Annotated in this window: 215 protein-coding genes and 5 tRNA genes (1 of these 220 cut by a window edge); 106 read left to right on the top strand and 114 right to left on the bottom strand. The window is 61.9% G+C overall.

The genetic code is table 11. The features are described from left to right. Positions 1 to 102: 102 nt before the first annotated feature. On the top strand, positions 103 to 1059 hold the full coding sequence (locus Q1B16_RS13970; protein WP_299789753.1) for a DUF808 domain-containing protein: 957 nt from the start codon (positions 103 to 105) through the stop codon (positions 1057 to 1059). Between the two features lie 44 nt (positions 1060 to 1103). Next, complete coding sequence (locus Q1B16_RS13965; protein ID WP_299789750.1) at positions 1104 to 1400, top strand: aspartate aminotransferase; 297 nt, start codon at positions 1104 to 1106, stop codon at positions 1398 to 1400. Positions 1401 to 1575: 175 nt separating this feature from the next. Here Q1B16_RS13965 and tkt read toward each other — a convergent pair whose 3' ends face one another. Beyond that, complete coding sequence (tkt, locus tag Q1B16_RS13960) at positions 1576 to 3621, bottom strand: transketolase (RefSeq protein ID WP_299789747.1); 2046 nt, start codon at positions 3619 to 3621, stop codon at positions 1576 to 1578. 236 nt (positions 3622 to 3857) lie between these two features. Here tkt and Q1B16_RS13955 point away from each other — a divergent pair, with 236 nt between their 5' ends. Together Q1B16_RS13955 and Q1B16_RS13950 are read left to right on the top strand one after the other, a co-directional pair. Then, a complete protein-coding gene (locus Q1B16_RS13955) occupies positions 3858 to 4391 on the top strand; it encodes a hypothetical protein (RefSeq protein WP_299789744.1) in 534 nt (177 codons plus the stop codon). Beyond that, positions 4391 to 4783 carry a cell division protein ZapA gene (locus tag Q1B16_RS13950; RefSeq protein WP_299789741.1) on the top strand — a complete coding sequence of 131 codons (393 nt, stop codon included), beginning with the start codon at positions 4391 to 4393 and terminating at the stop codon, positions 4781 to 4783. The genes Q1B16_RS13955 and Q1B16_RS13950 overlap by 1 nt, the downstream gene beginning before the upstream one ends. A 75-nt stretch (positions 4784 to 4858) precedes the next feature. On the opposite strand, the gene grxD is transcribed toward Q1B16_RS13950, so the two are convergent. The 4 genes from grxD to xth form a co-directional block, all read right to left on the bottom strand. Further along, positions 4859 to 5221 carry a Grx4 family monothiol glutaredoxin gene (gene grxD / locus Q1B16_RS13945; RefSeq protein WP_299789738.1) on the bottom strand — a complete coding sequence of 121 codons (363 nt, stop codon included), beginning with the start codon at positions 5219 to 5221 and terminating at the stop codon, positions 4859 to 4861. Continuing rightward, positions 5214 to 5351, bottom strand: coding sequence for a hypothetical protein (locus Q1B16_RS13940; RefSeq protein WP_299789735.1), 138 nt, complete (start codon positions 5349 to 5351; stop codon positions 5214 to 5216). Before Q1B16_RS13940 ends, grxD begins: the two co-directional genes overlap by 8 nt. A 115-nt stretch (positions 5352 to 5466) precedes the next feature. Then, a complete protein-coding gene (locus Q1B16_RS13935; protein ID WP_299789733.1) occupies positions 5467 to 5709 on the bottom strand; it encodes a BolA family transcriptional regulator in 243 nt (80 codons plus the stop codon). A gap of 75 nt (positions 5710 to 5784) precedes the next feature. After that, positions 5785 to 6567: an exodeoxyribonuclease III gene (gene xth, locus Q1B16_RS13930; protein ID WP_299789731.1), complete on the bottom strand. Its 783-nt coding sequence runs from the start codon at positions 6565 to 6567 to the stop codon at positions 5785 to 5787. 332 nt (positions 6568 to 6899) lie between these two features. On the opposite strand from xth, the gene Q1B16_RS13925 reads away from it, so the two are divergent. Both Q1B16_RS13925 and Q1B16_RS13920 read left to right on the top strand, forming a co-directional pair. After that, positions 6900 to 7562 (top strand): DUF6749 domain-containing protein, encoded by a 663-nt coding sequence (locus Q1B16_RS13925; RefSeq protein WP_299789730.1) that lies wholly within the window; start codon positions 6900 to 6902, stop codon positions 7560 to 7562. Between the two features lie 59 nt (positions 7563 to 7621). Next, complete coding sequence (locus Q1B16_RS13920; RefSeq protein ID WP_299789728.1) at positions 7622 to 8698, top strand: hypothetical protein; 1077 nt, start codon at positions 7622 to 7624, stop codon at positions 8696 to 8698. 37 nt (positions 8699 to 8735) lie between these two features. Here Q1B16_RS13920 and Q1B16_RS13915 read toward each other — a convergent pair whose 3' ends face one another. Further along, on the bottom strand, positions 8736 to 9059 hold the full coding sequence (locus Q1B16_RS13915) for an iron-sulfur cluster assembly accessory protein (RefSeq protein WP_299789726.1): 324 nt from the start codon (positions 9057 to 9059) through the stop codon (positions 8736 to 8738). An 84-nt stretch (positions 9060 to 9143) separates the two neighbouring features. Between Q1B16_RS13915 and Q1B16_RS13910 the strand changes: the two genes are divergently transcribed. From Q1B16_RS13910 to Q1B16_RS13875, 8 genes are all read left to right on the top strand, one after another. Then, positions 9144 to 10304, top strand: coding sequence for a deoxyguanosinetriphosphate triphosphohydrolase (locus Q1B16_RS13910; RefSeq protein WP_299789724.1), 1161 nt, complete (start codon positions 9144 to 9146; stop codon positions 10302 to 10304). A gap of 36 nt (positions 10305 to 10340) precedes the next feature. Beyond that, positions 10341 to 12146: a sodium:proton antiporter gene (locus tag Q1B16_RS13905; RefSeq protein WP_299789915.1), complete on the top strand. Its 1806-nt coding sequence runs from the start codon at positions 10341 to 10343 to the stop codon at positions 12144 to 12146. A gap of 56 nt (positions 12147 to 12202) precedes the next feature. Beyond that, positions 12203 to 13948 (top strand): arginine--tRNA ligase, encoded by a 1746-nt coding sequence (gene argS / locus Q1B16_RS13900; protein WP_299789722.1) that lies wholly within the window; start codon positions 12203 to 12205, stop codon positions 13946 to 13948. 74 nt (positions 13949 to 14022) lie between these two features. Then, positions 14023 to 15006: an SPOR domain-containing protein gene (locus Q1B16_RS13895; protein WP_299789720.1), complete on the top strand. Its 984-nt coding sequence runs from the start codon at positions 14023 to 14025 to the stop codon at positions 15004 to 15006. Further along, positions 15003 to 16016, top strand: coding sequence for a glycoside hydrolase family 3 N-terminal domain-containing protein (locus Q1B16_RS13890; protein ID WP_299789717.1), 1014 nt, complete (start codon positions 15003 to 15005; stop codon positions 16014 to 16016). Before Q1B16_RS13895 ends, Q1B16_RS13890 begins: the two co-directional genes overlap by 4 nt. Further along, positions 16013 to 16801 carry a ScpA family protein gene (locus Q1B16_RS13885; RefSeq protein ID WP_299789715.1) on the top strand — a complete coding sequence of 263 codons (789 nt, stop codon included), beginning with the start codon at positions 16013 to 16015 and terminating at the stop codon, positions 16799 to 16801. Before Q1B16_RS13890 ends, Q1B16_RS13885 begins: the two co-directional genes overlap by 4 nt. A gap of 56 nt (positions 16802 to 16857) precedes the next feature. Next, positions 16858 to 17469, top strand: coding sequence for an SMC-Scp complex subunit ScpB (gene scpB, locus Q1B16_RS13880; protein WP_299789913.1), 612 nt, complete (start codon positions 16858 to 16860; stop codon positions 17467 to 17469). A gap of 101 nt (positions 17470 to 17570) precedes the next feature. Then, entirely contained in the window at positions 17571 to 17711 is a 141-nt protein-coding gene (locus Q1B16_RS13875) for a hypothetical protein (RefSeq protein ID WP_299789713.1), read from the top strand. On the opposite strand, the gene Q1B16_RS13870 is transcribed toward Q1B16_RS13875, so the two are convergent. From Q1B16_RS13870 to Q1B16_RS13835, 8 genes are all read right to left on the bottom strand, one after another. Then, positions 17708 to 18787 carry a 2'-deoxycytidine 5'-triphosphate deaminase gene (locus tag Q1B16_RS13870; protein WP_299789711.1) on the bottom strand — a complete coding sequence of 360 codons (1080 nt, stop codon included), beginning with the start codon at positions 18785 to 18787 and terminating at the stop codon, positions 17708 to 17710. The genes Q1B16_RS13875 and Q1B16_RS13870 overlap by 4 nt on opposite strands. Before the next feature lie 112 nt (positions 18788 to 18899). Further along, positions 18900 to 18976, bottom strand: a tRNA-Pro gene (locus Q1B16_RS13865). A gap of 71 nt (positions 18977 to 19047) precedes the next feature. Then, entirely contained in the window at positions 19048 to 19944 is an 897-nt protein-coding gene (locus Q1B16_RS13860; RefSeq protein WP_299789709.1) for a MerR family transcriptional regulator, read from the bottom strand. A 3-nt stretch (positions 19945 to 19947) separates the two neighbouring features. Further along, a complete protein-coding gene (ihfA, locus tag Q1B16_RS13855) occupies positions 19948 to 20250 on the bottom strand; it encodes an integration host factor subunit alpha (protein WP_299789708.1) in 303 nt (100 codons plus the stop codon). 93 nt (positions 20251 to 20343) lie between these two features. Next, on the bottom strand, positions 20344 to 21315 hold the full coding sequence (locus Q1B16_RS13850; protein WP_299789706.1) for a beta-ketoacyl-ACP synthase III: 972 nt from the start codon (positions 21313 to 21315) through the stop codon (positions 20344 to 20346). Further along, on the bottom strand, positions 21312 to 22421 hold the full coding sequence (gene plsX, locus Q1B16_RS13845) for a phosphate acyltransferase PlsX (protein WP_299789704.1): 1110 nt from the start codon (positions 22419 to 22421) through the stop codon (positions 21312 to 21314). Before plsX ends, Q1B16_RS13850 begins: the two co-directional genes overlap by 4 nt. Before the next feature lie 25 nt (positions 22422 to 22446). Continuing rightward, positions 22447 to 22653 carry a 50S ribosomal protein L32 gene (rpmF, locus tag Q1B16_RS13840; RefSeq protein ID WP_085630687.1) on the bottom strand — a complete coding sequence of 69 codons (207 nt, stop codon included), beginning with the start codon at positions 22651 to 22653 and terminating at the stop codon, positions 22447 to 22449. Between the two features lie 166 nt (positions 22654 to 22819). Further along, the gene (locus Q1B16_RS13835) at positions 22820 to 23341 is read right to left on the bottom strand and encodes a DUF177 domain-containing protein (protein WP_366140155.1); all 522 of its coding nucleotides are present in this window, start codon (positions 23339 to 23341) and stop codon (positions 22820 to 22822) included. 123 nt (positions 23342 to 23464) lie between these two features. Between Q1B16_RS13835 and bamE the strand changes: the two genes are divergently transcribed. From bamE to Q1B16_RS13815, 4 genes are read left to right on the top strand one after another with little or no spacing between them, the layout of a single operon-like run. Then, complete coding sequence (gene bamE / locus Q1B16_RS13830) at positions 23465 to 23920, top strand: outer membrane protein assembly factor BamE (protein ID WP_299789699.1); 456 nt, start codon at positions 23465 to 23467, stop codon at positions 23918 to 23920. Beyond that, positions 23920 to 24681, top strand: a complete 762-nt coding sequence (locus Q1B16_RS13825; RefSeq protein WP_299789695.1) for a GNAT family N-acyltransferase — start codon at positions 23920 to 23922, stop codon at positions 24679 to 24681. Before bamE ends, Q1B16_RS13825 begins: the two co-directional genes overlap by 1 nt. Before the next feature lie 48 nt (positions 24682 to 24729). Then, a complete protein-coding gene (locus Q1B16_RS13820; protein ID WP_299789692.1) occupies positions 24730 to 26550 on the top strand; it encodes an ATP-binding cassette domain-containing protein in 1821 nt (606 codons plus the stop codon). 45 nt (positions 26551 to 26595) lie between these two features. Then, on the top strand, positions 26596 to 27636 hold the full coding sequence (locus tag Q1B16_RS13815; protein ID WP_299789689.1) for an acetoin utilization protein AcuC: 1041 nt from the start codon (positions 26596 to 26598) through the stop codon (positions 27634 to 27636). On the opposite strand, the gene Q1B16_RS13810 is transcribed toward Q1B16_RS13815, so the two are convergent. Beyond that, a complete protein-coding gene (locus Q1B16_RS13810) occupies positions 27616 to 28257 on the bottom strand; it encodes a histidine phosphotransferase family protein (RefSeq protein ID WP_299789686.1) in 642 nt (213 codons plus the stop codon). The genes Q1B16_RS13815 and Q1B16_RS13810 overlap by 21 nt on opposite strands. Before the next feature lie 18 nt (positions 28258 to 28275). Here Q1B16_RS13810 and Q1B16_RS13805 point away from each other — a divergent pair, with 18 nt between their 5' ends. From Q1B16_RS13805 to Q1B16_RS13795, 3 genes are all read left to right on the top strand, one after another. After that, complete coding sequence (locus Q1B16_RS13805; protein ID WP_299789683.1) at positions 28276 to 28458, top strand: DUF3553 domain-containing protein; 183 nt, start codon at positions 28276 to 28278, stop codon at positions 28456 to 28458. Between the two features lie 127 nt (positions 28459 to 28585). Then, entirely contained in the window at positions 28586 to 29356 is a 771-nt protein-coding gene (locus Q1B16_RS13800; protein WP_299789680.1) for a GNAT family N-acyltransferase, read from the top strand. Continuing rightward, the gene (locus Q1B16_RS13795) at positions 29353 to 30180 is read left to right on the top strand and encodes a lysophospholipid acyltransferase family protein (protein ID WP_299789677.1); all 828 of its coding nucleotides are present in this window, start codon (positions 29353 to 29355) and stop codon (positions 30178 to 30180) included. Before Q1B16_RS13800 ends, Q1B16_RS13795 begins: the two co-directional genes overlap by 4 nt. A gap of 763 nt (positions 30181 to 30943) precedes the next feature. Here Q1B16_RS13795 and gyrA read toward each other — a convergent pair. After that, positions 30944 to 33640 carry a DNA gyrase subunit A gene (gene gyrA / locus Q1B16_RS13790; protein ID WP_299789911.1) on the bottom strand — a complete coding sequence of 899 codons (2697 nt, stop codon included), beginning with the start codon at positions 33638 to 33640 and terminating at the stop codon, positions 30944 to 30946. Positions 33641 to 33883: 243 nt separating this feature from the next. Here gyrA and Q1B16_RS13785 point away from each other — a divergent pair, with 243 nt between their 5' ends. Then, positions 33884 to 34156 (top strand): usg protein, encoded by a 273-nt coding sequence (locus tag Q1B16_RS13785; RefSeq protein WP_299789674.1) that lies wholly within the window; start codon positions 33884 to 33886, stop codon positions 34154 to 34156. 261 nt (positions 34157 to 34417) lie between these two features. Here Q1B16_RS13785 and Q1B16_RS13780 read toward each other — a convergent pair whose 3' ends face one another. The 4 genes from Q1B16_RS13780 to Q1B16_RS13765 all read right to left on the bottom strand — a co-directional run bounded on the left by Q1B16_RS13780 (position 34418) and on the right by Q1B16_RS13765 (position 38711). Further along, entirely contained in the window at positions 34418 to 34993 is a 576-nt protein-coding gene (locus tag Q1B16_RS13780) for a VPLPA-CTERM sorting domain-containing protein (RefSeq protein WP_299789671.1), read from the bottom strand. A 293-nt stretch (positions 34994 to 35286) separates the two neighbouring features. Then, complete coding sequence (locus Q1B16_RS13775; protein WP_299789668.1) at positions 35287 to 36759, bottom strand: carboxypeptidase M32; 1473 nt, start codon at positions 36757 to 36759, stop codon at positions 35287 to 35289. Further along, positions 36756 to 37904 carry a heme A synthase gene (ctaA, locus tag Q1B16_RS13770; RefSeq protein WP_299789665.1) on the bottom strand — a complete coding sequence of 383 codons (1149 nt, stop codon included), beginning with the start codon at positions 37902 to 37904 and terminating at the stop codon, positions 36756 to 36758. The genes Q1B16_RS13775 and ctaA overlap by 4 nt, the downstream gene beginning before the upstream one ends. Before the next feature lie 63 nt (positions 37905 to 37967). Further along, complete coding sequence (locus Q1B16_RS13765; protein WP_299789662.1) at positions 37968 to 38711, bottom strand: RNA methyltransferase; 744 nt, start codon at positions 38709 to 38711, stop codon at positions 37968 to 37970. A 133-nt stretch (positions 38712 to 38844) separates the two neighbouring features. On the opposite strand from Q1B16_RS13765, the gene Q1B16_RS13760 reads away from it, so the two are divergent. After that, positions 38845 to 39468, top strand: coding sequence for a thiamine phosphate synthase (locus Q1B16_RS13760; RefSeq protein WP_299789659.1), 624 nt, complete (start codon positions 38845 to 38847; stop codon positions 39466 to 39468). A 167-nt stretch (positions 39469 to 39635) separates the two neighbouring features. On the opposite strand, the gene Q1B16_RS13755 is transcribed toward Q1B16_RS13760, so the two are convergent. Continuing rightward, positions 39636 to 40193, bottom strand: a complete 558-nt coding sequence (locus tag Q1B16_RS13755; RefSeq protein WP_299789656.1) for a YSC84-related protein — start codon at positions 40191 to 40193, stop codon at positions 39636 to 39638. 131 nt (positions 40194 to 40324) lie between these two features. Continuing rightward, a complete protein-coding gene (gene hemB / locus Q1B16_RS13750) occupies positions 40325 to 41326 on the bottom strand; it encodes a porphobilinogen synthase (RefSeq protein WP_299789653.1) in 1002 nt (333 codons plus the stop codon). A gap of 102 nt (positions 41327 to 41428) precedes the next feature. On the opposite strand from hemB, the gene Q1B16_RS13745 reads away from it, so the two are divergent. From Q1B16_RS13745 to Q1B16_RS13735, 3 genes are all read left to right on the top strand, one after another. After that, on the top strand, positions 41429 to 41956 hold the full coding sequence (locus Q1B16_RS13745) for a component of SufBCD complex (RefSeq protein ID WP_299789650.1): 528 nt from the start codon (positions 41429 to 41431) through the stop codon (positions 41954 to 41956). Positions 41957 to 41989: 33 nt separating this feature from the next. After that, a complete protein-coding gene (gene mfd, locus Q1B16_RS13740) occupies positions 41990 to 45466 on the top strand; it encodes a transcription-repair coupling factor (RefSeq protein ID WP_299789647.1) in 3477 nt (1158 codons plus the stop codon). A 100-nt stretch (positions 45467 to 45566) separates the two neighbouring features. Then, positions 45567 to 47213: a BCCT family transporter gene (locus tag Q1B16_RS13735; protein ID WP_299789644.1), complete on the top strand. Its 1647-nt coding sequence runs from the start codon at positions 45567 to 45569 to the stop codon at positions 47211 to 47213. A gap of 11 nt (positions 47214 to 47224) precedes the next feature. On the opposite strand, the gene Q1B16_RS13730 is transcribed toward Q1B16_RS13735, so the two are convergent. After that, positions 47225 to 47298, bottom strand: a tRNA-Gly gene (locus tag Q1B16_RS13730). Between the two features lie 182 nt (positions 47299 to 47480). Between Q1B16_RS13730 and Q1B16_RS13725 the strand changes: the two genes are divergently transcribed. Then, positions 47481 to 48857: an NAD-dependent succinate-semialdehyde dehydrogenase gene (locus Q1B16_RS13725; RefSeq protein ID WP_299789640.1), complete on the top strand. Its 1377-nt coding sequence runs from the start codon at positions 47481 to 47483 to the stop codon at positions 48855 to 48857. A 67-nt stretch (positions 48858 to 48924) separates the two neighbouring features. After that, positions 48925 to 49521, top strand: a complete 597-nt coding sequence (locus Q1B16_RS13720) for an SDR family oxidoreductase (protein WP_299789637.1) — start codon at positions 48925 to 48927, stop codon at positions 49519 to 49521. A gap of 309 nt (positions 49522 to 49830) precedes the next feature. Here the strand turns inward: Q1B16_RS13720 and Q1B16_RS13715 are convergent, their stop codons facing one another. Together Q1B16_RS13715 and Q1B16_RS13710 are read right to left on the bottom strand one after the other, a co-directional pair. Next, the gene (locus Q1B16_RS13715) at positions 49831 to 51117 is read right to left on the bottom strand and encodes a hypothetical protein (protein ID WP_299789634.1); all 1287 of its coding nucleotides are present in this window, start codon (positions 51115 to 51117) and stop codon (positions 49831 to 49833) included. Between the two features lie 118 nt (positions 51118 to 51235). Next, complete coding sequence (locus Q1B16_RS13710) at positions 51236 to 53284, bottom strand: ASKHA domain-containing protein (protein ID WP_299789631.1); 2049 nt, start codon at positions 53282 to 53284, stop codon at positions 51236 to 51238. Positions 53285 to 53758: 474 nt separating this feature from the next. Here Q1B16_RS13710 and Q1B16_RS13705 point away from each other — a divergent pair, with 474 nt between their 5' ends. Further along, positions 53759 to 54385, top strand: a complete 627-nt coding sequence (locus Q1B16_RS13705) for a hypothetical protein (protein ID WP_299789628.1) — start codon at positions 53759 to 53761, stop codon at positions 54383 to 54385. 3 nt (positions 54386 to 54388) lie between these two features. On the opposite strand, the gene Q1B16_RS13700 is transcribed toward Q1B16_RS13705, so the two are convergent. Next, a complete protein-coding gene (locus Q1B16_RS13700; RefSeq protein ID WP_299789625.1) occupies positions 54389 to 55540 on the bottom strand; it encodes a CoA transferase in 1152 nt (383 codons plus the stop codon). Positions 55541 to 55640: 100 nt separating this feature from the next. After that, positions 55641 to 56591, bottom strand: a complete 951-nt coding sequence (locus Q1B16_RS13695) for an agmatinase (RefSeq protein WP_299789622.1) — start codon at positions 56589 to 56591, stop codon at positions 55641 to 55643. Positions 56592 to 56728: 137 nt separating this feature from the next. Between Q1B16_RS13695 and guaB the strand changes: the two genes are divergently transcribed. From guaB to Q1B16_RS13680, 3 genes are all read left to right on the top strand, one after another. Then, positions 56729 to 58177 carry an IMP dehydrogenase gene (gene guaB, locus Q1B16_RS13690; RefSeq protein ID WP_299789619.1) on the top strand — a complete coding sequence of 483 codons (1449 nt, stop codon included), beginning with the start codon at positions 56729 to 56731 and terminating at the stop codon, positions 58175 to 58177. Positions 58178 to 58195: 18 nt separating this feature from the next. Then, on the top strand, positions 58196 to 59353 hold the full coding sequence (locus tag Q1B16_RS13685) for an RsmB/NOP family class I SAM-dependent RNA methyltransferase (protein WP_299789616.1): 1158 nt from the start codon (positions 58196 to 58198) through the stop codon (positions 59351 to 59353). A gap of 87 nt (positions 59354 to 59440) precedes the next feature. Continuing rightward, complete coding sequence (locus Q1B16_RS13680; RefSeq protein WP_299789613.1) at positions 59441 to 61771, top strand: ATP-binding protein; 2331 nt, start codon at positions 59441 to 59443, stop codon at positions 61769 to 61771. 6 nt (positions 61772 to 61777) lie between these two features. On the opposite strand, the gene Q1B16_RS13675 is transcribed toward Q1B16_RS13680, so the two are convergent. Further along, positions 61778 to 62383, bottom strand: coding sequence for a gamma-glutamyl kinase (locus tag Q1B16_RS13675; protein WP_299789610.1), 606 nt, complete (start codon positions 62381 to 62383; stop codon positions 61778 to 61780). A gap of 181 nt (positions 62384 to 62564) precedes the next feature. On the opposite strand from Q1B16_RS13675, the gene recA reads away from it, so the two are divergent. The 3 genes from recA to Q1B16_RS13660 all read left to right on the top strand — a co-directional run bounded on the left by recA (position 62565) and on the right by Q1B16_RS13660 (position 66805). After that, positions 62565 to 63644 carry a recombinase RecA gene (gene recA, locus Q1B16_RS13670; RefSeq protein WP_299789607.1) on the top strand — a complete coding sequence of 360 codons (1080 nt, stop codon included), beginning with the start codon at positions 62565 to 62567 and terminating at the stop codon, positions 63642 to 63644. Positions 63645 to 63838: 194 nt separating this feature from the next. Beyond that, entirely contained in the window at positions 63839 to 66514 is a 2676-nt protein-coding gene (gene alaS, locus Q1B16_RS13665) for an alanine--tRNA ligase (protein ID WP_299789604.1), read from the top strand. A gap of 3 nt (positions 66515 to 66517) precedes the next feature. Continuing rightward, positions 66518 to 66805: a DUF1330 domain-containing protein gene (locus tag Q1B16_RS13660; RefSeq protein ID WP_299789601.1), complete on the top strand. Its 288-nt coding sequence runs from the start codon at positions 66518 to 66520 to the stop codon at positions 66803 to 66805. Between the two features lie 51 nt (positions 66806 to 66856). On the opposite strand, the gene typA is transcribed toward Q1B16_RS13660, so the two are convergent. Further along, entirely contained in the window at positions 66857 to 68677 is a 1821-nt protein-coding gene (typA, locus tag Q1B16_RS13655) for a translational GTPase TypA (RefSeq protein ID WP_299789598.1), read from the bottom strand. Positions 68678 to 68997: 320 nt separating this feature from the next. On the opposite strand from typA, the gene Q1B16_RS13650 reads away from it, so the two are divergent. Then, positions 68998 to 69579 (top strand): outer membrane beta-barrel protein, encoded by a 582-nt coding sequence (locus Q1B16_RS13650; RefSeq protein WP_299789595.1) that lies wholly within the window; start codon positions 68998 to 69000, stop codon positions 69577 to 69579. Positions 69580 to 69637: 58 nt separating this feature from the next. On the opposite strand, the gene Q1B16_RS13645 is transcribed toward Q1B16_RS13650, so the two are convergent. The 8 genes from Q1B16_RS13645 to Q1B16_RS13610 form a co-directional block, all read right to left on the bottom strand. After that, the gene (locus tag Q1B16_RS13645) at positions 69638 to 69967 is read right to left on the bottom strand and encodes an SMR family transporter (RefSeq protein WP_299789592.1); all 330 of its coding nucleotides are present in this window, start codon (positions 69965 to 69967) and stop codon (positions 69638 to 69640) included. Between the two features lie 89 nt (positions 69968 to 70056). Then, complete coding sequence (locus tag Q1B16_RS13640) at positions 70057 to 71592, bottom strand: trimethylamine methyltransferase family protein (RefSeq protein WP_299789589.1); 1536 nt, start codon at positions 71590 to 71592, stop codon at positions 70057 to 70059. Between the two features lie 239 nt (positions 71593 to 71831). Next, positions 71832 to 72452, bottom strand: a complete 621-nt coding sequence (locus Q1B16_RS13635; protein ID WP_299789586.1) for a YitT family protein — start codon at positions 72450 to 72452, stop codon at positions 71832 to 71834. A 47-nt stretch (positions 72453 to 72499) separates the two neighbouring features. Next, positions 72500 to 73714 carry an NADP-dependent isocitrate dehydrogenase gene (locus Q1B16_RS13630; protein ID WP_299789583.1) on the bottom strand — a complete coding sequence of 405 codons (1215 nt, stop codon included), beginning with the start codon at positions 73712 to 73714 and terminating at the stop codon, positions 72500 to 72502. A gap of 25 nt (positions 73715 to 73739) precedes the next feature. Further along, complete coding sequence (locus Q1B16_RS13625) at positions 73740 to 74972, bottom strand: multidrug effflux MFS transporter (RefSeq protein ID WP_299789580.1); 1233 nt, start codon at positions 74970 to 74972, stop codon at positions 73740 to 73742. A gap of 68 nt (positions 74973 to 75040) precedes the next feature. Continuing rightward, on the bottom strand, positions 75041 to 75418 hold the full coding sequence (locus tag Q1B16_RS13620; protein WP_299789577.1) for a potassium channel family protein: 378 nt from the start codon (positions 75416 to 75418) through the stop codon (positions 75041 to 75043). Next, entirely contained in the window at positions 75415 to 76059 is a 645-nt protein-coding gene (locus Q1B16_RS13615) for a DsbA family oxidoreductase (protein WP_299789574.1), read from the bottom strand. Before Q1B16_RS13615 ends, Q1B16_RS13620 begins: the two co-directional genes overlap by 4 nt. 67 nt (positions 76060 to 76126) lie before the next feature. Further along, positions 76127 to 77635: a class I adenylate-forming enzyme family protein gene (locus Q1B16_RS13610; RefSeq protein ID WP_299789571.1), complete on the bottom strand. Its 1509-nt coding sequence runs from the start codon at positions 77633 to 77635 to the stop codon at positions 76127 to 76129. Positions 77636 to 77713: 78 nt separating this feature from the next. Here Q1B16_RS13610 and Q1B16_RS13605 point away from each other — a divergent pair, with 78 nt between their 5' ends. Then, on the top strand, positions 77714 to 78334 hold the full coding sequence (locus tag Q1B16_RS13605) for an XRE family transcriptional regulator (RefSeq protein WP_299789568.1): 621 nt from the start codon (positions 77714 to 77716) through the stop codon (positions 78332 to 78334). A 185-nt stretch (positions 78335 to 78519) separates the two neighbouring features. On the opposite strand, the gene Q1B16_RS13600 is transcribed toward Q1B16_RS13605, so the two are convergent. Beyond that, positions 78520 to 80337, bottom strand: coding sequence for an extracellular solute-binding protein (locus Q1B16_RS13600; RefSeq protein WP_299789565.1), 1818 nt, complete (start codon positions 80335 to 80337; stop codon positions 78520 to 78522). A gap of 421 nt (positions 80338 to 80758) precedes the next feature. On the opposite strand from Q1B16_RS13600, the gene Q1B16_RS13595 reads away from it, so the two are divergent. Then, entirely contained in the window at positions 80759 to 81532 is a 774-nt protein-coding gene (locus Q1B16_RS13595) for a 3-hydroxybutyrate dehydrogenase (RefSeq protein WP_299789562.1), read from the top strand. A gap of 91 nt (positions 81533 to 81623) precedes the next feature. Then, on the top strand, positions 81624 to 82655 hold the full coding sequence (locus Q1B16_RS13590) for a patatin-like phospholipase family protein (RefSeq protein ID WP_299789559.1): 1032 nt from the start codon (positions 81624 to 81626) through the stop codon (positions 82653 to 82655). Here the strand turns inward: Q1B16_RS13590 and Q1B16_RS13585 are convergent. The 4 genes from Q1B16_RS13585 to Q1B16_RS13570 all read right to left on the bottom strand — a co-directional run bounded on the left by Q1B16_RS13585 (position 82639) and on the right by Q1B16_RS13570 (position 86225). Then, the gene (locus tag Q1B16_RS13585; protein ID WP_299789556.1) at positions 82639 to 83556 is read right to left on the bottom strand and encodes a calcium/sodium antiporter; all 918 of its coding nucleotides are present in this window, start codon (positions 83554 to 83556) and stop codon (positions 82639 to 82641) included. The two genes, Q1B16_RS13590 and Q1B16_RS13585, sit on opposite strands and share 17 nt — an antisense overlap. A gap of 96 nt (positions 83557 to 83652) precedes the next feature. Continuing rightward, on the bottom strand, positions 83653 to 84333 hold the full coding sequence (locus tag Q1B16_RS13580) for a DUF502 domain-containing protein (protein ID WP_299789553.1): 681 nt from the start codon (positions 84331 to 84333) through the stop codon (positions 83653 to 83655). A gap of 82 nt (positions 84334 to 84415) precedes the next feature. Further along, positions 84416 to 85336 carry a pseudouridine-5'-phosphate glycosidase gene (locus Q1B16_RS13575; RefSeq protein ID WP_299789550.1) on the bottom strand — a complete coding sequence of 307 codons (921 nt, stop codon included), beginning with the start codon at positions 85334 to 85336 and terminating at the stop codon, positions 84416 to 84418. 1 nt (position 85337) lies between these two features. Continuing rightward, positions 85338 to 86225, bottom strand: a complete 888-nt coding sequence (locus Q1B16_RS13570; RefSeq protein WP_299789547.1) for a PfkB family carbohydrate kinase — start codon at positions 86223 to 86225, stop codon at positions 85338 to 85340. A 134-nt stretch (positions 86226 to 86359) separates the two neighbouring features. Here Q1B16_RS13570 and Q1B16_RS13565 point away from each other — a divergent pair, with 134 nt between their 5' ends. After that, on the top strand, positions 86360 to 87541 hold the full coding sequence (locus Q1B16_RS13565) for an aminotransferase class I/II-fold pyridoxal phosphate-dependent enzyme (protein ID WP_299789909.1): 1182 nt from the start codon (positions 86360 to 86362) through the stop codon (positions 87539 to 87541). Next, on the top strand, positions 87538 to 88587 hold the full coding sequence (locus Q1B16_RS13560) for an ATP-binding protein (RefSeq protein ID WP_299789544.1): 1050 nt from the start codon (positions 87538 to 87540) through the stop codon (positions 88585 to 88587). Before Q1B16_RS13565 ends, Q1B16_RS13560 begins: the two co-directional genes overlap by 4 nt. 69 nt (positions 88588 to 88656) lie before the next feature. Here Q1B16_RS13560 and phoB read toward each other — a convergent pair whose 3' ends face one another. From phoB to Q1B16_RS13530, 6 genes are all read right to left on the bottom strand, one after another. Beyond that, positions 88657 to 89346: a phosphate regulon transcriptional regulator PhoB gene (phoB, locus tag Q1B16_RS13555; RefSeq protein WP_299789540.1), complete on the bottom strand. Its 690-nt coding sequence runs from the start codon at positions 89344 to 89346 to the stop codon at positions 88657 to 88659. Between the two features lie 6 nt (positions 89347 to 89352). Next, a complete protein-coding gene (gene phoU / locus Q1B16_RS13550) occupies positions 89353 to 90069 on the bottom strand; it encodes a phosphate signaling complex protein PhoU (protein ID WP_299789537.1) in 717 nt (238 codons plus the stop codon). Positions 90070 to 90073: 4 nt separating this feature from the next. Further along, positions 90074 to 90874 (bottom strand): phosphate ABC transporter ATP-binding protein PstB, encoded by an 801-nt coding sequence (gene pstB / locus Q1B16_RS13545; RefSeq protein WP_299789534.1) that lies wholly within the window; start codon positions 90872 to 90874, stop codon positions 90074 to 90076. Between the two features lie 15 nt (positions 90875 to 90889). Continuing rightward, a complete protein-coding gene (gene pstA, locus Q1B16_RS13540; RefSeq protein WP_299789531.1) occupies positions 90890 to 92212 on the bottom strand; it encodes a phosphate ABC transporter permease PstA in 1323 nt (440 codons plus the stop codon). After that, positions 92209 to 93681: a phosphate ABC transporter permease subunit PstC gene (gene pstC / locus Q1B16_RS13535; RefSeq protein WP_299789528.1), complete on the bottom strand. Its 1473-nt coding sequence runs from the start codon at positions 93679 to 93681 to the stop codon at positions 92209 to 92211. The genes pstA and pstC overlap by 4 nt, the downstream gene beginning before the upstream one ends. Before the next feature lie 88 nt (positions 93682 to 93769). Beyond that, complete coding sequence (locus Q1B16_RS13530) at positions 93770 to 94810, bottom strand: substrate-binding domain-containing protein (RefSeq protein ID WP_299789907.1); 1041 nt, start codon at positions 94808 to 94810, stop codon at positions 93770 to 93772. A gap of 331 nt (positions 94811 to 95141) precedes the next feature. Here Q1B16_RS13530 and Q1B16_RS13525 point away from each other — a divergent pair, with 331 nt between their 5' ends. Further along, a complete protein-coding gene (locus Q1B16_RS13525; RefSeq protein WP_299789525.1) occupies positions 95142 to 96422 on the top strand; it encodes an ArgE/DapE family deacylase in 1281 nt (426 codons plus the stop codon). Between the two features lie 388 nt (positions 96423 to 96810). On the opposite strand, the gene tsf is transcribed toward Q1B16_RS13525, so the two are convergent. The 7 genes from tsf to Q1B16_RS13490 form a co-directional block, all read right to left on the bottom strand. Then, positions 96811 to 97686 (bottom strand): translation elongation factor Ts, encoded by an 876-nt coding sequence (gene tsf, locus Q1B16_RS13520; RefSeq protein WP_299789522.1) that lies wholly within the window; start codon positions 97684 to 97686, stop codon positions 96811 to 96813. A gap of 88 nt (positions 97687 to 97774) precedes the next feature. Next, on the bottom strand, positions 97775 to 98560 hold the full coding sequence (gene rpsB / locus Q1B16_RS13515; RefSeq protein WP_299789519.1) for a 30S ribosomal protein S2: 786 nt from the start codon (positions 98558 to 98560) through the stop codon (positions 97775 to 97777). A gap of 214 nt (positions 98561 to 98774) precedes the next feature. Further along, a complete protein-coding gene (locus Q1B16_RS13510; protein WP_299789516.1) occupies positions 98775 to 100415 on the bottom strand; it encodes an ABC transporter substrate-binding protein in 1641 nt (546 codons plus the stop codon). A gap of 229 nt (positions 100416 to 100644) precedes the next feature. Beyond that, the gene (locus tag Q1B16_RS13505; RefSeq protein WP_299789513.1) at positions 100645 to 101946 is read right to left on the bottom strand and encodes a HupE/UreJ family protein; all 1302 of its coding nucleotides are present in this window, start codon (positions 101944 to 101946) and stop codon (positions 100645 to 100647) included. 89 nt (positions 101947 to 102035) lie between these two features. Continuing rightward, on the bottom strand, positions 102036 to 102563 hold the full coding sequence (locus Q1B16_RS13500) for a gamma carbonic anhydrase family protein (RefSeq protein WP_299789509.1): 528 nt from the start codon (positions 102561 to 102563) through the stop codon (positions 102036 to 102038). Then, positions 102560 to 103201, bottom strand: a complete 642-nt coding sequence (gene gmk / locus Q1B16_RS13495) for a guanylate kinase (RefSeq protein WP_299789506.1) — start codon at positions 103199 to 103201, stop codon at positions 102560 to 102562. The genes Q1B16_RS13500 and gmk overlap by 4 nt, the downstream gene beginning before the upstream one ends. A 3-nt stretch (positions 103202 to 103204) precedes the next feature. After that, positions 103205 to 104095: a YicC/YloC family endoribonuclease gene (locus Q1B16_RS13490; RefSeq protein WP_299789503.1), complete on the bottom strand. Its 891-nt coding sequence runs from the start codon at positions 104093 to 104095 to the stop codon at positions 103205 to 103207. Positions 104096 to 104264: 169 nt separating this feature from the next. On the opposite strand from Q1B16_RS13490, the gene Q1B16_RS13485 reads away from it, so the two are divergent. Beyond that, a complete protein-coding gene (locus Q1B16_RS13485) occupies positions 104265 to 104852 on the top strand; it encodes a PAS domain-containing protein (protein WP_299789500.1) in 588 nt (195 codons plus the stop codon). 48 nt (positions 104853 to 104900) lie between these two features. Here the strand turns inward: Q1B16_RS13485 and Q1B16_RS13480 are convergent, their stop codons facing one another. Continuing rightward, a complete protein-coding gene (locus Q1B16_RS13480; RefSeq protein WP_299789497.1) occupies positions 104901 to 106271 on the bottom strand; it encodes a class II 3-deoxy-7-phosphoheptulonate synthase in 1371 nt (456 codons plus the stop codon). Between the two features lie 170 nt (positions 106272 to 106441). Between Q1B16_RS13480 and Q1B16_RS13475 the strand changes: the two genes are divergently transcribed. After that, positions 106442 to 107446 carry a GlxA family transcriptional regulator gene (locus Q1B16_RS13475; protein ID WP_299789494.1) on the top strand — a complete coding sequence of 335 codons (1005 nt, stop codon included), beginning with the start codon at positions 106442 to 106444 and terminating at the stop codon, positions 107444 to 107446. 142 nt (positions 107447 to 107588) lie between these two features. Further along, a complete protein-coding gene (locus tag Q1B16_RS13470; RefSeq protein WP_299789491.1) occupies positions 107589 to 108479 on the top strand; it encodes a cation diffusion facilitator family transporter in 891 nt (296 codons plus the stop codon). Between the two features lie 38 nt (positions 108480 to 108517). On the opposite strand, the gene Q1B16_RS13465 is transcribed toward Q1B16_RS13470, so the two are convergent. Then, positions 108518 to 109651, bottom strand: coding sequence for a PQQ-dependent sugar dehydrogenase (locus Q1B16_RS13465; RefSeq protein ID WP_299789488.1), 1134 nt, complete (start codon positions 109649 to 109651; stop codon positions 108518 to 108520). Positions 109652 to 109907: 256 nt separating this feature from the next. Between Q1B16_RS13465 and Q1B16_RS13460 the strand changes: the two genes are divergently transcribed. From Q1B16_RS13460 to Q1B16_RS13425, 8 genes are all read left to right on the top strand, one after another. Next, positions 109908 to 111104 (top strand): ABC transporter substrate-binding protein, encoded by a 1197-nt coding sequence (locus tag Q1B16_RS13460; RefSeq protein WP_299789484.1) that lies wholly within the window; start codon positions 109908 to 109910, stop codon positions 111102 to 111104. 97 nt (positions 111105 to 111201) lie between these two features. Beyond that, on the top strand, positions 111202 to 111981 hold the full coding sequence (locus Q1B16_RS13455) for an ABC transporter ATP-binding protein (protein WP_299789481.1): 780 nt from the start codon (positions 111202 to 111204) through the stop codon (positions 111979 to 111981). Continuing rightward, the gene (locus Q1B16_RS13450; RefSeq protein WP_299789478.1) at positions 111978 to 112808 is read left to right on the top strand and encodes an ABC transporter ATP-binding protein; all 831 of its coding nucleotides are present in this window, start codon (positions 111978 to 111980) and stop codon (positions 112806 to 112808) included. Before Q1B16_RS13455 ends, Q1B16_RS13450 begins: the two co-directional genes overlap by 4 nt. 46 nt (positions 112809 to 112854) lie before the next feature. Continuing rightward, entirely contained in the window at positions 112855 to 113865 is a 1011-nt protein-coding gene (locus Q1B16_RS13445) for a branched-chain amino acid ABC transporter permease (RefSeq protein ID WP_299789475.1), read from the top strand. Continuing rightward, the gene (locus Q1B16_RS13440) at positions 113862 to 115151 is read left to right on the top strand and encodes a branched-chain amino acid ABC transporter permease (RefSeq protein WP_299789472.1); all 1290 of its coding nucleotides are present in this window, start codon (positions 113862 to 113864) and stop codon (positions 115149 to 115151) included. Before Q1B16_RS13445 ends, Q1B16_RS13440 begins: the two co-directional genes overlap by 4 nt. A gap of 122 nt (positions 115152 to 115273) precedes the next feature. Beyond that, positions 115274 to 115957: a response regulator transcription factor gene (locus Q1B16_RS13435; RefSeq protein WP_299789469.1), complete on the top strand. Its 684-nt coding sequence runs from the start codon at positions 115274 to 115276 to the stop codon at positions 115955 to 115957. 42 nt (positions 115958 to 115999) lie between these two features. Beyond that, positions 116000 to 117196 (top strand): FIST N-terminal domain-containing protein, encoded by a 1197-nt coding sequence (locus tag Q1B16_RS13430; protein ID WP_299789466.1) that lies wholly within the window; start codon positions 116000 to 116002, stop codon positions 117194 to 117196. Beyond that, a complete protein-coding gene (locus Q1B16_RS13425; RefSeq protein WP_299789463.1) occupies positions 117183 to 119393 on the top strand; it encodes a PAS-domain containing protein in 2211 nt (736 codons plus the stop codon). Before Q1B16_RS13430 ends, Q1B16_RS13425 begins: the two co-directional genes overlap by 14 nt. A 2-nt stretch (positions 119394 to 119395) precedes the next feature. On the opposite strand, the gene Q1B16_RS13420 is transcribed toward Q1B16_RS13425, so the two are convergent. Together Q1B16_RS13420 and Q1B16_RS13415 are read right to left on the bottom strand one after the other, a co-directional pair. Beyond that, positions 119396 to 119842 carry an acyl-CoA thioesterase gene (locus tag Q1B16_RS13420; protein WP_299789460.1) on the bottom strand — a complete coding sequence of 149 codons (447 nt, stop codon included), beginning with the start codon at positions 119840 to 119842 and terminating at the stop codon, positions 119396 to 119398. A 154-nt stretch (positions 119843 to 119996) separates the two neighbouring features. Continuing rightward, entirely contained in the window at positions 119997 to 121295 is a 1299-nt protein-coding gene (locus tag Q1B16_RS13415) for an ATP-binding protein (protein ID WP_299789457.1), read from the bottom strand. Between the two features lie 93 nt (positions 121296 to 121388). Here Q1B16_RS13415 and Q1B16_RS13410 point away from each other — a divergent pair, with 93 nt between their 5' ends. The 3 genes from Q1B16_RS13410 (at position 121389) to Q1B16_RS13400 (ending at position 124019) form a co-directional block, all read left to right on the top strand. After that, positions 121389 to 122300 (top strand): MBL fold metallo-hydrolase, encoded by a 912-nt coding sequence (locus Q1B16_RS13410; protein ID WP_299789904.1) that lies wholly within the window; start codon positions 121389 to 121391, stop codon positions 122298 to 122300. A gap of 70 nt (positions 122301 to 122370) precedes the next feature. After that, a tRNA-Asn gene (locus Q1B16_RS13405) sits at positions 122371 to 122445 on the top strand. A gap of 95 nt (positions 122446 to 122540) precedes the next feature. Further along, complete coding sequence (locus tag Q1B16_RS13400; protein WP_299789454.1) at positions 122541 to 124019, top strand: tyrosine-type recombinase/integrase; 1479 nt, start codon at positions 122541 to 122543, stop codon at positions 124017 to 124019. A gap of 56 nt (positions 124020 to 124075) precedes the next feature. On the opposite strand, the gene Q1B16_RS13395 is transcribed toward Q1B16_RS13400, so the two are convergent. From Q1B16_RS13395 to Q1B16_RS13380, 4 genes are all read right to left on the bottom strand, one after another. Next, a complete protein-coding gene (locus Q1B16_RS13395; protein ID WP_299789451.1) occupies positions 124076 to 125080 on the bottom strand; it encodes a hypothetical protein in 1005 nt (334 codons plus the stop codon). Positions 125081 to 125114: 34 nt separating this feature from the next. Further along, positions 125115 to 125462: a hypothetical protein gene (locus Q1B16_RS13390; protein WP_299789448.1), complete on the bottom strand. Its 348-nt coding sequence runs from the start codon at positions 125460 to 125462 to the stop codon at positions 125115 to 125117. A 46-nt stretch (positions 125463 to 125508) separates the two neighbouring features. After that, positions 125509 to 126012, bottom strand: coding sequence for a hypothetical protein (locus Q1B16_RS13385; protein WP_299789445.1), 504 nt, complete (start codon positions 126010 to 126012; stop codon positions 125509 to 125511). Positions 126013 to 126826: 814 nt separating this feature from the next. Then, positions 126827 to 127384 (bottom strand): recombinase family protein, encoded by a 558-nt coding sequence (locus tag Q1B16_RS13380; protein WP_299789442.1) that lies wholly within the window; start codon positions 127382 to 127384, stop codon positions 126827 to 126829. Positions 127385 to 127746: 362 nt separating this feature from the next. Between Q1B16_RS13380 and Q1B16_RS13375 the strand changes: the two genes are divergently transcribed. The 5 genes from Q1B16_RS13375 to Q1B16_RS22355 are packed head-to-tail and all read left to right on the top strand — an operon-like array spanning position 127747 to position 136042. Beyond that, entirely contained in the window at positions 127747 to 129771 is a 2025-nt protein-coding gene (locus Q1B16_RS13375) for a class I SAM-dependent DNA methyltransferase (RefSeq protein WP_299789439.1), read from the top strand. Beyond that, a complete protein-coding gene (locus Q1B16_RS13370; RefSeq protein WP_299789436.1) occupies positions 129768 to 131111 on the top strand; it encodes a restriction endonuclease subunit S in 1344 nt (447 codons plus the stop codon). The genes Q1B16_RS13375 and Q1B16_RS13370 overlap by 4 nt, the downstream gene beginning before the upstream one ends. Further along, entirely contained in the window at positions 131108 to 132373 is a 1266-nt protein-coding gene (locus Q1B16_RS13365) for an HNH endonuclease signature motif containing protein (RefSeq protein ID WP_299789433.1), read from the top strand. Before Q1B16_RS13370 ends, Q1B16_RS13365 begins: the two co-directional genes overlap by 4 nt. Beyond that, positions 132366 to 135332 carry a DEAD/DEAH box helicase family protein gene (locus Q1B16_RS13360; protein WP_299789430.1) on the top strand — a complete coding sequence of 989 codons (2967 nt, stop codon included), beginning with the start codon at positions 132366 to 132368 and terminating at the stop codon, positions 135330 to 135332. Before Q1B16_RS13365 ends, Q1B16_RS13360 begins: the two co-directional genes overlap by 8 nt. A gap of 14 nt (positions 135333 to 135346) precedes the next feature. Next, on the top strand, positions 135347 to 136042 hold the full coding sequence (locus Q1B16_RS22355) for a DUF4145 domain-containing protein (RefSeq protein WP_366140154.1): 696 nt from the start codon (positions 135347 to 135349) through the stop codon (positions 136040 to 136042). 362 nt (positions 136043 to 136404) lie between these two features. Here Q1B16_RS22355 and Q1B16_RS13355 read toward each other — a convergent pair whose 3' ends face one another. The 3 genes from Q1B16_RS13355 to hydA form a co-directional block, all read right to left on the bottom strand. Continuing rightward, positions 136405 to 136995, bottom strand: coding sequence for a hypothetical protein (locus tag Q1B16_RS13355; protein WP_299789427.1), 591 nt, complete (start codon positions 136993 to 136995; stop codon positions 136405 to 136407). A gap of 526 nt (positions 136996 to 137521) precedes the next feature. Next, on the bottom strand, positions 137522 to 138172 hold the full coding sequence (locus Q1B16_RS13350; RefSeq protein ID WP_299789424.1) for an aspartate/glutamate racemase family protein: 651 nt from the start codon (positions 138170 to 138172) through the stop codon (positions 137522 to 137524). Then, positions 138169 to 139617 carry a dihydropyrimidinase gene (gene hydA, locus Q1B16_RS13345; protein ID WP_299789421.1) on the bottom strand — a complete coding sequence of 483 codons (1449 nt, stop codon included), beginning with the start codon at positions 139615 to 139617 and terminating at the stop codon, positions 138169 to 138171. Before hydA ends, Q1B16_RS13350 begins: the two co-directional genes overlap by 4 nt. A 233-nt stretch (positions 139618 to 139850) precedes the next feature. Between hydA and aroQ the strand changes: the two genes are divergently transcribed. After that, positions 139851 to 140288 (top strand): type II 3-dehydroquinate dehydratase, encoded by a 438-nt coding sequence (gene aroQ / locus Q1B16_RS13340; protein WP_299789418.1) that lies wholly within the window; start codon positions 139851 to 139853, stop codon positions 140286 to 140288. Between the two features lie 3 nt (positions 140289 to 140291). Here aroQ and Q1B16_RS13335 read toward each other — a convergent pair whose 3' ends face one another. Further along, positions 140292 to 141404 (bottom strand): Ppx/GppA phosphatase family protein, encoded by a 1113-nt coding sequence (locus Q1B16_RS13335; protein ID WP_299789415.1) that lies wholly within the window; start codon positions 141402 to 141404, stop codon positions 140292 to 140294. 265 nt (positions 141405 to 141669) lie between these two features. On the opposite strand from Q1B16_RS13335, the gene Q1B16_RS13330 reads away from it, so the two are divergent. Genes Q1B16_RS13330 through Q1B16_RS13315 form a run of 4 tightly spaced genes read left to right on the top strand, consistent with a single transcriptional unit; the run spans position 141670 to position 144665 of the window. Further along, positions 141670 to 141966, top strand: coding sequence for a virulence factor (locus Q1B16_RS13330; RefSeq protein ID WP_299789412.1), 297 nt, complete (start codon positions 141670 to 141672; stop codon positions 141964 to 141966). A 27-nt stretch (positions 141967 to 141993) separates the two neighbouring features. After that, positions 141994 to 142920 carry a methylenetetrahydrofolate reductase gene (locus Q1B16_RS13325; RefSeq protein ID WP_299789409.1) on the top strand — a complete coding sequence of 309 codons (927 nt, stop codon included), beginning with the start codon at positions 141994 to 141996 and terminating at the stop codon, positions 142918 to 142920. 6 nt (positions 142921 to 142926) lie between these two features. Further along, complete coding sequence (locus Q1B16_RS13320) at positions 142927 to 143586, top strand: HAD family phosphatase (protein WP_299789406.1); 660 nt, start codon at positions 142927 to 142929, stop codon at positions 143584 to 143586. Further along, a complete protein-coding gene (locus tag Q1B16_RS13315) occupies positions 143583 to 144665 on the top strand; it encodes a methyltetrahydrofolate cobalamin methyltransferase (RefSeq protein ID WP_299789403.1) in 1083 nt (360 codons plus the stop codon). The genes Q1B16_RS13320 and Q1B16_RS13315 overlap by 4 nt, the downstream gene beginning before the upstream one ends. Positions 144666 to 144697: 32 nt before the next feature. Here the strand turns inward: Q1B16_RS13315 and Q1B16_RS13310 are convergent, their stop codons facing one another. The 5 genes from Q1B16_RS13310 to tatA form a co-directional block, all read right to left on the bottom strand. Beyond that, on the bottom strand, positions 144698 to 145300 hold the full coding sequence (locus Q1B16_RS13310) for a 2-hydroxychromene-2-carboxylate isomerase (RefSeq protein WP_299789400.1): 603 nt from the start codon (positions 145298 to 145300) through the stop codon (positions 144698 to 144700). Between the two features lie 65 nt (positions 145301 to 145365). Continuing rightward, positions 145366 to 146205 (bottom strand): ATP-binding protein, encoded by an 840-nt coding sequence (locus Q1B16_RS13305; protein ID WP_299789397.1) that lies wholly within the window; start codon positions 146203 to 146205, stop codon positions 145366 to 145368. Further along, the gene (gene tatC, locus Q1B16_RS13300) at positions 146202 to 147098 is read right to left on the bottom strand and encodes a twin-arginine translocase subunit TatC (protein ID WP_299789394.1); all 897 of its coding nucleotides are present in this window, start codon (positions 147096 to 147098) and stop codon (positions 146202 to 146204) included. Before tatC ends, Q1B16_RS13305 begins: the two co-directional genes overlap by 4 nt. Further along, complete coding sequence (gene tatB, locus Q1B16_RS13295) at positions 147095 to 147556, bottom strand: Sec-independent protein translocase protein TatB (RefSeq protein WP_299789392.1); 462 nt, start codon at positions 147554 to 147556, stop codon at positions 147095 to 147097. The genes tatC and tatB overlap by 4 nt, the downstream gene beginning before the upstream one ends. 6 nt (positions 147557 to 147562) lie before the next feature. Next, a complete protein-coding gene (tatA, locus tag Q1B16_RS13290) occupies positions 147563 to 147793 on the bottom strand; it encodes a twin-arginine translocase TatA/TatE family subunit (RefSeq protein ID WP_299789389.1) in 231 nt (76 codons plus the stop codon). Positions 147794 to 147979: 186 nt separating this feature from the next. Between tatA and Q1B16_RS13285 the strand changes: the two genes are divergently transcribed. Both Q1B16_RS13285 and Q1B16_RS13280 read left to right on the top strand, forming a co-directional pair. After that, on the top strand, positions 147980 to 148645 hold the full coding sequence (locus Q1B16_RS13285) for an HTH domain-containing protein (RefSeq protein ID WP_299789386.1): 666 nt from the start codon (positions 147980 to 147982) through the stop codon (positions 148643 to 148645). 44 nt (positions 148646 to 148689) lie between these two features. Continuing rightward, positions 148690 to 151890 carry a reductive dehalogenase domain-containing protein gene (locus tag Q1B16_RS13280; RefSeq protein WP_299789383.1) on the top strand — a complete coding sequence of 1067 codons (3201 nt, stop codon included), beginning with the start codon at positions 148690 to 148692 and terminating at the stop codon, positions 151888 to 151890. Positions 151891 to 151977: 87 nt separating this feature from the next. Here Q1B16_RS13280 and Q1B16_RS13275 read toward each other — a convergent pair whose 3' ends face one another. Next, on the bottom strand, positions 151978 to 152229 hold the full coding sequence (locus Q1B16_RS13275; RefSeq protein WP_299789380.1) for a hypothetical protein: 252 nt from the start codon (positions 152227 to 152229) through the stop codon (positions 151978 to 151980). A gap of 42 nt (positions 152230 to 152271) precedes the next feature. On the opposite strand from Q1B16_RS13275, the gene Q1B16_RS13270 reads away from it, so the two are divergent. After that, a complete protein-coding gene (locus Q1B16_RS13270; RefSeq protein WP_299789377.1) occupies positions 152272 to 152913 on the top strand; it encodes an RNA polymerase sigma factor in 642 nt (213 codons plus the stop codon). Between the two features lie 194 nt (positions 152914 to 153107). Here Q1B16_RS13270 and Q1B16_RS13265 read toward each other — a convergent pair whose 3' ends face one another. The 5 genes from Q1B16_RS13265 to pdxH all read right to left on the bottom strand — a co-directional run bounded on the left by Q1B16_RS13265 (position 153108) and on the right by pdxH (position 159141). Next, on the bottom strand, positions 153108 to 156776 hold the full coding sequence (locus tag Q1B16_RS13265; RefSeq protein WP_299789374.1) for a vitamin B12-dependent ribonucleotide reductase: 3669 nt from the start codon (positions 156774 to 156776) through the stop codon (positions 153108 to 153110). Positions 156777 to 157301: 525 nt separating this feature from the next. Beyond that, positions 157302 to 157378 (bottom strand) — tRNA-Pro (locus Q1B16_RS13260). 58 nt (positions 157379 to 157436) lie between these two features. Then, positions 157437 to 157913 carry a DUF192 domain-containing protein gene (locus Q1B16_RS13255; protein ID WP_299789371.1) on the bottom strand — a complete coding sequence of 159 codons (477 nt, stop codon included), beginning with the start codon at positions 157911 to 157913 and terminating at the stop codon, positions 157437 to 157439. Then, complete coding sequence (locus Q1B16_RS13250; RefSeq protein ID WP_299789368.1) at positions 157892 to 158416, bottom strand: cold shock domain-containing protein; 525 nt, start codon at positions 158414 to 158416, stop codon at positions 157892 to 157894. The genes Q1B16_RS13255 and Q1B16_RS13250 overlap by 22 nt, the downstream gene beginning before the upstream one ends. A gap of 119 nt (positions 158417 to 158535) precedes the next feature. Next, the gene (gene pdxH, locus Q1B16_RS13245; RefSeq protein WP_299789365.1) at positions 158536 to 159141 is read right to left on the bottom strand and encodes a pyridoxamine 5'-phosphate oxidase; all 606 of its coding nucleotides are present in this window, start codon (positions 159139 to 159141) and stop codon (positions 158536 to 158538) included. A 168-nt stretch (positions 159142 to 159309) separates the two neighbouring features. Here pdxH and fabI point away from each other — a divergent pair, with 168 nt between their 5' ends. The 6 genes from fabI (at position 159310) to trpE (ending at position 165962) form a co-directional block, all read left to right on the top strand. Further along, positions 159310 to 160116, top strand: a complete 807-nt coding sequence (gene fabI / locus Q1B16_RS13240; protein ID WP_299789362.1) for an enoyl-ACP reductase FabI — start codon at positions 159310 to 159312, stop codon at positions 160114 to 160116. Positions 160117 to 160119: 3 nt separating this feature from the next. Then, complete coding sequence (locus Q1B16_RS13235) at positions 160120 to 160722, top strand: LysE family transporter (RefSeq protein ID WP_299789359.1); 603 nt, start codon at positions 160120 to 160122, stop codon at positions 160720 to 160722. Between the two features lie 19 nt (positions 160723 to 160741). Further along, the gene (gene gpt / locus Q1B16_RS13230; protein ID WP_299789356.1) at positions 160742 to 161245 is read left to right on the top strand and encodes a xanthine phosphoribosyltransferase; all 504 of its coding nucleotides are present in this window, start codon (positions 160742 to 160744) and stop codon (positions 161243 to 161245) included. 114 nt (positions 161246 to 161359) lie between these two features. Next, positions 161360 to 162556, top strand: a complete 1197-nt coding sequence (locus tag Q1B16_RS13225) for an aminotransferase (RefSeq protein WP_299789353.1) — start codon at positions 161360 to 161362, stop codon at positions 162554 to 162556. A gap of 42 nt (positions 162557 to 162598) precedes the next feature. After that, on the top strand, positions 162599 to 164443 hold the full coding sequence (locus Q1B16_RS13220) for a peptidyl-prolyl cis-trans isomerase (protein ID WP_299789350.1): 1845 nt from the start codon (positions 162599 to 162601) through the stop codon (positions 164441 to 164443). 4 nt (positions 164444 to 164447) lie between these two features. Continuing rightward, positions 164448 to 165962, top strand: coding sequence for an anthranilate synthase component I (trpE, locus tag Q1B16_RS13215; protein ID WP_299789347.1), 1515 nt, complete (start codon positions 164448 to 164450; stop codon positions 165960 to 165962). A 139-nt stretch (positions 165963 to 166101) separates the two neighbouring features. On the opposite strand, the gene Q1B16_RS13210 is transcribed toward trpE, so the two are convergent. Next, positions 166102 to 166515 (bottom strand): SufE family protein, encoded by a 414-nt coding sequence (locus Q1B16_RS13210; protein WP_299789344.1) that lies wholly within the window; start codon positions 166513 to 166515, stop codon positions 166102 to 166104. A 133-nt stretch (positions 166516 to 166648) separates the two neighbouring features. On the opposite strand from Q1B16_RS13210, the gene Q1B16_RS13205 reads away from it, so the two are divergent. Continuing rightward, on the top strand, positions 166649 to 167155 hold the full coding sequence (locus Q1B16_RS13205; RefSeq protein ID WP_299789340.1) for a hypothetical protein: 507 nt from the start codon (positions 166649 to 166651) through the stop codon (positions 167153 to 167155). Here the strand turns inward: Q1B16_RS13205 and rnd are convergent. The 3 genes from rnd to purM all read right to left on the bottom strand — a co-directional run bounded on the left by rnd (position 167152) and on the right by purM (position 170039). Then, complete coding sequence (rnd, locus tag Q1B16_RS13200) at positions 167152 to 168309, bottom strand: ribonuclease D (RefSeq protein ID WP_299789337.1); 1158 nt, start codon at positions 168307 to 168309, stop codon at positions 167152 to 167154. The genes Q1B16_RS13205 and rnd overlap by 4 nt on opposite strands. Before the next feature lie 93 nt (positions 168310 to 168402). Beyond that, positions 168403 to 168996 (bottom strand): phosphoribosylglycinamide formyltransferase, encoded by a 594-nt coding sequence (gene purN, locus Q1B16_RS13195; RefSeq protein WP_299789334.1) that lies wholly within the window; start codon positions 168994 to 168996, stop codon positions 168403 to 168405. Beyond that, the gene (purM, locus tag Q1B16_RS13190; protein ID WP_299789331.1) at positions 168993 to 170039 is read right to left on the bottom strand and encodes a phosphoribosylformylglycinamidine cyclo-ligase; all 1047 of its coding nucleotides are present in this window, start codon (positions 170037 to 170039) and stop codon (positions 168993 to 168995) included. The genes purN and purM overlap by 4 nt, the downstream gene beginning before the upstream one ends. Positions 170040 to 170153: 114 nt before the next feature. On the opposite strand from purM, the gene Q1B16_RS13185 reads away from it, so the two are divergent. Beyond that, positions 170154 to 170230: transfer RNA gene (locus Q1B16_RS13185), tRNA-Ile, on the top strand. A gap of 30 nt (positions 170231 to 170260) precedes the next feature. Here Q1B16_RS13185 and Q1B16_RS13180 read toward each other — a convergent pair. After that, positions 170261 to 170980, bottom strand: a complete 720-nt coding sequence (locus tag Q1B16_RS13180; protein WP_299789328.1) for a CbiX/SirB N-terminal domain-containing protein — start codon at positions 170978 to 170980, stop codon at positions 170261 to 170263. A 9-nt stretch (positions 170981 to 170989) separates the two neighbouring features. Beyond that, the gene (locus tag Q1B16_RS13175) at positions 170990 to 171757 is read right to left on the bottom strand and encodes an SDR family NAD(P)-dependent oxidoreductase (protein ID WP_299789325.1); all 768 of its coding nucleotides are present in this window, start codon (positions 171755 to 171757) and stop codon (positions 170990 to 170992) included. 155 nt (positions 171758 to 171912) lie between these two features. Here Q1B16_RS13175 and Q1B16_RS13170 point away from each other — a divergent pair, with 155 nt between their 5' ends. After that, the gene (locus Q1B16_RS13170) at positions 171913 to 172839 is read left to right on the top strand and encodes a lysophospholipid acyltransferase family protein (RefSeq protein ID WP_299789322.1); all 927 of its coding nucleotides are present in this window, start codon (positions 171913 to 171915) and stop codon (positions 172837 to 172839) included. Here the strand turns inward: Q1B16_RS13170 and Q1B16_RS13165 are convergent. After that, a complete protein-coding gene (locus Q1B16_RS13165; RefSeq protein ID WP_299789319.1) occupies positions 172803 to 173501 on the bottom strand; it encodes a DUF1223 domain-containing protein in 699 nt (232 codons plus the stop codon). The genes Q1B16_RS13170 and Q1B16_RS13165 overlap by 37 nt on opposite strands. A gap of 216 nt (positions 173502 to 173717) precedes the next feature. Here Q1B16_RS13165 and acnA point away from each other — a divergent pair, with 216 nt between their 5' ends. Beyond that, positions 173718 to 176507, top strand: coding sequence for an aconitate hydratase AcnA (gene acnA, locus Q1B16_RS13160; RefSeq protein WP_299789316.1), 2790 nt, complete (start codon positions 173718 to 173720; stop codon positions 176505 to 176507). 384 nt (positions 176508 to 176891) lie between these two features. Here acnA and Q1B16_RS13155 read toward each other — a convergent pair whose 3' ends face one another. The 10 genes from Q1B16_RS13155 to yajC form a co-directional block, all read right to left on the bottom strand. Next, complete coding sequence (locus tag Q1B16_RS13155; protein ID WP_299789313.1) at positions 176892 to 177431, bottom strand: DsbE family thiol:disulfide interchange protein; 540 nt, start codon at positions 177429 to 177431, stop codon at positions 176892 to 176894. Then, positions 177431 to 177583 carry a heme exporter protein CcmD gene (gene ccmD / locus Q1B16_RS13150; protein ID WP_299789310.1) on the bottom strand — a complete coding sequence of 51 codons (153 nt, stop codon included), beginning with the start codon at positions 177581 to 177583 and terminating at the stop codon, positions 177431 to 177433. The genes Q1B16_RS13155 and ccmD overlap by 1 nt, the downstream gene beginning before the upstream one ends. After that, the gene (locus Q1B16_RS13145) at positions 177580 to 178308 is read right to left on the bottom strand and encodes a heme ABC transporter permease (RefSeq protein WP_299789306.1); all 729 of its coding nucleotides are present in this window, start codon (positions 178306 to 178308) and stop codon (positions 177580 to 177582) included. The genes ccmD and Q1B16_RS13145 overlap by 4 nt, the downstream gene beginning before the upstream one ends. 58 nt (positions 178309 to 178366) lie before the next feature. Beyond that, complete coding sequence (ccmB, locus tag Q1B16_RS13140; protein WP_299789303.1) at positions 178367 to 179023, bottom strand: heme exporter protein CcmB; 657 nt, start codon at positions 179021 to 179023, stop codon at positions 178367 to 178369. Then, positions 179020 to 179634, bottom strand: a complete 615-nt coding sequence (ccmA, locus tag Q1B16_RS13135) for a heme ABC exporter ATP-binding protein CcmA (RefSeq protein ID WP_299789300.1) — start codon at positions 179632 to 179634, stop codon at positions 179020 to 179022. The genes ccmB and ccmA overlap by 4 nt, the downstream gene beginning before the upstream one ends. Positions 179635 to 179767: 133 nt before the next feature. Continuing rightward, positions 179768 to 180124, bottom strand: coding sequence for an Mth938-like domain-containing protein (locus Q1B16_RS13130; protein WP_299789297.1), 357 nt, complete (start codon positions 180122 to 180124; stop codon positions 179768 to 179770). A 15-nt stretch (positions 180125 to 180139) separates the two neighbouring features. Continuing rightward, the gene (locus Q1B16_RS13125; protein WP_299789294.1) at positions 180140 to 180898 is read right to left on the bottom strand and encodes a sulfite exporter TauE/SafE family protein; all 759 of its coding nucleotides are present in this window, start codon (positions 180896 to 180898) and stop codon (positions 180140 to 180142) included. Further along, complete coding sequence (gene secF, locus Q1B16_RS13120) at positions 180891 to 181859, bottom strand: protein translocase subunit SecF (protein WP_299789291.1); 969 nt, start codon at positions 181857 to 181859, stop codon at positions 180891 to 180893. Before secF ends, Q1B16_RS13125 begins: the two co-directional genes overlap by 8 nt. A 1-nt stretch (position 181860) precedes the next feature. After that, a complete protein-coding gene (secD, locus tag Q1B16_RS13115; RefSeq protein WP_299789288.1) occupies positions 181861 to 183522 on the bottom strand; it encodes a protein translocase subunit SecD in 1662 nt (553 codons plus the stop codon). A gap of 31 nt (positions 183523 to 183553) precedes the next feature. Beyond that, positions 183554 to 183841, bottom strand: a complete 288-nt coding sequence (gene yajC, locus Q1B16_RS13110; protein ID WP_299789285.1) for a preprotein translocase subunit YajC — start codon at positions 183839 to 183841, stop codon at positions 183554 to 183556. A 219-nt stretch (positions 183842 to 184060) separates the two neighbouring features. On the opposite strand from yajC, the gene Q1B16_RS13105 reads away from it, so the two are divergent. The 3 genes from Q1B16_RS13105 to Q1B16_RS13095 all read left to right on the top strand — a co-directional run bounded on the left by Q1B16_RS13105 (position 184061) and on the right by Q1B16_RS13095 (position 186837). Further along, the gene (locus Q1B16_RS13105; RefSeq protein WP_299789282.1) at positions 184061 to 184717 is read left to right on the top strand and encodes a trypsin-like serine protease; all 657 of its coding nucleotides are present in this window, start codon (positions 184061 to 184063) and stop codon (positions 184715 to 184717) included. A gap of 72 nt (positions 184718 to 184789) precedes the next feature. Further along, on the top strand, positions 184790 to 186130 hold the full coding sequence (serS, locus tag Q1B16_RS13100) for a serine--tRNA ligase (RefSeq protein WP_299789279.1): 1341 nt from the start codon (positions 184790 to 184792) through the stop codon (positions 186128 to 186130). Positions 186131 to 186135: 5 nt separating this feature from the next. Then, positions 186136 to 186837 (top strand): hypothetical protein, encoded by a 702-nt coding sequence (locus Q1B16_RS13095; protein WP_299789901.1) that lies wholly within the window; start codon positions 186136 to 186138, stop codon positions 186835 to 186837. 53 nt (positions 186838 to 186890) lie between these two features. On the opposite strand, the gene Q1B16_RS13090 is transcribed toward Q1B16_RS13095, so the two are convergent. Further along, positions 186891 to 187130 carry an EF-hand domain-containing protein gene (locus Q1B16_RS13090; RefSeq protein WP_299789276.1) on the bottom strand — a complete coding sequence of 80 codons (240 nt, stop codon included), beginning with the start codon at positions 187128 to 187130 and terminating at the stop codon, positions 186891 to 186893. A 194-nt stretch (positions 187131 to 187324) separates the two neighbouring features. Continuing rightward, positions 187325 to 188197: an NAD(P)-dependent oxidoreductase gene (locus Q1B16_RS13085; RefSeq protein WP_299789273.1), complete on the bottom strand. Its 873-nt coding sequence runs from the start codon at positions 188195 to 188197 to the stop codon at positions 187325 to 187327. A 147-nt stretch (positions 188198 to 188344) separates the two neighbouring features. On the opposite strand from Q1B16_RS13085, the gene Q1B16_RS13080 reads away from it, so the two are divergent. After that, complete coding sequence (locus Q1B16_RS13080; protein ID WP_299789898.1) at positions 188345 to 190810, top strand: penicillin acylase family protein; 2466 nt, start codon at positions 188345 to 188347, stop codon at positions 190808 to 190810. Between the two features lie 120 nt (positions 190811 to 190930). On the opposite strand, the gene hflX is transcribed toward Q1B16_RS13080, so the two are convergent. From hflX to trkA, 4 genes are all read right to left on the bottom strand, one after another. After that, the gene (gene hflX, locus Q1B16_RS13075) at positions 190931 to 192184 is read right to left on the bottom strand and encodes a GTPase HflX (protein WP_299789270.1); all 1254 of its coding nucleotides are present in this window, start codon (positions 192182 to 192184) and stop codon (positions 190931 to 190933) included. A 17-nt stretch (positions 192185 to 192201) separates the two neighbouring features. After that, entirely contained in the window at positions 192202 to 192441 is a 240-nt protein-coding gene (hfq, locus tag Q1B16_RS13070) for an RNA chaperone Hfq (RefSeq protein WP_299789267.1), read from the bottom strand. Between the two features lie 122 nt (positions 192442 to 192563). Next, on the bottom strand, positions 192564 to 194081 hold the full coding sequence (locus Q1B16_RS13065; protein WP_299789263.1) for a potassium transporter TrkG: 1518 nt from the start codon (positions 194079 to 194081) through the stop codon (positions 192564 to 192566). Between the two features lie 3 nt (positions 194082 to 194084). Beyond that, on the bottom strand, positions 194085 to 195461 hold the full coding sequence (gene trkA / locus Q1B16_RS13060; protein ID WP_299789260.1) for a Trk system potassium transporter TrkA: 1377 nt from the start codon (positions 195459 to 195461) through the stop codon (positions 194085 to 194087). 296 nt (positions 195462 to 195757) lie between these two features. Here trkA and Q1B16_RS13055 point away from each other — a divergent pair, with 296 nt between their 5' ends. Then, on the top strand, positions 195758 to 196219 hold the full coding sequence (locus Q1B16_RS13055) for a DUF1203 domain-containing protein (protein ID WP_299789257.1): 462 nt from the start codon (positions 195758 to 195760) through the stop codon (positions 196217 to 196219). A gap of 246 nt (positions 196220 to 196465) precedes the next feature. On the opposite strand, the gene Q1B16_RS13050 is transcribed toward Q1B16_RS13055, so the two are convergent. The 7 genes from Q1B16_RS13050 to dusB all read right to left on the bottom strand — a co-directional run bounded on the left by Q1B16_RS13050 (position 196466) and on the right by dusB (position 205161). Beyond that, complete coding sequence (locus Q1B16_RS13050; protein WP_299789254.1) at positions 196466 to 197119, bottom strand: DUF1629 domain-containing protein; 654 nt, start codon at positions 197117 to 197119, stop codon at positions 196466 to 196468. A gap of 157 nt (positions 197120 to 197276) precedes the next feature. Next, complete coding sequence (locus tag Q1B16_RS13045; RefSeq protein WP_299789251.1) at positions 197277 to 197897, bottom strand: hypothetical protein; 621 nt, start codon at positions 197895 to 197897, stop codon at positions 197277 to 197279. Next, the gene (locus tag Q1B16_RS13040; RefSeq protein ID WP_299789248.1) at positions 197894 to 199309 is read right to left on the bottom strand and encodes a sigma-54 dependent transcriptional regulator; all 1416 of its coding nucleotides are present in this window, start codon (positions 199307 to 199309) and stop codon (positions 197894 to 197896) included. Before Q1B16_RS13040 ends, Q1B16_RS13045 begins: the two co-directional genes overlap by 4 nt. A 10-nt stretch (positions 199310 to 199319) precedes the next feature. Next, a complete protein-coding gene (locus Q1B16_RS13035) occupies positions 199320 to 201527 on the bottom strand; it encodes a PAS domain-containing sensor histidine kinase (protein ID WP_299789245.1) in 2208 nt (735 codons plus the stop codon). Positions 201528 to 201701: 174 nt separating this feature from the next. Then, the gene (locus Q1B16_RS13030; protein WP_299789242.1) at positions 201702 to 203072 is read right to left on the bottom strand and encodes a response regulator; all 1371 of its coding nucleotides are present in this window, start codon (positions 203070 to 203072) and stop codon (positions 201702 to 201704) included. Then, the gene (locus Q1B16_RS13025) at positions 203072 to 204181 is read right to left on the bottom strand and encodes an ATP-binding protein (protein ID WP_299789239.1); all 1110 of its coding nucleotides are present in this window, start codon (positions 204179 to 204181) and stop codon (positions 203072 to 203074) included. Before Q1B16_RS13025 ends, Q1B16_RS13030 begins: the two co-directional genes overlap by 1 nt. Continuing rightward, the gene (gene dusB / locus Q1B16_RS13020) at positions 204178 to 205161 is read right to left on the bottom strand and encodes a tRNA dihydrouridine synthase DusB (protein ID WP_299789236.1); all 984 of its coding nucleotides are present in this window, start codon (positions 205159 to 205161) and stop codon (positions 204178 to 204180) included. The genes Q1B16_RS13025 and dusB overlap by 4 nt, the downstream gene beginning before the upstream one ends. 180 nt (positions 205162 to 205341) lie before the next feature. Between dusB and ispF the strand changes: the two genes are divergently transcribed. The 3 genes from ispF to Q1B16_RS13005 are packed head-to-tail and all read left to right on the top strand — an operon-like array spanning position 205342 to position 206788. After that, positions 205342 to 205821, top strand: coding sequence for a 2-C-methyl-D-erythritol 2,4-cyclodiphosphate synthase (gene ispF / locus Q1B16_RS13015; protein ID WP_299789233.1), 480 nt, complete (start codon positions 205342 to 205344; stop codon positions 205819 to 205821). After that, positions 205821 to 206306, top strand: coding sequence for a phosphatidylglycerophosphatase A (locus tag Q1B16_RS13010; protein ID WP_299789895.1), 486 nt, complete (start codon positions 205821 to 205823; stop codon positions 206304 to 206306). Before ispF ends, Q1B16_RS13010 begins: the two co-directional genes overlap by 1 nt. Then, positions 206303 to 206788 carry a CinA family protein gene (locus Q1B16_RS13005; protein WP_299789230.1) on the top strand — a complete coding sequence of 162 codons (486 nt, stop codon included), beginning with the start codon at positions 206303 to 206305 and terminating at the stop codon, positions 206786 to 206788. Before Q1B16_RS13010 ends, Q1B16_RS13005 begins: the two co-directional genes overlap by 4 nt. Here Q1B16_RS13005 and Q1B16_RS13000 read toward each other — a convergent pair. Further along, complete coding sequence (locus tag Q1B16_RS13000) at positions 206779 to 207222, bottom strand: type II toxin-antitoxin system RatA family toxin (protein WP_299789227.1); 444 nt, start codon at positions 207220 to 207222, stop codon at positions 206779 to 206781. The genes Q1B16_RS13005 and Q1B16_RS13000 overlap by 10 nt on opposite strands. A 72-nt stretch (positions 207223 to 207294) precedes the next feature. Here Q1B16_RS13000 and hpt point away from each other — a divergent pair, with 72 nt between their 5' ends. Continuing rightward, positions 207295 to 207837: a hypoxanthine phosphoribosyltransferase gene (hpt, locus tag Q1B16_RS12995; RefSeq protein WP_299789224.1), complete on the top strand. Its 543-nt coding sequence runs from the start codon at positions 207295 to 207297 to the stop codon at positions 207835 to 207837. Between the two features lie 27 nt (positions 207838 to 207864). On the opposite strand, the gene Q1B16_RS12990 is transcribed toward hpt, so the two are convergent. Then, positions 207865 to 208761, bottom strand: coding sequence for a LysR family transcriptional regulator (locus Q1B16_RS12990; RefSeq protein ID WP_299789221.1), 897 nt, complete (start codon positions 208759 to 208761; stop codon positions 207865 to 207867). A 97-nt stretch (positions 208762 to 208858) separates the two neighbouring features. Here Q1B16_RS12990 and Q1B16_RS12985 point away from each other — a divergent pair, with 97 nt between their 5' ends. Together Q1B16_RS12985 and Q1B16_RS12980 are read left to right on the top strand one after the other, a co-directional pair. Continuing rightward, complete coding sequence (locus Q1B16_RS12985) at positions 208859 to 209323, top strand: cytochrome c (protein ID WP_299789218.1); 465 nt, start codon at positions 208859 to 208861, stop codon at positions 209321 to 209323. 9 nt (positions 209324 to 209332) lie between these two features. Further along, positions 209333 to 210214, top strand: coding sequence for a cytochrome c (locus tag Q1B16_RS12980; RefSeq protein WP_299789215.1), 882 nt, complete (start codon positions 209333 to 209335; stop codon positions 210212 to 210214). Between the two features lie 116 nt (positions 210215 to 210330). Here the strand turns inward: Q1B16_RS12980 and lipA are convergent, their stop codons facing one another. Both lipA and Q1B16_RS12970 read right to left on the bottom strand, forming a co-directional pair. Further along, positions 210331 to 211281 carry a lipoyl synthase gene (lipA, locus tag Q1B16_RS12975; RefSeq protein WP_299789212.1) on the bottom strand — a complete coding sequence of 317 codons (951 nt, stop codon included), beginning with the start codon at positions 211279 to 211281 and terminating at the stop codon, positions 210331 to 210333. 192 nt (positions 211282 to 211473) lie between these two features. Continuing rightward, entirely contained in the window at positions 211474 to 212514 is a 1041-nt protein-coding gene (locus Q1B16_RS12970; protein ID WP_299789209.1) for a DUF6456 domain-containing protein, read from the bottom strand. 242 nt (positions 212515 to 212756) lie between these two features. On the opposite strand from Q1B16_RS12970, the gene Q1B16_RS12965 reads away from it, so the two are divergent. Then, on the top strand, positions 212757 to 213068 hold the full coding sequence (locus tag Q1B16_RS12965) for a DUF6477 family protein (RefSeq protein ID WP_299789206.1): 312 nt from the start codon (positions 212757 to 212759) through the stop codon (positions 213066 to 213068). Here Q1B16_RS12965 and Q1B16_RS12960 read toward each other — a convergent pair. Further along, positions 213061 to 214605, bottom strand: coding sequence for a trimethylamine methyltransferase family protein (locus Q1B16_RS12960; protein WP_299789203.1), 1545 nt, complete (start codon positions 214603 to 214605; stop codon positions 213061 to 213063). The two genes, Q1B16_RS12965 and Q1B16_RS12960, sit on opposite strands and share 8 nt — an antisense overlap. Positions 214606 to 214792: 187 nt before the next feature. On the opposite strand from Q1B16_RS12960, the gene Q1B16_RS12955 reads away from it, so the two are divergent. The 14 genes from Q1B16_RS12955 (at position 214793) to gluQRS (ending at position 227399) form a co-directional block, all read left to right on the top strand. Then, positions 214793 to 215002, top strand: a complete 210-nt coding sequence (locus Q1B16_RS12955; protein ID WP_299789200.1) for a hypothetical protein — start codon at positions 214793 to 214795, stop codon at positions 215000 to 215002. A 54-nt stretch (positions 215003 to 215056) separates the two neighbouring features. Then, entirely contained in the window at positions 215057 to 216628 is a 1572-nt protein-coding gene (guaA, locus tag Q1B16_RS12950) for a glutamine-hydrolyzing GMP synthase (protein ID WP_299789197.1), read from the top strand. After that, positions 216625 to 217242 carry an SH3 domain-containing protein gene (locus tag Q1B16_RS12945; RefSeq protein ID WP_299789194.1) on the top strand — a complete coding sequence of 206 codons (618 nt, stop codon included), beginning with the start codon at positions 216625 to 216627 and terminating at the stop codon, positions 217240 to 217242. The genes guaA and Q1B16_RS12945 overlap by 4 nt, the downstream gene beginning before the upstream one ends. A gap of 33 nt (positions 217243 to 217275) precedes the next feature. Then, positions 217276 to 218133 carry a DMT family transporter gene (locus Q1B16_RS12940; RefSeq protein WP_299789892.1) on the top strand — a complete coding sequence of 286 codons (858 nt, stop codon included), beginning with the start codon at positions 217276 to 217278 and terminating at the stop codon, positions 218131 to 218133. 121 nt (positions 218134 to 218254) lie between these two features. Beyond that, a complete protein-coding gene (locus tag Q1B16_RS12935) occupies positions 218255 to 219541 on the top strand; it encodes an outer membrane protein transport protein (RefSeq protein ID WP_299789190.1) in 1287 nt (428 codons plus the stop codon). Between the two features lie 114 nt (positions 219542 to 219655). Continuing rightward, on the top strand, positions 219656 to 220567 hold the full coding sequence (locus tag Q1B16_RS12930) for a DMT family transporter (RefSeq protein ID WP_299789187.1): 912 nt from the start codon (positions 219656 to 219658) through the stop codon (positions 220565 to 220567). A gap of 58 nt (positions 220568 to 220625) precedes the next feature. Beyond that, positions 220626 to 221492 (top strand): ATPase, encoded by an 867-nt coding sequence (locus Q1B16_RS12925; RefSeq protein ID WP_299789184.1) that lies wholly within the window; start codon positions 220626 to 220628, stop codon positions 221490 to 221492. A gap of 3 nt (positions 221493 to 221495) precedes the next feature. After that, the gene (metA, locus tag Q1B16_RS12920) at positions 221496 to 222440 is read left to right on the top strand and encodes a homoserine O-succinyltransferase (protein ID WP_299789181.1); all 945 of its coding nucleotides are present in this window, start codon (positions 221496 to 221498) and stop codon (positions 222438 to 222440) included. 9 nt (positions 222441 to 222449) lie between these two features. Then, a complete protein-coding gene (locus tag Q1B16_RS12915) occupies positions 222450 to 223403 on the top strand; it encodes an alpha/beta hydrolase (RefSeq protein ID WP_299789178.1) in 954 nt (317 codons plus the stop codon). 52 nt (positions 223404 to 223455) lie between these two features. Continuing rightward, positions 223456 to 224325 carry a polyphosphate kinase 2 gene (gene ppk2, locus Q1B16_RS12910; RefSeq protein ID WP_299789175.1) on the top strand — a complete coding sequence of 290 codons (870 nt, stop codon included), beginning with the start codon at positions 223456 to 223458 and terminating at the stop codon, positions 224323 to 224325. After that, on the top strand, positions 224318 to 224935 hold the full coding sequence (locus tag Q1B16_RS12905; protein WP_299789172.1) for a TetR/AcrR family transcriptional regulator: 618 nt from the start codon (positions 224318 to 224320) through the stop codon (positions 224933 to 224935). The genes ppk2 and Q1B16_RS12905 overlap by 8 nt, the downstream gene beginning before the upstream one ends. A 36-nt stretch (positions 224936 to 224971) precedes the next feature. Beyond that, positions 224972 to 226324: a methylenetetrahydrofolate--tRNA-(uracil(54)-C(5))-methyltransferase (FADH(2)-oxidizing) TrmFO gene (gene trmFO, locus Q1B16_RS12900; protein ID WP_299789170.1), complete on the top strand. Its 1353-nt coding sequence runs from the start codon at positions 224972 to 224974 to the stop codon at positions 226322 to 226324. Next, a complete protein-coding gene (locus Q1B16_RS12895; RefSeq protein WP_299789167.1) occupies positions 226321 to 226536 on the top strand; it encodes a hypothetical protein in 216 nt (71 codons plus the stop codon). Before trmFO ends, Q1B16_RS12895 begins: the two co-directional genes overlap by 4 nt. Before the next feature lie 8 nt (positions 226537 to 226544). After that, a complete protein-coding gene (gene gluQRS, locus Q1B16_RS12890) occupies positions 226545 to 227399 on the top strand; it encodes a tRNA glutamyl-Q(34) synthetase GluQRS (protein WP_299789164.1) in 855 nt (284 codons plus the stop codon). 51 nt (positions 227400 to 227450) lie between these two features. On the opposite strand, the gene hisI is transcribed toward gluQRS, so the two are convergent. Next, complete coding sequence (gene hisI, locus Q1B16_RS12885) at positions 227451 to 227813, bottom strand: phosphoribosyl-AMP cyclohydrolase (RefSeq protein ID WP_299789162.1); 363 nt, start codon at positions 227811 to 227813, stop codon at positions 227451 to 227453. Between the two features lie 68 nt (positions 227814 to 227881). On the opposite strand from hisI, the gene Q1B16_RS12880 reads away from it, so the two are divergent. Continuing rightward, on the top strand, positions 227882 to 228096 hold the 5' portion of the coding sequence (locus Q1B16_RS12880) for an iron-sulfur cluster assembly scaffold protein (RefSeq protein WP_299789160.1). Its footprint extends 238 nt past the window's final position; 215 of the gene's 453 nt are visible here — the first part of the coding sequence; its start codon is at positions 227882 to 227884; the stop codon falls past the right edge of the window.

Raw genomic sequence — 228096 nt, 5'->3', positions numbered from 1 at the left:
ATCGTCCTTCCTCCGCGCGCCGAGACTCCCGAGTTGTCTTCTGCTGGCGGCCCACGTTTCCGGAGGCTATGTCTTGGGCAGAGCAAAGATCGGAGCGCAGGTATGAGCGGATTGTTGGCCCTTCTCGACGATGTGGCAGGTATCGCCAAGGTGGCGGCGGCCTCGGTGGACGATATCGGCGCGGCCGCAGCCAAGGCCGGCTCCAAGACGGCGGGCGTTCTCATCGATGACGCGGCGGTGACGCCGAAATATCTGCACGGGTTCGAGCCGGCACGCGAACTGCCGATCATCTGGCGGATCGCGCGCGGGTCGTTGATTAATAAGCTGGTCTTTCTGTTGCCAGCCGCGCTTCTTATGTCGAGTTTCGCGCCCTGGCTGATCCCGCCCTTGCTGATCCTCGGCGGCAGCTATCTGTGTTTCGAAGGCGCTGAAAAAATCGCCCATATGCTGATGCCGCATGACGACCATTCAGGTGGTCCTGACGGCAGCCATGACATCGAAGACCCGCTCCATCTCGAGGAGGAAAAGGTCAAGGGCGCCATCAAGACCGACTTCATCCTGTCGGCCGAGATCATGACCATCGCGCTGTCGGTGATCGAAGCGGGCAATATCTGGATGCAAGGGGCGACGCTGGCCCTGGTCGGGGTCATGGTGACGGTGGCGGTCTACGGCGCCGTTGCAGTGATCGTGAAGATGGATGACGTGGGTCTGTGGCTCAGCCAGGTGGGGAAACTGGGCGTCACGCGGGCATTGGGGCGCGGGATCGTCAAGTTCATGCCTTGGTTGCTCAAGACGCTGACGATTGTCGGCACGGCCGCGATGCTCTGGGTCGGGGGGTCGATCATCGTGCATTCCGTGGCGCAGATGGGATGGCATTGGCCCGAGGACGCCATCCATGATGTCGCGGTGGCCTACGGGGCCGGGCAAGGCTTTCTGGAATGGGCGATCACGGCTGCGATCGACTTCGTTCTGGGTTTCATCTGGGGTCTCATCCTGATCCCCATCGGCGTGAAAGTCGTGGGGCCGGTCTGGACAGCGGTAATGCCCAAGGGGGTGTAAACGCGTTAAGCGGGCTTTAACCCTCTTCGCGCTATGCCGGGGGCATGACGATGCCCTCATATCTCGAATCCGAAAACTGGATCCGCAACGTGTTCTCCGCCAAGGCAGTGGGTCGGGGTGGTGTGATCCATCGCGCGGCCCGCGATGTCGAACGCTACGCCGGACGCGACGCCTTTCTGCACGAGGTGCAAAGGCGTGGCTTCACCCTGGTCGAAAACGGCGATCAGTTGGTGGTGTTCTGCAACCGCGATCCCGTGCGGCTTGTGGTGCAGCGCGATCCGCCGAAGTTGTCACAGCGTGCATGGCCGGGGGGCGTATCGGACGCGCGACCTCGTATATGAGTCAATCGGATCGTGCTATCGAAACGCGTTAACGCGTTTCATCGCTGCGTTATCGCAGCGAGGCGTCGGGAACTGTCTGTAGGTGTCGCGCAGCTGAACGCGTCAACGCGTTCATGCGATGCATCAATGCATCGCTAACCGACGGCCCGGCGTTGGCACCGGGCCGCCGAAACCCTCAGGTCCGCGGATCGGCCTGCCAGCGGCCTTCGACCAGATCGCGCACTTTCTGGGCCACGGCGTCGGCAGTGATGCCGAACTGCTCGTAAAGCGTTTCCGCAGGAGCAGAGGCCCCGAAACCGTGCATCCCGACAAAACCCGACTTCTCGCGCTTGCCGCGTTCACCAAAGAGCCACCGATCCCACCCGAAGCGGATACCGGCTTCGACCGCGACACGCACCGGGCCACCCGGTAAAACGCGCCTGCGGTACTTCTCGTCCTGCTCTTCGAATAGCTCCCAGCACGGCATGGACACGACGCGCGTGCCGATCCCGTCCTTGTGCAGCATCTCACGCGCGGCCATTGCGATCTCGACTTCCGAGCCGGTCGCCATCAGGATCGCCTGACGTTTGCCTTCGGCATCGGCCAGAACATAGGCCCCTTGCGCAACCATGTTCTTGTTCTTGTGCTCGGTCCGCACCGTCGACAGGTTCTGACGTGTCAGAGACAGCACCGACGGCGTCTTGGTCTGGGTGAACGCGATCTCCCAGGCTTCGGCGGTTTCCACCGTGTCGGCAGGGCGGAACACCAGCGTGTTCGGCGTGGCACGGCTGATCGCGAGATGCTCGACCGGTTGGTGCGTCGGGCCGTCTTCGCCCAGACCGATGGAGTCGTGCGTCATGACGTAGACCGTCGGCACTTTCATCAGGGCCGACAGGCGCATCGCGGGGCGGGCATAGTCGGTGAAGCACATGAACGTGCCGCCATAGGGCCGGATGCCGCCATGCAGCGCCATGCCATTCATCGCCGACGCCATGCCGTGTTCGCGGATGCCCCAGTAGACGTAACGGCCCTTGCGGTTGTCCACGTCGAACACGCCGAGATCGCCGGTCTTGGTGTTGTTCGATCCGGTCAGGTCCGCCGATCCGCCGATGGTTTCCGGCAGGATCGGGTTGACCACTTCGAGCACCATTTCCGAGCTTTTCCGCGTCGCAACCTTGGGCGCGGTTTCGCTGATTTGCTTTTTCAGGGCCTTGATGGTCGAGGACAGCTTCTTCGGCGCGTCGCCGGCCATTGTGCGGGCGAATTCGATCTGGCGGGACGCCGACATTTCAGACAGGCGGGCCTCCCACGCTTCACGCTCAGACGCGCCGCGACGGCCGATCTCTTCCCAGGCGGATTTGATCTCGGACGGCACTTCGAACGGGCCGGTGGTCCAGCCCCAGACGGCCTTTGCCTCGGCATTCTGATCGGCATTTGTCAGCGCGCCGTGGCCTTTCGAGGTGTCCTGCGCCGCGTGGCCCAGAGCGATATGCGTCTTGCACGCGATCATCGACGGGCGCTTGTCCTTCTTGGCGGCGGTGATGGCGGCGTCGATCTCTTCGGGATTGTGCCCGTCGATTTCCTGCACATGCCAGCCCGCAGCGGTGAAGCGACCGATCTGGTCAGTACGGTCCGACAACTCAACGGCGCCGTCGATGGTGATGTTGTTGTTGTCCCAGAAGACGATCAGCCGCGACAGTTCCTGACGCCCGGCGATGCCGATGGCCTCGTGGCTGACGCCTTCCATCAGACAGCCGTCCCCGGCGATGACGTAGGTGTGATGATCGACCAGCTTCTTGCCGAACCGAGCCCGCAGCGCTTCTTCCGCCATGGCGAAACCGACCGAATTGGCGATGCCCTGGCCCAGCGGACCGGTGGTGGTTTCAATCGCCTGAGCCAGGAAGTTCTCGGGGTGGCCCGCCGTCTTTGCGCCCCACTGGCGGAAGTTCTTGATCTCTTCCAGCGTGATTTCGGGATCGCCGACAAGGTAGAGCAGCGAATAAAGGAGCATCGACCCGTGACCGGCTGACAGGATGAACCGGTCGCGGTCGTGCCAATCTGGATGCGCGGCGTCGAATTTGAGATGTTTTTCGTAAAGCACGGTGGCCACATCCGCCATGCCGATGGGCATGCCTGAATGGCCGGAATTCGCAGCCGCCACGGCATCCAGCGTCAACGCGCGGATCGCCGCCGCCTTGTTCCAATGGTCGGGGTTCTGGGCTTTGAGGGTCTCGATATCCACGGGCCGTCTCGTCCTTGTCATGGGGGCAAAGGGGTCTTTGAGGGCGCTCATACCAGTGTCACGGCAGAGTTCAAGCGGCACGCCTCTGCCGGATGTAGATAAGGGGGCGCATTTTCAGACGCGGATTGTTAAACTTTCACATTAAGAGGACGGAGCGATTCGTTTCGGGAGCACGGAAAAATGCCTTTGGTGATCTGTGTTCGAGGTCGGGCGTACAACAAACGGGGATCAGGCAAATGACCCAAATTGACGAGTTACAACATCGCATCACGGCGGCATTGGACCGGGTGGCCCAGGGCGTCGCCCGGATCGAGGAGCGCGCCGCGTCGGCGGCCCCGGCTCCGGCATCCCAGCCAGAGGTCGACCCGGAAGAACTCGCCCGGGTCAAAGAGGCGCTTGAGGAGGAAAAGCTTGCCAATGCGCAATTGGAAGAGCGGGTCCGCAAGCTGCATGAGACCCACCGACAGGAACTGGAGGCCGCGCAGGCGGCGGCATCGGCCCCGGCAGCGCCGACCGTCGATGTGGCCGCGCTCGATCTCGAAATGCAACGCTTGCGGAAATCCAACGAGATGCTTCGCGCCACCAACGCAGAACTGCGTGCGGCCTTGCAGGAGAATGTCGGAGAGCCGCACCTGATCAACAAGGCGATGCTTGCGGAACTCGAAGGCCTGCGCGCCGCACGCGCCGTCGAGGCTGCCGAGACCCAGGCGATCATCGCGTCGCTGGCCCCGCTGCTGGAAACGGCTGCGCAACCCGAGGAGGCGAACTGATGCCCGAAGTCGAAATCACAATCGGCGGTCGCACCTTTGATGTCGCGTGCCAGGAAGGCGAAGAACAATACCTCCACTCCGCGGCGCGGATGCTGGACACCGAAGCACAGGTTCTGGCCCAACAAGTGGGCCGCATTCCCGAGGCGCGGATGCTTTTGATGGCGGGGTTGATGCTGGCCGACAAGACAGCCGGGCTTGAAGACAAACTGCGCGAAACCGAAGACCGCGCCGCCGGATACCTGTCCGAGTTGCGCGCGCTCAAGGAGGCCCCGCCGCCGCAACCCGAACGGATCGAGGTGCCTGTCGTGCCCACGGATGTGACGGAGTCGCTTCAGGAGATCGCGGCCCGTGCCGAGGCGCTTGCCCGCGACGTCGAGGAAAAGGCGGGGTAGGGCACCCGAACCCGAATCCGAACGCAAAACGGCGCCCCAAGAGGCGCCGTTTTTATTTAGGTCGAGAAGGCGATGTTACGCGTTGGCCTCGCGGATCTTCTCCGCCGCGTCCTTGTCGTAGCTCACGCCGTTTTCGTCGAACAGCTGGTCCAACTCTCCCGACAGGGTCATCTCGGTGATGATGTCGCACCCGCCGACGAATTCACCCTTCACGTAAAGCTGCGGAATGGTCGGCCAGTCGGAGTATTCCTTGATCCCCTGGCGGATCGTCTCATCGGCCAGCACGTTCACGTCCGCGTAGTCCACGCCCATATAGTTCAATACGCCAGCGACCTTGCTCGAGAACCCGCATTGCGGCATGGACTTTGTGCCCTTCATATAGAGCACCACGTCATTGGCTTTCACCGTTTCGTCGATTTTCTGTTTTGCGTCAGTCATTGTCTTGCTCCATCTCTTCGCGGCGTTTCCGATCCTTGCGGATATACGGCATCGTTGCGCCGACAGTTATCAGTGTGACAAGGCCGATGGCGGCAAACATCGGCCAGGTGTTTGAAAGAAAAGCGATCATGTCCGGCCCTGGTACGAGCCATTGCCAGCCTGGTCCGGCTGTGGCGTCCGCCACACGAAATAGGCCAGCGGCCCGATCAACAGGATCATCGCGATATTCCAGAGCCGCGTAGGCATCACTCGGGCGCTTTCGTTGTCAGCGCCAGCGCGTGCAGCTCGCCTTGTGAGCCGTCCATCTTGCCCTTGAGCGCGGCATAGACGGCGCGCTGCTGCTGGACGCGGTTCTTGCCCTTGAAGCTTTCGTCGATCACCTCGGCTGCATAATGGTTCCCGTCTCCCGCAAGATCGGTGATGGTGATCTTGGCATTCGGAAACTCCGCGCGGATCAACTCTTCGATTTCCTGCGCTTGCATGGCCATGGTGCTGCACTCCGGTTGTGGACGTTGGAAAAGATGTATGCCGGGGGTCGGCATTCCGCAAGGCGGTGCTGGTGCTTACGCGGTCAGGGACACCCAGACCGGAACATGATCCGACGGTTTGTCCCGCCCGCGCAGTTCGCTTTCGATCCAGCATTCCGTCAACAGATCGGCGCAGGCGGGCGTGAGGAGGAAGTGATCGATGCGGATCCCGTTGTTCCTCTCCCAGGCGCCGGCCTGGTAATCCCAGAAGGAATAATGCCCGCCGCCTTGGGTGCAGGCCCGGAATGCCTCGGTGAACCCGAGATTGAGGACCCGGCGAAAGGCCGCGCGCGACTCGGGACGGAAAAGAGCGTCGTCGGTCCATTGTTCCGGCTTGGCGGCATCTTCGGTCTGCGGAATGATATTGTAATCGCCCGCCATCAGCGCGGGCATCTCGGCCGCCAGCAAATCGCGTGCGCGCGCCTCAAGACGTTTCATCCAGTCAAGCTTGTAGTCATATTTCGGCCCCGGCGCCGGGTTGCCATTGGGCAGGTACAGACCGCAGATACGGACCGCCTCGGTGTCACCGATCACCGAAGCCTCGATCCAGCGCGCCTGTTCGTCCTCGTCATCGCCGGGCAACCCACGCGTGACATCTTCTAGCGGCAACTTGGACAGGATCGCCACACCGTTGAAGCCTTTTTGCCCGTGGGTCTCGACCGTGTAGCCAAGGTCTTCCAGCGCCTCGCGAGGAAAAGTCTCATCGACCGATTTGATTTCCTGCAACACCGCCACGTCAGGCGCGCTTTCGGTCAGCCAATCTGTCAGGGCGGGCAGGCGGGCCTTGATTCCGTTGATGTTGAACGTGGCGATTTTCATGTGCGTCCTCCGGGTGTGGCACCTCTATCCCAAGAAGGGCGCGACCGTACAAGCCGGTTTGCGACGAATCGAAAAGCCGGATTCCGGGCGATAAACCTGACGCAAGGGCAGGTGGGGCAGCCAACGGCAAAGCCAGAAGCGAGGCCGCCAAGAGTTATCCCCAGAAAAATGCTTTCTGTTAATAACTCGAGGAGTTGCGCAGCCGTATCAACCTATGGGTGTGTCTTCATGTGGATAACGCGGCAGATAACACGTTAAACGATAATTCTTCTTCTCAAATTCAATTTAAGCGTGCCAGCGTTGAGGCATCAACCAAGCCACAGGAGGCCAACATGACCGCAGTTCGTAAATTCCAGATTACCGAAAACCTCACAGAAAATCAGCAGCATATGGACCAGCACGCCGATATTCACGGCGGTGATGCAACGGCGCTCTTCACGTCCGGTCTGGCGGCAGACTGCTCGACCGACGCGTTGCTCGGCGATGCGACGGGTCTTTTCACGTCCGGCCTGTCAGCCCGGTCCACAAGCGCCTCTGCCGGCGACGCCACAGGTCTGTTCACCTCGGGTCTGTCCGCACAGCGGTCCCAGGCCAGCGCAGGGGACGCAACAGGTCTCTTCACGTCCGGCCTTGCAGCGCAGACGACACAAGCCAGCACTGGCGATGCCGTCGAGATGTTCACATCCGGCCTGAGCGCCCAAGGCACCGACACCACAGCGGGCGACGCGACCGGTCTCTACACATCCGGCCTGTCCGCACAGGGCACTCACGCCAGCACCGGCGACAACGTGGAGCTTTTCACATCCGGCCTGAGCGCACGGGGAACGGACACTACTGCGGGTGACGCAACGGGTCTCTACACCTCGGGCCTCTCCGCCGAGGGCACCAAGACCTCCGACGGTGACGCGACCGCGCTCTTCACCTCGGGTCTTGTCGCGACCAGCACCGACTCCCGCGACGGCGACGCAGTCCAGGCGTTCACCTCCGGTCTCTGATCGGACCAATGACCCGGGACGGGGCGACCCGTCCTCCGACCTTCAAGGAGGCATGTACCGTGACAAACGTCATTCAACTTACCCCCCCGTCCCGGATCAACCCTCAGGAAGCGCGTCTTGGCGCGCTTCTGAGCTGCTTTTCCGAACACCGCCGCTTTGGCGACGACGTTTTCTGGCTCAAGGAAAATGCCGAGATTCTCAACGTCCTGGAGTGCACCGGCACCCGCCCCGGCGATGCGGCGCTGGAGACCTATTCCGCGTTCTACGCCACCGTTGAAAAACGGATGCGTTTTTTCCCGCAATACTACCGCTTCTTCCTGTCCATCGTTCTGGATCTCGAAGACCTCGGTATGCCGGGCGACCAAGGCGAAAAGCTGGTCCGTTGGGCGAACGATCAAGACCTTCCGCAAGCAGAGCTTTCCGATTTGCAACGCATGGAGGCCACGCGGCTCTTTGCGCGACGGGGTGTCCCGGTGTCAGGCGATCTTGCCGCACTCGACGCCCGTGCGCGCAGCTTCATGGCCCGGTCAGACACCTTTGCGCTGCCGAACAAGAAGGCCGCGTATGAACTGACCCACCTTGTTTTCTACCTCAGTGAATACGGCCGCCGCGATCCGGAACTGGACGACGCGGCAAAGCGGAGCCTGCATTTCGCTGGTTTGCTGGCCTATATCGAACAGAACGCCGACCTTCTGTCGGAAATCTGCATCGCCATGCACTATGCCGGTGACACGCCGCCCGCACTCTGGTCCGATTGGCTCAAGCGGGAAACCGCCTTGTTCAGCGTCACGGATGGGCCGGCCGTCAACGTGCAGGACGACTACCACGAATTTCTGGTCTGCAATTGGCATCAGGCCATCACCGGCGATGCGGCTTTCGTCAAAGGCTTCGTCTATGACCGGATGCGCTTTGACCACAGCAGCGACCGGGCAACGCCGATGCGCGAGATGTCGGAAGCGATGTTCAATCTCGACGAGGCCCGCAGCGGTGACTGGATCAGCATGCGCCTTCACATGGAAGACGCCCTGTCCCCAGAAGCGATGTCTGTTCTGACGCAGGCCGAAACGTCGTCACAGCATTTCGAGGAGTTCTTCCACGGCTTCGCACGCGCCGACGCACCGGGGGTTCTGCACTGAAATCGTTGCCCGGTATGCCCGGGCATAACGTCTCGGATTACATCGAAAAACTGGTGCCGCATCCGCAGGAGGATGTGGCATTCGGGTTCTCGATCACGAACCGCGCGCCGATCAGTTCTTCGGAGAAGTCGATCACCGCATTCGCCAGAAACGGCAGCGACACCGCGTCGACCACAACCCGTTCGCCCTGACCTTCGAGCACAAGATCATCGTCGGACGGCTCGTCGAGTTTGATCTCGTACTGGAACCCCGAACACCCGCCGCCTTCGACAGCGACACGCAGGGCCTTGCCCTCGGCGCTGGCGCCAATCTCCGACAACCGCTCGAACGCGCGTTCCGTCACTTTCGGTGGAAGCTGCATGTCATCCTCGGGTTTGCTTTAACTTGTTCGCTGGTCTGAATATAAGGGTGGACGGGACAGGGAACAAGAACAGGCGGTGCTGCGATGACGGCGCGATATGCGTGCGACCCCGAAAAATCGCGAGGCAGGCTTTACCCGGAAGAGGAAAGCGCCTTTCGGTCGTGTTTTCAACGCGATCGTGATCGGATCATCCACGCCTCCGCCTTTCGGCGGCTGAAACACAAGACCCAGGTCTTCATCGAACATGAAGGCGATTACTTCCGCACGCGGCTCACCCATTCGATCGAAGTGGGGCAGGTTGCGCGTACCATCGCCAAGGTGCTTGGCCTTGATCTGGAACTCACCGAAGCCGTGGCATTGGCGCATGATCTGGGCCACACGCCGTTCGGTCATACCGGTGAGGACGCCCTGAACGCGCTGATGCAGCCCTATGGCGGCTTCGATCACAACGCGCAGGCCATCCGCATCGTCACGTCACTGGAGCGCCATTACGCGGATTTCGACGGGTTGAACCTCACCTGGGAAACTCTTGAAGGCATTGCAAAACACAACGGACCAGTCGGCGCGCCGATCCCGCACGCGCTCGCCGCCTACAATGCGCGTCATGATCTCGAACTTCACACCCACGCAAGTGCAGAGGCGCAGGTCGCGGCGCTCTCGGACGATGTGGCCTATAACCATCACGACCTGCATGATGGGCTCCGTGCCGAGCTGTTTTCGACCGACGAACTGGCTGAGCTTCCCATCGTAAGCGATTGTTTTTCGGAGGTGGATCGGATTTATCCAGACCTGAACTACTACCGCCGCCGTCACGAGGCGCTGCGCCGCTTTTTCGGCATCTTGGTCAGTGACGTCATCACCGTCACCCGCGCCAATCTCAAGGAGATCGACCCCCAGACGCCCGCCGATATTCGCGCGGCTGGTCGCATGGTGGTTCAGTTTTCCCCCGGTCTCTGGTCTGATCTGAAGGTGATCCGGACCTTCCTCTTCCATCGCATGTACCGCGCACCGGACGTGGTCGAGATGCGGGCGCAAGTGACCAAAGTCATCAACGAACTGTTCCCGCTGTTCATGTCGGATCCGTCGCTTCTGCCCAAGCAATGGCGCAAGGATGTTGCAGAAATTCGCTCCGAGACGGAACTTGCACGCATCGTTTCGGATTACATTGCCGGGATGACCGACCGGTTCGCCCTTCAGGAGCATGCGCGCCTGACAGGTTCCGAAGTCATCTCAGCTCGATCATAAAAGGAATTCAAAGTGGCAACACCCGCAGACGCCGGCATGAACCCGGTCACAGCTTTCGCCCTCGTCGGTGCTTTGGGGGTAGGGGCTCAATGGCTCGCTTGGCGTCTCAACTTGCCAGCTATCGTCCTGATGCTCGTCGCCGGCCTTCTGGTCGGACCGGTCTTCGGGATTCTCGACCCATCGGTCGCGATGGGGGATCTCTTACAGCCGATCATTGCCATCGCCGTCGCGATCATCCTGTTCGAAGGGGGTCTGACGCTCGACTTCAAATCCCTTTCGGATGCGGCGGTGGGCGTCAAACGCCTGGTCATTATCGGTGGCCCGGTTGGCTGGCTTCTGTCGGCATCCGTGCTGCATTATGTCGGCGGGCTGAGCTGGGCGACAGCTTCGGTTTTCGGCGGCATCATGATCGTCACTGGTCCGACGGTGATCGCACCCTTGTTGCGTCAGGCCCGTCTGAAGCGACGCCCGGCGGCGCTCTTGCAATGGGAAGCCATCGTCAACGACCCGGCCGGCGCGCTTGCGGCGGTACTGGCGTTCGAAGTCGTGCTGGTGTTCCAGACAGCCGTCACCGTCGAAAAAGCGATCTGGACGCTCGCCATTGGCATCGTCGTGGCCACCATTGTCGGCATCGCTGCCGGTTGGGGGATCGCGCGGTCCTTCTCGAGCGGCGGGGTGCCCGAATATATGAAGGTGCCGGTGCTCTTCGTCAGCGTGCTCGCAGCCTTCGCGGCCTCCGACGCCCTGCTGCACGAAAGCGGCCTGCTGGCGGTCACGATCATGGGCGTGTGGATCGCAAATTCCCACCTGCCCAGCCACGCCGAGATGCACCGATTCAAGGAACATGCGACCATCCTTCTGGTGTCGGGCGTGTTCATTCTGCTGGCGGCCAACATGACGCGGGAAACCCTGCTGAGTATGAACTGGCAAACCCTGGCCACAGTCGCCGCCGTGATCCTGATCGCGCGTCCGGTGACGGTGTTGGTCTCGCTCGCCTTCTCAAACGTGCCCTGGGCCGAACGTCTGCTTGTCGCCTTCACCGGGCCGCGCGGCGTGGTGCTTGTTGCCGTGGCGGGTCTTTTCGGCGACCGGCTTGTCCAAGCCGGGATTGAGGATGCGGCGCAGATCTCTACGCTGGCCTTCGCGCTGGTGGCGGGCACGGTGCTGCTGCATGGATTCACCCTCAAACCGATGGCGCGGCTTTTGGGGCTGATCGCCTCCACCACGCCGGGTGTGCTCTTGGTCGGCGGCAATCGCTGGACCGTCGAATTCGGCAAGGTGCTGAAAAAGCTCGACATGCCGGTGATGATTTCCGACCCGAACCGCAGCCACCTGCGCGACGCCCGCGACGCCGGGTTACAGATCTATACAGGCGACATCCTGTCCGAAGGCGCGGAGCACCGGCTCGACCTCATGGCCTACGAAACCGTGATCGCGGCGACGGACAACGATGCCTACAACACGCTGGTCGCCACCGATCTCGCGCCGGAATTTGGCCGGGAAAATGTTTACCAGCTCAAGCGGGAGACCTCTGACAGCGCCCGATACGCGCTGCCGCCGAAACTGGGGGGCCGGTCACTCGGGGCAGGGGAGACCTATTGGGAGGTTCAGCGCCGGATGTGGGACGGGTGGGAGTTCCGTTCGACCACGTTGTCCGAGGAATTCACGCTCCAGGATTGGTACGACACACATCCCGAAGGCATCCCGATCGCCGATATCGGTCCGCGCGGCACGTTGCGCATTCTCGGGCCCGAAGACACGCCGAAAGAAACCCGCGGAACCCGGCTGATCGCAATGCTGCCGATGAAAGAACATCGCGCCAAGGCAGAAGGACAAGCCTAACATTTGACGCCGCGCGCCAAGGTGGTAGAGGACGTCCCGAACAAAGGACGTGTGACATGAACCTCTTTTCCGATATCCGGGCGCTTGTGATCGACAGCCTGACCGCGATGGTGGCCGATGGGGCGCTGCCGGACGGTCTTGATTTCGCCAACGTAACGGTCGAGCCGCCGCGTGATCCGCTGCACGGCGACATGGCCACCAATGCCGCGATGGTGCTGGCCAAACCAGCCGGGCAAAAGCCGCGCGACATCGCCGATGCTCTGGCCGGGAAACTGGCCGGTGATCCGCGTGTCTCCAGCGCCGAGGTGGCCGGGCCGGGCTTTCTGAACCTGCGGCTTGCCGCGTCGGTCTGGCAGGCGTTGCCCAAGGCGATCCTCTCTGACGGAACGGCCTACGGCAAATCGACCATGGGGCAGGGCAAAAAGGTCAATGTCGAATATGTCTCGGCCAACCCCACCGGCCCGCTGCATGTCGGACACACCCGTGGCGCGGTCTTCGGCGATGCGTTGGCCTCGCTGCTGGCTTATGCGGGCTATGACGTCACACGGGAATACTACATCAACGATGGCGGTGCGCAGGTCGATGTGCTCGCCCGGTCGGTCTATCTTCGGTATCAGGAAGCGCATGACCTGAGCGTCGACTGGCCCGAGGGCAGCTATCCTGGCGACTATCTGATCGAGGTCGGTGAGGCGCTCAAGGACAAGGTCGGCGACAAATATCTCGACGCGCCGGAAGAGGTTTGGCTGGAAGAGGTCCGCAACTTCGCCACCGACGCGATGATGATGCTGATCCGCGCCGATCTTGGCCTGCTCGGCGTCGAAATGGACCGGTTTTTCAGCGAAAAATCGCTTTACAGCACCGGCCTGATCGAAGCCGCGATCAAGGATCTGGAAGACAAGGGCCTGATCTATCGCGGCACGCTGGAGCCGCCCAAAGGCAAGACGCCCGAGGATTGGGAGCCGCGCGAACAAACCCTGTTCAAATCCACCGCCTACGGCGACGACGTGGACCGTCCGATCAAGAAATCGGACGGGTCGTGGACGTATTTCGCGCCCGACATCGCCTATCACTACGACAAGGTGCAGCGGGGGTATGACCTTTTGATCGACGTGTTCGGCGCCGATCACGGCGGTTATGTCAAACGGATGAAAGCCGCCGTCAGCGCGCTGTCGGACGGAAAGACGCCGCTGGACATCAAACTCACGCAGCTGGTCAAACTGTTCAAGAACGGTGAGCCGTTCAAGATGTCCAAGCGGGCAGGGACCTTTGTCACCCTGCGCGACGTGGTCGATCAGGTCGGCCCGGACGTGACCCGCTTTGTCATGCTCACCCGCAAGAACGACGCGCCGCTGGATTTCGATTTCGACAAGGTTTTGGAGCAGTCCAAGGACAACCCGGTCTTCTACGTGCAATATGCCAATGCCCGCGTGCATTCCGTCTTGCGCAAGGCGCGTGAGGCCGGGATCGACGTAGAGGATGCCACCTTGGCGCATTTGGACCTGTCGGGCATGACCCACGAAAGCGAATTGGCCGTGGCGCGCAAACTCGCCGAATGGCCGCGTCTCGTGGAAATCGCCGCGCGCACAAATGAACCGCACCGGGTGGCGTTCTACCTTTACGAGCTCGCATCGGATCTGCACGCGCTTTACAACAAGGGCAACGATGTGCCGGAACTGCGCTTTTTGCAGGAAGGCAACACCGACGCGTCACAGGCGAAAATCGCCCTCGCACGATCCGTCTCTGTTGTTATTTCCGCAGGCCTTGGTATCTTGGGCGTCACACCGGTTGAGGAAATGCGCTGACAAAAGCGCCATGACCGGTTGAGGCAAAGGCAAGAAACCACCGGTGGCACGGACCGCCGGGCAAAGAGGCGGACATGGCAGACATGCATATGACGGGCCCCGCACGCGGGGAAGGAACGTCTGGCAATTTGGCCACGGCAGCCAATTGGCTGGGTGCGGCAATGTCACTGGCGTTGATCGTGGGCGTATCGGTGTGGGGCTATCGGCTCATCATGCGGGACGTTTCGGGCGTTCCGGTGGTGCAGGCGATCGAAGGACCGATGCGCGTGGCCCCCGACAATCCCGGTGGTCAGATCGCCCGCCACGAAGGGCTGGCCGTCAACAGCGTTGCAGGCACCGGCACCTCGGCCCCGCCGCCCGATCAGATCGTTCTGGCACCGCGTCCGCTCGACATCACCGACGAAGACATGGTGGTCGCGGAAACGCCGGCCATGCCAGACCTGAACCCGCGCGAGGAACTGGCCCTGGCGTCCCTGCGTCAGGACGCCGAGACACCCGCGCCAAATCTCGCGCTGACCGATATCGCCAATGCCGACGACCCGATCAAGGCGCTCGCCGATCAAATCGCGGCCAATGCCAAACCCTTCAGCGAAATTGAACCGGCGCCAGACACCGGCGTTTTCGATGAGCAGCAGGCCGAGGAAGAGCTTGCTTCTGCCACCAGTGCCATCCCGGCCTCGATACCCGGCGTCGCCCGGTCCCTGCGTCCGGCAGAGCGACCCGACGGGTTGCAACTGGCTTCGCTCTCGGCGCCTGCCGCACCGATGTCCGCGGGCACCGAGGAACGCGATCCATCCGATATCCCGGCAGGCACGCGACTGGTCCAATTCGGCGCCTATGACAGCCCCGAAATCGCCCGCGAGCAATGGGGCCAGTTGACCGCGCGCTTCGGGGAGTATCTCGACCACAAGGACCGGGTGATCGAAGAGGCAACCTCTGGCGGCCGCGTGTTCTACCGCCTGCGCGCCTATGGGTTCGAGGACCTGAGCGACTCGCGCCGGTTCTGCGCCGCCATCGTGGCCGAGGGCGCAGACTGCATCCCCGTGGTCAGCCGGTGAGCCAAAAACCCTTCGGAGCGGCCATATTCGGCTGTGACGGCGCGCGCCTGTCTGCGGACGAGCGCGCGTTCTTTGTTGAGGCTAACCCCTTCGGCTTCATCCTCTTCGACCGCAATCTCGAAACGCCCGACCAGATCCGCGCCCTGACCTTGGACCTGCGCGATACGGTGGGCTGGAACGCGCCGGTCTTCATCGACCAAGAGGGCGGGCGCGTGCAACGCCTGCGCGCGCCCTTGGCGACCGACTGGCTGCCGCCGCTCGATCATGTGCAACTGCTGGGCCCCAACGCGGAAGAGGGCATGCGCCTGCGTTACCGGATCATCGCGCATGAGCTGATGGCGCTTGGGATCGACGCCAATTGCGCGCCGATGCTGGATGTGGCCCGTCCCGAAACCCATGCCTTCCTGCGCAATCGCTGCTACGGCACGGATTTTGACCAAGTGGTAAAAATTGGCCGCGCCGTGGTCGAAGGCCACATGCAAGGTGGCGTGTTTCCGGTGATCAAGCACATTCCCGGCCACGGGCTTGCGCAGATGGACAGCCATCTCGATCTGCCGCGCATCGACGCCACCGAGGACACCCTGACCAATATCGACTTCGCCGCCTTCCGCCCTTTCGCCGATGTGGCAATGGGGATGACCGCGCATCTGGTCTACAGCGCCTTGGGTGAAACCGGTCCCGCCACCACGTCGCCCGGCATGATCCAGCGCATCCGCGACGAGATCGGCTTCACCGGCGTTTTGATGACGGACGACATCGGGATGCAGGCCCTGTCGGGCACGGTGCCTGAACGCGGTGCCGCGTCGATGCAGGCGGGGTGCGACGTGATCCTGCATTGCAACGGTGATCTGGCCGAGCGCATCGCGCTGATGGAAAGGATCGGAACCATGCCTGCACGCAGTCAGGCCCGCGCCGAAGCCGCGCTGGCGACCCGTACCACACCGCAGGATGTTGACATTGCGGCCCTCACCGCCAAGCTGGCGGAATTGGAGCAAGGGCGCGGTGCATGAGCGAGGCCACGAACGACGGATTTGACACGACGGTCGCCGACCGGCTGGCCGCCGAGGCGCTGATCGTCGATGTCGACGGCTTCGAAGGGCCGTTGGATCTTCTCCTGTCGCTCAGCCGGACTCAAAAGGTCGATCTGCGCAAGGTGTCGGTGCTGCAACTGGCCAAGCAATACCTTGCCTTTGTCGAGCAAGCCAAGGCGCTGCGCATCGAACTGGCCGCGGATTATCTTGTCATGGCCGCCTGGCTGGCCTTTCTCAAATCCCGCCTGTTGCTGCCCCCGGATCCGACCGAAGAAGGCCCCTCGGGTGAAGACCTTGCCGCGCATCTCGCCTTCCAGCTGGAACGCCTGCAAGCCATGCGCGATGTTGCCGCCCGCCTGATGGCCCGCGACCAGTTGGGCCGCGACTTCTTTGCCCGCGGCGTGACGCAGCAGGTCGAACGGGTCCGCAAGGTCGAATACACCGCGACGCTGCTGGACCTGATGCAGGGCTACGCCCGCATCCGCACCCGCGACGAATTCCGCCCCTTCGTGATGGACCGCGACGCGGTATTCACGATGGAACAGGCGCTGGAACGGATGCGCGGACTGATCGGGTTTGCTGGAACATGGACGGACATCTCATCCTACATGCCGGATGGCTGGGACACCGATCCGGTCAAATGGCGCTCGGCCACCGCATCGACGTTTGCGGCGTCGCTGGAGCTTGCCAAGGAAGGCAAGGTCGAGCTGCGCCAGTCCGACACCTTTGCCCCGATTGAACTGCGCCGGAGGGATGGGCGGTGAGTGAAGTGACCCAGACCGACACGGAAGTCGAACAAAGCCTCTTCGAAGCCCCGCCGATGGGCGAACAGGAGCGGATGGTCGAGGCGATCCTCTTTGCCACCGCCGAACCGGTCACGGTGCGCGAACTCAATGACCGCATGCTACATGGCGCGGATGCTGCCGAAGCACTGGTGCATCTGCGCAAACGCTACGAGGGCAGGGGCGTGAACGTCGTCAAGGTGGGCGATGCCTGGGCCATTCGTACCGCGCCGGATCTTGGCTTCCTCATGCAAAAGGAAACCGTCGAGACCCGCAAACTCAGCCGGGCCGCCATCGAAACGCTCGCGATCATTGCCTACCACCAGCCCGTCACCCGCGCCGAGATCGAAGAAATCCGGGGCGTCTCGGTCAGCCGGGGCACCGTCGATCAACTACTGGAAATGGAGTGGATCCGCTTCGGCCGCCGCCGCATGACGCCGGGCCGTCCCGTCACCTTTGTGGTGACACAGGATTTTCTCGACCATTTCGGCCTCGAATCCGCGCGTGACCTTCCCGGCCTCAAGGAATTGCGCGCTGCCGGTCTTTTGGAAAACCGCCCGCCGCCGGGAACCTTGCCGCAAATGGGCGAGGGCGATGTCGACGCCGAGGAAGAGACAGAAGAGGGCCAGTCCGAGCTGTTCGAAGACTGACCGAGGTCACGCAAAGTTCAGGACACATGCCAAACTATCGACGCATTTCCTGACTAAATATTGTGTCGAGGCAAACTAGAACGCAGTGAATGGAGGACAAAATGAACCTCAACTCGATTATCAATATGGTCATGCGCACCGTGATGCGCCGTGTCGTGAACTCCGGCATCAATGCCGGGATGAACGCGGCATCGAACCTCAAGAAACCCAAGGCGAAAGCCCCGGACGACAAGAAGCGTTAGTCAGCCTTGAAGTGTTTGGACAGTTTCAAACCCTGTCCCTGATAATTTGATGCAATCCCCGCGCCATAAAGCTGGCTCGGGGATTGGTCCATTTGTTCATAGACCAATCGTCCGACGATCTGCCCATGCTCCAGAACAAAGGGCGCTTCGTGACAGCGCACCTCAAGCACACCGCGTGATCCGGTACCTCCGGCGGCGTCATGGCCGAAACCGGGATCGAAGAAACCCGCGTAATGCACGCGGAATTCCCCGACCATCGCAAGGAACGGCGCCATTTCAGCCGCGTAATCGGGCGGGATATGTACCGCCTCGCGGCTCACGAGGATGTAGAACGCATCAGGATCAAGGATGATCTGGCCGTTGCTCGTATGCAGTTCTTCCCAGAACTCGGACGGCGCGTAATGCCCCAGCTTGTCGAGGTCGATCACCCCCGTGTGCGGCTTGGCACGATAACCCACGAGGTCGCCGCTCTCGGGCTTCAGATCGACCGAGAATCCCAGACCATCACTAATGACGGCGGGACCACCGGTGACAAGCGTCTGTTCTTCGTGCAACGCGCGCAAGGTGTCGTCAGACAGGACAGATTGCCCGTTGCGGAACCGGATCTGGTTCAGCCGCATCCCCGGACGCACCAGGACGGAAAAAGAGCGGGGACATATTTCGGCGTAGAGCGGCCCGGTATAGCCCGCCGCGATGCGGTCGAACTCGGTGCCTTCATCGGTGATCGTGCGGGTCAGCAAATCCAACCGCCCGGTAGAGCTTTTGGCGTTGGCGACCGCGCTGATGCCTGCGGGCAGGTCGAGCCGTTCCATCAGCGGAACGAGGTAGACGCAGCCCTTTTCCAGAACCGCCCCCCCGTCGAGCGAGATCCGGTGCATTTCGAAATCCGCCAGACGGTCTTCGACCCGTCGCCCTTTGCCCGAAAGAAAGGACGCACGGACGCGGTAGGCCACAGTGCCAAGACGCAGATCGAGGCTCGCCGGTTGCACCTGTCCTTCGACGAAGGGCGTGTCCGATGCGATGACGCCCCGATCCATCAGGTCCGAAATCTGCTGATTGGCCAAAACGCCCGTCATACCAAGCCCCCAAAATCTGCGGTCCGCCTTGCATAGCAAGCACTTGCGCCACAGGCGAGGCGTTTTTGCCCGCCGTTTCCGGCGGGGGCGGTTTTGATAGCTATGAGATGATTGGTCGGGCTAGCAGGACTCGAACCTGCGACCTTCCGTCCCCCAGACGGACGCGCTACCAGGCTGCGCCATAGCCCGACTGCCGCCTGTCATAACGGTTTTGGATCAGGCCGCAAGCCCGAATTTCGGAATGGAAAACCCGGTGCCGATCAGCGCGCCACTTCCCGCAGACGGTCAAGAACCGGGGCGATCTGCTGCGCCAGTTCGGGCGACAGCCTGGTGATCCGCGACAGGTGGGTGAGCGTTCCCGGAACCGGCTCTTCCGGTTCTGGCTCTTGGGCAGGCGAGTCGGTTGGTGCCTCAGAATCGGCATCGGCATGGCTCTCGGCGCTGCGCTCGGCCATGGAGTGCTGGAGGAAGCCGGGAAGGGTCTCGGCTTCTTCGGGTGTGGTCTGGGATTCCGCCATTTCGGGTTCTTCGGTTGTGGTGTCACCCGCGACCAGCGCAGGCGCGTCGTCGCCATCAGACGAAACGTCTTCGATCGGCGCTGGTTCGATCGGTGCTGGTGCCGCCTCGGCGATATCCGGCTCAGCAGGGTCAAGGGGCTCCGGCGCGCCTTGCGAGGCGGTCTCGACCGGCTTCTCAACTTCGACCACCGGTTCGGCTTCTGCGGCGGGTGCCTCGGTCAAGAGATCGGGCTCAGTTTCCTCCGCGACCGCGGCGGGTTCCGGCTCTTCCTCGGGCTTGGAGAAGGGCACGACGGTATCAACCGGCTCGGACGCCACATCAGTCTGCATGTCGACGAAGGCCACATCCTCCTCTTCGTCACCCAGACTTAAGGTGCAAAGTGAGGAAACGTGTTTAGTCCCCTGTTCGCGCAACACTTTCTGCGCACCCTTGATGGTCATGCCATCTTCATGGAGCAGCTTCTTGATGCCGCCCAGAAGCCGCATATCGGCAGGGCGGTAATAGCGCCGACCACCGGCCCGTTTGACCGGTTTCACCTGTGTGAATTTGCTTTCCCAGAACCGCAACACATGGGCCGGGGTGTCCAGCCATTCAGCCACTTCGCTGATGGTGCGGAAGGCGTCGGCGGACTTGCTCATCGATCAGTCCTTGTTGCCGGCGGCGACGCGGTCTTTCATCAAATGCGATGGCCGGAAGGTCAGAACGCGGCGCGGGTTGATCGGGACCTCCTCGCCGGTTTTCGGATTGCGCCCGACACGGGCCGCCTTGTCACGAATGGAGAATGTCCCGAACGACGATATCTTGACCTGCTCACCTTCGACGAGCGCGTCCGACATATGGTTCAGAACGGCCTCGACCAGATCGGCACTTTCGTTCCGAGACAGCCCGACCTCGCGAAACACGGCTTCGCTCAGGTCCATACGCGTCAAAGTCTTTTGTCCCATTACACAAACCTCCCAGGTTCGCGTCAGCATGGGGCTTGCGATTTTCCGAGTCAATATCAATGGCTTGCGCAGGGGATTTTAGAAAGAAATCGCCTACCAGCGCAGCACAACCGCGCCCCAGGCCAATCCGCCGCCAATCGCCTCGGTGACAACGACATCCCCGCGCTTGATCTGACCGCGCTCTGCGCCGACCGAAAGCGCCAGGGGAATCGATGCTGCCGAGGTGTTGCCGTGATCCTGAACAGTGACGACGACATTGTCCATCGACAGCCCGAGTTTCTTGGCCGTGCCCTGGATAATTCGGATGTTCGCTTGATGCGGCACGATCCAGTCAACCTCGTCACTGGCGATTCCGGCCTGCGCCATCGCATCCGTCGCGGTCTGGGCCAGCTTTTCGACGGCGTGGCGGAACACTTCCTTGCCCTGCATCCGCAGAAAGCCGGTGGTCTGCGTGCTGACGCCGCCATCGACATAAAGAATATCGCGGTGCTGACCGTCCGAATTGAGATCGATGGAGAGGATACCCCGGTCGGTCTTGTCTCCAACACCGTCCTGCGCTTCGAGGATCACCGCCCCTGCGCCATCACCGAACAGCACACAGGTCGACCGATCGGTCCAGTCCATGATGCGGCTGAAGGTTTCGGCCCCGATCACCATGATCCGCTTTGCCTGACCGGCCACCATCATCGCGTTGGCCGTCGACAGCGCGTAGATGAACCCCGCGCAGACGGCTTGCACGTCGAATGCAAAGCCACGCGTCATTCCCAATGCCGATTGCACCATCGTCGCGGCCGACGGAAAGGTCAGGTCGGCGGTCGATGTGGCAAGAACAATCGCGTCAAGATCGTCCGGTTTCAGTCCCGCATTGGCAAGGGCCGCTTTCGCCGCCTCCGTGGCCAAATCCGAGGTGGTTTGCCCTTCGGCCGCGAAATGACGTCGCTCGATCCCGGACCGTGCGCGGATCCATTCGTCGGACGTATCGAGAGAGGCTTCGAATTCCGAATTCGGAACGACGCGTTCGGGCAGGTAGTGGCCCAAACCGACGACAACCGCACGTGTGGTCATTTCGGGCTCTCCTCGGAATTGCTTTCAGGGAATGTGGTGTCCGACTGGATGTCGGTGATGGACGCCAGGCGTGCCGCAAGGCGTTCGGAAAAGCCGGACTGCGCCAATTGGACCGCGAGCTGAATTGCCGCCGCGACACCGGTTTCGTCGGCAGAGCCGTGCGATTTCACAACCGTGCCGTTCAAGCCGAGAAACACACCGCCATTGACGCGGCGCGGGTCGATTTTCCGTTGCAGACGCCGCAACGATGTCACCGCCAGCAAAGAGGCGACACGGGACAGGATGGAGTAGGCGAATGCCTCCTTCAGCCGATCCCCGATCAGTGACGCGGTGCCTTCGCCCGTCTTCAACGCGACATTGCCGGTAAACCCGTCGGTCACGATCACGTCGCAGGCCTTGCCGGGAATATCGCCGCCTTCAACAAAGCCAACGAAATCGAACTGCGCCCGGTCCGCCATCTGTCCGATCAACTCATGCGCCTCTTTCAGCTCGGACCGGCCCTTGTGTTCCTCGGTGCCAACGTTGAGCAACCCGACGCGCGGGCGGTCGAGCTCAAGCCCGTTGCGGGCGTAGGACACTCCCATCAAGGCGTATTGCACAAGGTCCCGCGCGTCAGCGCGCACATCCGCGCCAACATCCAGCATGACATTGAAGCCTTGGGGATTGCGCGAGGGCCAGAGAATCGCGATGGCCGGGCGGTTTACCCCCGGCAGCTTGCGCAAACGGATCATCGACAGCGCCATGAGCGCGCCGGTGTTGCCGCAAGACACGGCGACCGTCGCCTGCTTGTCGCGCACGGCTTCGATGGCCGACCACATGGACGTGCCCTGACCATGTCGCATGATCTGGCTTGGTTTGTCCTGCATCGACACGACGCCCGAAGCATCCCGGATCTCGCAGCGCCCGGCGAGCGGTTTTTTCCGCTCGATCAGCTTTGCCAGTTTCGCTTCCGGCCCGTGGACCAGAAACCGGATGTCAGGATTCGCCTTGGCAGAACGAGACATGCCGGAGACAACTGCCTCCGGCCCCAGATCGCCGCCCATGGCGTCGATTGATAGCACAATTGGCGCAACTCCCACCTTTTTATGATCCTGCGATGAGGTCATGCGGAGGGTTTCGCCCAATCGTTACTTATGCCGCGTCTTCGTCGAGATCGATTTCGTCGGCCTGTGCGATCACTTCACGATCGGCATAGTGGCCGCAGGACGGGCACACGTGGTGCGGACGCTTGAGTTCGCCGCAGTTCGAACATTCGTTCGGGTTCGCAGCGACCAGAGCGTCATGCGCGCGACGATTGTTGCGACGCGACTTGGATACTTTGTTCTGTTGGACAGCCATGTCTCAACCTCAATTATCTATAACCTGTGGCATGCTCGCCATGCCGCGTTTCGGGTGTGTCCGGCCTCATACGGGGAAACCGGGCCGGGTGACAACCCCCACCTCGGATGAAGGCGCGAACATAGGGGCAATCGTGAAATCCGCAAGCGTTTTCTGGCGTCGCGCGTCAGGACTTTTTATCAAGCTGATCGCGCAGTCCCGCGAGCCCCGCAAAGGGCTTGGTGTCCTCATCCTTAAGCGGCGCCACACCATCCTCCGTGAACACCGCTTCCCCCAGTTCGGCATCCGAGACGCGCGGATATTGCGGCAAAGCGAGCAGCAGCGATTCGACCATCACGTCGAAGGTGGAGATGACCGTCCCGAGCGGTTCGGTGCTGGTATCCTCGGGCATTTCGATTTCGGACCCGGGTTCCGGCGCTTCGAAATAGGAGGCGGGCAGGTATTCCCGCTCCACCGCTTCGTCGATCCGCGTGGTCACCGGATCAAGCGTGACCACACAAGGCTGGACGACCGTCGCGCCCAACGCCCCGGTGAGGGTCCATCCTCGCGCGCCCGATGGCGTGATCTGACCTTCGAAGCGCAGCTTTCTGAGCGCCGAAAGCCCCAATTGGTCGGCGATAGCGGAGCGTGCATCCGCGTCGGGCTGCAAATCGAACACAGTCGGACCCCGAGTCGACAGGTCGCTCACACGAAATTCTCCGGGTTTCAGAACCTTTTGTGGCATATCTTGTGTGCACCCTTTGCTTGAACGCAGGCCCAAGGCCGTGTAATCGGGATAAAAGGCAGCGAACGCCAACGCAAGAGAGGCGCCATGCAGGGCATCAGATCGACAGTCAGGATCGGGCTTGTGACGCTCTTGTGCATTTCGCTTGCCGGATGCACGGCGCGCTACCGCACGCACGGCTATGTTCCATCCGAAGACGAATTGCAGCAGATCGTCCCCGGTGTCGACACCCGCGGCACGGTGGAGGACCTGATCGGAGTGCCCTCCACATCCGGCACGCTGAACGATTCCGGCTTCTACTATATTGAAAGCGACGTGCGCCATTACGCGTGGCAGCGCCCCGAGGTGGTGGATCGCGAGGTTCTCGCCATAACCTTCGACAGTGCGGGCGTGGTCGAGAATGTCGAACGCTACGGCTTGCAGGACGGGCAGGTCGTGCCACTCGCGCGCCGGATCACCCGCTCGGGCGATGGCGATATCAGCTTTATCCGCAAACTGTTCGGCAATATCGGCGGCATCAATGCTGCTGACTTCTTCAACTGATGATCGGAGCAGCAGCGGCGCCCCGTGTCGCTGCGACGCAGGCGCCCGTGGCCTTGAGGCTTGGCGCGTACCGCGCGACCATCAGCGCGTCTTCCGAGATCCGGCACGCGGCGCTTAGTCTGCGTGCACACGCCTTTCGCAAGGGCGCGGACGACACCGACCGCTTCGATGCGAACAGCCTGCATGGTTTGGTCGAGGACGCGCTTGGCCAGCCCCGTGTGGCGTTTCGCGTCCGGCTTATCCCGAAAGCTGCGGATCTGGACCGAAGCTACACCGGACAATTCTACGATCTGGACACGCTTTCTGCACAATCCGGACCGTTCCTCGAGCTTGGCCGGGTGTGCCAATCCGACGGTCAAACTGACGTGATGGCACTGCGTCTGGCGTGGGCAGCACTAAGTGTGATGGTGGATCAAAACGGCGTGCGGATGATGTTCGGATGCAGCTCTTTAGCTGGTGCGGACCCGGAAAAGCATGGCGCCGCATTGGCCTATCTGCGCGCACATCACATTGGTCCCCGCGATCTGCGGCCCCGTCGCCTGTCTCGGGATGCGGTCGATCTGCCGGATGGCCAAGACAACCCATGCCAGCTTCCGCACCTCCTGCGCAGCTATCTCGGTCTTGGCGGCTGGATCAGCGACCATGCCATTCGTGATCCGCAACTCGACACGCTCCACGTCTTTACCGCCCTCGACATCGACGCCATTCCGGCACCCCGCAAAACCCGTCTGCGCGCGCTGGCCCGGGCCGCGGGCGCATAGGGCACAGCCCCTCTTGACGTCCCGCGCGCCGCACCGTAGCGCGAGGCCATGGCCGTGATCCCGCTTCTTCAACTCAATGACATCTCGCTGACCTTCGGCGGCGATCCGGTGTTTCACGACCTCAGCCTCGTGGTCCAACCCGGTGATCGCGTCGCGCTTGTGGGGCGCAACGGGTCGGGGAAATCCACCCTGATGAAGGTGATGGCAGGCCTTGTCGAACCGGACACCGGCGATCGCGTCGTGCCGCCCGGCGTCAGCGTCGGCTATATGGAGCAGGACCCCGATCTCGGTCAGTTCACCACGCTGGGCGATTACGCGATGCACGGGCTCGACCCGTCCGAGCTTTACAAGGTCGAACGGGCTGGCGAGGGGCTGAAGTTCGACCCCGCGCGCCCCGTGGAAACCGCCTCCGGTGGCGAACGTCGCCGGGCCGCCCTGGCGCGACTGATGGCACAGGACCCGGAGCTGATGCTTCTCGACGAGCCGACCAACCATCTCGATATCGAAGCCATCGGCTGGCTCGAGGACGAGTTGAAGCGCACTCGCAAGGCCTTCGTGCTGATCAGCCACGACCGCCGCTTTTTGTCCGAACTCACCCGCGCGACGCTCTGGATCGACCGGGGTCAGGTGCGACGCCAGGAAAAGGGGTTCGACGCGTTCGAAGCCTGGCGCGACAAGACCTGGGAAGAGGAAGACCTCCAGCGGCACAAATTGGACCGCAAGATCAAGGCCGAAGCGCGATGGGCCGTCGAGGGCATCAGCGCCCGGCGCAAGCGCAACATGGGCCGGGTGCGCGCGCTTCAGGACCTGCGCGGCGAGCGCAGCAACATGATCAAGCGGCAGGATACCGCGGCGATGGAGCTTGCCTCGGGTCCGAAATCCGGGCGCAAGGTGATCGAGGCGACGAAGCTGAGCAAATCCTTCGGCGACACGACCATCGTGCGGGATTTCTCGTTGACCGTGCAGCGCGGCGACCGGGTGGCTTTTGTGGGGCCGAACGGGGTGGGCAAGACGACCCTCATCCGCATGCTGATGGGCGACATTGAACCCGACAGCGGCACGGTGAAACTGGGCACCAACCTTGTGCCTGCGGTGTTTGATCAGACCCGCGCGCAGTTGAACGGCGATCTGAGCCTTTGGGAAAACCTCACCGGCGATCCCGAAATGCGCGTGTCCGGCAAGGCCGATCAGATCATGGTGCGCGGCGCGCCGAAACACGTGGTGGGCTATCTCAAGGAATTCCTGTTCGACGAAGCACAGGCCCGCGCGCCGGTGCGCTCGCTTTCGGGCGGGGAAAAGGCGCGTTTGCTGCTGGCGCGGATCATGGCGCGCGAATCGAACCTTTTGGTGCTGGACGAGCCGACAAACGATCTTGATGTCGAAACGCTGGACCTCTTGCAGGATCTGTTGGGCGAATACGACGGGACAGTCCTCCTGATCAGCCACGACCGCGATTTCCTCGACCGGGTTGCGACCACGACCGTCGCGATGGAGGGCAGGGGCCGCGCCACGGTCTATGCCGGCGGTTGGAGCGATTATCGTGCCCAAAATGGCGATGCCGACCCCAAGTCGGACCCGGCCAAACCCGCGCCGAAACAAACGCAAACGACGCAGGCGACCCCTGCGTCGAAACAAAAATCGGGCCTGAGCTTTACCGAGAAGCACAAGCTCGAGGAACTGCCCGGCGAGATCGACCGGCTGACCGCCGAGATTGCCAAACTGGAGCAGTTGATGGCGGATCCGGATCTCTTCGCCCGCGAACCGGTGAAATTCAAGAAGGCCTCCGAAGCGCTCGTGGCCCGGCAAGCGGCGCTGGCCGAGGCCGAAGACCTGTGGCTGGAGCTGTCGGAAAAGGCCGAGGCCGGGTGATACGTACATCTGGCGCGAGACCGGCCACGCTCTAGATCGGATGCAATGACCGACCCCATTTTCATCGGCGCCCGCATCTATCGCGGATCGAGCTACGGCCCGCATCACCCGCTGTCGATCCCGCGTGTGCCGACGGTGACGGATCTGTGCCGCAGCCTGGGATGGTTGCCCGACACCCGGTATCGCACCAGCCCTTGCGCCAAACCTGCGGCGCTCACCGGGTTCCACACCACCGCCTATATCGACGCGCTCCAACGGGCCGAGGCGACGCAGGCCGCCGATCCCGCCTTCGAGCTGGGCACGCTCTCGAACCCCGTCTTTCCCGAGGTCTACCGGCGTCCAGCCACGGCGGCGGGGGGCGGGCTTCTGGCGGCCGAGCATGTGAGGAACGGTGGCGTCGCCTTTAATCCGGGGGGTGGCACCCATCACGGCCTGCCGGACCGCGCCAATGGGTTCTGTTACATTAACGAACCGGTATTAACGATCCGCAGGCTGCTCTCGATGGGACTGACGCGCATCGCCTATGTCGATATCGACGCGCATCATTGCGATGGGGTCGCGGTTGCCTTTCATGGCTCGGACGCGGTGCAGATGATTTCGGTCCACGAGGACCGTCGATGGCCGTTCACCGGTGCCCTGGACGATGATGCCGGGGGGGCGGCCATCAACATCCCGGTGCCGCGCCAGGCTCCGGACGCGATTTACCTGCAATGCGGCGCGGATGCAGTGACCGAGGATCCGCTCTCACGTCTCACATTGTCGAACCGCTGTCATGTCGCAGCAGTGCGCGCCTTGCGGCCGCTGTCCCCACGCCTGATCGTCTCGGGCGGCGGTGGGTATAACCCTTGGAGCGTCGGGCGCGCGTGGTCCTGCATCTGGGCGACTCTGGCGGGTCAGGAGATCCCCGACCGCCTGCCAGACACCGCATCGGGGATCCTGCGCGATCTGACATGGGCGCGAAAGGCACAACCGACCGAGGCGCTCATGACGACGCTGCTCGACCCGCCGCGCCCCGGTCCGATCTCGGACCAGGTGCGCGCTGCGGTGAACACGCTTAAGGCGCGATCATCCGTCATTGGCGGGTAGGGTAAGCCGCAGCCGCACAAGACCCTCGTCGACGATCTGTTGCGGCCGGATGTCATGGTCCTGACACAGCCGGGCCAAAAGCGCGAACTGGACATCAGCGGGTCGGAGATCGGGAATTGGCACGATGCCGGACACAAGCATGTCCCAAAGCGGCTGATCTGCGCGCACCGTGTCGGACCGCCCTTCAACCACGAGCGCACCATCCTGCATGTCGACCATCAGAACCCCGCCCTGTGGCAAGGCCATTTCAAGGCAAAGCACCGCCAGATAGGCAAGCTGCACCACGTTACGACCGACATCCGTTTCGATCGACCACTCGGTGCGATAGCGGGTTCCCTCGAAATGATCGGCCAGGGTTTTCTGCGCTTCGCGAACCGGGATCGGGCGGGCATCGTCGGCACTGCCGAAGGCAATCCGGAAAAACCGGATGCGCGCCGTGGCATTGTCACAGCTTTGCTGGATCAACGACATTTCCGGCCCGTCCGGGGAGGCACCCCCCATACCAACCAGTTCCAATCCATTGGAAATTGCACCAATAGGGTTGATGAGATCGTGGCAGATGCGCGATCCGATCAATGCTGCCAGTGAAGCCCCGTCCCGATGCACTATATCCTCCATCATACAACCAGGAGCCCGCTCATGTCCGACCTCAACGGCCTATTGGAACCCGGATCGCTGGTGCGCCATCCGGATGAACCGGATTGGGGCATCGGCCAGGTCCAATCGAATATCGGCGACCGGATCACCGTGAATTTCCGCGAAGTCGGCAAGGTGGTGATCGATGGGTCTCGCATCGGACTTATCCCTGTCTTTGACGAGTAAACATCGCAACCAACGGTTGATAAAGTCTTAATTCTGAACGGTATCCCCGTTTTTTCGATCACCCCGACGCCGTTGCGCGTCACCGGGACGCGCAGTAAGGTAACGCCGAACCAGCGTGGTGGCCCCAATGCTTCAAAGCGCGACCCCCTTTCAGGTGTCCCTGGCCCGGTCGGAGGCCGAGATCCGCGCGGCGCAGCGGTTGCGCTACGATGTGTTCGTCACGGAATTTGGCAGCGACGGTGACGGGGTCGACCACGAAAACCGGCTCGAAACGGATGCCTTCGATGCGCATGCCGACCATCTGCTGCTCCGCGACACGCGTCTGACCTCCGGCGCGACGGATCAGATAGTCGGGGTCTACCGGCTTATGACGCAGACCCAAGCGGATCGGGCGGGCGAATTTTATTCGGCGTCGGAATTCGACCTGACGCCGCTTGAAACCAGCGGCCTGCGCCTTCTGGAATTGGGCCGCAGTTGTCTGCACCCGGATTATCGTGGCGGTGCGGCTCTCATGGCGTTGTGGCGCGGGGTGGCGGAGTACGTGTCGGATCGCGGTATCGAGCTTCTCTTTGGCACGGCCAGCTTTCGCGGGACCGACGCCGCAGCCTTGCAACATCCGATTTCCGACCTGCATCGCCGGTTCCTCGCGCCGCCAGACCTGCGCGTCACATCCCGAATGAAGCGGGATATCGCGCTTCTGCCCGCCGACCGGATCGACCGCAAGCGCGCCATGCGTGACACGCCGGCGCTGATCAAATCCTACCTCAAGCTGGGCGGATTCATCGGGCAGGGCGTCTATGTCGATCACGCCTTCAACAGTGTCGATGTCTGCGTGATCCTCAAAGCATCAGACCTCGATCCTTCCCTCTTGCAGTTCCCCGACCGGCGGGCCGCATGAGCCCTACCTGGGACAGCGACGAGCCTTCGGTTTCGGCACCTGTCTCACCGATGGGATGGGTCCGGGTCGCGGCACGGGGCACCGTGTTGGGGATCGTCGTGTTCGGGGGGCTTGGCGTACTGCTGCTCCTACGACTATTTGAACGGCCGATCTTCGGCACCGATCGTCCGGTCACGCCGTACATCACCCAATCGGTCTGTCGCGCGGCGCTGGTCATCATGGGGATTGCCGTTCTCGTGCGCGGGCCCCGCATGAAAGTGCCGGGCGCAGTGGTGGCCAATCACGGGTCCTGGATCGACATCTTCGCGCTGAACGCCCGCAAGAACGTCTATTTCGTTTCAAAATCCGAGGTCGCGTCCTGGCCCGGGATCGGCTGGCTGGCGCGCGCGACGGGCACGGTGTTCATCCAGCGCGATCCGCGCGACGTCAGAAACCAGATCGCGACGTTCGAGGAACGGCTCCAGCACGGGCACCGCCTGTTGTTCTTTCCCGAAGGCACGTCGACCGACACAATGCGGGTGCTTCCGTTCAAGCCGACACTCTTTGCGCCGTTCTTTTCGGACAAGCTGATGCACGACATGCATATCCAGCCCGTGACCGTGATTTATCATCCGCCCGAAGGCGTAGATCCGCGCTTTTACGGCTGGTGGGGCGACATGGGGTTTGCCGACCACCTCATCAAGGTGCTGGCACAGCGGCGGCAGGGTAAGGTGGAACTGGTGTATCACCCGCCGGTACGCGTCGATGACTTTCCCAACCGGAAGTCTCTGGCGAGTCACCTCGAACATCAAGTGCGCTCGGAGCATAGTCGGCTGGCGGAGTGACGGAGATGACCCGCGCCTTGCTCGCGGACTGGCGGAGCAACCCCCAAAGGCCGAAACCGATAAACCCGATCTGGATCAGAAAGGCCCCCAAGTTGAACGCTCCGACGAGGCTGACAAGCACCAGGATGGCCGCGACGATCTTGCTGGCCGAGTAGGCCGATCCGTTGCCACAGGTGCGGCCCGACTGAACCAGAGCGAAGCCGCCGACATAGATGACGGACCCAAGCACACCGCTCGCTTGCAGAAGATCGGGATAGGCGCGCATGAGGTCGAGGAAATCGGACATAAAAACTCCGGAAATCGGCCCGACCACCTTCGCGCCGGGGATCGGGCCACTGTTCTGAAAAGCTGCACCGAGGCTGAATGGGGAACAGCCCCGGCGCGATGTTAAAAGGACTACCTAAAACGTTACCAACATTAGAAATTTACCGGCAGCATGCGTCAGAGGGAGGCTCCGACGGGTCCGACCTGGAAGAATACAAGGCCGAGCCAAACATGCTGCCTTTTACTTGTTTCTACTCGTCACTTAATGCGCTCGACGCTCGGTGAGCGCGCCCTTGGGATATCCGAACCACGTCCGTTTTTCCCGTGAATTAGGTGTGAAACCGCGGCTACTGGAAATTCCCGCCCCGTGTCAGGGCGGGTTCGCGGGGCATGAAATGCGATACCCAGCCCTCACGAGAAACGGCGCCGAGGATGCCCGGCGCCGTTCAAATATTTCATCCGATCAGTGACCTAACGAAGTCACCTCACGCAAAGTGGTCTATTCCTCGGCCCCGGCGTCTTCGTCGCCCTGATCCGCGATCCAGGCGACCGAGACCACCTCTTCGTCCGCGCCGGTGTTGAACACCTTGACTCCGCCCGCGCTGCGCGACCGGAACGAGATCCCGTCCACCGGAACCCGAATGGACTGCCCCTTCGATGTCGCAAGCATGATCTGGTCATCCATCTCGACAGGGAAGGACGCCACGATAGCGCCGCCGCGCATGGCCTTGTCGATGGCCTGCACGCCTTGGCCACCACGTCCGCGCACCGGGTAGTCGTGACTGGACGACAGCTTGCCCGCACCCTTGGCGGTGATCGTCAGGATCAGGTTCTCTGCCGCCGACATTTCGGCATAGCGTTCCTGCGTGATCGAACCGGGTGCGGTCGCGTCCTCGTCATCCTCGATCTCGGCATCATCGGCCAGACCCGCCACCGCGCGGCGCATCTTGAGATAGGCGGCCCGTTCCGCTGGATCGGCCTCGAAATGGCGGATCACGGCCATGCTGACCACGCGATCTCCGTTATTTAGGCGAATGCCCCTGACACCGGTGGACTTGCGCCCCTTGAAGACCCGCACGGCCGTGGTCGGGAAGCGGATCGCACGGCCAGAGTCGGTCACGAGCATCACGTCATCTTCTTCCGACGCGATCCGCGCGTTGACTAGTTCGACACCCTCGGGCAGGTCCATCGCGATCTTGCCGTTGCGCATCACGTTGGTGAAATCCGAAAGCGCATTGCGGCGCACGTCCCCCGCCGTGGTGGCGAATACGATCTGGAGATCGTCCCAATCGCTTTCGTCCCGGTCCACCGGCATGATCGCGGCGATGGACACACCCGTCGGGATCGGCAGGATGTTGACGATGGCCTTGCCCTTGGAGGTGCGTCCCCCTTGCGGCAAGCGCCAGGTCTTGAGCTTGTAGACCATGCCTTCGGTCGTGAAGAACAGAAGCTGCGTATGGGTGTTCGCCACGAAAAGCGTGGTGACGACGTCGTCATCTTTGGTCGACATGCCCGACAGGCCCTTGCCACCGCGTTTTTGCGCGCGGAAATCGGCGAGCGGCGTGCGCTTGATATAGCCGGACTGCGTGACCGTCACGACCATGTCCTCGCGCTCGATCAGGTCCTCGTCTTCCATGTCGCCCGACCAGTCGACGATCTCGGTCCGGCGCGGCACCGCGAACAGTTCGCGCACCTCGCGCAGTTCATCAGAGATGATCCCCATGATCCGGTCGCGACTGCCAAGAATCTCCAGGTATTCCCGGATTTTGCCGGCCAGCTCTTCCAATTCGTCGGTGACTTCCTTGACCCCGATCTGGGTCAGGCGTTGCAGCCGCAGTTCCAGAATGGCGCGCGCCTGTGCCTCGGAGAGGTTATAGGTGCCGTCCTCGTTTGCGGTGTGGGTCGGATCGTCGATCAGCTTGATATAGGGCAGGATTTCGGCGGCGGGCCAGCGCCGGGTCATCAGCCGTTCCCGCGCTTCGCCCGCATCCGCCGACGACCGGATCGTCGCAACGATCTCGTCGATATTCGTAACCGCCACGGCCAGACCGCACAGGATATGGCTGCGTTCGCGGGCCTTGCGCAACAGGTGCGCCGTGCGGCGCGCGACCACGTCCTCGCGGAAGTCGATGAAGGCGGTCAGGAACTTGCGCAGGGTCAACTGCTCGGGCCGACCACCGTTCAGCGCCAGCATGTTGCAGCCAAACGAGGTCTGCATCGGCGTGAAGCGGAAGAGTTGGTTCAGCACCACCTCTGCCGTCGCATCGCGCTTGAGCTCCACCACCACGCGCACGCCATTGCGGTCGGATTCGTCCTGCACATGGGCGATGCCCTCGATCCGCTTTTCGCGCGCGGCTTCGGCGATACGTTCGATCATCGTCGCCTTGTTTACCTGATAGGGGATCTCGTCGATGACGATTGCCCAGCGGTCCTTGCGGATCTCCTCGACCCGCGTCTTGGCGCGGATGATGACGCTGCCGCGCCCCTCAAGATACGCTTTGCGCGCGCCGGACCGGCCCAACATGATCCCGCCCGTGGGAAAATCGGGGCCGGGGACGTATTCGATCAACTGCTCGGAACTCAGATCCGGCTCTTCGATCAGGGCGAGCGTGGCATCTACCACTTCACCGAGATTGTGCGGCGGGATGTTCGTCGCCATGCCGACGGCAATCCCGCCCGCACCATTGACGAGCATGTTCGGGAACCGCGCGGGCAGGACCGTCGGTTCGCGATCCTTACCGTCATAGTTGTCCTGAAAATCGACGGTTTCCTTGTCGATATCGGCCAGCAGATAGGCGGCGGGCTTGTCCATCCGCACTTCGGTATAACGCATGGCCGCCGCGTTATCGCCGTCCATCGAGCCGAAATTGCCCTGACCGTCCAGCAGCGGCAGCGACATGGAGAAATCCTGCGCCATCCGCACCAGCGCGTCGTAGATCGCGCTGTCGCCATGCGGGTGATACTTACCCATCACGTCGCCCACCGGGCGGGCGGATTTGCGATAGGGTTTGTCGTGCCCGTTGTTGGATTCATGCATCGCGTACAGGATGCGCCGGTGCACCGGTTTCAGGCCATCGCGAAGATCGGGAATCGCCCGGCTCACGATCACGCTCATGGCGTAATCGAGATACGAGGTCTTCATCTCCTCGGTGATCGACACCTGCGGCCCGGTGTATTTGGGGCGTTCAGGCGGCATATCTTCTGTGTTATCAGGAGTTTCTGGCGTGTCGCTCACGTGGATAGCCTGCTGTCTGTATTTCTATATTTTGTTGAGCAACTGTATATCAGAGACAGGATGTAGGCCGCAATCCACTTGACCAATTTAGTGGCAGCCGTGCTTTGGCACTCAAGCGCCCTTCTGGCTAACACACTGTTTTTATTGAAAAGCAACGAATCCGTGGCAAACTCTTTGGTACAATAAAAAACGTATGAGGTTTGCATGACCGAGATGAGTGAAACCGAGTTGATGCTCCGCGGATACGGGCTGACCACGGCGCAACTGTTTTACCGCATGCCCGATTACAGGAATGTGCTCAACACCTTCGTCTGGCAGGAATACGACCTGGCGCCGGACCACCCCAAACTGTTCGAATTCATCGAATTCTGGCAGGACACGATCGAAGGCCCTTTGCACTCGGTGCAGTACACGCACCGCAAGCTGCTGTCTTCGGGCGAGTGGCAGCAGGTGGTGGGGGAATTCAAACTGCACTAAGTCCGATAGGCGTTAAAACCATCTTACGATCTGTTTGCGGGCAATCGGTAACCTTGTCTTGGCGAAGCTTTCCGCTCCGGCGTGTGCGGATCTGTATTTTTTAGAACGCCGAAATCTGTTGTAGCAGTGGGACCAAAGACCGTTTTTCTTTGGCCTTCGCAATAATTGGGGAATTGCGAAAGATCCAACCTGTTCGTGTCGGCAGAATTGATAACGGCGGCCACTCAGGACCGCCGCCGTTTTCCAATCAACCTGACACCTTTATTGATTCAGCCTTCTACGGCGTCGACCAACGAAAGCAAGCGCACCGAACCCTGAAAACAACATCCATCCAGCAGCGGGTAGCGGCACGGGCGTCAACTCGGAAGGTGCCGTGAAATTGGAGATGGATAAGGTCGTTGAGCCTAAAATCCCATCAAATGTCCTAATACCAAATCCGATAATGTCACCTGCATTGACCTGCGCGCTGTAGCTGTTACCGGATGTACAACTATTGGCCAAAACCGACGATCCATTGTTGTAAACAAGGGCGCTAGCCCAACCGCAATCGTTGCCACCGTAGTCCCAGTCAAACGAGAACGTTCCGGTGCCAAGAGCAACGGTGGTGAATGAAGCAATCGCTCCGCCGAACCCGCTATTCGGTTCGATCACAACGATGCTGGAGGGTGCGCCGGTTGTATTGACGGACCCGCCGAAAGACGCCGACACTGTCCAGTTCGACACATCGTACCCATCAGCGAAAGAACTGATAGGCGCTGCTTTGACTTCGCTGCCAAAGAACGCAACAGCCAAGGAAACAGCAGCCGAAATTGTCCCCATTCGTAAAAATTTACTCATTTTGCACATGTAAAGCACCTACGCTTTTATTTACGACACTCAAAACACGGGCCGTCTCTAGCTGAGAGGTAGCAATAAGCTTCCTATGGATCAAGTCGAATGTTCAGGCTGACCAGTGGGTTAGCCGTTCAAGCCTAAGCTGGATGAGAGAGCGGATCTCGGCGCCACTGGAAACCAGTTCGCCGGAGCGTCATTTGGTCAAAACGTTCATAACTGCTACTTCGTTTGTCACTATCGACACGATTGAATATTGCGCCTCACAAATGCACGGCGGTGTCATGTCTAAAAATCCACTACACCCCGTAAATCTCTCCGAACTTCGCCTCGAGATACTCCAACAACGGCGCTTCAGACGGGGCAGACCCGCAGGCCCGCTCGATCACGTCGCGCGGCTCATAAAGCCCGCCATGCCGTTGCAGGTTGTCCCGCAGCCATCCGGTCGCCGCAGAGGTATCACCCGCCGCCAATTGTGCATCGAGATCCGGCACCGCCTTGCGCAGCGCCTCGTGCAGGCACCCGGCATAGACATTGCCCAGCGAATAGGTGGCGAAGTAGCCGAACAAACCAACGGACCAATGCACGTCCTGCAACACGCCGTTCGACGGCTTGTCGACCGGATAGCCGAAATCCGCCTCGAACCGAGTGTTCCAAGCCTCTTCGAGATCAGCGACATCCAATGACCCGTCGATCAGCTTGCGCTCGAGGTCGAACCGAAGAAGAACGTGCAGGTTATACTGCACCTCGTCCGATTCCGTGCGGATAAAGCCTTTGTGTACCCGGTTCACGGTGCCGTAGAATGCCTCAGGATCGGCGATCCCGAACTCTCCGAACGCATCGACCATCTGCCCATGCAGCCAGCCGGTAAACGCCCGCGACCGGCCCAACTGGTTCTCGTAGATCCGGCTCTGGCTTTCATGCACACCCATCGACACACCGCGCCCGAGGGGTGTCAGCAGGTAAGCCTGGTCGATATTCTGCTCGTAGGCGGCATGACCGACCTCGTGGATCGTCGAATAGATGCAGTTGAACGGATCGACCGGGTTCGTCCGTGTCGTAATCCGCACGTCATTGCCCGACCCGGAGCTGAACGGATGCACCGCCTTGTCGACGCGCCCGCGGCTCATGTCGTAGCCAAAGACCTTGGCGATCTGGCGCGACAGCTTCATCTGCGCGCTTTCGTCGAAAGCTCCCGTCAAGGCCGCCGGGGCAGGGGCGCCCAGCACCTTGTCCCGCAACGCCACGAGGCGGGGCCGCAGCGCACCGAACATCGCATCCAGTTCGGCCGCCGTCGCCCCCGGCTCGTAATCCTGCAACAGCGCGTCATAGGGGTCGCCCCCATCCGCCAGTGCCGCGCCTTCCTGGCGCCGCAAGTCCAGAACCCGCTCCAGCGTCGGCGCAAAGGCCGCGAAGTCGTCATTGGCGCGCGCCTCGGCCCAGACGCCCTGTGCGACAGAGGTGGTCCGCGCCAGTTCCGCGGCGAGGTCCGCAGGCACCTTTGACGCCCTGTCAAAGCTGCGCCGGATATGGCGCAGGTTGGCTTTGGCCTCTTCATCCTTCGGCTTGGCCGCCTCCAGCCACTCACCCACGCGCGGGTCCATGCGACGGGCATGCAGCACCGACTCGATCGCCCCCATTTCCTCGCCCCGTTGGGCGGCGGCACCGCGCGGCATCGTCGTTTCCTGGTCCCAGCCCAAGCGGCCCGCGATCTGGCTCAGCGCCTCGGTTTCGCGCGTGAAGGCCATCAGGTCGTCATAGGCGGTGGTCATGCTGTCGCTCCTCGAATGGATTGTTGAACGGGATAGCCCGCCCCGAACCGCGCGCGCAGGATCAATACCCACAGGATCACGGCCCCGATCTGGTGAGTGATGGCGATCTGCCAAGGTGCCATGTAAAGCACGGTCACGATGCCCAGCGCCATCTGGATCCACAGCATCGCGAAAACCGCGTTGAAGCGAAAGCGCGTATCGGCATTGGGCGACTTGCGGGCGCGCAGCCAGACGACGATCCCGAAGGCCAGAAGCAGGTAGCCCGCGATGCGGTGCATGAACTGAACGAGACCTGCGTTTTCGAAGAAGTTGCGCCAGACAGGTTCCAATTCAAACGGGAAGGGCGGCAGGAAGGCCCCGGCCATCAGCGGCCAGTCATTATAGGTGCGCCCCGCATCGATCCCCGCCACGAGCGCGCCCAGCAGGATTTGCAGAAAGGTGAAGTGCAAAAGGCCGGTGCCGAGACCGAACAGCTTGGCTTCCCGCGACCGGCGCGCCTGCATCAGATCGCGCTCCTCGCGGCCCAACTCGAAGACATACCACGCGATGAAGCCTAGGATGACGAAGGCCAATCCAAGATGCGTGGCCAACCTGTAGGACGCCACGTCGAGCATCTCGCCAGTCAGGCCCGAAGCCACCATCCACCAACCGATCGCGCCCTGGATGCCGCCCAGCACGCCGATGAAGAACAGCCGCCCGGTCCAACCCGTCGGAATCTTCTTCGTCACCAGGAAGCCGAGAAAGCCCAGCGCCCAGACAAGCCCGATCACCCGGCCCAGTTGCCGGTGGCCCCATTCCCACCAATAGATGAACTGAAACTCGGCGAGGCTCATGCCACGGTTCTGCAACTGGTATTCCGGGATCGCGCGATAAAGGTCGAATTCCCTTTGCCAGTCCTCTGCGTTCAAGGGCGGCAAGGCCCCTGTGATGGGCCGCCACTCGGTGATCGAGAGCCCGCTGTCGGTCAACCGCGTCAGACCGCCCACGGCGATCATCACCATGACCAGCGCGAAAAGCACCATCAACCAGATGCGGATCGCCCCGCGCGCACCACGTTTGCCCGCATCGATCATGCCGCCCTTGGGGGCCTCCTTGCGCGGTGTCTCTGCACCGACCTCTTCAAAGATGCTGCGTTTGCTGCTCATTCACGGGGTCTCCTTCTTGGCCGAGACACTAGGCTTGGGGCAGGGGCGCTTCAAGGCGCGTGCCTAGCCCTTGTCCTTCCAGCGCACCATTTGCCGCAGCATCCCGTGCAGCATCTGCACATCGGCGCGGGTCAGCGGCATCCGGCTCCACATGTTGCGCAGGTTGCGTTTCATGTGGTCCGCCTTGGTCGCCGGAAAAAAGAACCCGGCCTCGTCCAGCATGCCTTCGTAATGACCGGCCAGCTTGTCCACCTCGATCGCGTTGGCCCAATCGGTGCCCGCCATCTCAGTCATCTGGGGCGCGGTATCCACGGTCTGGCGTCGCCACTCGTACCCCGTCAGCAGCACACATTGAGCGAGATTGAGCGACGGAAACTCTGGGTTCACCGGGACCGAGATGATGGCATTCGCCAGCGCGATATCGTCGTTCTCGAGCCCCGCGCGCTCCGGGCCGAACAGCACCGCCACCTTTTGACCGCCCGCGATCTTCTCCCGCGCCACCTCCATCGCGCGTTCGGGCGTCATCACCGGTTTGGTCATGTCCCGCTGCCGCGCCGTGGTCGCAAAGACATAGGAACAATCCGCCACCGCATCGACCGTGCGCTCCACCAGAACCGCATCATCGAGCAGACGACCGGCACCCGACGCCATCGCCACAGCCTTCTGGTTCGGCCAGCCGTCGCGTGGGCTCACCAGCCGCATCCGCTCCAGCCCGAAGTTCAGCATCGCACGAGCAGCAGCCCCGATATTCTCACCCATCTGCGGGCGTACCAGAACGAAAGCGGGCTGTGGCGTGTCGCTTGGCATGAGGGACTCTCCGGAAATCCAAGGGCTCGCGCCTGACTATTGTGGGTTGGATCAAAGGGCAAGCGGTGCAAGCCCTTGGCGCGCTGCATGAAATCACGGTATAGGGTGGCGACCACCACGGAAGGGGCCGAAGATGTCCGACGCAGAGCAGCCGCAGATCTACCTGATCACACCACCCGAGATCGAACTCAGCCATTTCCCCACCGATCTGGCGCGCGTTCTCGACGCGACCGACATCGCTTGCATCCGTCTTTCGCTGGCCACCCGCGACGAAGACCTGATCTTGCGCGCCGCCGACGCCGTGCGTGAGGTGGCGCACCGGTTCGACGTGGCATTGGTGATCGACACCCACGTGGTTCTGGCCCAGCGCCTGGGTCTCGACGGGGTGCACCTGACCGACGGCGCGCGCTCGGTCCGCATGGCGCGCAAGGAACTAGGGGCCGATGCCATCGTGGGGGCCTATTGCGGCCAGCTGCGCCATGACGGCATGACCGCGGGCGAGGCGGGCGCCGACTATGTCAGCTTCGGGCCGGTGGGCGAAACCGCCCTGGGCGACGGATCCCGCGCCGAGGCAGAGCTGTTCCAGTGGTGGTCCGAGATGATCGAGATCCCGGTTGTGGCCGAGGGCGGGTTGGACGCCGAAGTCGTCCGAACCCTGACCCCGACCACCGATTTCTTCGGCATCGGGGAAGAGATCTGGCGGACAGAGGATCCGGTAGCAGCGCTCAGGGATTTGACCGCAGCGATGGCTGGTTGACCGGGTAAGGGGGCTGTCTGCCCCCTCGGCGCGTTCCGCGCCTCACCCCCGAAGGTATTTTCTGCCCAAAGAAACCCCAAAGACGCGCGCGTTGGCTTCTTTGGGCGACAAATACCTCGGGGGAGTCGCCCTTGGGCGACGGGGGCAGCGCCCCCAGGCTGCATGGGTCAGGGAATGATCCGCGTGTATTTCACGCCTTCCAGTGTCGCGCCCAGGCGCAGACCGGCTTGGCCGAAGATCACCGCGATCACCGGCGCCAGCGATGTGGTGGTCTCGGCCGCGATGGTCTCGCCGCCTTCCGGGATTGCGTATTCGATATTCGCACCCGCGGCCCAACCCGGGGAGCGACGGAAGTTCATCAGCGCATTCTCGGTCATGAAGAACAGAACATGGGCATATTGCTGCGCCCCGATCTGGATGCCCGCGCTCGCCTTGGTCGTGGAATAGTAGTCCACCGTGATACCGCCCACGCGCAGGGCGCCGCGTCCGAACGCACCGCCAAGACCAAGGCCTGCTTCGGTCACGAGCGGCATGACCAGAATGCCGTTGGCATTCGCTGCGAGGTTCTGGGTGCCGGGGAACCGGCGATACATTTCGGCCAGGGTCGCGTCGACCCGCGCATCGATCCGCGCGCCGCCATTGCCTCCGACCCCGTTGTTACAGGCCGCCAAAAGGAATGTGCCGCCCAAAGCCAGTGTCAGCTCGCGTCGTGTCAGGGATGTCATGTGTCTGCTCTTTCTGTGCCGCTTCGTTCTACGGATGCCTCAGGGATCCGGCTGTTCCGCCGGTTGTCACAGAACATAGCAAGGTTCCGCCGATCTGTCACTACGGATAGATCACCATAAGCGACGCACCGCTACCCGTTGAGAAGGCGCGCGGCGGCAGGCGCGAAATAGGTCAGCACTCCGTCGCAGCCCGCACGTTTGAAGGCCATCAGGCTTTCCAGCATAACCCGGTCATGGTCGAGCCAGCCGCGCTCTGCCGCGCCAGCCAGCATCGCGTATTCACCCGACACCTGGTAGGCGAAGGTGGGTACGCCGAACATGTCCTTGGTGCGACGGCAGATGTCGAGATAGGGCATCCCCGGCTTGATCATCACCATGTCCGCGCCTTCACTGAGATCCCGCGCGACCAGGCGCATGGCCTCGTCTGAATTGCCCGGATCCATCTGGTAGCCCTTCTTGTCGCCCTTGAACGCGCCTGAGGCCCCCACCGCATCGCGGAATGGCCCGTAGAAGGCGCTGGCGTATTTCGCGGCATAGCTGAGGATGGCGACGTTCGAGAACCCTTCGCCCTCCAGCGCGCCGCGCATGGCTGCAATGCGGCTGTCCATCATGTCGGACGGACCGATGATGTCCGATCCGGCCCGCGCTTGTGACAGGGTCTGCTTGACCAGGGCCTCGACCGTGCGGTCGTTCTCGATATAGCCGGTCTCATCCATGTAGCCGTCATGGCCCGTGATGTTGTACGGATCGAGCGCCACATCGGTCATGATCATCAGGTCCGGCACCGCGTCCTTGATCGCGCGGGTTGCCCGGTTCGACAGGTTCTCGGGGTTCCACGCCTCGGCACAATCCTCGGTCTTCAAAGCGGGATCGGTATAGGGAAAGAGGCAGATCGCCGGGATGCCCAGCGCATGAGCCTCGCGCGCCGCCTCGACCACCTTGTCCACCGACCGGCGCACCACGCCGGGCATTGAGGCCACCGGCTCTTCGATACCCTCGCCGTCGCGCACGAAAACCGGCCAGATGAAATCGTCGGGCGTCAGGGTGTTCTCACGCACCATGGCGCGCAGCCCTTCGGTGCGGCGCATCCGGCGCAGACGTGTGGCGGGAAAGGCGGGGGTGATCGGTTTCATCGGCGCGGTCCTTGTCTTTGCGGTGATTGGGTGGCATGGAATGACCGCTGGAACAAGGCCTGCCATACCCAGAGGCCGCGCGAACGAGGGAAGACGAGCGCCTTGGATTGGTACTCTACCGTTTTTGAACTGATCGACATGCGGTCCTTTTCCAATCTCTGGTTCTGGATTGTTCTCGCCGTGGTCTGGTCCTCCGCCAGCCATTGGGTCCTGGGGGTTCCGTTCGACATGGTTGGACGGGCACGACGCAGGGGCGGCAAGGCGGCCGAAGATCTGACGGATCTGCTGCGCATCAACACGGCGCGGCTTCTCTATATCGCCGAAGAGGCCGGGCTCTGGATCATCGGCGGCGGGACGTTCTTCCTGACCGGATTCGCCGTTCTGGGCTGGGTCTACGGGGTCGAGATCGCGCAGGCGCTGTTCCTTCTCACCTTTCCCATGTCGCTTGTCAGCCTGCTGAGCGTGCGCACCGCGAGGGCCTTGCGCGAAAAGGACGAGGACCTCGATGCGGTTTACAAGCGTCTCGGGCGGCACCGGCTGATCGTGCAGGCCATCGGCATGGCGTCGATCTTCGTCACCGCGATGTGGGGAATGTACGTAAACCTCAGTATCGGCGTGCTTGGCGGTTGACGCGGGCCGGGCCGCGCGCCACATGAGCGCGCTATGAAGACATCCCAGCACATCACCATGGGCGGCGCGCCCGAAGGGTTCGACGCGCGGCTTGTTCTGGCCGAGGCCGAGAGATCGGGCGGGGCCGTTTGCCACATCGCCCGCGACGACCGGCGGCTTGCACAGATGCGCGACGCGCTGCGGCTCTATGCGCCCGACATGCCGGTCTTTCTCTTTCCCGGCTGGGATTGTCTGCCCTATGACCGGGTGTCGCCCAACCCCGACATTTCCGCCGCGCGCATGGCGACGCTGGCGGCGCTGACCCACGCAATGCCGAAGCAATACGTGCTTTTGACCACGATGAGCGCCGCGACACAGAAAATTCCTGCGCGCGAGGTGCTCCGGGACGCGGCCTTCACCGCGCGGGTTGGCAATCGGATCAACGAAGAGGCCCTGCGCAATTTCCTCGTCCGCATGGGCTTTAGCCAGGCGCCCACAGTGCTGGAGCCGGGCGACTATGCCATTCGCGGCGGCATCATCGACATTTTCCCGCCGGGCGAGGGCGGGCCGGTTCGGCTGGACCTGTTCGGCGACGTTCTGGACGGCGCACGCCGGTTCGATCCCGCCTCGCAACGCACCACGGACAAGCTTGAGGTGGTGGAACTGGCCCCCGTGTCCGAGGTCATTCTGGACGAGGCGGGGATCACACGTTTCCGTCAGAACTACCGCATCGAATTCGGCGCGGCGGGCAGCGACGATCCGCTCTACGAGGCGGTCAGCGCCGGGCGCAAGCAGGCGGGGATGGAGCATTGGCTGCCCTTTTTCCATGACCATCTGGAAACGCTGTTCGATTACCTGCCCGGTGTGCCGGTCACGCAGGACGACCAGATCACGCCCGCGCGCCTGTCACGTTGGGACGGGATCGTGGACCAGTTTGAGACCCGCAAGGCCGCCCTGTCGCAGAAATCGCGCATGGACACGGTATACAAGCCGGTAACGCCCGAGGCACTGTATCTCGACGACACCGCCTGGACAGATGCGCTTGGCGATCGCCGTGTGGTGCAGTTTCATCCCTTGCCGCAAGCCTCCGGTCCCGGCGTGGTCGATGCGGGCGGGCGCATCGGGCGCAACTTTTCGCCCGAACGGCAGCAGGAAAGCGTCAGCCTGTTTCACGCGTTGGCCGATCACGTGCGCAAGAAGATGGAAGTTGGCCCTGTGGTCATCGCGTCTTATTCGGATGGCGCCCGCGAACGCCTGTCGGGGCTGATCGAGGACGAAGGGCTGGCGGAAACCATCCCCGTCACCGATCTCACCCGCGTCGGCAAGCGCGGTCTTCATCTGACAGTCTGGCCGCTGGAACAAGGGTTCGAAGCACCTTGGAGTGACGCTGGCAAAGATGCTCGGATCACTGTCGTGTCCGAGCAGGACGTTCTTGGCGACCGCCTGATCCGGTCCCCGAAGAAACGCCGGAAGGCCGAGAATTTCCTGACCGAGACACAGTCGCTGTCTCCGGGCGATCTGGTGGTGCATGTGGATCACGGCATCGGCCGCTATCTGGGCATGGAGGTCATTACCGCAGCCGGGGCGGCGCATGAATGCCTGCTGCTGGAATATGCGGAAAGCTCAAAGCTGTACCTTCCGGTCGAAAATATCGAGCTGCTGTCAAAGTACGGCCACGAGGAAGGCTTGCTCGACAAGCTGGGTGGCGGCGCGTGGCAGGCCAAGAAGGCGAAGCTGAAAGAGCGGATCCGCGAAATGGCGGACAAGCTCATTCGCGTGGCCGCCGAACGGGCGCTGCGAAAGGCGCCTGTCATGGACCCGCCGCCGGGCGCGTGGGACGCGTTCTCGGCGCGGTTCCCGTACCAGGAAACCGACGATCAGTTGCGCGCCATCGAGGACGTGATGGCCGACATGCACTCGGGCCAGCCGATGGATCGGCTCATCTGCGGCGACGTGGGGTTCGGCAAGACCGAGGTCGCCATGCGCGCGGCCTTCGTCGCGGCGATGTCGGGCGTGCAGGTGGCGGTGATCGCACCGACCACGCTTCTGGCCCGCCAGCATTACAAGAGCTTTGCCGAACGGTTCCGGGGATTTCCCCTGGAAGTCAGACCTTTGTCGCGCTTTGTTTCCACAAAGGATGCACAAGCCACCAAGGACGGCCTCGCGCGCGGCACGGTGGATATCGTCGTTGGCACACACGCGCTGCTTGCCAAGGGCATCCGGTTCCAGAACCTCGGCCTTCTCGTGATCGACGAGGAACAGCACTTTGGCGTGGCGCACAAGGAGCGGCTCAAGCAGCTGCGCTCGGACATCCACGTGCTGACGCTCACCGCGACGCCGATCCCGCGCACGCTGCAATTGTCGCTGTCGGGCGTGCGGGACCTGTCGATCATCGGCACGCCGCCGGTGGACCGTTTGGCGATCCGCACCTATGTCAGTGAATTCGACGCGGTGACGATCCGCGAGGCGCTGTTACGCGAACATTACCGAGGCGGACAAAGCTTCTTCGTCGTCCCGCGCATCAGCGACCTGCCTGAGATCGAAGAGTTCCTCAAGGAACAGGTGCCCGAAGTGTCCTATGTCGTGGCCCACGGCCAGATGGCTGCGGGCGAATTGGACACCCGGATGAACGCCTTTTACGACGGCAAATACGACGTGCTGCTGGCCACGACCATCGTGGAGTCGGGTCTCGATATCCCCACCGCCAACACGATGATTATCCACCGCGCCGATATGTTCGGCCTCAGCCAGCTTTACCAGATCCGGGGCCGGGTGGGGCGCTCCAAAACCCGCGCCTACGCGTATCTCACGACCAAACCGCGCGCCAAGCTGACGCCGGCCGCCGAAAAGCGGCTGCGCGTATTGGGATCGCTCGACACGCTGGGCGCCGGCTTCACGCTCGCCAGCCAGGATCTCGACATTCGCGGCGCTGGCAACCTTCTGGGCGAAGAGCAGTCGGGCCAGATGCGCGACGTGGGATACGAGTTGTACCAATCCATGCTGGAAGAGGCGATCGCCAAGATCAAATCCGGCGAGATGGAAGGGCTTTCGGAAGCGGATGACCAATGGGCCCCGCAGATCAACCTGGGCGTGCCTGTCCTGATCCCCGAGGAATACGTGCCCGACCTCGACGTGCGCCTTGGCCTCTACCGCCGTCTGTCGTCACTGCACACGAAGGTGGAGCTTGAGGGCTTCGCCGCCGAATTGATCGACCGTTTCGGAAAACTCCCGCGCGAGGTGAACACGCTGCTCTTGATCGTCCGCATCAAGGAAATGTGCAAACGCGCGGGTATCGCGAAACTGGATGGCGGGCCGAAGGGCGCGACGATCCAGTTCCACAACGACAAGTTCGCGTCCCCCGAGGGTCTGGTCGATTTCATCAAGGACCAACGCGGGCTGGCGAAGGTCAAGGACAACAAGATCGTCGTCCGCCGCGACTGGAAAAAGGACAGCGACAAGATCAAGGGCGCCTTCGCGATTGCGCAGGATCTGGCGAAGAAAGTCAAAGACGCGAAGACCGCACCCGCCTGATCCGATCCAGTCCTCGAAACAATCATGCCGGGCAGCGATGCAGGAACGTTTCGCGTGCGACGGGCGTTTTCCATCAAATTTCTTGTTTACAGGGTTTTAGATGGAAAATCTCGCGCGCCGCTTGGGTCTGAAAACCGATCCGACCATTTTCTTCGCCTCTGCCGGTTTCACCATCGTCTTCGTCATCGCGCTGGTTCTGTTTCCCGAACCCATCGGCGACGCCTTCGCCGTCGGGCGGTCTTGGATCGTGGTCAATCTGGGCTGGTTTTTCATCCTTGGCGTCAATGTCTGGCTGGGGTTTCTGATCTGGGCCGCTGCCTCGCGGCATGGTCACATCCGGCTCGGAGCGAAAGGATCGCGGCCGGAATATTCGAACCTGAGCTGGTTCACCATGCTCTTCGCGGGCGGGATCGGGACCGTGCTGATGTTCTGGGGCGTTGCGGAACCGATTTCGCATTTTGCCAACCCGCCGCTTCCCGGCGTTGAGCCCTACACGCAGGAAGCCGCGCGCGACGCGATGTCGATCGCGATCTATCACCTCGGCCTGCACACCTGGACGATCTTTACACTGCCCGGCTTGGCCTTTGCCTATTTCATCAACCGCTATGAGCTGCCCGTGCGGGTGTCCTCGGTCTTCTATCCGCTGCTGCGAGAGGGCATCCACGGCCCCTTCGGAAAGGCCATCGACATCGCCGCGATCTTGGGCACGCTTTTCGGTGTCGCCGTGTCCTTGGGCCTTGGGTCGAGCCAGATCGCTGCCGGTCTCGACGCGCTTTTTGCCACCGGGGACGGCGCCACTGTGCAGGTCATGATCCTCGCCGTGCTGACCGGGGTCGCCATCGTGTCGATCGTGGTCGGTCTCGACAAGGGGGTGAGGGTGCTGTCGAACCTCAACATCGGCATGGCGGTCGGTCTCATGATCTTTGTCCTGGTCTGCGGTTCGACGCTCTTTTTGCTGCGCGGGATCGTCGAAACCTTCGGGCTCTATTTCAACAATCTGCCACGTCTCGCGTTCTGGAACGACATGCTTGCCGACGAAACGCCCAACACCGACGACTGGGGCTGGCAGGGGTCGTGGACCGTGTTCTACTGGGCCTGGACCGTCACGTGGTCGCCCTTCATCGGTCTGTTTGTCGCGCGCATTTCGCGGGGTCGCACGATCCGGGGATTCGTCTTCGGCGTGCTTCTCGCGCCGTCCTTGTTCACGCTCATCTGGTTCTCGATCTTCGGCTGGCAGGCGATGGAGTTCGATGGTTTGGGCACAGCCGCGCGGGCGGCGATGGGCGATCAGGCCGGTCAGATCAGCGCAGCGGTGGCGGAAAGCGTGCCGCTGGCCATGTTCGCCTTTTTCGAGAACCTGCCCCTGACCGAACTCGTGCAGGGCTTCGCGGTGGTCATCGTCGCGATCTTCTTCGCCACCTCTTCGGACTCCGCGTCGCTCGTCGTGGACATGCTCTGTACCGGCAACGCCGCCCCTGGCCCGGTGCGGCAACGCGTCTTTTGGGGGGCGGCCGAAGGGCTGGTTGCCGCGATGCTCATCATCTTGGCCGGAGAAGCCGGTCTGACCGCGCTGCAACAGGTGATTACGGTGGTGGGGCTTCCGATCTTCGTGCTAGTCTCGATGATGATCCCTTCCTTGATCCGTGGCTTCACGCTCGAGGAGATCGACCACGTGACAATCGGCACCCGTCCGGAGTTGGAGGGGTTCCATTCAGAAACAAGCGCGTCTTCGGAGTCGAAATCGTGATGCGGTGCGTTTGGAGCGGGTAACGGGAATCGAACCCGTAACTTAAGCTTGGGAAGCTCGCGTGATACCTTTTCACCATACCCGCGCTCTGAGGCGACGGGATACGCGCCGCTCTGTGCTGCGTCAAGATCGCTTTGCGTGCGGTGGTGACGGCCCATCCCGCAACATGCGGCGCGTTCACGCTGACCTGACGCGACCAAGGCGGAACAAAGCGACAGGCCACACGTTGGCCGACCAAGGAAACCCACACCGGATTTTGAGGTCAGCATGTCGAAAATAGAAACGATCAACCCCGCCAACGAAACGCCCATCGCCACCTACGAGGTGATGGACAAAGCCACCGCGATCAAAAAGGTCGAGGCGTGCCATGCCGCATTTCTCGACTGGCGCACCAAGACCCACGAAGAACGCGCGCCCTATCTGACCAAGATCGCCGACGCCCTGCGGACCCACGCCGACGCGCTGGCCGAACTGATGACCAAAGAGGTCGGCAAGCTTTACCGCGACGGCAAGACCGAAGTGGAGCTTTGCGCGCAAATCTTCGAATACACCGCCGAGCACGGCCCCGAAGAACTGGCCGATGAAACCCGCACCCATGCGGGCGGCGAGAAGCGCGGTCTGGTGACGTACAGCCCGATCGGCGTGATCTACAGCATTCAGCCCTGGAACTTTCCGCTCTATCAACCGGTCCGCGTGCTGGCGGCCAATCTCATGGCAGGCAACGGGTGTGTCTTGAAGCACGCCTCCATCTGCACCGGTAGCGGGCTCAAGCTGCGGGAGATTTGTATCGAGGCCGGATTGCCCGAGGATTTGTTCCAGGTTGTCGTGATCGACCACGACACCTCCGACGAGATCATCACGCACGACTTGGTGCGCGGCGTGACCATGACCGGCAGCGACGGGGCAGGGAGCCATATCGGCTCGCTCGCCAGCAAGCACCTCAAGAAAACCGTTCTCGAACTGGGGTCCAATGATGCGCATCTCGTGCTCGAGGACGCGGACATCGAATTGGCGGTGAAAACCTGCGTCATGGGGCGGCTTTTCAACAATGGCGAAACCTGCGTCTCGGCGAAACGGTTCGTCGTGACGGACAAGGTGTATGACGCCTTCGTGTCAGCCTTCGTGGAGCAGATGGACGCCATCAAGACCGGCGATCCGATGGACGAGGACACCAAGCTCGGACCGCTCTCCAGCAAGGACCAGTTCGACACCGTGGCCGAGCAGGTGAAGAAAAGCCTCGACAACGGGGCAACGCTGCTTTGCGGGGGCAACCCGACGGATCAAACGGGATATTTCTACCCGGCGACCGTTCTCGGCGACTGCAAGCCGGGAATGCCCGCCTATGACGACGAGATCTTCGGCCCCGTCGCCTCGGTCATCCGCGCCAAGGATGACGAAGACGCGATGCGGATCGCCAATGACAGTCGCTACGGCTTGGGCGGCGGCATCTTCTGCAAGGACGAGGACCACGCGGTCAAACTGGCCCGCGATCACTTCGACACCGGTATGGTGCGCATCAACAGCTTCGGCGCGGCCGACCCCAACATGCCGTTCGGCGGGGTCAAGGACTCGGGCTACGGCCGCGAACATGGCGGGTTCGGGATGAAGGAATTCGTCAACGTGAAGGCGATCTTCCGTCCCTGACCTCCCTCATTCACGCGGCGCGCCTTCGGGCCGCGCTGCACTCACAGATTTCTCGAAAGGACACGACATGAGTATTCTCGTCGCCGGGGCCACCGGCAAAACCGGATTGCGCCTGACCCAAGACCTACTGGCCAACGGCCATCAGCCGATCGCGCTGGTGCGCGACAGCTCTGACACATCGGACCTTCCCAACGGGGTCGAGCTGCGCAAGGGCGATCTGACCGACCTGCAACCGGGTGTTTGCGATGGCTGCGACGTGGTGGTCTTCGCCGCCGGGTCGGGGCCCGACACCGGGCAGGACATGACCGAGAAGGTCGACCGCGACGGCGCCAAGCGGCTGGTCGATCTTGCGAAAGAGGCGGGCGTGTCGCGCTTCGTCATGCTCAGCACCGTCGGTGCGGGCGACCCGGACCCCGACAGCAAGCTGGGCCCGTACCTGATGGCCAAGCACAAGGCGGACGAACACCTCAAGGCCTCCGGTCTGGACTTCGCCATCCTGCGGCCCGTGGCCCTGACCGAAGAGGACGGCACCCGCGACATCGTCTATGGCGATGCCGTAGATGTGCAGGGCGAGGCCGCCCGGGGCGACGTCGCCTATGTGCTGGCGCAGGCGGTGGATGACCCGGAATGGCGTGGCAAGACGCTGCGGATGGCGTCGGCGTAAATGTCGTTTAGGTGAGACCGTAGGGTGCGTGCTCGGCACGCACCTTTTTTGTTGGGAAGGTGCGTGAAATCACGCACCCTACGCGTTGTCACCACATCCGATCACAGAGCAAGCGTCCGACCGGGTGGGCGCGGAACGCGCCCGCCATGGGGCGGGCGGACGCGTCGCCGCCACTGCGCGACGGCGGGGCATGACCCAGAATGGCGCGGCAAGACGCTGCTTATGTCGACGGCGTGAGATTAGGGTGCGTCCTTCGGTGCGCACCTTTTTTTGTGTGGGCGGTTCGTGAGATCACGAAAGCATTGGCTTTTAGCCTTTGCCGGAAGCCTTCAAAACTGATTGGAAGGCATCCGCAACAACCTTGAGCGCACCAAGTTCAATATTATTGCTGTTGCTATTATTTGACACCCGGTTTTGCCCAAAAAGTTTCTGCGTCAATTCGTTCTTGAGTTCGTTCCTTTTGTCCTCTGGTAATGAGGAAAGGAAAGGGTCAATCGCTTTAACTTCTAAAGCAAACCATCTCATATGTTGCTCAGTCTCGCGATGAATGCTCGATTGCTTTGCTGCGTAACCGCCCATGCCCAGAAAAACCAAAGTTAACGACATCGTTGTGATTATTTCGGACCAATTGAAGGAACCATCTGCGTTTGGTTCAAATCCCATATAGTATTTGAGCAAAATCCAGAAGCCAGCAGCTATAAATGATCCCATCGCAACTCGTCGCCAAATGTTCGCAGCGGTTTGTTCTTGGGTCGCGTTACTCTTATAACCTCCCGCAACGCCATCAGTTCCGACAAGTTCGTGGATTTCAAGTATATCTTGGTGCTTTGTTCTGGCCATTAGGAGCAATTTATCAATTTCCGACAAAAAGCTATCAAATCTCTGCTTGAGAAGCGATTGATGCTCGGCGGTTATGCTGTCAATTTCTTTTTCGGATTGGTCTCTCCAGTCACGGACAGCGGCGTCAAAGTACTTATCTCGTTCTATCTGCTTAGCAGAAAACTCTTCTGCTCGTGTAGTTTGGCCATTCGTAAACTCATTTTGCCATTCACTTAACGTCTGTTCTATGTCAGTCGATAGCGCCTCAAAACGAGATTGAATTTCTGATAGTTGCTGCTCTAGTTTTTGAACAGAATTTTCAGCTGAAGAGATACGTTTTTCGAAGTTATTTGACTTCTTGTCAACGGCTTCACAAAATCTTTCATAACTCTTGTTTAAGTCTCGTATATTTTGTGCTACATCGGGTTCATAGGAAAATGATGCTAATTGATATATTAATGGCAGAAGATCATTTATATGTTCATTTGCATTTCGCAGATTTCCAAGCTTTCTGTTTGTTGAATAGCTTTGAATCTGGTTCCAAATCTGAGCTTGTCGAAGTTGATTGTTTAGATTGGAGATTAGACTGTCCGAGGAAAGGTCCGGATCTTGCCCGTCGATCACCCTTTTAATTAGTGACAAAACCTTCACAAATCTACGCCGATCAACTTCGTGTTCCGCGTCAAGATCAATGTCATCAAATTCCATCCAATTTTCAAGAGTGGTTAATGTCTCGTGAATTTGGTGGCTTTCGAAGCTGTCTGACCAGCGAGACATAATCGTTCTTCCTTGAAAGTTTAGATCGCAATCGTTGTGCTACACGAAGTCGTAGCTATCCTATGATGTGATGAAGAAGAAAGAGATTCAACCTGAAGTTCTCATTCTAAAACGCGTTTCACCCCCGCTTCCGCCGCCGCACCCGACCGCCATCACTCCCATCCCCCTGCGTGTTGAACCCGACGACGGGCAGCGTCACCACCTTGCCCAGTTCCGGGAACGGGTCGGTGGCGTGGGGGATGGCGTTGGCGGCGACGAAATGTTCCTGAAAGCGCGGCTCGATGGCGGTTTCGACCTTGGTGATCTGGCGCACAATGCGCTCGATCTCGGCGCGTGCGGCCAGATTGCAGAGCGCGATGCGCGCGCCGGTGCCGGCGGCGTTGCCCGCGCTGGATACCTTGTCAAGCGGCACGTCCGGGATCATCCCCAGCACCATCGCGTGTTTCGCGCTGATATGCGCGCCGAACGCGCCTGCCAGCACCACGCGGTCCACCACGTCCACGCCCATATCGTCCATCAACAGCCGCGCGCCTGCGTAGAGCGCGGATTTGGCCAGCTGGATCGCGCGGATGTCGCCTTGGGTGACGGTGATGCGCGGGCCGCCCTCGGACGTGGCGTCGTGGATTAGGTAGGCGTTGGTGCGGCCTTCGGCAATGCAGCGGTCGGTGCCGGTCTGCGCCGCCGATCCGATCAAGCCCGAGGGGTCAAGCAGACCCGCGATGCGCAGCTCGGCCACCGCCTCGATGATGCCCGATCCGCAGATGCCGGTGATGCCTGTGGCGGCGGTCTCGTCCCAGAAGCCGTCCTCGTCCGACCACTTGTCACAGCCGATGACGCGGAAGCGCGGCTCCTTGGTCACGGGGTCGATGCGGATCGCCTCGATGGCCCCGGGCGCGGCGCGCTGGCCGCTGGAGATCTGCGCGCCCTCGAAGGCCGGGCCGGTGGGCGAGGAACAGGCGAGCACGCGGCTGGTGTTGCCCAGCAGGATTTCCGCATTGGTGCCCACATCGACAATCAGCACGAGGTCCTCGGATTTGCCAGGCTGCTCCGACAGCGCCACGGCGGCGGCATCGGCCCCCACATGGCCCGCGATGCAGGGCAGGATGTAGATCTGAGCGCTGGCGGGCAGGGCGGTAAGGTCGAGATCGCGGGCGGTCAGGTTGAGGTGGTTCGACGTGACGAGCGCGAAGGGCGCCTGGCCCAGTTCGACGGGGTCGATGCCCAGCAGCAGGTGGTGCATCACCGGGTTGCAGACGAAGACAGTCTCGAGAATAAGGCTGGTCGAGATGCCCGCCTCCTTGGCGATCTCCTCGGCCAACGTGTTGATCGCGTCGCGCACGGCGCGGGTCATATCGGCATCGCCGCCGGGGTTCATCATGGCATAGGACACGCGGCTCATCAGGTCTTCGCCAAAGCGGATCTGCGGGTTCATGATGCCCGAGGACGCCACGACCTCGCCGGTGTCGAGATTGGTCAGATGCGCCGCCACGGTGGTGGAGCCAAGGTCGATGGCAAGGCCGTAGAGCCCCGCTTCGTGCAGGCCGGGCCAAGCGGCGATGATCTGCGGTGTGGCGTCGGCACTGGTCTTGTGAAGTGCCACGGTGATCGCCCATTTGCCCTTGCGCAGAACGGGTTGCAGCGTGGTCAGCACCGGGAAGGCGCAGGTGATTTCTGCGATCTCCCACTGGTCCTTGAGCGCCCGCGCCACGCGTTCCAGATCACCCGTGGGTGTGTGCATGTCGGGCTCATCCACCTCGATGTAGTAGAGCCGGGTCGCGGGGTCCATTTCGATCACCCGCGCGCTGGCGGCCTTGCGGACGACTTGGCGGTGAACCTGGCTTTCGGGCGGCACGTCGATGACGATGTCGCCCTGCACCTTGGCCTGACACCCCAGCCGCCGCCCCGGCTTCAGCCCGCGCTTTTCGTCATAACGCGCCTCGACCGCGTTCCAGTCGGACAGCGCACCTTCGCGGGCGGTCACGCCGTGCTTGGAGAACTCACCATAGCCGGGCGTGATCTGGCACTTGGAACAAATGCCGCGCCCGCCGCAGACGCTGTCGAGATCGACCCCCAATTGCCGCGCGGCGGTCAGGACAGGCGTGCCCACTGGAAACCGGCCGCGTTTGCCGGATGGTGTGAAGACGACGAGCGGGTCTTGGTCGGACATGGGAATCCCTCTGATCACGGTTGACCGGGACCATAGCGTTCCGCGTGCGGGGAAAAAGGTGAATTACGTCATAATGTTTATGCAGAACGGCATGGTTCGCAATAACGGCAGACACGCCTGCGCGCCGGTGCGGATGGCTCCGCCCGGTGCGCTGGTCGTGTGTTGTTGAAGGAAGCGGCGCCGCCCCGTGGGCCTGACCGTTTTCTCGTTCTGCCGAAGCCTGCGCTTCGGGACCTGTACCCTTGACTGAAGGGCCTGTTGGACCGGTCTCTCATGGTCGGCCCCGGTGTCGGGGCATCCGAGAGCAATGTCAGTCTTGAAATCGCGGCATGGGAGTGACCCTTCCCGCTCGATGCGCATCGTGGCAGGGGGTATGCGGCAGCGATGGTTACGACAGGGAAAATAGAACGTGCGTTGCATCGGCATGGCCGCGTATGGTCAACTGTAGAAAAACGCGGCACGGGGCAGAGCAGAGTGGAGCCGAAACGGAAACGCGCGCATCGCAAGCGCGACATTGTCTACATGGCGCTGGCCGTGTCGCTGCTCATCGTCGCCTACGCCGCCTTTCGCTTGCTGTTCTACGCCGGGGAAGGATCGGTTTTCGCTCAGGAATCCATTCTTGTCCTGCTTGGAGCGGTCGCCACCATCTTTATCACCGCGACCCTGCTCAATCGCCAGACCGAACTGGAGTTGCGCAAGGAAGGCAGCGTTCTGCTTCTGGAACAGAAGAACGCGATCTACATGGCGGCGATCGAGACAGTGGCCGATATCGTGGAAGGTCGCAGTTATGACGAGGATCTTGTCGATGCGCTGCGCGTGCTGAACCACAAGCTTGCGGTGGTGGGAAGTCGCGAGGTCATAATTGCCTTTCACGACGTTCTCGAAACGCTCCTTTCCGGTCTGAAAGCGGGGGAACTCGGGGAACGCGCGGCGGAGGATGTGATGCACGCCATTGCCGAGGTCACTGTCGCGATGCGCGCCGACATGCTTTCCGAAATCGGCGAAGAGATCGATGATACCGTCCGCAAGGCAATCCTGACCAATTCGCGCGGCATGGAGCGGATCGACGATCTGGACCAGGCAACAGGCTCGGACGCGTAACCGTCAGTGTCCCTCATTGAGCCAGCGCAGGATCTCGCCTCGGTCCGCGTCCAGATCGGGTGCCGCCGGGCGCACGGTCGGATCGCCCAGACCAGTCATCTTGATCGGGTTGCCCGCCGCTTTGAACGCGGGGCGTCCGTTGCGGTCGAGCACATCGACCACCATGTTGCGGGCCAGGATTTGCGGGTCGCGCAGCACCTGCGCCACGTCCTGGATCGGCCCGCTCGGGATGCCCGCCGCGCCCAGTTTGGCGATCCAATGCGCGCGGGTTTTGTCGATGGTCACAGCCTCGATCAGCCGTTTGAGAAGGCGGGCGTTTTCCACCCGCGCCGGATTGGTTGCAAAGCGCGGATCGTCAGACAAAGGCAGGTTCAGCGCCACGCAGAGTTTTTCGAACAAGACATCATTTCCGGCGGCGATCACGAACAAGCCGTCAGAGGCGTGGAACGTCTCGAATGGCGCGATGGAAGGATGCCGCGCGCCGGTGGGCACGGGCGGCGTTCCGGTCACGGTCGTTATCGCCACGGCGTGTTCGAGAATGGCCAATTGGGAGTCCAGCATCGACACGTCGATCTTGCGACCCGTGCCGCTGCGTTCGCGGTCAAACAGGGCGGCCAATATGCCCTGGCCCAGATACATCCCCGCCACGATATCCCCGATTGAGGCCCCCACGCGCACCGGCTCTCGGCCTTTCTCGCCGGTGATCGACATCACACCGCCGCGGGACTGCACGACCATGTCATAAGCCGGGCGTTTGGCCTCGGGCCCGGTATGACCGAAGCCGGAAACCGCGCCGTAGATCAGCCTCGGGAACTGCGCATGCAGATCGTCCCAACCGTAGCCCAATCGCTCCATCACACCGGGGCGGAAATTTTCGAGGATCACGTCGGCGCGCGCCAGAAGACGCTCGAAGATGTCGCGATCGCTGTCCACCTTGAGATCGAGCGCGATCGACTTCTTGCCGTGGTTGAGCGCGGCAAAATAGGCGGATTTGCCCTTGGCGAATGGGGGAAACGCCCGCGTATCGTCACCCGTGCCTGGGCGTTCGACCTTGATCACATGCGCGCCCAGGTCGGCCAGCGTCATGGAACAGAAGGGCCCCGCGAGAACGTGGGTCAGGTCGAGAATCTGGATACCTGCGAGCGGTTTGGTCATGGGCCTGCTTCTTGTTTTTACGGTATGTGTCCCGGCGGCACCGGCAGTTGCAACAGCGCAATGCCCGGTCGCATCCACATCGGCGGAAACCCGTTCATCGTCATCGGCCCCTTGCGTGAAAAATGAACCCCAACAGGTTCATCAGGACCTGCGCGGCCAGGATCGAGGTGGACCCCGTCGGGTCGTAGTCCGGCGCCACTTCGACCAGGTCGATCCCGACGACCTCGTGCCGGTTCGCGACCTGTTGGAGCAGTTCCAGGACGTCGTAATAAAGAAACCCGCCATGGCTGGGCGTTCCCGTTCCCGGCGCGATGGAGGGGCAGAAGGCGTCGATGTCGATGGTGATGTAGACCGGCGCGCCGTGGGGCAGGCGGTTCGCGACCCCTTCGGGCCCCAAGGCGCGGGCCTGCCGCACCGACAGGATATCGGAACCACGGTGGCGCGCGTCCTCATACCCCTCGCGGGCGGTGGAGCTGACATTGCGGATCCCGACCTGCGTCAGGCCGCTGACCCACGGCTTTTCAGACGCGCGGCGCATCGGGTTGCCGTGGCCATTGCGCACGCCGTGGCGTTCGTCGACGAAATCCAGATGCGCGTCGATCTGAAGGACGTGAAACGGCGCGGCGCCGTCAAAGGCGTCGATGCAAGGAATGTTAACCGAATGATCGCCCCCGATGACGACCGGCAATGCGCCCGACGCGCGGATGGCCCGCACGCCCTTTGCGATATTGGCATGGCTTTGCACGGTGTCGGTATGGACCATATCGGCGTCCCCCAGATCGACGATACGCGTGTCCGCCAGGTAGGTGACATCGTCCTCGTGGTCATAGGCTCCGGCATGGCCGAAGCTGAACAAAGTCGACGCCTCGCGCACGCCACGCGGCCCGAACCGCGCCCCTGGACGCCACTGGGTGCCTGCATCGAAAGGCCCGCCAAGAACGGCGACGTCGGCATCGATGGCGCTCCAGTCGGGCTGATAGGGGCTGCGCGCAAAGGTGCAGATGCCGGTGAAGGGCAGGTTCAGGCGTCCCGCCTCGTATCCATGGGCCATAGCGGTCTCCGATTGAACAACGGGCCCAGACTGCGGCAGCGCTACGCAGCCGTAAAGGGCGGATTGGGGCTTTCCCCCAAGGGCAACCCGTGCAATAGGGACGTGCCTAACGATGCTGTCCGTGGAAAGGGATTCCGATGGAGATTCGCGAGGCTCTCACCTTTGATGATGTTCTGCTGGTGCCGGGGGCATCCGAGGTCCTGCCGGCCACCGCCGATACGCGGACATGGGTGACAAAGCGCATCGCGCTCAACATCCCGCTTCTCAGCTCTGCGATGGACACCGTCACCGAAGGACGGATGGCGATCACCATGGCGCAGGCAGGCGGCATGGGGGTGATCCACAAAAACCTCAGCGTCGAGCACCAGGCGCGCGAGGTGCGTCGGGTCAAACGCTTTGAGAGCGGCATCGTCTACAGCCCGGTGACGCTGCGCGCCGATCAGACACTCGCCGACGCCAAGGCGTTGATCGAGCGATACAATTTCACCGGCTTTCCCGTCGTGGACGATGCGGGCCGTGTTGTGGGCATCGTCACCAACCGCGACATGCGTTTTGCAACATCCGACGACACGCCGGTCAGCGTGATGATGACCTCGGACAACCTCGCTATCCTGCGCGAACCCGCCGACCGCGAAGAGGCGATCAGCCTGATGAAATCGCGGCGCATTGAGAAGTTGCTGGTGGTGGACGGCGATAACAAGCTGACCGGTCTTCTGACACTCAAGGACACGCAACAAGCGGTTCTGAACCCCACCGCCTGCAAGGACGAATTGGGGCGTCTCCGCGTGGCTGCCGCAACTTCGGTCGGCGATGCCGGGTTCGAGCGCACGCAGGAACTTGTGGCGGCAGGCGTGGACATCGTGGTGATCGACACCGCGCATGGACATTCCCGTGGTGTGATCGACGCTGTGACCCGCGCCAAGACCCTGTCGAACGAGGTACAAGTGATCGCGGGCAACGTTGCAACCGCCGAGGCGACGCGCGCCCTGATCGACGCAGGTGCCGATGCAATCAAGGTCGGAATCGGCCCGGGCTCGATCTGCACCACGCGCATGGTCGCCGGTGTCGGTGTGCCTCAACTCACCGCGATCATGGATTGCGCGCAGGCAGCAGGCGACATCCCGGTGATCGCCGATGGCGGGATCAAGTTTTCCGGCGACTTCGTCAAGGCCATCGCGGCGGGCGCATCCTGCGCGATGGTGGGCAGCATGATTGCTGGCACCGATGAAAGCCCGGGCGAAGTGATCCTGTACCAAGGCCGCAGCTTCAAAGCCTATCGCGGCATGGGCTCCATCGGCGCGATGGCGCGGGGATCGGCGGACCGCTATTTCCAGAAGGACGCCGCCAATGACAAGCTTGTCCCCGAAGGCATCGAAGGGCAGGTGCCCTACAAGGGCTCGGCTGGCGCGGTGTTGCACCAGCTTGTCGGCGGGCTGCGCGCCGCCATGGGCTATACCGGTTGCGCCACGATTCACGACATGCGGAACAATTGCCGCTTCGTGAAAATCACCGGCGCCGGTCTGAAGGAAAGCCACGTGCATGACGTTCAGATCACACGGGAATCCCCCAACTATCGCCTGTCCTGAGCGCGCGGGCAGGTCGTTATGACACCCGCCGCACGCTGGGCCGCCGCCGCCCAGATCCTTGACCGGATTTCTGCCGGAGACCCCGCCGAAAAGGCGCTCACCAACTGGGCGCGTCGGTCGCGCTTCGCCGGGTCCAAAGACCGCGCGGCCATCCGTGACCATGTGTTCGACATTCTGCGCTGCTGGCGAAGCACGGCCGCCTTGGGCGGAGGCGAAAGCGGACGCGCGCGCGTGCTCGGTCGTCTGATGCAAGAGGGTATCGCGCCGGAGACGGTGTTCACAGGGGAAGGCTACGCAATGCCGCCCCTTTCCGACGCCGAGAAAACCGCAGGGCGCGACCCCGAAGGCGCCGAGGCCTGCGATCTTCCGGACTGGTTGTTTGATATAGTAAACGAAGACTTGCCGGACACAATTGACGCAACGGCTGAAGCGCTGCGGCACCGCGCCTCGGTCTTTCTTCGCGTCAACGGGCTGAAAACAACCCGACCAGAAGCACAGGCCGCCTTGCTGGACGACGGCATCGAGACAGCACCGCATCCTTTGTCCGACACCACCCTCGAAGTTCGGGACGGCGCCCGTCGCATCACACAATCCACTGCCTTTCAAAGTGGTCTGGTCGAGTTGCAGGACGTGGCCAGCCAGGCCGTTGTCGATCTTCTGCCGCTGTCACCGGGGATGCGCGTTCTCGATTATTGCGCAGGCGGCGGCGGCAAGACCCTCGCCATGGCGGCCAAGTTGCGAGGGCCGGTCGATGCGCATGACGCCGATCCGCGCCGCATGTCCGACCTGCCCACCCGCGCAACCCGTGCCGGAGCCGAGGTGACGCTAATTGCCAACCCGAAGGGCCCCTATGATCTCGTGCTCTGTGACGTGCCCTGTTCCGGGAGCGGATCGTGGCGGCGCGCCCCCGAGGGCAAATGGCGCCTGACGCCAGAGCAGTTGACGGACCTGACAAAGGTTCAAAGCACCATTTTGGACGAGGTGGTTGACCTTATCGGACCTGATGACACGCTCGCTTATGCCACCTGCTCCGTTCTCAAGCGCGAGAATGAAGATCAAATTGATGCTTTTCTGAAACGTCATCCCGAGTGGAGGTGCACCGAACAGCGGCGATTTGACCTCTCGGAGGGCGGGGACGGCTTCTTTGCCGCCATCTTGACGAGAGGCGATAGGTAAAATACAACTTAAAGGAGTTTCGCGTTAAGCCCAGCTTAAGTCTCATGCGGTCAGATAGCGGAGAGCTGAAATCCCAAGGGTTGTTTGATGACCTATTTCGACCGTACCGCCCCCGCTGCGCAACGCCTCTATTCGGCAAGGTCCTTGCTTTTGGTCTTCGCACTGGTCAGTGCGGGCCTCGCCATCGCCGCGCCGCATGCTTCGCTCAAGGCAGGATTCAGTGCCGGTGCGGTCGCCTTTGCCGTCGTTTTCGTCGCTACGGTTCTGGTTCATCTCGTGCAAGGGCGGAGCCGGAAAAAAGCTCTCAAAAACCTGGCGTTGCTCGTCGAACATGATGTTTCTGCATGCGTCCTGACGGACCTCGAAGGGGCCGTTCTGTCCGCCAATCGCGCGGCCTTGAAGACCCTCGGCGCGACGTCCGGCCAGACCATACGCAACATCGTCGGCGGACATGTCGCGGATGCGTCGGGTCTCATCCATCGGGTGCAATCTGCCGCGCTGAAAGACGGAATCGCGTCCGAAAAGCTGGTCCTTCCCGACAAGCATCTCCGAATCTCCGCGCATCAGGCCGGGTCTTCGGCGCTTTTGTGGCGGCTTGAACTGTTCGAAAACCGGGAAGGTCAATCGCCCGGCGGCAAAGTGCAATATCCGGCGCTGACCGTCGGTCGGGGTGGCACTGTGCTCTGGATGAACGACGCGGCGCGGTCCATTGCCGGGGGCCGCATCCGCAGTATCGAGGACCTGATTGCGGATTCACCCCTGCGGCCCGGCGAGGTGCATCAGATCCGCTCGGACGGCGATGGGCCTCGCGACTATACGGTCAACGTTCACGAGGCTGGGCTGGGCCGAGAAGAGGTCGTGCTCGTCCCTCGCGAACCCACGGTGACGCAACCGGCCGATGACACGGGATTCGAAGCGCTGCCCGTGCCGCTTCTCAAGCTGACGCCGAAGGGGGTGGTCGCCAGGGCAAATCGCTGCGCCCGTGATCTGCTGCTTGCCAATCGCAAAGATGGGCAGAGCGTGTCGGATTTGATGGAGGGGCTTGGCAGATCGATCCCCGACTGGCTTGCCGATGCCGCCGCGGGCAAGGGTTTGGGCCGATCCGAATTCCTCCGCCTCACGCGACCAGAGCAGGAAACCTTCGTCCAGGTCACGCTCACCCGCGTGGTCGAGGAGGGCGAGGTCATGCTGGTCGCCATCCTCAATGATGCGACCGAACTGAAAAGCCTCGAAGCGCAATTTGTCCAAAGCCAGAAGATGCAGGCCATCGGCCAGCTGGCAGGTGGTGTCGCGCATGATTTCAACAATCTTTTAACTGCGATTTCAGGGCATTGCGATCTTTTGCTTCTGCGACACGACCAGGGCGACCCGGAATACGGGGACCTGATTCAAATCCATCAGAACGCAAATCGCGCGGCGGGCCTGGTTGGTCAGCTCCTCGCGTTTTCGCGCAAGCAAACTCTCCGCCCCGAGCGACTGGACCTGCGGGATATCCTGTCGGACCTCACGCATCTGCTCAACCGGCTGGTGGGCGAAAAGGTCGTGCTCGATCTGCGTCAGAACCCCGTATTGCCGTCGATCCGCGCCGACAAGCGGCAGCTTGAACAGGTGATCATGAACCTCGTTGTGAACGCGCGGGACGCGATGTCGGGTGGTGGCACCATCCGGATCGAAACCGACGAACGCGTCTTGGAGAAATCCATGAAACACGGGCGCGCCAAGGTGCCCGCCGGATCATATGTGGTCGTCCGGGTCGAGGATGAGGGCACGGGTATCCCACAAGACAAACTCGAAAAGATTTTCGAGCCGTTCTACACGACCAAACGCACCGGCGAAGGCACCGGTCTGGGCCTGTCCACCGTTTACGGCATCGTCAAACAGACCGGAGGGTTCATCTTCGTCGACAGCACTCAAGGCAAGGGCAGCGTATTCACGCTCATGTTCCCGGTCTGCGACGAACCAGCGACGATGCCTCCGACACCCATCGAAGCGGTCAAGGCGAAGGCGACCCATTTCGGAGAGGGCGTCGTTTTGTTGGTCGAAGACGAAGCGCCGGTTCGCGCTTTCGCATCCCGCGCGCTGGCGCATCGGGGATTGAAGGTGATCGAAGCCAGCAGCGCGGAAGACGCGCTGGACCTTTTGAAGGACCCGGAATTGAAAGTGGATGTCTTCGTCACGGATGTCGTCATGCCGGGCCTCGACGGGCCAAGCTGGGTCAGGAAAGCGCGCGCCGAGCGGCCGGATGTGCCGGTCGTGTTCATGTCCGGCTATGCCGAGGATGTGTTTAAATCGCAAGGCGCGCGGATAGAATCGTCGACGTTTCTTGCGAAACCGTTTTCGCTGACCGATCTGACGTCAATCGTGAACCAGCAATTGGTCACCTCCGCTGACCTGCCGCGGCCCGCTACCGGAACGTAAAGCTTTCTATTCTCCGCGCACGGGAATCGACTCCCACAAAGCGAACTCGGCCGCACGCACGCGACGCACCTGCGCTTCGACATCGGACGAGACGGACAGAGATAAAGCAGGCGACACATTTATGATGGGGATTTCCGGCAGATCGCCCAAACGCATACGAAGAAAATCCTGAAATCCAGCCTGATCCTCGTACCGGAAGAACTGCGCCACGGCAGTGCCGTTGGGGCGGGCTTCGACAAACTTGGCCTGAGAGCCGACATTCGCGAAGGCAGGCGGATCATCTTCGCAGCAAGCGGACAGAAACGCATCGAAACTCATCCCCTTTGTCGAGGTGGGACGACCATCGAGCGCCGGGCGCTGTCGATACCGATACCAGCTGCCCAACCAGCTGAGCGGTTCACGGATGACCGCGATCAGTTCCATGTTCGGCGCCCCTATTTTTTCGAACATCGGACGGAAAAACCGGTTGTATCGATAGACCGGCGCGTGTTTCAGCTCTGGCGGATCGGTCACCACCATCGACGCGCGCGGGCCAAGTGCTTGGGTGTAGGCGTGCGTCCCGGTCTTGGGCACGGACAAGACGACCAACCGTTCATTCCAGAATACCAGCATGCCCATCGCTCCGCGCTACTCAGCGCGCTTATAAACCACTCCTTAACCAAAGCGCGCAACAGTGGGTTTGAAAATAAAAGTTGAAATGTTCGCGTTTTGATCTCATAACCCTTGAGAACAAGAGGTGAACGAAAGCAGCAATTGCCGCCCGGCATAGGGTGTGGAATAAGGATCAAAAGCAATGGCAACGGCAGATCTTCTGACAATGGACAGCAAGCGCGACGCGAACAAACAAAAAGCCCTGGATTCGGCGCTGGCACAGATTGAACGCCAGTTCGGCAAAGGCTCGATCATGAAGCTTGGTGGCGAAAACACCATGCGCGACATCGAGGCGACGTCGACCGGTTCGCTGGGTCTCGACATCGCGCTTGGCATCGGCGGCTTGCCCAAGGGCCGCATCATCGAAATCTACGGGCCGGAAAGCTCGGGCAAGACGACGCTCACGCTGCATTCGGTGGCCGAGGAGCAGAAAAAGGGCGGCGTTTGCGCGTTCGTCGACGCGGAACACGCGCTCGATCCGCAATACGCCAAGAAGCTGGGTGTCGATCTTGACGAGCTGCTGATCTCGCAGCCCGACACCGGTGAACAGGCGCTCGAAATCGTCGACACGCTCGTGCGCTCTGGCGCGGTGAGCCTCGTGGTCGTCGACTCGGTCGCGGCCCTGACGCCGAAATCCGAGCTTGAAGGCGATATGGGCGACAGCAGCGTCGGTGTTCATGCCCGCCTCATGAGCCAGGCGATGCGCAAGCTCACAAGCTCGATCTCGCGGTCGAACTGTATGGTGATCTTCATCAACCAGATCCGCATGAAGATCGGCGTGATGTTCGGCAGCCCCGAAACCACGACCGGCGGCAACGCATTGAAATTCTACAGCTCGGTGCGCCTTGATATCCGGCGCATCGGTGCGATCAAGGATCGCGACGAGGTGGTCGGCAACGCAACCCGCGTGAAGGTGGTCAAGAACAAGGTGGCACCACCCTTCAAGCAGGTGGAATTCGACATCATGTATGGCGAAGGCATCTCGAAAACCGGGGAACTGATCGACCTCGGCGTGAAGGCGGGCGTGGTCGAGAAGTCGGGCGCGTGGTATTCCTACGGCGACGAACGCATCGGGCAGGGGCGTGAAAACGCCAAAACGTTCCTCAAGGAAAACACCGCCATGGCGCTCGAGATCGAGGACAAGATCCGCGCGGCACATGGTCTGGATTTCGATATGTCAGCCTCGGATGACGATGTGGAAGACAACATCGTCGAATCCTGACGAAACGCAGACGGCGACTGCAGAAACGCCCCGGATCCAGACATGGGTTCGAGAATACCTGGAACAGGGTGGCGGATGCGCCACCCTGTTTCCGTTTCAGCGGTCGCTCTGCTGTGGACAGCCCCTCTGGCACAAGCTATTTCAGGCCGAACCGGAAAAGCCCCCTCACCAATTCCTCTCAGGTCAGGTCACACATGCCCACGCTGAACGATATCCGCTCCACCTTTCTGAGCTATTTTGAAAAACAGGGTCACGAGGTTGTGGCCTCCAGCCCGCTCGTGCCGCGCAACGATCCGACCCTCATGTTCGCCAATTCGGGCATGGTGCAGTTCAAAAACCTGTTTACCGGGGTCGAACATCGCGACTACAAGCGCGCGACGACGGCACAGAAATGCGTGCGCGCAGGCGGCAAGCACAACGATCTCGACAATGTGGGCTACACCGCGCGGCACCATACGTTCTTCGAGATGCTGGGGAATTTCAGCTTTGGCGACTATTTCAAGGAAGAGGCGATCCCCTTCGCGTGGGAGCTGATCACCAAGCATTTCGGCATCCCGGCGGATCGGTTGTACGTCACCATTTACCATACCGATGACGAGGCGTTCGAGATCTGGAAAAAGGTGGGCGTGCCGGAAAGCCGCATCATCCGCATCGCCACTTCGGACAATTTCTGGCAAATGGGTCCGACCGGCCCCTGCGGCCCCTGCACCGAAATTTTTTACGATCACGGCGATCACATCTGGGGCGGTCCTCCGGGCAGCCCCGACGAGGATGGTGATCGCTTCATCGAGATCTGGAACATCGTTTTCATGCAGAACGAACAATTTGAAGACGGCTCGATGAAAGCGCTCGACATGCAATCGATCGACACCGGCATGGGGCTCGAACGGATCGGCGCGCTGTTGCAGGGCAGCAATGACAATTACGACACCGACACGATGCGCGCGCTGATCGAGGCCTCGGCGGATGTGACCTCGTCCGATCCCGATGGTCCCGGCAAGACGCATCACCGCGTGATCGCGGATCACCTGCGCTCGACCTCGTTCCTGATCGCGGACGGCGTGATGCCCAGCAACGATGGGCGCGGCTACGTGCTGCGCCGCATCATGCGCCGCGCCATGCGTCATGCGCATTTGCTGGGCTCGCAGGACCCGGTGATGCACCGTTTGGTTCCGGCCTTGGTGCGGCAGATGGGGGCGGCATACCCCGAACTGGGGCGCGCGCAGGCGTTGATCGAAGAGACACTGCGGAACGAAGAGACGCGCTTCAAGCAGACGCTGGACCGCGGTCTGAAATTGCTGGACGAGGAACTCGCGCATCTGCCCGAGAGCGCGTCGTTCCCGGGCGAGACCGCGTTCAAGCTGTACGACACATACGGGTTCCCGCTCGACCTGACGCAGGACGCGCTGCGCGAACGCGGGCGGCAGGTGGATGTCGACGGGTTCGACAGCGCAATGGCCGAACAGAAGGCCAAGGCGCGCGCCGCTTGGTCGGGCACCGGCGAATCCGCGGACCTGGCAATCTGGTTCGACCTGGCCGAAACGCATGGGGCCACGGATTTCCTTGGCTATGACACCGAGAAGGCCGAAGGTCAGATGCTCGCCCTGGTGAAGGACGGGACGGTGGTGGATACGCTGGCCGAGGGCGACAGTGGCTGGATCGTGCTGAACCAGACCCCGTTCTACGGCGAGGCGGGCGGTCAGGTCGGTGATACCGGCTGGCTGCGCCGTCTTGAGGACGAGGACGATCAGGCCGAAGTCACCGACACCCAGCGGATGGGCGCCGGCAAGATCTTCGCGCATCACGTCACGGTCAAAAGCGGAACCTTCAAGAAGGGCGAGGCGGTTCAGCTCGAGGTCGACCACAAGCGGCGCACCGCGATCCGCGCGAACCATTCGGCCACGCACTTGCTGCACGAGGCGTTGCGCCGGGCTCTTGGTGATCATGTCGCACAGCGCGGGTCGCTCAATGCGCCGGATCGTTTGCGATTCGATTTCAGCCACGGCAAGGCGCTGACGCTGGACCAGTTGCGCCAGGTCGAGGCGGAAGTGAACGAGTACATTCGCCAGAACGCAGCCGTAGAGACGCGGATCATGACGCCCGACGACGCGCGCGCCATCGGGGCACAGGCGCTGTTCGGCGAAAAATACGGCGACGAGGTGCGCGTGGTCTCCATGGGGGAACAATCCGGGTCCGGCAAAGGCACCAATGGCAACACCTATTCGCTGGAACTGTGCGGCGGCACCCATGTGCGGCGCACGGGTGATATCGGCGTGTTTGTGACGCTGGGCGATTCCGCGTCGAGCGCGGGTGTGCGCCGGATCGAGGCGCTGACCGGGGCGGATGCGTTCCGCTACCTGTCGGAGCAGGATCACCGTTTGGCCGAGGTGGCGCTGGAGTTGAAATCGCAAGCCACGGATGTGCCCGCGCGGGTCAAGGCGCTGCTCGACGAACGCAAGGCGTTGGCGAACGAAGTGGCGCAACTGCGTCGCGAGTTGGCGATGGCCGGCGGCGCGGGCCAGGGTGGCGGAGCGGAAGCCCGCGAGGTGAACGGCGTCAAGTTCATGGCGCAGGTGCTATCGGGCGTTTCGGGCAAGGACCTGCCGCCTCTCATCGACGAGCACAAGGCACGCATCGGATCGGGGGCCGTGCTTCTGATCGCGGATACCGGCGGCAAGGCGGCGGTGGCGGCCGGGGTCACGTCAGATCTGACCGACAGCATTTCCGCCGTTGATCTGGTCAAAGCCGCCGTGCCAGAATTAGGCGGCAAGGGCGGCGGGGGTCGTCCGGACATGGCGCAAGGCGGAGGCGCATCGGCTGAAAACGCCGAGGCCGCGATCAAGGCCGCCGAAGCCGTTTTGGGAGGATAAACCATGCCTGCACTTTGGATCGCCCACGTCACGGTGACCGACCCCGAAGATTACGCGAAATACGCCGAACTGGCAGGCCCCGCGATTGCGCAGCATGGCGGGCACTTCATCGCCCGCGGCGGTCGCTACGTCCAACTCGAAGGACAGGAGCGCGCGCGCAACGTTGTCGCCCGGTTCCCGTCGGTCGAAGATGCCGAGGCGTGCTACAACAGCCCGGAATACCAGCGCGCGCTGGACCACGCGCGTGGCGCATCCGAACGTGAGTTGATGATCGTCGAAACGACGGAATGATCGGCGCGGAAGGGCTTTCCAAAGCCCTTCCGAAAGTGGTTTCGAAACCGCTTACACCGATTTGGACATCCGCTTGCGCTCATGCGGATCAAGGTAGCGCTTGCGCAGACGGATCGCGTTCGGCGTCACTTCGACCAGTTCATCATCGTTGATGTAAGCAATGGCCTCTTCCAGCGACAGCGTGACCGGTGTGGTCAGCCGCACCGCATCATCCGTGCCTGATGCGCGCACGTTGGTGAGCTTCTTGCCCTTGAGCGGATTCACTTCGAGATCGTTCTCACGGCTGTGTTCGCCGATGATCATGCCGGTATAGACCGCTTCCTGCGCGCCGATGAACATCTTGCCCCGCTCTTCGAGGTTCCAGAGTGCATAGGCCACCGACGTCCCATTCTCCATCGAGATCAGCACACCGGCACGGCGGCCCGGAATGGCGCCTTTATGCGGCGTCCAGCCGTGGAAGACACGGTTCAGAACACCGGTGCCGCGCGTGTCGGTGAGGAATTCGCCATGATAGCCGATCAGGCCACGGGACGGCACATGCGCGATGATGCGGGTCTTGCCAGCCCCTGCCGGTTTCATCTCGACCAACTCACCCTTGCGCGCGCCGGTCAGCTTTTCGATCACGGCGCCGGAATAATCGTCATCGACGTCGATCGTGGCTTCTTCGACGGGCTCCAGCAGTTTGCGGTTCTCGTCTTCCTTCATGATGACCTGCGGGCGCGAGATCGACAGTTCGAACCCTTCGCGGCGCATGTTCTCGATGAGAACGCCCATCTGCAATTCGCCGCGACCCGAGACCTCGAAGGCTTCGCCACCGGGGGTGTCCTTGATCTTGATCGCGACGTTGGATTCCGCTTCCTTCATCAGGCGGTCGCGGATCACGCGGGATTGTACCTTCTTGCCATCGCGGCCCGCCAGCGGGCTGTCGTTGATGCCGAAGGTGACGGTGATCGTGGGCGGGTCGATGGGCTGTGCCTCGAGCGGTTCATCGACGGCCAGCGCGCAGATCGTATCGGCCACGGTCGCCTTGGACATGCCCGCGATGCTGACGATGTCTCCGGCCAGGGCCTCGTCGATATCCTGCGGTCCAAGTCCCCGGAATGCCTGGATTTTCGTCACGCGGAACTGTTCGATCTTCTGTCCGACGCGGCTCAAGGCCTGCACGGTTGCACCGACCTTGAGGCGGCCGGTTTCGACGCGCCCGGTCAGGATGCGGCCCACGAAGGGGTCAGAGCCCAGGGTGGTCGCCAGCATCCGGAAATCTTCGTTCTGGTGCTTGATCTGCTTGGGGGCAGGCACGTGGTTGACGATCAGCTTGAAGAGCGCGTCCAGGTTCTTGCGCGGCCCTTCGAGCGTCGTGTCAGCCCAGCCGGAGCGGCCAGAGGCGTACATATGCGGGAAATCGAGCTGGTCCTCGTTGGCGTCGAGGTTTGCGAAAAGGTCGAAACACTCGTCCAGCGCGCGGTCGGGTTCGGCGTCGGGCTTGTCGACCTTGTTCAGCACCACGATCGGACGCAGGCCAAGCGCCAGCGCCTTGGAGGTCACGAACTTGGTCTGCGGCATCGGACCTTCGGCGGCGTCCACCAGCAGGACAACGCCATCGACCATCGACAGGATCCGCTCCACCTCGCCGCCGAAATCGGCGTGACCGGGGGTATCGACGATGTTGATACGGGTGCCTTTCCATTCGACCGACGTTGCCTTGGCCAGAATGGTGATGCCACGCTCGCGTTCGAGGTCGTTGCTGTCCATGGCGCGTTCGGCCACGGCCTGATTGGCGCGGAACGCACCGGATTGCTTGAGAAGCTCGTCCACCAGCGTCGTCTTGCCGTGGTCAACGTGCGCGATGATCGCAATATTGCGAAGGTCCATGGGTCTTTGTCTCGTACAGGGAAGAGTTGCGCGGGGGTTACAAGCCCAAGTCCGGGAACGCCAGCAAAAAAGCCCGACAGTCAGAGTGTTGCCACATAGGCACCACCGACCCATCACGTCAGCGTGACTGGAAACCGGCAATAAAGCACTGATGCCACGAGGTTTTTAAGCGGCCTTTGGCCTGAAACCGAGGGTGTCGAAAAATCTTCTGGGGTCCCACTTGAAACGCGGTCATGAGTTCCGACGTTGAGACAACAGCGCGGCAGGCGGACCTTCTGCATGTCGTCGCGAATGAGGCAAACCGAGAGAAAGGAAATCTCATGAAACGCATTCTTCTGAGCAGTGCAGTGGCAATGACCGCGGCGACTGCATCCTACGCAGGCAGCGCCGATCCCGCACCTGTCGAGCCGATGGTCGTCGAGCCGGTGGCCGTGGCCCCCATGCAGTTGGGTGGCGATTGGACCGGTGCTTACGGCGGTCTGAGCCTGGGCCAGGCCTGGGTCGAAGATGACGACAACGACGACAGCGAAATGATCTACGGCGTCCACGGCGGCTACGATTACGATTTCGGCCAGTTTGTGCTGGGTGGTGAGCTTGATTACCAGACCGGTGACAGCCTGAACCTCGGTGCGGAAGACGTGGATGACGTTCTTCGCCTCAAGATGCGCGCCGGTTACGACCTGAACCGCACGCTGGTGTACGGTGTTCTCGGTGCCGCACAGCTGAACACGGACAATTTCGACGATACCGGTTGGGTTGCCGGTCTTGGTGCGGAATATCTCGTCACTGACAATGTCAGCGTTGGTGCGGAATACCTCTACCACCAGTTCGACGATTTCGATGACACCGGACTGGACATCGACGCCGATACCCTGTCGCTGCGGGCCAACTTCCGCTTCTGATCCGACGGATCTGTCGTAAGGCACAGAAACGCGCACCCTCCCTCGGGTGCGCGTTTTTTTAATGTGTGGCGGTGCCGGAAAGCAGGTTGATGACCAGAATGCCCGCCATAATCAGCGCGATGCCGATAATCGCCGCAAGGTCGAGACGTTGTCCGAAGATGGCAAAGCCGATGATCGAGATGAACACGATCCCCATACCCGACCACATCGCGTAGGCGACCCCGACCGGAAACGTCTTGAGCGCTATGGCCAGAAGGTAGAAGGCCGCGCCATACGCCACGACCACGATGGCCGAGGGCAGAGGGCGGCTGAATTGCTGGCTGGCCTGAAGGGCCGTGGTCCCGATGGTTTCCGCCAAGACGGCAAGCATGAGGATGAGATAGGGCATGGAAGACCTCCTGAGCGATGCCATCTTGATGACCGATCCATCCGCATAGGACCAGCCTTGCGCCCAGTGTTGTCATCAGGTCGCAACGATTAGTGCAGATGAATGTTGAACCGGCTGCGGATCGCAGCATCGACATCCGGTGCAAACCGCGCGCTGGAGGGTTTTGACAGGATCGACAGTTTGCGCTCCGTGGCCTTGTTTACCAGGATCGGCTGCCCTTGTTCCACCCATTCCTTGGGCGATGCGCGGTTGCCTAGAGACGGATAGACGTAGTCGCGTTGCATCCGCCGCAGCGTGTCGTCGCTGCCGAGGTAATGTCCCGGCCCGCCGAGGCAGGTCGCGCGCATCACCTCGAGGCTCAGATCGTCCTCGGTCACTTCGATGCCGCGCACGCAGCGCAGCGCCTGACCGATCAGGTCGTCGCCCAGAATCAGGCTTTCGTGGCAGAACCCCAGAAGCGACGCATGCATCCCGGCGGCCTCGTAAACCATGTTCAGCCCCGACAGCCCCGCCAGCACGTTCGAGCACATCTGTTCCCAACCGGCCTGCATGTCCGGCAGCTTGGCATCGGCAATGCCCGCCGCCGCCCCACCGCAAAGCCCGTAATACCGGTGCATCTGCGCACAGCCCGCCGTGAGCAGCGCCTGTTCGCCGGACCCGCCCGACATCGCCCCGGTGCGCAGGTCCGACACGAAGGGCCAGGTGCCGAAGATCGCCGGGTGGCCGGGGGCCATGGCATTGACATAGACGACACCGGCCAGACATTCGGCGACCGCCTGCACGATGGCCCCGGCGATCGAGGCGGGGGCGGTGGCGCCAGCCTGACCGGCGCTGAGCAGCAGAACGGGCATGCCGCCACGAATGCAGGCTTCCATGACCTGACAGGATTCGGTGGCGAATTTCATCGGCGGCACGACGAAGCAATTGGAGTTCGACACAAAGGGCCGCGCGCGCCACGCGTCCTCTCCGCCTGCGATGAGGTGCAACAGCTCGAACGCGTCGGGAACGAAGGACGGCTCGGTAAAGGACACACCCACGTGTTTGTGAGTGCCCGCGCAGCAGGCGTAGATCGTGTTCAGATCCATCTCGCGATTGTCGGGGATGTCGCGGGCAACCATTGGGCGTTGCAGGAAGTGGATATTGTCCAACTGGTCCGCGATCCGCGCGGCGTCGTGCAGATCCTGCACCGTGCTTTCCCGGTAATGCCCGGTGTCCACGTCCACCATGTGAACCGCGGCCCCGGCGGTGCCGTAATGCACGCGCGTGCCCGACAGGTCGAGGTCGTGGCGCGGATCGCGGCCACAGAGCGTCACGCTGCGATTGGCGAGAACCAGCATGTCCTCGACTAGCGCGCGGGGAAACCGGATGCGGCCATCATCGCCAAGGATCGCGCCCGCACCGGTCAGGACCTCGATCCCCGAGGGCGGGGCGTCGGACAGGCCGATCTCTTCCAGCGCGCGCAGGGCGGCGTGATGGATGCGGTCAAGGTCCAAGGGATCAAGCGGTGCATAGCGACCGCCGGACATGCCCGCACGGATGGGGCGCAGATTGTCGGCAAGCGGATTGGCACGGGCTTCGCGTCTTGCGGCGCGGCCTCCTGCCCGGCGGGGGGATAGATCGGTCATGTCAGTGCTCTTTTGAAACGGGGAAACAGGGTTTTCTTCGCGTTTCCTGTCAGGGTCTCCCACGCGCGGCGCGTCCCCGTCGCGCCCCGATCGTGCGCAGGACAAGTGTCAGGGCAGGGCGATCACCACGCATCTGCATCTCCCAATGGCTGGGGAAATGCTGCCCGCGCGTGCCACCGCAATCTGCGCCAATTGCGACAGGATGTCGTTTTCGATGCTTTTTCAGTCGGGCGGACGCGTCAGGATCGCGCCACGTAGCGGTCGCGCCTGTGGTTCACGGTCACGATCAGGTTGAGGATCACCGCACCCAAAAGCGACCAGACCACCATCTCGGCTGGCAGAAGCAGGAACGCGAAGGCAAAGACGAAGAGATCGAAGATCAGTTGCACGTTGCCCGCCTGTATACCGCGCGTGTCCTGCAACCACAGCGCCACGATACCGACGCCGCCAAGGGTCGCCCCGTGACGGAAGAGCGAGATCAGACCGACACCCGCCAGGATCCCACCCAGAACCGCCCCCAGCGCCGGGTGCAGCATATCGAGCGTGAGCGCCAAGGGCAGCAGTTCCGACAAGACCGACATCACGGCCACGGCGGCAAAGGTCTTGAAGGTGAAGGTCCAGCCGATCTGTTTCACCGCCAAAAAGTAGAACGGCAGGTTCAGCACGAAGAAGATCGTGCCGAAACTCCAAGCGGTCGCATAGCTGCCCAGCAGCGACAGCCCGGCGATCTGCCCTGTCATTAGGTTGGCCGACGCCAGAAACTGCACCGCCAGCGCGACCAGCGTGGCACCCACGAGGATACCCTGCACATCCTCAAGCGGGGTGTGGCGGTCGGCGGGGGGCTTGCTCAGCAAAAACATAGGTCAGGAATTATGACATATTTCCTGCGTGTCAAGCCACTCCCGCGTCATCCCGTCAGAGCGGCGTTCAGCCGTTCGTCCAGCTTCTCCAAAAAGCCCATCGTGGTCAGCCAGCTTTGTTCGGGTCCGACCAGCAATGCGAGATCCTTGGTCATGAACCCGGCCTCCACCGTTTCCACCACAACCCGTTCCAGCGTTTCGGCAAAGGCGCGCAGGCTGATATTCTCGTCCAGCTTGGCCCGATGCTTGAGCGCCCCGGTCCAGGCGTAGATCGACGCGATGGAATTGGTCGAGGTCTCTTCCCCCGCCTGATGTTGGCGGTAATGCCGCGTGACTGTGCCATGCGCCGCTTCGGATTCCACGATCTTGCCATCGGGCGTCATCAGGATGGAGGACATCATGCCCAGCGATCCGAACCCTTGCGCTACGGTGTCGGACTGCACGTCGCCATCGTAGTTCTTACAGGCCCAGACGAACCCGCCCGACCACTTGAGCGCCGAGGCCACCATGTCGTCGATCAGACAGTGCTGGTACTCGATCCCCTTGGCGTCGAACGCCTCCTTGAACTCGGCCTCGAACACTTCGGCGAAGATCTCGATGAAGCGCCCGTCATATTGCTTGAGGATCGTGTTCTTGGTGGACAGGTAGACCGGCCAGCCAAGGTTGAGGCCGTAATTCAGGGACGCCCGCGCGAAATCGCGGATCGAGTCGTCGAGATTATACATGGACATGAAGACCCCGGCAGAGGGCGCGTCATAGACGTCTCGTTCAATCACCTCACCATCTTCGCCCACGAATTTCATCGACAGCTTGCCCGGTCCGGGGAATTTGAAATCCGTGGCTTTGTATTGATCGCCAAACGCGTGACGCCCGACCACGATAGGCTTCGTCCATCCCGGCACAAGGCGAGGCACGTTGCGGCAGATGATCGGCTGGCGGAAGATCACCCCGCCCAGAATGTTGCGGATCGTGCCGTTCGGGCTGCGCCACATCTGCTTGAGGCCAAATTCCTCGACCCGCGCCTCGTCCGGGGTGATCGTCGCGCATTTGACAGCAACGCCGACCTCACGCGTCTTTTCGGCAGCATCGACCGTCACCTGATCCTCGGTCCGGTCGCGTTCCTCGATCCCGAGATCGTAATAAAGCAGGTCGATGTCGAGATAGGGCAGGATCAGCTTTTTCTTGATGAAGTCCCAGATGATCCGGGTCATTTCATCGCCGTCCATTTCAACGATCGGGTTTTCGACTTTGATCTTCGACATTGGAGCGTTCCTTTCCTTTGTCGGTTCAATTCATGGGAGAGGGCGAAAGTTGCGCGTCGGCCTGCATCATCAGGCGCATCAGCCATAGCGCGACGCCTGCCTCAACGAAAATGGCAATCGCCAGCGGGATCGGCGTTCCGTCGAACAACAGGCCGACCGGTATCGCGAGGGTCACGCCCACAACCGTGGCCACCGACCCGATCACGCTGGCCGCCATGCCCGCGATATGGCCCATCGGTTCCTGCGCGATGGCGGCAAGGTTGCCAAGGGTCATGCCCGCCTGGAAAAACACCGAGATCTGCCAGATGACGAAAAACGCGAAAAAGAGTGTGCCCGAGATATGGCCAGCTTCCGCCGCAAACCCGGCTGCGATCAAAAGCGCCGACAGGACCACCTGCGCCATGAGCATGGCGCGAACGAGGAACATCATGCCCAGGCGCATCACGAGGTTGGCGTTCAGAAAGCCCGAGCTTCCCGCGACGATGGCGACAAAGCCGAACCAGAGCGCAAAGGTATCGGCGCGCCCGAAGGTGATGTCGTAGATCTGCTGGACGCTCGACAGCATGGAAAACAGCATGGCAAAGCACAAGGCTTGCACCGCGATGGACAGGCGCACGACCGGATGGACGAACATCTCGACCACCGCCGCGCGCAGGGCGTGGAAGCGGAACGGTCGGCGGCGTTCGACGGGCAGAGTTTCGGGCAGGCGAACCCCCAGCCAAAGTGCAGATATTACAGAGAAAATCATGAACCCGTAGAACACCGCCCGCCAGTCATAGGCGTCGATCACCACCGATCCCAGAAGCGGGGCAATTGCGGGCACCAGCGTGAAAATGATCATGATAAATGACACGATCTGCGCCATGCCCCGGCCCATATAGAGGTCGCGCACCACGGCCATCGCCACGACGCGCGGGCCAGCGGCCCCCAGCCCCTGAAACACCCGCGCGATCAGAAGCACTTCGAGCGTTTGCGCCTTGGACGCGATAAACGCGCTGACCGTATAGACCGCAGCCCCCCAGAGCATCACCGGCTTGCGTCCGAATGTGTCCGACAGCGGCCCGGTGAAAAATGTCCCCAACCCCATGCCCAGCACGAACATGGTCAGGATCAACTGCGCCTGGTTGAGGTTTTCGGGGGTCAGTTCTTCGCCGATCTCGGGCAGAGCTGGCAGCATAGCGTCGATGGACAGCGCCACTGTCGCGGCCAGCATCGCCATCAATGCGATAAATTCTTTACGCGGCATGGCGTTCGGCATGATCGTGTCCTGAAATTGCGCGGTCAGCCCTAGCACCAACTTCCGGAGGGGAACAGACCCAGCGCGCCTCAGATGTCGCGTGACGTGGGCGGCGGCGGCGGATCGCCCGGATCGTCATCGGTATTTGCACTGTGATGCGGCTTGCCCAGGCGGCCGACGATCCATTCGGTGTGCTCTTCCCGCTTGCGCATCGCGAACATGCCGAATTGCTGCACCGCTACGGCGAATACGCCCAAGCCGACGAAGATGAACACGGTCGTGCCGATCTTGCCAAGCGCGGTCGCCGGAACAAGGCTGCCATAGCCGACCGTCGACAGGGTGACGACGGTGAAGAAGTAGGAATCGAGCCAGCTCCAGCCCTCGGCCCAGCGGAAGAATATCGTGCCGCCCGTGACGATCAAAATGAGCGTCAGGAGAAGCGTCGCGATCCGAAAGGGCGTGTTCATGCGTCCAGAGAAGCGCCTTGTGCCAGATCGTCGAGCACCTGAAGCCACAGCTCGGTCGGCTGCGCACCGGGGACCGCGTGTTTGCTGGCGACGATGAAGGTCGGCACGGACGTGACACCCATCCCGCGCGCGGCGGCATCGCGTTCGACGATTTCGCGGCGGTCTTCCTCGGTTGCCAGCAGGCGCAGAACAACGCTGGCATCCATGCCGCAAGTATCGGCGATATCGGCCAGAACGTCCGGATCCCCGATATCGCGGCCCTCGACGAAATAGGCTTTGAAGAGGGCATCCACGACCGCGATCTGATGGCCTTCGATCCCGGCCCAGTGGATCAGGCGGTGCGCATCCAGCGTATTCGGCGTCTTTTCAATGGCTTCCAGGTTGATCTTCAGACCCGCCGCCTCGGCGTTCTCGACCACCGGGGCATAGGCTTTGACCGCGCCCTCCTTGCCGCCGAACTTGGTCTCGAGATATGCGCGCCGATCCATACCGCCTGCGGGCATATCCGGGTTGAGCTGAAACGGGTGCCAGGTGATGAGAAAGGGGTGATCCGGTCGCTGCTCAAGCGCGCGATCAAGATTGGCCTTGCCGATATAGCACCACGGGCAGATCGGATCGGACATGATGTCGAGCTTGACCATAAGACGTTCCTTTCACATCGTTTCGGAATCTTTAACAGACCCGGTGCCGAATGGTAAGCGATTGAGATCAAAGCGTCGGATGTTCGGGCAGGGCGCGGCGCAAAAGCTTGTTGTTGGCGTTGCGCGGCAGGGCCGTTACCCGGGTGAAAAGGCGTGGCTGCTTGTAGCGCGCGAGGCGTTCGGCCGCGAAGGCGTTAAGGCTGTCCGCGTCAATCTCGGTATCCGCCACGTAATAGGCCGCGATGATGCGGGCGTCAGGTTTGATTTCGATATCCGTCACCCCGACCTCGTGAATGTCGGGATGGGCAAGCAGCGCGGCTTCGACCTCAAGAGGGCTGACGCGAAAGCCGCCCGCGTTCATCACGTCATCGGTGCGACCGTGGTAGAGAATGTCTTTGTTTTCAGTCATTTCGCCCATGTCGCCGGTCAGAAACCAGTCGCCCTGAAACCGGGCAATGGTTTCCTCGGGTTGGTCGAGATAGCCAATCATCAGGCCGGGATCGTCGCGGTGGATGGCGATGGTGCCGGGTGTCCCCACGGGGACAGGGCCATTGTCGCCAAGGATCGCCACGCGTCGACCGGGCTGCGGCCAGCCCAAGCTTTCGGGCGCGATGGTGGGCGAACCGGGCGCGGAGGAGATGAAGGTGGAGCATTCGGACATGCCGAACGCCTCGTAAACCTGCGTTCCGGTGGCAGCCAGCCAGCCATCCCGGATCGACGCGGGCAGCTTTTCCCCGGCGGACAGGCCGTGCCTCAGTTTCGGCAGGTCGAAAGGCCCTGACGTGAGGATGTGTCGATAAACCCCCGGCGCCGCTGCAAAAATTGTCGCCTCGTGCCGTTTGAGCAAAAGCGGGATCTGCGCGTGCCCGACGCCCTGCGCCGGGATCAGGGCGGTTGCGCCCGTCGTCCACGGGTCCAGCAAGCCGGTGCCCAAAGCGTAGGTCCAGTTGAAGGCACCCGCATGCATGAGCCGGTCGCTTTCGGTCAGGCCATACCAGCCCTGCATCATCATGCCCCGCGCCCAGATGGCGCGGTGGGCATGGCAGACGGCGCGGGGAGTGCCGGAGGTGCCGGATGTGAAAATGATATAGGCAAGTCGGTTTGGATCGCCGTAGTCGAACACGGCCGGGGGCAAACCGTACCATTCGGACAGCTGATCCGTACGGATGATCCGTACAGATTGGGGACGGGCGGTTTTTCCGTCATGCAGGATGGCCGCCGGGGCGGTCATGTCGATCAGGACCTGCACTTCAGGATCAGTCAGTTGCGCCGAGGTCGGGATCGGGATGATGCCAACCGAGATCGCAGCGAGATAGGCGACCGGAAACTCGACCGTGTTGCCGACGCGCAAAAGCAGCCGGTCGCCCTTGTTCAGCCCAGCCTCCAGAAAACCCGTCGCGCAGCCGAGGATAGACTGTTTGAGCCGCGCGTAGCTCCAGCGTTGCGCGCCTGTCGGCGCGACCACGGCCAGTGCGATCTTGTCCGGCACACGGTCGGCGGCGAAAAGCACGTGGGCCGCGAGGTTGAACGCCTGCGGGCAGGGCGGATAGGGATCGGAGTCGAACAGCGAGATCATGGCACTGGCCTAGGCCGCAAAACGACCCATCGCAAGCGCAGGTTGCGGGGGGTGCGGGGGGCGACTATAGGTTTCGCCATGTCCGATGACCCCAAGAACCTGATCCGCATTGCACGCGACAGTGGAAGCCACGACCAGCCCGAGCCGCTGAACCTCGGCGAGCGCGTGCGCGATCTGCGCAAGGCGCGCGCCTGGACGCTGGAGCAGGCGGCGCAACAGGCGGGCTTGGCGCGGTCGACGCTGTCAAAGATCGAAAACGGGCAGATGTCGCCGACCTATGACGCGCTCAAGAAGCTGGCGGTGGGACTTCAGATCAGCGTGCCGCAACTGTTCACGCCGCCGCAGCGGGAAAAGGTCAATGGGCGGATGGTGATGACGCCCTCGGGTAAAGGTCAACATCACGCCACAACCACTTATGAACACGAGCTTTTGGCGGAAAGCCTGACCAAGAAGCAGATGTTGCCGTACCGCGCGCGGGTGCGGGCGCGGTCGGTCGAGGAGTTCGACGGATGGGTGCGTCACGACGGCGAAGAATTCCTGTATGTCCTGACCGGTGTGATCCGTCTGTATACCGAATTCTACGAACCCATCGACATGCGGCGCGGCGACAGTGCCTATTACGATGCCACGATGGGCCACAATGTCATTTCAGTGTCGGATGACGACGCCACGATCCTTTGGGTGACGTCGCTTTCCTAGTGCCGTCAGGGGCTTGCCGAGCATACCTCATGCACCACATGAATTAGCCACTATAACCCGCTCAAAACCATGACTGAACGGTTCTGGAGCCGGCAGAGATATCCTGCCCGATCCCGTCAACCGTTGCGCAGGCACTCAACATGCCTGCGGCGCATACCATCAGTATCCACATGCGCATGGGTGGATCACTCCTCTTCCCACCACCAGACATCCGGCTGCCAGCCGATCCAATCGCCATAGATCGGGATCGTCTCGGGGTATTTCAATTCTTTCACATGGGCGATGCGGCTGATGTTCCACTGGTAGATCGGGATCACATAGCGGCCCGTCGTCAGCACCCGATCCAGCGCGCGGGTGGCGGCGATGAAATCCTCGCGCGTGTCCGAATTCAGGATCTCGTCGATCATCGCCTCGGCGGCCGGGGAACACATGCCCATCCAGTTGCGCGTGCCCGGGTTTTCGACACCGTCGCAGCCCCAATAGAGCTTCTGTTCATTGCCCGGGCTGAGCGACATGCCCCAGCGATTGTAGCTCATGTCGAAATCGTAGTTGGACGTTCGTTCCTTGAACTGGGCGTTGTCGATCGTGGTGATCGTGGGCGTGATGCCGACCCGTTCCAGCGATTGTGTGAAGAGGTCGATGATGGATTGCTCTTCGGTGCTGCCCTGTTGCAGCAGGATCTCGAAGGTGAAGGGGGCGCCATCGGGGCCGACCATCCGGCCATCGGTGATGGTGTAGCCGGCTTGCTCCATCAGGTCGATCGCAGCGCGAATGTTGCCGCGGTTGCGCTCGGTGCCATCGGAGGCGGGCAGGGCATAGCCCTCGAGCGCTCCGGGCAGAAGGTCGTCCGAGAAGGGTTCCAGCAACTCGCGCACGCGCCCTTCGGCGGGGCCGTCCTGCATCCCCAGAACCGAGTTCGAGAAGTAGGAGGTGATGCGCGGCTGTTTGGAGCCGGTCATGGTTTCGTTGATGAATTCGAAGTTGAACGCGTGCAGCATCGCGTCGCGCACGCGCCAATCGCTGAACACGTCGCGGCGGGTGTTCATCACGAAACCGGTCATGCCAGAGGGGCGTTCATGCGGGACCACGGATTTGACGACATCGCCGCTGTCGATGGCGGGGAAATCGTATTGCGTGTCCCATTTCTCGACGTTGAATTCGCGGCTGGAATTGAGCGCACCGGCCTTGAACGCCTCGAACATGGCGGTGCCGTCGCCGTAGAATTCCATCCGGATCTCATCGAGATTCGCCTGACCGCGCATGAAGTTGACGTCCTGACCCCAGTAATCGGGATCGCGCTTGAGGCTGACGAAGCGGCCCGCTTCGTAATCGTCGATCACGTATGGGGCGGTGGTGATGGGCACCTCGTCGATGCCCGAGGCCGAGAAATCCTTGCCCTCCCACTGAGCCTTTTTCAGGATCGGGCGCATCCCGATCAGCAGGGCCATTTCGGGGTCTTCCTCGGTGAAGGTAAAGCGGATGCTGCGCGGACCCGTCTGCTCCATCGACGCGATCTTGTTCCACGCGCCGTGATACCGGGGGTGGCCGATGGTGCCGAGCGTTTCGTAAGACCACATGACGTCTTCGACCGTCAGCGGCGTGCCATCCGAGAACGCGGCCTCTTCGCGCAGGACGAATTCGACCCATTCGCGATCCTCGCCGACCTCGATTGATTCGGCGAGAAGGCCGTAAAGGGTGAAGGGTTCGTCGTAATTGCGGCCCATCAGGCTTTCGTAAGCGAGGAAGCGAAGTTGCCAGGGCACGTTGCCTTTTGCGATATGCGGGTTGAGGCTGTCGAAGCTGCCGACCTCGCCGGTGACGATGCGCCCGCCCTTGGGCGCGTCCGGGTTGGCATAGGGCAGGGACACAAAATCCGGTGGGAGTGCGGGGTCGCCATACATAGCTATGCCGTGTTGCGGGTCCGCGGCGGCCGATTGCGCGCAGAGCGCGAGCGCCAGAGCTGCCAAGCCGAGCTGCCGTTTTGGGAAAAAAACCGATCTCATTTTCGCAACAATTCCTGTCTGCTCTTGTTTTATTGACCGCGACGGTAGCTGGGCTTTCGTGGGTTTTCAAACTTTTAGCTTGGATCACGGTGAAAGATTGCCTATAAGGGAGTTACTGCTCGATAGGTTTCTTGCCTGTATGAAACCTGCCTCAATAACTTAACCCCGGCTTCGTGCCGGGGTTTTTTTCTGTCCGGATATACGGGCCTGTGGACAAGATGCCAGTGATACATGGGTCTGTCGCGGGTCGGGATGTGAGGGTCGAGCCGCCTTGCCCATGAACCAGCGCCTGTCGTCTTCCGCCAATCGGTGCGATTCGGGGGCATCCGATTCCCGCCGAGGGCGGGTCTGATCTTCTTTGTATTATGCAAGCGCAGCATGTAGCGTGCTGCGCAAGCGAAAACGGCAAAGGAGAGCGATCATGTCGCTGAAGGGGAAAACCGCGGTCATCACCGGATCGAATTCAGGCATCGGGCTGGGCGTGGCGCGGGAACTGGCGCGGGCGGGGGCCGATGTGGTGATCAATTCGTTCACCGACCGCGACGAAGATCACGCCATGGCCGAGGAGATCGGCAAAGAGCATGGCGTCACGGCGCGCTACATCCAGGCGGATATGTCCAAGCCCGATCAGTGCCGCGCGCTGATTGAGAAAGCCGGGGCCTGCGACATCCTTGTGAACAACGCGGGCATTCAGCATGTGGCCCCGGTTGATGAGTTTCCGGCCGACAAGTGGGACGCGATCATCGCGATCAACATGTCGTCCTGCTTTCATACCACGGCGGCGGCACTGCCGATGATGCGCAAGGCGGGTTGGGGCCGGATCGTCAACATCGCGAGTGCACACGGGCTGCGGGCCTCGCCGTTCAAATCGGCCTATGTCACCGCGAAGCACGGGGTCCTGGGTCTGACCAAGACCGTGGGTCTGGAGACGGCGAAAGAACCGATCACCTGCAACGCGGTGTGTCCCGGTTACGTGCTGACCCCGCTGGTGGAGGCGCAGATCCCCGACACCGCCAAGCAATACGGGATTTCCGAGGACGAGGCGGTGGAGAAGGTGATCCTCGCCAAGCAGCCGTCCAAGGAGTTCGTCACGGTGAAGCAACTAGCTGGAACGGTGCTCTTCCTGTGCTCGGACGCGGCGGAGCAGATCACCGGGACATCGCTGTCCGTGGATGGCGGGTGGACCTCGCAATAGGCGGCGCGCGGGTTGAGATCGGGGGACTGAGGGGCCAGCCCCTCGTGCTCCCCGGAGTTTATTCGGCAAGATGAAGGAGCAGGGGACCGCGATGGTAGAGATCAATCTTGCGCTTCAGGGTGGCGGCGCGCATGGCGCGTTCACCTGGGGTGTGCTGGACCGGCTGCTCGAAGACGAGGATATCGAGATCGCGGCGATCACCGGCACGTCGGCGGGGGCGCTGAACGGGGCGGCTTTGAAGTCCGGCTGGCTGACGGGGGGACGCGCGGGGGCGCGCGAGAACCTCGACTGGCTCTGGGGGCAGGTGGCGCGGCTGGATGATCTTGCGGTGCCGCGCTGGATGCAGGCGTGGTTGCCGGAGCCGGGCGTGATCAGCAAGAGCATCGAGTATTCGCCGCTCTTTCAATTGAGCGACACGGTCAGCCGCATGATGTCGCCATACGCGTGGGGGCCGCTTTACGACAATCCGCTGGAAAAGATCGTCGACCAGTTCGATTTCGGTCGGGTCTGCGCGATGGAGGGGCCGAAGCTGTATGTCTGCGCGACCAATGTGCGCGACGGGAAGGTGCGCATCTTCGAAGGGGGTGCGATCACGACGCAGAGCATCCTCGCCTCGGCCTGTCTGCCGACGCTGTTCCAGGCGGTCGAGGTCGAGGACCCCGAGACCGGCGCGGTCGAGGCGTTCTGGGATGGCGGCTATACCGGCAACCCGGCGCTGTTTCCGCTCTTTCACGCCGATCTGCCCGATGACGTGGTGATCGTGAACATCAACCCGCTGGAACGGGACTCGGTGCCGGTCATGCCGAACGAGATCCAGAACCGGATCAACGAGATCAGTTTCAACTCGTCGCTGTTGCGGGAATTGCGCGCCATCGAGTTCGTGCAGCGCCTGATATCGGAGGGCAAGATTCAGGAGGGCGCGATGAAGAAGATGCGGGTGCACATGATCGCGGATGACGATCTGATGAACGATCTGTCGGTGGCGACCAAGCTGGTGCCGGTGCCATCGGTGATCGCCGAACTGCGCGCGGCCGGGCGTCGGGCCGCCGGAACGTTCCTGGCCCATCACAAGCAGGATCTGGGCCAGAAGCAGACGGCGGATCTTGTCAGAATGTTTGGCTGAGCCAGGCCATGTAGCCCGCGTAAAGCAACAGGAACCCCGCGCCGGTGCGGCGGCTGATCTTGGTGCGCCAGAAGAGCAATCCAAGCAGCAGCGCAGTGGTGGCGAGCATGATCAGCGTGTCGGGCAGGATGCTGGGTTCGACAGGCAACGGAGCAACAAGCGCGGTCGTGCCGAGAATCCCAAGGATGTTGAAGATTCCCGACCCCAGAATATTGCCAAGCGCCACGTCCGATTGCCCGCGCCGTGCCGCCATGATGGTGGTGGCGAGTTCCGGCAGCGAGGTTCCCACCGCGACCAAAGTCAGACCGATCACCGCCTCGGGCACGCCATAGGCGCGGGCAATGCCCGTGGCGCCGTCGACAAGGGCGATGGCCCCGCCGATGGTCAGCGCCAACCCGGCGATCAGGTAAACTGTCGCTCTGGGGAGCGGGTCGGTCGGGATGGACAGGTCTTCGGGCGGGTCATCCGCGCTGCGGAAGGCGCCCCAGAGATAGACCGCCAGCAGCGCCAGAAGGCCCGCCCCGGCAAGCGTCGCGATTTGCCCGGTGAGGGACAGGAGAACCAACAGGACAGCCGATCCTCCGACCCAGAGCGCCTCGCGCGGCATGGACGGCATATGCGCCGCAACGGGTCGGATCAGCGCCGCGACGCCGAGGATCAGCAGGATATTGGCGATGTTGCTGCCCACCACGTTGCCAAGCGCGATGGCAGGCACGCCGGAGAGGGCCGCGCTGACCGACGTGACGAGTTCCGGCGCCGAGGTGCCGAAGCCCACCAGAGTGAGGCCGATCACCATCGGTGACACGTTGAAGCGGCGCGCGACGCCGACCGCGCCTCGCACCAGAAGATCGCCGCCGACAAGCAGCGCGACGAGGCCAAAGGCCACAAGCAGGATGTCCAAGAAGAGGCCCTCAGCGTGTCGCGCGCGGATCTGCGGTCGACCGTGCAGCGTAGGTGTGTGGTGCCGGGTCTGGCGTCAAGCGGGGGCTGCGAAAAATCACGCAGCCTTGGCGGGGCGGGTCGGATCCTTGGCGTTCGGGTAGACCAGACCGGCGGAAATCACCAGTTTCGCGGCGTCTTCAATCGTCATGTCGAGTTCGACCACGTCTTCTTCGGGAAAGAAGAGCAGGAAGCCCGAAGTGGGGTTTGGCGTCGTGGGGACGAAGACCGAGATCAGCTTGCCCATGGTTTCGGCCTTGTCTGCGACCTCGCCCCGTGCATCGGTCGAGATGAAGCCGATGGCCCAGATGCCCTTGCGCGGGTACTGGATCAGGCAGGCCTTTTCGAAATTGCGTTCGGACTGGGCAAAGATCGTCTCGGCGATCTGCTTGACGCCACTATAGATCGACCGGACCACCGGCATCCGTTCGACCAGCCCTTCGGCAAAGCGGATCAGCGACCGGCCGATCAGCCCCTTTGCGACCCAGCCCACGAAGATGGTGAACAGCAGGAAGATGATGACGCCGACACCGCGCAGGTTGATGCCGATATATTGCTCGGGGTTGAAGCGGTTTGGCACCAAGGGCAGGACGAACCCGTCGACCCAGCCGATGATCGACCAGATCAGCCAGACCGTGAGGAACACCGGCGCGATCACGACGATCCCCGTCAGGAAGCTGGCCCTGATGCGTGAGAAAAGCCCGGGCCTGCGGCGTTCTGGATCGAAAGGGGTGGTCATGCTGGGTCCGTCACTGGTTCGGTGAAAACCTAGGCGGTCGGTTCACGGTCTACAATGGGCAGGCGCTGTGGCGGTCGGTTTTTCACCGCAGAGATGTCAATTCCTGTGCAATTTGCGCACCGAGCCGGGCGTTGTTCAGCACCAGCGCGATATTGGCATCGAGCGAACGGCCCTCGGTCAGTTCAAAAATGCGCTGCAGGAGATAGGGCGTGAGCGCCTTGCCCGCGATGCCGTGGGTTTCGGCGTCCTTTGTGGCGCGGGTGATGATCGGGTGGATCTCGGAATGCGGGATCTCGGCTTCGGGGGGGATCGGGTTGGCGATCAGTTGCCCTCCCGGCAGGCCGAGGGCGGCGCGCATGACATGGGCCTTCGCGATTTCTGCCGGGCTGTCGGCGCGCAGCGGGGCCTTGAGGGTGGATGCGCGCGACCAGAAGGCGGGCAGCATGTCCTGACCATAGGCCATGACCGGCACGCCCAGGGTTTCGAGCACTTCGAGCGTCTTGGGCAGGTCGAGGATGGCTTTCGCCCCTGCGGCCACCACGGTGACAGGGGTTTGCGACAGTTCCTGAAGGTCGGCGGAGATGTCGAAGCTTTGGTCCGCGCCGCGATGCACGCCGCCGATGCCGCCCGTGGCGAAGACCTTGATGCCCGCGAGATGCGCGGCGATCATCGTGGCCGCGACGGTGGTGGCGCCCGTGCCGCCTTTGGCGATGCAGACCGCCATGTCGGCGCGGCTGAGCTTCGCGACCTGTTTGGCCTGTGCCAGTGCTTCGAGCTGATCGGCGCTCAGGCCAACGCAAAGGCGTCCTTCGATCACGGCGATGGTGGCCGGTTCCGCGCCGCCCTCGCGCACGGTGGCTTCGATCGCGCGGGCGGTTTCGAGGTTCTGCGGCCAGGGCATCCCGTGGGTGATGATCGTCGATTCCAGCGCAACCACGGGCCGGTGCGCGTCAAGCGCGGCCTGAACGGCGGGAGAGATGTCGAGGGGCAGGGTGGTGGTCATGTCAGGATCCTCCGGCGACATAGGACGCGGCTGTGGCAAGGGCGCGGTGCAGCGCGGTGGGGCGGTCGGCACCGCGCAGTTCGGATGCGATATGGGCGGCCATGAAGGTGTCGCCCGCGCCGGTCACGCGGGTGACCATCACCTCGGGGGGACGTTCGGCGAGAATGCCGTCGCGGGTGGCGTCGCAGGTGACGTTGCCGCCATCGGTCACCAGCGCGCGGGCGGCCCCGCGTTCGACAAGGGCGGCTCCGGCCTGGGGGGCGCTTTCGAATTCGGTCTGACACAGCAAACCGGCTTCCTCGAGATTGACGTAGAGCACTCCGTGGCCGTTTCGGATAAAGGGCAGGAGGCGTTCGGCCTTGCCCGGGGAGGCGGGCGCGATGCGCAGGTCGGCCTTGGAGAAAGCCGGGTGCCGGACGATCTGGTCCAGCAGCGATTCCGTCAGGTTGCCATCCAGCGCGATCGGGCCGGGAAACGGTGCCTCGATGAACCCGAGCGGGCCTTCGATCAGGGGGCGCAGGATCTTGTCGCCCGCTTGCTCCAGCGAATGCGCGTCGGCAATGGCGGCGATCAGACCGTTGGCGCCTTCGACGGCCATGTACTGATCGGTCGGCAGGTCTTCGGAGCGATAGAGATGCCGGGTGATCAGCCCCAGCCGGTCGCAGGCGGTGACAAGCTCGTCGCCTTCCGCATCGCGTCCCACCACAGAAAGCAGGGCCGGGCGGAGATTGAACCGCGCCAGAGTCATCGCGATGTTCAAAGCCACGCCGCCGGGCAGGCGGGTGATGTGGCCCGGCACATCGCTGCCGGTTTTCATGTGGCGGTCGGAGCGGCCGATCACGTCCCAGAGGACGGAGCCGATGCACAGGATGTCGGGGCGATCAGTCATGCGGCTTTCATCGCGCGCCCGCGCGGTTGGTGCAAGAGCGGGGTTGCGAAACCTGCCGTTGCGCCGCCCATTGTTGCGGCCTGCGCTTTGTGGCAGGGCTGCGGTCAAGAATTGGACGGAGACTTGCAACAATGATGAAACGGACCCTGATGCGCCCCGGCGGGCTGCCCGAAAGCGCGTCGACCCCGGTGGTGACGCCGCTCATGCCCTCGGTTGTTTACGCCAGCGAGACACCCGACCGACTGGATGACCAGTACGAGGGACGCGCCGCGGGCTACACCTATGCGCGCGAGGGACATCCCAACGCCGATGTGCTGGCGCGCCGGATCGACGCGATGGAGGCGGCACCGCAGCCCGGTCTGGTGCTTGGGTCGGGCATGGCGGCGGTGACGGCGGTGTTGCTGGGTTTGTGCAAGGCCGGGGATCATGTGGTCGGGGGCGACCAGCTTTATGGGCGGTCGTTGCGGATGATGCGGGACGATTTGCCCCGGCTGGGGATCGAGACAACGCTTGCCGATCCGACCGACGTGTCGGCGGTTGCGGCCGCATTGCAGCCCAACACCCGGCTGGTGCTGATCGAGGTGGTGTCGAACCCGACGCTGCGGATCGCCGATGTGCAGGGGATTGCGGATCTCTGCCGCGAGAAGGGCGTGCTTCTGGTGGTGGACAACACCTTCACCACGCCGCGCGCGGTCAAGCCGTTCGAGTTGGGCGCGGGTGTGGTGCTGCATTCGGTGACTAAGCTGCTGGCCGGGCATTCCGACGTGACCCTGGGCTGGGTCGCGACGCGGCAGGCCGAACACGCCAAGGCGATCTACGATTTCGCCGTGACCACCGGCATGACACCCAGCCCGTTCGATTGCTGGCTGGCGGAACGTGGGCTCATGTCCTTCGACTTGCGCTTTGATCGGGCCGAAGCGACGGCGGCGCGGCTGGCGGATCACCTCGCGGGGCAGGCGCTGGTCAAGCGCGTGCTTTATCCGACACGCCCCGATCACCCGGACCGCGCCCGCGCGCAGGGGCTGCTGCAAGGGCGTGGCTGCAATATGGTGAGTTTCGAACTGGATGGCGGACGGGCCGAGGCCAATGCCTTCACCAAGGGTGCGGACCAGATCGCCTTTGCTCCGACATTGGGCGATGTGGGCACGACGCTGTCACACCCGGCGTCGTCGTCCCACCGCGCGCTGACGCCGGAGGGCCGCGCCAAGCTGGGCATGACCGAAGGGTTCTTCCGCGTGTCTGTCGGCCTCGAAGACCCAGACGCGCTGATCGCGGCGTTCGATGCAGGGCTGGCTGCGGTGGCTGCCGCCAAATGACCGCAACCCCCCGCGATATCCTGTCGGTGCTGGGCATTCCGGCCGTTCTGATCGCGCCGGATGAACGGATTTTCGCGGTCAATGCGGCGGCGGAAACCCTGCTTGGCAAGAATATCGAGGGGCGGCACTTCATCACCGCGTTGCGCCAGCCCAGCCTGCTTGACACCATCGAGCAGGTGCAGCGCGACGGGGAAAAGCGCGAGACCCGGTTTCTGACGACCGAAGGCCAGCACGACACCACCTACCGCGTGACCTGCGGCGCGGTGCCGATGGCGGGTCGGCGCGGTGTCCTCGTGTCCTTCGAGGACATCACGCCGATGGAGCAGGCGGGCCAGATGCGGCGGGATTTCGTGGCCAATGTGAGCCATGAGCTGCGCACGCCGCTGACGGCGCTTCTGGGCTTTATCGAAACGCTGCAAGGCCCGGCGCGCAACGATGCCAAGGCGCAGGAGCGATTCCTGGGCATCATGGGGGCCGAGGCGGAGCGGATGAACCGACTGGTGTCGGACCTTCTGTCGCTCAGCCGTGTGGAGGCGGACGAGCGTGTGCGGCCGGTCGATCCTGTGGACCTGGGATCGGTTCTGGAACAGACACGGCACAGCCTTGCGCATCTGGCCGAAGAGGCCGGGATCGCGCTGTCGCTTCACCTGCCTGACGCACCGGTGACGGTTCCGGGTGACGCGGATCAGTTGCGGCAGGTGCTGACCAATCTCGTGGAGAACGCGATCAAGTATTCCGGGCGCGGCAGCGCCGTCAGCCTGAGCCTTGGGGCAGCGGAGTACGAGAGCCGTCTGCGCGGGCAGGGGGTGCGGATCGAGGTGAGCGATACCGGGCCGGGAATTGACGCGGTGCACCTGCCGCGTCTGACCGAGCGGTTTTATCGGGTAGACAGTCACCGGTCGCGCGAACTGGGCGGGACCGGGTTGGGGCTGGCGATCGTCAAGCACATCGTCAACCGCCATCGCGGACGGTTGCAGGTCGAGAGCGAGCTTGGCAAGGGAACGCGGTTTACCGTCATTCTGCCGCTGGACGGAAGGCAGGACTGAGGCAAAGGGATTGTTTCCGTCGACGGAAACCTGACGATGCGTTGACGCATCATCTGTCGAACCGGGCACTTACCCCAGCGCATACCCCGCGCCGCGCACCGTGCGCAGCGGATCGGTTCCGCCACCTTGGGTGAGCGACTTGCGCAATCGGCCGATGTGAACGTCCACCGTTCTTGTGTCGACATAGATGTCGCGGCCCCAGACGCGGTCCAGCAATTGCTCGCGCGACCAGACACGGCCCGGCTTTTCCATCAGCGTTGTCAGCAGACGAAATTCGGTGGGTCCCAGCTTGATCTCGGCCCCGTCACGGGTGACGCGGTGGGTCTCGGAGTCCAGCACGATGTCGTCGTATTCAAGCCGCAAACCGGCTGCCGCCGGGCGGGTGCGGCGCAGTTGCGCGCGGACACGGGCCATCAATTCGACCACGGAATAGGGCTTGATGACGTAATCATCCGCTCCGGTTTCCAGCCCCCGCACGCGGTCCACTTCCTCGGATCGGGCCGACAGCATGATGATCGGGACATGGCGCGTGTCGGACCGGGTCTTGAGTTGGCGGCACACCTCGATGCCTGAAACGTTGGGCAGCATCCAGTCCAGCACGATGATGTCGGGCTGTTCCTCGTCCACAAGCAGCAACGCCTCTTCGCCGTTTTCAGCCTTGGCGACGCGGAACCCCTCGGCCTCGAGATTATAACCAAGAACCTCGCGTTGGGCAGGTTCATCCTCGACGACCAATACTGTGGGTGGCGCGATGTTCATGATGGTTTATCCCCGCGACAAGGCGGCGTCCGTCGACGTGTTGTCGTCCTTCTGGCGCGGCTCGTCGGGTTTTTCGCCGGTGACAAGGAACACCACCTGTTCAGCGATCGAGGTCACGTGATCGCCCATGCGTTCCACGTTCTTGGCGATGAAATGCAGGTGCATGCAGGGCGTGATGTTGCGCGGGTCTTCCAACATGAAGGTCAGGAATTCGCGGAACAGCGTGTTGTACATCTGGTCGATGTCCACGTCCCGTTCGATCACGTTCGCGGCCAGCTTTTCGTCGCGCTGGATATAGGCGTCGAGCGCGTCCTTGAGCATCAGCTGCACGTCGCGCGACATGCGGCGCAGCTGGGCGGTCGAACCACTGATGTTCGGCATCGTCATCAGCACCGCGTTGCGCTTGGCGAGGTTTTTGGCCAGATCGCCGATCCGTTCGAGATTGGCGCTCATGCGCATCACCGACAGGATCACGCGCAGGTCGATGGCGGTGGGGGCGCGCAGGGCGATGACGCGGGCGGCCTCCTCGTTCAAAAGCTCTTCGAGTTCGTCGATGGCCTTGTCCCCGGCGCGCACCTTGTCGGCGAGTTCCTGATCGCGGGTGTCGAGCGCCTGCGCGGAGTCGAGAATGGCCTGTTCGACCAGACCGCCCATTTTCATGATACGGGCCTGAATGCCTTCGAGATCGCGGTCGAAGGCGCTTGAGATATGTTCCTGGCTCACGGTCTTATCCAATCCGTCCGGTGATGTAGCTTTCGGTGCGGCTGTCTTCGGGGTTGGTGAAAATCTTGGAGGTGTCGTCGTATTCCACGAGATGCCCGAGATGGAAGAACGCGGTCTTCTGGCTGACGCGCGCGGCCTGCTGCATGGAGTGGGTCACGATCACAACGGCGTAGTTCTGGCGCAGCTCGTCGATCAGTTCCTCGACCTGTGCGGTGGCGATGGGGTCGAGCGCCGAACAGGGCTCGTCCATCAGCAACACCTCGGGTTCGGTCGCCACGGCGCGGGCGATGCAGAGCCGCTGTTGCTGACCACCCGACAGGCCAGTGCCCGGCGCCTGGAGCCGGTCCTTCACCTCGTCCCAGATGGCACCGCGGCGCAGGGCGCGTTCCACGATCTCGTCCAGTTCGGCTTTGTTGCGGGCCATGCCATGGATCCGGGGGCCGTAGGCGATGTTGTCGTAGATCGACTTGGGGAAGGGGTTGGGTTTCTGGAACACCATGCCCACCTTGGCGCGCAGTTGCACCGGATCCACACGCTTGTCATAGATGTCGTCACCGTCGATCAGGATATCGCCCTCGACCCGGCAGATGTCGATGGTGTCGTTCATCCGGTTGATGCAGCGCAGGAAGGTGGATTTGCCACAGCCCGACGGGCCGATGAAGGCGGTCACGGTCTTGTCCTCGATCTCGACCGAGACGTCCTTGATGGCGTGGTTGTCGGCGTAATAGACCTGCACGTCCTTGGCTTTGATTTTGACGTCAGTCACGGCCGTCTCCTGTGTGGTGTCGTAAGTCGCATCGTACATGGGGCGGGGTCCTGATTACCAGCGGCGCTCGAAGCGGCGGCGCAGAATGATCGCGATGATGTTCATCGTCAGAAGGAAGATGAGAAGGATGATGATCCCACCCCAGGCTTTCTCGTAAAATCCGGGATCGGCGCGCGAGGCCCAAGTGTAGATCTGCGCGGGCATGGCCGAGTTCGGGTCGATGAAACCCGAGGCCACACCTTCGGGATAGGCCCGTGCGATGAAGCCGACCATGCCGATCAACAGCAGGGGGGCGGTCTCGCCCAACGCCTGCGCCAGACCGATGATGGTGCCTGTCAGGATGCCGGGGGCGGCCAGGGGCAGGACGTGGTGGAACACCGTCTGCATCTTGGAGGCGCCGACGCCCAAAGCCGCTTCGCGGATCGACGGCGGCACCGATTTCAGCGACGCGCGGGTCGAAATGATGATGGTGGGCAGGGTCATCAGCGTCAGCACCAGACCACCCACAAGCGGGGCCGATTGCGGCAGGTGCATGAACTGGATGAAGACCGCGAGACCCAGGATGCCGAACACGATGGACGGCACAGCGGCAAGGTTCGAGATGTTCACCTCGATCAGGTCGGTGAACCAGTTTTGCGGGGCGAATTCCTCAAGGTAGATCGACGCAGCGACACCGATGGGCAAAGACAACGCCAATACGACCAGCATCATGAAGAACGACCCGATCACCGACACGCCGATGCCCGCACCGCCGGGATTGTCGACGCCGGAATCCGATCCGGTGATGAAGTTCCAGTTGAACCCGGACGTGATGATTCCGGCGTCCCGTAGGGCATCGACCAGATCAAGGTCACTGACCATCAGGAAGCGGCTGTCGACGACGGACTCACGGGTCACACGGCCCTTGAGATAGCCATCCACGCGCGACGACGCGGCAAGGTCGAAGGTCACGGGTGTCCCGATCCGGTCCGGGTTTTCCAGGAAGAACTCACGGATCGTGCCACCGGTCTTGCCCAGCAGGCGTTCGATGGCGGCGGCGTCGAAATCGACCTCGAGCCCACGTTCTTCAAGCTGGTTTTCCAGGGCAGCGATGAACAGGTTTTCGTAGGCCTTGGTCTTGAGCATCTGGCCTTCGGCGGCGTCATACTCGTCCTGGCTGAGGGTAAACTCCACCTGCACATTCGCTTGGGTGAAGGCCGGAAGTCCGGAGCGCAGGATCGATACGGCCAGGACGACGAGGAAGAAAAGCCCGATGAGAATCGCGGTCAGGCCATAGGCCTTGAACCGCTTTTCAGCGGCGTTGCGCTTTTTCGTGCGGGCGTCGACGGTGGTGAGGCGGCCCTTCGTCGGGGCGCTGTCCATGCTTGCGTCGGTCATTCGTACTGCTCCCGGTATGTGCGCACGATGTAGAGGGCGAAGACATTGAGCCCGAGCGTGATGACGAAGAGCGTCATGCCGAGGGCAAAGGCGACCAAGGCCTCGGGCGATGCGAAGTCCGAGTCGCCCGTCAGCTGCGACACGATCTTGGCGGTCACGGTGGTCATGGCGTCAAACGGGTTCAGCGACAGGCGCGCTGCAGCGCCGGCGCCCAGCACCACGATCATGGTCTCACCGATGGCGCGGCTGGCGGCCAGCAGGATCGCACCGACAATGCCGGGCAGGGCGGCGGGCAAAACCACCTGCCGGATGGTTTCCGATTGCGTGGCTCCCAACCCATATGAACCGTCGCGCATGGATTGCGGCACCGCGTTGATGATGTCGTCCGACAATGAGGACACGAAGGGGATGAGCATGATGCCCATGACCAGGCCCGCCGTCATCACGGCCGTCCCCGCCTGCATCCACCCAAGGCCCTCGTCACCGAACACGCTGACCAGCAGCGGGCCGACCGTGAGCAAGGCGAAGAGGCCGTAAACGATGGTCGGGATGCCCGCGAGCACTTCGAGCATCGGCTTGGCGATGGCGCGCAGCCGGGGGCTTGCGTATTCCGACAGGTAGATCGCGGCGAAAAGGCCGATGGGAACGGCCACGATCAGCGCGACGATGGAAATATAGAACGTACCCCACAGGAGCGGCAGGATGCCAAGGTCCGACGCGCCGCCACGCCCCGAAAAGCTGGGCGCCCAATTGGTGCCGAAGAAGAACTCGGAGGCCGGGTAAAGGCGGAAGAACTCGATCGTGTTGAAGACCAGCGACAGGACAATGCCCAGCGTTGTGAGGATGGCGATGGACGCCGCGGCGATGAGAAGGGCGCGCACGCCCTGTTCGACCACGTTGCGGGCGCGAAACTCCGGCGAGGTCTCCCGCAGGCCCCAGAGCGCGCCAAGGGCAGCGATCAGCAGTACGACACCGGCCATGAGCCGCTTCCCGGTCGCGGTCATGGCGCGAAAGGCCTGGGCGGCGCGCAGGACCGGTTCGGTGATTTGCGAGGTCAGGATGGCCCCGGACTCTTCGATGGCGCTGGTTACGGTCTCGAAATCGGATTGCGGATCCGTGGCCTGATCGGCTGTCAGCGCGCCCGACGCGACCGCGAGATCCAGCCCGTCCGCCGCGCGACGGACTTCGGCCAAGACCAGACCACGCGAGGAATTGTCGGCAATCGCGCTATCAGAAATCATGCCGGAGACCGCGTTGTTCACCACGAAGGGCTGCGCGATGAGCCAGATTACGAGGACCAGCAGGGCAGGGATCGCGGACTTCATTGCGGCGTTGCTGCCGTAATAGACCGGGAGCGAATGCAGTTTGCGTCGGTCCTGCCCCGACTGTGCCAGGACACGGCTGCGAGCAAGGACGAACGCCCCGGCGGCAATCGCGAGCGTGATCAGGAAAAGCCAGAGCAGCGTCATGAGGTCCCCAGGATCGTTGAACGGATGGTTCGATAAAGGCGAAGGCGGCCCATCAGCCGCCTTCGGAGTGTTTCGGTGGGTAAGCGGATCACAAATCCGCGCCCATGACCTTTTCGTCAGCCACGGCCTGCTGCGTCTTGGCAAGCTCGGGGTCGGAGACCAGGCCGTATTGCGCAAGCGGGCCGTTCGGGCCGGCCAGCTCATCGGCGACGAAGAATTGCGCGAAGTCCTTGAGGCCCGGGATCACGCCGATATGGGCTTTCTTGACGTAGAAGAACAGCGGGCGGGACACGGGGTATTCGCCCGATGCGATGGTTTCGGTGGACGGAGCCACACCGGACATCGTTGCCACTTTCAGCTTGTCGGTATTGTTCTCGTAGAACGCGAGGCCGAACACGCCGATGCCGTTGGTGTTGGCGTCGATGCGCGCGAGGGTCTCGGTGTAATCGCCGTCGATATCGACCGACTTGCCATCCTGACGCACGTCGAGGCAGGAATCTTCGGCGTCGTCCTCGGACATGCCGCCCGCGATCATCGCTTCCATCGCGCCGGTGGCTTCGCAGCCTGCCAGCAGAACCTGCTCTTCGAAGACTTCCCGGGTGCCGTGCTTGGTGCCGGGGATGAACATGGCGATCTCGGCATCGGGCAGATCGCCGTTGAATTCGGACCAGGTCTGGTAGTCGTTCTCGACCAGAGCGCCGTCCTTCATGACCTGTGCGCCGATGGCATTGTAGATGTCGGCGGGCACGAACGCGTTGAAATCCGGGCCGGATTGCTGCGAGGCGAAGACGATGCCGTCATAACCGATGCGGACCTCAATGATGTCGGTCACGCCGTTTTCGGCGCAGGCCGCGATCTCCGCTTCGCGGATCGGGCGGGACGAGTTCGCGATGTCGATGGTGTTTTCGCCGACACCTTCGCAGAAGCGCTTGAGGCCCGACGACGAACCGCCGGATTCGACGACCGGCGTCGGGAAATCAGTGTTTTCGCCGAACGCTTCGGCCACGATGGACGCGTAGGGCAGGACGGTGGACGACCCGGCGATCTGCACGTTGTCACGCGCCAGTGCGGACGTTGCGGATACGGCAGCGATTGCGAGCGCCGATGCAGAGAGTTTAACGGACATTATGTCAGCTCCTCGGTTGGATATCTCTCGGCCATCCCCCTGATGACCGTTGGCGATGGTCTAACCTTGTTCGGACATGCTTTTGTGACAGTTGCGTAACGGTTTTATGACAGTGGCGCTGTGGATTGGGATCGATGATAAGAAAACCTGTATGTATCTGTTTTTAATATACATTTTTACGGTTTGACTTTGGGTAAATTGGCGAATGGATCCGTTGCTCGGGAGCGTTTGTGCTGTGGTTCCGTCCAAATCGCACCCGATTGTAACGTCTTGATCCGTAGACCGGAGAATCGCACACTGTCGGTCACACGCCGAAAACGAAAGGTGGGCAGCAATGCTCGAAGACGCCGTCACAGACGCCATAACCAAGGCGGTTCACGATGGGTTTGACCGGCAGCTCGCGTTCACCCAAGACCTGATGCGGTTTGCATCGACACGAGGGCAGGAGCACGATGTGCAGGCCTTTGTGTATGATGCGCTCGATCAGCGTGGATACGCCATGACGCGGTTCGACATGGACCGCGCGGCGATCGAAGCGCATGAGGGCGGCGGAAAATTCAGTGCCGCGCATTCCACGGCTCCCATCGTGATCGGCACGCACGTTCCATCAACAACGCACGGCAAGTCTCTGATTTTACAGGCTCACACCGATGTAGTCCCCACAGGCCCAACCGAAATGTGGCGCTTTCCGCCGTTCGAGCCGACCCTAGAGGGCGATTGGCTCTACGGGCGCGGGGGCGCGGACATGAAAGCCGGGCACGCTGCGATGATCTTTGCGATGGACGCACTCAAAGCGGCCGGACTGACCCCGGCGGCACGGGTGGAAATCCAGTCTGTCGTGGAAGAAGAATCCACCGGCAATGGCGCCTTGATGACCTATCTCAAGGGGCACAGCGCGGATGCCGTGCTGATCCCTGAGCCAGAGGAAGAAATGCTGGTACGGGCCAATGTGGGGACACTCTGGTTCGAAGTGGAGTTGCGCGGCAGGCCGGTTCATGTCCGTGAAATGGGCGCGGGCGCAAACGCCATTGACGCCGCGTATCGAGTGATTGCCAGCCTGCGCGAGCTTGAGGAGGCCTGGAATGCCGAACGCCATAATCACAAGTATTTCCGTGACTTGGATCACCCAATTAATCTGAATATCGGACAAATAGAAGGCGGCGATTGGGGATCCTCGGTGCCGGCCTGGTGCCGCATCCAGTGCCGCATCGCGATTTACCCCGGCATCAAGGCGGCAGATGCTGCCGCAGAGATCGAAGCGCGTATCGCGCAGTTTGCGAAGAACGATCTCTATCTCTCTGAGACGCCAACGAAAATCACGTTCAATGGGTTCTTTGCAGAAGGCTATGTGCAGGAGCCTGGTTCTGATGCCGAGGCCGTTCTGGAGCGCGCGCACCGCGCGGCGACGGGCAAACCACTGCAAAGCTTTACGACGCCGGGCTACCTCGATTGTCGGGTGTACCGTCTGTATAACGATATCCCGTCGCTGTGCTACGGACCGATCTCGGAGAACATCCACGGATTTGATGAACGGGTGAGCGTGTCCTCGCTAAAGCGCGTTACGGTCGCTATGGCGTTATTCATTGCTGAATGGTGCGGGACAAAAAAGATATAGGGGGGCATTGTTCGTATGCTACTATATGTCGATACAAAATTCTTATAATCAGTATTATGTAATATTCGCAAGCGTGAAAAAACTGTGTGGTCATTATCTCCACCCTTCCTTGACCCAGCGTAAATTGGCATGATGTGTGGGTTCCGTGAGTGGTGGCAATTTCAGCCAAGGAACATGGGACCCGCATCTCTTATATTTCGAGGGCGCTGCGGGTTCCGTTTCTAAGACGCTTGACGCGTGTCATGACGAAAGACCTGTCCCGGGTGATTTGTCTGCACCGATCAAGGGACCGCATCATCCCCAAAATGGTGCCGGTCCATTGCTCCCGCAAAAAAGCGGCGCTGTTCATTTCAACAGCGCCGCTTTATTTTTTCAATTTTACAGAAACTTAGCCTTGTGCGGCCTTGGCCACTTCGGCTGCGAAATCTTCCTGAACCTTCTCTATGCCTTCGCCAACTTCGAGACGTACGAAGCCGGTGATTTCGACACCTGCTTCTTTTGCAGCGGCCTCGACCGTCAGGTCAGGATTGATCACAAAGGATTGGCCCAACAGCGTGACTTCGCTGAGAAATTTCTTCATGCGGCCTTCGATCATCTTCTCGATCACCTGCTCGGGCTTGCCCGACTCACGTGCGATGTCGATCTGGATCTGACGTTCTTTTTCAATCACGGCGGGATCAAGATCAGCCGAAGACAAGGATGCCGGGTTCACTGCCGCAATATGCATCGCGACCTGCTTGCCGAACGCTTCGTTTTCGCCCGAAAGCGCCACGAGAACGCCGATCTTGCCCATGCCATCCGCAGCGGCGTTGTGAACGTAGGACACGACCTGCGTGCCTTCGATCGACGCCATGCGACGCAGCGACATGTTTTCGCCGATGGTCGCGATCTTGTCGGTGATGGTGTCCTGAACGGTCTTGCCGCCGATGTCCTTGGACTTCAGGTCTTCGACATCGCTTGCGGTCAGAGCGGCCGCGGAGATGGCATCGACCATCGCCTGGAATTCAGCGTTCTTGCCGACGAAATCGGTTTCCGAATTCACTTCGACAGCTACGCCCTTGCCGCCGTCAACCTTGACCGCGACAAGCCCTTCGGCTGCGGTCCGGTCGGATTTCTTGGCGGCCTTGGCGAGGCCCTTGGTGCGCAGCCAGTCAACGGCGGCGTCCATGTTGCCGTCGTTCTCGACCAGCGCCTTCTTGGCATCCATCATGCCTGCGCCGGTCATTTCGCGCAGTTCCTTCACGAGTGCTGCTGTGATCGCCATGTTCGGCTCTCCTCATTATCTGTCGGGCGTCCCGGGCGGCCAAATGACCGCCCTGCCCTGTCATATCTGTATAACGGCGCGGTGGCGCTTACTGTGCGGGCGCGTCTTCTGCGGCTTTCGCCTCTTCGACGACCTCTTCGACCGGCGCGTCTTCGAGTGCACCCAGGTCAACGCCTGCGGCGCCCATTTGTGCGGTCATGCCGTCGAGGGCAGCGCGCGAGACCAGATCGCAATACAGGCTGATCGCACGTGCGGCGTCGTCGTTGCCCGGGATGATGTAATCCACACCATCGGGCGAGCAGTTGGTGTCGACAACCGCGACGACCGGGATGCCCAGCTTGTTGGCTTCAGCCACGGCCAGCGCTTCTTTCTTGACGTCGATAACGAAAAGCAGGTCCGGCACGCCGCCCATTTCGCGGATGCCGCCAAGCGACGCTTGCAGTTTGCCCTGCTCGCGCTCCATGCCCAGACGCTCTTTCTTGGTGAGGCCTTCGGCGCCCTGCTCCATCTGCTCGTCGATCTGCTTGAGGCGCTGGATCGATTTGGAGACGGTCTGCCAGTTGGTCAGCGTGCCGCCGAGCCAACGGTGGTTCATGTAATACTGTGCGCATTTCTCGGCGGCTTCGGCGATGGGCTGCTGGGCCTGACGCTTGGTGCCGACGAAAAGGATGCGGCCGTTCTTGGCCACGGTTTCGCGGATCACATTCAATGCTGCGTCGAGCATCGGAACGGTCTGCGTGAGGTCCATGATGTGGATGCCGTTGCGCGCGCCGTAGATGAACTCGCCCATGCGGGGGTTCCAACGCTGCGTCTGGTGGCCGAAGTGTACGCCTGCTTCAAGCAGTTGGCGCAATGTGAACTCTGGAAGAGCCATTGTCGTTTCCTTTCCGGTTTCAATCCTCAGCGGGGGTATCAGCCGTGTGGCCAACCGGTGGACGTTTGGGGATGTCTCCCCCAAAGGCCCGACCCCGCCTGTGGTGTCAGTGGCGCGCGTATAGCGGGGGTTCGGGCGAGGCGCAAGCCCTTCCGGGCGGGTGGCCCGAGCGCAGTGGACCGCGCTCGGGCTCAGTCAGGAAAGAAGAAATCGGTCAGGCCGCAAAACCGAGCTTCGCCACCTCGATCTCGAAGGCCGGGTGCATTTCGGCACCAACCACGTCCGGCGCGTGGTGCCGGTAGATGGACCGCCAATACGGCTGGACCACGACACCTTCGTCTTGCATGATCTTTTGCAGCTTGGCCATGACGTCGCGGCGGGCGTCAGCATCGGCGATCGACATGGCCTCGGCCAAGAGCGCATCGAATTCGTCGTTCGAAAACGCCGTTTCGTTCCACGTCGCACCGGATCGGTACGCAAGAACAAGCGTCTGCACGCCCAACGGTCGGTGCGCCCAATCCGTGGCCGAGAACGGATATTTGGTCCAGTCATTCCAGAAGGTCGATCCCGGCAGGACCGTGCGAGAAATGTTGATCCCCGCATCCCGGAGCATCGCGGCAGCGGCGTCGCAGGTGTTCTTGCGCCAGGTGTCGTCGATAGAGATGAGGTCGTGTTCGAAATCGGCCATGCCAGCCTCTTCCATGAGCGCACGGGCCGCCTCGGGATCGTAGACGGGGGGCGGCAATTCCGCGTATTCGGGATGCAGCGGGGACACATGGTGGTTCTCGGCAACGCGCCCATTGCCGGAGAAGCCGAGTTCGAGCAACACGTTGTTGTCAATGGCAAGCGCCAGCGCCCTGCGCACGCGTGCATCGGCATAGGGGGTCACGCCATCGACCTCGGCCTGCTGGTTCGGACGGATGCAAACCGTGGCCGTTGTCACCGCTTCGGATTTGTCCCACCCGATCCCGTCGAGCAAGAGCGAGAAATCCCCGATGGATTCGTAAACCATATCGACCTCGTCCGCGTCCACCGCAGCGACGATGGCCGATTGCTCGCTTCCGAAATCAATGAACTCCACCCGGTCAAGATATGCGCCCTCACCCCACCATTGATGGTTTTCGTTCCGCTCCAGCACCGCTTTGACGCCGACATCGTAATCGCCGGGCAGGTACGGACCGGTGCCAATGGGATTATCAAGCGGGTCGCCGTTGAAGCTTTGGTGCACGATGGCGGCTGGATAGTCAGAGAACCCGGCAATGATGGTGATGTCGGGGCTCGACAAAGAGAGGCGCACCGTGGTGTCGTCCACCACCGTGATCGCGTCGTCCCTGGCCTGGCCTGTGCCCTCGTCGATGAGCGACCCGAGGCGGGCGGCCATCGAATTGCCCTCGGCCGCCGTGTCGCACCAGCGTCTGATGTTGAAGGCCACGTCTTCTGCGGTGAACGGATCGCCGTTGCTCCAGGTGACGCCGGGCCGGACATTCAGCGTGTATTCGGTTGCATCTTCGTTGGCGCTCCAGCCTTCCAGAAGCATCGGGGTGAAGCTGCCATCGGTCTCGTATTTCACGAGATATTCCAGATACCCGCGTGTGAAATTCGACACCTGCGGCCAGTCATAGCTGCGCGGATCCTTGAGCGCCATGACCCGGGATTCGATCCGCATCGTCCCGCCCGATTGGGCATGGCCTGCCGCTTTCGCCGGTCGCGACAGCCCGAGAAGGCCGTAGGCGGTGGCGGCGGACACACCGAGCGCCGTCGCCCGCGTCAGGAATTCGCGCCGCGACAAGGTGCCTGCGGCGACTTCGGTCGCATAGGTTCTAGCTGCGGGGTGGACGGATTTGGAAAACTGCATTGGCGTACCATTGTTTTGGAGAAGAAAGCGGCGGCATCGTTGATCGTCTGTCGAGCGAACCGGGCACATTCACCGCGTCCGGTTCGTAGAAAAACGTAGCCCAATTCCGACGCTTTCAACCGAAAACGACACGAGCTAGGCACGATTGGCCCGCCCAAGCACGCGGCGCGACCGGGCAGGTTTGAATGTGACTGCGCCTCAAAAGTTTGTCTGCGACCGGAAACGCGCCTTACAGGAACACCCGTTCAACGAACCAATACGCACCCACCAAGGCGATGGCGGCGGACGCCGGCACGGCCACGTAGCGGCGGTAGGCATCGAGTTGATCCACCAAAGTGGCGGAGACTGCGCAGAGCACCGACAGCGCGGCGAGTGGCCAGAAGAACACCATCGCCGATGCTCCCATGATCTCGACGAACGCGGGTGTGTTCATGGCAAAACCAAGCCCCACGAAGACCAGTGCCAAAACCGCGTAAAGCCCTTGCGCAGGCGCGACATCGGCCTCGCCGCGGTCGACCTTGATCGCGTACCAGACCAGGATGAAGGCAAGCGCGATCACGGTCAGCTGTCCAAGCTCTACCCCGATGTTGAAACCGATCAGCGCCGGGATGACCTGCCCGTCCGGCAGACCGAATTCGCCAAGAACGCTGGCAAATCCTAGCCCGTGCAACAGCCCAAAGCCGAAGATCACGATGGGTCGCCAGCGTTGCAGCTTGTCCGACACGATGTTCTCGACCGCAACATAGACGATGGATGCGGCAATGAGCGGCTCCACAATGCTGCCGGGAACCGACACAATTCCCAGAACCGCCATCGCGAGGGTGATCGTGTGGGCCAGAGTGAAGGACGTCACTTGCCACAAAAGCGGCGCGAAGCGTGTCGACAGAAAAAACAGGCCCAGGACGAACAGGATGTGATCCAGACCCTTGGGCAAGATGTGGTCGAAACCGACCGGGATGTAGGTGGCGAAGGTCGCCCAGCCGCTGGCCTCATCACCGCCCGAAAGTTGGATGTCGCCGCTGCTCTGGCCGCCTTCGAGGTAGCCTGTATAGGGCTCTTCGACACCTTGCTGGCGCAGCACCAGCGCACCGTAGGCCGCGGGCCAGGTCAGGCTGATCGTCTCGGCGCCGTCGGGAAGCGGGCCAGCGATCTGCAAGACGGTGTCGCGCGGCAGGTCCGTATTGCCGACCTCACCGACGTCGATACCGGTGACGGTCAGAGGCACAGGTTCTCCACCAGCGGTGACATCCAGACTGTTGACGAAATCCGGCATTCTGGGCTCAAGCTCGGCACGCAGGGCGTCCGGTTCGAGCGCGCGCAGGCGATCCACCTCGTCCGACGCATCGAGCGCGTCGGTGTTCTCGATCCCTTCGAGGCTCACATCGGCGACGATCGCTTCACCGTTGAGCGTCAGGGTCATCTGGACTTGACCGTCCACCACCTCGAGATCACCGATGGCCGGGCGGACTTCGTGCGCGACCGCGGCCGTGATCCACAGGAACGATGCGCAAAGCGCCCAGATGGCTTTCATGATGTACCCCTTCAACCCGGTGTTCGTCGCCAAAAGACTGGCTCTGTCGCAGCGGGGATCAAGTCCGACGCCCGATTTTATCTTCACGACTAGGACGTTATCGGTTTCAGCCCGGCACGGAAGCGGCGCATGTTGGCCTGATAGCCGAGCGCACTTTTGCGCAGGCCCTCGATGGCGGCATCGTCGAGTTCGCGGACAACCTTGCCCGGAACCCCCATCACCAGAGAGCCGTCGGGGATTTCTTTGCCCTCGGTGATGAGCGCCCCTGCCCCGATCAGGCAGTTCTTGCCGATTTTGGCACCGTTCAGGATCGTCGCCCCCATCCCGATCAGGGAGTTGTCACCGATCGTGCAGCCGTGCAGCATGACCTTGTGGCCGATGGTGCAGCCTTTGCCGATGGTCAGCGGATAACCCATATCGGTGTGCAGCACGCAGTTTTCCTGAATGTTGCTGCCGGCACCGAGGGTGATCGCCTCGTTGTCACCGCGCAGCGTCGAACAGAACCAGACGCTCGCCGCCTCTTCCACGATCACCCGGCCGATGAGGTTCGCGTCGGGCGCGATCCACGTGTCCACGGCCAGTTCCGGTACGATGCCGTCCAATGCGTAAAGCGTCATGTCAGTTCCTCGAATTCCTGTTGGAGTTTGCGCACGTGATCCACGAGCCCCGGCTGTTGGAGGCGGCGGAGGCGGGTGGCGGTGACGATGGTTTGCAGATCGGCGAAGGTCCGGTCCAGATCGTCATTGACCAGCACGTAATCGTAGCTGCCCCAGTGGCTGATCTCGTCCCAGCTTTTCAGCATCCGCTTGCCGATGGTTTCGGGGCTGTCCTGTCCCCGGCTTTCCAACCGGCGGCGCAGCTCGGCGATGGAGGGTGGCAGGATGAAGATCGACAGCGTGTGCGGTCCGAGCGACGAATTGACGATCTGCTGCGCGCCCTGCCAGTCAATGTCGAAAAGCACGTCATTGCCCGCGTCGATCGCGGTTTGCACGGGCTTGCGCGGGCTGCCGTAGAAATTTCCGAAGACATGCGCATGTTCGAGCATGTCACCGTTGTTCACGTCGCGCTTGAAGGCGTCTTCGCTGAGGAAGTGATAGTGCTCCCCATCCACCTCGCCGGGGCGCGGGGCGCGGGTGGTGGCCGAGACCGAAAAGCTCAGGCTTGTGTCCCACTCCAGAAGCTGCCGCGACAGGGTGGTTTTCCCGGCCCCCGAAGGCGACGACAGGATGATGAGCAATCCGCGTCTCTGGGTCATGTCTCACTCCACATTCTGAACCTGCTCGCGCATCTGTTCGATCACCGTTTTCAACTCCAGCCCGACGGCGGTCAATTGCGCCGATTGCGCCTTGGAACACAGTGTGTTGGCCTCGCGGTTGAATTCCTGCATCAGGAAATCCAGCTTGCGTCCCACCGCGCCATCGGCCTGCAAAAGGACGCGCGCGGCATCGATATGGGTGCGCAGACGGTCGATCTCTTCGGTCACATCCGCCTTGACGGCGATCAGCGCCAGTTCCTGCGCGACGCGCTGCTCGTCCACCGTCTCTTGCGCATCGGTCACACGGGCCAACGCGGCGCGCATCCGCTCGGCCTGTTCGTCCTTGCGCGCCTCGACGACATCGGCAGCGCGGGATACCAGATCGGCGATCTGATCCACTTGGCCTGTCAGAACTGCGACCAATGCTGTTCCTTCGGCGCGGCGTGAAGCGATGAAGCTGTCGAGCACCGGTTCGAAATCCGCCAAAAGCTTTGCGCGGATCTCGGCAGGATCGGTCTGCTGCTGAGCGCTGTCCATCACGCCGCGCACCGTGATCAGATCCGCCGCCGAGGACGCGGTGAGCGACAGGCCGCGCGCCATCGCCTCGGCTTCGATCCGCATCATGGCAGTGAGCACGCGGTCCAGCTGTGCCTCGTTCAGCTCTTGAACCGCCTCGGTGCCGTTCGACTGAAGCCGCAAGGATACGGTGACGCTGCCCCGTGCAAGACGTTTGGTGATGAGCGTCCGCAGCGCCTGTTCCAGACCGTCGATCCAGTCGGGAACGCGCACCCGGATGTCGAGGCCGCGGGCATTGACGCTGCGCAGGTCCCAGGACCAGGTCAGGCCCAACGCCTCCCCCTGCCCCGAGGCAAAGCCCGTCATGGATTGGCGCATCAGGTCTCTCCCGCTCCCCCGTCGTCGGGGGTTGGGTTACGCGCTGTGCCGCGCCGATGCAAGCGCTGGAGCGCGCCGCAGATGTTAACCATTCGTTAAGATTTGGGACGGAATTGCGGCAAGAATGTGGTAGTCATCGGTCGGTACTGGTGCATGGGAACGGATGAAGATGACGCCCGAATTCTTGGTCGAGGAACGCCTGAAGCAGCACGGCCACCGTGCCCTGCAAGAGTTGGACAGCTACTGGCACGGCCTTGCGGTGCGGGGCGATCTGCCCAAACGGGCTGAGGTCGATCCGGCCGCCATCCAGGACGCGCTGGAATTCGCGTTCATCGCCGACCGGGTCGGCAGATCGCACGCGCGGTTCCGCGTGGCCGGAGGTGCGATCAGCGGCGTGGTGGGAACCGAAGTTGCAGGTCTGCCGCTGTCGACACTTCTGCATCATGGTTCCCGTGCGACCCTCGACGCGGCACTGGCGCGATGTTTTGCAGGCCGGCTCTTGCTGGAGTTGACGCTGGGCACCCGCCCGGATCGGACCGGCCAAACCGCGACTGCGACGCTCCGGCTTTATCCCTTGCTCGGCGCGCGGGGTGAGGTGGGACATCTTCTTGGCGCCTTTGTCGCGACGAGCGGCGGCGGCAATCACCTCAGCCGATTTGATGTCACAGATATGCGGGAAACACCGTGGACCAACTGCACCGTTCCCGCGCGCCCAAGGCAGACCGGGCATCTGCGGCTCGTCATCGACAACACATGAAAAAAGGGCGGCCCGATGGACCGCCCTTTCCGCATGATGATAAAAAGATCAGCCCGCCTTGGCGGCAAGCTGCGCCTCGCGGCGCGACGTCAGCTCTTCGGCCACGAGGAACGCGAGCTCCAGCGACTGAGAGGCATTGAGGCGCGGATCGCAGGCTGTGTGGTAGCGGTCGCTCAGATTTTCCTCGCTCACCGCCCGGACACCTCCGGTGCATTCGGTCACATCTTGACCGGTCATCTCGAAATGCACGCCACCGGGGACGGTGCCTTCGGCGTTGTGGATGCCGAAGAATTCCCGCACTTCTCGCAGGACCAGATCGAACGGACGGGTCTTGTAGCCCGTGGACGACTTGATCGTGTTGCCGTGCATCGGGTCGCAGACCCAGGTGACGTTCGCGCCCTCTTCGGCCACGGCCTTGATCAGACGCGGCAGGTGTTCGCCGACCTTGCCCGCACCGAACCGCGCGATCAGGGTCAGCTTGCCCGCCTCGTTCTCGGGGTTGAGCTTGGACATCAGCACCTTGAGATCCTCGGCAGTCGTCGTCGGCCCGCACTTGAGCCCCACCGGGTTCAGAACACCGCGCGCGAATTCCACATGCGCGCCGTCGGGCTGACGGGTGCGGTCGCCGATCCAGATCATGTGACCGGACCCAGCAAGCCACTTGCCCGAGGTCGAATCCTGGCGGGTCAGTGCCTCTTCATACTCAAGCAGCAGCGATTCATGGCTGGTGTAGAAATCCACCGTGGCCAGCGTATGCGCGCGGTCACTGTCGACGCCTGCCGCCTTCATGAAATCAAGCGTGTCGCTGATCCGGTTCGCCATGTCGCGGTATTTCTCGGATTCCTCGCGATCCGTGAAGCCAAGCGTCCACTGGTGGACCTGATGCACGTCGGCATAGCCGCCGGTTGAAAACGCGCGCAACAGGTTCAGCGTCGCCGCCGCCTGGGTGTAGGCTTGCAGCATCTTGGCCGGATCGGGGATCCGCGCCTCGGGCGTGAAAGCCAGTTCGTTGATGATGTCACCGCGGTAACTCGGAAGCTCCATGCCATCCACCACTTCGGTCGGCGCAGAGCGCGGCTTGGCGAATTGGCCCGCCATGCGACCCACCTTGACCACAGGCACCTTGGCGCCAAAGGTCAGGACCATCGCCATCTGCAACATCACCTTGAACGTGTCGCGGATCGCGTTGGCGCTGAATTGGTCGAACGCTTCGGCACAATCGCCGCCCTGAAGCAGGAACGCCTCGCCGCGCGATGCGGCCCCAAGTTCTTTCTTCAGCTTGCGCGCCTCGCCTGCAAAAACGAGCGGCGGATACTTCGACAGCTGGGCCTCCACAGCCTCCAGCTTTGCCTGATCCGTATAGTCAGGCATCTGTACCCGCGGTTTCGCGCGCCAGCCTGATTTTTGCCACTCGGTCATCGTCTCTACTCCGGTATCATCCACGTAAGTTAGCGTTAGCGGACCCGCTATAGCGAAACCGGCCCGGTCTGACCAGTGACGAATTGGCCCCGAACGCTTGACCCGGCGCGTCAGTTCTGACCTTGTGACCCGCAACGTGCCGAAGAGCACAGACGAAGGTCGGAATTCACATGCTACCCACGCGCCAAACCGTCGAATTGGATCACGTTCCCAGCAAACCGCGCCGGTTTGTCTTCGTTCTGTTGCCTGAATTCACCATGCTGTGCTTCTCCGCCGCCGTGGAATCCCTGCGCATCGCCAACCGCATGGCGAACCGGAAACTCTATGACTGGACCATCATCGGCGAAGGCGGCGAGGAGATCACCTGCTCGGCGGGGGTATCCTTTCGGCTCGATTCCGATCTGATCGAACTGAACCGCGATGATGTGGTGCTGCTCTGCGGTGGCATCGACGTGCAGGGTGCCACGACCAAACGCATCATCAACTGGCTGCGCCGTGAGGCCCGGCGCGGTCTGTCCATCGGCGGGCTGTGCACCGCCGCCTATTCGCTGGCGACCGCCGGTCTGCTCGACGGCAAGCGCGCCACGATTCACTGGGAAAACCAGGACAGCTTCTCTGAAGAATTTCCCGAGGTGAACCTCACGAAGTCGATCTTCGTCGTTGACGGAACCCGCATCACCACCGCCGGCGGCACCGCGTCGGTGGACCTGATGCTCAAGATCATCGCCGACGATCACGGCGAGGAATTGGCCGGCGCGGTGGCGGATCAGCTGATCTACAACTCCATCCGCACCGATCAGGACACGCAGCGCCTGTCGGTGCCGACCCGCATCGGCGTGCGACATCCGAAGCTGAGCAAGGTCATCCAGATGATGGAGCAGAATATCGAGGAACCGATCAGCCCGTCGATCCTCGCGCAGGATGTCGGCATGTCCACGCGCCAGCTCGAACGGCTGTTCCGCCGCTATCTGAACCGCAGCCCGAAGCGGTATTACATGGAACTGCGCCTGCAAAAGGCGCGCAACCTGCTGATGCAGACCGATATGAGCGTCATCAACGTGGCCCTGGCCTGCGGCTTTGCATCGCCGTCGCATTTCTCCAAATGCTATCGCGCGCATTACGAGACCACACCTTACCGCGAACGTGGCGCGCATGCGTCACGGCTTTCGGTCTGACGCGGCTTTCCATCGAACAGAAGTCAAACCGTGTCGCCGCAAGTCGCGCCGCGCCAGTTGCAAGTCAGTATCATCCGCAAAATCAAAGGCTTGAGTGGTCGGCCAGCACCCTGTAAAGCGCCCCCATCCAAAGGGGAAAGCCATGTCCGCCGCGATCAAACTCGCTCTGGGAAGCCTGATTGTGGGCGTTGTCGTGCTGGGGCTCAAGGCATTGGCATGGTGGATCACCGGGTCGGTGGCGCTGTTGTCGGATGCGCTGGAAAGCACGGTGAACCTGACGACTGCCTTCGCCGCGTTGATCGCCATCCAAGTGGCGCAGCGCCCTGCCGATGCCAACCACCCGTTCGGACATCACAAGGCCGAATTCTTCAGCGCCGTGTTGGAGGGCGTGATGATCATCATAGCCGCGCTCTTTATCCTGCGCGAAGCCTATGACGGGCTGATGTCCCCCCGTGCGCTTGATGCCCCGATCGAAGGGCTTTTGATCAACGGCGCGGCCACTGCGCTGAACGCGGTCTGGGCGACGGTCCTGGTCCGTCGGGGGCGGGCCTTGAAATCGCCTGCTCTTGTTGCGGATGGCAAACACCTGTGGACGGACGTGCTGACGTCGGTCGGTGTCGTGGTGGGCGTATTGGTCGCTTTCATGACCGGCTGGTGGCTGTTCGATCCGATCATGGCCGCGCTGGTCGCGGTCAACATCCTGTGGTCAGGCTCACGGGTGGTGAAGGAGTCGCTCAGCGGTCTGATGGACGAAGCGGTGCCCGACACGAGGTTGGCGCAGATCCGCGAGGCGATTTCGGAGAAGGCTTATGGCGCGGTCGAAGCGCACGACCTGCGCACCCGCCATGCCGGCAAGGTGACTTTCGTCGAGTTTCACCTCGTGGTCCCGGGCGAGATGACGGTGTTCGACGCACACGAAATTTGCGACCGGATAGAAGCGGCCATCGGCAAAGCCGTGCCAGACAGTCGGGTGACGATCCATGTGGAGCCTGAGCACAAACAGAAACACACCGGGATCGTCGTGCTCGATTAACGAGTCAGGTGCCGTTTCGTCGTTGCCTGGTCGGTCTGTCAGGATCCGACTGCCGACATCCGATACAACGCCCCGTTGCCCACGCTCAGGAACCACAGGTTGCCATCCGGTCCCATACGGATGTCGCGCACGCGCTGCGTGCTGTCTCCCTTGATCTGCTCGACCTCGCGCAGGGGCGATCCTTCGAGCCGCGAGATGTAATCGAACTTGAGCGAGCCGACGAACATATCGCCGTTCCAACTCCCAATTGGCCCACCGGTATAGAAGGCCATGCCCGACGGCGCGATGGACGGGTCCCAATAGGTGACCGGCTGCTCCATCCCCGGCTTGGATGTGCCTTCGCCGATGGCGCGACCCGAATAGTGACGCCCGTAAGAGATCACGGGCCAACCGTAATTGGCCCCTTTCTCAACGCGGTTCACCTCGTCACCGCCCCGCGCGCCGTGCTCGTTGATCCAAAGCTGGCCGCTTGCATCGAGCGCCGCGCCTTGCGGGTTGCGGTGACCGTAGGACCAGATCTCGGGCTGCACGCCATCCGTGCTGGCGAACGGGTTGTCCGAGGGCACGTCGCCAGTTTTGGTGATACGCAACACCGATCCGTTATGCAGGCTGCGGTCCTGCGCCGTGTCGTCGGACCCGCGGTCCCCAACCGTGACGAACAACGTGCCATCAGGCGCTTCGACCAGCCGTGACCCGAAATGCCGGCCGCCGCTTGAGCCGGGGGCGATCTCGAAAATCGTCTGGTGATTGGTGAGCGAGGTGCCGTCCGCGCTCAACACCGCCTTCGTCACGGCCGTGCCGCTGCCGCGCCCTTGCCGTTTGGCATGGGTGAAAAACAGCGTCCGGCTTTGCGCAAAATCGCGTGGGACCAGCACATCGAGGAGACCGCCCTGCCCGTCGGGAAAGACCTCGGGCGGGTTGCCGAGGGTCACGACACCCTCTCCCGGCGTGACCAACAGCACCGCGCCTTCGCGCTCCGTCAGCACGATTTTACCATCCGGTAAAAATCCGAAAGCCCACGGCGTGTCGAGCCCCGTCACCACGGCGGACACCTGCATCGACCCGGCGTCGGTCTGCACCGTTTCCGAGCTGACCTGCGCGATGGCCGGGGTCAGCGGAGCGAGCGCGAGCAGGAAAGACAGCGACAAGGACAGGCGGCGGGTGGTTTTCATGGATCACATCTCCGAAACGATTTCGCTCCTCTGGATATGGGCACAGCTTCCCCAGCGGCAAGCACGCTGACGCGGACGTGAGCGGCGGCGCGACGGGCGAAAAAGATTCGCATCACGTCAAACCCTGCCTCCAAGCATTTGAAATCACGCGTTTCAGCGCCGCACCACACCGATGCGATGGGTCTTTTCTTTTTCCCCGCATCTGAATATCGTCTGCGCCAGAACACAGCGATGTTCCAACATGGGAGTGATATTTATGAAAAAGTTTCTGACAGCCACAGCGGCTGGCGCATTGATGGCGGGTGCTGCATTCGCGGCCAGCCATTCCAATGAAGTCAAAGTGGGCATCATTCTGGGCTTCACCGGACCGATCGAATCCCTGACCCCGGCGATGGCCGCAGGTGCAGAGATCGCGATCAACGAAGTCTCCGAAACCGGCAAACTGCTTGGTGGTGCGACCGTGTCCGCGGTGCGTGCGGATTCCACCTGCGTCGACAGCGCGGCGGCCACTGCGGCGGCGGAACGCCTGATCACCAGCGACGGCATCAGCGCGATGATGGGCCCCGACTGTTCCGGCGTGACCGGCGCGGTTCTGGCCAACGTGGCGGTGCCGAACGGCATGGTCATGATCTCTCCCTCCGCGACGTCGCCCGCCCTGTCGGCGGCCGAGGACAACGGCCTCTTCTTCCGCACCGCGCCGTCCGACGCGCGCCAAGGTGAAGTGCTGGCCAACATCATGGTCGACAAGGGCATCACCAGCGCGGCCGTGACTTACACAAACAACGACTACGGCAAAGGCTTTGCCGACGCGTTCCAGGCCGCTTACGAAGCCGCTGGCGGCTCTGTCACCCTTTCGGCCCCGCATGAAGACGGCAAGGCGGACTATTCCGCCGAAGTCGGCGCGCTGGCGTCCGCCGGTGGCGATGCGCTTGTCGTTCTCGGCTACGTTGACCAAGGTGGCGCGGGCGTCATCCAAGGCGCGCTCGACACGGGTGCGTTCGACATGTTCGCCATGGGCGACGGCATGATAGGTGACGCGCTGGCCGAACGCTTCGGCAGCGACATCGAAGGCATGATCGGCACCGCTCCGGGGTCCGACAACGAAGGTGGCGCGATCTTCGCGGAACTGGCGACCGCCGCGGGCATCGACGGCACATCGGTTTACGCGGGTGAATCCTATGACGCGGCGGCGCTGATGCTGCTCGCCATGGCGGCTGCCGGGTCGAAAGAGCCGGGCGACTACGCCTCGCATGTGTTCCATGTGGCCAATGCTCCGGGCGAACCGATCCTTCCGGGTGAACTCGGTAAGGCGCTCGACATCATCGCCGAAGGTGGCGACGTGGATTACCAGGGCGCCACCGGTGTCGAACTGGTCGAGCCGGGCGAAGCCGCAGGGTCCTACGCCGAATACACCGTCGAGGACGGCGCGTTGAAAGTGGTCGGCTACCGCTAAGCGGTCCCCGATTGATCGAGGCCAAGCGGCGCGGGAGGTTTCCCGCGCCGCTTCACTATAAAAGGCGGGTTCGGACAGACCGCCACAGGGATACACGATGATCGAGGTGAAAAACCTTCACCGCCATTTCGGCGGGTTCCGCGCGGTCGATGGCGCCACTCTCGAAATCGAGACCGGCTCCATCACCGGGCTTGTCGGACCGAACGGCGCGGGAAAAACCACGCTTTTCAACGTGGTGGCGGGCGTTCTTCCACCAACGTCGGGCCGGGTCTTTATGGGTGGAGAGGACATCACCGGCCTTCCGCCGCACGTGTTGTTCCACAAGGGCCTGCTGCGCACCTTCCAGATCGCGCATGAATTCGCTTCCATGTCCTGCCGCGAAAACCTGATGATGGTGCCGGGCGGCCAGACGGGCGAGGCTCTGTGGAACACCTGGTTCGGTCGCAAGCGCATCGCCAACGAGGAACGCGCGCTGCGCGCCAAGGCCGACGAGGTGCTGGAATTCCTCACCATCGAGCATCTGGCGGATCACAAGGCGGGTCAGGTATCTGGCGGGCAGAAAAAGCTCCTGGAACTTGGCCGCACCATGATGGTCGACGCGCGCATCGTCTTCTTGGACGAGGTGGGCGCAGGCGTGAACCGCACCCTGCTCAACACCATCGGCGACGCGATCATCCGCCTGAACAAGGAGCGCGGCTACACCTTCTGCATGATCGAGCATGACATGGATTTCATCGGACGGCTCTGCGATCCGGTGATCGTCATGGCAGAGGGCAAGGTGCTGTCGAAAGGCACCATCGACGAGATCAAGGCCGACGAGCGCGTGATCGAGGCCTATCTGGGCACCGGCCTGAAGAACAAGGAAGCGGTCGGATGAGCGACAACCCGTATCAGGACGACCGCGGCAACAAAGACCGGTCGATCACCAATCCGCACGGGCAAGGCACGTTGACGGCAACGGGAACGCAGGACCACCCGATGCCCGGTCACGACGGGCCGTTCCTGATCGGCGAGAACATGACCGGCGGCTACGGCAAGTCGGGCCCCGACATCCTGCACGACTGCACCATCGCCGTCGAACGCGGCGAGATCGCTGTGATCGTCGGCCCGAATGGCGCCGGCAAATCGACGGCGATGAAGGCGGTGTTCGGCATGCTGGATCTGCGCGAGGGGCGCGTGATGCTGGACGGACAGGACATCACGCAACTGACCCCGCAAGCCCGCGTACGGCATGGCATGGGGTTCGTGCCACAGACCTCGAACATCTTTACGTCGATGACCGTGGAAGAAAACCTCGAGATGGGGGCCTTCATCCGTGAGGACGATTTCCGCACCACGATGGAGCAGGTCTACGAGCTCTTCCCGATCCTACGCGAGAAGCGCCATCAGGCGGCGGGCGAACTGTCCGGCGGTCAACGTCAGCAGGTCGCCGTGGGTCGGGCGCTGATGACACAGCCCAAGGTGCTGATGCTGGATGAGCCGACGGCGGGCGTGTCGCCGATCGTGATGGATGAACTCTTCGACCGGATCATCGAAGTGGCGCGCACCGGCATTTCGATCCTGATGGTGGAACAGAACGCCCGGCAAGCGCTGGAGATTGCCGATAAGGGATATGTCCTCGTGCAGGGTGCAAACGGCTATTCCGGAACGGGCAAGGATTTGCTGGCCGACCCGGATGTGCGCCGGTCGTTCTTGGGTGGATAGGTATGGATTTGCATATTTTTGAAAAGAAGAAGCCGGGGCGGACGCAATGGACTTTCTGAATGGCCTCGTGGCGCTGGCCAATTTCGTGCTGATCCCGGCGATTGCCTATGGCAGCCAGTTGGCGCTGGGCGCTCTTGGGGTGACGTTGATTTACGGCATCCTGCGGTTTTCGAATTTCGCCCATGGCGACACGATGGCCGTGGGCACCATGTTCGCCGTGCTGACCACCTGGGGGTTGCAGGCGATGGGGGTCAGCCTTGGGCCCTTTCCCACCGCGCTGCTGGCGATCCCGTTCGGGATCCTGGGGGCGACGGCGCTGGTGCTGTTGACGGACAGATACGTTTATAAATTCTACCGGGCGCAGAAGGCGAAACCGGTGATCCTGGTCATCGTGTCGATGGGCGTGATGTTCATCTATAACGGGCTGACGCGGATCATCATCGGCCCTGACGATTACCGCTTTGCAGACGGCGAACGTTTCGTCATTTCGGCGCGCACCTTCCGCGACATGACGGGACTGGAGGAAGGACTGGCACTGCGCACAACGCAGGTCATCACCGTGGTCACGGCGGTGGTCGTGGTGGCGGCGCTGTTCTGGTTCCTCAACAAGACCCGCACCGGCAAATCCATGCGGGCCTTTTCCGACAACGAGGATCTGGCGCTTCTGTCCGGCATCAACCCCGAACGCGTGGTGCTGGTGACATGGCTGATCGTGGCATCCCTAGCGACCGTCGCCGGTGTGCTCTACGGGCTGGACAAGTCGTTCAAGGCCTTCACCTATTTCCAGCTTCTGCTGCCGATCTTCGCCGCCGCCATCGTGGGCGGGCTTGGCAATCCGCTGGGTGCCATCGCGGGCGGCTTCGTGATCGCATTCTCCGAAGTGGGGATCACCTACGCCTGGAAGAAGGTGCTGACCTATTTCATGCCGCCCGCGCTTGAACCCGACGGGTTGGTGCAGATCCTGAGCACGGAGTACAAGTTCGCGGTCAGTTTCGTGATCCTCGTGATCGTGCTTCTGTTCCGGCCAACCGGCCTTTTCCGGGGGAAATCGCTATGAGGACCGTTCTGCTCTTCGCGGCTGTGGCCGGGCTTATTCTGGGAACCGGGTTTCTGCAAAGCTGGAACTCGGCGCTCTTAATCCTGAACATGGGCCTGATCAGCGCGGTCATGGCGCTGGGCGTCAACCTGCAATGGGGCCTTGCGGGGCTGTTCAACGTTGGCGTGATGGGGTTTGTGGCCCTGGGCGGTCTCGCGGTCGTTCTGATCTCCATGCCCCCGGTGGGCACTGCGTGGCAGGCAGGCGGTGGGAGTATCCTTCTGGGCCTGGTGCTGGGCGCTGCGACCATCGTGGCGGCGGTTCTGGTGTGGTCCCGCACATCGGGCAAGCTGCGCGGTTGGGGCACGGCGGCGGTGCTGCTCATCGGATTGGTCGTCTACCGCATGGTGCTCGACCCGGCGGTGGAGTCCGTGGAAGCGGTCGATCCGGCGCTGACTGGCTATTTGGGAGGTCTGGGTCTGCCGGTGCTGCTGGCCTGGCCGGTCGGCGGGTTGCTGGCGGCAGGCGCGGCCTATGTGATCGGCAAGACGGCGCTGGGCCTCAGGTCGGATTACCTTGCCATCGCGACACTGGGCATCGCCGAGATCGTCATCGCCATCCTCAAGAACGAGGACTGGCTGGCGCGCGGCGTCAAGAACGTAATCGGCCTGCCCCGGCCCGTCCCGTACGAGGTGGATTTGCAGAACGACCCGGCCTTCGTCGAACGCGCGGCGGGGTTCAGGATGGATGCCACGACCGCATCCACGATCTACGTGAAGATCGAATACGGGCTGCTCTTCGCCGCCGTTCTGATCTTGCTTCTGGTGCTGGCGCAGCTGGCGCTCAACAGCCCGTGGGGCCGCATGATGCGGGCGATCCGCGACAACGAAACCGCTGCCCGCGCGATGGGCAAGGACGTGACCGCGCGGCACTTGCAGGTGTTCATTCTCGGCTCCGCCATCTGCGGCGTGGCGGGTGCGATGATGACGACACTCGACGGACAGCTGACCCCGGGAAGCTACCAGCCCCTGCGCTACACCTTCCTGATCTGGGTGATGGTGATCGTCGGCGGGTCCGGCAACAACCTCGGCGCGGTTCTGGGCGGGTTCCTGATCTGGTTCCTTTGGGTGCAGGTCGAACCGATGGGACAGCTGCTCATGTCGGTGATCACGGCAGGCATGGCCGATGGGTCCTGGCTCAAGGCGCACCTGATGGACAGCGTGCAGCACATGCGGCTCCTGACCATGGGCGTGATCCTCTTGCTGGTGCTGCGCCTCAACCCAAGGGGCCTTCTGCCCGAGCGTTGACGGTGTCCCGCGCCTTATGAGACCTTTCGACAAGTGACGTGAGGCGCGGAACCTCCTAACCTGTCAGCACATGGCAGATGGTCGCCGCGTCTGCCGCACGAAGGACAGAAGTGAGCAGGCCCATGCGAGACATCCCGACAGCAGCGCTGACCGCATTGGTGGTGGACGACCATCCCTTGTTCTGCGACGCGCTTATGCTCACGCTCCGGTCCATCGCCGATTTCGCCGAGATCCAGACCGCCGGAACACTGTCCGCGTCGCTGGACAAGGTGAATGACGAGACGGATTTTGACCTGATCCTGCTGGACCTCAACCTGCCCGACGTGAACGGGCTCGACGGGTTGGTCCGCCTGCGCACCGCCGCCCCGAAATCCGCCATTCTGATCGTATCGTCGATGGCCGACAATCGCATGATTTCCCATGCGCTCAAGGCGGGTGCGGACGGGTTCGTGCCCAAGCATTCGCAGCGCGCCGTCTTCCGCAAAGCCTTCGATGCCGTGCGCGAGGGGCAATCCTTCGCGCCGGACGGCTATATCGATCCGCAGGGACAGGACAGCAAACGCGATGCCCCCGAAGAGGCGCTGTCGCGGCTGGCCTCTTTGACCAACCAGCAGGCGCGCATCCTCAACCTCATCTGCGAGGGCAAGCTGAACAAGCAGATCGCGTTCGACCTGTCCATCGCGGAAACCACGGTGAAGGCGCATGTCACTGCCATCATGCGAAAGCTGGGTGTCCACAGCCGGACACAGGCGGTGCTGATCGCGCAAGAGGCGCGCTTCAACCGAGTCTTGCCAAACGACACGTGATCCTCCTATCATCCCTGACAGCCAACACTTGGGAACCAAAGCGTGGAAGGAAGCAGGGTTTTTCCTGAGACCGAACGTTCCGAGACCGCCCAGGAGGTCATCGCAGTTGCACAGGTGCGCTGTGACGCCCCCGACCCCGCAGACCAGATAGCCAGACAACTTGGACCGGGACCGTTCGAGCTTGTCTGCCTGTTCGTGTCCCCGGAGGCGGATTTCGACGCGTTGGTCGCCGCGACCTCGGACCTTTTCGAAGGCGCAGATGTCGTGGGCTGTACCACGGCCGGGGAGATTGGGCGGGCCGGATACGAGGACGACCAGATCATCGCGGTTGCCTTCCGCTCCGGGAACTTCAAGGCCGTCAGCTATGCAATTGATAATCTTGATCTTCTGGACGAGGAAGAGATTGCAGGCGCGCTGATCGAGACGCGCCTCTCGCTTGCCCAGGGCTCACCGGACTGGACCTCGGAATTCGCGTTCCTGATGGTCGACGGGCTGAGCCTGCGGGAAGAGCAGTTGACGGCGTTTCTGTCCGCCGGTCTCGGCCCGACCCAGCTGTTCGGGGGTTCCTCTGGCGACGGGACGCGGTTCGGCCAGACCTGGCTGGCGCGCAACGGCGTCGTGATGAAAAACGCTGCGATCGTCGTTGTAGTGCGCTGTGACCGCCCGGTGCGGGTGTTCAGCCTCGATCATCTCGTGCCCACCGATCAGCGCATGGTGGTGACCTCCGCCTCGCCTGAAAAACGCATCGTTCACGAGATCAACGCGGAACCCGCCGCGCTGGAATACGCGCGGCTTCTTGGCCTTGATCCGAACCAGCTTGACCAGTTCACCTTCGCCGAACACCCGGTCGTCGTACGGCTGGGCGACGCGCATCACGTACGCGCCATTCAGCAGGTGAAAGAGAACCACGATCTTGTGTTCTTTTCCGCCATCAACGAAGGCATGGTCCTGACCCTCGCGACCCATGACGATATCGTAGATCACCTGGATCGGGGGCTGAGTGATCTGGGCAAACACGAGAAGCCTGACTTCATCCTGGGTTGCGATTGCATCCTGCGCCGGATCGAAGCCGGGCGGCTTCAGAAAACACGCGCGGTGTCGGATGTTCTGAGCGCGCATCATGTCGTCGGCTTTTCCACCTACGGCGAACAGATCGGCGGGCTGCATGTGAACCAGACTCTGACGGGCGTGGCCATCTACCCACCCCAAACCGACGAGGCGACCCGTGTCCCTGATTGACCCGAGCGACAGCCTGGAACGTCAGAACGAAAAGCTGCTCAAGATCGCCGACAGCCTGATGCGGCGCGTCGAATACGGCACGTCGCAATCGGGTGCGGCCTATGCGCAGTTCGAACGTGCGGCATTGCTGGAAAAGCGGGTGCGCGAACGGACGCTCGAACTGGAACGCACGCTCGATCTTCTGCACGATGCCAACGGGCAACTGGCCCGCGCCAACGAGGAAACTGAAGCCGCGCGGCGCAACTTGGCCGACGCGATCGAGACGATCTCCGAAGGCTTCGCCCTGTTCGATCCCGACGATTACCTCGTGATGTGCAACTCGCGCTTTTGCCGCGATTTCCGGGATACGGCGAACGATCTGAAACCCGGACTTGCCTTTGACAGCTATGTCGACCGGGTCAGCCGGTCGGCCTATCTGAACCTGCCCGACCATCAGGACCGCAACACTTGGGCCAAGATGCGGCGTCAGCGGCACATGGACCGGCGCGTCATGTTCAATGTGCAATTGACCCATGATCGCTGGCTCCAGGTGTCAGAGCATCGCACCGCCAACGGCGGAACGGTGGTTCTTCAGACCGATATCACCGACATCATGCGGATCGAACGGCAGGAACAGGCCAAGCTGCGCGACAAGCAGACCCGCATGATCCGCGCGACGCTGGATCACCTCAACCAGGGGGTCTGCATTTTCGACGAGAACGCGCGTCTCGTGGGCTGGAACCAGAAGCTCGGCATTCTGTTGTCGATCCCGGCACGCCGACTGCGGATCGGGGCGTCCTTCATCGGTCTGCTGGACGATCTGGACGACGCTTTTCAATTCACCCGCGGGATAGACCGCGCGTCTTTCCGGCGATGGGCGGTGTCCGATGGTCTGCGCCAGCCCGTCTCCTTCGAAGTGCAACGCGGCAATGAGGTGATCCTGCACATCTTTGGCCGGGCCATGCCGGATCGAGGCTTTGTCATTTCGTGCACCGATGTGACCGCCGAACGCGAGGCGGCGCGCAAGCTTTACGAATTGAACGAGATCCTCGAACAGCGCGTGATGGAGCGCACGCTGGAGCTTGAGGACGCGCTGGGCGCAGCCGAGCGTGCCAACGCCTCCAAATCGCGGTTTGTGGCGGCGGCGAGCCACGACCTCTTGCAGCCCCTCTCTGCGGCCAAGCTGTTCATGGCGTCGCTGTCCGACAAGATCGACACCCCCAATGAACAGGCGGTGCTGGCCAAGGCCGAAACGGCCCTCGGGGCAGCCGAACAGATCATCGACGCGTTGCTCAACATCTCGAAACTGGAAACCGACGGGCTGAGTTTCGACATCCGACCGGTGGCGCTGCGCGAGATCTTCGATCCCCTGCGCGACGAGATGGAGCTTCTGGCCGAACGCAAGGGTCTGACGCTTCGGATCGTGGACAGCTCGCATGTCGTGGAATCCGATCCGTCCTATCTGCGCCGAATCGTGCAGAACCTGCTGACCAATGCGATCCGTTACACCGATCATGGACGCGTCGTCGTTGGAGCCCGACGCAACGGGGATTCGGTCCGGATCGAGGTCTGGGACACCGGTCCCGGTATCGCGGAGGAGGACCAGAACTCGATCTTCGAGGAATTCCGCCGGCTGGACACCACCGCCAGCAACAATGACGGGCTTGGGCTGGGCCTGGCCATCGTAGAGCGTGCCTGCGCGCGATTGGGTCATCCGCTGGGCCTGTGGTCCGAACCCGGTCGCGGATCCTGCTTCATGCTCAACGTACCGATCGCACGACAGGCCAAGCCGAACCAGTCGCCTGCGCTGCGCAATTCGCCCAAGCTGGGTCTGATGGAATCCGGTCTGATCGTGCTTCTGGTCGAAAACGATCCGCAACTGCGCCGGGCCATGTCGATCCTGATCGAAAGCTGGGGGATCAGCGTGATCGAAAGCGAAAACGCCGAAACCGCGCTCGATCTGATGGAGGACCTTCAAATCACGCCGGACGCGCTTTTGCTGGACTATCAATTGGGGGACGGCGCATCAGGAACCGAGCTTTACGAAGAACTCACGCGCCGCCTGGGTCGCCTGCCCTGCGCTATTGTTTCGGCAGAACGGTCTGCCCAATTGCGCCATGAAACCAAGCGGTTGGAGATCGACCTTCTTCTGAAACCTCTGGACCGGACCAAACTTGTCGAGTTTCTGTACACCGCGGCAAGAAACATCGCGGGATAGGTTTATTCCGCGACTTTCTTGTTCGATTTCGCATCCGGCGCGACAAGGTAATCCTTCACCCGCTCCGCGATCGATTCAGGCCAGCGCCGCGTGCGCAAAGCGACTGCTTCCGACAGGACAAGGGTTCCGGTCACCGACACGCGGGTCTCGGCCCCGGTGGTCGCGCTGAGTTCGAGCCACATGCTGCTGCGACGCAATTCGCGCACCGACAACCGCCATGTCAGACGATCGCCCAAACGGCTCGGCGCCGGGAATTCAGCGCTGATGTTCACGAATGGCAGGGACAGCCCGTCACTCCCCTGGATCTGGCTCATCGGCCAATCCAGCGCCTCGTCCAGCCAATTCTCGATGACCGTGTGCACCATCTCGAAATAGCGCGGAAGAAAGACGATGCCGGACGGTTCGCAATCGCGCAGCATGATGTCGTGTACATAGTGATATGCCGGCATCCCGAGACATCCTGTGCAAGTCGTTCTGTATTCCGCAGTATGCGGGCTTCCCATGTATTTCAGAAAAGCGATGCCGTTTTCAACATGTTTCGTTTCCGACGCCTATTTGCGCGGCAGGACGTAGGTCGCAACACCTGCTCCACGCAAGATTGTTTCACCGCGCGATCACGATATCGGCCCGCAAGCCGCCCATGCTGTCGCTTTCGCCAAGTCGCAGGACACCGCCATGCGCCCGCGCGATATCGGCCGCTATGGCAAGGCCAAGCCCCACACCCGACCCCTTGTCCTGGTTGCGCGCGGGATCGAGCCTGATGAAAGGACGCAGCGCCGCATCACGCTGATCCGAGGCGATGCCCGGCCCGTCATCCTCGATCCGGATCCGCAAAGATTTGTCGGTAAGCGCCACCGACACCTCGCAATGGGTACCATAGCGCTCTGCGTTGCCGATGAGATTCTCGATCGCGCGCCGCATCGCCATCTGGCGCAACATCACCGTACCCTGCCCTGTCGCCTCCTTCAGCGTGACAGGCGTGCCGGATCGCGCGCAATCGTCCACAACTGTCTGGATGAAATCCGGGATATCGGTCGCTTCGGGCTGCCCGCTGTCGGCATTGCCGCGGGCGAAATCCAGAAACGCGTCGATCAGCTTCTGCATGTCGTCGATATCGCGTTCCAAAGGCTCGCGATCTTCGTCCGCGAGCATGGACACGGCCAGACGCAGGCGCGTCAGAGGGGTGCGCAGATCATGGCTGATCCCAGACAACATCATCGTCCGCTGATCGATCTGCCGCTCGATCCGCGCGCGCATGTCGAGAAACGCGTGACCGGCGGCACGTACTTCGACAGCACCAGAGGGCGAATAGGGCACATTGCGCCCGCGCCCGAACGCCTCGGCCGCCTGCGCCAACCGCGTGATCGGGCGCAGCTGGTTGCGCAGGTAGAGGTAGGCGATCAGCGTCATCAAGGCACCGAACACCACCATGTTCACCAGCAACTGGTGCGGGTTCGATGCGGACGCCCGTTCCCGGTTGAATTCGATCAGCGTCAGCGGCAGGTCATCCCGCTGAACCCAGACGAACACCGTCCAATCATCCACGAGATGCGCACGTTGGAACCCGATGACGTTGTTCTGCAATGTCCGGATGACCACGATGCCCGAAAAATCGTACCACCGTCGCAGGTTGTGCGCGGGCACAGCATCGGGCGTGGTGGGCAGGAAATCGAGGTTCAACGCCTCCGCGATCGCAGGCTCATCGACCCAATCAGGATCCAGCGCGGTGTTGATCTGCCGCGCCATTTCGCGGCTCATCTGCTCGGTGACGCCTTCGAAATGGCGCTGGATGAACACCACCGAGACAACCAGTTGCAACGCCACCACCGGCAGGATCAGAATCAGTGCTGCCCGGCCGTAAAGACCGCGTGGCATGTAGCGTTTGAGCCAGTCGAATGTCATGCGGCCACGCTACTCCAGCCCAAAGGAAAACGGAACGGCCCGGCGCGACAGGGATTGCAATTCCTGGGGCGGGCTGATGCTTTGTTGGGCATGATGCGCGATCCCCAACCCGACTTCCGTCCCATCCCCGGAGCAGCCGAAACGCTGGCCCCGGGCCTGCGCCGCGTTCTGGCCCCCAACCCGTCGCCGATGACCTTTCGCGGCACCAACACCTATCTTCTGGGCGAGAGCGACCTGGCCATCATCGACCCGGGCCCGTTGGACATGCAGCACCTGACCGCCATCCTGGATGCCATCGGATCCGCGCGGGTCACGGCGATTTGCGTGACGCATGCGCATGTCGATCACTCTCCCCTCGCCAAGACACTGTCCGAGCGGGTCGATGCGCCGATCTATGCCTTCTCCGACGCGCAAGGCGGCCGCAGCGCGGTCATGCAGGACTTGGCCCAAAGTGGCCTTGTCGGCGGCGGTGAGGGTGTGGATGCGGCGTTCCGACCGGACATCTGCCTGGCCGATGGCGACGAACTGCGCAGCGCGGGCTGGTCCCTGCGGGCGATCCACACGCCGGGCCATTTCGGCAATCACCTGAGCTTTGCGTGGGACACCACCCTGTTCTGCGGCGATCTCGTCATGGGTTGGGCCAGTTCGCTTGTCTCTCCCCCGGATGGCGACCTGACCGATTTCATGGCCTCCTGTCGGCGATTGCGGGACGGCACCTGGTCGGTCTTCCATTCCGGCCATGGCGCACCGATCACCGCCCCGCAAGAACGTCTGGACTGGCTGATCCGTCACCGCCTGTCCCGCGAGACCGCCGTGCTCGAGGCGCTTGAAACCGGCCCCGCCACAAGCACAGAGCTTGCACAGCGGATCTATACCGACACTCCGACGCCCCTGATGCCAGCCGCCGCGCGCAACGTTCTGGCACATCTGATTGATCTCTATGGAAAAAACCGGGTTTCGCCTGTCGAACACCTCAGCGCGGACGCACCTTTTGAATTGACCTGACGCGCGATGCATTTTTTTCGCCAAACCCTCTGGACGCGCCGCACCACTGTTGCTAAACCCCGCCTCGTGTTCCGGCGTAGCTCAGCGGTAGAGCAGTTGACTGTTAATCAATTGGTCGTAGGTTCGATCCCTACCGCCGGAGCCAATTTCTTCGAGCTATCCCACTGAAAGTCCTAGAAACAAGGGCTTGCATGGCCCCCGAGGGCCACATTACGGGATACATCGGGGATACATCCAATCATGGCGCTGGTGATGAAGCTAGACAACGTGGTCATTAACAAGGGCAAGTACGTCTACAGTCGTCGCATCCCAACTGACCTCAAACACCACTATCCATCCTCCAAAGAGCCTTTCTTTCGCTGCCGACTTCGAGTTCAGCAATTAAACGCTGATCTGGTTGCGGAGCATGCTGCGCTTGAGGCTGCCTTTGCGCGCTTGGTGGCTGATGCCCGTGACGGTGTTCCTGAGGCCTATGGCGATAGCGGCTTGGAACTCTACAAGCAGAAGGCTTGGTCGAGCATCGACGATCCACGCACTGAGCGTGAAAAGTGGGAAGACATGCGCGACGAAGCAGAGGCGTTGGTCCGGTCTGTCCGAGGTGTTTTTGCCGACCACTTCGGGGACGGAGGAGACGAAGAGCGACGCCAGATCATTGCTGAGGACATCGAGCGCCGAAACGGTGACCCATTGCTGTACCGCGCGGTAATTCAGCCCAGTGCAACACCACCCCCAGTGACCCTAGCCGATGCCGCCAAGGTCTATGAGCGCGAGCGTCTCGGTGCAAACCCGAATAGGTCAGCACGTAATACCTTCAACAAGATCAAGCGCCGATTGGAGACTTCGCTCGGACCCCTCGATAGCCTGCCGCTAAGGTCGCTGAACCGTGAGCACGCAAGGAAGGTTCGAGATGATCTATTGTCCGCACCAAAAGCGAGCGGTAATGGGCTGCTTTCCCCAGCATCGGTTCAAAGAGAAATCAACAGTATCAAGGCAATGATCTCTCTAGGTATCACTGAGTTCGACTTACGCAGGGAAGCGTTCAATCCCTTTGAAAAACTCTCGCTACCCCCTTCTGTAATGAAAGCTCCGAGAAGTGAGTGGGAAGAACGTGACCCCTTGCCAGATGATGTGCTTCTAGCCGTTAGACACCGCATACTAACTCACGTACGTATCCCTGAGCTTCGGTTGATTTGGCGGCTACTCCAAGCCACCGGGTGCCGTGGTGCAGAGATCACTGGTCTGCAGATCGAAGACGTTGTTCTAAGCCATGCGGCCCCGCATTTATGGGTAAGGTGGAACGATGAGCGTCAGTTGAAAACAAAGACCTCAGTGCGCCCTGTGCCACTCGTGGGAGACGGCCTCGTTGCAGCGAAGGAGGCGCTAGACGCCACACGTGGTGAGCACAAATCATCGCAAGCTTTGTTTCCTCGTTATGCCCGCGAAGGCGGCCCGGATGCGGTCTCCAGTGCGTTAATGAGCCACCTTCGCAAAGAGACCAAAGACCGTCGGCACGTCGTCTATTCTCTGCGGCACAACGTGAAGTCGTGGCTAGGCCAGAGTGGTGCGTCGGAGCGGGACGAGAACCGCATTTTGGGACATGCTGAGGCATCAGTAGGGAACCGCTACTATGGCGGCTTGGATGATCGACTACGCGGCACACAAGCAGCCCTTGAGGCAGCCTTAGCGCTGGCCCCAGAGGGAGCGTGGGAATTGCCTTAAGGCGGCCCCCTAGAAGGTAGAGGGAGAGGAGCATCGGCCCCTCCCCGCCGGGCAATCTAAAGGAACTTCAGGAGCTTCTGACGCACTGCGATACTCCACGGCACGTCCTGTCCGTCGAAGTTGACGAAGACCCGTCCACCGTCCATGCGATAGGGTAAACCTACCTCGTTTAGCGCAGCGGTTACGTCCTGAGGCATGTAGCGGTCGGCCTGTTCAAGGAAGGCGTCAGCCACATCGGTCAGGGCGTTAGTGTCGTTCGTCATGACCAGCGCCCGCGCACCATCGAGAACCTCTCGGGCCAGCCTCGGATTGTCTCCTAAGAAAGCCTCAAAGGCGTCTTCATTAGTGACCCCGTGGGCTGCCAGATGGTCTGTCGCCGCGTCGTAGTAGGCTTGGTGCAGCGTGTTGATGATCTCCCCCATCTGTTCGGGTTCCATGCCTGCCTGAGAGGCAAGCCGCGCCATGGTGTTCTCGGAGACCCCGCCAAGCTGCAGCACTTCGTCCATGGCGCGTATCTGGTCACCGGGCATGGTGGTTTCGGAGAGGACGCTCAGAGCTTCCCGTCCGGCATCCCCGAGGTCGAAGGCCTGTTCTGCCGCCTCGGGTTCCGCTTCGGGGCCACCCTCAGGCGCGCCATATCGGGCTATTTCGGCGGGGTTCTTGAGGGTCTCCGGCTGGACCACATCGGAGAAGCTGCCATCGGCATTGCGGACCAGAAGGCCGATCTGGACGGCAGCCGCTACGTTGGTCGTCATGCCACCAGGCAACGTAACGCGGTCCTGTAGAGTGACCTTACGGTTGACGATGGGGCTGCCACCTTCGGTCTTGGCAGACCCGATGATTGACCCCTGATAGCCAAGGTCTTCCCCGGCTTGGTATTCAGTGTTCTGGGATGCCACGAGACGTGCTGCCCCACCGTCGAACGGCGTTTTGACTTCAAGGCCGCGTCCACCGACTTCATATCGGGCGCGGGATGCGGGTTCTTCCGCGAAGAAAGCTTCGGGCGTCAGGTTGCTGGTTGATGGTGAGGGAGTGCCGTCGGCAGTGAACCATTCGGACATGATGCTGTTTCCTTTGATGTTTGAAGATGTCCAGTCAGGCTCTGAACTCGTCTCTATTAACGAGCGCTTCGAGACCATCGGACATGATTGCGGCCAGAGCTTCGGCGCGCGATAACTCTTTGCCGGTGTTGCGGAGGTGTCTTTGACGCAAGAGGTCCAAGAGTGCGGCTTGGTCGATACGCACACGCATGGTCGTCCACGCTGCGCGTTCCTGTCCGGGATGCTGTCGAAGGTCTCCAATAGCGGCTTCTTCATTCAGCATGACCTCAACGGGCGATAGATGACGGAATGCCGAAGAACGGAGCGCCGTAGACCAGCGACGGCGGGCTTTCTCCCCCTTGCGCGTTGCAGCAGTCTTCACAGGTCGATTGTAGATTGTCATGGGATGAGCTTTCGGCGGGATTTGAGAGTGTTGCTGCATATTGGCGTCAGCGCGTCAGCTTCTCGGAGAACGACGCATTCTGGTCGTGTTCCTCTGAGAGCAGCTTAAGGAGACCCAACAGGGTTCCTAACGAAAGCGTTACAGTGTCCTCGGCGGTGACCTGAGCTTTGTCTCTCTTGATAGATTTGATGGTCAGAGCTTTCGCTACGCTCGAAGGGATGGGTCTTTCGGAGGCACGATCTGAGTTGAACCATGAGAGGAACTCTGAGGCTTCCTGACGGGCGCGTCGTGCCATCATTGCTCTGACGGCTGTATCGTCACCGAAGGTCATGAATGCCGGTATCGACGCATGACGAAGGTGGACCACCAGTCCCGGCGCGGCGTCGGCCATGAGTTGACTGACGCGGGCAACGCTGCGGGTCGCATATCCAGCGGCTGCCAAGATGTCCCTGAGGGCATAGAGTGTCTGCCCTTGGTGTTTCTGAGTGCGGATGATGTGGGTCTTGTAGACGACGAAGCTGCCGCCTTCGGGGATGATCGAAGAGTTCATTTTGGGTGTCCTAAGGTGGGCGTATAGGGGAGCTGAGGAGTGTTCGAAGTCGTGTGACAAAGCGGGAAAAAGATGGACTTCGCCCCCTCACACTGACGTGACTGGTGAAACCAGCCTCAGGCAACCGCAATGGGACACCCGAGGCGGGCCTCAAAGGAAAGCGACGTGACAGTCACTGCATGGCGAACTTCGGACAGACCCTTTCCAGCTAAGTCTGCCCTGTGCCTTCCAAGACCCCTTCGTCTTCATCGCCTAGCTGCATGGGTTCCTGTGCATAAGGTTCATGACAGCCGCTCAGACAGGTCTACTAGGGCAAGGGGGTGGGTTAATTGTGTCAAAACGACAAAAGAGAACTTGGGGTCGCTTGGTTGACGCTTGAAGGTGAACTGTAAGGGGTCTCTTGCGAAGGGTCATTCTAGCTTGGCTATCGCCAAGAAGACGAAGACCGTCAGCACACTCTCATGCAACACGATCAGCCTGAGCATGAACACTCGAAGGTTCCCTTTAAGATCACCTCTAAGGGGAATAGCTCAGGGATAGGGCAAGGGGGTGGGTTAATTGGAAATCGTCTATTTTCAGATGTTTGCGCATCGTCTGCCAGACCCGTCTCAGAAGCCCCTTTCTGCGACCTCCAAGGGCCTTCAAGCTGCCGCGTGTCAGTCAGAGGTAGGTGCGCCTCGGGGATGCCCCGTGGAGGCGCTGGGAGGGGTGCTGGAGTCCATCTCGTCTGCGTGGCAACCTCTTCTCTAGTCTTCGACCAAGGCTGCCCTGCAGCGGCCCTCTACGCGGCTCCTGTAGATCGACGCCTGCGCCCTCACTCTGCGCTTTCGAGAATGCGATAGACACTCGACCGACCGATGCCCAGCTTGAGGGCAATCGCCGTCCCGCCGACACCCTCTCGGTGCAGCTTTAGGACCTCCTCGGACTTCGCCATCGCCGTCGGCTTCCTGCCGGTATACTTGCCAGCCGCCTTCGCCTTAGCGATGCCCTCTCTCTGGCGTTCCAACATGATTGACCGTTCAAACTCCGCCACGCTGCCCATGATGGACAACATGAGCTTGCCCGTTGCGGTGCCTGTGTCGATGTTCATGGAGAGGATGCGAAGGTGTGCACCCTTGGCCTCTATAGCCCCCAAGACCTCCATCAGGTGCGCCACAGATCGCGCCAAACGGTCCAGCTTCGTGACCACCAGCGTGTCCCCCTCTCGGAGGTAGTCTAGAGCCTCTGTGAGACGTTCGCGCTTCACCATGTCCACTGACGACACTTGCTCTTGAAAGACCTTCTCGACGCCTTCCTTTGCAAGGTCGCGGAGTTGGGCCTCAAGGCCAGCCTTCTGATCAAGGGTGGAGGTGCGGGCATATCCAATCAACATGGTCTGGTGTCCTTCCGAAACAGGTCTGTGCCAATAGGGTTTAAGACCCTCTAGACGATCTGTCCCGAAACTGTCAACACCATTGATTTGGGACACCCTTCGGTCTAACTCTTGGGGCGTCCCAAAAGGCTTGATCTATTGGGAACAAAGCATCGACCTATCGGCAGCGTGGCCATGCCGCTGCCACCCCCACGGGGGGGGGACACGCGGGCTGCGCTATCTATCTTGGGCTGTCAGATTTTTGCGGTGAAATAAATCGGGCTACTCCCAAGAGCCGCCCCAAGGCGACCATGAAGGTTGCAACCCTTAGGAGATTTGCGCCATCCTGCCTGCAACAACCTACAGGGAAAGCAAAAAACAACATGAGCAGTGCAGACATCAAGTCGCTGGGGTCGTTCGTCTGGTCCATCGCAGAACTCCTTCGGGGCGACTTCAAGCAGTCTGAGTATGGCAAGGTCATCCTGCCTTTCGTCGTTCTGCGCCGTCTGGATTGCATCCTTGAGGAAACCAAGCCCGCCGTCCTTGAGATGGCCGCAACTCTACCCGAGGACATGGACGACGAGGCCCGCGACACGCTGCTGTCTGGCGTGGTGGGTCAGAACATCCAGCTTTACAACCTGTCCCGGTTCACCTTTGCGTCCCTCAAAGGGCAAGACGCCAAGGACATCCACAAGAACCTGATCGACTACATCACCAAGTTCTCCGGCAATGTCCGTGACGTGTTCCTCGACAAGTTCCTGTTCACGGACCAACTGAAGCGCCTGAACGACGCGGGGCTGCTGTATCAGGTCTTCGACCGTTTCACCCAGATCGACCTGCACCCGGACGCGATTTCCAACCTCGAGATGGGGTATCTGTTCGAAGACCTCATCCGGCGCTTCTCGGAAATCTCGAACGAGACCGCCGGGGAACATTACACGCCACGCGAGGTCATCCGCCTGATCGTGTCACTGCTCTTGATCAACGACCGGGATGCCTTGACGGGCAGCGGTGTCATCCGTCAGGTCTATGACCCGGCAGCGGGCACCGGGGGTATGCTGTCACTGGCCGAGATGGAAATGAAGGCGCTGAACGAGCGCATCCGGGTCGAACTCTTCGGGCAGGAACTGAACCCCGAGTCCTTCGCGATCTGCAAGTCCGACATGCTGGTGACGGGCCACAACCCCGAGAACATCGCTTATGGCAACACGCTCACGCAGGACGCGCATAAGGGCAAACGCTTTCACTACATGCTGTCCAACCCGCCCTATGGCGTGGATTGGAAGAAATACGCTGACCCAATCAAGGACGAGGCGGCAGAGATGGGCATGGACGGGCGGTTTGGCGCGGGCCTTCCCCGTATCTCGGACGGGCAGCTTCTGTTCCTGCAGCACATGATCTCGAAGATGCGTAACGACGAGCAAGGGTCGCGCATCGGTATCGTCATGAACGGGTCACCCCTTTTCACGGGCGGGGCCGGGTCAGGCGAAAGCGAAATCCGCCGCTGGATGCTGGAGAACGACTGGGTCGAGGCGATCATCGCGCTGCCCAGGGACCTCTTCTACAACACGGGCATCCAGACGTATGTATGGCTGCTGACCAACCGCAAGGCCACCGCGCGGCGCGGTAAGGTGCAACTGATCGATGCCAGCGGGGAACGCTTCTGGAAATCCATGCGGAAATCCCTTGGGTCCAAACGTCGGGAAATTCCTGAGGAGGCCACCGAAGAGATCGCACGTATTTACCACGACATGCTGAACGGCAATTCGGGCTGGGAGGACGTGTCCAAGATCTTCGACACCACAGCCTTCGGGTATCGCGAAATCCGGGTTGAGCGCCCACTCAAGCTGGCCTTTCAGGTAACCCGCGAGGGGCTTGAGGCTTTGCGCGATGCGAAGCCCTTCCAGCGCCTTGAGGAAGCAGAACAGCGCGGCGTGATGCAGGCCCTGCTGGTGAACCTGCCAAGAGACGAGCGGTGGATTGACCGGGACGACTTCGACAAGGCGCTCACACGCGCGCTCAAAGCGGCTAATGTTAAAGTGGGTGCGCCGGTGCGAAAGGCCATCCTGTCGGCGCTGTCGGAACGCGATGAAGATGCCGAGGTCTGCACCGACAGACACGGCAATCCCGAACCAGACACCGATCTGCGCGATCATGAACTGGTGCCGCTGAACGAGGACTGGCGCGACTATGTGCAACGCGAGGTTCTCCCCTTCGTCCCTGATGCCTGGGTGGATGAAACCTACACCGATGCACAGGATGGCGGCGTCGGGCGAGTCGGATATGAGATCAACTTCAACCGCTACTTCTACAAATACGTGCCGCCGAGACCGCTGGAAGAGATCGACGCGGAGTTGAAGGCGCTCGAAGCAGAAATCGCCGGTCTGCTGCAGGAGGTGGTTGAGTGATCACACTCCAAGAACGCGTTCATGCAGCACCCAAACCGGATGACTGGCAGTTAGACAAAATGCATCAGGTGTTCCGCGTTCGTCGAGGGCACAAGAATGCTGGGATGAAGGAAGACAACCTGCTGTCGCTCAGTTACGGGCGCATCATTCAGAAGGATATCGATACAGCTGATGGTCTTCTGCCTGAGAACTTCGAGGGGTATCAGATCGTCGAACCCGGTAATATCGTGCTCCGACTGACGGACCTTCAAAACGACAAGCGCAGTCTGCGACAGGGTCTCGTCACCCAACGCGGCATCATCACATCGGCGTATGACGCGGTCGAGGTTCAACGCGACAACGACCCGCGCTTCTGGTTCTACTCGCTGTTGGCGCTTGATCTCGCAAAGCACTACTACTCGCTAGGTGGCGGCGTTCGTCAGTCTGTGAAGTTCGCTGACTTTCCGAACGACTGGGTCTACCGTCCCGACCTCGCGACCCAACGCCAGATTGCCGACTTTCTGGACCGTGAGACCGCAAGACTAGACCTGCTGATCGAGAAAAAGCAGCGGTTTGCTTCCGGCGTAGAAGACGAATTTCTAGATCGCGTTTCGCACCTTGTGACGCTTGGAGCGAATGAAGGCACGCCCAGAAAACAGTCAGGTTATGCGTGGCATCCAACCGTCCCAGTGAATTGGACAGTGACCCGGTTAAAATTCCTCTGTTCTAGGATTGTGGATTGCCTGCACGAGACGCCGGAGCACCTTGAAGATGGTGAGTATCCATCAATACGCACGTCGGACCTAACCCGAGGTTCAGTCGATATAGGCAGCGCGAAGCGCGTTAGCGCCGACGAGTATCAGCACCGGATACAACGCCTCGAACCCAAAGAAGATGACATCCTCTATACTCGGGAAGGCGAAAGGTTCGGGTTAGCGGCGATGGTGCCGCCAGAAACCAAACTCTGCCTCGGCCAGCGAATGATGATGTTCCGCACAAATGGGCGTGTCCTTCCTGCCTATTTGATGTGGTCGCTGAATGGGAAGTTCGCCTACAACTTCCTGAAACAAGACGTGACCGGGGCGACTTCGCCACACCTGAACATCTTTGACATACGCAATGTGCCGGTCTTCTTGCCGCCAATCGACGAGCAATCGGCATTGGTCACGGAGATCGATGCGTTCTTTGAGAAGAAATCGCAGCTGGTCGAGAAGACGTTGGCAACAATGGACCGCCTCAAAGAATACCGCTCCGCCCTGATCACCTCTGCTGTTACGGGTCAAATCGACGTGACGACCTACGCCAAATCCGGCACCCCCGACCGCCGCCTCGACGCCATTCAAGAGGAGATGGGCGCGTGACGCAGGAGATCGACGAACTTAGGGAATACCTTCGCGCCTATCTCGACGGGCACCCTTTCATTACCGCCGTTGCACCAAAGACTTCGCGATCAGTAAAGGTGCGTCTTGCAGTTTATAGGACCAAGGATGGGAAACCAATTGGCGTCGAGTTCGACAAGAAGACCCTGCAAAACCTTTGGGTTCGCGCAGAAGACGCCACTCAAGTTGCACTATCGGATACCAAGTTAACGCTGAAGAAATGGAACGGTGAAGAGTGGAAGGGCGACGACGAAGGCGGTGCGAACCATAACTTGAAACATTACGACGACTTTCCGGGCCATGATCTCGTTCGTTTCGGAGTCAAGACGAAGCAAGATGCACGTTCGGTGTTGGATCACTTGCTCCCAAAACGCTCGAAGCATCGTTACCTGTTGAAGGTGAACGGCGACATGCATTGTCCAGACGGGATTTGCCGACCATCGCTTTCTGAAGACTGGGAGGGCGGTGAAGTTCTCATTCCCAAATCGGGGCCAGTTCGCTTTGCCAATGATAAATTCACCAAAGCTCCAGAAATTGAACCGGGTGACGAAGTGTTGGTGTGGACACATGAATACGGGGGTCATGGCGACGGATGGGGACTAACAGCTATCGCGACGGTTGGTGCAACTCGGCAGTCGGATGGTTTTATCGCCGTTCAACTCGGTGATGTAGAGCGCATCCTGCATCCGTTCGGCTTTCTCGATCTTGACGACGGCCCCACAGGTTCGCGAATCTTGGATGCCGCAAAAGCAAGGCGCGATCACCGCGCTTGGATGCTTGAAGACAATGACTATCAGGAAATTCTTAATCTGATTGAAAAAAGAGGCGCTCGGACGCCTGAAGACGCTTCGGAGGAGATTGAAAATAGAAGGTTGAACTGGCGAAAGACCCGTCCTGTGCAGGGGCAGTTTCGTAACGCGCTGCTAAAGGAATATGGTGAGCGGTGTGTGCTGACGGGGTGTTCGACGCTGCAAGCGTTAGAAGCGGCACATGTATTGCCGCACAACGGTAGCACTGTTCGAGACCAGACCGACAATGGACTGCTATTGCGTCGAGATTTGCACTCGATGTTCGATGCATTGCTTTGGAGCATTGAACCGGCCTCATCGACTGTGCGCCTTTCGAAGCGACTGTCGGATAACAATTACGAATACCTTGACGGCGCACCGGTGACACAAACGGTCTCGCCCGAGAACCTGAAGATTCATTTTGAACAGTTCTTAAAGACAGAAAAAGATGCCTGAACAGACCCACACCACCGCTGACATTCATCAAGAAAAGGTCTTCGAGGCGCATATCGTGTCCTGCCTGACCACCGAGCAGGGCTACATCGAGCGGGACTGTCCGGCGCACTATGACGTTTCCCTCGCGCTCGACACCGAGTTGCTGTTTCGGTTCCTCAGGACCACGCAACCGGACGCATGGCAGGTGCTTCAAGACCACTACAGCGCACAAGCTGAGGCCGAGGTTCTGAAGCGTCTTGAGAAGGCCCTGAAGGAGAACCCAACCCATGTCGTTGTGCGGGACGGCATCAAGCTGGTCCCTAACATCCGCTTTGCGCTCTGCTATTTCAAACCCGCGTCAAACCTGAACCCTGAACTGGTCAATCTCTACGAGGCGAACATCCTGTCGGTTATTCGTCAGGTGACCTATTCGTCGAAGAATAAGAACGCAATCGATCTGGTGACCTTCGTCAACGGCATCCCGGTGGCCACCCTTGAGGTCAAGAACCTGCTGACCAAGCAGAATTTCAAACACGCCGAACGCCAGTATCAGAAGGACCGCTCCCCCGGCGGTGAACCCCTGCTGACCTTCAAACGCGGCGCTATCGTGCACTTGGCGGTGGACCAAGACAACGTGTCGATGACCACGCGGCTGATGAACGGTAAAACCCGCTTCCTGCCCCTCAACAGAGGACGTGATGGAGGCGCTGGTAACCCGGATGTGCCGGGGGAGAACCGGACGGCCTACCTCTACAAAGACCTGCCGGACGGCAAGGCCATCCTCTCGCGCGAGGTTCTGCTGGACCTCATTGGCCGCTTCATTCATCTGGAGCGAGGCGGCGGGAAGGAAGTGCTGATCTTCCCGCGTTTTCAGCAACTGGATGCGGTGCGCAAGCTGCTGGCTGATGCGAAGGCCAAAGGCGCTGGGCAGAACTACCTCATCCAGCACAGCGCCGGGTCAGGCAAATCGAACACCATTGCGTGGACGGCGCACCAGATCATCAATTTACATGACGCTGAGGACCGCCCGCTGTTCGACACCGCGATCATCGTGACCGACCGTCTGGTGCTGGACAGGCAGTTGCAGAACACCATCGGTAGCTTCGCCCAGACAGCGGGAGTGGTGAAGAAGATCGACGGCACGTCCCGCGATTTGAAGAAGGCTATCGAAGACGGGGCCCGCATCATCATCACGACCATCCAGAAGTTCGGCACGGAACACCTTCAGGCCATCTCAGGGCAATCCTCAAAGAACTTCGCGGTGATCATCGACGAGGCGCATTCATCGCAATCCGGCAAGGCAGCCCAAGCGATGTCCGATGCGTTGACCCGAGAGGCGGGAAGCTCGGATGACATCGAAGACATGATCTTGGCGCATCAGGCAGCGCGGGGGCCGCAGAAGAACATCTCCTTCCTCGCCTTCACCGCCACCCCACGGAACGTCACGCTGGAACGCTTCGGGCGCATAGGCTCGGACGGGAAGCCCCACCCGTTCCACCTCTATTCAATGCGGCAGGCCATCGAAGAGGGTTTCATCCTCGACGTTCTGCAGAACTACATGACCTACAAGGCGTATTACAAACTCGAAAAGACCATCGAGGATGACCCGGCCTTCAAGGGCCGCAAGGCGCAATCACGGGTTGCCCGTTATGCCTCCCTCCATCCGACGGCCATCGACCAAAAGGTGGAAGTCATTGTGAAACACTTCCGCCGCCATGTTTCGAAGGAACTGTCTGGCACGGCCAAGGCGATGGTCGTGACGCAAAGCCGGGAACATGCCCTTCGGTATTGGCAGCAGATCAATCGCTATATCGAAGCCAACGGGCACACGGACGTGAAAGCCTTGGTGGCATTTTCCGGCGACCTCGACATCGATGGGCAGGTCTGGACAGAAGCCACGGCCAACGGGTTTGCCGAGACTGAACTGCCAAAGAGGTTTGACGGCGAAGAGTTCCAAATCCTAGTCGTCGCAGAAAAGTATCAAACCGGTTTCGACCAGCCAAAGCTCGTGGCGATGTATGTCGACAAGAAACTCGCGGGCCTTCAGGCCGTCCAGACGCTTGCCCGGTTGAACCGGACATATCCCGGCAAGGAACGGACCTTCGTTCTTGATTTCCAGAACACAGCAGAAGACGTCAAGGAGGCCTTTGCGCCCTTCTTTGAAGCAACAGAACTGGAAGAGCGCACCGACCTAAGCCAGATTTATGACCTCGAACAGCGCATCTGCAATTCGGCCTACGTTGCCAATGACGAGGTCGAGCGGTTTGCAGAACGATTCTTCAAGGGTGACCTGACGACTCAAGACAGGTTGGAACTGGAGGGCACCGTACGGTTGGCCGTAGAGCGTTTCATTCTGGACGAAGACGAAGCACAGCAAGAAGAGTTCCGGCAACTCCTGAAGAGCTTTCAGCGTTTTTACGCCTTCGTCGCTCAGGTTGCTTTCCTGAATGATGCATGGCTGGAGAAACTCTATGCCTACACAGCGTGGCTGACCCGATTGTTGCCATCGAGAGATGTCCCAGCCGACATCACCATCACAGACGACATGCTGACGCTTTCTGCGTTCCGGTTGCAAGAGGGGGAAGCTGGCAGCGCATCGCTCGTGGCGGGTGAAACCAAAAAGCTCGACCCCATTTCCGAATTCGGCGCCAACCCCTACACCGAAGAGGAAGAGAAATCTCTGTCGGAGATCATCGACTCGTTCAACGAGCGCCACGGAACGAATTTCAGCCGAGAGGACTTCCTGCGCTTCGAGAGGGTCAACCGCGAAATCCTCGACGAAGACATGCTAGACATGATGCGGAACAACCCCGCCGATGTCGTCTACAACGCGTTCTCGCAGGCCTTCTTTCAGGGCATGGTGAGGATGTTCCAGCAGGACAACGAGATGCGTAGCGTGGTGATGACCGACAAGGATGCGCGAGAGCAGGCGACACGCCATTTCTTTAAACGCGCGCAACGGCAGGCAAATGCTACGTAAAGAGGGCAGCTTTGATGGAATGGATTTCTGGAAGTCACGGAAACGAACGAAACAATGAAGGCAAGTACATCCAAGCTGTGTGCCCGAGTTGTGCCGACCACCGAAGAGCAAAGATCGTACGCGAGCATTCGGCTACGGAAGACTTGGGCGAACAGTATGGAAACGTAATCTGGTTCTGGAGAATTCTCGAATGTGGAGGATGCGAGTGTGTTTTCTTCGGATCGTCATGTAGCGACGAAAGCGTTTTGGGCGGTCCTAAATACTACCCCAAACCGTATGGTTCGCCCGATGATAGAGCGCTGTACTTGACACTGTTCGGAGACAAAGAAATCGCGAGCTTGTTAAGTGACTTTGAACGGTGCCGGACCGCAAAGCTATTCCGCCCTGCTGCCGTTATGGCACGAACGTTGTTCGAATACTCGGCTCACGTTTTGGGTGTAGCTCCCAACAATACTACACTTGGACAAAAGCTTAACGCTCTCAATGAAACCGGGCATATCTCTCTAAGGGAGAGAGATGATCTCGACGCCATAATTCAGGCGGGGAATGCGGCTGCACATAGAGGTTGGAAGCCGACGGAAAATGATATCGAAGTAGTCGCCCTAGTCTTGCACAGCTTTCTTGATCGTAACTTCACCAATCCAAATCGTGTCGAGAGGTTAAGGAAGCGGACTCCTGAAAGACCAAGACGCAAACAGAAAAAGCCATAGAAGACTCCACTCGCTATCGGCTCTGGCTACTAGCTTCTAGCGGGACAAGTGACGTCCTTTTGGTTAAATGGCTTGACCCTAATTTCGTTACCGGGGATACAATCGGGGCACCTTCGGGGATACATGCGAGACCACCTTTGCGGTTTCTTTTGGCTTTCCAAAGGGATAGATACAGGTCGAAAATGTCCGGCACGCCTACCGCCGGAGCCAAAAATCCTCAAGGTTGCAGATGCTGAGTCTAAACCGCCCTTGGCGGTCTTGGTGGATTTTGGCGTGGGGTGACGAATAAATCCCAGACACAGCCTTGATTGATGCCTTCGGCTGAAGCGTCAGTTCACAGCGCCACCAGCCGCACGCCACCTTCACGTCGGGCGATGGCGTCCACACCAGCAATCGCCCGTTCGGTGCGCGTACCAGTGAGCAGCCGACAGGTCGAAATCCGCTGGCATTGTCTGTGTGGATACCGCCACGCTCACGTTAGACGGGCAACTAAGAACCCCAGGCCAACGGCCCTTGCGCTCGACAATCCGATTTACGTTCGCAGCAGCGCCAAGTTCGGCAATCGTCGAACTGTCGCCCACAACCGATCCTTCGGACCATTGGAAGCCGGCCGGATGTATCGCAAGGTTCACACGGCTGTGCAGGATTTCTGCCCGCCACCGTTGCCCGCGCTTGGCAGGTTTTCGATCTTGATGCCCTCGGCAACACGCGGCGCTGTCAAACCCCAGCCGATTGCGGCCGGTGAACAGGATCGACGTGTAATTCCTATCCGTCATCGGACACAGATCATCGACCCCAACCGCCACGACTTGGAACGACTGAAAATTAGGCCCTTCGCTGTCGCGAATGGTGTCTATCAGGTCATCTTTCAGCGCCTTGGCATACACATCGCCGTGTGTTGCGTTTCCTGTCGCACACGACAAACTGTCCGCGCCGGCATCTGCACCTGTCATGCTGACGCCTAAAATTCGGCAGCGAACAATGCAATTAGCTCAGGATCGGCTTGGCCTATTGGTCTTGTGGACACGTCTGATTCAGTCCGGAGCAATCGCGCGTGACGCCTCTCCCGTCAGGAGTGCTCGAGGTCGGGAATACCAGCGTAGGCAGGTTCGGAAATGCTGCAACCGAAGAAACGTAAACAAACAATGAAAGAAGGGTAACGGAAATCAAGCGGATGAAGAGTGATGAAGAAAAGGTCTGCATAATAATCCCCAATTTGTCTAAATGCAGGATCAGTCTACCACACGGACGCCCAAATGACCTAACGTAAACTTTTGCACGACGACTGCTGAATTTCCGCCCATGGATCAGCTTCCGGTTCGTCGGTCCTCACCTGCTGCCGGTCCGCCGGGCTTGCGTCTAGCCGGGCTGGAGGCGTTGTTTTAGGCCACCCCTACACAGCCCGTGCGTTGCTTGTCAGAGACTTAAACGCTTGCCCGATCGAGACTTAAAACCGCGTGAGCTATCAGTCTCCAATACTCACCCCGCCAGCAACACGCCCAGTGCCATCGAGACGGCGGCTTGGGTCGGGTCGATCACCGGGATCTTCAGTTCGGACTCGAGTCTGGCACGGTGACGGGCCATGCCAGCGCACCCCAGAATGACGGCGCCCGCGCCTTGGGCTTTTACCTCCGACCCGACCTCCACCAGCCGCGCGAACGTGCGCGCGCCGCGGGCACTTTCGTCGACACTCATGTTCAGTGGGATTTCGCAAGCGAGGCGGTCGAGCACCTGCATCCGGGCCAACGTGCGTCGATGCCGGGCGATTGAGGCTTCGGCAATGGCGATCACGCCGAACAGATCCGCCCGTGCCAGAGCCATCAGCACGCCGCTTTCCTGAATGCCGAAGACCGGCTGCGGCACGATTGACCGGCATGTGTCGAGACCGGGGTCGGAATAGCAGGCGATCACAAACGCGCCCGCATCCGGGCGGGATCGCACCAGCTTTGCCAGCGGCAGGATCACACTGTCAGAGTCCAACTGGCTTTCGATGCCGAACGGGCCGTCCTTGAGCGTCAGGCATTCGATGTCCGGCCCACCCGGCAGATCGAATGCGGCCAGCGCATCTTTCAGCCCCTCGGTGACGGCTTCGTTGGAATTGGGATTGATGACGACGATGGGACCGCTCATCGCAGCACCTCTGCACCGAAGTTGCGCGCCGGATCGGTTTCGGGCAGCCGCGTTCCGCTCAGACCGGACAGATCGCTGCGCCCGCGCTTCACGAACGCCCCATCGCCGGGTTGCGCGATCAGCTCCCCCCGGTCCACCACGCGATGCCCGCGGGACAGGACGGTGACGGGCCAGCCGGTCACCTCCGTCCCTTCGAACGGGTTGTAGTCCATCGCGTCGTGCATGTCGCCCGCGATGCGGGTCTCGGAGGGATCCCAGATCGCGATATCCGCATCCGCGCCGATGGCGAGCGTGCCCTTGGTCGGGTGCATTCCGTAAAGCCGCGCCGCGTTGGTTGCGGACAGGGCCACGAACTGGTTGAGGCTGATCCGCCCCTTCACCACACCTTCGGAAAAGAGCAGCGGCAGGCGCATCTCGATCCCGGGCATCCCGTTGGCGATCTTGCGGAAATCGACGCCGCGGCCACTGGAAAACTTGCCGCTCTCGTCGAAGCGGAACGGCGCGTGGTCCGAGGACACGACGCTGAACGTGCCGCCTGCAATATGACGCCAGAGCACCTCTTGTGTATGCGTGTCGCGCAACGGAGGGGAGCAGATGAATTTCGCACCTTCCTTGCCGGGGCGGTCCAGATCGTCGCGGGTCAGGAACAGGTATTGCGGGCAGGTTTCGCCGAAAACATAAGCCCCCTCGGCCCGCGCCTCGGCCACCAGCGCGGCGCCTTTCGGCGTCGACACATGCACGATCATCAACGGCGCGTTGGTCAGCTTGGACAGGCTGATCGCGCGGTTGATGGCCTCTTCCTCGGCAAGACCGGGGCGTGCGGGCGCGTGATATTTCGGATCGGTATAGCCGTTCTCGGCCAGCGCCGTCGCCATCCAGGTCAGCATGTCGTGATTTTCGGCGTGCACCATCGTCAGCCCGCCATGCCGCCGCGCGACGGTCAGGATGTCGAGGAATTGCCCGTCACTGACGCGGGTGGCGTAGGTCATGAAGACCTTGAACGAGGTCACACCGCGCGCAAACGCGTCCGGCAATTCGGCCAACACATCCGGGTTCGGATCGGTCAGGATCAGGTGATAGGAATAGTCGATCACCGATTTCGGCGCGGCACGGCCATCGTAGGTGGCCAGCGTGTCGGCCACGCTTTGTCCGGGCTTTTGTGCGGCGAACGGCACGAAACACGAATTGCCCCCGAACGCGGCCGAGATCGACCCGGTGCGGTAGTCATCCGCTGGCATCAGCCCCATGCCGCTTTCCTGTTCGATATGGCAATGCGCCTCGATCCCGCCGGGCAGGACAAGTTTGCCGGTCGCGTCGATTACATCCGCGCCAGTCAGGTCGTGCCCCAGTGTCGCGATCTTGCCGTCGCGAATACCGATATCCGCCGCGAAGGTCTCGGATGCCGTGACAAGCGTGCCGCCCTTGATCACCAGATCATGCTGCATGGTGTCCTCCTTGTGTCCGCGCGCCCGGCCGGTCGGCCAGATTCGCGCAGCTTGCAGCACGTTCGAAATATTCCGAGGGAAAGGCAATCGCCTTGCCGCGGATTTGGGATGGCCCGGACCGGTGCAATTCGCTGTCTCTCTCGCGACACGCGCTCCAAGGCCCCTACCCGCGCAAGGCTTGCGCGGCACCAGCCAAGCTGGCAAGCCTGACGCACCAGACTTGGAGCGTCGCCATGGCTAAGACCGTTTTTCTGATCAACGGCCCCAATCTCAACCTGTTGGGCAAACGCGAACCCGCGATCTACGGGTCCGAAACGCTCGACGATGTGACCGCACGCTGCACCGCTTTGGCCAAACCGGCAGGACTGACGCTTCGGGCAATGCAGTCCAACCACGAGGGCGAGATCATCGACTGGATTCACGAAGCCCGTGACAACGCCGAGGCCATCATCATCAATCCCGGCGCTTTCACGCACACCTCGGTCGCGATTTTCGACGCGCTTCAGGCTTTTGAGGGTCTGGTGTTCGAGGTCCACATTTCGAATGTCCACAAGCGCGAGGCGTTCCGGCATCATTCCTTCGTGTCGGCCCGTGCCGAAGGCGTGATCGCAGGCTTCGGGATCGAAGGATACGAACTGGCGCTGCGCCGGGTGATCAGCCTTCTGGGCTAAGTCTCAGAACGGCCCATCCTCGAGCACGCCATCCGCAGACATCTGCGCATACAGCAAACCCTCGCGCAGACCGCGATCCGCGACGGACAAGCGATCCGTCGGCCAGCACCGCAAGAGCGCCTGAAGGATCGCCGATCCCGACATGATGAGCGCCTGACGGTCCAGCCCGATGCGGGGATCGGCCCGGCGGCCCTCGGGGCCAAGCTGGAGGTAGCCGGAAATCACCTTTTCGATCTGGTCCGAGGTCATGCGCAGCCCGTCCACCTTGGTCCGGTCGTAGCGCTTGAGGCCAAGATGACTTGCCGCGACGGTGGTGACGGTGCCGCTCGTGCCCACGATCTGGAATCCTTCCCGCGCCTGTTCGTCCTTGTAGGGGGCGAATTCGGCAAGGTTTTCCTCGAAATACCAGCTCATCAGCGCATAGCGGGCAGAATCGCTTTCCACATCAGAGAACTGATCGCGCAATGTGGCCACACCCAGCGGCACGCTGATCCAGTCTACAACGCGGGCGGCAGGGAACGGGCTGTCCTTGGTGTGAAACCCCGCGTGCAAACGCATGATGGCGCGCGGACGTTCGAACGCTGGCACCGCCGTGAGGTCGATCCAAACCAGCTCGGTCGACCCACCGCCGATATCGACCACCAGCAATTGCTCGGTCTTGGTGCTGACCAGCGGCGCGCAGGAAATGACGGCGAGCCGTGCCTCTTCCTCGGGCTGGATGATCTCCAGCGTCAAACCGGTTTCGCGTTTCACCTGGCGGATGAAATCGCGCGCGTTGTGCGCCCGGCGGCACGCCTCGGTCGCGACCAGCCGCATCCGGGTGACCTCGTGACGGCGGATCTTCTGCTGGCAGACACGCAGCGCGGAAATCGTCCTGTTCATCGACGCACGGCTCAGTCGGCCCGACTTTTCGAGCCCGGCGCCCAGTTGAACGGATTTTGAAAAGCTGTCGACCACGTGGAATTGGTTGCCCTTGGGTTGGGCAATCAACATACGACAACTGTTTGTGCCCAGATCCAGCGCAGCATAAAGCTCGGATGGATCGGGCCGTGACGGCGCGGGGCTCTCTACCGGTTTCGGGAATGCGCCCGCACCTTTGGGACGCTTTGGCGCCATGACTCTGCGCCTTCCGAATATGTAAGTTACCCCAACCCTATTCGGGCTTGCGCCGTATCGCAAGATTCGTGATGCGCCGCCTTGCGGTTATGAGGCCCTTTCATGCAAAGCCTGAGAATTTTGGACCGCGCCGCACATCGCTTTCCCCAACGACCTGTCCTATTGTCCCCTTGGGTCGCAGACAGAAGCGGACAAGTCGAAAATCGCCCTTGGGTCCGGGTCGGCCTCAATTACGAAGACGCAAGCAACGCAAAGGAATCACGGCATGCCGGATGTCACAATTGTCTACTGGCGGGATATCCCGGCGCAGGTGATCGTGGGCAAAGGACGCCGTGGGGCGAAGGCTCAATTGCCCGAACGGTTCGAACAGGCCATCGACCGCGCCGCGATGAAGATCGGCGCGTCAGACACCGACAGCTATCTGGCCGAATGGCGCAAGGCCGCGCCTTACGCGGTGGATGGTGAGCCCGACGACGTATGCGCCGCCGAATTGGCCCGCATCGACACGGAATACGACAAGGCGCGCCTCAAGGCGTTGATTGATAACGAAGGCTGGGCATAAGCCCCCATGACCCTGAGGGAGGCCATCATGGCATTGTTGAATTTCCGCAAGCGCGAGACCGTCGAGACCGGGTCCACCCCCGAGATGGAGGCGTTCCTCAAGGGTTATTCCATCGAGGTCATGCCCCGCACCGCCGAAAAGGTCGCGGATTTCCGTACCTTGCTCGCTCCCGGCACCCGCGTCTACATCGCCCATATCGACGGCACCCCGATCGAGGACATGGTGTCGACCGCCAAGCGACTGGCCAATGACGGCTTCCCTGTGATGCCACATTTCCCGGCCCGGATCATCAAAGACAAGCCCACGCTGGCCGATTGGATCGCCCGCTACCAGGGCGAGGCGGGCGTCGATCAGGCGCTGCTGCTGGCCGGTGGCGTGGCCGAGCCGCATGGCGACTTCGACAGCTCAATGCAGCTCATGGAAACCGGGCTTTTCGACAAGGCAGGGTTCAAACGCCTGCACGTCGCGGGCCATCCCGAAGGCAACAAGGACATCGACCCCGATGGCGGCATGAAAAACGTCGAAGATGCGCTGCGCTGGAAGCAGGGGTTTTCCGAACGGACCGATGCGCAGATGGCGCTGGCAACGCAATTCGCCTTCGACGCCGACCCGATCATCAAATGGGTCGATGACTTGTCCGCGGCTGGAATTTCCCTGCCGGTGCATATCGGCATAGCCGGACCTGCAAAACTGCAAACCCTGATCAAGTTCGCCATCGCCTGCGGCGTCGGCCCCTCGCTGAAGGTGCTGCAAAAGCGCGCGATGGACGTGACCAAGCTGCTGCTGCCTTACGAGCCGACCGAGGTGCTGACCAAGCTGGCTGCACACAAGGCGAAGAACCCCGACTTCAACATCGAACAGGTGCATTTCTTCCCGCTGGGCGGGATCACGGCCAATGCCACTTGGGCGATCGAAAACGGCGGCGCCGGAACCGCCCCGGCCGCGGTCAGCTGATCCGCCATGCCAGCTCTGCTCTTCGATCTCGACGGTACCATGCTGAATTCGGACCCGATCCACGAGGCCGTCTTTACAGAATTGTGGACCGACCGTGGCCTGCCGATGCCGGACGGCTTCTATATCGAGCAGGTGCATGGACGTCTGAACGTCGATGTCTTCGCGGAGTACCTGCCCGACGAACCGGATCCGCAAGCGCTCAGCGAATGGAAAGAGGCGCAGTTCCGCGACCGCCTGCCGTCACCCTACCCAGCGACGCCCGGGCTCGAGACTTTCCTCGATCACGCGCAATCGCTGGGCTGGAAGATGGCCGTCGTCACCAACGCGATGCGCCTCAACGCCGAAGCGATGCTGCGCGCCATCGGCCTGCGCGACCGGTTCGACGTGATCGTGATCGGCGAGGAATGCGATCACGGCAAACCGCATCCGCTGCCCTATCTGACCGCGATGGAGTTGCTCGGAGAGCCCGCGAGCGCCTGCGTCGCCTTTGAGGACAGCCCCTCGGGCATGCGCGCCGCCGCCGCCTCGGGCGCCTATTGCATCGGTGTCCGCTCTGCCCTGACCGACGCGAAGCTGTGCGCGGTCGGAGCGGATACAAGCATCCAAGATTTCACAGACCCCGCGCTGCCGGACATCCTGGCCCGCATTCAAGGAGTAGCCGCATGACCCGCACGATTGTCGAGTCCAAGACCAAAACCGCCATCATCGGATTCGACCAGCCGTTCTGCGTGATCGGTGAACGGATCAACCCGACCGGCCGCAAGGTACTGAACGAGGAACTCGAACGCGGAGATTTCAGCCGGGTCGAAGCCGACGCGCTGGCGCAGGTCGCCGCCGGGGCCAACATTCTCGACATCAACTCGGGTGCCGTCTTCTCGAACAAGATGGCCGAAGACTCGCGCTATGCCGACAACAACTTCGTCGAACCGACGCTGATGCGCGAACTGGTCGAACGCGTGCAGGCCGTCACCGATTGCCCGCTCTGCATCGACAGCTCGGTGCCCGGTGCTCTGGAAAACGGCCTCGCCGCCGCCGAAGGCCGCCCGCTGCTGAACTCGGTCACGGGCGAGGAAGAGCGTCTCGAACTCGTCCTGCCACTGGTCAAGAAATACAACGTGCCGGTGGTGGCGATCTCGAACGACGACACCGGGATCTCCGAAGACCCGGATGTGCGCTTTGCTGTCGCGAAAAAGATCGTCGAACGCGCCGCCGATTTCGGCATCCCGGCGCATGACATTGTGGTGGACCCGCTGGTCATGCCGATTGGCGCGATGGGCACCGCTGGCCTTCAGGTCTTCACACTTGTCCGTCGCTTGCGCGAAGAACTGGGTGTGAACACCACTTGCGGCGCGTCCAACATCAGCTTCGGCCTGCCCAACCGCCACGGCATCAACAACGCCTTCCTGCCGATGGCGATGGGCGCAGGCATGACCTCGGCCATCATGAACCCCGTCGCCCTGCCCGTCGGACCGACCAAGATTGCGGAAAAGCGTGCCGAGGTCGAGGCCGCTGGCATCGTCCTGCCCGAAGATATGGACGACGAAACCTTCTGCGTCCTCTTCGGCCTGGGGTCGACCAAGCCGCGCCCCGGCAAGGAAATGGAAGCGATCCGCGCGGCCAACTTCCTGACCAACAACGACGAAGGCGGCGGTGCCTGGATCGAGTTCAACAAGCAGCCGCCGAAAGCAGGCCACGAAGGCCGGGGTCGTGCGGGCCGCGTCGGAGGCCGCCGCCGCCGCGCGTGATTTCAAGATGCTTCGATCCCCTGCGCGGCGCGTCAGCTGTGCAGGGTTCTATCCTTTGCCCATTTGATCGCATCGTCGAGCCTGTCATCACCCCAGAACACCTCACGTCCGACGACAAAGCTTGGTGAGCCGAACACCCCTAGTGCCTTGCATGTCCGGGTCTCCCGATCCAACGCTTCGATCACCGCTGGAGATTGTGCACGTTCAATCGTTGTCGTCGGTTCCTGTCCCGCGTGTTTCAGGCTGTTTGAGAGGTTTGGGTCGCTGCCAGCGGGCAAACCATCGACGAACCACGCCCGGTAGGATGCAATGGTAAAAGATTTGCCCCAGCCTTCCTGCATGCCCAGGAGGGCCACTTGATTGGCAAGGACCAGATGCTCCAGCGGATACGGTGCGGGTACCGCGAGCGGAAGGCCGTAAAGATCTGCGCGCCGTTCTATGTCGCGCCACATGTATGCGGTTTTTACCGGCTTGTCTTTGAACGGAACATTGTTCTGCTCAACCATGATGGCACGAACATTGAACGGGCGCCAATTCACGGAAATGCCTTCGGCCTCGCAATAGTCATCAAGACGCATGACAGTGAGATAGCTGTAAGTACTTCCGATAGAATACCAAAAATCAATGGCTTGCATGGCGCCCCCCGCTTTGTGCGATCAGACTAGCAAATCACGCAGGCTTCCGTCCAATTTTCCGTCTTTCAGGCGATCCGTATTCCGCGCCGACCCGCAAGATCGGAAAAATACTGCCACGCCACCCGGCCCGACCGTGCGCCCCGCGTCGCCTGCCACTCGATCGCTTCGGCGCGCAATGTCGCGTCGTCGATCTCGACCCCGTATGCATCGCAATAACCACGGATCATCGCCAGGTAGTCGTCCTGATTACACGGATGAAACCCGAGCCATAGCCCGAACCGATCCGACAGCGACACCTTTTCCTCGACCGCCTCGGACGGGTTGATACCCGACGACCGTTCGTTTTCGATCATGTCACGCGGCATGAGGTGACGGCGGTTCGACGTGGCATAGAACACCACGTTGTCGGGCCGCCCCTCGACCCCGCCATCCAGCACCGCTTTCAGCGATTTGTAATGCTGGTCGTCATGGCTGAAGCTCAGATCGTCGCAAAACAGCACGAACTGATGCGGTGCGGCGCGCAACAGGTTAAGCAGGCGCGCGACGCTGGGCAAATCCTCGCGCTGCAACTCCACCAGCTTGACCGACACGCCTTCCGCCAGAACCGCCGCATGGACCGCTTTCACAAGGCTCGACTTGCCCATGCCGCGCGCGCCCCACAAAAGCGCGTTGTTGGCGGGAAGACCGCGCGCGAATTGCCGTGTATTGGCCAGCAGCGTGTCGCGGCTCCGATCTACCCCGATCAACAGGTCCACCGGGACCCGGCTGACCTTGGGCACGGGTTGCAGGTGATCCGGATCGACATGCCAGACAAAGGCATCGGCAGCGCCGAAATCCGGGGCCGGCTGCGGCGCGGGGGCAAGACGCTCCAGCGCGGCGGCAATCCGCTCCATCGGATCACTCACTTCTTCGCGCCCTCGTCTTCGTCAAATTCTTTCATCAGAGGATCGTCCTCGAGGTCATCATCCTCCATCCAGAGGCCCTGTGCCCGCAGCTCAGCCTCGCGCTTGCGCTCAACCCGGCGGACAAGGAAAATCGACACCTCGTAAAGCCCGTAGACCACGACGAAGAGGATCACCTGCGTGATGACATCCGGCGGCGTCACCAGCGCGGCAAGGACCAGAATGGCGACAACCGCGTATTTGCGCACATTGCCCAGACCTTCCGAGCTGACCAGACCGGCCTTGCCCATCAGCGTCAGCAACACCGGCAACTGGAAACAGAGCCCAAAGGCCACGATGAATTTTACGGTGAGGTTGAGATATTCCTGCGCCGAGCCCTGGAAGACCACGGACAAGCCTTGTGCCACCTCTTCGTCCACCAACGCTTCGCCTTCGGCGCCGAATTGCTGGAACCCAAGGAAGAAGTCATAGGCCAGAGGCGTGACGACGTAGAAGGCAAAAGACGCGCCCAGAAGGAACATGAAGGGCGACGCGACGAGAAACGGCAGGAACGCGCCCTTCTCGGATTTGTAAAGCCCCGGCGCCACGAAGCGCCACATTTGAAGGCCGATATACGGAAAAGCCAACATGAACCCGCCGAGAAGCGAGATCTTGATGGCGACGAAAAAGCCTTCCTGCGGGCTGATGAAGATCAGGTCGCAGTCCTGCCCCCGCTCGGCCAGCACCTCGCACAGGGGATTGGTCAGGAAGTTAAAGAGCGGCGTTGCCACCGTAAAACAGATGATCATCCCGATCAGGAACGCGACGACCGAATGGATCAGCCGGTTGCGCAGCTCTGCCAGATGCTCGATCAACGGGGCCGAGCTGTCCTCGATCTCATCGGGGCTGGTGTTCATTTGGAGTCTTTCGTGTCGGAGGGCGCGGCTTCGGCCTTCTGTTCGGCCTCCATCGCTTCCACCTTCGCCGCCGCTTCGGACGCCTCGCGCGCCTTGCGTTCCGCTGCCGCCTTCGCGGCGGACAGTTCGATCTTCTTCTTGGCTTCCTGACGCTCTGCGGACAGTTTGCCCGTGTTGCTGTCAGGGTTGAGATCGGTCATCGACTTGGCCGCGTCTTTCACGCCATCCATCGCAGAGGACAGCGGATTGGTCGCCGATTTGAACGTCTTGCTCATTTCGGACACGCCGGCTTCATCCGCCGCGTCGTTCATCGCCTTGCTGAACTCGCGCGCCATGCCGCGCGCCTTGCCCATGAACCGACCGATGCTGCGAAAAAGCACCGGCAAATCCTTGGGCCCCACGACGATCAGCGCGACGATGCCGATCACCAGAAGCTCGGTCCAGCCAAGATCGAACATTTGGGCTTACACCTTGTCCTTGCTGGACGTCTTGTCGGTTTCGGGCGTCACGTCTTTCGCCTCGTCGCCGGTATTGGCCTGTTCGATCTCGTCGGTGCCGTCTTTCACGCCTTTCTTGAAGGCGGTGATGCCTTTGCCGACTTCGCCCATCAGCGAAGAAATCTTGCCGCGGCCGAACAGCACCAGCACCACGACGGCGATCAGCAGAAGGCCGGGAAGGCCGATATTGTTGAGCATGGCTCTCTCCTAACTCGTATCTCGCCGCGATGCGGCGCGTCTAGACCGCACTCATCTAATGCCTTTGGACGGCCGGTGAAAGCGGCAAACGCGGTTGATTTCCGGCTTTTTGAAACGATTTTTGTCAAGAGCTTGTCAGTTGACAGGTTTTTGTCAGTATTGCCCCGTCCAACGCCGGAGAATCATTTGAAACGCAGCGACCGACTTTATGCTCTGATGCAGCGTCTGAAGGATGGTCATTTGCACACGGCCGAAGCCATGGCACAGGATCTGGGCGTGTCGGTGCGCACCATCTACCGCGACATGGACACGCTTGCGGCCTCGGGTGTGCCGGTCGAAGGCGCACGCGGGTCCGGCTATACCGCGCAGGCGATGATCACCCTGCCACCGTTGAACCTGACCCAGACCGAACTCGAAGCGTTGCATATCGGTCTCGCCGCCGTGGGCGTCGCGGATACCGAAGACCTCGCCGCCGCCGCCCGCGCCCTGTCCGACAAGATTGACGCGGTCTTGCCCGAAGACGTCGGCACTCCAAAGGCGCGGTTCGGCTTTGCCACCTATCCCTTCGCCGAGGCCGCGCAGGGATTCCGTCATATGCCCGCATTCCGCAAGGCCATCCGCGCGCGCCAGAAACTGCGCCTGCGGCTCGACGGTGAGGACCGGACCCACACGGTGCGCCCGTTGCATCTGGACTACTGGGGGCGCATCTGGACCTGCGTTGTATGGGACGAAACCGATGACAGCTTTGCCACCTTTCGCATGGACCGCGTGACCGATCTCACACCCCTGCCCGGTCTGTTCGTTGACGAGGCAGGGAAAACCCTGAAGGATTTTCATGCCTTGCAGTCCTGAGCCGGGAATGTTGCACTCTGGTCCAGCGCCAAAGGGAGGCCATCATGGGGCTGCGGTTCTTTTCCGATAAAAACCGGCCCGTGCATCTGGGACCGTTCCCGCTTGAACGGGCGCGGCGCGGCCCGATGCCGGATCCCGCACGCATCCCCCGCCATCCCGGCCTGAGCTTTCGCCGCCCCGACGATCCGGCCTCCATCGTCAACGCGATGGCGGATTACCAGGCGATGATGGACGCGATCCGCGACGGCTTCGTGAACAAGGCCCGCTCCACCTGCCCCAATGATGCAACAGAGCGCGCCAACCATCTGAAAGCGTTTGGATATTTTTCGGACGCCACGATGGTGGGGATTGGTCCGCTCTTGCCCGAAGCGCATTTGTCCGAGCCGAGGCAGAACCCCGATATCGCCCGCCTCGCGGAGGATCTGAGAATCCGCCAGACCAAGACGCTGGCCGCCGGGATCGACCTCATCATGGCCGACCTCAAGGAGTCGATGGAGGCGCCGCGCACTACCATCGCGTCGCATGACACGGCGCTTGTGTTCCTCTACGAAATCCCGCGCGACCCGAACCCGGGTGAGATTGGCACCGACTGGATCACGGACGCACAGCACCACCGTGCCTGCCTGCGCGCCACCGAAACCGCCGTGGTCATCGCCAACTACATCCGCCTGCTCGGCTGGAACGCCAAGGCGCACAGCGCCACGAGCACGGATGTGGACCTCAACATCTGTACGGTTGCGGCGGGTCTGGCGTACGGAACGGACGACCGATTGGTGAACCCGTGGCTACACGACCGTTTCGGCGTCGCGGTCGTGACCACAGATCTGGAGTTGGCCCACGATGCGCCGCTCTCACCGGATCAACCTAAATCGCTGACAAAAGGCCTGTCTTGGACCCTCGGCACGAGGTCCTCACGGTCGCGGCTCAACGACAACCCGTTCGACACCCGCCGCTATGTCGATGGCCCGCACCCCTTCGAAACGCTCAAACGCATCGACACCCCGACCACCTATATCGATGAACCCAACGTGCCGCGCGTGCCCAAGCGCACCGATATGTTCGCCCGCGCCCAGTTCGGCGACATGGGCAAAAAGCTTCAGGACAAGGCCAAAGGCGGCTACTATGTGCGCAAGGCGGCACCGTCCTCGGCGCAGCGGCGGATGCTGGGGGCCTTTGTGTTATTGCAAGATGGACCGCCCGAAAACGGCCAACGTCCTGCAAATTTGCAGAACAACGCCGACGCGATCAAGGCCACGGCCTATTGGCTGGGCTGCGATGCCGTGGGGATCAGCCGTTGCCCCGATTGGGTCTGGTACAGCCACGATGCGCGCGGCGATCCGATCGACCCGCCGCATGATCAGGCCATCAGCATCATCATCGACCAGGGCTACGAAACGATGGAGGGCGCGTCCGGCGACGACTGGATCAGCGTGGCGCAATCCATGCGCGCCTATCTGCGGTTCTCACTGCTGGGCGGGGTGCTGGCCCGCCAGATCCGCAACCTCGGCTATTCGGCCAAGGCCCACAGCGTGATGGATGGCGACGTGCTGCAACCTCCGCTCTTGTTGCTGAGCGGTCTCGGCGAAGTGAGCCGCATCGGCGAGGTGATCCTCAACCCCTTCCTCGGCCCTCGCCTGAAATCCGGCGTCATCACCACCGACATGCCACTCGCACATGACAGACCCATCGACTTCGGCCTGCAACGGTTCTGCGAAAGCTGCAACAAATGCGCCCGCGAATGCCCCTCGGGCGCGATCACCGCCGGGCCGAAGCGGATGTTCAACGGCTACGAGATCTGGAAGTCCGACAGCCAGAAATGCGCCGCCTACCGCATCACGACCGAGGGCGGCGCGATGTGCGGGCGCTGCATGAAGACCTGCCCGTGGAACCTCGAAGGGCTATTCGCCGAAAAGCCGTTCCGCTGGGCTGCGATGAACGTACCACAAGCCGCGCCGCTTCTGGCCAAGCTGGATGATGCCGCAGGGCGCGGCGGCCTGAACCCGGTCAAGAAATGGTGGTGGGACCTGGAGTTGCAGGAGAACGGCAGCTATGCGCCCACCACCCAACCGGTGAAAGCGCGCGATCTGCAAAAGGACCTCGACCTGAAATACGAGGATCAGACGCTCGCCGTCTACCCCGCGCCTCTTGCTCCGCATCCTTACCCATACCCCGACCCGATGGACCGCGAAGCCGGGATCGCCGCCTACGCCGCGATGGTCAGCGCCGAGGAGCACAAGGCGCGGCTGGCCAAGGGCGACACGTCGCACCTCCACCGCCCCAAGGACGCCACCGAAAGCCCGGTGGTCCCCGTCATGGTGAGCAAGGTCGAAAAGATGTCGCCCTCGGTCACCAAGTACGAGTTTCGCAGCGTCGATGGATCCGACCTGCCCGCATGGACCGCAGGCGCGCATCTCGATCTCGTCGTCGCACCGGAATACCTGAGGCAATACTCGATGTCGGGCGACCCGGCGGATCGGTCGGTTTACCAGATCGGCGTGCTGCGCGAAGATCACGGGCGCGGCGGATCAGCCCTCTTGCACCGCATCTTCACCGAAGGGCGGCGTGTCTTCGTGTCCCGACCGATCAACCACTTCCCGCTGGTCGAGGACGCGCGCTTCACCTGGCTCATGGGCGGCGGCATCGGTGTCACGCCCATGATCGCGATGGCGCATCGCTTGCACGCGCTGGGGCGCCCCTTTGCGCTGCACTATTCGGTGAAAACCCGTGCCGAGGCCGGGTATCTGGACGATCTGGCCGCCGCACCGTGGGCGGACAAGGTCCATGTGCATATCAGCGATGAAGGCACCCGCGCCGATCTCGACGCGATCATGCCCGACTATTCGGACGGGCAACACATCTATACCTGCGGGCCGGTCGCTTACATGAATTCCGTCATGGAAGCCGCTGAAAGAAAAGGGTTTCCCGAACCGGCGCGGCACCTCGAATATTTCGCCGTCCCGGACTTGCCAGACTACGAAAACCACGCCTTCACGCTGCGTCTGAAAGACGGACGCGCGTTCCACGTGCCCCCGGACAAAAGCGCGACGGATGTTCTGGCTGAAAACGGCGTGTCGGTGGATGTGAAATGCGCGGACGGGATTTGTGGCGTCTGCAAAGCGCGTGTCCTGGGCGGCGCTGTGGAGCACCGTGACTTCGTTCTGTCGAAAGCACAACGCGTGGATCAGGTCATCCTGTGCCAATCGCGCGCGGCCGAGCCGGATGGCGAGATCACGATCGAGCTGTAAGCATCTGAAATTATTGTAAAGATTTCATAAAACTCTTCAAAGAGTTTGATGCGCGACCCAATATGGGCCGCGCACCGGGAGGACGCCTTAGCTGTCCGCTTCGGGCATCAACCCTTCGGTCTGCGCCACGGCCAGTTCGTCCGCGTTCACAAGACCGTCCCCATCGGTGTCCACCGCCATGAACGTGTCGGTCGTCACTTCGGGCAGGATGGTTTGCACCTCCTCGAGTGACAGCATGCCGTCCTGATTGGCGTCTGCAGCCATGTAGTCTGCGGCCATTGCGGCCATCGGCAGCGTGACGAGGCCGGCAGCGATCAGTCGGGTCAGAGTGAGTGTCATATTGGTCTCCCATTAAGTCCTGTATGCGAAGCGCCACTTCGTGTGGCCTTCACGAGGTATGAGGCGGAAAGCCTGTCCGGCGTCCCGGGGGGTGGCCGCAGCGGCGCCGACCTGCCCAAAACGGCCCAGTCGCTGCGCAATCCGCCGCGCAAAATGGGCCGCGTTCCGCCATCGGCGGAAACCCCCGGGCTGGTCGGGGATTTTCCCGCTGTCATACCTGTGGGCATGGATACACATCATCTTCCCCGCCTGCGCGCCCGAGCCCGACGCCTGTCGCGCAGCCCCCAGGATGCCGAGGACCTCTGCCACGAGGTGTGCCTTGCCATGCTGGAACGCGAAGCGATCGGGGCCAGGATTTCCCGGCCCCTTCCCTATATGATGACGGCCCTGCGCCACGCCGCCGCAAGCCGCGCCAAATTCGCGGCCCGAGAAACCCCGATGGAGGAGGACTTCGAACCCCAGGTCGAGGATGCGGCGCTGGCCTGCTTCTGTTCCCAGGTGCTGGGCAAGCTCGAGGCGCTGCCCACATCCGACCGGGCGCTCTTGCGGCGCGTGGCCTACGAGGGCGTGACCCCGTCTGAACTGGCGGAGGAAATGGAGGTCCCCGTGGGAACGATCATGTCCCGGCTGGCCCGCGCCCGGACCCGGTTGCGGGACGCTTTGGGGATCACGACAGTGTTCTGAAAGGGGCTCTGCCCCCGGCCTTCGGCCTCCCCCGAGGTATTTTCAGCCCAAAGAAGCGCAAAAAAAGGGGGCCGCAGTGGCCCCCTTTCGAGTTTCGCTCGTCAAGCTCCCATTTGTTCACCGCTCGGAATAATCTTGCCTGCGGCCTGACGCGCGTCAGAGGCGGGCGCACCCGCCTCGTGACTGGTTAGGGCTCAGCTACACCCAGACGTCCCACCGCAGGTGTTGCACTTCATGCAGGTGCCGTTGCGCACCAGCGTGTAGTTGCCGCAATCGCCGCAGGCCTCGCCTTCGTAGCCCTGCATCTTGGCCCGCGTCACCGCCGTCATGGCGGTGGTCGAGGAGGTGCTGGTGGTCTGCGTCGCGACCGCGACCCCGCCGGTTTCGGGCACCAGCGTGTTGAGCGCAGTCACCGGATCGGCACCGCCGCCGAACGCGACCGCCCCGGCCTGTCCGCCCTGCAACACGATCAGTTCTTGTGGCAGACGCTTGCGCAGGTAGCCGGTGGAGCTGATCTGCTTCAGCACTTCGAGCGACCGCGACGCGGCGGTTTCCGAAAGCTCGCGCACGTTCGACACGCCCTCTTCCTCGCCCCGGCCCAGATCGTCGAAGCTGGCGCCTTCGGGCTTCACATGGGCCAGATCGGTGCGGTCGAGATAGCTGACAGCGAGTTCGCGGAAGATGTAGTCGAGGATCGAGGTCGCGTTCTTGATGCTGTCATTGCCCTGCACCATGCCCGCCGGTTCGAATTTGGTGAAGGTGAAGGCATCGACGAACTCTTCCAGCGGAACGCCGTACTGAAGACCAACCGATACCGCGATGGCAAAGTTGTTCATCATGGCGCGGAAGCCCGCTCCTTCCTTGTGCATGTCGATGAAGATCTCGCCCAGAGAGCCGTCTTCGTATTCGCCAGTGCGCAGGTACACCTTGTGCCCGCCGACGATGGCTTTCTGGGTATAGCCCTTGCGGCGCTCGGGCATCTTTTCGCGGTGCGATTTCTGGATTTCCTTGATGACCACCTTTTCGACGATCTTCTCGGCCAGCACCTGCGCCTTTTCGGTCATGGAGCCGGATTCCAGCACCTCCTGCGCGTCCTCGTCGTCTTCGACAAGGGCTGCCGCGAGTGGCTGCGACAGTTTGGAGCCGTCACGGTAGAGCGCGTTGGCCTTGGTGCCCAGCGACCAGCTCAGCTCGTAGGCCTTCTGGCAATCCTCGATGGTCGCGTCATTCGGCATGTTGATCGTCTTGGAGATCGCCCCCGAGATGAAGCTCTGTGCCGCTGCCATCATGGTGATGTGCGACTGCACCGACAGGAACCGCTTGCCCTTCTTGCCACAGGGATTGGCGCAATCGAAGACCGGGTAGTGTTCGACCTTCAGATGCGGTGCGCCTTCCAGCGTCATCGTTCCGCAGACATGATCGTTTGCGGCTTCGATCTCGGCTTTGGTGAAGCCCAGGTGACGCAGCAGGTCGAAGGTGGGATCGTTCAGCTTTTCCTGCGGAATGCCAAGCACTTCGCGGCAGAACTCTTCGCCCAGCGTCCACTGGTTGAAGACGAAGCGGATGTCGAAGGCCGAAGCCAGCGCGCCCTCGATCTTGTCGAGCTGCGCCGGGCCAAAGCCGTGACCGGCCAGCGACGTGTGGTTGATCGAAGGTGCGTTGCCGATGGTGCCGTGGCCCACCGCGTAGGACACGATCTCTTCGATCTGTGCGCTGCCGTAGCCGAGCTTTTCGAGCGCCGCAGGCACCGACTGGTTGATGATCTTGAAGTAACCGCCGCCGGCCAGCTTCTTGAACTTCACCAGTGCGAAGTCCGGTTCGATCCCGGTGGTGTCGCAATCCATGACCAGACCGATGGTGCCGGTGGGCGCGATCACCGTGGCCTGAGCGTTGCGGTAACCGTGCTTTTCACCGAGGCGCAGCGCCTCGTCCCAGCTTGCCATCGCCAGATCGACCAGGCGGCTGTCCGGGCAATTGGCATGGTCGAGCGCCACCGGCTTGACCGAAAGCTCTTCGTACCCGTCCGTCGCGCCATAGGCGGCGTTGCGGTGGTTGCGGATCACGCGGAGCATATGGTCGGCGTTCTTCTTGTAGCCCGGGAACGGGCCCAATTCTCCGGCGATCTCGGCAGAGGTGGCGTAGGACACGCCCGTCATGATCGCGGTCAACGCACCGCAGAGCGCGCGGCCCTCGTCGCTGTCGTAGCTGTAGCCGAGGTTCATCAGCAACCCGCCGATATTGGCATAGCCCAGACCCAGCGTGCGGAAGTCATAGGACCGCTGCGCGATTTCCTTGGACGGGAACTGCGCCATCATCACCGAGATTTCCAGCGTCAGCGTCCACAGCCGTGTTGCGTGCATGTAGTCTTCGGACTGGAACTCGCCGTCCTTGAGGAAGGTCAGCAGGTTCATCGATGCGAGGTTACAGGCCGTGTCGTCCAGGAACATATATTCCGAACACGGGTTCGAGCCGCGAATTTCGCCATCCGCCGGGCAGGTGTGCCATTCGTTGACGGTGGTGTGGAACTGGATGCCGGGATCGGCACAGGCCCAGGCCGCGTGGCCCACGTCTTCCCACAGGTCGCGCGCCTTGATCGTCTTGGCGACGCTGCCATCGGTGCGGCGGATCAATTCCCAATCGGCATCGTCCTTGACCGCCTGAAGGAACGCGTTGGTGACGCGGATGGAGTTGTTCGAGTTCTGGCCAGACACGGATGCGTAGGCTTCGCTATCCCAGTCGGTGTCATAGGTCGGGAATTCGATGCTGCTATAACCCTGACGCGCGTAATCCAGCACGCGCTTGATGTAGGTCTCGGGGATCATCACACCCTTGGCCGCGCGGATCGCCGCCTTCAGGCTGTCGTTCTTTTTGGGGTCATAGGCGTCTTCAACCGCCCCGTCCCAGGTGCCGATCGCCTTGAAGATCGCGTTCAGCATCTTCTCGTGCATCTTCGATCCGGCGACGATGCTGGCGACCTTCTGCTCTTCCTTGACCTTCCAGTTGATGAATTCCTCGATATCCGGGTGGTCGGCATCGCAGATCACCATCTTGGCCGCACGGCGCGTGGTGCCGCCCGATTTAATCGCGCCCGCCGCCCGGTCGCCGATCTTGAGGAAACCCATAAGGCCCGAGGATTTGCCGCCACCCGACAGCGGCTCATTCGCCGCGCGGAGCGAGCTGAAGTTCGTGCCGGTGCCGGAGCCATACTTGAACAGGCGCGCCTCGCGGACCCAGAGATCCATGATGCCACCATCGCCGACCAGATCATCAGCGACGGACTGGATGAAGCACGCGTGGGGCTGCGGGTGCTCGTAGGCCGAAGACGACTTGGTCAGCTCACCCGTCTTGTAGTCCACATAGAAGTGACCCTGGCTTGGCCCGTCGATGCCATAGGCCCAGTGCAGACCGGTGTTGAACCACTGGGGGCTGTTCGGCGCCGCCTTCTGTGTGGCCAGCATGTAGCGCATTTCGTCGAAATAGGCTTGCGCGTCTTCTTCGGTTGTGAAGTAGCCGCCCTTCCAGCCCCAATAGGTCCAGGCACCCGCAAGACGGTCGAAGACCTGCTTCGAGGACGCCTCACCGGTGCGCGGCGTGTCCTCGGTTTCGGGAACGGAGCGCCACAGGAAGCTGGGCACGTCCTTTTCCTTGATCTTCTTCAGCGCCGTCGGAACGCCAGCCTTGCGGAAATATTTTTGTGCGATGACGTCGCTGGCGACCTGGCTCCAGCTGGCCGGAACCTCAACATTGTCCAGCTTGAAAACAACGGACCCATCGGGGTTCCGAATTTCAGAGGTGGTCGAGACGAACTCGATCCCCGCATATGCATCCTGCCCAGATTTGGTAAATTTTCTTTCGATTTTCATCGCACCGGTCTCTTTATATCAATGTCTACCCCATGGCCCCGTCGAGGCCCCGATAGGCACGAAAATTCCGGGTCTGCGTACAGATGCACGCAGACAAGCGCCTCAAAGCTTGTATCCGGTAGTCCCGTCCCTGATGTCGGCGCAAACACTATATGTTGTGGTTGATCGCACCGACCCGCACAAACTGACGGATATCTCACAGAGTCGTCAATACGTTTTTTTAAGAATTCGTCATAGATTTTGGGTTGACCGGCAGACAAGACACTACGGGTGGTGATTCAACTGTGGATGGTGTCGGGAGAACCCTGTGGATAAGCGGAGGATAAGAATTTCCTGCCCTCACAGAAAGTTATCCACAGGTATTCACGGGCTCGTTGAACCGAAGATGAAGGTCCGAGTCGATCCAGATCACCGCCCGGCGAATCCCGCTTGCCTGAAGAATGTGACCTGCATCACACGCCGCAAGCCCAGCTTGGCCGGAGCACAGGAACACCGCGGCTAGAGAGATGAAGGCAGACTTTGAAATGGTCGGGACGGCAAGATTCGAACTTGCGACCTACGGTACCCAAAACCGTCGCGCTACCAGGCTGCGCTACGCCCCGACTGAGGCGTCGTTTAGCGGTGACGACGCCAATTGAAAAGCGGTTTTTTCCGCGCGGATCAAGACGCGCAGGCCCAGCTCGCGGTTTCGTCCGGGATGGCCGGATGCCGCATTTCCGTGCCGGCATCGATGCCAAGCCGACGCGCCATGCCGCCGTTGATCTCAAGCACGAACTGGATATCGTCCCCCCCGGGAATGCTGGTCACATCTCCCGGCTCAGCGTTTTCGTGGACGCGCTGCACAACGCCCGCTCTGTCCGCAAAGATCATGTCCAAGGGAATGAGCGTGTTCTTCATCCAGAACGACACGCGCTGTTCGCGCTCGTAGACGAAAAGCATGCCGCTCATGGTCGGCATCGACTCGACGAACATCAAACCCTGGCTGCGCTCTTCGGGTGTATCAGCGACGTCGACGGCAAACCGCGCGCTGCCCCAATCGCCTCTGAGAAAAACGGTATCGTCTTGGCAGGTCTCCGCCGCAATCGTCTGTGTTGCGACAAACGCAACAACTGCGCTCAGGCCAAACCACTTTCCCATGCGAGCACCTCTACCGCCATGCGCCCGCGACTGCTTTCGATGGATCGCAGCGCCAGAGCTTCGCCCGGGAACAAATCCGAAAGACCGGAGCGGCGCAAGACTTCGACATGGATAAAGATGTCTTCCGGCTGGCCATAGACATTGGCAAAGCCGAACCCCTTGGCCTTGTCGAACCACTTGACCCGCGCCGGTTGAAGCGGAGCCGCCGCGATTTCTTCTGGCGACACGCCGGTGAACTCCTCCAGCGGCGCCGCGTCAGAATGGTCCGGCGGCGAGATTTCGATGACCTCGACGGCCTGAAGGCCCCGACTCGTGCCCTGAACGACGACACTGATCCGCGATCCGTCCGCGACAGACCCTTGGCCGTAATTCCGCAGAACATTCGCATGCAACAGAATGTCCGGGCCACCCTCGTCCGAAACAAGGAACCCGAACCCCTTGGCAGGATCAAACCATTTCACGTGACCTGAAACACGCGTGTCAGGCTTTCGTGAGTTTTCCACGTTCACTTCCAACTTCAAATTCCCGTCCATAGTCTTGGTGTCCCAACCACGGTTTGCAAGCACAAACAATAAGGAAACAAAGCCGGAATTTTAACCCCACAATTCACGTCACGTGAGTGTCAGGGGTTCAGCCGACTGATTTCCCATGTTTTTTCGTTACCTTTTCTTTCCCAACGGAACCGATCGTGTAACCTGAACGCACCATCGGCCCAGAACTCGATCTCGGTCGGGTGGATGCGAAACCCACCCCAAAACGGCGGTCGCGCCGGGTTCGGCCCAAGCTTGGCGGTCAGCTTTGCAACCTCGGCCATCAGCTCTGTCCGCGAACCCAGAGGCTGCGACTGCTTCGAGGCCCACGCCCCCAAACGGCTCTTCAAAGACCGCGATGCATAGTAGGCATCCGCCTTCTCGCCATCCTCGCGGGTGACGGTCCCCCGAACCCGGATTTGCCGGTGCAGCGATTTCCAATGCATGACGAAGGCCGCCTTGCCCGCCGTGTCGATCTCGTGCCCCTTGCGACTGTCGTAATTCGTGTAGAAGACGAACGCATCCGCCTCGACCTCTTTCAGCAGCACCATCCGAACGTTTGGCATTCCATCCGGATCCACCGTCGACAGAGCAATGGCGTTGGGGTCGTTGATCTCTGATCCTTCGGCCTCGGCCAGCCAGCTGCGCGCGATCTCGAAAGGGTCATCGCCCGCAAAAATACCCGTACGATCGCTCATGAGAGTCTCCTACTGAAAGCAGCGCCGTATCGGAGAGGCCAGGGGGTTGTCCACAGCGACGTCGTGTCACTTCCGAAACGCAGCAAATCTCGCCACATTACCAGCCTTGCCGCAGCAGCGTCCATCGCCTAAACGAAGTGGACCTGAACAGCGAGAAGGCAAGCCAGCATGAAAAGCGAAATAATGGCCGGAAAGCGCGGGCTTATCATGGGCCTCGCCAATGACAAATCCATCGCATGGGGGATCGCGAAAGCCCTTGGCGATGCCGGGGCGGAACTTGCTTTTTCCTACCAGGGCGACGCGCTGAAAAAACGCGTCGACCCATTGGCGGCGCAACTGGGATCGGACATCGTCCTGCCCTGTGACGTGAGTGATGCGGCGTCGATTGATTCGCTTTTTGACGGGTTGAAGACCCGCTGGGACAGCCTTGATTTCGTCGTCCACGCCATCGGGTTTTCCGACAAAAGCGAACTGCGCGGCCGATACGTCGATACCAGCCGCGACAATTTCATGATGACGATGGATATCTCCGTCTATTCCTTCACCGCCGTGATGCAGCGCGCCGAGAAGATGATGACGCATGGCGGGTCGGCTCTGACCATGACCTATTACGGAGCCGAACGGATCATGCCGCATTATAATGTGATGGGCGTGGCAAAGGCCGCTCTGGAAAGCTCGGTCCGCTACCTTGCCGAAGACCTCGGCAAAGACGGCATCCGCGTCAACGCCATCTCCGCAGGTCCGATCAAGACGCTGGCCGCCAGCGGCATCGGCGATTTCCGCTACATCATGAAGTGGAACGAATACAATTCGCCCTTGCGCCGCAACGTGACGATCGAGGATGTGGGCAAATCGGCCCTCTACCTGCTCTCCGATCTCGGCTCGGGCGTGACCGGAGAAACCCATCACGTCGATGCAGGCTACCATGTGGTCGGGATGAAAGCGGTCGACGCGCCCGACATGAGCAAGGAATAAGCCGTGACCACGGCCCAGCTTCTCGCCTTCAACCTCACTCTGCTGGCCGCGATGGCGGCCCCCGGCCCGGCGCTTCTCTACGCGCTGCGCCAATCGGTTGCGGGCGGATTCTGGACGGGCGTGACCACCGGCGCAGGGCTTGGCCTGATGGCCGCGCTCTGGACGGGGGCGGCGCTTTTGGGGCTCAATGCGGTTTTCGCGCTGGTTCCCTGGGCCTATCTCGCGCTCAAGACCGCGGGGGCGCTTTACCTGATCTGGATAGCGGTGCAGCTGTGGCGCGACGCCCGCAAGCCAGTCTCCGATAGCGCGCACCCCGGAGCACGGGCGTTTCTGGGCGGCCTGTTGGTCAACCTCGCCAATCCGAAATCCGTCCTCTTTGCCGGCGCGGTGCTTATCGTGATCTTTCCGCCGGACCTGAGCGTTGGATCGAAGGCCCTGATCGTGGCCAACCACTTCGCCGTCGAAGTCGCGGTCTACACACTCTTCGCCGCCTGCTTGTCCAGCGCACCGGCCCGTGCCGGATACCTGCGCCTCAAACCCCTCATCGACCGCGCCGCCTCCGTGATCCTCGGCGCACTCGGCCTGCGCCTGCTGTTCGGCCGCTGATTCCCGAAAGGAGCCAAACATGACCGATCGCCTGCCCCACGAAAAAGGGTTCCATGTCAGCTGGGACCAACTCCACCGCGACGCCCGCGCCCTCGCCTGGCGCCTGCAAGGCGAAGGCCCCGACGATGGCGGCTGGCGCGCCGTGGTGGCCATCACCCGCGGCGGCATGGCCCCCGCGATGATCGTCGCGCGCGAACTGGACATCCGCATGGTCGATACGATCAGCGTCAAGAGCTACAACCACCAGACCCAGTCCGAACCCAAAGTAATCAAGTCGCCGGATATGGACGTGGTCGGCGACGGCACCGGCATTCTGGTTGTGGACGATCTGGTCGACACCGGCCGCACGCTTGAAGTGGTGCGCAAACACATGCCCAACGCCCATATCGCCACTGTCTACGCCAAACCGATGGGCCGCCCGCAGGTCAACACCTTCATCACCGAAGTGAGCCAGGATACATGGATCTTCTTCCCCTGGGACATGGCCCTGCAATATGTTGAGCCCTATCGCGGCAAGGACTGACCGGGTTTCTTTGGGCTCCAAATATCTCGGGGGCGCCGCCGCAGGCGGACGGGGGCAGCGCCCCCAAATCACGAAACAAAGCGCGCCGCAGGCGCACTATGGGATCAGACCGGTATGACCTCACGCACCCAAACCACCTTCGCGCCCCCGGTCATGGAGGCCCGCCGCTGGCTCGAGGGCGTGACTTTCCCCGACAACCAACCGCTCATCAACGTGAGCCAGGCCGCGCCGGTCGATCCACCGCCCGCCCCCCTGCGCGCCGCAATGGCCGACGCGCTCGACCTGCCTGAAACCCATCTCTACGGCCCGGTTCTCGGCCTGCCCGCCCTGCGCACCGAACTGAGCACGCAATGGGCCGCCCATTACCACGGCACTGTCACCCCCGATCAGATCGCCATCACCTCCGGCTGCAACCAGGCGTTCGCCGCGACGATCGCAGCACTTTGCACCGAAGGCGACGAGGTGATCCTGCCGACCCCGTGGTACTTCAATCACAAGATGTGGCTCGATATGTCGGGCGTCACAGCGGTGCCCCTGCCCACCGGCCCCGATCTGATCCCCGATGCCGAAGCGGCGCGCGCGCTGATCACGCCCAGGACCCGCGCCATCGCGCTGGTCACACCGAACAATCCGGGCGGCGTCGAATACCCGGCCGACACCCTCTCCGCCTTTTTCGCACTGGCCCGCGACACCGGCATCAAGCTGATCGTCGACGAGACCTATCGCGATTTCGACAGCCGCCCGACCCCGCCGCACCCGCTCCTGGCCGATCCCACCTGGGACGATACGCTGATCCAGCTCTACTCGTTCTCCAAGGCCTACCGGTTAACCGGTCACCGCGTCGGCGCGATCATCGCCAATCCGAACCTCCTCGCCGAGGTGGAAAAGTTCCTCGACACCGTCGCCATCTGCCCCTCGCAACTGGGCCAGCGCGCGGCCCTCTGGGGGCTTCAGAACCTCCACGACTGGCTTGCCGGGGAACGGGCCGAAATCCTCGACCGGCGCGCGGCGATCCATGACCACATGCCGCTCATCGAAGCCAAGGGCTGGCGGCTTATGGGATGCGGCGCCTATTTCGCCTATCTCCAACATCCATTCGCTGACTCGAGCGCCACCCTGGCCCCCAAGCTGGTGCAGGAGATCGGCGTTCTCGCCCTGCCCGGCACCATGTTCACGCCCGCCACCGATCCCTCGGGCGCAGGCCAGTTCCGCATCGCCTTCGCCAATGTGGATCGCGCCGGGATCGAGGCGCTCTTCACCCGTCTGGCAAGCCTCGACTGGCCCCTTGCGACCCCTGTCTCTGCCGCGTAGACACGTCGCACGAAATCACAATCGACCAAGGGGCACACCTGCATGGCCATGGGCAAAGGCAAGCTGTCGAAGACCTTCATCTGGATCCTGATGGGCCTTCTTTTCATCGGCCTCGCGGGGTTCGGCGCAACAAGCCTGAGCGGCACCGCGCGCAGTGTCGCGACCGTCGGTGAAAAGGAAGTCTCGACCGAGGCGTATTTGCGCAACCTGCGCACCGAGATCAACGCCTTCGCCGCCCAGGCCGGGCGCGCCATTCCGATGTCCGAAGCGCAGATGATCGGCCTCGACCGCCAGGTCCTGGCGCAGCTCATCACCGCACGCGGTCTCGATAACGAGGCAGCCCGGATCGACCTTTCCGTCGGCGACGCCATCGTGGCCGAGCAGCTCTTGCAGGTGCCGTCCTTCCAGGGTGCCGATGGCGGCTTCAATCGCGAGGCCTACAGCTTTGCGCTGCGCAACCAGGGCCTCTCGGAAGCCGAGTTCGAAGAGCAATTGCGCGACGACACCGCACGCACCATCCTGCAAAGCGCGCTGATCGCGGGCAACACCCTGCCGGACACCTATATCGACACGCTTCTGGCCTACACCGGCGAAACCCGCGATTTCACCTGGGCGCGCCTGACCGGATCGAACCTGCAAACCGGCCTGCCGGAGCCGTCCGAGGACGACCTGCAAGCCTATTACGACGACAATCTCGACCGCTACACCCTGCCGGAGCTGCGCGACATCACCTATGCGTGGATCACGCCGGAAATGATCGTCGACACTGTCGAGGTGGACGAAGACGCGCTGCGTGCCTCCTATGACGAACGCATTGACGAGTTCAACCAGCCCGAACGTCGCCTTGTCGAACGCCTTGTCTTCAGCACGCAAGAGGCCGCCTCTGAGGCCGCGAACCGTCTTGGCGAAGATGTCACCTTCGAAGACCTGGTCGACGAACGCGGGCTCACCCTCGCCGATGTCGATATGGGCGACGTCACCCGCGACACTCTGGGCGACGCGGCAGAGGGCGTCTTTTCCGCCGAGGTCGGCGACGTGGTCGGCCCCCTGCCCTCCAACCTCGGACCGGCGCTCTACCGCGTCAATGCCGTGCTCGATGCCCAGACCACCAGTTTCGACGAAGCCCGTCCTGCCCTGCGCAGCGAACTGGCCCTCGACCGCGCGCGCCGCGTGATCGAAACGCTGGCCCAGTCCATCGACGATGAGCTGGCCGCCGGTGCCACGCTGGAAGAAATCGCCGACACCACCGAAGCCCGGCTCGGCCAGATCGACTGGTTCCCCGGGGCCGATGGCGACATCGCCGCCTACGACGCCTTTCGCGAAGCCGCCGCCGCGCTCAACGAAGGCGACTTCCCCGAGGTAATGCAGCTTGGCGATGGCGGCGTTTTCGCCATGCGCCTGAACCGCATCCAGCCGCCCGCTCCCCAGCCGCTCGAAGACGTGATCGATCAGGTGCGCCAGGGCTGGGATACCCGCGAACAGACAGCTCAACTGATGGTGCAGGCCGAAGACCTCGCCGCTTCTCTGGCGGATGGCAGCAGCTTCGAAGACCTCGGTCTCACCCGGCAAACGGAAACCGACCTTGGCCGCAACGCGCAGATCGCCGATCTGCCGCCCGACCTGCTGACCGCCGTGTTCGACATGGGCGAAGGTGACACCCGCGCGATTGCCGGCACCGGCGACGTGATCCTGATCCGTCTCGACGGCATCACCCCGGTCGATCGTTCCGATGGCGATATCGAAATGCTCGCACAAGCGCTGCGCAATCAGGCGTCCAACAGCATCGCCGAAGACCTCTTCCGCGCCTACGCCACAGACGTGCAGCGCCGCGCCGGGGTCGAGATCAACCAGCCCGCGATCAACGCGGTCCACGCCCTGATCCAGTAAACCGATGGCCACCCTGACCCCCGATTACGACAGCTTCGCCCGCGCCTTCGAGGCCGGTGAGAACCAGATCGTCTACGCAAGGCTCGCCGCCGATCTCGACACGCCGGTGTCGCTGATGCTGAAACTCACCGGTGCCGCGAAAGATGCCTTCGTGCTGGAAAGCGTCACGGGCGGCGAGGTGCGGGGCCGCTACTCGATCATCGGGATGAAGCCGGATGTGATCTGGCAATGCCACGGCACCCAAAGCCGCATCAATCGCGCCGCGCGCTACGACCCCGACGCGTTCGAGACCCAGGACGGCGATCCGCTGACCACCCTGCGCGCGCTCATTGCCGAGTCGAAGATCGACCTCCCCGCCGATCTGCCACAGGCGGCGGCGGGGCTCTTCGGCTATCTCGGCTATGACATGATCCGGTTGGTCGAACATCTGCCGAATGTGAACCCTGACCCTCTCGGCCTGCCCGACGCCGTGATGATGCGCCCCTCGGTCGTCGCGGTGCTGGACGGGGTCAAGGGCGAGGTCACGGTGGTCTCGCCCGCGTGGGTCAATGATGGCCTCACCGCACGCGCCGCCTATGCGCAAGCGGCCGAGCGGGTGATGGACGCCGTGCGTGACCTCGAACGTGCCCTGCCGCAACAGGCACGCGAAATGGGCGACGCCGCCGACGTCGCCCCGCCGGTGTCGAACTTCACCCATGAGGGCTACAAACAGGCGGTGGAAAAAGCCAAGGACTACATTCGCGCGGGCGACATCTTCCAGGTGGTCCCGGCGCAGCGTTGGACGCAGGACTTTCCGCTACCTCCATTCGCACTTTATCGTTCCTTGCGAAGGACTAACCCGTCGCCATTCATGTTCTACTTCAACTTCGGAGGCTTCCAGGTCATCGGCGCAAGCCCGGAAATCCTAGTGCGCGTCTTCGGCAACGAGGTCACGATCCGTCCCATCGCGGGCACCCGCCCACGCGGTGCCACCCCAACTGAGGACGACGCGCTCGAAGCGGACCTGCTGGCCGATCCCAAGGAATGCGCGGAACATCTCATGCTGCTCGATCTCGGGCGCAATGATGTGGGACGGGTGGCCAAGATCGGCACCGTACGCCCCACCGAGAAGTTCATCATCGAACGCTACAGCCACGTCATGCACATCGTGTCGAACGTCGTGGGCGAACTCAGCCCAGACCACGACGCTCTCTCGGCCCTACTGGCGGGGCTACCCGCAGGAACCGTCAGCGGCGCCCCCAAGGTCCGCGCAATGGAGATCATCGACGAACTGGAACCCGAAAAGCGTGGCGTCTACGGCGGCGGTGTCGGCTATTTCAGCGCGGGCGGCGACATGGATATGTGCATCGCGCTGCGCACCGCGCTGGTGAAGGACAAGAAGCTGTACATCCAGGCCGGTGGCGGCGTTGTCTACGACAGCGATCCCGAAGCCGAGTACCAGGAAACCGTCCACAAATCGAACGCCATCCGCCGCGCCGCCGCCGATGCCGCGCGCTTCACCGGAAACGGAAACACCTGACCGAAAGGCGCCGCCCGGTTTCTTTGGGCCTCAAATATCTCGGGGGAGTCCGCCACAGGCGGACGGGGGCAGCGCCCCCAAACGGCTTTGCGACCCGCAGGGTCGGAAAGCTCGAACCAGTCCGCCGCAGGCGGTCATTCTAACTTGAAGAACTCTTCGCAAACCCCTGCAAACGCTCGATCATCGCGCGCAGCCCGTTCGATCTCTGCGCCGACAGGTGGTCGTTCAACCCCAACCGCCCCAACTCGGCCCGCGCGTCGATGGCGGCCACCTCCGAGGGCGGCAACCCGTTGTAAAGCTTGCGCAACACCGCGATCAGGCCGTTCACGATCATCGCATCGGATTCGCCCTCGAACTGCACCACGCCGTCCTCGATCTGCGGATGCAACCAGACCTGGCTCGCGCAGCCCTCGACCTTGGTCGCAGGCACTTTCAGCGCCTCGGGCAACGGCTCCATCGCGCGGCCGAGTTCGATCACCATGCGGTAACGGTCTTCCCAGTCGTCCAGAAATTCGAAATCCTCGACGATTTCTTCAAAAGCGGCGCTCGCCATCGGGCTCTCCGGTCAGTCAATCTGCGTCCTGAACACCTAGGCAGGCGCGCGGCAAACGTCCACCCCGGGCTTGACGCTTTTCAACGGCGGCGCAATCGGTTACGTCGAAAGGGCAAAGGCAAAGGGACCGACCATGCGCAAGCTTCTGATCCTTGCAACCGTCGCGCTGACAGGCTGCGCCGCGATAAACGAGTCGCGCTTCAATCCGCTCAACTGGTTCGGCTCGAGCCAGCCCGACCCCGCCGCGATGGATGTGGCCACAGCCGAGGTGAACCCGCTGATCCCGGCCCGCCGCGTTTCGATCTTCCGCGATGACGAACCCGCAGCGTTTGCCGGTCGTCCGATCGCCGAAATCACCGAACTTCTGGTCGAACGCCGGCCCGGCGGGGCCATCATCAGGGCCACCGGTCAGGCCAGCCGCGTCGGCCCGTTCGACGTGCGGCTGATCGCCGATGACACCAATACCGATCCCAGCGCGCTTGTGCTCGATCTCAAGGCGCTGCAACAGGCCGGACCGCGCAACACCGGGCCGCTTGCCCGTCAGGTCACGGTCGCTCGCTGGATCACGGATCAGGAATTGCAGGGCATCCGGTCGATCACCGTGCGTGGCGCGACCAATGCGCGGACCGTGCGCCGTTAAATCTCTATGATCTGAACCTGTTTGCCGTTGGCAGCCAGCGCGACCCGCCCGTCGACAAGGCGCAGCGCGTCATCCCCGAACACCTCGCGCCGCCAGCCATGCAGCGCGGGCACATTCCGGTCGCCAGACGCCAGCGCATCGAGTTCCGACGACGTGGCGATCAGCTTGGAGGCGACGCCGGACGCCTCGGTCTTGGCCTTCAGAAGCACCCGCAGCAGATCGGCCAGCGCCGGGTTCACCTGCGGCGACTGGCGGCTTGCATCGACCGATGGCAATTGCTCTTTCGGCAAGCTTTGCGCCTTGTGCACCGCTTCGAGGATCCCGTTGGCGATGTCCCCCTTGCGCGCCTCGCGCAAGAGCAGCCGCGACCGGCCCAGATCGGTCATGTCCTTGGGCTTTGTCGAGGCAAGCTCGACCAGGGCGTCATCCTTGAACACCCGGCTGCGCGGCACGTTGCGCTCCTGCGCATAGGCTTCGCGGAACCGCGCCAGTTCCTTGACCAGTGCCAGAAAGCGCGGCGCGTTCGACCGCGTCTTGACACGCATCCACGCATCTTCGGGGCGCGTGACATAGGTTTCGGGCGCCAGCAATGTGGCGATCTCTTCCTCGACCCAGCGGTCGCGCCCGGTCTCGGCCAGCTTCTTGCGCAGGAATTCGTAGATCACCCGCAGATGCGTCACATCGGCCAGCGCGTAGGCGGTCTGGTTGTCCGACAGGGGCCGCCGCGACCAGTCGGTAAAGCGCGAGGATTTGTCGAGCGATTGTTTGGCGATCTTGCGCACCAAAGTCTCGTACCCCACCTGTTCGCCAAAGCCCGCCACCATAGCGGCCACCTGGCTGTCGAACAGCGGCTCCGGGATCACGCCGTGGTCGATGTAGAATATCTCGAGATCCTGCCGCGCGGCGTGGAACACCTTGACCACATCGGGGTTGCGGAACAGGTCCAGAAGCGGGTCCAGCGACAGGCCATCGACCAGCGGATCGACCAGCACCGCATCGGTCTCGCCATCGCCGCGAAAGGCCAGCTGGATCAGACAGAGCTTCGAATAATAGGTCCGTTCCCGCAGGAACTCCGTATCGACTGTCACATAAGAGGTCTGAGCCGCCCGGTCACAGAATTGGGCAAGCTCGGTCGTGGTCGTGATGATGTGCATAATTCGGGTCGTTCGTTTCTTCTTGTCTCTGCGTCACCCCACCCTGTGTATAGCCCAAACCCCGTCACTTGCCTAGCGCGGGGGCGGTTGCCGTCAGGGCAGATCGATCCGGTCGCGCTGGCCGTCGGCGAAACGGCGCAGCACCAGCGGGTAAAGGATGTGTTCCTGCACCAGCACCCTGGCGGCCAGATCATCGGACGTATCATCGGGTTCGATCGGCACGCGGGCTTGGCCCAGAACCCGCCCGCCGTCAAGCTCTGCCGTGACCTCGTGGACCGAACAGCCCGCCTCCGTGTCGCCCGCGTCGATGGCGCGTTGATGCGTGTGCAGCCCCTTGTATTTGGGCAGGAGCGACGGGTGGATATTGAGCATCTTGCCCTGCCACCGCGTCACAAAGCCTTCGGTCAGTACCCGCATGAAGCCCGCGAGGCAGATGATGTCGGGACGTGCCTGATCAAGAACCGTGTTCAACGCGTCTTCGAACGCCGCACGGTTGGACCCGAAGGGTCGATGATCCACCACCGCCGTTGGAATGCCCCGCGCCTTGGCCTTCTCAAGCCCGCCCGCCTCGGCCCGGTTCGACAGAACCAGCACGGGCCGCGCCGGGTGATCGCAGGTCATGTCCTCGACCAGCGACACCATGTTGGAGCCACCACCCGAAATCAGGATCGCCACCCGTTTGGTCAAAGCAGCGTGCCTGTATAGGCCACACCCGACGCGCCGGTGACGGCGCCGATCCGCGACACGACCTCACCCGCGTCCGCGAGCACGGTCGCCAGCGCGTCGGCGCGGTCGGGGTCCACGACAAGGATCATGCCGATCCCGCAATTGAAGGTCTTGAGCAGTTCCACCTCGGCCATCTCGCCGGTCGCGGCAAGCCACTTGAAGACCGGCGGCAAGTCCCAGGCCGACAGGTCAATCTGTGCGCCCATGCCATCCGGCAGAACACGCGGCAGGTTCTCGGTCAGACCGCCGCCGGTGATATGCGCCAGCGCGTGCACTCCCCCTGCTTGCACAGCCGCCAGTGCTTGCTTCACATAGAGCCGTGTTGGCGTCAGAAGCGCCGCGCCCAGCGATCCTTCGGTCCAGGGGCAATCGGCGTCCCAGCCAAGGCCCGACACCTCCACAAGCTTGCGCACAAGGCTGTAGCCGTTGGAATGCACCCCGTCCGACGCCAGCCCCAGGAGCACGTCGCCTTCCGCAACGCCCTTGGGCAGGTCCGTGCCCCGCTCCATCGCGCCCACGGCAAAGCCGGCAAGGTCGAAATCGCCCGCCGGATACATTCCCGGCATTTCAGCCGTCTCGCCGCCGATCAGCGCACAGCCGGACCGCGCGCAGCCCTCGGCGATGCCTTCGATCACCCGCGCTGCCGTATCGGTGTCGAGCTTGCCTGTGGCGAAATAATCCAGGAAAAACAGCGGCTCCGCCCCCTGACAGACCAGGTCGTTGACGCACATCGCCACAAGGTCAATGCCCACGCCATCCACATGGCCCGTGTCGATCGCGATCCGCAGCTTCGTGCCCACTCCATCGGTCGCGGCCACCAGCACCGGGTCGGTAAAGCCTGCCCCCTTGAGATCGAAAAGCGCGCCGAAGCCGCCCAGCCCCGACATCACACCGGGCCGCGCCGTGCGCTTGGCCGCAGGTTTGATCCGCTCCACCAGCGCGTTTCCTGCGTCGATATCCACACCCGCATCCGCGTAGGTGATGCCGTTCTTGCCGTCTGTCATGCTGCACCCTCCGAAGGTCGCGGCTGCCTTAGCGCAGGCATCGACACGAGTCCATCATCCGCGTGCCGCACCTCTTGACGCGCCCCGGCGGTCTGGTACTGAAACACACATGGCGGGCCTGTAGCTCAATTGGTTAGAGCAGAGCGCTCATAACGCTTTGGTTGCGGGTTCAAGTCCTGCCGGGCCTACCATATTTTACCACTTGGTAAAAAACGCCTCTCTCACGTCACGCATCTGGTCACATCCGAGGTCGTCGCCCGCCAGCGCAGCGCATCCGCGATCAGTTTCGGCACCTCTGGATGCAAACCTATGGGGTCGAGGACAACGCCTTTGAACCCGGATGCCGCGACCGCCTCGGGCAGGTCGTCGAGCACATGCCCCCGCCGTGCGGCGAAGAACGGCAGGCAGATGGCGTTCGGCCCCAGACCGGACAGCGCGTCTGTCAGCGACGGGTCTTCCTCGACAAATCCGCAGCGCACCGATTTCGGTTTGATATCTTCGGCGACCCGGTCCGCAAAGGCGCGGGTGGCGTCGGACACGCGGCGGGACTTGCCCGAACCGTGACCCGCGATGACCAGATCGGTCCCGTACGGATCGAGCGTCCGATCCGTACAAACCGACCGCAACCAGCGCGCGGCGAGCATCGGCAGAGTGCAGTCGAGACCGAAGCTCACCAATTGCGGCCCGACGCCCTCAGCCAGTCGTTTCGGCAATTGCACCTGCGTGAACCAGCCATCGGCCATGAACATCGGATAGATCAACGCGCCTGGGCGGTCGGCGGACAGCGCCTCGATCCGGCCCTCGGCCGCCAGCGTGACGCCTTCAACCCGCCCGTCGGGCAGGTGCTCGGCCACCGCCGCGGCCAATGCGGCGATTTCCGCCTCGCCCACATCAGGGTCCGAGGGTTGGCCATGGCTGACGATGAGCGCGTCGAAGGACATGCCGCAATCCTAGCGCGGGGCCATGCGGATGGCACCGTCAAGCCGGATCACTTCCCCGTTCAGCATCCCGTTTTCCACGATATGCCGCACGAGCTGCGCATATTCCGATGGATCGCCCAGGCGCGACGGGAACGGCACCTGCGCGCCAAGGCTGTCTTGCACCTCTTGCGGCAGACCTTCGAGCATCGGTGTTTTGAACAGCCCCGGCGCAATCGCGCAGACGCGGATGCCCAGTTGCGCCAAATCGCGTGCCATCGGCAGCGTCATACCGACCACGCCGCCCTTGGACGCGGCGTAGGCCACCTGCCCCACCTGCCCCTCGAACGCAGCCACGGACGCCGTGTTCACGATCACGCCGCGCGATCCGTCCGCGTCCATCGGGTCATTCTCTGCCATAAGTGCGGCGGCCTGCGAGGCGACGTTGAACGTGCCGATCAGGTTGACGTTGATCGTGTTCACGAACGTGACCGGGTCATGCGGCGCGCCCTTTGAGACGGTCTTGGCCGCGGGCGCGATCCCGGCGCAGTTGACCGCGATGTGCAGCGCACCGAACGCGTCCTTGACCGCCGCCAAGGCCGCGCTGACGCTGGTCGGGTCGCTGACATCGGTCTCGATGAACTGACCGCCAAGCGCCTTGGCGGCGTCCGTCCCGGCCCGCGTGTTGCGATCGAGGATGACGATCCTTGCCCCGGCCTCGGCCAAAGCCCTCGCCGCCGCGGCACCAAGGCCCGATGCGCCGCCCGAGACCAGTGCAACCGTGTTTTCCGTGATGTTCATCTGCGCGCTCCCTCATGTCTGTTGACGTGTCTTAGGACGGTTGACATCACCCTGACAAGCGAGCGCGTCAGAACGGGCTTTGACACGCGATTTCGAAATCGCGTATCAAGCGCCTTCGAAGGCGCTTCCCCGCCAAGTCCACAAGCAGGTTTTCCTTGGCCAAGTCGAAGAAGCGCAAACACACTCCCGGTGGATGGCAGGACTGGGCGACCGACCGCGTGCTGCGCGGCGCGATCTGGCTGGCGTTGCGCCTGCCGATCCGCGCGCGACTGTGGGTGATGGGGCGACTGATCCGTCATGTGGTCGCGCCGCTGGCAGGATACCGGCAACGCGCGATGGACAACCTTGCCCATGTCTGGCCCGAGATGGACGTGCTCGACCGGCGTCGCCTTGCCGATCTGGTGGCCGACAATGCAGGCCGCACGATGATCGACAATTACGATGTGCAGGGCCTGATGCGGCGCATGGCAAACGCGCCGATCCGTGGCGAGGGTCTGGCCGCCGTGGAACAGGCCAAGGCCGATGGTCGGCCCGTGCTGTTCGTGACCGGTCATTTCGGAAATTTCGAAGCGCCGCGTGCGGCTCTGGTGGCGCGCGGGTATCGGATCGGTGGGCTCTACCGCCCCATGTCCAACCCGTTCTTCAACGCCCACTACGCGGCGAACATGCATGCGCTGTCGGACCCGGTGTTCGAACAGGGCCGTCGCGGCACGATGGGGTTGATCAAGCACATCCGCGAGGGCGGCATGGGCGTGCTGTTGTTCGACGTCTATGACAGCGCGGGCGTGCCCATCGACTTCATGGGCCAACCGGCCCCCACCCTGACCTCGGCGGCGGATATCGCGCTCAGGACCGGGGCGCTGCTGGTGCCGTTCTTCGGCATTCGCAAGGATGATGGGATCAGCTTCGACGTGGTGTTCGAGGCGCCCGTTCCACATGGCGATCCCGTCGACATGATGCGCGACGTGACCCGAAGGCTGGAGGCGCGCATTCGCGCCCATCCCGACCAGTGGTTCTGGATACACCGTCGGTGGAAACCGCGGCGTCAGCGCAAGCGTGCGGCGGCGAAAATCGGGCCGTAGCCCTTTTCCTGAACCAGAACGACGACCGGTGCCGCACCGGAAATCGGGACCGATTCCGACAGGGGCGCCTGGCCGTTCCAATCCCCGATATCCGACCATTCCGTCACGATATGGCTGTAGGTCAGCTTCTTGCCCGCATTTTCACCACTGGGGATGTTCACTGTTTCGGACGGCGTGTAGCGGATGAGAATGATATCCGCCTCGCGCAGACCGGACGATTCCGGGGCGGAGATCACGAGGCTGCTGCCGTCACGGCGCAGGGTCAGCGACACCGGCAAACCTTTGTCCGCATGGGCCTGAACAAGGTCGATGACGTCCATCGGACGATTGCCCACCACCTCTTTCACGCCATTGACCACCATTTGCGGGGTATAGATCGCCCGATTGCCGAAGGACCTCGCATAGCCCTTTTGGCGTTTCGTGAAGGCCGCGTGGGCGAATTTGTCTTTCCAGCCGATATAGTCCCAGTAATCGACATGCAGAGCCAGAGCGATGACGTTGTCACGCTCTCCGAGTCGGGCCAGCATCTCGTCGGCCTCGGGACAGGAAGAACAGCCTTGGGACGTGAAGAGCTCGACCACAACCGGCGTCTCATCGGCCCGAACGGTCGATGCGTGACCCCCTAAGACGAGTGCCGTTACCAAAGCCAAAAGCCTGCTCATTCCAAGGGTATCCCGTGCAGTGTTCGATCCCGAGACACTTAGCGACACGGAACTGAAATAACCAATCAAGGTTTTGCGAGAGAGCGTCATCCGGCGGCTGCCGATTTATTGTGCACAATAGTATACCAAAATCGTCGCACCCCCCTTGATCGACTCCGTGGCATCAGGCAAAGAGCGGGCAGAATTCCACGCTTTATTGCTTCAAGGAGCCCTGTCATGCCCATCACAGTTGGTCAGGACACAGCCAAGACCCGTAAGACCCTTACGGTCAATGGCCAGTCCATCGCGTATTACTCGATTCCCGCGGCCGAGGCGGCGGGGTTGGGGACCTTCTCCAAACTGCCCGCCTGTCTCAAGGTCGTGCTCGAAAACATGCTGCGCTTCGAAGACGGCAAGACCGTCACGGTCGACGACATCAAGGCGTTTTCGGACTGGGCCAAGAACGGCGGCAAAGGCGAGGTCGAGCTGGCCTATCGCCCGGCCCGCGTCTTGATGCAGGACTTCACCGGCGTGCCTGCCGTGGTTGACCTTGCCGCGATGCGCGACGGGATCGTGGCGCTGGGGGGTGATCCGGAAAAGATCAACCCGCTGAACCCGGTCGATCTGGTGATCGACCACTCGGTGATGATCGACGAATTCGGCAACCCGCGCGCGTTCCAGATGAACGTGGACCGCGAATACGAACGCAACATGGAGCGCTACACCTTCCTCAAGTGGGGCCAGTCCGCGTTCAACAACTTCCGCGTCGTACCGCCGGGCACCGGCATCTGCCACCAGGTGAACCTGGAATACCTTGCCCAGACCGTCTGGACCGATGAAGACCAGAACGGCGACACCGTGGCCTACCCGGACACGCTCGTGGGCACCGACAGCCACACAACCATGGTCAACGGCGCGGCCGTTCTCGGCTGGGGTGTCGGCGGGATCGAGGCCGAGGCCGCGATGCTGGGTCAGCCGATCTCCATGCTCATCCCCGAAGTCGTCGGGTTCGAACTGACCGGAGAGATGATGGAAGGCACCACGGGCACCGACCTCGTGCTCAAGGTCGTGGAAATGCTGCGCGAGAAAGGCGTGGTCGGCAAATTCGTCGAATTCTACGGCACCGGCCTTGATAACCTGCCGTTGGCGGACCGCGCGACCATCGCCAACATGGCGCCCGAATACGGCGCGACCTGTGGCTTCTTCCCGATCGACGACGAAACCCTGCGCTATCTCAAGACCACCGGCCGCGACATGGAGCGGATCGAACTGGTCGAAGCCTATGCCAAGGAAAACGGCATGTGGCGCGATGCGGATTATGCGCCGGTCTATACCGACACGCTGACCCTCGACATGGGCACAATCGTTCCGGCGATCTCGGGCCCCAAACGTCCGCAGGATTACATCTCGCTCGACAAGGCCGCCAAGGCGTTCGGCGAGTACGTGAAGGGTATCCGTGAAGGCAAGGATGCCGGACCGACCGAGGAAATCCGCTGGGAAGGCGAAGGCGGCGCACCGGAACCGACAGACATTCCGGGCGACGAAGGCCACCACAAGCGTGGCTATGTCCAGACCGAGGACGGCCACTACCAGCTGCATGACGGCTCGGTCGTGATCGCGTCGATCACATCCTGCACCAATACGTCGAACCCTTACGTGATGATCGGCGCAGGCCTCGTGGCCCGCAAGGCGCGCGAAAAGGGCCTGACCCGCAAGCCGTGGGTCAAGACATCGCTGGCCCCCGGATCGCAGGTCGTGTCAGCCTATCTCGAAGCCGCGAACCTTCAGGAAGACCTCGATGCCATCGGCTTCAACCTTGTCGGTTATGGCTGCACCACCTGTATCGGCAACTCCGGCCCGCTGGCCGACGAAATCAGCAAGTGCATCAATGACAATGACCTGATCGCGACCTCGGTCCTGTCGGGCAACCGGAACTTCGAAGGCCGGATCAGCCCTGACGTGCGTGCCAACTACCTCGCCTCCCCGCCCCTCGTGGTGGCTTATGCGCTGGTCGGTGACATGAATGTCGACATCGCCAAGGAACCGCTTGGCCAAGACCAGGACGGCAACGATGTCTACCTCAAGGACATCTGGCCCAGCCAAGCCGAGATCGCAGAGCTGGTGGAGCAAACCGTTACCCGCGACGCGTTCCAGTCGAAATATGCCGACGTCTTCAAGGGCGACGAGAAATGGCAGGGTGTGGAAACCACCGATGCCAAGACCTACGACTGGCCGCCGACCTCGACCTACGTCCAGAACCCGCCCTATTTCCAGGGCATCACGATGGACACCAAGAAGATCGAGAACATCGAGGGTGCCAAGGTCCTGGCCCTGCTGGGCGACATGATCACCACCGACCACATCAGCCCGGCCGGGTCTTTCAAAGAAAGCACACCTGCGGGTCAGTACCTGATCGAACGTCAGGTGCCCGTGCGCGAATTCAATTCCTACGGGTCGCGTCGTGGCAACCACGAAGTGATGATGCGCGGCACGTTCGCCAACATCCGCATCAGGAACGAGATGCTGGACGATGTCGAAGGCGGCTACACCAAAGGCCCGAACGGCGAACAGATGTCGATCTTCGACGCGGCGATGGCCTATCAGGAACAGGGCACACCGCTCGTGGTCTTCGGCGGTGAACAGTACGGTGCCGGTTCGTCCCGTGACTGGGCGGCCAAAGGCACAGCGCTTTTGGGCGTGAAGGCTGTGATCGCCGAAAATTTCGAACGTATCCACCGCTCCAACCTCGTTGGCATGGGGGTGATCCCGTTCGAATTCACCGGCGGCGATACCCGCAAGTCGCTGAACCTGACAGGCGACGAAACCGTGTCGATCCACGGCCTCGACAGCATCACCCCGCTGGCCGAGGTGCCCTGCACCATCACCTACGCGGACGGCACCGAGAAAGAGATCACGCTCAAGTGCCGGATCGATACCGGGATCGAGATCGAATACATCGAGAACGGCGGCGTTCTGCACTATGTGCTGCGCGACCTCGCCGGACGCGACGCGATCGCGGCGGAGTAATCCAGGGTCAGTTCTGTAAACGACTTAAGAAAAATGAAAAAGGCGGGCTTCGACCCGCCTTTTTTTGTGTGCTCCGGTGCGCGGCTGTCTCGGAATTCGCGTGTGACAATCTTCAAACTGCGGGGAAACTAGGCGGTACTGGCAACAAGTTGCCCGAAAAATGAAAAACCAATTCATTTTTGGTGCAAGTTGTCGCATGTGACAGCGTGGCCCCTACACATCCGGCGGTAAGATCCCAGATACAGCTTGAAACGGCCCCAAAACCACGAGCGGATCACATGAAACTTCTGACCATCCTTCAGACCGCAGCCTTGCTTCTGATCGCAGGGGCCAGTGTGTTCGCCGGGATCCCGGATGCGGCTCCGATCCTGATACCTTAAGGGATCAGTCGGCCATCGCCTTTTCAAGTGCGGGTACGAACCGCTGCTCATAGTCGGACCCGACAAGCGGACCGGCAAAGCGGAACAGAACCGTTCCGTCTCCATCCACGATAAATGTCTCTGGCGGGGCAGTGACGCCCCAATCGATGGACGTGCGCCCGGCTGGATCGAACGGCACCGCGGCGAACGGATTGCCGTCTTCTTCAAGGTATTGGCTCGCGTTCGCTTCCTGATCGCGGATGTTCACGCCGATGATCTGCATGCCCTCGGCCTGCATCTCCAGGAGTTTTGGATGTTCCACCCGGCAAGGCGGGCACCAGCTGGCCCAGAAGTTCACCAGCGTGACCTCGCCGCTGGTGAGCATGTCGGGCGAGAAGGCGTCGTATCCGGTAAGCGCCGCTTCGGTGATCGGCGGCGCGGGTTGGCCAATCCGTGTCGACGGCAATCCCTGCGGATCCTCACGGAACATGCCGACATAGGCCAGCACGGCGAAGGCGCCGAAAATGACCGGGGGCAAAACCATCAGCGGGGATATTTTCGCCATCAGTGTCTCCGCCGGTTTTCGATCTCGTCGAGCGCAGCACGCACCTTACGCGCCCGCTGGACGCTGACCAGCACGATCACGGCCAAAAGCAGGATGGTCACGCCGTAGGAGCTCAGCACCTCGAACGCGTATTTGCCGAGATCGGGCATCACGCCTGCCCCTCACGCGCCAGAAGCGCCCGCGTGCGGCGCGCACGGATCTCGGTCTGGGTGCGCAGGAACACCAGCGCGATGAACAGCAGGACAAAGCCCGCGATACAGACCAGAAGCGGGAACCAGAACACGTCGGAGATGTTCTCTTCCTTGTCGAGGCTGAGCGTCGCGCCCTGGTGCAACCCCTGGTTCCAGAAGTTCACGGCGTAACGGCTCAGAACCGCAAAGACCGATCCGACAAGGCACAGGATGGAGGTCAGGTCCGCCGCCGTGTCGTCGTTCTCGATCGCCTCCCACAGGGCCATATAGCCAAGGTAGAAGAGGAACAGGATCAGGAACGAGGTCAGGCGCGGATCCCAGGCCCACCATGTCCCCCACATCGGCTGGCCCCAGAACGCACCTGTCGCCAGCGCGATCATGGTCATCACGGCACCGACCGGGGCCGCGGCCCGCGCAGCCAGTGCCGAGACGTGGTGCCGTCGCACGATCCAGATGAGCGAGGCCACCAGCATCATCAGCCAAGCGTTGATTGCCATCAACGCAGAGGGCACGTGGATGTAGATGATCTTGACCGTCGATCCCTGACGGAAGTCATTGGGTGTAAAGAAAAACCCCCAGATCAGCCCGGTGACGAGGCACAGAACCGTCAACGTCCATATCCACGGCAACACCTTGTCGGTGGTGCGGATGAACTTCACAGGATTTGCGTATTCCCACAATGACATGACAGTCAGGTAGGCCGTTTTTCTTGTGTCTTCAATTCAAAAAACCGCATGAGACGCGTTACCGCAGATTGATCCGCAATACAGCGGCGCTGGCGAAGGGCAAAAGCGCGATCACGCCGAAACTGATCCCCGCCAGCAGGAGGAGTGGCGTCTGCACCGTCAGCCCCTCTGCCCCGCGCCGGGCGACCTCGGCCCCGAAGATCAGTGTCGGCACATAGAGCGGAAGCACCAGCAGCGACATGAGCAACCCGCCGCGCTTGATCCCCACGGTGAGCGCCGCGCCGAAGGTGCCGATCACGCTGAGCGCCGGGGTTCCCACGGCAAGGCTGATCACCACCCATTGATAGGCCGGGATCGGCAGGCTGAGCAGCACGCCCAGAACCGGCGCGGCCAGCACCAGCGGCAGGCCGGTGGTGATCCAGTGGGCGAAGGCCTTGACCGTGACGATGCCTTCCATCGGCAGCGGTGCGGTGGCCAGGAGGTCGAGCGATCCGTCCTCCCAGTCAAGCGCAAGGATCCGGTCCAGCGACAGCAGGCATGCAAGAAGCGCGCCGATCCACAGGATGCCGGGCGCGATGCGTGACAAGAGCTCGGTTTGCGGACCCACGCCGAAGGGCACCAGAACCGTCACGATCAGAAAGAACGCGAGGCCCAGTCCAAAGCCGCCACCCGCCCGGATCGCAAGCCTCAGATCTCGCAGCAGCAAAGCCCTCACAGGAACGCCTCGTCCATCGAGCGCGTGCGCGGGGCAGCCTTGAACGGGGTAAGGTCCACCACGGTTGCTTCGGTCAGCCCGAGGTCGATATGGGTCGCCATCAAAGCACTGCCGCCTCCGCGCAGATGCGTACGGACTGCCTCGGCGAACAGCGCGACCGACGCCACGTCAAGCGACACGGTCGGCTCGTCCAGAACCCAGATCGGCCGCCCCGTCACCATCAACCGCGCCAGTCCCAACCGACGTTTCTGCCCGGCGGACAAGGTTCCCGCCATGCGGTCGCGCAAGTCGGTCAGGTCAAAGGCAACAAGCGCCGGTTCGATGTCCGAAAGGCCAAAGACTGACGCCCAGAAACGCAGGTTCTCGGTCACGCTGAGCATCGCTTTGAGGCCATCGGAATGCCCGGCATAGGCGATCTGGTCCTCGGCGCCGGTCACGGTGCCCATCTCGGGCGGTTGCAACCCCGCGACGCTGCGCAGGAGCGTTGTCTTGCCCACACCGTTGGGGCCGCGCAATACCAGCGCCTCGCCCGCTGCCAGATCGAACGACACGCCTTCGAGGATCGCAAGGCCACCCCGGGTGACGGCAAGATCGCGAACAGACAAAACCATGGGTTCGGCTTAGACCAAGGGCACGGCGGGAAAAAGCGCGAAAATGTCGCTTGCCGGATTATCGCGGGTCTTGCGTTGTTGCTGGCTTTCCGTTGACGGAAAGCCGCGATGCGTCAACGCATCGCCGATCGCGCTATTTGACAGGCAACAGGGCCAGCGCCACGCGGCGGCCTTCGGACAAAAGCACGTTGTAGGTGCGGCAGGCGGCGGGTGAACTCATGACCTCGACCCCGATCCCCTTGTCTTCGAGTGTAGACCGGAGCTGCGCCGGGATATGCGCGATGTCATCGCCCGTGCCGACGAAGAGCACATCCACCTCGCCCGCGAGCGCCAGCAGCGTGTCTGCGTCGTCGTAGCCGCCCCATGGCGATGTGCCGCTGTAGCCGGTGACCAACGGGGCTGCATGTTTCTTGCCGCCGATGCGAAAGAAGCCCGGACCATAGCCCTCGACCGGTTCTGCATCGTTATAGACCACTTCGTTCAAACGCATGTCTGCCTCTTCCTGTTACGGCGTATCCCAGAGCGGCACGCCTGCCAGCGTTGCTCCACCGATAATGACATAAGCCACAGCACGATAAAACCGTTCCCTCTCGGGTCGGAAAAGCGCCTGGCCGATCAGGGCACCAGCCCCGTACGGGATCAGCAGGATCGCCCCCAAGGCCACCGCCTGCCCGGTCAGCACGCCCTGCGCGGCCATCAACGGCAACATGAGCAGGCTGGTGGCGGTCAGAAACACCACCGTCGTCGCGCGCGTGGTGGCGATGCTGTCGCGGCCGGCCAGTTGGAAGAGCACCATGATCGGCCCGGTCAATCCGCTCAGCCCACCGATGAAGCCGGCCGCCCCGCCGATGGCGATGCGCATGCCCAGCGTCGGCTCGACCTTGGTGCGCCACCCGGCGATCAGGGCAATCAGCGTCACGGCACAGACGATCACAACGACCCAGCGGATCGCTGTCACATCCGCCACGCGCAAGACCCAGATGCCAAAGGACGCCGCAACCGTCGCCGACAGGATCAGAACCGTGACCGCCTTGCGGTTCACCAGCGGCAAAGCCTTGGGAAACACCGTCACGAGCGATGACAGGGCCGACACCGAAAACGAAGCGATGGCCATGACGGGCGCCAGAAAGATCACCGACACCGGCATGTAGATCAGTGCAGCGCCAAAGCCCGCGAACCCGTAGACGATACCAGCGACCACGGTGATCGCCACGATCCAGCCAAGCCCCGGCGTCGCCAGGGCGGCTAGGAGCGCTTCAAGCATCCACGTTGGCGAACTGGTTGCCGGTTGTGTCGGTCGGCTTTGTCCAGTCGCGCTTGACACCCAGCCAGAGCAGGATGGCCGACGCCACGAAAATCGACGAATAGGTGCCGACGATCACACCCCAGATCATCGCGAAGACGAAGCCCCGGATCACATCGCCGCCCAGCACGAAGAGCGCGATCAGCGCAAGCAGCGTGGTGGCCGAGGTCATGAAGGTCCGGCTCAGGGTCTCGTTGATCGAGATATTCAGAACCTCCTTGAGGTCCTTTTTCTTGTACTTGATGAGGTTCTCGCGCACCCGGTCGAACACAACGACCGTGTCGTTCAGCGAATAGCCCACGATGGTCAGCAAGGCCGCGATGATCGCCAGGTCGAACTTGATCTGAAGCTCGGAGAATATCCCGATGGTCAGGATCACGTCATGCACCAGCGCGATCACCGCGCCGAGCGCGAACTGCCACTCGAACCGCAGCCAGATGTAGATGAGAACCGCTCCGATCGCCAAGATGACAGCAATCGCCGCCGTCTGGATCAATTCGCCGGACACTTTCGGGCCGACCGATTCCACCGATACGAACTGGATGTCCGGCCTGACCTCGACAAGCGCGGCCTCGACCGCCTCGATCACTTCAGTGCTCACCGCCTCTTCGCCGTCCTGCGCCTGGATGCGGACCATTGCAACGTTCTGTTCGGGGCCGAAACTCGGGTCGAACACTTCGGCAATCGTGATGTCGCCCAAGTCCAACGCGGAAATCGCGTTACGATAGACGCCCACATCCACCGGACGCGGGCTTTCGGTGCGGATCGTGGTGCCGCCCTGAAAGTCGATCCCGTAGTTCAGCCCTTGCAGCAGGAACGATCCGAAAGACAGCACCATCAGGAAGGCCGAGATGCCGAACCAGAGTTTCCACCGGCTGAAGAAGTCGAAATTCGTGTTCTCTTTGACCAGTCGCAAACGCATATCAGACCTCTATCGTCTTGGGGCGACGGCGTTCGAACCACATCACGATCAGAAGCCGGGTGACAAAAATGGCGGTGAAGACCGAGGTCAGGATACCCAGACCCAGCGTGATCGCAAAGCCGCGCACCGGACCAGAGCCCATTACGAAAAGGATCACCGCGGTGATGAAGGTGGTGATGTTGGCGTCCAGAATGGCCGACAATGCCTTTTCATAGCCAAGCTCGATAGCACGTGCCGGACCTTTCGCGGTCTTAAGCTCTTCCCTGATCCGCTCGAAAATCAGCACGTTGGCGTCCACCGCCATGCCGACGGTCAGAACGATCCCCGCAATCCCCGGAAGCGTCAGCGTCGCCCCGATGAGGCTCAGAAGTCCGAAGATCAGCGCGATATTGATGATGAGCGCGACATTCGCAAAAATGCCGAACAAACCGTAGCTTAGCGCCATGAATACCAGCACGCCGGCGAAAGCCACGATGGTGGCGATCTTGCCCGCGTCGATGCTGTCCTGACCCAGTTCGGGACCAATCGTGCGTTCTTCGAGGAATTCCAGACCGGCAGGCAAGGCCCCGGCCCTCAGAAGTACCGCAAGCTGCGTGCTTTCCTCGACGGTGAAATTACCGGTGATGATGCCCGATCCGCCGGGAATATGGCTCTGGATCACGGGGGCGCTGATCACCTCGTTGTCGAGGACGATGGCGAAGGGGTTGCCGATATTCGCTGCCGTGTAATCGCCGAACTTGCGCGCGCCCGAAGGGTTGAACCGGAAATTGACCGCAGGACGGCCGTTCTGGTCAAACGCAGGCTGTGCGTCGACAAGCTCTTCGCCTGTGACGACAGGTGCCTGTTCTAGAATGTAGAAGACACCGCTTTCATCCAGCGACGGCAGCACTTCGTTGCCGACACCGGCTGATGTGTTGGCATCATCGGTCCGGCCGATCACAGGCTGGAAGGTCAGTTGCGCGGTGGTGCCGATGATCTCTTTCAACTCGGCTGCCGATCCGATGCCCGGCACCTGGATCAGGATACGGTCGCTGCCCTGCCGCTGGATCGTCGGCTCGCGTGTGCCGACCTCATCAATACGGCGCCGGATGATTTCGAGGCTCTGTTGCATCGTACGCTCGTCCGTGGCGATCTGCTCCGCCTCTGACAGCGTGACGACGATATCCGACCCTTCGGCATTGACCTCAAGATCGTTGCTCAAAGCGCCAGTCACCGACACGACAGGCTGCGCCAGACCGCGCACCAGCTCCAGCGCACGGGCCATGCCGTCTGGCTGGGAAATCCGCACCCGCAATTCACCCTCGGCCGAGGGCTGCAAGCGGATCGTGCCGACCGTGTCACGCTCTGGGCGCAACACATCCCGCACCTCGGGCCACAGCGCCTCCAGACGCGCTGCATAAACGTCTTGAACCTGAACCTCGGCCAGCAGATGCGCACCGCCCCGCAGGTCGAGACCCAGATTGACCAGCCCCGAGGGCATGAAATCCGGCCAGCCCGCGCTCTGCGCCACCAGTTCGGGTGTTTCGCCCGACAGCTCTATCGCGGCCACCGCGTCATTGTGCTGCTCGACACGGGGGTAGAACAGGTTGGGCAGCGCCAGCACCAGACCCACCGCAACGGTGGTCCAGATCAGGAGGCGCTTCCAGAGGTCGATCTGAAGCATGAGCGAACGGTCCGATGCGGGTTAGGAAAGATCAGGTATTGGCGGGTTCGGTCTTGGACACGACCTGAGCGACGGTGTTCTGCACCACGCGCACCTTGACGCCATCCGCAATCTCGACGTCCAGTTCGTTGTTTTCCTTGACCTTCACGACCTTGCCGATCAGCCCGCCCTGGGTGATGACGACATCGCCCCGGCGCAGGCCCTCGACCATTTTCTGATGCTCTTTCATCTTTTTCTGCTGCGGACGGATCAGCAGGAAATACATGATCGCGAAGATCAGAATAAGCGGGACAAACTGGGCAATGGCGTTGCCTTCCATGGGCGTGCTCCTTGAAGATGGCGGGGCACCCCCCCGCGTGATCCGGTCGTAAATTTGGGCGGAACCTATGTTGCCGGCTCAGGCTTTGCAAGGCGGGTTCGGTTGCCTGTGACCCGGGGTCTGCCACGCGCGAAAAGCGGTCGACCGCTTTTGCAAAAATCGTCACCGATTTTTCCGCCTCCGCTTGTAGGCCGTCGTGTTTTCCGCCTTAGTTTGCGCATGATGCGCTCGATACTGCTCTTTCTTGCCTTGATCGCCCCAGCGGCTGTCGCGCAGGACCTCACCGTCCTTCCTGCCCAGGATCACCCCGCGTGGCAGGCCGTGGGGCGCGTGAATGCCGCAGGCTACCGGACGCGCGAGATGTGTACCGGGACGCTCATCGCGCCCGACCTAGTTCTCACCGCCGCGCATTGCGTGTCGGGCGAAGACGGGCTGGGCCCCCTGCCCGAGGAATTCACCTTCGTCGCCGGTTGGCTGCGTGGTCGTGCCGCCGACAGCGTTGTAGGCGCGTCGATCTGGGTGCACCCGAAGGCCTATGCCGAAGGCGCTCTGGACGTCCGTTACGACCTCGCGCTGCTCACTCTGGAGCGTGCCGCCACGGTCGCACCGATGCAGCTGGCCGAGGCCCCGGCGACACCACCGTTTGCCGTTGTCGCCTACTCCACCCGCCGCCCGCATATGCTCAGCGCGGCCTTTTCCTGCGACGGCCAGACCCTCTCTGCGCTGCTGCGACTTGACTGTGCGGTCACGCCCGGCAATTCCGGTGGCCCGGTCCTGGTGCGCGACGGCGACGGATGGGTCGTCACCGCCGTGATCAGCGCCATGGGGCAGACCGGCGCGCTGGCGGTTCCCGTGTCGCGCCTGCCCGCACCCTGACCCCCTACCAAACCCCCGCGTTCCGGTGCATAAGGCCGCGCATCACTGTTGCGAGTCAGAAGGACCAGACCCATGCATGACATCCGAGCCATCCGCGAGAATCCCGCTGCGTTCGACGCGGCCCTGTCGCGTCGTGGGTTGGAGCCGGTCTCGTCCGAAATCCTGCGGATCGACGAAGCGCGCCGCGCCGCCATCCTGGAGGCCGAGACGGCACAGGCCGACCAGAACAAGGCCGCCAAGGAAATCGGCAAGGCCAAGGCATCGGGCGACGAAGCCGCGTTCCAGAAGTTGCGGGACGAGGTCGCGGCCAAGAAGACCGCCGTGGCAGAGATGCAGGCGCGCGCCAAGGAGATGGACGACACGCTGCAAACCATGCTGATGGGCCTGCCGAACCTGCCCTTCGACGATGTTCCGGAAGGTGCCGATGAGGCCGACAATGTGGAAATCCACCGCTGGGGCATGCCGCGCGATTTCGACTTCCAGCCCAAGGAGCATTTCGAGATCTCCGGCGTCCAGCCCGGAATGGATTTCGAAACCGCGGCCAAGCTGTCGGGCTCGCGTTTCGTCGTGATGTCGGGTGCCGTCGCGCGGCTTCACCGGGCTTTGGCGCAATTCATGCTCGACACGCATATCACCGAGAACGGTCTGCAAGAGACATGGACCCCGGTGCTTGTCCGGGACGACATGATGTACGGCACCGGGCAATTGCCGAAATTCGGCGAGGACAGCTACCAGACCACCAATGGCTGGTGGCTGGTGCCCACCGCCGAGGTGCCGCTGACCAATATCGTCAACGGCGAAACCGTGGAGGAAGACACCCTGCCCCGCCGCTACGTCGCGCATACCCAGTGCTTCCGCTCCGAGGCGGGCAGCGCCGGGCGCGACACGGCAGGCATGTTGCGTCAGCACCAGTTCGAAAAGGTCGAGATGGTCTCGATCACCCACCCGGACCACAGCCGCGCAGAGCTGGACCGTATGACCGACTGCGCGCAAGGTATCCTCGAAAAGTTGGGCCTGCCCTACCGCACGGTTGTTCTGTGCACCGGAGACATGGGCTTCGGCGCGCGCCGCACCCATGACATCGAGGTCTGGCTGCCGGGCCAGAACACCTATCGCGAGATCAGCTCGGTCTCGGTCTGCGGCGACTTCCAGGCCCGCCGCATGAACGCGCGGTTCAAGCCCTCTGGCGGCGGCAAGCCGGATTTCGTGCATACGCTGAACGGCTCGGGCCTTGCGGTGGGCCGTTGCCTGATCGCGGTGCTGGAGAACGGGCAAGAGGCGGACGGATCCGTCACCCTGCCTGACGCGTTGCACCCCTGGCTGGGCGGCAAGACGCGCATCACGTCGGATGGAGCGCTGGTTTCAACAGACGCTGAGAAACCCAGTGAGGAACTCGAGCCAGAATGGGATTAAACATGATGACAAGGGCTTGGGCAGCACTCGTATTACTGGCCGCGATCGTTTTCGCGGCGTCCCCCTGGTTCACCCAAGGGTTCAACGGGTTCGAACCCGACCAGTTTCCCGTGCCGCAAGACGATCCTCCGGTGCAGCCTGCGGGCTATGCGTTCTCGATCTGGGGGTTGATCTATCTCTGGCTCATCGCCGGCGCCGCGTTCGGCCTTCTCAAGCGCAGCGACGACCGCGATTGGGAACCGATGCGCCCACCGCTTGTCGCCAGCCTGGCCATTGGGGCCACATGGTTGCCGGTGGCGAATGTCTCGCCGGTGATCGCGACGATCCTGATCTGGGCGATGCTGGGCACCGCGTTTCTGAGCCTCTTCCGCGTCGGCGATACCGACCGCTGGTTCCAGCAGGCGCCGGTGGCGATCTATGCCGGTTGGCTGACCGCAGCGTCCTCGGTGTCCATCGGCCTGCTTCTGGGCGGGTACGGTGTGCTGAGCGGCACGTGGTCGGCCATCGTGGCGCTGTCCATCGGGCTGGTGATCGCGCTGGTGGTGCAATACCGGCTGCACCGCGCGCCGGAATATGGGATCACCGTGATCTGGGCACTGATCGGCGTCATCGTCGCCAACACAGGCCCGTTGAACGTGGCCGTCGTCGGCCTGTGCGTGATCGGAATTGTCGCAATTCTCGCGCTGCGCGGCACCGATACCGAATAAACAAAAGGGCTTCGGTTTCCCGAAGCCCCCACATGAAGGACCGATGTGCCGGATCAGTTGCTGACGAGAATTTCAGCCTCCTGAGCGGCTGTCAGCTCGTCCATGCTGACTTCGCCGTCGGCGTCGGTATCGACCTCACCGAAGACATCTTCGGTCAGGTCCGGATAGGCGACCATCAGCTCTTCCATCGAATAGCTGCCATTGCCATCGGTATCTTCCACCGCAACCTGCGCGTACGCCAAACCGGCAGTCAGCGCGACGGCGGTTCCAAGGGTTACAATCAGAGTTTTCATTCGGGTTTTCACTCCAAAGCGGACGTTGCCGCAGACAACGGCTCAATGCCGTCGCAAGCCGATATAGCAAGCCATTTTGCCGCCACAAGATACTGAAATAATTGCGTGAACATCGACCGGCGACTTGCCGCGCATGGCTTCTTTGGGCCCCAAATATCTCGGGGAGTTTGAGGGGCTGGCCCCTCAATCCTGACCTATCCCATCGCGCGCAGACGCTTGATCAGGCTCGATGTGTCCCAGCGCCCGCCGCCCAGCTTCTGCACGTCCTTGTAGAACTGATCGACCAGAGCTGTCACCGGCAGCGATGCGTTCACCTCATCCGCCGTATCGAGACAGATGCCCAGATCCTTGCGCATCCAATCCACCGCAAAGCCGTGATCGAAGTGATCGTCGATCATCGTCTCGTAGCGGTTCTGCATCTGCCAAGACCCGGCAGCGCCCTGGCTGATCACCTCGACCACCGCGCGGCCATCGAGACTGGCTTTCTCGGCGAAATGCAGCGCCTCGCTCAGCCCCTGCACCAGCCCGGCAATGGCGATCTGGTTGCACATCTTGGTCATCTGACCCGCACCGCTTTCGCCGATGCGGCGGCAGATCCGAGCATAGGCGTCGATGATCGGCTCGGCCTTGTCATAGGCTGCCTGATCGCCGCCACACATGACGGACAAGACGCCGTTCTCGGCGCCCGCCTGACCACCGGAAATCGGCGCATCGACAAAGGCGATGCCGCGCTCCGCCGCAGCTTCGTAAAGCTCACGCGTGACCTTGGCCGACACCGTGGTGTGATCCACGAAGATCGACCCTTCCGCCATACCCGCAAACGCGCCATCCTCGCCCAGACATACGCTGCGCAGGTCGTCATCATTGCCGACGCAGGACATGACGAAATCACAGCCCGCGGCGGCTTTGCGCGGTTTCACCTCGTGGGCGCCGCCGAATTCATCGACCCAGGATTCGGCCTTGGCCGTGGTCCGGTTGTAGACGGTCACGTCATGTCCGGCTTTCATCAGATGGCCCGCCATCGGGTATCCCATGACCCCCAAGCCCAGGAATGCCACTTTCGCCATGCTCTTCTCTCCCTCTCGTCCGTGGTAATTTTCTGCTGCCTTTACCTGACGCCGCACCGCCCCCTTGGCAAGGGGCTGCGTGTTCGGTAGGGGCTTGCCAGACATCCGCAATTGGGTCCGCAGCCCGGTGTGAAAGGTGATAGAGACGTGGCGCTGATCTTCAGAACACTGGTCTGGCTGACGACGGCCTTTCTCGTTCTGGCGACGATCGGGGTGCTGACGGTCTATTACCTCGCCTCGCGGTCACTGCCCGATTACGACAAGACCATCCCGGTGTCGGGGCTGACGGCCGATGTCGAGATCGTGCGCGACAATTCGGGCGTGCCGCATATCTTCCCCGCCTCCGACCGCGACGCGTTCTACGCCCTGGGCTACGCCCATGCGCAGGACCGATTGTGGCAGATGACCCTGTTGCGTCGCACGGCGCAGGGCCGCCTGTCGGAACTCTTCGGCACCCGCACCGTCGAAACCGACAAGCTGCTGCGACGGCTCGATCTCTACACCTTGGCGGTCCAATCGGTCGAGTCGCAGGATGACCGGACCCGCGACGCGCTCGATGCCTATGCCGCCGGGGTGAACGCCCGCATCGCCGAGATCAACCGCGACAGCCTGGGCCGCGGCGCGCCCGAGTTTTTCGTCTTCAGCGCCCCGCTGGCCCCGTGGCAACCGGCGGATTCCCTCGCGCTGATCAAGCTCATGGCGCTGCAACTGTCGAGCCACCTGAAAGAAGAAGTGCTGCGCGCCCGTACCTCACTTCTGCTGCCCGACGAAAACCGCCTGGCCGACCTCTTGCCCGACATTCCCGGACCCGGCGTGGCGGCGTTGCCGGAATACGCGCAGCTCGTCCCGAACGTGCCCGCCACGACGCAGTTCGCGCAAAGCGGCCCCGATCCGCTCTTCTGGCCCGTCGCGCCGCGCGGGCTGGCCGGGGCGTCGAACGCCTGGGCCGCCGATGCCAGCCGGTCCGCCACCGGATCGACCCTGATGGCGAACGATCCGCACCTGACCTTCACCGCGCCCGCCACATGGTATCTGGCGCGGCTGGAATTGTCGTCGGGCGGCGTGATCGGTGCCACGATCCCCGGAATTCCCGCGATCATGGCGGGACGGTCCGAAGCCATTGGCTGGGGGCTGACATCGTCATATCTCGACGATCAGGACATCTTCATCGAAGAGCTCAACCCAGAAAACCGCGAGGAATATCGCACGCCCGACGGCTACAAGACCTTCACCACCCGGCGTTCGATCATCGAGATCAAGGACGCCGATCCCGTCACCCTGACCCTGCGCTGGACGGATAACGGCCCGGTCCTCCCCGCCACCCAGTTCGATCTCGGCACGATCACGCCGCCGGTTCATGTTGCAGCGCTCAGCTGGACCGCGCTGAGCGGACGCGACACGTCGATGTCCGCCGCCATCGGGCTGATGTATGCGCAATCCGTCGAAGAGGCGCTGGAGGTCTCGGAAGCCTATGTCGCACCGTCACAGAACCTCACCGTGATCGACGCCGACACCATCGCGATGAAGCTCGTGGGCGCCATGCCCCGCCGGGACGCCGCGCACCAAAGCCAGGGGCGGATGCCGTCGCTGGGCTGGCGGGCCGAGAACCGGTGGCAGGGCATCTTCCCGGATGACGCCAACCCGGTTTTTGTCGATCCCACCGGCGGCATCGTCGGCAACACCAACAACAAGATCGTCGACCGCCCCTTCCCGCTGCATGTCAGTTTCGACTGGGGCGACAGCCAGCGTGTGATGCGCTGGCAGGGTCTGATGCAGGGGCGTGAAGTCCACACGCGCGACAGCTTCATCGAAGCCCAGCTCGACACCGTGTCGATCACCGCGCGGTCGCTTCTGCCGCTGATCGGCGCGGATCTGTGGTTCACCGGCGAAGCGGCACCCGAAGGCACCCCCGAACGTCTGCGCCAGCGCGCGCTGGAGCTTTTGGCCAACTGGAACGGCGAGATGAACGAACACATGCCCGAACCGCTGATCTATTCGGCCTGGCTGCGCGCCCTCCAGGAGCGGTTGATCCGCGATGATCTGGGACCCTTGGCATCAGAGTTCACCCGCGTGGAGCCGCTCTTCATCGAACGCGTCTACCGCGACGTGGACGGGGCAAGCGCGTGGTGCAACGTGATCCGGTCCGCCGCCGAAGAAACCTGCACCGACATTGCCCGCCTCGCGCTTGACGATGCGCTGGTCTGGATTTCGGAAACCTACGGCACCGCGCTCGAATCCCTGCGCTGGGGCGACGCGCATCAGGCGACGCATGACCATCCCGTGCTGGGTACCGTGCCGATCCTGCGCTATTTCGTGAACATCCGGCAAAGCACCTCGGGTGGCGATCACACGCTGATGCGCGGGCGCGGATCGGGTGAAGGGCCAAACCCGTTCCTGAACGAGCACGGCGCGGCCTATCGGGGCGTCTATGATTTCGCCGATCCCGACAGTTCGGTCTTCATCCTGTCCACCGGGCAATCGGGGCATTTCCTGTCCCGGCATTACGACAATCTGGGCATCCTGTGGCGGCGCGGCGAATATATCCCGATGTCGCTGGACGCGGATCTCGCGCGGGCCGCATCGGTGGGTGTCACGCGGTTGGTGCGGGAATAGCCGGTTTCGAATGGCCTTTGGCCATCCGACGGGCGCGCGCTGCGCGCGCGGTTCGGGGGCGCTGCCCCCGCCGCCCTGCGGGCGCCTCCCCCGAGGTATTTTCAGCCCAAAGAAACCGTTTCAGAGGGTTTCGAACTGGCGGGCGTCCTTGGCGGACCAGCGCACCGTGAGCGTGTAGCCGGTCTCGTCCTGCGTTTCATGTTCGACCAGGGCCTTTTCGAACAGCCAGGCGCGCTTGCGGCCCTCATCAAAAGATAGGTGCAGAGTTTCCTCGCGGCGATCCCCTTCGAGGATGCGGTTGACGGCGCCCAGAAGCGCATCCAGCCCCTCGCCCGTCAGAGCGGAGGTGGCGAAAACCGCGTCGTCCCGGTCCGCGCGTGCCTGTGCCGCCTCGCGGGCCACCTCTTCCATCGCGTCGATCTTGTTCCAGACCTCGAGCAGTGGGGTGGTTTCGGTCACGCCGAGTGAGTTCAGGATGTCCCGCACGTCCTGCGCCTGTTCCTCGGTGGCGCTGTGGCTGATGTCGCGCACGTGCAGGATCAGGTCGGCGGCCAGCACCTCTTCCAGCGTGGCACGGAAGGCCGCGACCAATTCGGTGGGCAGGTCGCTGATGAAACCCACGGTGTCGGACAGGATCACGTCCGGCCCATCCGGCAGTTTGACCGCCCGCATGGTCGGGTCGAGCGTGGCAAAGAGCATGTCCTTGGCCATCACCTCGGCCCCGGTCAGCCGGTTGAATAGCGTCGATTTCCCAGCGTTGGTGTAGCCGACCAAGGCGACGATGGGGTACGGCACCTTGGCGCGTGCGGCGCGGTGCAGGCTGCGGGTCTTGACCACCTTGTCGAGCTGGCGGCGCAGGTTGACAAGGTGGTCGTCGATGGCGCGGCGGTCAGCTTCGATCTGGGTTTCACCGGGACCACCGACAAAGCCAAGCCCGCCGCGCTGGCGTTCCAGGTGGGTCCAGGCGCGCACCAGCCGGGTGCGCTGATAGCTGAGCGCGGCCATCTCGACTTGGAGCACGCCTTCGCGGGTCGCTGCGCGGTCACTGAAGATTTCGAGGATCAGGCCGGTCCGGTCCAGAAGCTTGACGCCCCACGCTTTTTCCAGATTGCGCTGCTGTACCGGCGTCACGGGTCCGTCCACCAGAACAAGCTCGACCTCGCGCTCCTTGAACAGCGCCTCGAGTTCCTTGATCTTGCCGGACCCGAACAATGCCCCCGGTTGCGGCTTGGGCAAGCGCACAACGGTGCTGCCCACGACCTCCAGCCCCGGCAATGCGGCAGCCAAGGCGACGGCTTCGGCCAAGGCAGGTTCGGCTGCCCGGCGCGACCGGTCGCTGGTGATGTCAGGATGCAGGACCCAGGCTGGGGTCACATGCGCCTTATGTTCCCTCAACTGTCGCCTTCGCCGTCATAAAGGTTGATCGGCTGTGCCGGCATGATGGTCGAGATCGCGTGTTTGTACACAAGCTGAGACTGACCATCGCGGCGCAAAAGCACGCAGAAATTGTCGAACCAAGTGATAACGCCCTGCAATTTGACGCCATTGATGAGAAAAACAGTCACCGGCACCTTCGTTTTTCGGACGTGATTGAGAAATGCGTCCTGAAGGTTCTGCTTGTCAGATGCCATAATAATTGCCTTTGTTCTTGCTTATGCCGTGCAGACAGCCGTGATTTGTCGCCACTATGTCGTGGGGTTCACGTAAATTCCAGAGGAAAAACAAGGAATTTCGGCAAGTGTGCGCGTATGGGTCAATCGCGCCAGAGATCCGGTATCAAAATGACCACCAACGCAAGCATTTCGAGCCGCCCCATGATCATTGCCAGAGCGGCGATCGCCTTAGGTCCCGGCCCCAGTTCGATGAGGGTCAAACGTCCCGCCTGAACCACGTCGACCAGCGGTCCGCAATTGGTCAGGCTGGCCACGGCAAGCACCAGCGCCTGTTCAAACCGGATGCCGAACGCCGCGAAGACGACGGTGGTGGCGGCAAGAGTGATCGCGAAGATCATGAAGAACACCCAGGCGATGAAAGCGCCCTCGCGCCGTGTGCGCCTCGACACCAGGCCCGACCGCCCGATCGAGGAGGGGTGCACAAGCCGGTCCACCTCGCGCATGCCATTCATGATGAGCGCAAAGACGCGCATCAGCTTCACTCCGCCCGCCGTCGTCGCCACGCCCCCGCCGATGAGGGCCAGCCCCATGAGGATCAGCCCCGGCGTTTCGAGCCCGGACCAAGCCTGCGCGTCGACCCAATCGACGCTGGAAAAGCCGTGGGTTGTGAGAAACGACAAAACCGTGAAGGCCGCGCCCCAGAACGCACGCAGCGCGGCGATGATGTTGTTCTGGTCACCGATGTCCAGCGCCGCCACGAAATGTCTCAGAAAGAGCAGCGTCGGCACCGACAGAACGATCGCCAGCCCGAGCCGGAATTCGGGATCGTAAAACAGCCCCGCCCTCTGCGCGCTGCTGCTGGTGTCCTGCGAAAAGGTCACACGCGACAGTGCAAACAGCAGGAACACCGCCATGATCGCCTCTCCGGCAAGGCCGCTCTCGGCCCCAGCGGTGCCGCCCACGGGAGAGATGCCCGAGGTCGACATCACGCTCATTGCATGGGTCAGCGCGACGAACGGCGTGTCTCCGGACACCAGAAGCAGCACCCAAAGCGCCAGCGTCAGCAGCGCGTAGGCGGGCACCAGCACGGCGGCACTGCGCGCCAGACGGCTGGCCGGGTTGGCGGTGTCCCGACGTGCGGCCCCGGCCACAACATCCTGCCCCGGCTCGCCCAAAGACGTCACCTCGAACCCGCCGAGGTTCAACGGCGCCAGGATCGCCGCGGCCGCCACCCACATGAGCAATCCGCCCATCCAGCCCACCTGCGCGCGCCATAAATGTTCGGCCATCGACAGACGCTCCGGCGCGAAAAGCGGCAAGCCGGTGGTCGACAGGCTTGATACCATTTCCAGATAGGCGTTGAGGAAGGACGTGGTCTGAACCGACTCGTAAAACGGCACGGCGAGAAACGCGGGCAAAACCACGAAACTGCCCAAGAGCGCCAGAAGTTGCCGGATCGCGTTGCGGTTATGCGGCCGATTGGCCAGCGCGAAGCCGACCAGTAGGCAGAAGATCACCCCGATCAGCCCGGAATAGAAGAACGACCGCGCGTCCTGGAATGCCTCGCCCCAGAGCGCGACGCTGGCGGGGACGATCATCGACACCGACGCAAGTCCCGTCAGCAGCAGCAACAGCGGCAGGCGATAGAGCAGCGCCATGGATCAGAAGAAGTCGATCGACACCTGAAGCAGGCGTTCGACCTCCGGCACATCTTTGGCCAGCGTGAAGAGCACGACCTGGTCGCCCTCTTCGATCACCATCGCCCCGGTCGGACGCTTGACCTTGCCCGCCTTACGCACCGCGCCGACGATCACCCCTTCCGGGAAGTCGATATCGCGCAGCTTCTGGCCCGCCATGGGCGACGTGGACAGAACTTCCGCCTCGATCACCTCGGCCTCGGCATCGCCGATGGAATAAACCGCCCGCACCCGGCCGTGCCGGAAGTGGCGCAGGATCGAACTGACCGTGACAGAGCGCGGGTTGATATAGGCGTCGATCCCGAGCAGCTCCATCAGCGGTTCCAACGTGGGATCGTTGATCAAGGCGATCGCCATGCGGGCGCCTTCGGACTTGGCACGCACCGCGGCCAGCATGTTGGTCTTGTCATCGTCGGTGACGCAAAGGACGGCGTCGGCCCGTTCGATATTGGCCTCGGCCAGCAGCGCCACGTCCAACCCGTCGCCATTGAGAACGATGGTCCGCTCCAACGCCTCGGCGGCGCGTTCGGCGATCTTGCGGTTGCGCTCGATCACCTTGACCCGAACCCGGTCGGTCCGCGCCTCGAGCTCCTTGGCCACCATCAACCCGACATTGCCGCCGCCGATGATCACGACCCGCTCCTGTTTGCGGTGGGTCTTGCCGAAAATCTCGAGCGTCCGCCGAACGTCCTCGTTGTGGGACATCACGTAACAGGAATCGCCCGCGAAGATCTGGTCCCCGGATTCGGGCGCGAACAATGTCCCGTCACGCCGGATGCCCACCACGATCGACCGCAGCGTCGAGAAGAGATCGGTCAACTGCTTGAGCGGCGTGTTGATGATCGGGCAATCCTCGTCGATCGTCAGCCCCATCAGCGCCGCTTCACCATCGAGAAACTTTTCCGTATCGAATGCCGCAGGCGCGTTGAGCCGTTGCAACGCTGCATCCGCTACCTCGGTCTCGGGGCTGATGACCACGTCGATGGGCATGTGATCGCGGCGGTAGAGATCCGAGTAGATCGCCGTCAGATAAGATTTCGACCGCAGCCGCGCGATCTTGCGGGGCACCTCGAACACCGAATGCGCCACCTGGCAGGTCACCATGTTGACCTCGTCCGAATGGGTCGCCGCAATGATCATGTCGGCGTCCCGCGCCCCCGCCTGATCGAGCACATCCGGATAGGACGCGAACCCCGCGATCCCCTGCACATCGAGCGCATCCGTCGCCCGCCGGATCAGATCGGCATTGTTGTCCACCACGGTGACGTCATTGCGCTCCCCCGAAAGGTGCCGCGCGATCTGCCAACCGACCTGACCTGCTCCGCAGATGATGACTTTCATGACTTCGCCCGCGGACGGGCCCCTTGGCTATGGCGCAGGCTCTTGTGTGGCAGAGGTCCGGGGTGGGGTCAATTGCGCAGGATGCTCCCGTTGGGTGAGTGTTGCGCCCGCTGTTTCCTGCTCGGAGATTCAGACACCGCTTTTTAACCATGCGAGCCGAACGGGGCGAATGACAGCTAGGAGTTCATCTTACCCGATGCTGCATGCCGTCCGAACCTCTCCTAATGCGCAACTTTCGGGTCGCTTCTTCGAGGCTGGCGCAGATATGTCTTGTCAGACATTGAAGGGACCGAACCATGCCAGTTTTTGAAGGAATTCCGATCGAAATTGCAGACGCATACCGCTCCGGATCGCCAGACGCGTATGGTAACGCCCCCGAGAGAAAGATCAGTGATGGAGATGCGCCTTGCCGCTGTTGTCTACGCCTTGTTCCTGAAGGCGAGGAAATGCTGGTCATCGCATACCGTCCTTTTTCCACATTGCAACCTTACGCGGAAACGGGACCAGTTTTCCTGTGCGGTAAGTTTTGCGCGCCGACTACCACAACGGACTTGCCTGCAATCCTCACCTCGCCGGACTATCTCCTGAAGGGATATTCCTCGGACGAACGCATCATCTACGGCACGGGACGCATCACGCCGGTCGAGCAGGTGGCGAGCTACGCGGACGCGCTGCTTACCCAGGACGACGTGGCATTCGTCGATTTGCGATCCGCCAGGAACAATTGCTGGCAGGCGCGGCTCACAAGCGAACGATGAAGAGATAAAAAACAGACGATTTGCGACCGTTTGCGCACCCCAGCGAAGACCATCTTCGTCCCGCAATGCAGATTTTGGAAGGAGATTAAGCAGACACTTCCATCCAACCCAAACCACCTAAAACCCGAACCTTAACAAACCCTTAATACGCCCGCATCGGACCCAATGTTTCGCGCGCGAAACAATAGGTCCAACCGGACCTATCCGCCCAAAATCGAGCACCACAAAGGCTGCATCATTCGTACTTCAGTCCGACAATTCCTTGGTTTCAGCGGTATGCCGGAACTCGGACAAGCCCGTGAAACCCTCATCCTGAAGTCTTTTGGCAAGTGTGTCGGATACGAAGAAAGAGAAAGTTCCCAACGATAGGAACATCTCACTCCACGCATGATGCACCCCGATCTCGTCGCTATTCAGCGCAACCTGCCCGTCAGGGTCTGACAACCCTTTGCAAATGCCACGCGCATTGTACGGTCCACTCAGCCCTTTCTCCAACGTGTCCAGTCGGTTGCCCAGGAACATCAGATGGTAGCTCCCATAGGGCACATCATCCTTGCCGATCGTCACCTCGATGGGCAGGAACTGATGCACGCCCGGTTCAAGCTCCTCGAACACGCCCCGCGCTCGCTCTGATACAAGGGCTATGCTGCTCAGATGGTGGAAATCCAGTTTCGGATATAGCATGACGCTTGCACCTTCGCGGCGGGCACGCGTCGGCATGTTTTCGGTGCTCGCCCATTTTCCGACATTGGAAGACGCGTTTCCGAAATGCAGCCACCCGGAGTCCTGCGTCTGGTCCTCCAGCTTGATCAACCGTATATCGCCATCCAACGGTCGAATGTTCGGCTCAGGAACGTGTGTGTCGACCGAATAAACTCCGTATGAAACTCGATATGCCAAAGGATGGTCCTGACTGCCGTGATGCTTTCTGTGCATAACGCAATTTCACAAGGCTTAACAAACCCTTAATAGGTCCGCATCGGACCCAATGTTTCGCGCGCGAAACAATAGGTCCAGAACGGACCTATCCCGATCCTCCCTCTCGCTTTCCAGCGTTTCACTCTTGCTGGCGGGCCTGCCTTCTGTAGGCGCGGGCTGACTCGGGTGTTTCCCAGTCGAACCGGGCGTCCTCGGACACCCGTCCGAACCAAAGTTGCCCCTGTCCCAACCGCCACGGGTCGAGCACGACGCCCTGCTCCATCGGCTGACCGCGCGCGGTCAGGATCACCGTTGCATGTTCGAGCCGCAGGTTGCGCGCGTTTGCGATGGCTCTGTGGATCTGCAACGTCCGAAGCCCCTCGGCCTGCAACACCCTATGCATGGCGTCCGCGAAATCCTGGCAGACGCCTTTCTCGCGCAATCCGTTGACCACTTTGAAATTATGGATGAGCGGAGGATCGACCACCCGCCAGTCGCGCGCCCAGGTCAGAGGCGCGGTCACGGCCACCCGCGCCGCGCGTGCAGCCTCGACCGGATCGACCGACGGCACCAGCGCCATCAGCATCGCGGTCACGTCGGCGACCTTCTGATCGATCTCGGCCTCTACGCCCGTGTCAGGCCCGGCGTCTATCAGGTGCAGGCCCTGCGGGACCTGCGCTGGGTCGGACGGGGCGCAGGCGGCAAGCAAGGTCAGACCGATCGCGGCCCCTATTCCGAGACCACGACGTGTAAGCGTCATCCCACCTGCGCCTCCTCGTCCTCGAGATAGGCCACCCGGCTGCCCGCCTTGGAGCTTGTCACAACCCCCAGCGACTTGAGCTTGCGGTGCAGCGCGCTGCGTTCCATCCCGACAAAGCTTGCCGTGCGGCTGATATTGCCCCCGAAACGGTTGATCTGGGTCAGCAGATATTCGCGCTCGAACGCCTCGCGCGCCTCGCGTAGCGGCATGGTGGCGAGCGTGCCCGACAGCACCACGCGGCCCTCTTCGTCCTCGGCGGGGCTGGTGTCTTGCGGCAGCTCCTTGGCGGCGATGTCGCCCGTACCGTCGCCCAGGATCAGTACCCGTTCGATCAGGTTCTTCAACTGGCGTACGTTGCCGGGCCAGACCATCGTCTGCAACAGCGCCACGGCGTCGGGGCTGAGCGCGCGCTTGGGCAGGCCCTGCGTCTGGTTGAAGAGGTCGATGAAATGCGCGGCCAGCATCGGGATATCCTCGCGCCGGTCCTCGAGGCTCGGCACCGAGATCGGCACGACATTGAGCCGGTGGTAGAGTTCTTCGCGAAACGTTCCCGCGGCGATTTCGTTTTGCAAATCGCGGTTGGTGCTTGAGATCACCCGCAGATCCACCCGCACCTTGTCCGCGCCGCCAACGCGCTGGAACTGCTGGTCCACCAGAACGCGCAGGATCTTGGACTGGGTGCCAAGCGGCATGTCCGCCACCTCGTCGAAATAGATCACGCCGCCATGCGCCTGTTCGAGCAATCCCGGCTCAACGCCGCGTTCCGGCGTTTCGCGGCCGAACAGCACCTCTTCCATCGTCTCGGGTGCGACACCGGCACAGTTCACCGTCACGAAGGGCGCGCTGGCGCGGTTGGAATGGGCGTGGATGTAGCGCGCCGCCACTTCCTTGCCGCTGCCGGCAGGGCCCGACAACAGCACACGGCCGTTGGATTTGGTCACCTTGTCGAGATTCGACACCAGCCCGCGATAGGCTGCACATTCGCCGACCATCTGCGCCACATCCGTCTCGCGGCGGCGCAGCTTGTTGTTCTCGCGACGCAACCGGCTGGTCTCCATCGCGCGGCGGATGACGACGAGCAACTGGTCGATATTGAACGGCTTTTCGATGAAATCATACGCCCCCTGCTTGATCGCAGCGACCGCGATTTCGATATTCCCGTGCCCGGAGATGATGACCACCGGCACGTCCGGGTTGTCGCGTTTGACGGTCTTGAGAATGTCGATCCCGTCCATCTTGCTGTCTTTCAGCCAGATATCGAGAATGAGAAGGGACGGCTCCTCGGCGTTGATCTCGGCCATCGCCTCCGAGGAGTTCCCGGCCAGTCGGGTCGTGTAGCCCTCGTCCTCGAGAATGTCACCGATCAGTTCGCGGATGTCGCGCTCGTCGTCTACAATCAGAATATCGCTCATTGCCTCATCCTCATATCTGTGGATCGTCACGTTTCTTTGTCAGTTTGGTTGCTCTCAGCGGGGTTGGATCGACGAGAACCGGCAGTCGGACCACCGCCATTGCCCCGCGCCGCCCGGTGTCGTCGAATGCCTCCGCCTGTTCGAGCGTCAGCGTGCCGCCATGTTCCTCGATGATCTTCTTCACAATCGGCAGGCCCAGCCCGGTACCTTTCTCGCGCGTGGTCACATAGGGTTCGAAAAGGCGCGACGGGTCTTCGGGCAGGCCGATGCCATTGTCGGCGATCCGGATTTCGGCCATGTCATCGGTATGCACGCAGGAGATACGAATTTCCGGCGAGACACTCTCCTCTGGCCCCGTTTCGACATAGCCTTCAATGGCTTCCCCAGCGTTCTTCACCAAATTTGTGAACGCCTGCCCGATCATCGTCGCGTCAATCTCGGCCGGAATGCCATGATCCGGGAGGTCCACGTTGAAGCGCACCTCGGGCTGGCCCGCCTCTTGCAACAGAACGACGCTTTGCAGGATCTCGACCACGTCCTCGGGTTTGCGCTCGGGTTCGGGCATCCTTGCAAACTTGGAAAACTCATCAACAATTCGGCGCAAGTCATTGGTTTGACGCACGATAACTTCGGTCAACTGTTCAAGCCTTTCGGCATCTTCACCGGCAAGCTGTTTGCGAAACTTGCGCCGGATGCGTTCCGCCGACAGCTGGATCGGGGTGAGCGGGTTCTTGATCTCGTGCGCGATGCGCCGCGCCACGTCGCCCCAGGCCGCCATGCGCTGCGCGCTCACAAGGTCTGTCACATCGTCGAACGCGATCACGTAGCCTTCGAGCCCACCATCTTCGCGGCGGCGCGTGGACAGGCGCACCAGCAGGTTTTCCAACCGGCCCTCGCGGCTGACTTTGACCTCTTCCTGCGCGGTTTCGATGCCCTGCTCGCGCAGGCGGTCGAACAGCGGCCCGAACTCCGGCACCGCCATCGTGATCTCGACGCTACGCTGGTTCTCGTGCCAGGCCAGCAGCCGTTCCGCCGACCGGTTCACGAAGGTCACGCGTCCATCCGCATCGAGACCGACAACGCCTGACGTGACCGAGGTCAGCACGGAGTCGAACAGCCGCTGTCGGCGTTCGATCTGGCGCGTGTTGTCCAAAAGCGTTTCGCGCTGGCCCTTGAGCTGCCGAGTCATCTGGTTGAAGTAACGCCCCAGCATGGCGATTTCGTCGTCGCCCTCTTCCTCGAGCACTTTCACGTCCAGATCGCCCGACCCCACGCGTTGCGCCGCCCCCGCCAGACGGCCCACCGGGCGGCTCAGCCGTTCGGCGAACCACAGGCCCAGCCAGATCGCGGCAAGGATCAGCAGAAACGCAAAGCCCAGGTAAAGCAGCGCAAAGTCGAACAGGACACGGCCCCGGTCGTTTTCCTGCTGCTGATAGAACCGCGCGGTTTCCTGCGTGTCGTCCAGCAGGTTGAGGATCTGGCCATCCACTTCGCGGGTGATGAAGAGGTAACGATCTGTAAATGCGCGCAGCGGGATCAGCGCGCGCAATTCGTTGTTGTCCCAATCCTGAACAAGAGAAATGCCGATCTCGGCCGCTTCGGCGAACACATCCGGTGTGGGGCGTTCGTAGTCGAACAGGTAAGACCCTTCGCCCCGCGCGCGGATTTCCCCTGCGCCGTCAATGACATAAGCCTCACGCAGCCCGCGCTGGATCTGGGCCTGCCCCTGGCTGAGCGCCTGCCGCAACTCGCCGTCGTCCATGATGAAGGTCGCGCGGCGGTTGGCATCCAGAAACGCGGCCAGCGCCTGCGCGTCCTGTGTCAGCCCTTCGCGGTGTTCCTGCTCGTAGGCTTCGGCAGCGGAGAGCGACGCGCCCACGACGTTGCGGACCCGCTCCGAAAACCAGGTCTCCAAACCGATATTGATGGTGAGCACCGCAAAGACCGCCACGGTGATGGTGGGCAGCAACGCCATCAGCGCAAAAGCGCCGGTCAGGCGCAGGTGCAGGCGCGATCCGGCGGATTTGGCCCGCCGCGCCGCGATCAGGGTGGCGACTCGGCTGAGCACCAGCGCCGCCAGAAGAAGCATGTAGACAAGGTCTGCCAGCAGCACGAGCCGCAGGTTCAGCTGCGCCCCGGCGCCTGTATCCAGTGGCCCCAGAACGAGGATTGTCGCAATGGCAAGAACGGGTCCGAGGATCACCAGACCAAGGGTCATGGCGTTCTGATAGCGCCGTTGCCGACGCATCCGGCTCAGCCGGGTCCAAGTCCAAGAGCGTGCCCAGGTGGCCACAGCCAACCCCCGCCTAGATGTGCCGCGCAGTCCGGCTACCGCCATATTTTGTGTTTCCGGCCAACTGCGTCACCGCCAGAACACTATTATGTGGCAGTTTTACATCAATTTGCGGCGTCGTGTCACCTGAATATCGAGGTCGGTGATCTTCTTTCTGAGCGTATTTCGGTTAATCCCAAGCAAATCCGCGCATTTTGCCTGATTTCCACCCGTCGCTTCGAGCGCGATTTCGATCAGAGGCGCTTCGATCTCGCGCAGGATTCGCGGATAGAGCCCCGGCGGTGGCAACATCGTGCCATGAAGGTCGAAGTATCGGCGCAGGTGCCGCGCAACTGACGTGCTGAGCTTTTCGCTGTCGCCGCCGCGCAGGACGGGGCCGGTCTCGGGCTGGTTGCCCAGCACGTTTTCCACCTCTGCGCGGGTGATCTCGTCGGCGCGGGAGGTCAGGCTGAGCCTGCGCACCACATTTTCAAGCTGTCGCACGTTGCCAGGCCAGCTATAGGCTCGGAAGAGATCCGCCGCGTCTTCGGAGAGCCAGCGTTTCGCCCCGCCATCGCGTTCGCCACGGGCGAGGAAATGCTCGCTGAGCAAGGCGATGTCGTCGACGCGTTCACGCAGGGAGGGCACCGCGATCGTCGCCCCGCTGATGCGATAGTAGAGGTCTTCACGCACGCCACTGTCCGAGATCCCCTGCCCCGGATCGGTCTGGCTGGTGGCGATGAAGCGGGGCACGTTGTCGCCGGGTCCGTCCATCATCCGCACGATGCGGGCCTGCACCTCGTCCGGGACATCGGCCAGTTCGTCGATCAAAAGCGTACCGCCGCGCACCCGTGCCAGAACCCGCGCAGGGCCTTCGATATCGGCCAGATCGCTGGCGGTGACGGTCACGAAGGGCAAGGATCGCCGGTCCGAGAAATCGTGCAACGCCTTGGCGATGAGCGATTTTCCAGTGCCCGACTCGCCGCAGATCAGCACCGGCAGGTCGGTGTTCATGACCTTGGCCACCAAGCGGTAAAGCGCCTGCATCGCCGGGGTCTTGCCGATCAATGGGAGGTCATCCGGCGCATCATCGGGCACCGGGGCGCTGCTTGGCCGTGCCACACGGCTGCGCGAATCGAGCGCCTTGGCGGTGCGCTTCATCAGGTCAGGCAGATCAAAGGGCTTGGGCAGGTAGTCGTAGGCTTCGGCCTCGGCCGCTTGGATGGCCGTCATGATGGTGTTCTGAGCCGAGATCACGATCACCGGAAGATCGGGACGGTCCTGGCTGATCTTGGGCAACATCTCGAGCCCGTTGCCGTCGGGCATGATGACATCGGAGATCACCACGTCGCCCTTGCCCTCGGCCACCCAGCGCATCAGCGTGGTCAGCGAGGACGTGGCGTGAACCTTGCAGCCTGCCCGCGTCAGCGCCTGGGTCAAAACCGTTCGGATCGTGCGATCGTCGTCTGCAACAAGTACCGTGCCGTCCATCAGTGTGGCTCCTTTTGTTTTCGCGGCGCTTGCGGCAGCGAAATGCGAAAGCGGGTGTGGCCTGGAACGCTATCGACCGCGACCCAGCCGTCATGATCCGAGATGATCTTGCTCACCAGAGCGAGTCCAAGCCCGGTGCCATTCTCACGCCCCGAGACGAACGGGTCGAACACGTCGCCCTTTATGTCGGGCGGCAGCCCGGGGCCGTCGTCGATGACCTCGACCTGCAAGGGCAGCGATTGGCCAGAACCATCGGCGCGGCGCAGGCTGTAGCTGTGTTCGTAATAAGTATGCAGGCGGATCTTGCCGCCGGTTTTCGGATCGGCTGCTTCGGACGCATTCTTGATGAGGTTCATGAACACCTGAAGCAGCTGGTCGCTGTCCCCCAGCGCCAGGGGCAGAGAGGGATCGTAATCCTCGATGATGGTCATATGGGCGCCGAACCCGAGAAGTGCCGACCTGCGTGCGCGGTCCAGCACATCGTGCAGGTTCACCGGCTTTCGCTCGGGCGCGGACAGGTTGCCGAATTGCTCTACCTGTTCGAGCAGTTTCACGATCCGGCGGGTTTCCTCGACGATCAGATCGGTCAACTCGAGGTCCCCGTTGGTAAGATTCATGCTGAGGAGTTGCGCGGCACCGGTGATTCCGGCGAGCGGGTTCTTGATCTCGTGGGCCAGCATCTCGGCCATGCCGATGGCGGATTTGGCGGCGGATTTGACGGACTGGCTCTGGTTCACCCGTCCGGCCAATTCGCGCGGGCTGATGAGCAGGATCATGCAGCCGTCCTGTCCTTGCATCGGCGCGAATTGCAGGTTGCACACCAAAGGCGGCCGCGATCCCGGTCCGACATCCACGTCGTTGACGAAGAGAGGCGTGCCGTTCGCGCGGGCGCGGGCCAGGCTGTTTTCCATCGGCGCGTCGACGGTCAGCCGGTCCCAGATCGGCTGGCCCCGCAGCCATTTGGCCGAGTTGTTCATGAAGCCTTCAGCGGCCGGGTTCATGTCGAGGATGTTCTCGTCCGCGTCGATCACGATGGCGGGCACCGGCAGCGACGACCAGATCAGGCGTTCGTCGACCGGTTTCGGCATGTCGGGCGTTTGCTCGGTCATGCGGCCTGCCTCGCATCGGTGAGAAGCGCATCAGGCAAGGACGCGAAGACGGAACGTGGATCTTTGGCGGTCAGGATGGATTTGCGCAGACCCGGATCGGTGTCCGCGTCGTCCATGTACCAGCCCAGATGTTTGCGCGCGACGCGGGCCCCAAGCTCCGCGCCGTAGAAGGACAGCATCGCGTCGTAATGCCCGGCCACCATGTCCACCAGAGCCTGACCTTCGGGGATGGTCGGGCGGCGTGCGCCGTAGAGATCCGCCGCGATCTGCGCCAACACCCACGGCCGCCCCTGCGCCCCGCGACCGACCATCACGCCATCCGCGCCGCTCTGCTTGAGTGCAGTACGGGCCGTAGCGGTGTCGACGATGTCGCCATTGGCGATGACCGGGATCGACACCGCGTCCTTGGTGGCACGGATCGCGGCCCAATCGGCGCGGCCCTTGTAGAACTGGCAGCGGGTGCGCCCGTGAATGACGATCATGGCGATGCCGAGCGCCTCGGCCCGTTGTGCGAGCTCGGCGGCGTTGTGCGAGGCATCATCCCATCCCAGCCGCGTCTTGAGCGTGACCGGCACCGACACCGCCCCGACCACCGCGTCGATCAACCGGCAGGCATGATCCAGATCGCGCAAGAGCGCCGAACCGGAATAGCCACCCACCACCTTTTTCGCAGGACAGCCCAAATTGATGTCGATCACCTGCGCGCCCATCCCTTCGACCATGCGCGCAGCCTCGGCCATCGCCTCGGGCGTGCGGCCCGCAAGCTGGACCGACGTGTTGGCGATCCCTGCCCCAAGCTCGGCTTTTTCGCGGGTGCCCGGGCGCGCGGTCAGGAATTCGCCACTGGCGATCATCTCGGACACCACGCGGCCCGCCCCGAACTCCGAGACAAGGCTGCGGAACGGCAGGTCCGTGATCCCGGCCAGAGGGGCCAGCAACACGGGGGGAGAGATCAGATTTTCTGGAACCGACGGTGTCACCGCTGCAATCCTTGATTGATGAGTTTCAGCTACGCTGTGCCAGCACGCCATTCAATGATATTAGCCTGAAAAACAGACCGCCACCTGACCTCTGCCTAATTTTTAGGCACGAGCCTCGGGGCGATTGCACAGGCCCCGGACAAACCTTAGACACGCGGCAGGATTTCAAGGGATTTGCATATGAAAGTGCGGCTCGGCAATGGCTATGACGTTCACAAGTTCGGGCCCGGCGATCATGTCGTCCTCTGTGGTGTGAAAGTCCCGCATGATCAGGCGCTTATGGGTCATTCGGACGCGGATGTCGGCATGCATGCGATCACCGATGCGCTATACGGTGCATTGGCAGCGGGCGATATAGGTCGGCACTTCCCGCCTTCGGACCCGCAGTGGAAGGGCGCCGCCAGCGAGATATTCCTGAGACACGCGGTGAAGATGGCGCGGGATGCGGGATACGAGATCTGCAACGTGGATTGCACGCTGGTGTGCGAATTTCCGAAAATCGGACCCCATGCCGACGCGATGCGCAGCACTTTGGCCGACATCATGGGGATGCCCGTCGGCGATATCTCGGTCAAAGCGACAACGTCGGAAAAGCTGGGCTTCACCGGGCGCGGTGAGGGCATTGCGGCGCTCGCCACGGCGGCGTTGGTGGCGACATGATGAAGCTTGTCGCCACCTTCTTCGGCGTGGGCTTTCTGCGGCCTGCTCCCGGGACATGGGGGTCGCTGGCGGCCTTGCCGGTCGCCTACGCCATTCTGTCCTTCGCCGGATTCTGGCTCTTTGTAAACCTGACCTTTTTCGTCTTCATGTCCGGCTGGATCGCCACACGGGAACTGACGCGCGACGGCAAGGATCATGACCCATCCTATATCGTGATCGACGAAGTGGTCGGACAGTGGATCGCCCTGTTTCCAGTGGGTTACGGCGCGATGATGATGTCGGTTGAGCTATGGCAGCTCTATCCCGGCTGGATTGCCGCTTTCGTGCTGTTTCGCCTGTTCGACATCTGGAAGCCGTGGCTTGTGGGCAAGGCCGACGCACGCGGGGACGCGCTGGGGGTGATGCTGGACGACGTGATCGCGGGGGTCTTCGCCGCTGTCGGTGTCATCGCCTTCGCCGCCTTGTTCCATCTGGTGCTGATGTGACCGCCCCCCTCGCCGACACGCTTCTGAAGCTGGCCATCGACGCGGGCGTCACCGTGACGACCGCCGAAAGCTGCACAGGCGGCATGGTTGCCGCGGCGATCACCGATGTCGCCGGATCCTCCTCCATGTTCGAGCGCGGCTTCGTCACCTACTCCAACGCGGCCAAGGTCGAGATGTTGGGCGTGTCGCCAGAAACGTTGGAGGCGCACGGCGCGGTGTCGGAAGAGGTGGCGCGCGAGATGGCGCAGGGCGCGTTACGCGCCGCCAAGGCCGCCGTCGCAGTGTCGATCAGCGGCATCGCCGGCCCAGGCGGGTCCGAATTCAAACCCGAAGGGCGCGTCTGCTTTGGACTTGCCACGGACGCGCGGATCGAAAGCAAAACCATCGAATTCGGCGCGCTCGGCCGCGCAAATGTCCGTCTGGCGGCGCGCGACGAAGCCCTGTCTTTTCTGATAGCGGCGCTGCGAGAGCTTCAGGTATAAAGCTCTGCCGCGCGGCGCTCGAAAGCGCGGACAATGCGCTGCATCGCCTCGTAAAAGAACATGCCCGCCGCCCCTTGCAGGATCCGGTTCTTGAATTCGAAATCGACGTAGAAGGTCACTTCGACCCCGTCTTCGACATCCTTGAATCCCCAATTGGAATGCATGTGCCGAAACGGGCCATCCAGGTATTCGGTGTCGATCTTTTTCTGCTCGGGCCAGAGCACCACACGGCTGCCGAAGCGTTCCCGGAACACCTTGAAGCTGATCACCAGATCGGCCAGCATTTCCTCGTGATCGCCACGATCCTCGCGCGAACGGATGCGGGCCGCCGCCGTCCAGGGCAGGAATTTCGGGTAATTCGACACGTCCGCCACCAGATCGTACATCTGCTGCGCCGTGTACGGCAGGGTGCGGGTTTCTGAGTGTGTGGGCATCTGCTCTTTTGTTTTGACCGTGACAGTGGGCGGGGATGTCGTATTGTGCGCCCGGAAAATCAAGGGAAACCTATGTCAGAGCGTCCTTATGTCATCGACGAGATGATTTCGGCCAAGGCCATCGCCGCGCGGATCGAAGAACTGTCGAACGCGATCACGGAAGAATTCCGCGACACCAACAAGCTGGTCGTGGTCGGGCTGCTGCGGGGCAGCTTCGTCTTTATTGCCGACCTGGTGCGCGAACTGGACCTGCCCGTCGAGGTGGATTTCCTCGAGGCGTCCTCTTACGGCGACAGCATGGAATCGAGCCGCGAGGTGCGCATCCTGAAAGACCTACGCGGCCAGATCGAAGGCCGCGACGTGTTGGTGGTCGAGGATATCGTGGACACCGGGCACACGTTGAAACACGTCGTCGGCCTGCTCGAATCGCGCAATCCGGGGCGGCTTCGGACGATCGCCCTGCTCGACAAACCATCGCGGCGGGAGACGGATGTGGCAGCGGATTGGATCGGGTTTTCGATCCCGGACGAATTTGTCGTCGGCTACGGCATCGACTACGCGCAGCGCAACCGCAACCTGCCCTATATCGGCAAAGTGCGCTTCCCGGAGGTGTGAAAGGGAGCTTCTTCATCGACGGCTGGGCTAACCAGTGGCCTTTACGGCATCGCGGCTGGCAAGATCGCCCGCAATTGCCGGGATGTGCGGTTGTAGCAGTTTCTCCATCTTGTCCATGACGCTTTGCAACCTTTCGCTCCCCGCAAGATCGCGGTGACAAGCAATCCAGACCGGCACGAGAAAGTCTGGCGCGTCGCTGGCCACCCGCTCAAGACCCGGGGTCGCATCCCCAAGGATGCAGGGCAAGATCGCTTGAGCGTTGCTTTTGCCCAGCATCTGGGTCAGCAGGCAGAAACTGTCGGCGCTGGCGATTACCTGTGCAGAGTCGACTTCTCGGGCCATCCATTGCGCCGGACCGGATCGTTCAAGCGCACCGGCCATGCCCAGCCAGCCTTGCGCGTCGCTGCGCTTGGCCCTGGCGTAGACACTGAATCGCATCTCTGTGAATGACCGACCGACAAGGTCATCGTGCAGCACCATCGCCGGGCGCAGCGCAATGTCGGCATGCAATCGCGCCATGTCGAGATGCGCGTTGGACGACAGGTAGGTCAGCCGATCCGGCGCAACGCGACGCGCCAGGGCCGGGTAGATCCACGCCAGTACCGTCTGGCAGAACGTGTCGGTCGACGTGATGCGCCAGGTTTTGCCCACCTGGTTCGACTGGCCCTGCATCAGCGCCTCTGCCGAGGATATGTGCTGGGCTGCAAGCCGTGCCGCCTCGATCACCGGGGCGCGATTGGGACGCAGGCGGTAGCCGCTGCGATCACGCTCGAAGACCGGCCCGCCGCAAGTTTCCTCGAACGACGCGATGCGGCGCAGGACGGTGGCATGATTGACGCCCAAGACCTTGGCCGCCGCATTCACCGACCCTGTTTCGGCCACGGCCAGAACAAATCGCAGGTCGTCCCAAATCAGCTTGTGCATGTATGCGGACCCTTTTTGCAATTTCTAACAATTAAATTGCACCACAAGCGAGGCATACTAGATTTTACGTCATACAATTTTCAGGGAGTATGAATTGATGAAGAAGAGCCTCACATTCGCGATCGCGTTTGCTGCACTGGGCTGTGGCACCGTCGCCTACGCGCAATCCGACTTTTCCGCTCAGCTGAAAGCCCGTCAGGGGCAGTTCCGGATCATGGCGATCAATCTCGGCATCCTCGGTGACATGGCGCAGGGCAAGACCGAGTACGACGCCGAAGCGGCGCAGGCTGCGGCGGACACTCTGGTTGCGGTGTCGATGATTCAGCAGGCCCCGATGTGGCCCGAAGGGTCGGACGATATGTCCATCGATGGCACCCGTGCGCAAACGACCATTTGGGAGCAAAATGACGATTTCCTGTCCAAATGGTCCGATTTCGGTAAAGGCGCGCAGGCGATCCAGGCCGCGGCATCCGGCGGAGTCGAAGCGCTCGGGCCGGCAATGGGCACGATCGGGGGAACCTGTAAGGCGTGTCACGACACCCACCGCGCCCCTGAAAGCTGATCCCTTCTGATGGCGCGTGGTCTGATTGTTACCGGCCTGGGCCTGGCCGCCGTTGTGGCGGCCGGATTGTTCGTGACGCGAGCCACGCCCGTCGAAAGTGCGGCTTTCGACGGGATGGAGGCGGACCCGGTCAACGGCGAAACCGTCTTCATCGCGTCGGGCTGCGCCTCGTGCCACGCAGCCCCGGACGCCGAGGGTGATGCCAAGCTGATCCTCGCCGGTGGCCAGAGGTTCGAATCGGATTTCGGCACCTTCATCGCGCCCAATATCTCGACACATGCCGAGGCCGGGATCGGCGGTTGGACGCTGACCGACTTCGCCAGCGCGGTAAAGCGCGGTGTTTCACCGGAGGGTCGGCACTATTACCCCGCCTTCCCCTACGCCTCTTACGTCCACATGACCGATCAGGATGTTGCCGATCTCTGGGCCTATTGGCAGACGCTTCCCGCCGACGAAACGCAAAGCCAGTCGCACGAGGTGGGCTTTCCCTTCAACATCCGCCGTGCCGTCGGTGTCTGGAAGCAGCTCTATCTGACCGACACGTGGGTTCTGGCCGCTGCGTCTGAACCGGACGTCGAACGCGGTCGCTACCTTGTCGAGGCTTTGGCCCATTGTGGCGAGTGCCACACGCCACGCACGATGCTTGGCGGCATGGATCGCGATCAATGGCTCGCCGGTGCGCCGAATCCGTCCGGGCGCGGCACGATTCCGTCCTTGACGCCGGACGATCTGACCTGGGGCCCGACGGAAATCGCGTATTACCTGCAAACCGGGTTTACCCCCGATTACGACAGCGCGGGCGGTCACATGGTGGCGGTGATCGAGAATTTTGCCAAACTCCCCGAAGGCGACCGCACGGCGGTGGCTGCCTATCTCAAGGCGTTGCCGTAGCCAAAGCCTTCGAAGGCTTTGGCGGCATCCTTTGAAGGATGTCCGCGCGTATTCATGACATCTCGGAGCCAAAGCCTACGCAGGCTTTGTTCAAAAGCTTCGAAGCTTTTGGCAGGTCACGCCTTGGCCAGTTTCGCCTCACGATTGGCGCGCAGCCGGGCGAAATCATCGCCCGCGTGATAGGACGACCGCGTGAGCGGGGTGGCCGAGACCATGAGGAAGCCCTTGCCGTAGGCCGCTTTTTCATAACCCGCGAATTCCTCGGGCGTGACGAAGCGATCGACCGCGTGGTGTTTCGGCGTCGGTTGCAGATACTGGCCGATGGTCAGGAAATCGATATCCGCCGCGCGCATGTCATCCATGACCTGCATCACCGACTGGCGATCCTCGCCCAACCCCACCATGATGCCGGATTTGGTAAAGATCGACGGATCGATCTCTTTCACCCGCTGCAAAAGCCGCAGCGAATGGAAATACCGCGCGCCGGGACGCACTTCGGGATAAAGGCCCGGAACGGTTTCCAGGTTGTGGTTGAACACGTCCGGACGCGCCGCAACGACGGTTTCCAGCGCGTCGGGCGCACATTTCAGGAAATCCGGTGTGAGAATTTCGATCGTCGTGTTGGGCGAGCGGTGACGCACGGCGCGAATGGTCTGAGCGAAATGCTCGGCCCCGCCATCGGCAAGGTCGTCGCGATCAACCGACGTGATGACCACATGGTTCAGCCCCAGCTTCTGTACCGCATCCGCGACACGGCCCGGTTCAAACGCATCGAGCGTGTCCGGACGGCCGGTGGCGATATTGCAGAACGTGCAGCCACGGGTGCAGATCTCGCCCATGATCATCATGGTCGCGTGCCCCTGGCTCCAGCATTCGCCGGCATTGGGACAGCCCGCTTCCTCGCACACGGTGACGAGGTTGTTTTCCCGCATGATGCGGCGCGTTTCGTTATACCCTTCGCCACCCGGCGCCTTGACCCGGATCCAGCTTGGTTTCTTCGGCTGGGCGTTGTCCGGACGATGAGCTTTTTCCGGATGACGTTGTTCTGGTATCTTGAGATCGCGCAACGGTTTTTCCCCGCAATGTCTGGACGGAACTCCTCTAACATAGGCCACAGCAGGAGGTAGTACCAGTGTTGCATAGCTGCGTTGCGGCTTCACATTCCCAAGGGTAACGAGTTCCTCCTGCACAGTATTTACTGGGGTTTGTGGGCCGTCATGCAGGTGGCTGCGTCGCTTGGCCCCAGCGTCGGGGACGTCCTAACCGATCAGTCCGGCCCCCTGATTGCGGCGACCGGCGTAGAACAGCGCCAGCCGTTGCAACGCGATGCGCAGGACAACCTTGCCGGACCGCGCGGACCAGCCAAGACGCTTTTCGGTAGCCTCCAATCCTTCGCGCAGGCAACAGCAGCGCAGCACGACTTCGCTCAGACCCGGGCCAAGATCCCCGACCGCATCGAGCGTGCGCTGTGCGGCCTCAAAGCGACGCGCGTTGGTCAGGGCCGATGCTTTGGCGCGGAGCCGGTCCAGAGCGCTTGGGCAATCCCAGCCCAACAGATCGGACGCGGTGAAACCGGCGATGGCGTAATCCTCGTAGAGCCGGTCTCCGGCCGCGACGAAATCCTTGGGAAGAAACGGTCGCCCGTCGGGGCCGCGCCGCCGCGCCAGCGCGGTCAGCGGGCTTTCGAAGCCCGGCCCATTGGGGAGCGATCGATCCCGCGAGCGCCGGTCCGGGCCAGCTTCGCGTCCAAAACCCAGGGCGTCTTCCAGCGCATGTGCCGCCCGTGTGTCACGCGCCGCGACCAGCCCCGGCACATTGCTGCGGCCCTCTTCGGTGACGCGGTACCGCTTGACCGCCGTGCCGCCATCCGCCGCGATCCAGTTGCGCAGAACCAGTGCAGCGGCCAGGTCGAGATCGATTGCCCCAAGAACCACGGTTTCGCCTTCGCCGACGGTCTTGACGATGGCGGGTTGCCGCAGATCGGCGTTGTAGAGCATCATCGCGCGCGGCTGGCAGAGCTGGCGCAGCGCGTCGGTCAGGTCATCCATGCTGGCACAGGCGGCCTCGGACGCGGCGTCGACGGTGGCGTGTCCGGCAAGCGCGCGGTCCACCATCGGATCGTCCCTCAGCGTTTCGAGTTTGCGCACCTGGCGCAGCACAGTCGATGCGTGGCACCCGGCCTCGCGGGCGATTTCGCGGATCGGTCGGCCCTCGGTGGTATGCGCGAGATAGCGACGCGCGGCTTCCGGTAAAAGCGCAACCGCGCCGCTTTCGATCCGGACGTTTTGCAGGTCAGTCATAGTGTTCCCCCTTCAGAAGTCTGTCAAAAAAGCCCCCAGGTTTATCCACAGACGGATTGCAACCTAAGGATGTATTTGTTTCTGATTTGTTAACTTTCTGCGTCAGGGAAGTTTGTGTTTCCAAAACGTAAACAAACAGGAAGGGCACCGCGCGCCGAATCTGCCGCGACGCAACACACGTACAGGTTGTGCCATGGTCATCCCGTTCGGCGGAGTTTTCCGCTCACTTAAAGGGGATCACCATGCAAGACCTTCTGACACAACTCTCCCAGTTGCGCCGTCCGCGACTGCTGATCCGTGCCGCGCGCATCGGGGCGCAAAGCTACCGTCGTGAGGCGCGTCTGCCACGGCTGTTGGGGTATGGCGTGTCGCCACGGACCGGACCTGCTCTGGTCAAGCTGATGTCGATCGAGGCCGAATTGAACGAACAGCGCGAGAACGGCGACGCCTGTTACAGCGTCGCCGCGCATGTGGATGTTCTGACGGCAGTCATGGGCGAGGCGCAGATCCTGCGCGCCCAGTCACAAGAGGCCGGTCCGGTGTCCCTTACATGAAGGCGTCGGGCATCGACGCTTTCTTCTTGGTGACATACTCGGTCAGTGCCTCGTGGATACCGGGATCGAGCGCGGGTTGCTGATAGGTGTCGATCTGGCGCTGCACGCGTTCGGTGGCCAGCGCCATCGTATCGCGGGCGCCTTCTTCGAACCATGTCTCGAAGGGTTTGAAGTCGAACACCTCTGACCGCCAGAACGCAGATTTGAAATTGGCCTGCGTGTGGGCGCATCCAAGGTAATGGCCGCCCGGCCCCACCTCGGCGATCGCGCCCATCGCCTGCGCCTCTTCGTCGATTGCGATGCCCTGCGCGATCTTGTGCAGCGCGCCCAACTGGTCGGCATCCATGACGAATTTCTCGAAAGACGCGACAAGCCCGCCTTCGAGCCACCCGCAGGCGTGCAGCATGAAGTTCACACCCGACAAAAGACCCATGTTGAGGCTGTTCGCAGTCTCGTAGGCCGCTTGTGCGTCGGGCAGTTTCGATCCGGTAAAGCTGCCCGCCGACCGATACGGCAGGTTCATCCGCCGCGCCAATTGCCCGGCGCCATAGGTGATCTGGCTGGCCTCCGGCGTGCCGAAAGTGGGCGCGCCCGAGTTCATGTCGATGGACGTCACGAAGGCCCCGAAGATCACCGGCGCACCCGGGCGGACCAACTGGCTGTAGGCAATGCCGGCCATCACCTCGGCCAGAACCTGTGTCAGCGTGCCCGCCACCGACACAGGCGCCATTGCACCGCCGACGATGAACGGGCTGATGATGCAGGCCTGGTTGTTGCGCGCGTAGACCTCCAAAGCGCCCATCATCACGTCGTCGAAAGTCATCGGCGAGTTGATGTTGATGAGCGACGTCATGACGGTGTTGTCCTGCACGTAGTCCTTGCCGAACAGGATCTCGCACATCTCCACGCTGTCCTGTGCGCGGCTGGGTTCTGTCACCGACCCCATGAATGGTTTGTCCGACAGCGTCATATGCGCCATCAGCATGTCGAGGTGGCGCTTGTTCACCGGGATGTCGGTGGGTTCGCAGACCGTGCCGCCCGAATGGTGCAACCACTTGGACATATATCCCAGCTTCACGAATTTCTCGAAATCCGCCATCGTCGCATAGCGCCGCCCGCCAAGCGCGTCATGCACGAAGGGCGGGCCGTAGACCGGGGCCAGTACGAGGTTGCGCCCGCCAATCTCCACCGCGCGGTTCGGATTGCGCGCCTGCTGGGTAAATGTCGACGGCGCGGTGCTGCACAGCTTGCGCGCCAGACCACGCGGGATTCGCACACGTTCGCCCGTCACCTCGGCCCCAGCGTCGCGCCAGAGATCAAGGGCGGCGGGGTTGTTGACGAAGTTCACACCGATCTCGGCCAGCACGGTTTCAGCGTTGGTCTCGATGATCTCGAGCGCCTCTTCGGTCAGGATCTCGAAGTTCGGGATATTGCGCTGGATATATTTGGCTGTTTCCACAGAAACCGCCGTGCGTTCCGCCCGCCGCGCCGCACCGCCACCGCCGCGTGACCGTCTGCGTGTTTCTGCTTCTGCCATGATCTAACTCCGTGCGGATACAATAGGGCCCCGGCTCGGTGTCCGGTGGACCTTCCATAGTATGAGACCAGAGGGCGACAGCGACGGATTGCGTCCTGTGCGTCGCGAAAGCGACATTCGGCGGCGCCAGAGGGAACCGCACGATTGCATCACCCGTTAGGCGTATGAACCGTTCAAGGAGAGACCCATGCGCTTTGGCACAAAAAAGACTGCCGCGATGTTCGCCGTATTGCTGGCCGGAGTGGCCGTGGCTTGGGTCGGGTTCGCCCTTGGCTCTCTTGTTTTCGGCCTGTCCATCGTGATCTGTTTTCTCATCTGGATTTTCGGCGCGCGGCTTGTGCACGAGAACATGGGCAAGACCTGGCATCGCCCGAAGCGCGACTGGCAAGAGGACTGACCAAATCCGCGTCAGCGTTATTGCCAATTTCCGTGGCTCTGCCTATCAGGAGCCATGAGCACCTCAGATCACGACCGCCTTCTCATTATCGACTTCGGCAGCCAGGTGACGCAGCTTATCGCGCGCCGCCTGCGCGAATTGAACGTCTATTGCGAAATCCATCCTTACCAGAAGGTTACGGATGAATTTCTTTCGGAATTTGCCCCAAAAGCGATCATCTTTTCCGGCGGCCCGGACAGCGTGATGCGCGACGGCAGCCCGCGCCCGCCGCAATCGGCATATGAACTGGGCGTGCCGATCCTTGGCATTTGCTACGGTCAGCAGGTCATGATGCACGATCTGGGTGGCCGCGTCGAAGCGGGCGAACACGCGACCGCAGAATTTGGCCGCGCTTGGGTCAAACCGTCCGAGACGCGCGACGATATCCTGCACGGCTGGTTCATGGACGGCTCTGGCCGTGAACAGGTCTGGATGAGCCACGGCGACCACGTCTCTGAAATCGCTCCGGGTTTCGAGGTTCTGGGCACCTCTCCCGGTGCACCTTTCGCGATCACAGCCGACCGTGCCCGCCACTTCTACGCGGTGCAATTCCACCCCGAGGTGCACCACACTCCCAACGGAAAGACGCTCTATCAGAACTTCGTGCAACTGGCCGGGTTCACGGGCGACTGGACGATGGACGCATACCGCGACGAGGCGGTCCGCAAGATCCGCGATCAGGTTGGCGACAAAAAGGTGATCTGCGCGCTGTCCGGCGGCGTCGACAGCTCGGTCGCGGCTGCCCTACTGCACGAGGCAATTGGCGATCAACTGACCTGCGTTTTTGTGGACCACGGCCTACTGCGTCTTAACGAGGCGGACGAGGTTGTCGCCATGTTCCGCGACCACATGAACCTGCAAGTGATCCACGCGCAGGAACAAGAGCTGTTTCTGGGTGAACTTGAGGGCGTAAGTGACCCGGAAACCAAGAGAAAAATCATTGGCCGCCTGTTCATCGACGTGTTCCAGAAATATGCCAACGACATCGACGGCGCGGAATTTCTGGCGCAAGGCACGCTCTACCCCGATGTGATCGAATCCGTCAGCTTCAGCGGCGGGCCTTCGGTCACGATCAAATCGCACCACAATGTCGGCGGCCTGCCCGAAAAGATGGGCCTCAAGCTGGTCGAACCACTGCGCGAGCTCTTCAAGGACGAGGTGCGCGAGCTTGGCCGCGAACTGGGTCTGCCCGACAGCTTCATCGGTCGTCACCCCTTCCCCGGTCCCGGCCTCGCCATCCGCTGCCCCGGCGAAATCACCCGCGAAAAGCTCGACATCCTGCGCAAGGCCGATGCGGTTTATATCGACCAGATCCGCAAACATGGCCTCTACGATGAGATTTGGCAGGCTTTCGTCGCGATCCTGCCCGTCCGCACCGTGGGTGTGATGGGCGACGGGCGCACGTATGATTTCGCCTGCGCCCTTCGCGCGGTCACCTCCGTCGATGGCATGACGGCGGATTATTACCCTTTTAGCCACGATTTCCTGGGCGAAACCGCCACCCGCATCATCAACGAGGTCAAGGGCATCAACCGCGTGACCTACGACATCACCAGCAAGCCGCCGGGAACCATCGAGTGGGAATGATCCGCGTCAGCCTTGCCGGCCTTGCGCTTGTCCTGCCGATGCAGGGTCAGGCCGAACCGACCTATCATCGCGTGATAGGCGTGGCGATCGACGACGTGCTGAACATCCGCGCCGAACCGTCGGCCGGCAGTGCCGATATCGGCGACCTGCCCTACAACGCGCGCCGGATCGAGGCGTTCGAGTTTGATGCCACCGGCAACTGGGCGCGGATCGCGCTGAACGAGCGAGATGGTTGGGTGTCCACCCGCTTTCTGACCCGTGACGAGGTTGCGACCATCGGGGACACGACGGTTCCCGAAGGCATCGTCTGCGGCGGAACCGAACCGTTCTGGGCGCTGGGGCTTTACGGCGACGAGGCGCGCTATTCTCACCCGTCGGACGGCGACACCGATTTCACCTTCGACAGTGCCCGCGTCGCCGAAGGCAGGCTTGGCAGCCCCGCTCTCATCACCGTTGCCACGGAGGACACCCAAGTGATCGAAGCCATCCTGTCCGGCGCACAGTGCAACGACGGGATGAGTGATCGGTCCTACGGATGGACCATCACGATGCAATTGATCGCGCCCGGCAAGCGGCGGTTTCTGTCCGGTTGTTGTCATCTCCCCCGTGACTGAGTTGCCCTTTCGTACGGGAGCGCGCGAATGACGCTGTCTCCGACCCTGCGCGCGTGTCTGTGGATGATCGGCGCGATTGTGTCTTTCACGTCAATGGCAATCGCCGGGCGCGCGGTCAGTCTCGATCTCGATACGTTCGAAATCATGATGTACCGCAGCCTGATCGGTATGGTCATCGTGATCTCCGTCGCGCTCATTGCCGGAACGCTCCACCAAGTGCGCGCGCAGAAACTTGGGCTGCATTTCATTCGCAATCTCAGTCATTTCGCTGGCCAGAACCTCTGGTTCTACTCGATCACCGTGATCCCGCTGGCTCAGGTGTTCGCGCTTGAGTTCACCTCGCCGCTTTGGGTCATGCTGCTTGCCCCGCTGGTGCTGGGCGAACGCCTGACCAAATCGCAGGCCATCGCGGCGGTGATCGGCTTTGTCGGCATCCTGATCGTGACACGCCCCAGCCCGGAGACATTCCACGTCGGTCTGGTCACGGCGGCCCTCGCAGCCATAGGATTTGCCGGATCGGCCGTGTTCACGCGCAAACTGACCCGAACCGAAACGATCACCTGTATCCTGTTCTATCTCACGGTGATGCAAGCGGTGCTCGGCCTTGGCTTTGCGGGTTTCGATGGCGACATCGCCCTTCCGACACTCGACAATCTGCCGTGGGTGGTCGTCATCGCCGTAGCCGGGCTCGTCGCGCATTTCTGCCTGACAACCGCACTGTCGCTGGCCCCGGCGACAATTGTAATGCCAATCGATTTCACCAGATTGCCGGTGATCGCGATTGTCGGAGTGCTTCTATACGCCGAGCCGTTGGACCCGTTCGTCCTCTTGGGGGCGGCCCTGATTTTCGGCGCGAATTACTACAACATATGGTCGAGCACGCGCGCGTAACAAGAATGTGACGCTGCGGAAGAACCGTCACGCTGACGTATGGTCAAAATTGACCCTTTCATCAGCGTTTCGATACCCCTTTGCTCGAGGAGACAATTAACTTCAGAGGGATGAGGGTCCAATGACACGATTGATGACAAGCGCCGCCGCGCTTGCCGTTGCTGCGGGCGCAGCGCAGGCAGGCGGCATCGAAAGAATGGGCAACAACTACGGACTGCTGTTCGAGAGCGGCAACAAGGTTCAGCTCAGCTTTTCGGCGGTTTCGCCAAGCCTTTCCGGTGAGTACAATTCGCAGCTGACAGCTGCGGGCGGTGGCGAGGACGACACCGGCAACATGTCGAACGACTACACGACGCTCGGCTTCGCATACAAAAACGACGTGAACGAAAAGCTGGCCTTCGGCATCTTCGTCAACACGCCCTATGGCGCCGACGCGGAATATTCGAAGGGTGTCTATACCGGCCTGACCGCCGAGTGGGACAGCCAGCAGGTCGCCGCCATCGCGCGCTACCGCCTGACGGATCGCGTTTCGGTCTTCGGCGGCGCCCGTTACGTGCGCAGCAAGGCCGAGATCACCATCCCCGACCTACTTACCCGCACCGCTGTCGGCCGCAATGCCCAAGCCCTCGGCGCCGAGGCGCAGGCGCTCGGTGCACAGGCGCAGGCCGCTGGTGCGGCTGGCGATCTGGCCGCGGCACAGGCGCTTGGCGCACAGGCGCAAGCACTCGGCGCACGGGCGCAAACGCTTGGAGCAGCGGCGCAGGATTTCGGCACCAGCATGGAATTCAACGCGTCCGCCGATTACGAAGGCGATTGGGGCGGCGTTCTGGGTGTGGCTTACGAAATCCCCGATATCGCGCTGCGCGTTGCCCTGACCTGGGAATCCGAAATCACCCACTCGTTCGAAGCGTCCGAAACCATCCCCGGTCTCGGGATCGATGCGGATGGCGGAGACAACGATGTGACCATGCCGCAATCCGTCGCTCTCGATTTCCAGAGCGGTGTTGCGCCCGGTACGCTGGTCTTCGGTCAGATCAAGTGGACCGAATGGTCCGAATGGGAAGTCGCCACGCCGCAATACGAGGACGTGACCGGCGGTCCGATCACCGGATTCCCGAGCGATATCTGGACCTACAAGCTGGGTGTTGGCCGTCAGTTCACCGACAAGGCATCCGGCTTTGCACAGATCACCTACGAGCCCGATCTGGACGATATCCAGTCGCGCCTCAGCCCGCGTGACGGCGTGGTCAGCCTTGGACTCGGCGGACAATACACGTTCGACAACAACATGACGCTGCGGGGCGGTGTCGAATATGCGTGGGTCGGCGATGCCGAAGATGCCTCGGGCACCAAGTTCGAAGGCAATGACGCGTTCGGCGTCGGCGTGTCGCTGACGGTCGGCTTCTAAATCGATCCCCTCTGGAAAAGGTCAAACCCCGCCGGTGTATTCCGGCGGGGTTTTTCTTTGCCTTGCGCATGTTTCGGATCGCGGAAAGATGCGGGTTTCCGGTAAATCGGCGACATGACACCACAAACCTCCCTTTCGTCGCGCGCATGGATCGAGCTTGTTCTGCTCGGGCTGATCTGGGGTGGGTCATTCCTTGCCATCCGCACGGCGCTGGACGAGATCGGCCCGCTGACGTCTGTTCTGCATCGCACCGGTTGGGCCATGCTGGTTTTATGGGGGGTCGTCGCACTGAAACGATTGCCCGTGCCGAAAGCCCCGAAAGTCTGGGGTGCGTTCCTTGTCATGGGGCTGTTGAACAATGTGATTCCGTTCAGCCTGATGGCATGGGGGCAGCTGTACATTCCCACAGGCCTCACCTCGATCTTCAACGCGGCAACGGCGGTTTTCGGCATCGTGGTCGCTTCGCTTGTCTTCGCCGATGAACGGCTCACTGCACGCAAGGCGCTTGGGGTCGGCCTTGGGTTCTTCGGTGTCTGCCTGGCCATCGGCCTGGACGCGCTGCGCCAGTTCGACACCACCTCGCTCGCGCAACTGGCCATCGTGGCGGGCACCCTGTCCTATGCACTGGCGGGCGCGTGGGCGCGCAAGATGCTGGGTGGCGTGCCACCGGTGATCGCGGCGGCGGGCATGTTGACCGGATCAACGCTCTGTATGATCCCCCTCGTTCTGGCGGTCGAAGGCACACCGTCGCTTGCCCTCGCCCCCGACACCTGGCTGGCCATCGCGTACTATGCCATCGTCGCGACCGCCCTTGCCTACCTGCTCTACTACCGTGTTCTTGGCATGGCGGGCAGCGGCAACCTGCTGCTTGTCACGCTGATCATCCCACCCGTCGCCATCACGCTGGGCGCTTTGGTGCGCAACGAGAGCCTCCATCCCGGCGAATACCTTGGCTTTGCCGTTCTGGCCCTTGGGCTGAGCATCATTGACGGACGGTTATGGCGGCGCAAAGCTACAACCGTTTGACGCCCTCGCGCCGCATCGCTAATCCCAAGCGACGGGGTTACGGGCACGGGACAGCGCAATGATCTACGCATCGGCACAGGACTGGCACAATGCGGCGCACAAGCGTGTGGTGCTGTTCGCCATGTCGGGTTTGGGAAAGACCCACATCTCGAACCTGCTGCGCGACACGGGCGACTGGTTTCACTATTCCGTCGATTACCGCATCGGCACCCGCTACATGGGCGAATACATCGCCGACAATGCCAAGCGCGAAGCCATGAAAGTGCCGTTCCTGCGCGATCTGCTAATGTCGGATTCGATTTATATCGGCTCGAACCTGACCTTCGACAATCTCGCACCCGTCGCCGCCTATCTCGGCAAACCGGGCGATCCCGCACGCGGAGGCGTGCCGATCGACGAATACCGCAAGCGGCAGGATCAGTTTCGCCGCGCGGAAATGGCGGCGCTTCTCGACACCGGTTATTTCATCGACCGCGCCATCGACCTCTACGGCTACCCGCATTTCGTCTGCGACACAGGCGGGTCGATCTGCGAATGGGTCGACCCGACCGATCCCAACGACCCGATCATGGCGGAACTGTCAAAGCATGCGCTTCTGGTCTGGATCAAGGGCGACGAGGCACACACTCAGGACCTGATCCGGCGCTTTGACAAGGCGCCGAAACCGATGGCCTACCAACCCGAATTCCTGAGCCGCGTCTGGGCGGATTATCTCAGCAAGAACAACGTCAAAGAAGGCGACGTTGATCCTCATGCCTTCATCCGCTGGACCTATGCACAGGCGCTTGCGCATCGCCAGCCGCGTTACCAGATGATGGCCGATCGCTGGGGCATCACCATCGACGCCGCCGACCTGATCGCCGATCCGACACCACAGACCTTCGATGCGCTGATCGCAGACGCTCTGGACGAGAGAAAACCGTAAGCCATGCCTATCAAACTGCCCAACAACCTGCCCGCCTATGACGTGCTCAAGCGCGAAGGCGTGATGGTGATTCCCGATGAACTGGCCAGCCAGCAGGACATCCGCCCGCTGCGCATCGCGCTGCTCAACCTGATGCCGAAGAAGATCCAGACCGAGAATCAGTTCGCCCGGTTGATCGGTGCAACGCCGTTGCAGATCGAATTCAACCTGATCCGCATGTCCGAACACCAGACCCGCAACACCGCAGCCGAACACATGGAGAGCTTCTATCGCCCCTTTGCCGAGGTTGCCTACAGCGGAGAAAAGTTCGATGGGCTGATCATCACCGGTGCGCCGATCGAACATTTGCCATACGAAGAGGTGACTTACTGGGATGAGCTCACGCAAGTGATGAACTGGACCCAGACCAATGTGCACTCCACCTTCGGCGTTTGCTGGGGCGGGATGGCGATGATCCATCACTTCCACGGCGTGCCCAAGATTGACCTGCCACACAAGGCCTTCGGCTGCGTGCGGCATCGCAATCTCGCGCCCGCCTCGCCGTATCTGCGCGGCTTTTCCGACGATATGGTCATCCCGGTCAGCCGCTGGACGGAAATTCGCCGCGAAGACGTGCAGAACGCAGGCCTTCCAATCCTGATCGACAGTGCCGAAACCGGCCCCTGCCTGGTCGAGGATCCGGCCCATCGCGCGCTCTATGTCTTCAACCATTTTGAATACGACAGCGGCACGCTCAAGGAAGAATACGAACGTGATGTCGCCAACGGCACGCCGATCAACGTGCCCGCCAATTACTACCCCAACGACGACCCAAGCCAGACGCCCCAGAACCGCTGGCGCAGCCACGCGCATCTTCTCTATGGCAACTGGGTGTCGGAGATCTACCTAACAACTCCGTTCGACATAGATCAGATCGGTGCGTCCAGCACGGATCTGCGCAACAGGTAGGAGACCGGTTTGGCGTTGAGAACTCTGGGATTGCTGATCGGCTGCGCGGCGGTGATGACATTGACCACGGCCTGCACCGCGACCTATCGCGAAGCCAAGGCGGAAGAGGAGTTTCCGCCCATCGGCCGGTTTCTCGACGTGAACGGCACGCAAGTCCATTACGTGAGCAAGGGCGCCGGTCCCGACATCGTGCTGATCCACGGCGCCTCGGGCAACCTGCGCGATTTCACCTTTTCGCTGGTCGACAAGCTGGCGGATCGCTACCGCGTGACCGCGTTCGACCGGCCCGGCCTGGGCTATACCGAGCGCGTGAACCCGAACGGCACCTCGATCACCGAACAGGCCAACCTGCTGGCGGACGCCTCCGAACAGCTTGGCCTTCGCAAACCGATCGTCATGGGCCAGTCCTACGGTGGCGCTGTCGCGCTGGCCTGGGCGGTACATCGCCCCGATGACCTCTCGGCCCTTGTCCTGACCGCCGCCGCGTCGAACCCGTGGGACACCGGCCTCAGCACGTTCTATCAGGTGACGTCCAGCGATCTGGGCAGCGCAACCGTCGTGCCCGCGATCACGGCATTCACACCGAGCAGCATTGTCGAAGACGCCATCGACGGCGTGTTCCGCCCGCAATCGGCACCCGAAGGCTACGGCGACTATATCGGCGCCCCCCTGACACTGCGCCGCGTGTCCATGCGCGCCAACGCCATGCAGCGCGCGAACCTGCTGGGCGAGATCGAAGAGCTGCACACCCGCTACGGCGAAATCGACGTGCCGACCGAGATCATCCACGGCGATGCGGACACGACCGTGGGCCTGTCGATCCATTCGATCCCGCTGTCAAAGCAGATCGATGGCGCCAATCTGACCGTACTCGAAGGCATCGGCCACATGCCGCACCACGCCGCCGAACCCGAGGTCATCGCCGCAATCGACCGCGCCGCCCGACGTGCGGGTTTGCGTTAATCGCATTAACATCCCATATTCAGATCAGAGCAGACGACAGAAGGGGTCTAGAATGGACCTGCCCTTTGATGGCGCGATCAGAGCGTTTTTCCAGAATGATGCCCCAGATGACGTGCGCCACGCCATAAAGCGCGCGGAAAAAGGAGACATCATCAACCCTGACTATCCCTATTCGGAACGCATGCCGCGCAAGGCCTACGAAAAAGACCTCGATGCGCTTCAGATCGAACTGGTCAAGATGCTGTCTTGGGTCAAGCAAACCGGCGCCCGTGTCGCGATTGTCTTCGAAGGGCGCGACGCGGCAGGAAAAGGCGGCACGATCAAGCGCTTCCGAGAAAACCTTAATCCACGAAACGCACGTGTCGTCGCCCTTTCCAAACCCTCGGACACTGAAGCCTCCCAGTGGTATTTCCAACGCTACATCGACCATCTGCCCGCCGCCGGAGAGATCACCTTCTTCGACCGCAGCTGGTACAACCGCGCCGTGGTCGAGCATGTCTTCGGCTTCTGCACGCCCGAACAGCGCATGCATTTCTTCCGGCAAGTTCCTGATTTCGAAAAGATGATCGTCGATGATGGTATCCATCTCTTCAAAATCTGGCTCAATGTCGGCCGCGCCGAACAATTGCGCCGCTTTCTCGAACGTGAAGAAGACCCGTTAAAACAATGGAAACTTTCATGGATCGACGTTGAGGGCCTCAAGAAATGGGATGCCTACAGCGCCGCTATCCAAGAGACCTTCGCCCAAACCCATACCGATCACGCGCCTTGGACCATCGTGCGCTCCGATGACAAACGCCGCGCCCGGATCAACGCCATCCGCAGCGTGTTGACCCATCTCGACTACGCAAGGAAGGACGTGAAAGCTCTGGGCAGGATCGACCCGAAGGTCTGCGGCGGGCCGGACATCTGGGATGGGTAAACGCGGCTACCATCACGGCAATCTGCGGCAGGCCCTGGTCGATGCGGCTCTCGAGCTGATCACCGAAAAGGGCCCGACGGGCTTTACCCTGTCCGAGGCCGCCAAACAGGCCGGCGTCACGCCCGCCGCCGTGTACCGCCATTTCGAAGGCCGCGAAGACCTGATCGCCGAAGCCGCGCTTCAGGGCTACGAGATTTTCTCGGACGTGATGCAATACGCTTATGACAGCGGCCAACCCTCAGCCCTCGCCGCGTTCGAGGCGACGGGACGCGCATATTTAGCTTTTGCGCGAAAATACCCCGGCCATTATATCGCAATGTTTGAAAGTGGCATCTCGGTCAACCGCACCCCGGACCTCGCCGCGGCCTCGGGCCGGGCACGCGCCGTGCTGGAACGGGCGGCCGAAGAATTGTCGAAACACATCCCACCGGAAAAGCGCCCGCCCGCGTCAATGTTTTCGGCCCATATCTGGGCGTTGAGCCATGGCGTTGTCGAATTGTTCGCGCGGAATTCACCCGGCACCAAATCGCCCTTTCCGCCGGAAGAGCTTTTGGAATCCGGGATCGGAATTTACCTGCGCGGATTGGGCCTGATCGCACCCGATCAGTGACGTGACAAACCCCGCGCAACAGACTACATCCGCGTCATGACACAAGAACTCCACATCGTTGGCGGCGGCATGGCCGGCTCCGAAGCCGCCTGGCAGGCCGCGCATCGCGGCGTGCAGGTCGTGATCCACGAGATGCGCCCCAAGGTCGAAACCTTCGCCCACAAGACCGGCGATCTGGGCGAAATGGTATGCTCCAACTCCTTCCGCTCGGACGATCATGAACAGAACGCCGTGGGCCTGCTGCATTGGGAAATGCGCGAGGCTGGCGGGCTCATCATCGACACGGCGCATAGGCATCGTCTGCCTGCCGGTGGTGCGCTGGCCGTGGATCGCGACGCCTTCAGCGCAGAGATCACCCGCCGCCTGCACGCACATCCAAATGTCCGCGTAAGCCACGAAGAAATAACGGAATTGCCAGATACCGGCAACTGGATTTTCGCCACCGGCCCGCTGACCAGCGCCGCCCTGGGCGCGGCCATCCAGGCCGAGACCGGCACCGATCGTCTGGCCTTTTTCGATGCCATCGCCCCAATCGTCTATTTCGACAGCATCGATATGAGCAAAGCATGGCTGCAATCGCGCTATGACAAGGGCGAGACCGAAGAAGAACAGCGCGCCTATATCAACTGTCCGATGGACAAGGCGCAGTACGAGGCGTTCATCGACGCTCTTCTGGCTGCCGACAAGACCGAATTCCACGAAGGCGAAACCGCAGGCTATTTCGACGGCTGTCTTCCCATCGAAGTGATGGCTGAACGGGGCCGCGAAACTCTGCGCCACGGACCGATGAAGCCTGTGGGTCTTACGAACCCGCACCAGCCGGACATCAAGCCCTGGGCCGTGGTGCAACTGCGCCGCGACAATGCTCTGGGGACGCTCTACAATATCGTCGGCTTCCAGACAAAGATGAAGTATGGCGCGCAAGCCGATGTTTTCAGGATGATTCCCGGTTTGGAGAACGCAAGTTTCGCGCGTCTGGGCGGCATCCACCGCAACACCTTCCTCAACAGCCCGACGCTGCTCGATGACCAGATGCGCCTGCGCACGAAGCCCAACATCCGATTTGCCGGTCAGGTCACGGGCGTCGAAGGCTATGTCGAATCCTCGGCCATGGGCCTTCTGGCCGGACGCATGGCCGCGGCAGAGATCACGCTCCAGCCGATCCCGACCGTCCCGCAGGACAGCGCACACGGTGCCCTGATCCACCACATCACCGGCGGGGCCGAGGCCAAGACGTTCCAGCCGATGAACGTCAATTTCGGTCTCTTCCGCCCTGTAGACGGCCTCAAGGGCGGGCGACGCGGTCGAAAAGACCGTTACAAAGCCTATACCGACCGCGCCAAGGCCGCGTGGTCCAAATGGCTGATGGAACAGCGCGAATTCGCATGAATTACGTTCTCGCCCTCCTCCTGCCGCCCCTCTCGATCTTGCTGACCGGACGCATTTTCACGGCTCTCATCGTGCTGATCATCTGGATCCCGGCTCTGATCTTTTCGGGCGGACTGACCCATCCGATGTTCATTCTCCTGGCATGGGTGCTGATCTACCAAAGCGCCGAAGACCGCCGGGCGCGCCGCTATGGACGCCCCGACAAGGACTGACCCCGGCGATGCACTTTGTCACCCGCTTCGCGCCGAGCCCAACCGGCCAGCTGCACTTGGGCCATGCCTATTCGGCGCTTCTGGCGCATGACATGGCGAAGGCCGCCGATGGCCGCTTCCTGCTGCGGATCGAAGATACCGACACCGCGCGCTGCACCCCGGAATTCGAAACGCAGATCTACGACGATCTGGCGTGGCTCGGACTGACTTGGGAAACGCCGGTCCTGCGCCAGTCGGACAATACCCCTGCTTATGATGTGGCGATCGCGCAACTAGGCGATATGGGCCTGCTCTACCCGTGTTCCTGCACACGGGGCGACATCCGCCGCGCCGCCTCAGCCCCGCAGGAAGGCGCTCCGCTGCTTGGACCCGACGGGCTGATCTATCCCGGGACATGCCGCCACCGCGCGTGGGAGGACCGGACCGACACCGACGCCATGCGCCTGCACATGGAACGGGCGGTGGACCACCTGCCCGACCTGCCATACTACACCGAGACAGGCGTTCATCCGGCGTTAAGCTTAACGCGCGACCATCTCGTGCACGAGGTCGGAGATGTGGTCCTTGCCCGCCGCGACACCGGGGCCGCCGCCTATCACCTGAGCGTCGTGGTCGACGATGCGGCGCAGGGCATCACCCACGTGATCCGGGGCGAAGACCTGGCCCCGGCCACGCCGATCCATGTGCTGCTGCAAGCGCTGCTGGGACTGCCTACACCCATCTACCACCACCACCGCCTGATCCGTGACGACGCAGGCAAGCGCCTTGCCAAACGCGACGATGCCCGCGCCATTGCGCTCTACCGCGCCGAAGGGGCCACCCCGCAGGACATCCGCGATATGGTCGGCCTTCCCGCCGCCTGATCTTCATCTTGCCAGATAAACTCCGGGGGTGTGGGGGCCGCGCCCCCACTCCTACGCCTCCACAGGCGCCATGATCTCCACTTCCGCGCCGCCTTCGACTTCGGTGTAAAAACACGACCGCCGGTTCGTGTGGCAGGCCGGACCGGTCTGGTTGACCGTCACAAGCACACAATCCCGGTCACAATCGACACGAAACGCCACCAGCTTCTGCACATGACCCGAGCTTTCGCCCTTCACCCAGAACGCCTGTCGCGACCGCGACCAGTAGGTGACGCGGCCCGTCTCCAGCGTGCGCGCCACCGCTTCGGCATTCATCCAAGCCATCATCAGGACCTCACCCGTGGCGGCCTCCTGCGCAATTGCCGGGATCAGCCCCGCATCGTTATAGACCAAAGTCGCAGGATCAAAGCGCATGGGGAAAAACCTTTTTGCATCCACCGTTGGCTCCCCTATCTATGAGGGGAACGGCGAAAGGGAAAGCCATGTCCGGCGACACCGATCTGATCAAACTCTACTCCGCCCGCATTCTGGAACTTGCGGCGGACATTCCGCATCACGGCCGGTTGGAGGCCCCCGGCGCCACGGTCAAGAAACGGTCGCCCTTGTGCGGGTCCACCGTCACGGTCGATCTGACGATGGAAGACGGCAGGGTCGCCGCGTTCGGGCAGGATGTCAAAGCCTGCGCGCTGGGTCAGGC

The organism is uncultured Marivita sp., assembly GCF_947488135.1.
GTDB lineage: Bacteria > Pseudomonadota > Alphaproteobacteria > Rhodobacterales > Rhodobacteraceae > Marivita.
Note: the sequence above shows the minus strand (reverse complement) of the source record. Positions and strands in the feature narration are given on the sequence as shown.

Bases quoted from the DNA above. Each gene is read 5' to 3' on its own strand.
- Q1B16_RS13970 (WP_299789753.1), top strand. From the start codon at position 103: ATGAGCGGATTGTTGGCCCTTCTCGACGATGTGGCAGGTATCGCCAAG.
- Q1B16_RS13965 (WP_299789750.1), top strand. From the start codon at position 1,104: ATGACGATGCCCTCATATCTCGAATCCGAAAACTGGATCCGCAACGTG.
- Q1B16_RS13955 (WP_299789744.1), top strand. From the start codon at position 3,858: ATGACCCAAATTGACGAGTTACAACATCGCATCACGGCGGCATTGGAC.
- Q1B16_RS13950 (WP_299789741.1), top strand. From the start codon at position 4,391: ATGCCCGAAGTCGAAATCACAATCGGCGGTCGCACCTTTGATGTCGCG.
- grxD (WP_299789738.1), bottom strand. From the start codon at position 5,221: ATGACTGACGCAAAACAGAAAATCGACGAAACGGTGAAAGCCAATGAC.
- Q1B16_RS13940 (WP_299789735.1), bottom strand. From the start codon at position 5,351: ATGATCGCTTTTCTTTCAAACACCTGGCCGATGTTTGCCGCCATCGGC.
- Q1B16_RS13935 (WP_299789733.1), bottom strand. From the start codon at position 5,709: ATGGCCATGCAAGCGCAGGAAATCGAAGAGTTGATCCGCGCGGAGTTT.
- xth (WP_299789731.1), bottom strand. From the start codon at position 6,567: ATGAAAATCGCCACGTTCAACATCAACGGAATCAAGGCCCGCCTGCCC.
- Q1B16_RS13925 (WP_299789730.1), top strand. From the start codon at position 6,900: ATGACCGCAGTTCGTAAATTCCAGATTACCGAAAACCTCACAGAAAAT.
- Q1B16_RS13915 (WP_299789726.1), bottom strand. From the start codon at position 9,059: ATGCAGCTTCCACCGAAAGTGACGGAACGCGCGTTCGAGCGGTTGTCG.
- Q1B16_RS13910 (WP_299789724.1), top strand. From the start codon at position 9,144: ATGACGGCGCGATATGCGTGCGACCCCGAAAAATCGCGAGGCAGGCTT.
- Q1B16_RS13905 (WP_299789915.1), top strand. From the start codon at position 10,341: ATGAACCCGGTCACAGCTTTCGCCCTCGTCGGTGCTTTGGGGGTAGGG.
- argS (WP_299789722.1), top strand. From the start codon at position 12,203: ATGAACCTCTTTTCCGATATCCGGGCGCTTGTGATCGACAGCCTGACC.
- Q1B16_RS13895 (WP_299789720.1), top strand. From the start codon at position 14,023: ATGGCAGACATGCATATGACGGGCCCCGCACGCGGGGAAGGAACGTCT.
- Q1B16_RS13885 (WP_299789715.1), top strand. From the start codon at position 16,013: ATGAGCGAGGCCACGAACGACGGATTTGACACGACGGTCGCCGACCGG.
- scpB (WP_299789913.1), top strand. From the start codon at position 16,858: ATGGGCGAACAGGAGCGGATGGTCGAGGCGATCCTCTTTGCCACCGCC.
- Q1B16_RS13875 (WP_299789713.1), top strand. From the start codon at position 17,571: ATGAACCTCAACTCGATTATCAATATGGTCATGCGCACCGTGATGCGC.
- Q1B16_RS13870 (WP_299789711.1), bottom strand. From the start codon at position 18,787: ATGACGGGCGTTTTGGCCAATCAGCAGATTTCGGACCTGATGGATCGG.
- Q1B16_RS13860 (WP_299789709.1), bottom strand. From the start codon at position 19,944: ATGAGCAAGTCCGCCGACGCCTTCCGCACCATCAGCGAAGTGGCTGAA.
- ihfA (WP_299789708.1), bottom strand. From the start codon at position 20,250: ATGGGACAAAAGACTTTGACGCGTATGGACCTGAGCGAAGCCGTGTTT.
- Q1B16_RS13850 (WP_299789706.1), bottom strand. From the start codon at position 21,315: ATGACCACACGTGCGGTTGTCGTCGGTTTGGGCCACTACCTGCCCGAA.
- plsX (WP_299789704.1), bottom strand. From the start codon at position 22,421: ATGACCTCATCGCAGGATCATAAAAAGGTGGGAGTTGCGCCAATTGTG.
- rpmF (WP_085630687.1), bottom strand. From the start codon at position 22,653: ATGGCTGTCCAACAGAACAAAGTATCCAAGTCGCGTCGCAACAATCGT.
- bamE (WP_299789699.1), top strand. From the start codon at position 23,465: ATGCAGGGCATCAGATCGACAGTCAGGATCGGGCTTGTGACGCTCTTG.
- Q1B16_RS13825 (WP_299789695.1), top strand. From the start codon at position 23,920: ATGATCGGAGCAGCAGCGGCGCCCCGTGTCGCTGCGACGCAGGCGCCC.
- Q1B16_RS13820 (WP_299789692.1), top strand. From the start codon at position 24,730: ATGGCCGTGATCCCGCTTCTTCAACTCAATGACATCTCGCTGACCTTC.
- Q1B16_RS13815 (WP_299789689.1), top strand. From the start codon at position 26,596: ATGACCGACCCCATTTTCATCGGCGCCCGCATCTATCGCGGATCGAGC.
- Q1B16_RS13810 (WP_299789686.1), bottom strand. From the start codon at position 28,257: ATGATGGAGGATATAGTGCATCGGGACGGGGCTTCACTGGCAGCATTG.
- Q1B16_RS13805 (WP_299789683.1), top strand. From the start codon at position 28,276: ATGTCCGACCTCAACGGCCTATTGGAACCCGGATCGCTGGTGCGCCAT.
- Q1B16_RS13800 (WP_299789680.1), top strand. From the start codon at position 28,586: ATGCTTCAAAGCGCGACCCCCTTTCAGGTGTCCCTGGCCCGGTCGGAG.
- Q1B16_RS13795 (WP_299789677.1), top strand. From the start codon at position 29,353: ATGAGCCCTACCTGGGACAGCGACGAGCCTTCGGTTTCGGCACCTGTC.
- gyrA (WP_299789911.1), bottom strand. From the start codon at position 33,640: ATGCCGCCTGAACGCCCCAAATACACCGGGCCGCAGGTGTCGATCACC.
- Q1B16_RS13785 (WP_299789674.1), top strand. From the start codon at position 33,884: ATGACCGAGATGAGTGAAACCGAGTTGATGCTCCGCGGATACGGGCTG.
- Q1B16_RS13780 (WP_299789671.1), bottom strand. From the start codon at position 34,993: ATGAGTAAATTTTTACGAATGGGGACAATTTCGGCTGCTGTTTCCTTG.
- Q1B16_RS13775 (WP_299789668.1), bottom strand. From the start codon at position 36,759: ATGACCACCGCCTATGACGACCTGATGGCCTTCACGCGCGAAACCGAG.
- ctaA (WP_299789665.1), bottom strand. From the start codon at position 37,904: ATGAGCAGCAAACGCAGCATCTTTGAAGAGGTCGGTGCAGAGACACCG.
- Q1B16_RS13765 (WP_299789662.1), bottom strand. From the start codon at position 38,711: ATGCCAAGCGACACGCCACAGCCCGCTTTCGTTCTGGTACGCCCGCAG.
- Q1B16_RS13760 (WP_299789659.1), top strand. From the start codon at position 38,845: ATGTCCGACGCAGAGCAGCCGCAGATCTACCTGATCACACCACCCGAG.
- Q1B16_RS13755 (WP_299789656.1), bottom strand. From the start codon at position 40,193: ATGACATCCCTGACACGACGCGAGCTGACACTGGCTTTGGGCGGCACA.
- hemB (WP_299789653.1), bottom strand. From the start codon at position 41,326: ATGAAACCGATCACCCCCGCCTTTCCCGCCACACGTCTGCGCCGGATG.
- mfd (WP_299789647.1), top strand. From the start codon at position 41,990: ATGAAGACATCCCAGCACATCACCATGGGCGGCGCGCCCGAAGGGTTC.
- Q1B16_RS13735 (WP_299789644.1), top strand. From the start codon at position 45,567: ATGGAAAATCTCGCGCGCCGCTTGGGTCTGAAAACCGATCCGACCATT.
- Q1B16_RS13725 (WP_299789640.1), top strand. From the start codon at position 47,481: ATGTCGAAAATAGAAACGATCAACCCCGCCAACGAAACGCCCATCGCC.
- Q1B16_RS13720 (WP_299789637.1), top strand. From the start codon at position 48,925: ATGAGTATTCTCGTCGCCGGGGCCACCGGCAAAACCGGATTGCGCCTG.
- Q1B16_RS13715 (WP_299789634.1), bottom strand. From the start codon at position 51,117: ATGTCTCGCTGGTCAGACAGCTTCGAAAGCCACCAAATTCACGAGACA.
- Q1B16_RS13710 (WP_299789631.1), bottom strand. From the start codon at position 53,284: ATGTCCGACCAAGACCCGCTCGTCGTCTTCACACCATCCGGCAAACGC.
- Q1B16_RS13700 (WP_299789625.1), bottom strand. From the start codon at position 55,540: ATGACCAAACCGCTCGCAGGTATCCAGATTCTCGACCTGACCCACGTT.
- Q1B16_RS13695 (WP_299789622.1), bottom strand. From the start codon at position 56,591: ATGGCCCATGGATACGAGGCGGGACGCCTGAACCTGCCCTTCACCGGC.
- guaB (WP_299789619.1), top strand. From the start codon at position 56,729: ATGGAGATTCGCGAGGCTCTCACCTTTGATGATGTTCTGCTGGTGCCG.
- Q1B16_RS13685 (WP_299789616.1), top strand. From the start codon at position 58,196: ATGACACCCGCCGCACGCTGGGCCGCCGCCGCCCAGATCCTTGACCGG.
- Q1B16_RS13680 (WP_299789613.1), top strand. From the start codon at position 59,441: ATGACCTATTTCGACCGTACCGCCCCCGCTGCGCAACGCCTCTATTCG.
- Q1B16_RS13675 (WP_299789610.1), bottom strand. From the start codon at position 62,383: ATGCTGGTATTCTGGAATGAACGGTTGGTCGTCTTGTCCGTGCCCAAG.
- recA (WP_299789607.1), top strand. From the start codon at position 62,565: ATGGCAACGGCAGATCTTCTGACAATGGACAGCAAGCGCGACGCGAAC.
- alaS (WP_299789604.1), top strand. From the start codon at position 63,839: ATGCCCACGCTGAACGATATCCGCTCCACCTTTCTGAGCTATTTTGAA.
- Q1B16_RS13660 (WP_299789601.1), top strand. From the start codon at position 66,518: ATGCCTGCACTTTGGATCGCCCACGTCACGGTGACCGACCCCGAAGAT.
- typA (WP_299789598.1), bottom strand. From the start codon at position 68,677: ATGGACCTTCGCAATATTGCGATCATCGCGCACGTTGACCACGGCAAG.
- Q1B16_RS13650 (WP_299789595.1), top strand. From the start codon at position 68,998: ATGAAACGCATTCTTCTGAGCAGTGCAGTGGCAATGACCGCGGCGACT.
- Q1B16_RS13645 (WP_299789592.1), bottom strand. From the start codon at position 69,967: ATGCCCTATCTCATCCTCATGCTTGCCGTCTTGGCGGAAACCATCGGG.
- Q1B16_RS13640 (WP_299789589.1), bottom strand. From the start codon at position 71,592: ATGACCGATCTATCCCCCCGCCGGGCAGGAGGCCGCGCCGCAAGACGC.
- Q1B16_RS13635 (WP_299789586.1), bottom strand. From the start codon at position 72,452: ATGTTTTTGCTGAGCAAGCCCCCCGCCGACCGCCACACCCCGCTTGAG.
- Q1B16_RS13630 (WP_299789583.1), bottom strand. From the start codon at position 73,714: ATGTCGAAGATCAAAGTCGAAAACCCGATCGTTGAAATGGACGGCGAT.
- Q1B16_RS13625 (WP_299789580.1), bottom strand. From the start codon at position 74,972: ATGCCGAACGCCATGCCGCGTAAAGAATTTATCGCATTGATGGCGATG.
- Q1B16_RS13620 (WP_299789577.1), bottom strand. From the start codon at position 75,418: ATGAACACGCCCTTTCGGATCGCGACGCTTCTCCTGACGCTCATTTTG.
- Q1B16_RS13615 (WP_299789574.1), bottom strand. From the start codon at position 76,059: ATGGTCAAGCTCGACATCATGTCCGATCCGATCTGCCCGTGGTGCTAT.
- Q1B16_RS13610 (WP_299789571.1), bottom strand. From the start codon at position 77,635: ATGATCTCGCTGTTCGACTCCGATCCCTATCCGCCCTGCCCGCAGGCG.
- Q1B16_RS13605 (WP_299789568.1), top strand. From the start codon at position 77,714: ATGTCCGATGACCCCAAGAACCTGATCCGCATTGCACGCGACAGTGGA.
- Q1B16_RS13600 (WP_299789565.1), bottom strand. From the start codon at position 80,337: ATGAGATCGGTTTTTTTCCCAAAACGGCAGCTCGGCTTGGCAGCTCTG.
- Q1B16_RS13595 (WP_299789562.1), top strand. From the start codon at position 80,759: ATGTCGCTGAAGGGGAAAACCGCGGTCATCACCGGATCGAATTCAGGC.
- Q1B16_RS13590 (WP_299789559.1), top strand. From the start codon at position 81,624: ATGGTAGAGATCAATCTTGCGCTTCAGGGTGGCGGCGCGCATGGCGCG.
- Q1B16_RS13580 (WP_299789553.1), bottom strand. From the start codon at position 84,333: ATGACCACCCCTTTCGATCCAGAACGCCGCAGGCCCGGGCTTTTCTCA.
- Q1B16_RS13575 (WP_299789550.1), bottom strand. From the start codon at position 85,336: ATGACCACCACCCTGCCCCTCGACATCTCTCCCGCCGTTCAGGCCGCG.
- Q1B16_RS13570 (WP_299789547.1), bottom strand. From the start codon at position 86,225: ATGACTGATCGCCCCGACATCCTGTGCATCGGCTCCGTCCTCTGGGAC.
- Q1B16_RS13565 (WP_299789909.1), top strand. From the start codon at position 86,360: ATGAAACGGACCCTGATGCGCCCCGGCGGGCTGCCCGAAAGCGCGTCG.
- Q1B16_RS13560 (WP_299789544.1), top strand. From the start codon at position 87,538: ATGACCGCAACCCCCCGCGATATCCTGTCGGTGCTGGGCATTCCGGCC.
- phoB (WP_299789540.1), bottom strand. From the start codon at position 89,346: ATGAACATCGCGCCACCCACAGTATTGGTCGTCGAGGATGAACCTGCC.
- pstB (WP_299789534.1), bottom strand. From the start codon at position 90,874: ATGTACGATGCGACTTACGACACCACACAGGAGACGGCCGTGACTGAC.
- pstA (WP_299789531.1), bottom strand. From the start codon at position 92,212: ATGACCGACGCAAGCATGGACAGCGCCCCGACGAAGGGCCGCCTCACC.
- pstC (WP_299789528.1), bottom strand. From the start codon at position 93,681: ATGACGCTGCTCTGGCTTTTCCTGATCACGCTCGCGATTGCCGCCGGG.
- Q1B16_RS13525 (WP_299789525.1), top strand. From the start codon at position 95,142: ATGCTCGAAGACGCCGTCACAGACGCCATAACCAAGGCGGTTCACGAT.
- tsf (WP_299789522.1), bottom strand. From the start codon at position 97,686: ATGGCGATCACAGCAGCACTCGTGAAGGAACTGCGCGAAATGACCGGC.
- rpsB (WP_299789519.1), bottom strand. From the start codon at position 98,560: ATGGCTCTTCCAGAGTTCACATTGCGCCAACTGCTTGAAGCAGGCGTA.
- Q1B16_RS13510 (WP_299789516.1), bottom strand. From the start codon at position 100,415: ATGCAGTTTTCCAAATCCGTCCACCCCGCAGCTAGAACCTATGCGACC.
- Q1B16_RS13505 (WP_299789513.1), bottom strand. From the start codon at position 101,946: ATGAAAGCCATCTGGGCGCTTTGCGCATCGTTCCTGTGGATCACGGCC.
- Q1B16_RS13500 (WP_299789509.1), bottom strand. From the start codon at position 102,563: ATGACGCTTTACGCATTGGACGGCATCGTACCGGAACTGGCCGTGGAC.
- gmk (WP_299789506.1), bottom strand. From the start codon at position 103,201: ATGACCCAGAGACGCGGATTGCTCATCATCCTGTCGTCGCCTTCGGGG.
- Q1B16_RS13490 (WP_299789503.1), bottom strand. From the start codon at position 104,095: ATGCGCCAATCCATGACGGGCTTTGCCTCGGGGCAGGGGGAGGCGTTG.
- Q1B16_RS13485 (WP_299789500.1), top strand. From the start codon at position 104,265: ATGACGCCCGAATTCTTGGTCGAGGAACGCCTGAAGCAGCACGGCCAC.
- Q1B16_RS13480 (WP_299789497.1), bottom strand. From the start codon at position 106,271: ATGACCGAGTGGCAAAAATCAGGCTGGCGCGCGAAACCGCGGGTACAG.
- Q1B16_RS13475 (WP_299789494.1), top strand. From the start codon at position 106,442: ATGCTACCCACGCGCCAAACCGTCGAATTGGATCACGTTCCCAGCAAA.
- Q1B16_RS13470 (WP_299789491.1), top strand. From the start codon at position 107,589: ATGTCCGCCGCGATCAAACTCGCTCTGGGAAGCCTGATTGTGGGCGTT.
- Q1B16_RS13465 (WP_299789488.1), bottom strand. From the start codon at position 109,651: ATGAAAACCACCCGCCGCCTGTCCTTGTCGCTGTCTTTCCTGCTCGCG.
- Q1B16_RS13460 (WP_299789484.1), top strand. From the start codon at position 109,908: ATGAAAAAGTTTCTGACAGCCACAGCGGCTGGCGCATTGATGGCGGGT.
- Q1B16_RS13455 (WP_299789481.1), top strand. From the start codon at position 111,202: ATGATCGAGGTGAAAAACCTTCACCGCCATTTCGGCGGGTTCCGCGCG.
- Q1B16_RS13450 (WP_299789478.1), top strand. From the start codon at position 111,978: ATGAGCGACAACCCGTATCAGGACGACCGCGGCAACAAAGACCGGTCG.
- Q1B16_RS13445 (WP_299789475.1), top strand. From the start codon at position 112,855: ATGGACTTTCTGAATGGCCTCGTGGCGCTGGCCAATTTCGTGCTGATC.
- Q1B16_RS13440 (WP_299789472.1), top strand. From the start codon at position 113,862: ATGAGGACCGTTCTGCTCTTCGCGGCTGTGGCCGGGCTTATTCTGGGA.
- Q1B16_RS13435 (WP_299789469.1), top strand. From the start codon at position 115,274: ATGCGAGACATCCCGACAGCAGCGCTGACCGCATTGGTGGTGGACGAC.
- Q1B16_RS13420 (WP_299789460.1), bottom strand. From the start codon at position 119,842: ATGCCGGCATATCACTATGTACACGACATCATGCTGCGCGATTGCGAA.
- Q1B16_RS13415 (WP_299789457.1), bottom strand. From the start codon at position 121,295: ATGACATTCGACTGGCTCAAACGCTACATGCCACGCGGTCTTTACGGC.
- Q1B16_RS13410 (WP_299789904.1), top strand. From the start codon at position 121,389: ATGCGCGATCCCCAACCCGACTTCCGTCCCATCCCCGGAGCAGCCGAA.
- Q1B16_RS13400 (WP_299789454.1), top strand. From the start codon at position 122,541: ATGGCGCTGGTGATGAAGCTAGACAACGTGGTCATTAACAAGGGCAAG.
- Q1B16_RS13395 (WP_299789451.1), bottom strand. From the start codon at position 125,080: ATGTCCGAATGGTTCACTGCCGACGGCACTCCCTCACCATCAACCAGC.
- Q1B16_RS13390 (WP_299789448.1), bottom strand. From the start codon at position 125,462: ATGACAATCTACAATCGACCTGTGAAGACTGCTGCAACGCGCAAGGGG.
- Q1B16_RS13385 (WP_299789445.1), bottom strand. From the start codon at position 126,012: ATGAACTCTTCGATCATCCCCGAAGGCGGCAGCTTCGTCGTCTACAAG.
- Q1B16_RS13380 (WP_299789442.1), bottom strand. From the start codon at position 127,384: ATGTTGATTGGATATGCCCGCACCTCCACCCTTGATCAGAAGGCTGGC.
- Q1B16_RS13375 (WP_299789439.1), top strand. From the start codon at position 127,747: ATGAGCAGTGCAGACATCAAGTCGCTGGGGTCGTTCGTCTGGTCCATC.
- Q1B16_RS13360 (WP_299789430.1), top strand. From the start codon at position 132,366: ATGCCTGAACAGACCCACACCACCGCTGACATTCATCAAGAAAAGGTC.
- Q1B16_RS22355 (WP_366140154.1), top strand. From the start codon at position 135,347: ATGGAATGGATTTCTGGAAGTCACGGAAACGAACGAAACAATGAAGGC.
- Q1B16_RS13355 (WP_299789427.1), bottom strand. From the start codon at position 136,995: ATGACAGGTGCAGATGCCGGCGCGGACAGTTTGTCGTGTGCGACAGGA.
- Q1B16_RS13350 (WP_299789424.1), bottom strand. From the start codon at position 138,172: ATGAGCGGTCCCATCGTCGTCATCAATCCCAATTCCAACGAAGCCGTC.
- hydA (WP_299789421.1), bottom strand. From the start codon at position 139,617: ATGCAGCATGATCTGGTGATCAAGGGCGGCACGCTTGTCACGGCATCC.
- aroQ (WP_299789418.1), top strand. From the start codon at position 139,851: ATGGCTAAGACCGTTTTTCTGATCAACGGCCCCAATCTCAACCTGTTG.
- Q1B16_RS13335 (WP_299789415.1), bottom strand. From the start codon at position 141,404: ATGGCGCCAAAGCGTCCCAAAGGTGCGGGCGCATTCCCGAAACCGGTA.
- Q1B16_RS13330 (WP_299789412.1), top strand. From the start codon at position 141,670: ATGCCGGATGTCACAATTGTCTACTGGCGGGATATCCCGGCGCAGGTG.
- Q1B16_RS13325 (WP_299789409.1), top strand. From the start codon at position 141,994: ATGGCATTGTTGAATTTCCGCAAGCGCGAGACCGTCGAGACCGGGTCC.
- Q1B16_RS13320 (WP_299789406.1), top strand. From the start codon at position 142,927: ATGCCAGCTCTGCTCTTCGATCTCGACGGTACCATGCTGAATTCGGAC.
- Q1B16_RS13315 (WP_299789403.1), top strand. From the start codon at position 143,583: ATGACCCGCACGATTGTCGAGTCCAAGACCAAAACCGCCATCATCGGA.
- Q1B16_RS13310 (WP_299789400.1), bottom strand. From the start codon at position 145,300: ATGCAAGCCATTGATTTTTGGTATTCTATCGGAAGTACTTACAGCTAT.
- tatC (WP_299789394.1), bottom strand. From the start codon at position 147,098: ATGAACACCAGCCCCGATGAGATCGAGGACAGCTCGGCCCCGTTGATC.
- tatB (WP_299789392.1), bottom strand. From the start codon at position 147,556: ATGTTCGATCTTGGCTGGACCGAGCTTCTGGTGATCGGCATCGTCGCG.
- tatA (WP_299789389.1), bottom strand. From the start codon at position 147,793: ATGCTCAACAATATCGGCCTTCCCGGCCTTCTGCTGATCGCCGTCGTG.
- Q1B16_RS13280 (WP_299789383.1), top strand. From the start codon at position 148,690: ATGGGGCTGCGGTTCTTTTCCGATAAAAACCGGCCCGTGCATCTGGGA.
- Q1B16_RS13275 (WP_299789380.1), bottom strand. From the start codon at position 152,229: ATGACACTCACTCTGACCCGACTGATCGCTGCCGGCCTCGTCACGCTG.
- Q1B16_RS13265 (WP_299789374.1), bottom strand. From the start codon at position 156,776: ATGAAAATCGAAAGAAAATTTACCAAATCTGGGCAGGATGCATATGCG.
- Q1B16_RS13255 (WP_299789371.1), bottom strand. From the start codon at position 157,913: ATGGGAAAGTGGTTTGGCCTGAGCGCAGTTGTTGCGTTTGTCGCAACA.
- pdxH (WP_299789365.1), bottom strand. From the start codon at position 159,141: ATGAGCGATCGTACGGGTATTTTTGCGGGCGATGACCCTTTCGAGATC.
- fabI (WP_299789362.1), top strand. From the start codon at position 159,310: ATGAAAAGCGAAATAATGGCCGGAAAGCGCGGGCTTATCATGGGCCTC.
- gpt (WP_299789356.1), top strand. From the start codon at position 160,742: ATGACCGATCGCCTGCCCCACGAAAAAGGGTTCCATGTCAGCTGGGAC.
- Q1B16_RS13225 (WP_299789353.1), top strand. From the start codon at position 161,360: ATGACCTCACGCACCCAAACCACCTTCGCGCCCCCGGTCATGGAGGCC.
- Q1B16_RS13220 (WP_299789350.1), top strand. From the start codon at position 162,599: ATGGCCATGGGCAAAGGCAAGCTGTCGAAGACCTTCATCTGGATCCTG.
- trpE (WP_299789347.1), top strand. From the start codon at position 164,448: ATGGCCACCCTGACCCCCGATTACGACAGCTTCGCCCGCGCCTTCGAG.
- Q1B16_RS13210 (WP_299789344.1), bottom strand. From the start codon at position 166,515: ATGGCGAGCGCCGCTTTTGAAGAAATCGTCGAGGATTTCGAATTTCTG.
- Q1B16_RS13205 (WP_299789340.1), top strand. From the start codon at position 166,649: ATGCGCAAGCTTCTGATCCTTGCAACCGTCGCGCTGACAGGCTGCGCC.
- rnd (WP_299789337.1), bottom strand. From the start codon at position 168,309: ATGCACATCATCACGACCACGACCGAGCTTGCCCAATTCTGTGACCGG.
- purM (WP_299789331.1), bottom strand. From the start codon at position 170,039: ATGACAGACGGCAAGAACGGCATCACCTACGCGGATGCGGGTGTGGAT.
- Q1B16_RS13180 (WP_299789328.1), bottom strand. From the start codon at position 170,980: ATGTCCTTCGACGCGCTCATCGTCAGCCATGGCCAACCCTCGGACCCT.
- Q1B16_RS13175 (WP_299789325.1), bottom strand. From the start codon at position 171,757: ATGAACATCACGGAAAACACGGTTGCACTGGTCTCGGGCGGCGCATCG.
- Q1B16_RS13165 (WP_299789319.1), bottom strand. From the start codon at position 173,501: ATGAGCAGGCTTTTGGCTTTGGTAACGGCACTCGTCTTAGGGGGTCAC.
- acnA (WP_299789316.1), top strand. From the start codon at position 173,718: ATGCCCATCACAGTTGGTCAGGACACAGCCAAGACCCGTAAGACCCTT.
- Q1B16_RS13155 (WP_299789313.1), bottom strand. From the start codon at position 177,431: ATGGCGAAAATATCCCCGCTGATGGTTTTGCCCCCGGTCATTTTCGGC.
- Q1B16_RS13145 (WP_299789306.1), bottom strand. From the start codon at position 178,308: ATGTCATTGTGGGAATACGCAAATCCTGTGAAGTTCATCCGCACCACC.
- ccmA (WP_299789300.1), bottom strand. From the start codon at position 179,634: ATGGTTTTGTCTGTTCGCGATCTTGCCGTCACCCGGGGTGGCCTTGCG.
- Q1B16_RS13130 (WP_299789297.1), bottom strand. From the start codon at position 180,124: ATGCGTTTGAACGAAGTGGTCTATAACGATGCAGAACCGGTCGAGGGC.
- Q1B16_RS13125 (WP_299789294.1), bottom strand. From the start codon at position 180,898: ATGCTTGAAGCGCTCCTAGCCGCCCTGGCGACGCCGGGGCTTGGCTGG.
- secF (WP_299789291.1), bottom strand. From the start codon at position 181,859: ATGCGTTTGCGACTGGTCAAAGAGAACACGAATTTCGACTTCTTCAGC.
- secD (WP_299789288.1), bottom strand. From the start codon at position 183,522: ATGCTTCAGATCGACCTCTGGAAGCGCCTCCTGATCTGGACCACCGTT.
- yajC (WP_299789285.1), bottom strand. From the start codon at position 183,841: ATGGAAGGCAACGCCATTGCCCAGTTTGTCCCGCTTATTCTGATCTTC.
- Q1B16_RS13105 (WP_299789282.1), top strand. From the start codon at position 184,061: ATGATGCGCTCGATACTGCTCTTTCTTGCCTTGATCGCCCCAGCGGCT.
- serS (WP_299789279.1), top strand. From the start codon at position 184,790: ATGCATGACATCCGAGCCATCCGCGAGAATCCCGCTGCGTTCGACGCG.
- Q1B16_RS13095 (WP_299789901.1), top strand. From the start codon at position 186,136: ATGACAAGGGCTTGGGCAGCACTCGTATTACTGGCCGCGATCGTTTTC.
- Q1B16_RS13090 (WP_299789276.1), bottom strand. From the start codon at position 187,130: ATGAAAACTCTGATTGTAACCCTTGGAACCGCCGTCGCGCTGACTGCC.
- Q1B16_RS13085 (WP_299789273.1), bottom strand. From the start codon at position 188,197: ATGGCGAAAGTGGCATTCCTGGGCTTGGGGGTCATGGGATACCCGATG.
- hfq (WP_299789267.1), bottom strand. From the start codon at position 192,441: ATGGCATCTGACAAGCAGAACCTTCAGGACGCATTTCTCAATCACGTC.
- Q1B16_RS13065 (WP_299789263.1), bottom strand. From the start codon at position 194,081: ATGGCGCTGCTCTATCGCCTGCCGCTGTTGCTGCTGCTGACGGGACTT.
- trkA (WP_299789260.1), bottom strand. From the start codon at position 195,461: ATGAAAGTCATCATCTGCGGAGCAGGTCAGGTCGGTTGGCAGATCGCG.
- Q1B16_RS13055 (WP_299789257.1), top strand. From the start codon at position 195,758: ATGCCAGTTTTTGAAGGAATTCCGATCGAAATTGCAGACGCATACCGC.
- Q1B16_RS13045 (WP_299789251.1), bottom strand. From the start codon at position 197,897: ATGACGCTTACACGTCGTGGTCTCGGAATAGGGGCCGCGATCGGTCTG.
- Q1B16_RS13040 (WP_299789248.1), bottom strand. From the start codon at position 199,309: ATGAGCGATATTCTGATTGTAGACGACGAGCGCGACATCCGCGAACTG.
- Q1B16_RS13035 (WP_299789245.1), bottom strand. From the start codon at position 201,527: ATGACCCTTGGTCTGGTGATCCTCGGACCCGTTCTTGCCATTGCGACA.
- Q1B16_RS13030 (WP_299789242.1), bottom strand. From the start codon at position 203,072: ATGGACGGCACGGTACTTGTTGCAGACGACGATCGCACGATCCGAACG.
- Q1B16_RS13025 (WP_299789239.1), bottom strand. From the start codon at position 204,181: ATGACCGAGCAAACGCCCGACATGCCGAAACCGGTCGACGAACGCCTG.
- ispF (WP_299789233.1), top strand. From the start codon at position 205,342: ATGAAAGTGCGGCTCGGCAATGGCTATGACGTTCACAAGTTCGGGCCC.
- Q1B16_RS13010 (WP_299789895.1), top strand. From the start codon at position 205,821: ATGAAGCTTGTCGCCACCTTCTTCGGCGTGGGCTTTCTGCGGCCTGCT.
- Q1B16_RS13000 (WP_299789227.1), bottom strand. From the start codon at position 207,222: ATGCCCACACACTCAGAAACCCGCACCCTGCCGTACACGGCGCAGCAG.
- hpt (WP_299789224.1), top strand. From the start codon at position 207,295: ATGTCAGAGCGTCCTTATGTCATCGACGAGATGATTTCGGCCAAGGCC.
- Q1B16_RS12990 (WP_299789221.1), bottom strand. From the start codon at position 208,761: ATGCACAAGCTGATTTGGGACGACCTGCGATTTGTTCTGGCCGTGGCC.
- Q1B16_RS12985 (WP_299789218.1), top strand. From the start codon at position 208,859: ATGAAGAAGAGCCTCACATTCGCGATCGCGTTTGCTGCACTGGGCTGT.
- Q1B16_RS12980 (WP_299789215.1), top strand. From the start codon at position 209,333: ATGGCGCGTGGTCTGATTGTTACCGGCCTGGGCCTGGCCGCCGTTGTG.
- Q1B16_RS12970 (WP_299789209.1), bottom strand. From the start codon at position 212,514: ATGACTGACCTGCAAAACGTCCGGATCGAAAGCGGCGCGGTTGCGCTT.
- Q1B16_RS12965 (WP_299789206.1), top strand. From the start codon at position 212,757: ATGCAAGACCTTCTGACACAACTCTCCCAGTTGCGCCGTCCGCGACTG.
- Q1B16_RS12960 (WP_299789203.1), bottom strand. From the start codon at position 214,605: ATGGCAGAAGCAGAAACACGCAGACGGTCACGCGGCGGTGGCGGTGCG.
- Q1B16_RS12955 (WP_299789200.1), top strand. From the start codon at position 214,793: ATGCGCTTTGGCACAAAAAAGACTGCCGCGATGTTCGCCGTATTGCTG.
- guaA (WP_299789197.1), top strand. From the start codon at position 215,057: ATGAGCACCTCAGATCACGACCGCCTTCTCATTATCGACTTCGGCAGC.
- Q1B16_RS12945 (WP_299789194.1), top strand. From the start codon at position 216,625: ATGATCCGCGTCAGCCTTGCCGGCCTTGCGCTTGTCCTGCCGATGCAG.
- Q1B16_RS12935 (WP_299789190.1), top strand. From the start codon at position 218,255: ATGACACGATTGATGACAAGCGCCGCCGCGCTTGCCGTTGCTGCGGGC.
- Q1B16_RS12930 (WP_299789187.1), top strand. From the start codon at position 219,656: ATGACACCACAAACCTCCCTTTCGTCGCGCGCATGGATCGAGCTTGTT.
- Q1B16_RS12925 (WP_299789184.1), top strand. From the start codon at position 220,626: ATGATCTACGCATCGGCACAGGACTGGCACAATGCGGCGCACAAGCGT.
- metA (WP_299789181.1), top strand. From the start codon at position 221,496: ATGCCTATCAAACTGCCCAACAACCTGCCCGCCTATGACGTGCTCAAG.
- ppk2 (WP_299789175.1), top strand. From the start codon at position 223,456: ATGGACCTGCCCTTTGATGGCGCGATCAGAGCGTTTTTCCAGAATGAT.
- Q1B16_RS12905 (WP_299789172.1), top strand. From the start codon at position 224,318: ATGGGTAAACGCGGCTACCATCACGGCAATCTGCGGCAGGCCCTGGTC.
- trmFO (WP_299789170.1), top strand. From the start codon at position 224,972: ATGACACAAGAACTCCACATCGTTGGCGGCGGCATGGCCGGCTCCGAA.
- Q1B16_RS12895 (WP_299789167.1), top strand. From the start codon at position 226,321: ATGAATTACGTTCTCGCCCTCCTCCTGCCGCCCCTCTCGATCTTGCTG.
- gluQRS (WP_299789164.1), top strand. From the start codon at position 226,545: ATGCACTTTGTCACCCGCTTCGCGCCGAGCCCAACCGGCCAGCTGCAC.
- hisI (WP_299789162.1), bottom strand. From the start codon at position 227,813: ATGCGCTTTGATCCTGCGACTTTGGTCTATAACGATGCGGGGCTGATC.